General features: G+C 66.6%; 229 protein-coding genes and 9 tRNA genes (1 of these 238 cut by a window edge). 92 read left to right on the top strand and 146 right to left on the bottom strand.

Annotated features, from left to right (window positions below; genetic code table 11):
* The first annotated feature begins 48 nt into the window (after positions 1-48).
* The 3 genes from ftsE to rpoH all read left to right on the top strand — a co-directional run bounded on the left by ftsE (position 49) and on the right by rpoH (position 2,544).
* Entirely contained in the window at positions 49-699 is a 651-nt protein-coding gene (gene ftsE, locus EL388_RS02090; RefSeq protein ID WP_126458894.1) for a cell division ATP-binding protein FtsE, read from the top strand.
* Complete coding sequence (ftsX, locus tag EL388_RS02085) at positions 696-1,601, top strand: permease-like cell division protein FtsX (RefSeq protein WP_126458891.1); 906 nt, start codon at positions 696-698, stop codon at positions 1,599-1,601. Before ftsE ends, ftsX begins: the two co-directional genes overlap by 4 nt.
* An 88-nt stretch (positions 1,602-1,689) precedes the next feature.
* Positions 1,690-2,544, top strand: coding sequence for an RNA polymerase sigma factor RpoH (rpoH, locus tag EL388_RS02080; protein WP_126458888.1), 855 nt, complete (start codon positions 1,690-1,692; stop codon positions 2,542-2,544).
* Between the two features lie 289 nt (positions 2,545-2,833).
* Here rpoH and EL388_RS02075 read toward each other — a convergent pair whose 3' ends face one another.
* Positions 2,834-3,115, bottom strand: coding sequence for a ComEA family DNA-binding protein (locus EL388_RS02075; protein WP_126458885.1), 282 nt, complete (start codon positions 3,113-3,115; stop codon positions 2,834-2,836).
* A gap of 201 nt (positions 3,116-3,316) precedes the next feature.
* Between EL388_RS02075 and EL388_RS02070 the strand changes: the two genes are divergently transcribed.
* Together EL388_RS02070 and EL388_RS02065 are read left to right on the top strand one after the other, a co-directional pair.
* Positions 3,317-3,685, top strand: a complete 369-nt coding sequence (locus EL388_RS02070) for a helix-turn-helix domain-containing protein (RefSeq protein ID WP_126458882.1) — start codon at positions 3,317-3,319, stop codon at positions 3,683-3,685.
* Positions 3,682-4,923, top strand: a complete 1,242-nt coding sequence (locus tag EL388_RS02065; RefSeq protein ID WP_126458879.1) for a type II toxin-antitoxin system HipA family toxin — start codon at positions 3,682-3,684, stop codon at positions 4,921-4,923. The genes EL388_RS02070 and EL388_RS02065 overlap by 4 nt, the downstream gene beginning before the upstream one ends.
* Before the next feature lie 190 nt (positions 4,924-5,113).
* On the opposite strand, the gene EL388_RS02060 is transcribed toward EL388_RS02065, so the two are convergent.
* Together EL388_RS02060 and EL388_RS02055 are read right to left on the bottom strand one after the other, a co-directional pair.
* Positions 5,114-5,395 (bottom strand): ComEA family DNA-binding protein, encoded by a 282-nt coding sequence (locus EL388_RS02060; protein WP_126458876.1) that lies wholly within the window; start codon positions 5,393-5,395, stop codon positions 5,114-5,116.
* Positions 5,396-5,584: 189 nt separating this feature from the next.
* On the bottom strand, positions 5,585-6,649 hold the full coding sequence (locus tag EL388_RS02055; protein ID WP_126458873.1) for a porin: 1,065 nt from the start codon (positions 6,647-6,649) through the stop codon (positions 5,585-5,587).
* Between the two features lie 304 nt (positions 6,650-6,953).
* Between EL388_RS02055 and EL388_RS02050 the strand changes: the two genes are divergently transcribed.
* Positions 6,954-7,244: a type II toxin-antitoxin system VapC family toxin gene (locus EL388_RS02050; RefSeq protein WP_165919093.1), complete on the top strand. Its 291-nt coding sequence runs from the start codon at positions 6,954-6,956 to the stop codon at positions 7,242-7,244.
* A 52-nt stretch (positions 7,245-7,296) separates the two neighbouring features.
* Here the strand turns inward: EL388_RS02050 and trpC are convergent, their stop codons facing one another.
* Genes trpC through EL388_RS13790 form a run of 3 tightly spaced genes read right to left on the bottom strand, consistent with a single transcriptional unit; the run spans position 7,297 to position 9,776 of the window.
* A complete protein-coding gene (trpC, locus tag EL388_RS02045) occupies positions 7,297-8,166 on the bottom strand; it encodes an indole-3-glycerol phosphate synthase TrpC (protein ID WP_126458866.1) in 870 nt (289 codons plus the stop codon).
* A gap of 34 nt (positions 8,167-8,200) precedes the next feature.
* Positions 8,201-9,271 carry an alanine racemase gene (gene alr, locus EL388_RS02040; protein WP_126458863.1) on the bottom strand — a complete coding sequence of 357 codons (1,071 nt, stop codon included), beginning with the start codon at positions 9,269-9,271 and terminating at the stop codon, positions 8,201-8,203.
* A 16-nt stretch (positions 9,272-9,287) separates the two neighbouring features.
* Positions 9,288-9,776, bottom strand: coding sequence for an endonuclease domain-containing protein (locus EL388_RS13790; RefSeq protein WP_232019254.1), 489 nt, complete (start codon positions 9,774-9,776; stop codon positions 9,288-9,290).
* Here EL388_RS13790 and EL388_RS14170 point away from each other — a divergent pair.
* Positions 9,657-9,899 (top strand): hypothetical protein, encoded by a 243-nt coding sequence (locus EL388_RS14170; RefSeq protein WP_232019258.1) that lies wholly within the window; start codon positions 9,657-9,659, stop codon positions 9,897-9,899. The genes EL388_RS13790 and EL388_RS14170 overlap by 120 nt on opposite strands.
* Here EL388_RS14170 and dnaB read toward each other — a convergent pair.
* The 12 genes from dnaB to EL388_RS01975 form a co-directional block, all read right to left on the bottom strand.
* Positions 9,878-11,272: a replicative DNA helicase gene (gene dnaB / locus EL388_RS02030; RefSeq protein WP_126458860.1), complete on the bottom strand. Its 1,395-nt coding sequence runs from the start codon at positions 11,270-11,272 to the stop codon at positions 9,878-9,880. The two genes, EL388_RS14170 and dnaB, sit on opposite strands and share 22 nt — an antisense overlap.
* Before the next feature lie 308 nt (positions 11,273-11,580).
* On the bottom strand, positions 11,581-12,030 hold the full coding sequence (rplI, locus tag EL388_RS02025) for a 50S ribosomal protein L9 (protein ID WP_126458857.1): 450 nt from the start codon (positions 12,028-12,030) through the stop codon (positions 11,581-11,583).
* Positions 12,031-12,042: 12 nt separating this feature from the next.
* On the bottom strand, positions 12,043-12,318 hold the full coding sequence (gene rpsR, locus EL388_RS02020) for a 30S ribosomal protein S18 (protein ID WP_126458854.1): 276 nt from the start codon (positions 12,316-12,318) through the stop codon (positions 12,043-12,045).
* 11 nt (positions 12,319-12,329) lie between these two features.
* A complete protein-coding gene (gene priB, locus EL388_RS02015) occupies positions 12,330-12,623 on the bottom strand; it encodes a primosomal replication protein N (RefSeq protein WP_126458851.1) in 294 nt (97 codons plus the stop codon).
* A gap of 2 nt (positions 12,624-12,625) precedes the next feature.
* Positions 12,626-13,003 carry a 30S ribosomal protein S6 gene (rpsF, locus tag EL388_RS02010; RefSeq protein WP_126458848.1) on the bottom strand — a complete coding sequence of 126 codons (378 nt, stop codon included), beginning with the start codon at positions 13,001-13,003 and terminating at the stop codon, positions 12,626-12,628.
* A 149-nt stretch (positions 13,004-13,152) separates the two neighbouring features.
* Positions 13,153-15,396, bottom strand: coding sequence for an arginine/lysine/ornithine decarboxylase (locus EL388_RS02005; protein ID WP_126458845.1), 2,244 nt, complete (start codon positions 15,394-15,396; stop codon positions 13,153-13,155).
* A 201-nt stretch (positions 15,397-15,597) separates the two neighbouring features.
* A complete protein-coding gene (dcd, locus tag EL388_RS02000; RefSeq protein WP_126458843.1) occupies positions 15,598-16,164 on the bottom strand; it encodes a dCTP deaminase in 567 nt (188 codons plus the stop codon).
* 72 nt (positions 16,165-16,236) lie between these two features.
* Complete coding sequence (gene apbC, locus EL388_RS01995) at positions 16,237-17,325, bottom strand: iron-sulfur cluster carrier protein ApbC (RefSeq protein WP_126458840.1); 1,089 nt, start codon at positions 17,323-17,325, stop codon at positions 16,237-16,239.
* Positions 17,326-17,527: 202 nt separating this feature from the next.
* A complete protein-coding gene (locus EL388_RS01990; RefSeq protein ID WP_126458837.1) occupies positions 17,528-17,893 on the bottom strand; it encodes a hypothetical protein in 366 nt (121 codons plus the stop codon).
* Positions 17,894-17,895: 2 nt separating this feature from the next.
* Positions 17,896-18,489 carry a CBS domain-containing protein gene (locus tag EL388_RS01985; RefSeq protein ID WP_126458834.1) on the bottom strand — a complete coding sequence of 198 codons (594 nt, stop codon included), beginning with the start codon at positions 18,487-18,489 and terminating at the stop codon, positions 17,896-17,898.
* A 25-nt stretch (positions 18,490-18,514) separates the two neighbouring features.
* Complete coding sequence (locus EL388_RS01980) at positions 18,515-19,060, bottom strand: RNA pyrophosphohydrolase (protein ID WP_126458832.1); 546 nt, start codon at positions 19,058-19,060, stop codon at positions 18,515-18,517.
* A 62-nt stretch (positions 19,061-19,122) separates the two neighbouring features.
* Entirely contained in the window at positions 19,123-19,914 is a 792-nt protein-coding gene (locus EL388_RS01975; protein ID WP_126458829.1) for a fused MFS/spermidine synthase, read from the bottom strand.
* A 42-nt stretch (positions 19,915-19,956) separates the two neighbouring features.
* On the opposite strand from EL388_RS01975, the gene EL388_RS01970 reads away from it, so the two are divergent.
* From EL388_RS01970 to EL388_RS01960, 3 genes are all read left to right on the top strand, one after another.
* Positions 19,957-21,663: a proline--tRNA ligase gene (locus EL388_RS01970; protein WP_126458826.1), complete on the top strand. Its 1,707-nt coding sequence runs from the start codon at positions 19,957-19,959 to the stop codon at positions 21,661-21,663.
* Positions 21,660-22,301 (top strand): lytic transglycosylase domain-containing protein, encoded by a 642-nt coding sequence (locus tag EL388_RS01965; RefSeq protein ID WP_126458823.1) that lies wholly within the window; start codon positions 21,660-21,662, stop codon positions 22,299-22,301. The genes EL388_RS01970 and EL388_RS01965 overlap by 4 nt, the downstream gene beginning before the upstream one ends.
* Before the next feature lie 260 nt (positions 22,302-22,561).
* Positions 22,562-23,743 carry an alkaline phosphatase family protein gene (locus EL388_RS01960; RefSeq protein WP_126458821.1) on the top strand — a complete coding sequence of 394 codons (1,182 nt, stop codon included), beginning with the start codon at positions 22,562-22,564 and terminating at the stop codon, positions 23,741-23,743.
* Positions 23,744-23,789: 46 nt separating this feature from the next.
* On the opposite strand, the gene EL388_RS01955 is transcribed toward EL388_RS01960, so the two are convergent.
* A complete protein-coding gene (locus tag EL388_RS01955; RefSeq protein WP_126458818.1) occupies positions 23,790-24,254 on the bottom strand; it encodes a YbhB/YbcL family Raf kinase inhibitor-like protein in 465 nt (154 codons plus the stop codon).
* Between the two features lie 186 nt (positions 24,255-24,440).
* Here EL388_RS01955 and EL388_RS01950 point away from each other — a divergent pair, with 186 nt between their 5' ends.
* The gene (locus tag EL388_RS01950) at positions 24,441-25,706 is read left to right on the top strand and encodes a putative PEP-binding protein (protein ID WP_126458815.1); all 1,266 of its coding nucleotides are present in this window, start codon (positions 24,441-24,443) and stop codon (positions 25,704-25,706) included.
* Positions 25,707-25,948: 242 nt separating this feature from the next.
* Here EL388_RS01950 and EL388_RS01945 read toward each other — a convergent pair.
* The 3 genes from EL388_RS01945 to EL388_RS01935 all read right to left on the bottom strand — a co-directional run bounded on the left by EL388_RS01945 (position 25,949) and on the right by EL388_RS01935 (position 26,227).
* A tRNA-His gene (locus EL388_RS01945) sits at positions 25,949-26,024 on the bottom strand.
* 9 nt (positions 26,025-26,033) lie between these two features.
* A tRNA-Arg gene (locus EL388_RS01940) sits at positions 26,034-26,110 on the bottom strand.
* 40 nt (positions 26,111-26,150) lie between these two features.
* Positions 26,151-26,227: transfer RNA gene (locus EL388_RS01935), tRNA-Pro, on the bottom strand.
* A gap of 155 nt (positions 26,228-26,382) precedes the next feature.
* Between EL388_RS01935 and folD the strand changes: the two genes are divergently transcribed.
* Positions 26,383-27,237, top strand: coding sequence for a bifunctional methylenetetrahydrofolate dehydrogenase/methenyltetrahydrofolate cyclohydrolase FolD (folD, locus tag EL388_RS01930; RefSeq protein WP_126458812.1), 855 nt, complete (start codon positions 26,383-26,385; stop codon positions 27,235-27,237).
* On the opposite strand, the gene EL388_RS01925 is transcribed toward folD, so the two are convergent.
* Entirely contained in the window at positions 27,234-27,992 is a 759-nt protein-coding gene (locus EL388_RS01925; RefSeq protein ID WP_126458810.1) for an HAD family hydrolase, read from the bottom strand. The genes folD and EL388_RS01925 overlap by 4 nt on opposite strands.
* Before the next feature lie 100 nt (positions 27,993-28,092).
* On the opposite strand from EL388_RS01925, the gene EL388_RS01920 reads away from it, so the two are divergent.
* The gene (locus tag EL388_RS01920; protein WP_126458807.1) at positions 28,093-28,545 is read left to right on the top strand and encodes a hypothetical protein; all 453 of its coding nucleotides are present in this window, start codon (positions 28,093-28,095) and stop codon (positions 28,543-28,545) included.
* A gap of 61 nt (positions 28,546-28,606) precedes the next feature.
* Here EL388_RS01920 and pnp read toward each other — a convergent pair whose 3' ends face one another.
* The 19 genes from pnp to acpS all read right to left on the bottom strand — a co-directional run bounded on the left by pnp (position 28,607) and on the right by acpS (position 45,210).
* Positions 28,607-30,751 (bottom strand): polyribonucleotide nucleotidyltransferase, encoded by a 2,145-nt coding sequence (gene pnp, locus EL388_RS01915; protein ID WP_126458805.1) that lies wholly within the window; start codon positions 30,749-30,751, stop codon positions 28,607-28,609.
* Positions 30,752-30,836: 85 nt separating this feature from the next.
* A complete protein-coding gene (gene rpsO / locus EL388_RS01910) occupies positions 30,837-31,106 on the bottom strand; it encodes a 30S ribosomal protein S15 (protein WP_126458802.1) in 270 nt (89 codons plus the stop codon).
* Between the two features lie 88 nt (positions 31,107-31,194).
* The gene (gene truB / locus EL388_RS01905; RefSeq protein ID WP_126458799.1) at positions 31,195-32,103 is read right to left on the bottom strand and encodes a tRNA pseudouridine(55) synthase TruB; all 909 of its coding nucleotides are present in this window, start codon (positions 32,101-32,103) and stop codon (positions 31,195-31,197) included.
* Positions 32,096-32,464 (bottom strand): 30S ribosome-binding factor RbfA, encoded by a 369-nt coding sequence (gene rbfA, locus EL388_RS01900; RefSeq protein ID WP_126458797.1) that lies wholly within the window; start codon positions 32,462-32,464, stop codon positions 32,096-32,098. Before rbfA ends, truB begins: the two co-directional genes overlap by 8 nt.
* 51 nt (positions 32,465-32,515) lie before the next feature.
* Positions 32,516-35,101: a translation initiation factor IF-2 gene (infB, locus tag EL388_RS01895; protein WP_126458794.1), complete on the bottom strand. Its 2,586-nt coding sequence runs from the start codon at positions 35,099-35,101 to the stop codon at positions 32,516-32,518.
* Between the two features lie 11 nt (positions 35,102-35,112).
* Entirely contained in the window at positions 35,113-36,597 is a 1,485-nt protein-coding gene (gene nusA / locus EL388_RS01890; protein ID WP_126458791.1) for a transcription termination factor NusA, read from the bottom strand.
* Between the two features lie 28 nt (positions 36,598-36,625).
* On the bottom strand, positions 36,626-37,051 hold the full coding sequence (gene rimP / locus EL388_RS01885; protein ID WP_126458788.1) for a ribosome maturation factor RimP: 426 nt from the start codon (positions 37,049-37,051) through the stop codon (positions 36,626-36,628).
* 108 nt (positions 37,052-37,159) lie between these two features.
* Positions 37,160-37,244, bottom strand: a tRNA-Leu gene (locus tag EL388_RS01880).
* 39 nt (positions 37,245-37,283) lie between these two features.
* Positions 37,284-37,357, bottom strand: a tRNA-Cys gene (locus EL388_RS01875).
* 102 nt (positions 37,358-37,459) lie between these two features.
* A tRNA-Gly gene (locus EL388_RS01870) sits at positions 37,460-37,535 on the bottom strand.
* A gap of 38 nt (positions 37,536-37,573) precedes the next feature.
* Positions 37,574-38,152: a CDP-diacylglycerol--glycerol-3-phosphate 3-phosphatidyltransferase gene (pgsA, locus tag EL388_RS01865; protein WP_126458785.1), complete on the bottom strand. Its 579-nt coding sequence runs from the start codon at positions 38,150-38,152 to the stop codon at positions 37,574-37,576.
* Complete coding sequence (gene uvrC, locus EL388_RS01860) at positions 38,153-39,979, bottom strand: excinuclease ABC subunit UvrC (protein WP_126458783.1); 1,827 nt, start codon at positions 39,977-39,979, stop codon at positions 38,153-38,155. It abuts the gene before it with no gap.
* Positions 39,980-40,313: 334 nt separating this feature from the next.
* Positions 40,314-40,559: a type II toxin-antitoxin system CcdA family antitoxin gene (locus tag EL388_RS01855; RefSeq protein WP_126458780.1), complete on the bottom strand. Its 246-nt coding sequence runs from the start codon at positions 40,557-40,559 to the stop codon at positions 40,314-40,316.
* A gap of 39 nt (positions 40,560-40,598) precedes the next feature.
* On the bottom strand, positions 40,599-40,784 hold the full coding sequence (locus EL388_RS01850; protein WP_126458777.1) for a tautomerase family protein: 186 nt from the start codon (positions 40,782-40,784) through the stop codon (positions 40,599-40,601).
* Between the two features lie 2 nt (positions 40,785-40,786).
* Entirely contained in the window at positions 40,787-41,497 is a 711-nt protein-coding gene (locus tag EL388_RS01845) for a uracil-DNA glycosylase (RefSeq protein WP_126458774.1), read from the bottom strand.
* A gap of 102 nt (positions 41,498-41,599) precedes the next feature.
* Complete coding sequence (locus tag EL388_RS01840) at positions 41,600-42,772, bottom strand: DUF2863 family protein (RefSeq protein WP_126458771.1); 1,173 nt, start codon at positions 42,770-42,772, stop codon at positions 41,600-41,602.
* Between the two features lie 8 nt (positions 42,773-42,780).
* Positions 42,781-43,728, bottom strand: coding sequence for a cation diffusion facilitator family transporter (locus EL388_RS01835; protein WP_232019157.1), 948 nt, complete (start codon positions 43,726-43,728; stop codon positions 42,781-42,783).
* Positions 43,715-44,791 (bottom strand): beta-N-acetylhexosaminidase, encoded by a 1,077-nt coding sequence (gene nagZ, locus EL388_RS01830; RefSeq protein ID WP_126463974.1) that lies wholly within the window; start codon positions 44,789-44,791, stop codon positions 43,715-43,717. The genes EL388_RS01835 and nagZ overlap by 14 nt, the downstream gene beginning before the upstream one ends.
* A 17-nt stretch (positions 44,792-44,808) precedes the next feature.
* Entirely contained in the window at positions 44,809-45,210 is a 402-nt protein-coding gene (gene acpS, locus EL388_RS01825) for a holo-ACP synthase (protein ID WP_338057663.1), read from the bottom strand.
* Between the two features lie 105 nt (positions 45,211-45,315).
* Here acpS and EL388_RS01820 point away from each other — a divergent pair, with 105 nt between their 5' ends.
* The 10 genes from EL388_RS01820 (at position 45,316) to EL388_RS01775 (ending at position 54,626) form a co-directional block, all read left to right on the top strand.
* Complete coding sequence (locus EL388_RS01820; RefSeq protein ID WP_172599376.1) at positions 45,316-45,978, top strand: NAD(P)H-dependent oxidoreductase; 663 nt, start codon at positions 45,316-45,318, stop codon at positions 45,976-45,978.
* Between the two features lie 62 nt (positions 45,979-46,040).
* A tRNA-Leu gene (locus EL388_RS01815) sits at positions 46,041-46,127 on the top strand.
* A 43-nt stretch (positions 46,128-46,170) separates the two neighbouring features.
* A complete protein-coding gene (queA, locus tag EL388_RS01810; protein ID WP_126458765.1) occupies positions 46,171-47,214 on the top strand; it encodes a tRNA preQ1(34) S-adenosylmethionine ribosyltransferase-isomerase QueA in 1,044 nt (347 codons plus the stop codon).
* A complete protein-coding gene (gene tgt, locus EL388_RS01805) occupies positions 47,204-48,307 on the top strand; it encodes a tRNA guanosine(34) transglycosylase Tgt (protein WP_126458762.1) in 1,104 nt (367 codons plus the stop codon). The genes queA and tgt overlap by 11 nt, the downstream gene beginning before the upstream one ends.
* 95 nt (positions 48,308-48,402) lie before the next feature.
* Positions 48,403-48,723, top strand: coding sequence for a preprotein translocase subunit YajC (gene yajC / locus EL388_RS01800; protein WP_126458760.1), 321 nt, complete (start codon positions 48,403-48,405; stop codon positions 48,721-48,723).
* 69 nt (positions 48,724-48,792) lie between these two features.
* Positions 48,793-50,622 carry a protein translocase subunit SecD gene (gene secD, locus EL388_RS01795; RefSeq protein WP_126458757.1) on the top strand — a complete coding sequence of 610 codons (1,830 nt, stop codon included), beginning with the start codon at positions 48,793-48,795 and terminating at the stop codon, positions 50,620-50,622.
* 15 nt (positions 50,623-50,637) lie between these two features.
* Entirely contained in the window at positions 50,638-51,573 is a 936-nt protein-coding gene (gene secF, locus EL388_RS01790) for a protein translocase subunit SecF (protein WP_126463971.1), read from the top strand.
* 19 nt (positions 51,574-51,592) lie between these two features.
* On the top strand, positions 51,593-52,231 hold the full coding sequence (locus EL388_RS01785) for a DedA family protein (RefSeq protein ID WP_126458755.1): 639 nt from the start codon (positions 51,593-51,595) through the stop codon (positions 52,229-52,231).
* Between the two features lie 128 nt (positions 52,232-52,359).
* A complete protein-coding gene (locus tag EL388_RS01780) occupies positions 52,360-53,730 on the top strand; it encodes a putative bifunctional diguanylate cyclase/phosphodiesterase (protein ID WP_232019156.1) in 1,371 nt (456 codons plus the stop codon).
* Positions 53,727-54,626 (top strand): HDOD domain-containing protein, encoded by a 900-nt coding sequence (locus EL388_RS01775; RefSeq protein WP_126458752.1) that lies wholly within the window; start codon positions 53,727-53,729, stop codon positions 54,624-54,626. The genes EL388_RS01780 and EL388_RS01775 overlap by 4 nt, the downstream gene beginning before the upstream one ends.
* A 9-nt stretch (positions 54,627-54,635) precedes the next feature.
* Here the strand turns inward: EL388_RS01775 and EL388_RS01770 are convergent, their stop codons facing one another.
* The 11 genes from EL388_RS01770 to EL388_RS01720 all read right to left on the bottom strand — a co-directional run bounded on the left by EL388_RS01770 (position 54,636) and on the right by EL388_RS01720 (position 63,659).
* Positions 54,636-55,406 carry a FixH family protein gene (locus tag EL388_RS01770; RefSeq protein ID WP_126458749.1) on the bottom strand — a complete coding sequence of 257 codons (771 nt, stop codon included), beginning with the start codon at positions 55,404-55,406 and terminating at the stop codon, positions 54,636-54,638.
* Positions 55,407-55,419: 13 nt separating this feature from the next.
* Positions 55,420-56,841, bottom strand: a complete 1,422-nt coding sequence (ccoG, locus tag EL388_RS01765) for a cytochrome c oxidase accessory protein CcoG (RefSeq protein WP_232019155.1) — start codon at positions 56,839-56,841, stop codon at positions 55,420-55,422.
* Positions 56,842-56,912: 71 nt separating this feature from the next.
* Entirely contained in the window at positions 56,913-57,830 is a 918-nt protein-coding gene (ccoP, locus tag EL388_RS01760; protein ID WP_126458747.1) for a cytochrome-c oxidase, cbb3-type subunit III, read from the bottom strand.
* Positions 57,823-58,008 carry a cbb3-type cytochrome oxidase subunit 3 gene (locus EL388_RS01755; protein WP_338057662.1) on the bottom strand — a complete coding sequence of 62 codons (186 nt, stop codon included), beginning with the start codon at positions 58,006-58,008 and terminating at the stop codon, positions 57,823-57,825. The genes ccoP and EL388_RS01755 overlap by 8 nt, the downstream gene beginning before the upstream one ends.
* 2 nt (positions 58,009-58,010) lie before the next feature.
* Positions 58,011-58,754 (bottom strand): cytochrome-c oxidase, cbb3-type subunit II, encoded by a 744-nt coding sequence (ccoO, locus tag EL388_RS01750; protein ID WP_126458741.1) that lies wholly within the window; start codon positions 58,752-58,754, stop codon positions 58,011-58,013.
* Positions 58,755-58,771: 17 nt separating this feature from the next.
* Entirely contained in the window at positions 58,772-60,217 is a 1,446-nt protein-coding gene (gene ccoN / locus EL388_RS01745; RefSeq protein WP_126458738.1) for a cytochrome-c oxidase, cbb3-type subunit I, read from the bottom strand.
* A gap of 145 nt (positions 60,218-60,362) precedes the next feature.
* The gene (locus EL388_RS01740; RefSeq protein ID WP_126458735.1) at positions 60,363-60,950 is read right to left on the bottom strand and encodes an SCO family protein; all 588 of its coding nucleotides are present in this window, start codon (positions 60,948-60,950) and stop codon (positions 60,363-60,365) included.
* Positions 60,950-61,402 carry an RrF2 family transcriptional regulator gene (locus tag EL388_RS01735; protein WP_126458732.1) on the bottom strand — a complete coding sequence of 151 codons (453 nt, stop codon included), beginning with the start codon at positions 61,400-61,402 and terminating at the stop codon, positions 60,950-60,952. The genes EL388_RS01740 and EL388_RS01735 overlap by 1 nt, the downstream gene beginning before the upstream one ends.
* Before the next feature lie 71 nt (positions 61,403-61,473).
* Entirely contained in the window at positions 61,474-62,361 is an 888-nt protein-coding gene (gene cyoE, locus EL388_RS01730) for a heme o synthase (RefSeq protein WP_172599375.1), read from the bottom strand.
* A 34-nt stretch (positions 62,362-62,395) separates the two neighbouring features.
* Positions 62,396-62,929 carry an SCO family protein gene (locus tag EL388_RS01725; RefSeq protein WP_126458729.1) on the bottom strand — a complete coding sequence of 178 codons (534 nt, stop codon included), beginning with the start codon at positions 62,927-62,929 and terminating at the stop codon, positions 62,396-62,398.
* Between the two features lies 1 nt (position 62,930).
* Positions 62,931-63,659, bottom strand: coding sequence for an SURF1 family protein (locus tag EL388_RS01720; protein WP_126458726.1), 729 nt, complete (start codon positions 63,657-63,659; stop codon positions 62,931-62,933).
* A 35-nt stretch (positions 63,660-63,694) separates the two neighbouring features.
* On the opposite strand from EL388_RS01720, the gene EL388_RS01715 reads away from it, so the two are divergent.
* Complete coding sequence (locus tag EL388_RS01715; protein WP_126458722.1) at positions 63,695-63,892, top strand: twin transmembrane helix small protein; 198 nt, start codon at positions 63,695-63,697, stop codon at positions 63,890-63,892.
* A 9-nt stretch (positions 63,893-63,901) separates the two neighbouring features.
* On the opposite strand, the gene EL388_RS01710 is transcribed toward EL388_RS01715, so the two are convergent.
* From EL388_RS01710 to EL388_RS01660, 11 genes are all read right to left on the bottom strand, one after another.
* Positions 63,902-64,753, bottom strand: coding sequence for a cytochrome c oxidase subunit 3 (locus EL388_RS01710; RefSeq protein WP_126458719.1), 852 nt, complete (start codon positions 64,751-64,753; stop codon positions 63,902-63,904).
* A 16-nt stretch (positions 64,754-64,769) separates the two neighbouring features.
* Positions 64,770-64,949, bottom strand: a complete 180-nt coding sequence (locus EL388_RS01705) for a DUF2970 domain-containing protein (protein ID WP_126458716.1) — start codon at positions 64,947-64,949, stop codon at positions 64,770-64,772.
* The gene (locus EL388_RS01700) at positions 64,946-65,482 is read right to left on the bottom strand and encodes a cytochrome c oxidase assembly protein (protein WP_126458713.1); all 537 of its coding nucleotides are present in this window, start codon (positions 65,480-65,482) and stop codon (positions 64,946-64,948) included. The genes EL388_RS01705 and EL388_RS01700 overlap by 4 nt, the downstream gene beginning before the upstream one ends.
* 94 nt (positions 65,483-65,576) lie before the next feature.
* Positions 65,577-67,145 carry a cytochrome c oxidase subunit I gene (ctaD, locus tag EL388_RS01695; RefSeq protein ID WP_126458710.1) on the bottom strand — a complete coding sequence of 523 codons (1,569 nt, stop codon included), beginning with the start codon at positions 67,143-67,145 and terminating at the stop codon, positions 65,577-65,579.
* 17 nt (positions 67,146-67,162) lie between these two features.
* The gene (coxB, locus tag EL388_RS01690; RefSeq protein WP_126458707.1) at positions 67,163-68,284 is read right to left on the bottom strand and encodes a cytochrome c oxidase subunit II; all 1,122 of its coding nucleotides are present in this window, start codon (positions 68,282-68,284) and stop codon (positions 67,163-67,165) included.
* Between the two features lie 173 nt (positions 68,285-68,457).
* Positions 68,458-69,150 carry a dethiobiotin synthase gene (gene bioD, locus EL388_RS01685; protein ID WP_126458704.1) on the bottom strand — a complete coding sequence of 231 codons (693 nt, stop codon included), beginning with the start codon at positions 69,148-69,150 and terminating at the stop codon, positions 68,458-68,460.
* On the bottom strand, positions 69,150-70,046 hold the full coding sequence (gene bioC, locus EL388_RS01680) for a malonyl-ACP O-methyltransferase BioC (protein ID WP_126458701.1): 897 nt from the start codon (positions 70,044-70,046) through the stop codon (positions 69,150-69,152). Before bioC ends, bioD begins: the two co-directional genes overlap by 1 nt.
* A 120-nt stretch (positions 70,047-70,166) precedes the next feature.
* Positions 70,167-70,904, bottom strand: a complete 738-nt coding sequence (bioH, locus tag EL388_RS01675; RefSeq protein ID WP_126458698.1) for a pimeloyl-ACP methyl ester esterase BioH — start codon at positions 70,902-70,904, stop codon at positions 70,167-70,169.
* Positions 70,904-72,064: an 8-amino-7-oxononanoate synthase gene (bioF, locus tag EL388_RS01670; protein WP_126458695.1), complete on the bottom strand. Its 1,161-nt coding sequence runs from the start codon at positions 72,062-72,064 to the stop codon at positions 70,904-70,906. The genes bioH and bioF overlap by 1 nt, the downstream gene beginning before the upstream one ends.
* Positions 72,057-73,115 (bottom strand): biotin synthase BioB, encoded by a 1,059-nt coding sequence (gene bioB, locus EL388_RS01665; RefSeq protein ID WP_126458692.1) that lies wholly within the window; start codon positions 73,113-73,115, stop codon positions 72,057-72,059. The genes bioF and bioB overlap by 8 nt, the downstream gene beginning before the upstream one ends.
* Positions 73,112-73,561 carry a hypothetical protein gene (locus tag EL388_RS01660; RefSeq protein ID WP_126458689.1) on the bottom strand — a complete coding sequence of 150 codons (450 nt, stop codon included), beginning with the start codon at positions 73,559-73,561 and terminating at the stop codon, positions 73,112-73,114. The genes bioB and EL388_RS01660 overlap by 4 nt, the downstream gene beginning before the upstream one ends.
* A 57-nt stretch (positions 73,562-73,618) precedes the next feature.
* Here EL388_RS01660 and EL388_RS01655 point away from each other — a divergent pair, with 57 nt between their 5' ends.
* Positions 73,619-74,329, top strand: a complete 711-nt coding sequence (locus EL388_RS01655) for a ComF family protein (protein ID WP_126458686.1) — start codon at positions 73,619-73,621, stop codon at positions 74,327-74,329.
* Between the two features lie 1,139 nt (positions 74,330-75,468).
* On the opposite strand, the gene EL388_RS01650 is transcribed toward EL388_RS01655, so the two are convergent.
* Together EL388_RS01650 and aroB are read right to left on the bottom strand one after the other, a co-directional pair.
* Positions 75,469-76,593 carry a deoxyguanosinetriphosphate triphosphohydrolase gene (locus tag EL388_RS01650; RefSeq protein WP_126458683.1) on the bottom strand — a complete coding sequence of 375 codons (1,125 nt, stop codon included), beginning with the start codon at positions 76,591-76,593 and terminating at the stop codon, positions 75,469-75,471.
* Entirely contained in the window at positions 76,586-77,671 is a 1,086-nt protein-coding gene (gene aroB / locus EL388_RS01645) for a 3-dehydroquinate synthase (protein WP_126458680.1), read from the bottom strand. Before aroB ends, EL388_RS01650 begins: the two co-directional genes overlap by 8 nt.
* Before the next feature lie 117 nt (positions 77,672-77,788).
* On the opposite strand from aroB, the gene EL388_RS01640 reads away from it, so the two are divergent.
* The 9 genes from EL388_RS01640 to hpf all read left to right on the top strand — a co-directional run bounded on the left by EL388_RS01640 (position 77,789) and on the right by hpf (position 83,533).
* Entirely contained in the window at positions 77,789-78,148 is a 360-nt protein-coding gene (locus tag EL388_RS01640; protein WP_126458677.1) for a nucleotide pyrophosphohydrolase, read from the top strand.
* Entirely contained in the window at positions 78,145-78,465 is a 321-nt protein-coding gene (locus EL388_RS01635; protein ID WP_126458675.1) for a (2Fe-2S) ferredoxin domain-containing protein, read from the top strand. The genes EL388_RS01640 and EL388_RS01635 overlap by 4 nt, the downstream gene beginning before the upstream one ends.
* Positions 78,462-79,076 (top strand): alpha/beta hydrolase, encoded by a 615-nt coding sequence (locus EL388_RS01630; protein WP_126458671.1) that lies wholly within the window; start codon positions 78,462-78,464, stop codon positions 79,074-79,076. Before EL388_RS01635 ends, EL388_RS01630 begins: the two co-directional genes overlap by 4 nt.
* A complete protein-coding gene (locus EL388_RS01625; RefSeq protein WP_126458668.1) occupies positions 79,055-79,969 on the top strand; it encodes an ATP-binding cassette domain-containing protein in 915 nt (304 codons plus the stop codon). The genes EL388_RS01630 and EL388_RS01625 overlap by 22 nt, the downstream gene beginning before the upstream one ends.
* Before the next feature lie 200 nt (positions 79,970-80,169).
* Positions 80,170-80,931, top strand: a complete 762-nt coding sequence (locus EL388_RS01620) for an ABC transporter permease (protein ID WP_126458665.1) — start codon at positions 80,170-80,172, stop codon at positions 80,929-80,931.
* A gap of 40 nt (positions 80,932-80,971) precedes the next feature.
* Positions 80,972-82,387, top strand: a complete 1,416-nt coding sequence (locus EL388_RS01615; protein ID WP_126458663.1) for a homospermidine synthase — start codon at positions 80,972-80,974, stop codon at positions 82,385-82,387.
* Complete coding sequence (locus EL388_RS01610; RefSeq protein ID WP_126458660.1) at positions 82,384-82,638, top strand: DUF504 domain-containing protein; 255 nt, start codon at positions 82,384-82,386, stop codon at positions 82,636-82,638. The genes EL388_RS01615 and EL388_RS01610 overlap by 4 nt, the downstream gene beginning before the upstream one ends.
* A 69-nt stretch (positions 82,639-82,707) precedes the next feature.
* Entirely contained in the window at positions 82,708-83,157 is a 450-nt protein-coding gene (locus tag EL388_RS01605) for a CBS domain-containing protein (protein WP_126458657.1), read from the top strand.
* A 19-nt stretch (positions 83,158-83,176) separates the two neighbouring features.
* Positions 83,177-83,533, top strand: coding sequence for a ribosome hibernation-promoting factor, HPF/YfiA family (gene hpf / locus EL388_RS01600; RefSeq protein ID WP_126458654.1), 357 nt, complete (start codon positions 83,177-83,179; stop codon positions 83,531-83,533).
* A gap of 97 nt (positions 83,534-83,630) precedes the next feature.
* On the opposite strand, the gene EL388_RS01595 is transcribed toward hpf, so the two are convergent.
* The 10 genes from EL388_RS01595 to EL388_RS01550 all read right to left on the bottom strand — a co-directional run bounded on the left by EL388_RS01595 (position 83,631) and on the right by EL388_RS01550 (position 93,431).
* A complete protein-coding gene (locus tag EL388_RS01595) occupies positions 83,631-83,912 on the bottom strand; it encodes a hypothetical protein (protein WP_126458651.1) in 282 nt (93 codons plus the stop codon).
* 78 nt (positions 83,913-83,990) lie between these two features.
* Positions 83,991-84,734: a universal stress protein gene (locus tag EL388_RS01590; RefSeq protein ID WP_126458648.1), complete on the bottom strand. Its 744-nt coding sequence runs from the start codon at positions 84,732-84,734 to the stop codon at positions 83,991-83,993.
* Positions 84,727-87,210: an ATP-binding protein gene (locus tag EL388_RS01585; RefSeq protein WP_232019153.1), complete on the bottom strand. Its 2,484-nt coding sequence runs from the start codon at positions 87,208-87,210 to the stop codon at positions 84,727-84,729. Before EL388_RS01585 ends, EL388_RS01590 begins: the two co-directional genes overlap by 8 nt.
* 40 nt (positions 87,211-87,250) lie before the next feature.
* Positions 87,251-88,537 carry a dihydroorotase gene (locus EL388_RS01580; protein WP_126458645.1) on the bottom strand — a complete coding sequence of 429 codons (1,287 nt, stop codon included), beginning with the start codon at positions 88,535-88,537 and terminating at the stop codon, positions 87,251-87,253.
* 269 nt (positions 88,538-88,806) lie between these two features.
* Positions 88,807-89,757: an aspartate carbamoyltransferase catalytic subunit gene (locus tag EL388_RS01575; RefSeq protein WP_126458642.1), complete on the bottom strand. Its 951-nt coding sequence runs from the start codon at positions 89,755-89,757 to the stop codon at positions 88,807-88,809.
* Complete coding sequence (gene pyrR, locus EL388_RS01570; protein ID WP_126458639.1) at positions 89,754-90,248, bottom strand: bifunctional pyr operon transcriptional regulator/uracil phosphoribosyltransferase PyrR; 495 nt, start codon at positions 90,246-90,248, stop codon at positions 89,754-89,756. The genes EL388_RS01575 and pyrR overlap by 4 nt, the downstream gene beginning before the upstream one ends.
* Entirely contained in the window at positions 90,226-90,660 is a 435-nt protein-coding gene (ruvX, locus tag EL388_RS01565; protein ID WP_269470953.1) for a Holliday junction resolvase RuvX, read from the bottom strand. The genes pyrR and ruvX overlap by 23 nt, the downstream gene beginning before the upstream one ends.
* 147 nt (positions 90,661-90,807) lie before the next feature.
* The gene (locus EL388_RS01560) at positions 90,808-91,368 is read right to left on the bottom strand and encodes a YqgE/AlgH family protein (RefSeq protein WP_126463965.1); all 561 of its coding nucleotides are present in this window, start codon (positions 91,366-91,368) and stop codon (positions 90,808-90,810) included.
* Positions 91,369-91,449: 81 nt separating this feature from the next.
* Positions 91,450-92,574: a hypothetical protein gene (locus tag EL388_RS01555; RefSeq protein ID WP_126458636.1), complete on the bottom strand. Its 1,125-nt coding sequence runs from the start codon at positions 92,572-92,574 to the stop codon at positions 91,450-91,452.
* Positions 92,571-93,431 (bottom strand): SDR family oxidoreductase, encoded by an 861-nt coding sequence (locus tag EL388_RS01550; protein WP_126458634.1) that lies wholly within the window; start codon positions 93,429-93,431, stop codon positions 92,571-92,573. The genes EL388_RS01555 and EL388_RS01550 overlap by 4 nt, the downstream gene beginning before the upstream one ends.
* A gap of 33 nt (positions 93,432-93,464) precedes the next feature.
* Between EL388_RS01550 and EL388_RS01545 the strand changes: the two genes are divergently transcribed.
* Positions 93,465-94,469 carry a CDP-6-deoxy-delta-3,4-glucoseen reductase gene (locus EL388_RS01545; protein ID WP_126458631.1) on the top strand — a complete coding sequence of 335 codons (1,005 nt, stop codon included), beginning with the start codon at positions 93,465-93,467 and terminating at the stop codon, positions 94,467-94,469.
* A 25-nt stretch (positions 94,470-94,494) separates the two neighbouring features.
* The gene (locus EL388_RS01540) at positions 94,495-95,700 is read left to right on the top strand and encodes a BaiN/RdsA family NAD(P)/FAD-dependent oxidoreductase (protein WP_126458628.1); all 1,206 of its coding nucleotides are present in this window, start codon (positions 94,495-94,497) and stop codon (positions 95,698-95,700) included.
* Position 95,701: 1 nt separating this feature from the next.
* Here EL388_RS01540 and EL388_RS01535 read toward each other — a convergent pair whose 3' ends face one another.
* From EL388_RS01535 to hemC, 4 genes are read right to left on the bottom strand one after another with little or no spacing between them, the layout of a single operon-like run.
* On the bottom strand, positions 95,702-96,199 hold the full coding sequence (locus tag EL388_RS01535) for a heme biosynthesis HemY N-terminal domain-containing protein (protein WP_126458625.1): 498 nt from the start codon (positions 96,197-96,199) through the stop codon (positions 95,702-95,704).
* Positions 96,199-97,203 carry a uroporphyrinogen-III C-methyltransferase gene (locus EL388_RS01530; RefSeq protein ID WP_165919091.1) on the bottom strand — a complete coding sequence of 335 codons (1,005 nt, stop codon included), beginning with the start codon at positions 97,201-97,203 and terminating at the stop codon, positions 96,199-96,201. The genes EL388_RS01535 and EL388_RS01530 overlap by 1 nt, the downstream gene beginning before the upstream one ends.
* A complete protein-coding gene (locus EL388_RS01525) occupies positions 97,196-97,975 on the bottom strand; it encodes a uroporphyrinogen-III synthase (RefSeq protein ID WP_232019252.1) in 780 nt (259 codons plus the stop codon). Before EL388_RS01525 ends, EL388_RS01530 begins: the two co-directional genes overlap by 8 nt.
* Positions 97,976-97,977: 2 nt before the next feature.
* The gene (hemC, locus tag EL388_RS01520; protein WP_126458617.1) at positions 97,978-98,904 is read right to left on the bottom strand and encodes a hydroxymethylbilane synthase; all 927 of its coding nucleotides are present in this window, start codon (positions 98,902-98,904) and stop codon (positions 97,978-97,980) included.
* Positions 98,905-98,967: 63 nt separating this feature from the next.
* On the opposite strand from hemC, the gene EL388_RS01515 reads away from it, so the two are divergent.
* A complete protein-coding gene (locus EL388_RS01515) occupies positions 98,968-99,450 on the top strand; it encodes a thioredoxin family protein (RefSeq protein ID WP_126458614.1) in 483 nt (160 codons plus the stop codon).
* Between the two features lie 83 nt (positions 99,451-99,533).
* Positions 99,534-100,928 carry an argininosuccinate lyase gene (argH, locus tag EL388_RS01510; RefSeq protein ID WP_126458611.1) on the top strand — a complete coding sequence of 465 codons (1,395 nt, stop codon included), beginning with the start codon at positions 99,534-99,536 and terminating at the stop codon, positions 100,926-100,928.
* Here argH and cyaY read toward each other — a convergent pair.
* Positions 100,925-101,242: an iron donor protein CyaY gene (gene cyaY, locus EL388_RS01505; RefSeq protein ID WP_126458608.1), complete on the bottom strand. Its 318-nt coding sequence runs from the start codon at positions 101,240-101,242 to the stop codon at positions 100,925-100,927. The genes argH and cyaY overlap by 4 nt on opposite strands.
* Before the next feature lie 50 nt (positions 101,243-101,292).
* Here cyaY and lptM point away from each other — a divergent pair, with 50 nt between their 5' ends.
* The 3 genes from lptM (at position 101,293) to EL388_RS01490 (ending at position 103,394) form a co-directional block, all read left to right on the top strand.
* Positions 101,293-101,403 (top strand): LPS translocon maturation chaperone LptM, encoded by a 111-nt coding sequence (gene lptM / locus EL388_RS01500; RefSeq protein WP_126458605.1) that lies wholly within the window; start codon positions 101,293-101,295, stop codon positions 101,401-101,403.
* Complete coding sequence (gene lysA / locus EL388_RS01495) at positions 101,400-102,647, top strand: diaminopimelate decarboxylase (protein WP_126458602.1); 1,248 nt, start codon at positions 101,400-101,402, stop codon at positions 102,645-102,647. The genes lptM and lysA overlap by 4 nt, the downstream gene beginning before the upstream one ends.
* Positions 102,648-102,800: 153 nt before the next feature.
* Positions 102,801-103,394 (top strand): histone H1-like repetitive region-containing protein, encoded by a 594-nt coding sequence (locus EL388_RS01490; RefSeq protein ID WP_126458599.1) that lies wholly within the window; start codon positions 102,801-102,803, stop codon positions 103,392-103,394.
* A gap of 32 nt (positions 103,395-103,426) precedes the next feature.
* Here EL388_RS01490 and EL388_RS01485 read toward each other — a convergent pair whose 3' ends face one another.
* The 3 genes from EL388_RS01485 to EL388_RS01475 are packed head-to-tail and all read right to left on the bottom strand — an operon-like array spanning position 103,427 to position 105,508.
* On the bottom strand, positions 103,427-104,017 hold the full coding sequence (locus EL388_RS01485) for a protein-methionine-sulfoxide reductase heme-binding subunit MsrQ (protein ID WP_126458596.1): 591 nt from the start codon (positions 104,015-104,017) through the stop codon (positions 103,427-103,429).
* Between the two features lie 7 nt (positions 104,018-104,024).
* Positions 104,025-104,945, bottom strand: a complete 921-nt coding sequence (gene msrP, locus EL388_RS01480; protein WP_126458593.1) for a protein-methionine-sulfoxide reductase catalytic subunit MsrP — start codon at positions 104,943-104,945, stop codon at positions 104,025-104,027.
* 50 nt (positions 104,946-104,995) lie between these two features.
* A complete protein-coding gene (locus tag EL388_RS01475; RefSeq protein WP_165919090.1) occupies positions 104,996-105,508 on the bottom strand; it encodes a protein phosphatase CheZ in 513 nt (170 codons plus the stop codon).
* Between the two features lie 92 nt (positions 105,509-105,600).
* Here EL388_RS01475 and trxA point away from each other — a divergent pair, with 92 nt between their 5' ends.
* Complete coding sequence (gene trxA, locus EL388_RS01470; RefSeq protein ID WP_126458587.1) at positions 105,601-105,972, top strand: thioredoxin; 372 nt, start codon at positions 105,601-105,603, stop codon at positions 105,970-105,972.
* On the opposite strand, the gene EL388_RS01465 is transcribed toward trxA, so the two are convergent.
* Positions 105,969-107,039: a glycosyltransferase family protein gene (locus EL388_RS01465; protein WP_126458584.1), complete on the bottom strand. Its 1,071-nt coding sequence runs from the start codon at positions 107,037-107,039 to the stop codon at positions 105,969-105,971. The genes trxA and EL388_RS01465 overlap by 4 nt on opposite strands.
* Entirely contained in the window at positions 107,039-107,683 is a 645-nt protein-coding gene (gene hda, locus EL388_RS01460) for a DnaA regulatory inactivator Hda (RefSeq protein WP_126458581.1), read from the bottom strand. Before hda ends, EL388_RS01465 begins: the two co-directional genes overlap by 1 nt.
* A gap of 89 nt (positions 107,684-107,772) precedes the next feature.
* Here hda and nadA point away from each other — a divergent pair, with 89 nt between their 5' ends.
* Genes nadA through mscL form a run of 3 tightly spaced genes read left to right on the top strand, consistent with a single transcriptional unit; the run spans position 107,773 to position 109,728 of the window.
* Complete coding sequence (gene nadA / locus EL388_RS01455) at positions 107,773-108,849, top strand: quinolinate synthase NadA (protein ID WP_197721809.1); 1,077 nt, start codon at positions 107,773-107,775, stop codon at positions 108,847-108,849.
* Positions 108,850-109,251, top strand: coding sequence for a hypothetical protein (locus EL388_RS01450; protein WP_126458578.1), 402 nt, complete (start codon positions 108,850-108,852; stop codon positions 109,249-109,251).
* Positions 109,252-109,308: 57 nt separating this feature from the next.
* Positions 109,309-109,728, top strand: a complete 420-nt coding sequence (gene mscL / locus EL388_RS01445; RefSeq protein WP_126458575.1) for a large conductance mechanosensitive channel protein MscL — start codon at positions 109,309-109,311, stop codon at positions 109,726-109,728.
* A gap of 55 nt (positions 109,729-109,783) precedes the next feature.
* On the opposite strand, the gene EL388_RS01440 is transcribed toward mscL, so the two are convergent.
* Entirely contained in the window at positions 109,784-111,139 is a 1,356-nt protein-coding gene (locus tag EL388_RS01440) for a TrpB-like pyridoxal phosphate-dependent enzyme (protein WP_126458572.1), read from the bottom strand.
* A gap of 127 nt (positions 111,140-111,266) precedes the next feature.
* Here EL388_RS01440 and EL388_RS01435 point away from each other — a divergent pair, with 127 nt between their 5' ends.
* Positions 111,267-111,812 (top strand): NUDIX domain-containing protein, encoded by a 546-nt coding sequence (locus EL388_RS01435; RefSeq protein WP_126458569.1) that lies wholly within the window; start codon positions 111,267-111,269, stop codon positions 111,810-111,812.
* 53 nt (positions 111,813-111,865) lie between these two features.
* Here the strand turns inward: EL388_RS01435 and EL388_RS01430 are convergent, their stop codons facing one another.
* The 7 genes from EL388_RS01430 to acs all read right to left on the bottom strand — a co-directional run bounded on the left by EL388_RS01430 (position 111,866) and on the right by acs (position 119,134).
* A complete protein-coding gene (locus EL388_RS01430) occupies positions 111,866-113,893 on the bottom strand; it encodes a methyl-accepting chemotaxis protein (protein WP_126458566.1) in 2,028 nt (675 codons plus the stop codon).
* Positions 113,894-113,986: 93 nt separating this feature from the next.
* Positions 113,987-114,613, bottom strand: a complete 627-nt coding sequence (locus EL388_RS01425) for a Rieske 2Fe-2S domain-containing protein (RefSeq protein ID WP_126458563.1) — start codon at positions 114,611-114,613, stop codon at positions 113,987-113,989.
* 101 nt (positions 114,614-114,714) lie between these two features.
* A complete protein-coding gene (locus tag EL388_RS01420) occupies positions 114,715-114,969 on the bottom strand; it encodes a hypothetical protein (protein ID WP_126458560.1) in 255 nt (84 codons plus the stop codon).
* A complete protein-coding gene (locus EL388_RS01415) occupies positions 114,969-115,253 on the bottom strand; it encodes a hypothetical protein (RefSeq protein ID WP_232019152.1) in 285 nt (94 codons plus the stop codon). The genes EL388_RS01420 and EL388_RS01415 overlap by 1 nt, the downstream gene beginning before the upstream one ends.
* 97 nt (positions 115,254-115,350) lie before the next feature.
* Positions 115,351-116,481 (bottom strand): PilT/PilU family type 4a pilus ATPase, encoded by a 1,131-nt coding sequence (locus EL388_RS01410; RefSeq protein WP_269470952.1) that lies wholly within the window; start codon positions 116,479-116,481, stop codon positions 115,351-115,353.
* Positions 116,482-116,501: 20 nt separating this feature from the next.
* Positions 116,502-116,723, bottom strand: coding sequence for a hypothetical protein (locus EL388_RS01405; protein WP_126458557.1), 222 nt, complete (start codon positions 116,721-116,723; stop codon positions 116,502-116,504).
* Positions 116,724-117,163: 440 nt separating this feature from the next.
* Entirely contained in the window at positions 117,164-119,134 is a 1,971-nt protein-coding gene (gene acs / locus EL388_RS01400) for an acetate--CoA ligase (protein WP_126458554.1), read from the bottom strand.
* Positions 119,135-119,220: 86 nt separating this feature from the next.
* Here acs and glnE point away from each other — a divergent pair, with 86 nt between their 5' ends.
* Entirely contained in the window at positions 119,221-121,902 is a 2,682-nt protein-coding gene (glnE, locus tag EL388_RS01395; protein WP_126458551.1) for a bifunctional [glutamate--ammonia ligase]-adenylyl-L-tyrosine phosphorylase/[glutamate--ammonia-ligase] adenylyltransferase, read from the top strand.
* Positions 121,903-122,299: 397 nt separating this feature from the next.
* On the opposite strand, the gene EL388_RS01390 is transcribed toward glnE, so the two are convergent.
* The 4 genes from EL388_RS01390 to EL388_RS01375 form a co-directional block, all read right to left on the bottom strand.
* Positions 122,300-123,427, bottom strand: a complete 1,128-nt coding sequence (locus EL388_RS01390) for an HD-GYP domain-containing protein (protein WP_126458548.1) — start codon at positions 123,425-123,427, stop codon at positions 122,300-122,302.
* Between the two features lie 98 nt (positions 123,428-123,525).
* A complete protein-coding gene (locus tag EL388_RS01385) occupies positions 123,526-124,284 on the bottom strand; it encodes an anti-sigma factor family protein (protein WP_126458545.1) in 759 nt (252 codons plus the stop codon).
* Positions 124,281-124,778 carry an RNA polymerase sigma factor gene (locus EL388_RS01380; protein WP_126458541.1) on the bottom strand — a complete coding sequence of 166 codons (498 nt, stop codon included), beginning with the start codon at positions 124,776-124,778 and terminating at the stop codon, positions 124,281-124,283. The genes EL388_RS01385 and EL388_RS01380 overlap by 4 nt, the downstream gene beginning before the upstream one ends.
* Positions 124,779-125,162: a COG4315 family predicted lipoprotein gene (locus EL388_RS01375; RefSeq protein ID WP_126458538.1), complete on the bottom strand. Its 384-nt coding sequence runs from the start codon at positions 125,160-125,162 to the stop codon at positions 124,779-124,781.
* 165 nt (positions 125,163-125,327) lie between these two features.
* Between EL388_RS01375 and EL388_RS01370 the strand changes: the two genes are divergently transcribed.
* Together EL388_RS01370 and EL388_RS01365 are read left to right on the top strand one after the other, a co-directional pair.
* Positions 125,328-126,248 (top strand): branched-chain amino acid transaminase, encoded by a 921-nt coding sequence (locus EL388_RS01370; RefSeq protein WP_172599374.1) that lies wholly within the window; start codon positions 125,328-125,330, stop codon positions 126,246-126,248.
* Between the two features lie 11 nt (positions 126,249-126,259).
* Positions 126,260-126,463, top strand: coding sequence for a zinc-finger domain-containing protein (locus EL388_RS01365; RefSeq protein WP_126463960.1), 204 nt, complete (start codon positions 126,260-126,262; stop codon positions 126,461-126,463).
* A 3-nt stretch (positions 126,464-126,466) separates the two neighbouring features.
* Here the strand turns inward: EL388_RS01365 and hemN are convergent, their stop codons facing one another.
* On the bottom strand, positions 126,467-127,837 hold the full coding sequence (hemN, locus tag EL388_RS01360) for an oxygen-independent coproporphyrinogen III oxidase (RefSeq protein WP_126458535.1): 1,371 nt from the start codon (positions 127,835-127,837) through the stop codon (positions 126,467-126,469).
* A 101-nt stretch (positions 127,838-127,938) separates the two neighbouring features.
* On the opposite strand from hemN, the gene EL388_RS01355 reads away from it, so the two are divergent.
* The 4 genes from EL388_RS01355 (at position 127,939) to EL388_RS01340 (ending at position 131,768) form a co-directional block, all read left to right on the top strand.
* The gene (locus EL388_RS01355) at positions 127,939-128,376 is read left to right on the top strand and encodes a YybH family protein (protein WP_126458532.1); all 438 of its coding nucleotides are present in this window, start codon (positions 127,939-127,941) and stop codon (positions 128,374-128,376) included.
* Between the two features lie 292 nt (positions 128,377-128,668).
* Complete coding sequence (locus EL388_RS01350; RefSeq protein ID WP_126458529.1) at positions 128,669-130,042, top strand: phosphomannomutase/phosphoglucomutase; 1,374 nt, start codon at positions 128,669-128,671, stop codon at positions 130,040-130,042.
* 86 nt (positions 130,043-130,128) lie between these two features.
* Entirely contained in the window at positions 130,129-130,638 is a 510-nt protein-coding gene (purE, locus tag EL388_RS01345) for a 5-(carboxyamino)imidazole ribonucleotide mutase (protein WP_126458526.1), read from the top strand.
* Positions 130,638-131,768 carry a 5-(carboxyamino)imidazole ribonucleotide synthase gene (locus tag EL388_RS01340; protein WP_126458523.1) on the top strand — a complete coding sequence of 377 codons (1,131 nt, stop codon included), beginning with the start codon at positions 130,638-130,640 and terminating at the stop codon, positions 131,766-131,768. Before purE ends, EL388_RS01340 begins: the two co-directional genes overlap by 1 nt.
* Here the strand turns inward: EL388_RS01340 and EL388_RS01335 are convergent, their stop codons facing one another.
* From EL388_RS01335 to purM, 3 genes are read right to left on the bottom strand one after another with little or no spacing between them, the layout of a single operon-like run.
* On the bottom strand, positions 131,769-132,728 hold the full coding sequence (locus EL388_RS01335; RefSeq protein ID WP_126458521.1) for a DUF3108 domain-containing protein: 960 nt from the start codon (positions 132,726-132,728) through the stop codon (positions 131,769-131,771).
* Positions 132,729-132,734: 6 nt separating this feature from the next.
* Positions 132,735-133,370 (bottom strand): phosphoribosylglycinamide formyltransferase, encoded by a 636-nt coding sequence (purN, locus tag EL388_RS01330; RefSeq protein ID WP_197721807.1) that lies wholly within the window; start codon positions 133,368-133,370, stop codon positions 132,735-132,737.
* Positions 133,367-134,413, bottom strand: a complete 1,047-nt coding sequence (purM, locus tag EL388_RS01325; RefSeq protein WP_126458515.1) for a phosphoribosylformylglycinamidine cyclo-ligase — start codon at positions 134,411-134,413, stop codon at positions 133,367-133,369. The genes purN and purM overlap by 4 nt, the downstream gene beginning before the upstream one ends.
* Positions 134,414-134,451: 38 nt before the next feature.
* Between purM and EL388_RS01320 the strand changes: the two genes are divergently transcribed.
* Positions 134,452-135,486 carry an AI-2E family transporter gene (locus EL388_RS01320; protein WP_126458512.1) on the top strand — a complete coding sequence of 345 codons (1,035 nt, stop codon included), beginning with the start codon at positions 134,452-134,454 and terminating at the stop codon, positions 135,484-135,486.
* On the opposite strand, the gene EL388_RS01315 is transcribed toward EL388_RS01320, so the two are convergent.
* Complete coding sequence (locus tag EL388_RS01315; protein WP_126458509.1) at positions 135,483-135,866, bottom strand: FxsA family protein; 384 nt, start codon at positions 135,864-135,866, stop codon at positions 135,483-135,485. The genes EL388_RS01320 and EL388_RS01315 overlap by 4 nt on opposite strands.
* 11 nt (positions 135,867-135,877) lie before the next feature.
* Between EL388_RS01315 and cutA the strand changes: the two genes are divergently transcribed.
* The 4 genes from cutA to EL388_RS01295 are packed head-to-tail and all read left to right on the top strand — an operon-like array spanning position 135,878 to position 139,747.
* Complete coding sequence (gene cutA, locus EL388_RS01310; RefSeq protein WP_126458506.1) at positions 135,878-136,198, top strand: divalent-cation tolerance protein CutA; 321 nt, start codon at positions 135,878-135,880, stop codon at positions 136,196-136,198.
* 23 nt (positions 136,199-136,221) lie between these two features.
* Positions 136,222-138,456 carry a protein-disulfide reductase DsbD gene (locus EL388_RS01305; RefSeq protein WP_126458503.1) on the top strand — a complete coding sequence of 745 codons (2,235 nt, stop codon included), beginning with the start codon at positions 136,222-136,224 and terminating at the stop codon, positions 138,454-138,456.
* Complete coding sequence (locus EL388_RS01300; protein ID WP_126458500.1) at positions 138,453-139,004, top strand: TlpA family protein disulfide reductase; 552 nt, start codon at positions 138,453-138,455, stop codon at positions 139,002-139,004. The genes EL388_RS01305 and EL388_RS01300 overlap by 4 nt, the downstream gene beginning before the upstream one ends.
* Entirely contained in the window at positions 139,001-139,747 is a 747-nt protein-coding gene (locus EL388_RS01295) for a PP-loop family protein (RefSeq protein WP_232019151.1), read from the top strand. Before EL388_RS01300 ends, EL388_RS01295 begins: the two co-directional genes overlap by 4 nt.
* A 459-nt stretch (positions 139,748-140,206) precedes the next feature.
* Here the strand turns inward: EL388_RS01295 and EL388_RS01290 are convergent, their stop codons facing one another.
* From EL388_RS01290 to EL388_RS01195, 19 genes are all read right to left on the bottom strand, one after another.
* On the bottom strand, positions 140,207-140,707 hold the full coding sequence (locus EL388_RS01290) for a C-GCAxxG-C-C family protein (RefSeq protein ID WP_126458497.1): 501 nt from the start codon (positions 140,705-140,707) through the stop codon (positions 140,207-140,209).
* A gap of 85 nt (positions 140,708-140,792) precedes the next feature.
* On the bottom strand, positions 140,793-142,178 hold the full coding sequence (locus EL388_RS01285) for an efflux transporter outer membrane subunit (RefSeq protein WP_126458494.1): 1,386 nt from the start codon (positions 142,176-142,178) through the stop codon (positions 140,793-140,795).
* Positions 142,171-145,275, bottom strand: coding sequence for an efflux RND transporter permease subunit (locus EL388_RS01280; protein WP_126458491.1), 3,105 nt, complete (start codon positions 145,273-145,275; stop codon positions 142,171-142,173). Before EL388_RS01280 ends, EL388_RS01285 begins: the two co-directional genes overlap by 8 nt.
* A 1-nt stretch (position 145,276) precedes the next feature.
* Positions 145,277-146,395: an efflux RND transporter periplasmic adaptor subunit gene (locus EL388_RS01275; protein ID WP_232019150.1), complete on the bottom strand. Its 1,119-nt coding sequence runs from the start codon at positions 146,393-146,395 to the stop codon at positions 145,277-145,279.
* Positions 146,392-146,994 carry a TetR/AcrR family transcriptional regulator gene (locus EL388_RS01270; protein ID WP_126458487.1) on the bottom strand — a complete coding sequence of 201 codons (603 nt, stop codon included), beginning with the start codon at positions 146,992-146,994 and terminating at the stop codon, positions 146,392-146,394. Before EL388_RS01270 ends, EL388_RS01275 begins: the two co-directional genes overlap by 4 nt.
* Positions 146,995-147,092: 98 nt before the next feature.
* Positions 147,093-148,643: a polyphosphate:AMP phosphotransferase gene (pap, locus tag EL388_RS01265; RefSeq protein WP_126458482.1), complete on the bottom strand. Its 1,551-nt coding sequence runs from the start codon at positions 148,641-148,643 to the stop codon at positions 147,093-147,095.
* A 109-nt stretch (positions 148,644-148,752) separates the two neighbouring features.
* Positions 148,753-149,961: a c-type cytochrome biogenesis protein CcmI gene (gene ccmI / locus EL388_RS01260; RefSeq protein WP_126458477.1), complete on the bottom strand. Its 1,209-nt coding sequence runs from the start codon at positions 149,959-149,961 to the stop codon at positions 148,753-148,755.
* Complete coding sequence (locus EL388_RS01255) at positions 149,958-150,425, bottom strand: cytochrome c-type biogenesis protein (protein ID WP_126458470.1); 468 nt, start codon at positions 150,423-150,425, stop codon at positions 149,958-149,960. Before EL388_RS01255 ends, ccmI begins: the two co-directional genes overlap by 4 nt.
* Positions 150,422-150,943: a DsbE family thiol:disulfide interchange protein gene (locus EL388_RS01250; RefSeq protein WP_126458467.1), complete on the bottom strand. Its 522-nt coding sequence runs from the start codon at positions 150,941-150,943 to the stop codon at positions 150,422-150,424. Before EL388_RS01250 ends, EL388_RS01255 begins: the two co-directional genes overlap by 4 nt.
* Positions 150,940-152,928: a heme lyase CcmF/NrfE family subunit gene (locus EL388_RS01245; protein ID WP_126458463.1), complete on the bottom strand. Its 1,989-nt coding sequence runs from the start codon at positions 152,926-152,928 to the stop codon at positions 150,940-150,942. The genes EL388_RS01250 and EL388_RS01245 overlap by 4 nt, the downstream gene beginning before the upstream one ends.
* A gap of 165 nt (positions 152,929-153,093) precedes the next feature.
* Positions 153,094-153,543 carry a cytochrome c maturation protein CcmE gene (gene ccmE, locus EL388_RS01235; protein WP_126458460.1) on the bottom strand — a complete coding sequence of 150 codons (450 nt, stop codon included), beginning with the start codon at positions 153,541-153,543 and terminating at the stop codon, positions 153,094-153,096.
* A complete protein-coding gene (ccmD, locus tag EL388_RS01230) occupies positions 153,540-153,716 on the bottom strand; it encodes a heme exporter protein CcmD (RefSeq protein ID WP_232019149.1) in 177 nt (58 codons plus the stop codon). The genes ccmE and ccmD overlap by 4 nt, the downstream gene beginning before the upstream one ends.
* Entirely contained in the window at positions 153,713-154,447 is a 735-nt protein-coding gene (ccmC, locus tag EL388_RS01225) for a heme ABC transporter permease CcmC (protein WP_126458458.1), read from the bottom strand. The genes ccmD and ccmC overlap by 4 nt, the downstream gene beginning before the upstream one ends.
* On the bottom strand, positions 154,444-155,112 hold the full coding sequence (gene ccmB / locus EL388_RS01220) for a heme exporter protein CcmB (RefSeq protein WP_126458455.1): 669 nt from the start codon (positions 155,110-155,112) through the stop codon (positions 154,444-154,446). Before ccmB ends, ccmC begins: the two co-directional genes overlap by 4 nt.
* On the bottom strand, positions 155,112-155,756 hold the full coding sequence (gene ccmA / locus EL388_RS01215) for a cytochrome c biogenesis heme-transporting ATPase CcmA (protein WP_126458451.1): 645 nt from the start codon (positions 155,754-155,756) through the stop codon (positions 155,112-155,114). The genes ccmB and ccmA overlap by 1 nt, the downstream gene beginning before the upstream one ends.
* Before the next feature lie 136 nt (positions 155,757-155,892).
* A complete protein-coding gene (gene pbpG / locus EL388_RS01210) occupies positions 155,893-156,900 on the bottom strand; it encodes a D-alanyl-D-alanine endopeptidase (RefSeq protein WP_232019148.1) in 1,008 nt (335 codons plus the stop codon).
* A 163-nt stretch (positions 156,901-157,063) separates the two neighbouring features.
* Positions 157,064-157,909 (bottom strand): SPFH domain-containing protein, encoded by an 846-nt coding sequence (locus tag EL388_RS01205; RefSeq protein ID WP_197721806.1) that lies wholly within the window; start codon positions 157,907-157,909, stop codon positions 157,064-157,066.
* Between the two features lie 9 nt (positions 157,910-157,918).
* The gene (locus tag EL388_RS01200) at positions 157,919-158,356 is read right to left on the bottom strand and encodes an NfeD family protein (RefSeq protein ID WP_126458442.1); all 438 of its coding nucleotides are present in this window, start codon (positions 158,354-158,356) and stop codon (positions 157,919-157,921) included.
* 43 nt (positions 158,357-158,399) lie between these two features.
* The gene (locus EL388_RS01195; protein WP_126458439.1) at positions 158,400-159,920 is read right to left on the bottom strand and encodes a fumarate hydratase; all 1,521 of its coding nucleotides are present in this window, start codon (positions 159,918-159,920) and stop codon (positions 158,400-158,402) included.
* Positions 159,921-160,235: 315 nt separating this feature from the next.
* Between EL388_RS01195 and EL388_RS01190 the strand changes: the two genes are divergently transcribed.
* The 6 genes from EL388_RS01190 (at position 160,236) to EL388_RS01165 (ending at position 165,329) form a co-directional block, all read left to right on the top strand.
* Positions 160,236-160,311 (top strand) — tRNA-Phe (locus EL388_RS01190).
* Between the two features lie 617 nt (positions 160,312-160,928).
* Positions 160,929-161,987 (top strand): Fic family protein, encoded by a 1,059-nt coding sequence (locus EL388_RS01185; RefSeq protein ID WP_232019147.1) that lies wholly within the window; start codon positions 160,929-160,931, stop codon positions 161,985-161,987.
* Positions 161,988-162,251: 264 nt separating this feature from the next.
* Positions 162,252-163,184, top strand: coding sequence for a carbohydrate kinase family protein (locus tag EL388_RS01180; protein ID WP_126458436.1), 933 nt, complete (start codon positions 162,252-162,254; stop codon positions 163,182-163,184).
* 30 nt (positions 163,185-163,214) lie between these two features.
* On the top strand, positions 163,215-163,667 hold the full coding sequence (locus EL388_RS01175; RefSeq protein WP_126458433.1) for an outer membrane lipoprotein: 453 nt from the start codon (positions 163,215-163,217) through the stop codon (positions 163,665-163,667).
* 103 nt (positions 163,668-163,770) lie between these two features.
* Entirely contained in the window at positions 163,771-164,520 is a 750-nt protein-coding gene (locus EL388_RS01170) for a GNAT family N-acetyltransferase (protein WP_126458430.1), read from the top strand.
* A 23-nt stretch (positions 164,521-164,543) separates the two neighbouring features.
* On the top strand, positions 164,544-165,329 hold the full coding sequence (locus EL388_RS01165) for a lysophospholipid acyltransferase family protein (protein WP_126458427.1): 786 nt from the start codon (positions 164,544-164,546) through the stop codon (positions 165,327-165,329).
* On the opposite strand, the gene EL388_RS01160 is transcribed toward EL388_RS01165, so the two are convergent.
* The gene (locus tag EL388_RS01160) at positions 165,250-166,077 is read right to left on the bottom strand and encodes a symmetrical bis(5'-nucleosyl)-tetraphosphatase (protein WP_126458424.1); all 828 of its coding nucleotides are present in this window, start codon (positions 166,075-166,077) and stop codon (positions 165,250-165,252) included. The genes EL388_RS01165 and EL388_RS01160 overlap by 80 nt on opposite strands.
* A 62-nt stretch (positions 166,078-166,139) precedes the next feature.
* On the opposite strand from EL388_RS01160, the gene EL388_RS01155 reads away from it, so the two are divergent.
* Positions 166,140-168,137, top strand: coding sequence for a UvrD-helicase domain-containing protein (locus EL388_RS01155; RefSeq protein ID WP_126458421.1), 1,998 nt, complete (start codon positions 166,140-166,142; stop codon positions 168,135-168,137).
* Between the two features lie 40 nt (positions 168,138-168,177).
* On the top strand, positions 168,178-168,339 hold the full coding sequence (locus EL388_RS13785; protein ID WP_165919089.1) for a hypothetical protein: 162 nt from the start codon (positions 168,178-168,180) through the stop codon (positions 168,337-168,339).
* Between the two features lie 81 nt (positions 168,340-168,420).
* Here EL388_RS13785 and EL388_RS01150 read toward each other — a convergent pair whose 3' ends face one another.
* Positions 168,421-169,236, bottom strand: a complete 816-nt coding sequence (locus EL388_RS01150) for a c-type cytochrome (protein WP_126458418.1) — start codon at positions 169,234-169,236, stop codon at positions 168,421-168,423.
* A gap of 93 nt (positions 169,237-169,329) precedes the next feature.
* On the opposite strand from EL388_RS01150, the gene EL388_RS01145 reads away from it, so the two are divergent.
* The 11 genes from EL388_RS01145 (at position 169,330) to EL388_RS01095 (ending at position 177,782) form a co-directional block, all read left to right on the top strand.
* Positions 169,330-169,406 (top strand) — tRNA-Arg (locus tag EL388_RS01145).
* 92 nt (positions 169,407-169,498) lie between these two features.
* Positions 169,499-169,888: a gamma-butyrobetaine hydroxylase family protein gene (locus EL388_RS01140; RefSeq protein WP_126458415.1), complete on the top strand. Its 390-nt coding sequence runs from the start codon at positions 169,499-169,501 to the stop codon at positions 169,886-169,888.
* A gap of 13 nt (positions 169,889-169,901) precedes the next feature.
* Complete coding sequence (locus tag EL388_RS01135; protein WP_126458412.1) at positions 169,902-170,789, top strand: fructosamine kinase family protein; 888 nt, start codon at positions 169,902-169,904, stop codon at positions 170,787-170,789.
* Positions 170,790-170,858: 69 nt separating this feature from the next.
* Positions 170,859-171,062 (top strand): 50S ribosomal protein L31, encoded by a 204-nt coding sequence (gene rpmE, locus EL388_RS01130; protein WP_126458409.1) that lies wholly within the window; start codon positions 170,859-170,861, stop codon positions 171,060-171,062.
* A 72-nt stretch (positions 171,063-171,134) separates the two neighbouring features.
* A complete protein-coding gene (locus tag EL388_RS01125) occupies positions 171,135-172,694 on the top strand; it encodes an ArnT family glycosyltransferase (protein WP_126458407.1) in 1,560 nt (519 codons plus the stop codon).
* Positions 172,678-173,277 (top strand): molybdenum cofactor guanylyltransferase MobA, encoded by a 600-nt coding sequence (gene mobA / locus EL388_RS01120; RefSeq protein WP_126458405.1) that lies wholly within the window; start codon positions 172,678-172,680, stop codon positions 173,275-173,277. The genes EL388_RS01125 and mobA overlap by 17 nt, the downstream gene beginning before the upstream one ends.
* Positions 173,278-173,329: 52 nt before the next feature.
* On the top strand, positions 173,330-174,415 hold the full coding sequence (locus EL388_RS01115; protein ID WP_126458403.1) for a 4Fe-4S dicluster domain-containing protein: 1,086 nt from the start codon (positions 173,330-173,332) through the stop codon (positions 174,413-174,415).
* Entirely contained in the window at positions 174,412-175,251 is an 840-nt protein-coding gene (locus EL388_RS01110; protein ID WP_126458401.1) for an FAD/NAD(P)-binding protein, read from the top strand. The genes EL388_RS01115 and EL388_RS01110 overlap by 4 nt, the downstream gene beginning before the upstream one ends.
* A complete protein-coding gene (locus EL388_RS01105; protein WP_126458399.1) occupies positions 175,251-176,012 on the top strand; it encodes an NADH-quinone oxidoreductase subunit B family protein in 762 nt (253 codons plus the stop codon). The genes EL388_RS01110 and EL388_RS01105 overlap by 1 nt, the downstream gene beginning before the upstream one ends.
* A complete protein-coding gene (locus tag EL388_RS01100; RefSeq protein WP_126458396.1) occupies positions 176,005-177,297 on the top strand; it encodes a Ni/Fe hydrogenase subunit alpha in 1,293 nt (430 codons plus the stop codon). The genes EL388_RS01105 and EL388_RS01100 overlap by 8 nt, the downstream gene beginning before the upstream one ends.
* The gene (locus EL388_RS01095; protein ID WP_126458393.1) at positions 177,297-177,782 is read left to right on the top strand and encodes a hydrogenase maturation protease; all 486 of its coding nucleotides are present in this window, start codon (positions 177,297-177,299) and stop codon (positions 177,780-177,782) included. The genes EL388_RS01100 and EL388_RS01095 overlap by 1 nt, the downstream gene beginning before the upstream one ends.
* A 23-nt stretch (positions 177,783-177,805) precedes the next feature.
* Here EL388_RS01095 and EL388_RS01090 read toward each other — a convergent pair whose 3' ends face one another.
* The 3 genes from EL388_RS01090 to EL388_RS01080 form a co-directional block, all read right to left on the bottom strand.
* The gene (locus tag EL388_RS01090) at positions 177,806-178,195 is read right to left on the bottom strand and encodes a DUF302 domain-containing protein (protein WP_126458388.1); all 390 of its coding nucleotides are present in this window, start codon (positions 178,193-178,195) and stop codon (positions 177,806-177,808) included.
* 74 nt (positions 178,196-178,269) lie between these two features.
* Positions 178,270-180,798, bottom strand: a complete 2,529-nt coding sequence (locus EL388_RS01085; protein WP_126458383.1) for a CHASE domain-containing protein — start codon at positions 180,796-180,798, stop codon at positions 178,270-178,272.
* Positions 180,799-180,885: 87 nt separating this feature from the next.
* Positions 180,886-183,012, bottom strand: a complete 2,127-nt coding sequence (locus EL388_RS01080) for a UvrD-helicase domain-containing protein (RefSeq protein WP_126458378.1) — start codon at positions 183,010-183,012, stop codon at positions 180,886-180,888.
* 94 nt (positions 183,013-183,106) lie between these two features.
* Here EL388_RS01080 and EL388_RS01075 point away from each other — a divergent pair, with 94 nt between their 5' ends.
* Together EL388_RS01075 and EL388_RS01070 are read left to right on the top strand one after the other, a co-directional pair.
* Positions 183,107-183,367 carry a MoaD/ThiS family protein gene (locus tag EL388_RS01075; protein ID WP_126458372.1) on the top strand — a complete coding sequence of 87 codons (261 nt, stop codon included), beginning with the start codon at positions 183,107-183,109 and terminating at the stop codon, positions 183,365-183,367.
* 279 nt (positions 183,368-183,646) lie between these two features.
* Positions 183,647-184,888, top strand: coding sequence for a methyl-accepting chemotaxis protein (locus EL388_RS01070; protein WP_126458366.1), 1,242 nt, complete (start codon positions 183,647-183,649; stop codon positions 184,886-184,888).
* A 59-nt stretch (positions 184,889-184,947) separates the two neighbouring features.
* Here the strand turns inward: EL388_RS01070 and EL388_RS01065 are convergent, their stop codons facing one another.
* The 8 genes from EL388_RS01065 to EL388_RS01030 form a co-directional block, all read right to left on the bottom strand.
* Positions 184,948-185,739, bottom strand: coding sequence for an ABC transporter ATP-binding protein (locus EL388_RS01065; protein WP_126458360.1), 792 nt, complete (start codon positions 185,737-185,739; stop codon positions 184,948-184,950).
* 14 nt (positions 185,740-185,753) lie between these two features.
* Positions 185,754-186,674 (bottom strand): nitrate ABC transporter permease, encoded by a 921-nt coding sequence (gene ntrB, locus EL388_RS01060; RefSeq protein ID WP_126458354.1) that lies wholly within the window; start codon positions 186,672-186,674, stop codon positions 185,754-185,756.
* A gap of 98 nt (positions 186,675-186,772) precedes the next feature.
* Positions 186,773-187,990: a CmpA/NrtA family ABC transporter substrate-binding protein gene (locus EL388_RS01055; protein ID WP_420856649.1), complete on the bottom strand. Its 1,218-nt coding sequence runs from the start codon at positions 187,988-187,990 to the stop codon at positions 186,773-186,775.
* Between the two features lie 408 nt (positions 187,991-188,398).
* On the bottom strand, positions 188,399-188,992 hold the full coding sequence (locus EL388_RS01050; RefSeq protein ID WP_165919088.1) for an ANTAR domain-containing response regulator: 594 nt from the start codon (positions 188,990-188,992) through the stop codon (positions 188,399-188,401).
* Positions 188,993-189,048: 56 nt separating this feature from the next.
* Positions 189,049-191,736 (bottom strand): nitrate reductase, encoded by a 2,688-nt coding sequence (locus EL388_RS01045; protein WP_126458340.1) that lies wholly within the window; start codon positions 191,734-191,736, stop codon positions 189,049-189,051.
* Positions 191,729-192,085: a nitrite reductase small subunit NirD gene (nirD, locus tag EL388_RS01040; protein ID WP_126458337.1), complete on the bottom strand. Its 357-nt coding sequence runs from the start codon at positions 192,083-192,085 to the stop codon at positions 191,729-191,731. The genes EL388_RS01045 and nirD overlap by 8 nt, the downstream gene beginning before the upstream one ends.
* Positions 192,086-192,105: 20 nt before the next feature.
* Positions 192,106-194,550: a nitrite reductase large subunit NirB gene (nirB, locus tag EL388_RS01035; protein ID WP_126458334.1), complete on the bottom strand. Its 2,445-nt coding sequence runs from the start codon at positions 194,548-194,550 to the stop codon at positions 192,106-192,108.
* 283 nt (positions 194,551-194,833) lie between these two features.
* The gene (locus EL388_RS01030) at positions 194,834-195,727 is read right to left on the bottom strand and encodes a phosphoribulokinase (RefSeq protein ID WP_126458332.1); all 894 of its coding nucleotides are present in this window, start codon (positions 195,725-195,727) and stop codon (positions 194,834-194,836) included.
* 132 nt (positions 195,728-195,859) lie between these two features.
* Between EL388_RS01030 and leuS the strand changes: the two genes are divergently transcribed.
* From leuS to rsfS, 6 genes are read left to right on the top strand one after another with little or no spacing between them, the layout of a single operon-like run.
* Positions 195,860-198,634: a leucine--tRNA ligase gene (gene leuS, locus EL388_RS01025; RefSeq protein ID WP_126458329.1), complete on the top strand. Its 2,775-nt coding sequence runs from the start codon at positions 195,860-195,862 to the stop codon at positions 198,632-198,634.
* 11 nt (positions 198,635-198,645) lie between these two features.
* On the top strand, positions 198,646-199,149 hold the full coding sequence (locus EL388_RS01020; protein ID WP_165919087.1) for an LPS-assembly lipoprotein LptE: 504 nt from the start codon (positions 198,646-198,648) through the stop codon (positions 199,147-199,149).
* Positions 199,149-200,183 (top strand): DNA polymerase III subunit delta, encoded by a 1,035-nt coding sequence (holA, locus tag EL388_RS01015; RefSeq protein WP_232019146.1) that lies wholly within the window; start codon positions 199,149-199,151, stop codon positions 200,181-200,183. Before EL388_RS01020 ends, holA begins: the two co-directional genes overlap by 1 nt.
* On the top strand, positions 200,183-201,439 hold the full coding sequence (locus EL388_RS01010; RefSeq protein WP_126458320.1) for a glutamate-5-semialdehyde dehydrogenase: 1,257 nt from the start codon (positions 200,183-200,185) through the stop codon (positions 201,437-201,439). Before holA ends, EL388_RS01010 begins: the two co-directional genes overlap by 1 nt.
* A 1-nt stretch (position 201,440) precedes the next feature.
* Positions 201,441-202,091, top strand: coding sequence for a nicotinate-nucleotide adenylyltransferase (nadD, locus tag EL388_RS01005; RefSeq protein ID WP_126458317.1), 651 nt, complete (start codon positions 201,441-201,443; stop codon positions 202,089-202,091).
* A gap of 6 nt (positions 202,092-202,097) precedes the next feature.
* The gene (gene rsfS / locus EL388_RS01000) at positions 202,098-202,445 is read left to right on the top strand and encodes a ribosome silencing factor (RefSeq protein ID WP_126458314.1); all 348 of its coding nucleotides are present in this window, start codon (positions 202,098-202,100) and stop codon (positions 202,443-202,445) included.
* Between the two features lie 39 nt (positions 202,446-202,484).
* On the opposite strand, the gene selD is transcribed toward rsfS, so the two are convergent.
* The 3 genes from selD to lnt are packed head-to-tail and all read right to left on the bottom strand — an operon-like array spanning position 202,485 to position 205,960.
* Entirely contained in the window at positions 202,485-203,555 is a 1,071-nt protein-coding gene (selD, locus tag EL388_RS00995) for a selenide, water dikinase SelD (protein ID WP_126458311.1), read from the bottom strand.
* The gene (gene senB / locus EL388_RS00990) at positions 203,552-204,499 is read right to left on the bottom strand and encodes a selenoneine biosynthesis selenosugar synthase SenB (protein WP_126458308.1); all 948 of its coding nucleotides are present in this window, start codon (positions 204,497-204,499) and stop codon (positions 203,552-203,554) included. The genes selD and senB overlap by 4 nt, the downstream gene beginning before the upstream one ends.
* Before the next feature lie 6 nt (positions 204,500-204,505).
* A complete protein-coding gene (gene lnt, locus EL388_RS00985; protein ID WP_126463955.1) occupies positions 204,506-205,960 on the bottom strand; it encodes an apolipoprotein N-acyltransferase in 1,455 nt (484 codons plus the stop codon).
* Positions 205,961-206,080: 120 nt separating this feature from the next.
* On the opposite strand from lnt, the gene dusB reads away from it, so the two are divergent.
* The 5 genes from dusB to tsaC all read left to right on the top strand — a co-directional run bounded on the left by dusB (position 206,081) and on the right by tsaC (position 210,957).
* Positions 206,081-207,106, top strand: a complete 1,026-nt coding sequence (gene dusB, locus EL388_RS00980) for a tRNA dihydrouridine synthase DusB (RefSeq protein ID WP_126458305.1) — start codon at positions 206,081-206,083, stop codon at positions 207,104-207,106.
* Positions 207,107-207,128: 22 nt separating this feature from the next.
* The gene (locus tag EL388_RS00975) at positions 207,129-207,371 is read left to right on the top strand and encodes a helix-turn-helix domain-containing protein (protein ID WP_126458302.1); all 243 of its coding nucleotides are present in this window, start codon (positions 207,129-207,131) and stop codon (positions 207,369-207,371) included.
* Positions 207,372-207,473: 102 nt separating this feature from the next.
* Positions 207,474-209,027, top strand: coding sequence for a bifunctional phosphoribosylaminoimidazolecarboxamide formyltransferase/IMP cyclohydrolase (gene purH / locus EL388_RS00970; protein ID WP_126458299.1), 1,554 nt, complete (start codon positions 207,474-207,476; stop codon positions 209,025-209,027).
* Positions 209,028-209,104: 77 nt separating this feature from the next.
* Complete coding sequence (purD, locus tag EL388_RS00965; protein ID WP_126458296.1) at positions 209,105-210,394, top strand: phosphoribosylamine--glycine ligase; 1,290 nt, start codon at positions 209,105-209,107, stop codon at positions 210,392-210,394.
* A gap of 8 nt (positions 210,395-210,402) precedes the next feature.
* Positions 210,403-210,957 (top strand): L-threonylcarbamoyladenylate synthase type 1 TsaC, encoded by a 555-nt coding sequence (gene tsaC / locus EL388_RS00960; protein ID WP_232019145.1) that lies wholly within the window; start codon positions 210,403-210,405, stop codon positions 210,955-210,957.
* A 5-nt stretch (positions 210,958-210,962) separates the two neighbouring features.
* Here the strand turns inward: tsaC and EL388_RS00955 are convergent, their stop codons facing one another.
* The 8 genes from EL388_RS00955 to EL388_RS00920 all read right to left on the bottom strand — a co-directional run bounded on the left by EL388_RS00955 (position 210,963) and on the right by EL388_RS00920 (position 219,184).
* Positions 210,963-211,601: a TonB family protein gene (locus EL388_RS00955; RefSeq protein WP_165919086.1), complete on the bottom strand. Its 639-nt coding sequence runs from the start codon at positions 211,599-211,601 to the stop codon at positions 210,963-210,965.
* A complete protein-coding gene (locus EL388_RS00950) occupies positions 211,598-211,966 on the bottom strand; it encodes a biopolymer transporter ExbD (protein WP_126458290.1) in 369 nt (122 codons plus the stop codon). Before EL388_RS00950 ends, EL388_RS00955 begins: the two co-directional genes overlap by 4 nt.
* The gene (gene exbB, locus EL388_RS00945) at positions 211,959-212,393 is read right to left on the bottom strand and encodes a TonB-system energizer ExbB (protein ID WP_126458287.1); all 435 of its coding nucleotides are present in this window, start codon (positions 212,391-212,393) and stop codon (positions 211,959-211,961) included. Before exbB ends, EL388_RS00950 begins: the two co-directional genes overlap by 8 nt.
* Positions 212,394-213,017: an urease accessory protein UreH domain-containing protein gene (locus EL388_RS00940; RefSeq protein WP_126458284.1), complete on the bottom strand. Its 624-nt coding sequence runs from the start codon at positions 213,015-213,017 to the stop codon at positions 212,394-212,396.
* Positions 213,010-214,062, bottom strand: a complete 1,053-nt coding sequence (locus EL388_RS00935; RefSeq protein ID WP_126458281.1) for a 4Fe-4S binding protein — start codon at positions 214,060-214,062, stop codon at positions 213,010-213,012. The genes EL388_RS00940 and EL388_RS00935 overlap by 8 nt, the downstream gene beginning before the upstream one ends.
* Complete coding sequence (locus EL388_RS00930) at positions 214,055-214,882, bottom strand: hypothetical protein (RefSeq protein ID WP_126458278.1); 828 nt, start codon at positions 214,880-214,882, stop codon at positions 214,055-214,057. The genes EL388_RS00935 and EL388_RS00930 overlap by 8 nt, the downstream gene beginning before the upstream one ends.
* A gap of 10 nt (positions 214,883-214,892) precedes the next feature.
* On the bottom strand, positions 214,893-216,965 hold the full coding sequence (locus EL388_RS00925; protein WP_126458275.1) for a TonB-dependent receptor: 2,073 nt from the start codon (positions 216,963-216,965) through the stop codon (positions 214,893-214,895).
* 125 nt (positions 216,966-217,090) lie between these two features.
* On the bottom strand, positions 217,091-219,184 hold the full coding sequence (locus EL388_RS00920; RefSeq protein WP_197721805.1) for a TonB-dependent copper receptor: 2,094 nt from the start codon (positions 219,182-219,184) through the stop codon (positions 217,091-217,093).
* 107 nt (positions 219,185-219,291) lie between these two features.
* Here EL388_RS00920 and hemF point away from each other — a divergent pair, with 107 nt between their 5' ends.
* Together hemF and EL388_RS00910 are read left to right on the top strand one after the other, a co-directional pair.
* Entirely contained in the window at positions 219,292-220,263 is a 972-nt protein-coding gene (gene hemF, locus EL388_RS00915; RefSeq protein WP_126458272.1) for an oxygen-dependent coproporphyrinogen oxidase, read from the top strand.
* Positions 220,263-221,894: the 5' portion of a transglycosylase domain-containing protein gene (locus EL388_RS00910; protein WP_126458269.1), read on the top strand. Its footprint extends 1,629 nt past the window's final position; the window shows 1,632 of its 3,261 coding nt (coding positions 1-1,632); its start codon is at positions 220,263-220,265; its stop codon lies off the right edge, out of view. Before hemF ends, EL388_RS00910 begins: the two co-directional genes overlap by 1 nt.

Genomic DNA, 221,894 nt, shown 5'->3' with positions numbered 1-221,894 from the left:
TGTCGCCTGTTTTTTCCGCCCTTTGCGGTTTGAAATGAAACGGCCCGCATGATCGAACTGAACGACGTCACCAAGCGCTACCCCGGCGGGTATGAAGCGGTCTCCCACGTTTCGTTGCAGATCAACAAGGGCGAGATGGTCTTCCTCACCGGCCATTCCGGCGCCGGCAAGAGCACCCTGCTCAAGCTCATCGCCGCGATCGAGCGCCCCACCGCCGGCAGCGTGGTCGTTTTCGGCCAGAACCTCGGGCGCATGCGCCGCTCCGCCCTGCCCTATTTCCGCCGCAACGTCGGCCTGATCTTCCAGGACCACAAGCTGCTCTACGACCGCTCGGTATTCGACAACGTGCTGCTGCCCCTGCACATCCAGGGCGTGACCGGACAGGATGCCAGCAAGCGGGTGCGGGCGGCACTGGACAAGGTGGGTCTGCTCAAGAAGGAGCGCGCCCGGCCGATCACCCTCTCGGGCGGCGAGCAACAGCGGCTGTGCATCGCCCGCGCCATCGTCAGCCGGCCGCAGCTGGTGCTGGCCGACGAGCCGACGGCCAACCTCGACGAGGCCTATGCCGGCGAGATCATGGCCATGTTTCAGGCCTTCAATCAGGTCGGCGTCACCCTGGTGATTTCCACCCATGACCAGGACCTGATCCGCCGCCTTGGCGGCCGCAGCCTGACCCTGGCGGAGGGCAAGCTGGTATGAACGCCTGGCTCACCCATCACGCCCACAGCCTGCGCATCGCGCTTTCGCGCCTGCGCCAGGCGCCCTTCGCCACCCTGTTCACCGTGCTGGTGATCGGCATCGCCATCACCCTGCCGGCCGGACTGTACCTGGTGCTCGACAACGTGAAGCAGGCGGTGGCCGGCATCGAGCCGCGCGCCGAGATCAATATCTTCCTGCGCATCGAGGTGCCCGAGACCGAGGCCCGCCAGCTTGCCGAGACGGTGCGCGCCTGGCCCGAGGTGGCCGCCGCCCGCTTCGTGAGCCGCGACGAGGCGCTGCAACGCCTACAGAAACTGGGCCTGGGCGAAATCACCGCCGGCCTGCCGGCCAACCCCCTGCCCCATGCCGTCGCCGTGACCGCGCGCGACAGCGATCCCAGTGCCCTGGAGGGTCTGGCCGCCAAGTTGCGCCAGCAAAAGCCGGTGGCCGAGGTCAGCCTCGATGGCGAATGGGCCCGGCGCCTCGCCGCCCTGCTCGGCCTGGGCAACCAGGCGGTCTGGCTGTTGGCCGGCCTGCTCGGTCTGGCGCTGGCGGCCATCACCGGCAACACCATCCGCCTGCAGATCTATGCCCAGCGCGACGAGATCGAGGTCGCCCGCCTGATCGGCGCCACCGACCGCTTCATCCGCCGGCCCTTCCTCTATTTCGGCGGACTGCAGGGCCTGTTCGGCGGCCTGGCCGCCTGGGGCCTCACCGCCCTCCTGCTGACCCTGCTGCAAGGTAGCGTCAGCCGCCTGGCCGAGGCCTATGGCAGCCATTTCATCCTGTCCGGCCTGGGCCTCCTCGACGTCGCCGCGCTGCTGACCGCCTCCGGCCTGCTCGGCCTGCTCGGCGCCTGGGTGGCCGTCCTCCATACCCAGCGGTCTTTGGATATCCCTTAAGGAATCATTGTCTTGGGGAACTTGGGGCCATTAGCACTCTCAATGGTTGAGTGCTAAAATCGGCTTCAACTTAACCGGAGGTATGGTCATGACTGCACAGAGCCTGAGCTTCCCCGTCCCGTCCAGTCTGGGCAGCCTGGAGAACTACATCCAGGCGGTCAACCGCTTCCCCATCCTCAGCGCCGAGGAAGAACTCGAACTCGCCCGACGCTTCCATCAGCAACAGGATCTGGAGGCCGCCCGTCAGCTGGTGCTCTCGCACCTGCGCCTGGTCGTCTCCATTGCCCGCGGCTACCTCGGCTACGGCCTGCCGCATGCCGACCTGATCCAGGAAGGCAACGTCGGCCTGATGAAGGCGGTCAAGCGCTACGATCCCGAGCGCGGCGTGCGCCTGGTCTCCTTCGCCGTGCACTGGATCAAGGCCGAGATTCACGAGTACATCCTGAAGAACTGGCGCCTGCTCAAGGTGGCCACCACCAAGGCCCAGCGCAAGCTGTTCTTCAACCTGCGCAGCCTCAAGCAGCACGAGGGCAGCCTGAGCCCCGACGAGGTCGAGTCCATGGCACAGACCCTCAAGGTCAGCCCCGACGACGTGCGCGAGATGGAGACCCGGCTCTATGGCCAGGATGTCTCGCTCGAGGCTTCAAGCGATGACGAGGATAGCCACGCCTTCGCCCCCATCGCCTATCTGGCCGCGCCGGATGCCGAACCCATCGCCGACATCGAGCGCAAGGAACGCGAACACCTCGCCACCACCGGCCTGGCCCAAGCCCTGGACAGCCTGGATGAGCGCAGCCGCCGCATCATACAGGCCCGCTGGCTGAACGAGGAGGACCCCGCCACCCTGCATGAGCTGGCCGCCGAATATGGCATCTCGGCCGAGCGGGTGCGTCAGATCGAGGCCAAGGCCCTGCAGAAGATGCGCGCCGCCCTGAGCCATTGAGCGACGTAGCCAAGAAAACAAAAAGGCCCGCCTAGGCGGGCCTTTTTGTTGGTATCGAGGGGAAATTACAACAGCTTGCCGATCAACACGGTGAACAGGCTCAGCCAGGCCCAGGTGATCAGCGCCACGACCACGGTCATCGGCAGATTGGTCTTGTTGAACAGCTCTTTCATTTCCAGCTCCGCAGTTTCGGTTGCCGCGCATTCTAGCGCATCGTCCTGGCTGGCTCAACGACACCGAGCCCAAACAACAAACGCCCCTTTCGGGGCGTTTGCAGGCAGACTTCGAATTACTTCTTCGGTTTCTCGGCCGGCTTCACCTCGCCCATGGCCAACTCATGCTTCAGCTTGGCCACGCTCGCCTTGCCCAGCCCCTTCACCTTGGTCAGGTCATCGATGCTCCGGTAAGGGCCATGCTTTTCGCGATACTCGATGATCGCCCGCGCCTTGGCAGGCCCCAGGCCCTTGACCGCCTCCAGCTCGGACTGGCTCGCCGTGTTGATATCCACCGCCGCCCAGGCGGGCGAGGCCAGACCGCAAGCAAGAAACAGGACGAACAGCAGTTTTTTCATGGTCATTCTCCCTGTCATTGGAATCGCGCCCGATTGGCGCAAGACAAGCCTAAACCAGGCCTGCCACCGGAAGAATCGGCCAAAAGTTATAGCCTTCGTTGTGCAAAGGCACATCTCCATATTGGCTAGGCGAAAAAGCCACGGCACCTTCTATAGTAAATATACTTTACCATTAAGCCGGAATATGATAACTTTTATGCTATGTCGAAATCGTCTTTAGCTATCAACTCGCTGCCCCCCGAGGCGGCGGCCTCTCTGCAAACCCTGGGTGAGCAGTTCGCGTTGGCGCGCCTGCGGCGCAAAGAATCCCAAAAACAGTGGGCCAGCCGCCTGGGCGTGTCCGTTCCCACCCTGATTCGCCTGGAAAAAGGCGATCCCAGCGTCAGCATGGGCGTGTATGCGACGGCGCTTTGGCTCCTGGGTCTTTCGGGCGGTCTCGCGGAGCTTGCCGCCCCCAGCAAGGACATGCGAGCCCTGGAAACCGATGTCCGTCAGGCCAGCCGACTGCGGGCGGCCAGGGCCCGAACATCCCAGGCAGCGCTGCGTGGCAGGAAGAAGGTGGAACCATGAGTTCGCGTCCCCCTGACACACTCTACCTCTGGTACCTTGGCAATCCGCAAGCCCCTGTCCTGGTTGGCGATCTCCACCTGGTCATGAACCGTCGCGGCGTTTCGTTGCGCTACGACCAAGCCTGGCTTGATCATGGGTTTCCACTCAGCGAGGACCTGCCGCTCAGCGACATCGAGCACTTCCCGCGGGAGAAGGACACGGCCGCAGGCGCCGTCGATGACGCCCGGCCAGACCGCTGGGGCGAACGCGTCATTCGCCTACTCGACCGCCCGCCACGGCTCTCCCTATTGGAATTCCTCTACTACGCCGGCGATGACCGCTTCGGCGCCCTGGGTGTTTCCACCTCCCGACTCGACTACCAGCCACATGAAATCGGGCCTTTGCCCAAACTGGCCGACGTCGACGCGGTACACGAAGTAATTCGCCGCATTCTGGCGCAGGAGCCGGTCGACGAACTACAGAGGCGCCTGCTGGCCCCGGGCGTCACCATGGGCGGCGCCCGGCCGAAGGCCTTGCTTCAACTGGATGACGAGGAATGGGTTCTCAAATTCGCAGAAGCCGACCGGCCCGCCGAGCCCTTGATCGAGCACGCGGCCATGACGCTGGCGGCCAAGGCCGGAATCACCGTCGCCGAGACTCGCCCCATTCGGCTTAGGGACGGCGTAGCCGTGGCTGTCCGCCGGTTCGACCGCCGCTTTGACCATGGGGCTGGCAAGCGCCTACATGCGATTTCCGCCAATGTCGCGCTGAAGGCTGCCAACGCCGAACTGTCCTATCCCAATCTGGCACTACTGCTTAGGCGTCGTGGCGTCATCGACATCCATCGCGCCCAGATGCACGAGCTCTTTCGCCGTCTGGTTTTCAACATCCTCATCGACAACACCGACGACCACGAAAAAAACCACGTCCTCCTGGTCACGGCCAACCAGCACTATGTCCTGGCGCCAGCCTTCGACATCCTGCCCATTGCCCAGTCGCTGGGCTGCCAGGCGATGGTGGTCGGCGAGCGGGGCGCAGAATCGTCCGTCGAGAACGCGCTGACTGCAGCCACCCAGTATTGGCTGACGCCGCATGAGGCCTTGACTGAGGCACGCAAGGTGGCCCAGGTTGTCGACGGCTGGCGTGCGCACTTCGCCGGCTTGGGCCTCGCCAATGCCGACCTCGACGAACTGGCTCATCACATAGACCGCCCCTTTCTGCTGGAGCAGCGCCAAGCCCTGAAGCGCCTTCCGGTCTAGGAAAGCGCTGATTAAACCGTCATAGCCGCGGAGGCGGGTATCTAATTCTTTCATTTGACTGGGTTCCCGCCTACGCGGGAACGACGAAATCAAATAAATCAGCGCTACCAGGCTTTCGCGGCAGCACCGATTTCTGCACCGGCCAGAATGACAAACGCCCCTTTCGGGGCGCTTGCGGGTCATAACCAAACTACTTCCTGTGTTTGCCGGCTGGCTGTGGCTCGGCCTTGGCCAGCTCTTCTCCCAGCTTGGCCACGCTCTCCCTGCTCATCCCCTTCACATTGATCACGTCGTTCAGATTCCTGAACGGGCCGTGTTTTTCACGATATTTGACGATTGCCCTGGCCTTGGCCGGACCCAGGCCGGGGAGTGCCGCCAGATCGGCTTGCGTGGCGCTGTTGATGTCCAGCGCCGCCCAGGCGGGCGAGGCCAGACCGCAGGCAACAAGCAATACGAACAGCCGTTTTTTCATGATCAATCTCCCTATATTGGAATCGCGCCCGATCGGCGCAGAACAAGCCTAAACCAGGCCTGCCGGCGGGAGAATCGGCCAAATGGATGAGGCGACCAGGCCAAAAGTTATAGATGCCTAAACGCTACAAACAAAAAAAACGGGCACCCGAAGGTGCCCGTTCAACACAGACTAACTGGCCAGGCCAGATTAGAAGGTGTGCTTGATGCCGACGGAGAAGGCGCTGGCATCCTTGCCCGTGGCAGGAGTGTACAGCTTGCCGCCGTCGCCCATGCCATAGTCACCACCAGTGCCCTGGCTCAGATCGGCGTAGACAGCGTACAGGGTGGTGCGCTTGGACATGTTGTAGTCCACGCCCACGGTCCACAGGGTGGCATCGTCGCTAGCGTTGGCATCGCTCTCGTTGGCCTTGCCATAGGCGGCCTTCAGGACCATCGGGCCCATGGTGTGGGCCAGGCTCAGGTACCAAGCGTCACGCGAAGTGGCAGAGGCAGCAGTGTCGTTCTCGATGTTCTCGTAGACCACACCGACCTTGGTGTCGCCGAACTTGTAGCCCAGGCCGACTTTCCAGGCATCGTGGGACTTGTTGGCGGTAGAGGCAGCGCCAGCGGCACCGTTGTACACTTCATAAGCGACAGAAGCGAACAGGGGGCCATTGTCGTACATGGCGGCCGCGCTCCAGGCGTCCTTGTTGTCCTGGCCGGCGGTCTCAGGGTTCTGCACGCCAATGTAGGCGACAGCGGCAGTCAGGCCGTTGAAGTTGGGGCTGATGTAGGCCACGGTAGCAGCCGCACGGGTGTCGAACTTGCCAGCGCCACCGTCGTAACTGCCGATGATGGCATTGTAGTCACCCACGGAGTCACCGAACGGGTCCAGACCGCCGGTAGCCATCTTGTAGGGGGTGTCGTGACGACCCAGACGGACCTCACCGAAACCGCCGGCCAGGCCGACGAAGGTGTTGCGGTTGGCGAACACGGGGTCGGTGGTAGCGGCCAGCTTACCAACCTCGGACTCGACCTGCCACACGGCCTTCATGCCACCGCCCAGATCCTCGGTGCCCTTGAAGCCGATGTAGGAGGTGTGGTTGACACCGGTCACCAGGTCGGACTTGTCAGCGCCAGCAACGCCATTGTCGACATCAGCGTAGTCAACGGCGAACGACAGCTTGCCGTAGACGTCGACGTTGGAGGTGGCAGCGAAGGCCGGGGCAGCGAAAGCGCTGAGGGCGGCCAGAGCAATCAGAGACTTCTTCATATAACTCTCCTTTGTTTAAAAAAGCACCCGGGTTTCCGGGAACCGGTAACCTCTCGCGCGAGAAGTTCAGGACGGATTTTCTCAAAGCCGGGCAGGGGGGCTCCAAGGTTTTGTGACTTTTACCTAGGGGTGGGGGTGGGCTTGTTGCTCGCCAGCAACAAGGCGGAGGCGGGTAATTTCCAACCATGCACGACAAATCAACAACTTACAAGATGTTCTTGGTGAAATCGAACAGCCCGGCCAATACTTTCCCCGTTTCAGCGGCCGGCATGGAGGCCTCGCCGGTCTGCCTGGAGGCTGGCCCGTGCTGTGCCTGGTGAGTCACGCCACCGCATGGGAGTTGGCGCTCAAGACCAGCATCGGCCGTCTGGAATTGACCGAGCCGGCCGCAACCTTTCTCGAAAGAGAGGTTCAAGCCAACGGTTTTGCTTTCCTGCCCATTCAGCTTATGCACATCGCCATTGTCGAGCGCTTACCTGTTCAGCACCGCGACCCATTCGACCGTATGCTCGTGGCCCAAGCCCTGGCAGAGGCCCTGCCTTTCGTCAGCGCCGACCAGTCACTCGACATCTACGGCATCAACCGGCTCTGGTGAACGCCACAGCGGGTTGCCAAACTCCGCTCAGTCCTGAAATGACAACGTTGACTTAGCCGGCAAACAGCCGGGCCAACGCCTCCCCCGGCTCGGCCGCCCGCATGAAGGCCTCGCCGACCAGGAAGCTGTTGACACCGTTTTGCCGCATCAGGGCGACGTCGGTCGGGGCGAGGATGCCGCTTTCGGTGATGACGATTCTCTCCCCACCCCACCCCTCCCCGCTTGCGGGGAGGGCGTCAGGCCCCTCCCCCACTGGGTGGGGGAGGCTGGGAGGGGGAGAAGTATGAATGCGTGGCAAGAGATCGAGCGTGGTTTTCAGGCTGACCTCGAAGCTGCGCAGGTTGCGGTTGTTGATGCCGATGAGCGGGGTCTGGAGTTGCAGGGCCTGTTCCAGCTCGGCGGCGTCGTGCGATTCGACCAGGACGGCCATGCCGAGTTGCATGGCCAGGTCCTCCAGTTCCTGCATCTGCGGCAGGCTCAAGGCGGCGACGATGAGCAGGATGCAGTCCGCGCCCATGGCCCGGGCCTCATAGACCTGGTAGGGGTCGATGATGAAGTCCTTGCGCAAAACCGGCAGGGTGCAGGCATCGCGCGCCTCGCGCAGGTAATCCGGCGCGCCCTGGAAGAATTGCCGGTCAGTGAGCACTGACAGGCAGGCCGCGCCGCCCTGCTCGTAGCTTTGGGCGATCTCGGCCGGTTTGAAATCGGGCCGGATGACGCCCTTGCTTGGGCTGGCCTTCTTGATCTCGGCGATCACGGCGGGCTGGCCGGCGGCCAGCTTGGCCCGGATGGCGCCTACGAAGTCGCGCGGCGGCGGCGCCAGCTCGGCGGCCTCGCGCATGGCTTCGAGCGGCTCGGCCCGGCGGGCGGCAGCCACTTCTTCGCGTTTGACGGCAAGGATCTGGTCGAGGATGTCGGACATGGCGGTCTTCCCGGCGCCTGGCTTGGCGCCTTGATCAGTGTTCTTCGATGCGCACCCGCGGCGCGATGGCCGTGAGCAGTTCATAGGCGATGGTGCCGGCGCTGGCCGCCACCTCTTCCACCGGCAGGCCTTCGCCCCAGAGGGTGACGACGCTGCCGACATGGGCGTTGGGAATGGGCGTCAGATCGACGCACAGCATGTCCATGGACACCCGGCCCAGGGTGCGGGTGTGCTGGCCTTCGACCAGGACCGGCGTGCCGGTGCCGGCGTGGCGCGGGTAGCCGTCGGCATAGCCGCAGGCGACGATGCCGATGCGCATGTCCTTGGGCGCGACGAAAGCGCCGCCGTAGCCGACCGCCTCGCCGCGGCGCAAAGGGCGCTGGGCGATGAGCCGGCTCTCCAGGGTCATGGCCGGCAGCAGGCCGAGGTGGCCGCCCGGCTCGTCGGCGAAGGGCGAGGCACCGTAGAGCATGATGCCAGGACGCACCCAGTCGCCCAGGGTTTCCGGGTAGCGCATGAGGGCGGCGGAATTGGCCAGGCTCACGGGCAGAGCGAGGCCCTCGGCGGCCTGACGGAACTCCCGCATCTGCTCGGCGACGCCCACCTCGAACTCGTCGGCGCTGGCGAAGTGGGTCATCAGGGTGATGCTGCCGACCGATTCGGCCGCCTGCAGCAGCTCCACCACCTCCTTGAGCCGCCTGGGACTCAGCCCCAAGCGGTGCATGCCGGTATCGACCTTGACGAAGACATCGATCCGATGATCGAGCCGAGTCCGGGCCAATATCTCGGCCTGGTCCTCGCGATGAACCACCGGCTGCAGGCGCCAGTGGGCGATGGCCGGCAACTCGTCGGGATGGAAGAAGCCCTCCAGCAGCACGATGGGATGGGTGAAGCCGGCGGCGCGCAGGGCCTCGGCCTCGTCCAGGGTGAGCACGGCGAAGCCGTCGGCGGCGCGCAGGGCACGCGCCACGCGCAAGAGGCCATGACCGTAGCCGTTGGCCTTGACCACGGCCAGAACGCGGGCCGAGCCGGCCAGGCGCCGGGCCAGGCCGAGGTTGTGGGCCAGCGCGGCGGTGTCGATGCGGGCGACGAGCGGGCGGGACATAGTTAGTGTTGGCCCTTCACACGGGCTCGCTTGGGAGAGGGGAAAAGAGACGGTGTGGATTATCGCCCCTCACCCTAACCCTCTCCCCGGAGGGGAGAGGGGATAAGTCCGCCTTCGCCTTCCCCCCTCTCCCCTCCGGGGAGAGGGCTGGGGTGAGGGGGGCGGATGCGCCTACCGTGGCCGCGCCCCCTTCTTGGGGGTAAGGAAAGGCAGGGGCTTGATCGGAGCGTTGAGGTGAAGGTCGAGCCTTTAGCAATGCCTGGCGGATCACCTCGAGCACGCCCGCCAAATTACCGAGTACCTCGTTGTTCCAAAACCTCAGCACCCTAAATCCCTGCCTCTGCAAATAAGCCGTCCGCCTGGCATCTTCAGAGGTGGCGGCAGCATGCTGACCACCATCCAGCTCCAGGATAAGTGCCGCTTCGAGACACACAAAATCAGCGATATATGGTCCGATGGCATGCTGACGGCGAAATTTGCAACCCTCCAGCTGTCGGTTCCGCAGCGCCTGCCAGAGCTTGGCCTCGGTATCGGTCTGGGCCTCGCGCAGTGCGCGCCCCCTTTGGATAGAAAGATGCGGGCGTTTCGGCATCGCAACCTGAATAATCAGTTGTTCGGCGTCAGGTAGATGTCGGCCGCGAAGTTCTCGAACCGGGTGTACTCGCCCATGAAGGTCAGGCGCACGGTGCCGGTGGGGCCGTTGCGCTGCTTGCCGATGATGATCTCGGCCGTGCCCTTGTCCTGGCTGTCCGGGTTGTAGACCTCGTCGCGATAGATGAACAGGATGACGTCGGCGTCCTGCTCGATGGCGCCGGATTCGCGCAGGTCGGACATCACCGGCCGCTTGTTCGGCCGCTGCTCGAGCGAGCGGTTGAGCTGGGACAGGGCGATCACCGGCACGTGCAGCTCCTTGGCCAGGCTCTTGAGCGAGCGGGAGATCTCCGAGATCTCGGTGGCGCGGTTCTCGCCGCCGCCGCTGCCGGCCATCAGCTGCAGATAGTCGATGACGATCAGGCCCAGGCGGCCGTCCTTGCACTGGCGGGCCAGGCGCCGGGCACGGGCGCGCACCTCCATCGAGGTCAGGCCGCCGGATTCGTCGATGAACACCGGCGCCTCGTCCAACTGGCCCAAGGCGTGGGTCAGCCGCGGCCAGTCGTCCTCGCTGATGCGACCGGTGCGCAGCTTGTGCTGGTCGAGCTTGCCGACCGAGCCCAGCATGCGCATGACCAGCTGGGTCGCGGCCATTTCCATGCTGAACACCGCCACCGGCAGGCCGGCGGCCAGGGCGACGTTTTCGGCGATATTGAGCGAGAAGGCGGTCTTGCCCATGGACGGACGGCCCGCGACGATGACGAGGTCGCCCGGCTGCAGGCCCGAGGTCTTGGCATCGAGGTCGGCGAAACCGGTGGGCACGCCGGTGATCTCGCTCGGGTTCTCCCGGTTGTACAGCTCGTCGATCCGGTTGACCACCTCGATCAGCACCGGCTTGATCGGCTGGAAACCCTGGCCGCCGCGGGCGCCGGCCTCCTTGATCTCGAACACCTTGGCCTCGGCCTCGTCGAGGATCTCGCTGGCCTTGCGCCCGGCCGGGTTGTAGGACAGCTCGGCGATCTCGGCGCCGACCTCGGCCAGCCGGCGCAGCACGGCCCGCTCGCGCACGATCTCGGCGTAGCGGCGGATATTGGCCGCGGAGGGGGTGTTCTGGGCCAGGGCGGTGAGATAGGCCAGGCCGCCGACCTCGTCGAGCTGGTTGTGCGACTCCAGCGCCTCGGCCACGGTGATCACGTCGGCCGGCTTGTTGTCCTCGATCAGGCGGGTGACCTGCTTCCAGATCAGGCGGTGATCGGCCCGGTAGAAGTCGTATTCGGAGATGGCATCGGCCACCCGGTCCCAGGCGCCGTTCTCCAGCATGAGGCCGCCCAACACCGATTGCTCGGCCTCGACCGAATGGGGTGGCAGCTTGATGGCGGACAGTTCGGGATCGGCGAAGACGGCGGACATGGGGTTGGCTCGTTTGGGGGGTCCATTGTAGTCCCGCCCCCTGAATGACAAAAGGCCGCTCGCGCGGCCAGATGTCAGAGGAATTCCTCTCCCCCCGCGATTCCGGAGGGCAGGGGTTTCACAGAGGGTAGGGTGAGGGGGTCGCGTAGCGGCCTGCTAACAGCCTCATGGACGAAAACTCACGCCCATATTCCCTCTCCCCCACCCCTCTCCCAGAGGGAGAGGGGATCGCGGCTTTCACCCCCCTACCAAAGGGGGAGGGGATAGCGGTTTTCACCCCTCTACCCGTGGGAGAGGGACTTGAGTTTTTAGTGCTCGCCCAGAACCGACACCTTGATGTCGACCGAGACGTCGCTGTGCAGGGCCAGGGTCAGGTCGTAGTCGCCGACCATCTTGAACGGACCCGCGGGCATGCGCACCTCGGACTTGCTCACGTCGAAACCCTGGGCCTTGAGGGCCTCGGCGATGTCGACGTTGGTGACGGAACCGAACAGACGACCGTCGACCCCGGCCTTCTGGGTGATCTGCAACATATAGCCGGCCAGCTTCTCGGCCCGGGCCTGGGCGGCCGCCAACTTCTCGGCGGCGACCTTCTCCAGCTCGGCGCGACGCTGAGCGAACTCTTCCCGGTTGGCGGCAGTGGCCCGCTTGGCCTTGCCCTGGGGGATCAGGAAGTTACGGGCAAAACCGTCCTTGACCCGGACCACATCGCCCAGCCCGCCGAGGTTGACGACCTTTTCCAGCAGAATGATTTCCATGTCGTGCTCCTCTTACTCGTGCAGGTCGGTATACGGCATCAGGGCCAGAAACTGGGCCCGTTTGATGGCGGTGGCCAGCTGGCGCTGATAGTGGGCGCGGGTGCCGGTGATGCGGCCGGGGATGATGCGGCCCTGCTCGGTCAGGAAGTCCTTCAGAACTTCGATGTCCTTGTAGTCGATCTCTTTCACGCCTTCGGCGGTGAAGCGGCAGAACTTCTTGCGGCGGAACAGGGCGCCGCCAGTCTTGCCCTTGCCCTTGGCATCGGGTTTGCGTCGGAAAAACGCCATGGTGATACTCCTTAGATCAATTCGTAATCGGTTACGTGCACGGTCAGCAGGCTGCTGCGGGGGCTCTTGCGGTCGAGGAAGCCGATGAGGCTTACCTGGCTTCCGACTGGGCTCTGGCTCAGTTTCCGGGCGGTCTCGCCGAAGGCGATCGCCTCAACCTCGCACACCACCTGACGTGGCCGACCTGCTTCGTTCTGCTCCGAGCCGTGGGCCAACCGCATCTCTACGGTGGCCACACCGGCCGGGGTGAAGCGCAGGCCGCTGGTTGCCAGGATTTGCCCGGTCAGCTCGACCCGATTGGCCACCCTCAGGCGGCAGCCTCGGCCGACGCCTCCTGCGACTGCGGTGCCAGCATGTTGCGGGACTTCTCTTCCTTCATCATCGGCGAGGCGCCGGTGATGGCCTCGTCGCGCTTGATGACGAGATGGCGCAGGATGGCATCGTTGAAGCGGAAGCCATGATCCAGCTCGTCCAGGGTCTCCTGGTCGCACTCGATGTTCATGAGCACGTAGTGGGCCTTGTGCACCTTCTGGATGCTGTAGGCCAGCTGGCGGCGGCCCCAGTCTTCCAGGCGATGGATCTGGCCACCCTTGGCGGTGATCAGGCTGCGGTAACGCTCGACCATGGCGGGCACCTGCTCGCTCTGGTCCGGATGGACGATAAAGACGATTTCGTAGTGACGCATAACACTCCTTTCGGACTAACGGCCCCCCGTCAGACCAGGCTGGCGCCGGATGCAGCGGTGGAGCAAGGAACCCGGCCTTCGGTGTAAAGACCGGGAAAGGGGCGGAATTCTAATGAAAAATCAGGCGGATAGCAAGCCGTAAACGCGGCTCACGCGACGCAGTCGACGTAATAGCGCACCTTGCCGTCGACCGCCTCCTTGACCAGGCCGTGGATGTCGGTCTCGAAGCCCGGGAACTGCTCGTTGAAGTCGCGGGCGAACTGCAGATAGCGAACGATGGTGCCGTTGAAACGCTCGCCCGGAATCAGCAGCGGAATACCCGGCGGGTAAGGGGTCAGCAGGACACTGGTAATGCGGCCCTCCAGCTTGTCGATCTCCACCCGCTCGATCTCGCGGTGGGCCATCTTGGCGAAGGCGTCGGCCGGCTTCATCGCCGGCGCCATTTCCGACAGGTACATCTCGGTCGTCAGCCGGGCGACGTCGTTGGCCTTGTAGATGCTGTGAATCTGCTCGCACAGATCCTTGAGGCCGATTTTTTCATAACGAGGCTGCTTCTCGATGAACTCCGGCAGCACCTTCCACAGCGGCTGGTTGACGTCGTAATCCGTCTTGAATTGCTGCAGCGCGGTGAGCAGGGTGTTCCAGCGACCCTTGGTGATGCCGATGGTGAACATGATGAAGAAGGAATAGAGGCCGGTCTTCTCGACGATGACGCCGTGCTCGGCCAGGTACTTGGTGACGATGGCGGCCGGAATCCCGCCGTCGGCAAACTCGCCGGAGACGTCGAGGCCGGGGGTGATGATGGTGGCCTTGATCGGGTCGAGCATGTTGAAGCCGGGGGCGATGTCACCGAAGCCATGCCAGCGCTCGTTGTCCTTGAGCATCCAGTCTTCCTGGTCGCCCACGCCCTCGGCCTCCTCGGCCAGGTATTGCGGACCCCAGACCTTGAACCACCAGGATTCGCCGAACTCGCGCTCGACCTTGCGCATGGCGCGGCGGAAGTCCATGGCCTCGACCAGCGACTCCTCGACCAGGGAAGTGCCACCCGGCGGCTCCATCATCGCCGCCGCCACATCGCAGGAGGCGATGATGGCGTATTGCGGCGAGGTCGAGCTATGCATCAGATAGGCCTCGTTGAAGACGTCGCGGTCCAATTGCCGCGTCTGCGAGTCCTGGACCAAAATCTGCGAGGCCTGACTCAGGCCGGCCAGCAGCTTGTGGGTGGACTGGGTGGCGAAGATCATCGAGTCCTTGCAGCGCGAACGCCCCTCGCCGATGGCGTGATAATCGCCATAGAAATCATGGAAGGCGGCGTGCGGCAGCCAGGCCTCGTCGAAATGCAGGGTATCGATCTGGCCGTCGAGCATTTCCTTGATGGTCTCGACGTTGTACATCACGCCGTCGTAGGTCGACTGGGTGATGGTCAGGATGCGCGGCTTCTTGTCCTTGAGCTTGCTGGCGAAGGGGTTGGCCTCGATCTTCTTGCGGATATTCTCGAGCTTGAACTCCTCCAGCGGGATCGGGCCGATGATGCCATAGTGGTTGCGGGTCGGCATCAAGAACACCGGGATCGCCCCGGTCATGATGATCGAGTGCAGGATCGACTTGTGGCAGTTGCGGTCGACCACCACGATGTCGTCCGGCGCCACGGTGGAGTGCCAGACCATCTTGTTCGAGGTCGAGGTGCCGTTGGTGACGAAGAACAGGTGGTCGCAATGGAAGATGCGGGCGGCATTGCGTTCGGAGGCCGCCACCGGGCCGGTGTGGTCGAGCAGCTGGCCCAGCTCGTCGACCGCGTTGCAGACGTCGGCGCGCAACAGGTTCTCGCCAAAGAACTGGTGGAACATCTGGCCGATCGGCGACTTCAGGAAAGCGACGCCGCCGGAGTGGCCCGGGCAGTGCCAGGAATAGGAGCCGTCCGAGGCGTAATGGGTGAGCGCCCGGAAGAAGGGCGGCACGATGGAGTCGAGATAGGTCTTGGCCTCGCGCACGATGTAGCGGGCCAGGAATTCCGGCGTGTCCTCCAGCATGTGGATGAAGCCGTTCAGCTCGCGCAGGATGTCGTTCGGGATATGGCGCGAGGTGCGGGTCTCGCCATGCAGGAAGATCGGAATCTCGGCGTTGCGGAAGCGAATCTCCTCGACGAAGGCGCGCAACTCGGCGATGGTCTCCTCCTCCTCGTTGGCCAGTTCCTCGTCGTCGACCGAGAGGATGAAGGCCGAGGCGCGCGACTGCTGCTGGGCGAAGGAGGACAGGTCGCCGTAGCTGGTCACGCCCAGCACCTCCATACCCTCGTCTTCGATGGCCTTGGCCAGCGCGCGGATGGACAGGCCGCTCTGGTTCTCGGAGCGGAAGTCTTCGTCGATGATGACGACGGGGAAACGGAAGCGCATGACCTAACTCCATTCACCCCCTCTCCCACCGGGAAAGGGGCCGGGGGTGAGGGTTGAATCGTCCGAGCCCTCACCCTAACCCTCTACCCTACAGGGCATAAATCCCGGAGGCAGAGGGGATTAAAGGAAAGCGCGGATTATAGGGAGCATCCGGCCGGCGTGGGGCAGAAATTGCATTGCCGCCCGACACGGCGATTTTGCCTATATTTTAGGCAGGGTGACGCCGGTCTGGCCCTGATATTTGCCGCCCCGGTCGCGGTAGGAGGTTTCGCACACCTCGTCCGACTCCAAAAACAGCATCTGGGCCACGCCCTCGTTGGCATAGATGCGCGCCGGCAGCGGCGTGGTGTTGGAGAATTCCAGGGTCACGTGGCCCTCCCACTCCGGCTCCAGGGGGGTGACATTGACGATGATGCCGCAGCGGGCATAGGTGCTCTTGCCCAGGCAGATGGTCAGCACGTTGCGCGGGATGCGGAAGTACTCGACGGTGCGGGCCAGGGCGAAGGAGTTGGGCGGGATGATGCAGGACTCGCCCTTCACCTCGACGAAGCTGTTGGGGTCGAAGGCCTTGGGATCGACGATGGTGGTGTTGATATCGGTGAACAGCTTGAATTCGTTGGCGCAGCGAACATCGTAGCCATAGCTCGAGGTGCCATAGGACACGATGCTGCGGCCGTTGACGTTCTTGACCTGGCCCGGCTCGAACGGCTCGATCATGCCATGCTGCTCGGCCATGCGCCGAATCCAGTTGTCCGATTTGATGCTCATCGCGAATTTAGGCCCAAAAATGAAAAAAGCGTGAGGCATGATACCTCACGCTTTCGCCAAGCCCAACGAGGCTCAGGTATTCTGGATCACGATGCTGGGGAATTTGGCGCTGTGGTCCACCGCCAGGTCGCCGACCTTGACCGCCACCCGGCGGGCGATCTGGCGGTAGATCTCGGCGATGCGCGACTCCGGCTCGGCCACCACGGTGGGCTTGCCGGCATCGGTCTCCTCCCGGATGCGGATGTCGAGCGGCAGGCCGCCCAGGAACTCGACGCCGTAGTCGGCACACATCTTCTGGCCGCCGCCGACGCCGAAGATCGGCTCCTCGTGGCTGCACTTGGAGCAGATGTGCAGGCTCATGTTCTCGACCACGCCGAGGATGGGCACGCCCACCTTCTCGAACATCTTCAGGCCCTTGCGCGCGTCGATCAAGGCGATGTCCTGCGGCGTGGTGACGATCACCGCGCCGGTCACCGGCACGCGCTGGGCCAGGGTGAGCTGAATGTCGCCGGTGCCCGGCGGCAGGTCGACCACCAGGTAATCGAGGTCTTTCCACTTGGTGTTGTTGAGCAGCTGCTCGAGCGCCTGGGTGACCATGGGGCCGCGCCAGACCATGGGGGTGTCGACGTCGATCAGGAAGCCGATGGACATGGCCTGGATGCCGTGGCCGATCATGGGCTCCAGGCTCTCGCCGTCCTCGGACATCGGGCGGCCGTGAATGCCCAGCATGGTCGGCTGTGACGGGCCGTAGATGTCGGCGTCGAGCATGCCGACGCTGGCACCCTCGGCGGCCAGGGCCAGGGCCAGGTTGACCGCGGTGGTCGACTTGCCGACACCGCCCTTGCCGGAGGCGACAGCGATGATGTTCTTGACGCCGGGGATCAGCTTGACGCCCTTCTGCACGCCATGGGCAACGATCTTCCAGGACACGTTGGCAGTGGCCGACTCGACCCCGGCCATGGTCTTGATCTTGTCCTCGACCATCTGCTTGATCTCGCCCTGGACCATCTTGGCCGGGTAGGGCAGGATCACGTCGAGGCTGACCTTGCCGCCGTCGATCTTGATGTTCCGCACCGATTTGGTGCTGACGAAATCCCGCTGGGTGTTGGGATCGATAAGCTCCTTGAGGGCCGTTTGGACTTGCTGTTCGGTAACCGACATCGTTCAACCTCTGCTCAAAATAAATAAAGCTATCGCCCGTACGCCAGGCCGCTTCCCGCACAAGGGGTTCGGGACAAGTGATGGCGATCCGTGGAATTTCAAGGCCACCGGCGAGGAAGACCGCCAGGCAGCCGAAACCATTAGTAGTTTAGTATTTTACTCAATTATTATCCGCCTGACCACTCCGATTCTGTCGGCCAGCTCAGCCGGCCATGTCCGGGACATGGCCGACCAGGCGCAACTGCGGGGCCGCAGCCCGCAAGGCCGCCACCAGCTCCGACCCCAGCCCCGGCCGGCAGCGGTGGGACACCCAAAGCAGATTGAGCTGCAAATTGAAGTCGGCAAAGACCACCGCCGAATCGAAGCGCTTGAGCACCCCTTCGACCAGGGTCAGCCAAGGCGCCAGCTCCTCCGCATCGCGACCCTTGAGCGCGGGCGCGATCATCATGAAATCGGCCAAGCGCTGCCCTTCGGCATCGCGCTTCGGTACCCGCTGCCAGAGCGGCTGGCTGGCCTGCCAGTTCGGTGCGCCCAGGACCGCCTGAGCCGAGCGCACCGTCAGGCGCATGACTAGCGGATCAGTTCCGCCCCGATCTCGGCGAAGGTGCGGGCGACTTCCATGGTCTGCACCGGGGCGCCAAGCTGGCGGCTGATCTGGGAAGCGGAGAACAGGCCGCGCACGATCTGGCTGCGATCGGTCTGACGCTCGGCGACCAGGGCATGCTGCCGGCCGCAGGCCTGCAGGGTGGCGATGACGTCGCCGACCTTGGCCTTGATCACGTCGTCCATGCACAGCACCTCGAGCTTCTCGCGCGGGCTCATGATGTCCTTGACCAGGACGTCGGTATGGCGGATGCCCTGGGTCTGGATGATCTGCATCGGCTTTTCGCTGGTCAGGTCGGTCGAGGTGACCAGGCCCAGGATATGGTTCTGCTCGTCCACCACCAGAAGCAGGCGGACAGCGCGGTTGATCATCTTGAGCCGGGCCGATTCGATATTCTCCAGCGGGTGGGTGGTATGCGCGGTCACCTCGCGGAAGTCGGTCATCACCATCAGCGCCGGGTCGTCCAGACCCACGCTATTGGCCAGCTCCTGGGTCGGCTTCTGGAAGGTGGCACCTTTCTGGACCGGGGCGGAGGGGATGGCGCTATAGCTCTTGCTCATGTATTTTCCCTATTGAATCATGAAGTTATCTATCATTCCCACGGCCACCATGGGCATGGGCGGGGTGGAGATAAGGGTGACGCACCCGCGGCAGGGCGTCAACCTGCAAGAAGCGTTCGAGTTCGCCCAGGGCCAGGCGGTAGACCTCGCGCTTGAACTCGACCACCTCCTCGACCGGCTGCCAGTATTGGTTCCAGCGCCAGGCATCGAATTCCGGGTGTTCGCTGGCCTTGAGCCGGACATCGCATTCGCGGCCGGTCAGGCGCAACAGAAACCAGATCTGCTTCTGGCCGCGGTAATGGCCGCGCCATTCGCGCCGCACCCAGTCCTTGGGCACGTCGTATTTGAGCCAACCCCGGGTCCGGCCGAGGATGCGCACATGTTCGGGCGCCAGGCCGACCTCCTCGGTCAGCTCCCGGAACATGGCCTCTTCCGGCGATTCGCCGCTCTTGATCCCGCCCTGGGGAAACTGCCACGAGGGCTGGCGGATGCGCTTGCCCCAGAACACTTCGTTGCGGGCATTGCAGAGCACAATCCCGACGTTCGGCCGGTAACCGTCCTTGTCGATCATGGCCGCACCTTACCTATTCATAAACCGGTCACATTCTCCCACCCTTCGCGGCGGGAGAAAAGTCAGCCGCCAGTCAGGACGAAGCCCTGGTCGCTCACGGCATTGAACACCCGCATGCGCTCGAGGAAAGCCGGAAACTCCAGGCCGAGCCCGCGCTCCAGCGCCCGCGCCCGTTCGGCCAGGGGCACGAAACCCGTCTCCGGCAGCGGCGGCTTGAAGCCGAACACGATGATGTTGCTCTTCCTCTCAGCCGGCAGGATCAGGGTGTGGTGATCAAAAGCCGCATTGATCCGGTGCAGGTAGAGGCCGAAGCGGTCCTCCGAGCCCCAGAGGTTGAAGGCAGCCACCCCGCCCGGCCGCAGATGGGCATGGCAGTCCCGGTAGAACGCCTCGCTGGCCAGCGCCTCGACGATGCGCTTGGCATCGTAGGCATCGACCAGCAGCACGTCCCGGCTCTCCGGCTGCTCGCGCACGAAGGCCGCGCCATCGGCCGCCAGCACGGTCAGCCGTTCGTCGTCGGGCGGCAGGAAGAAATAGGCGCGCGCCGCCAAGATCACCTCCGGATTGAGTTCCACCGCGGTCAGCCGACATGCCGGCAGTTTGCGGTGGAAGTACTTGGCGATGGAGCCGCCGCCCAGGCCGATCAGCGCCGCCTCGCGCGGCGCGGGATGGAACAGCAGAAAGCCCATCATCGCCCGGGTATATTCCAGCTCCAGGGCGAACGGATCGCGCAGGCGCATGGCGCTCTGCACGGCGCTGCCGCCCAGATGCAGGAAGCGGATGCCGCCCTTTTCGCTCACCTCGACCGGATCGAGGCCCCCTTGCCCCTGGCGCTGCCTTGAAAACAACCGCATTTGCTAGAATCCGCGCTTTATTCCAAAGCCCCCAAGCCTATCATGCGCACCTCCCGATTTTTCCTCTCCACCAGCAAAGAGGCCCCGGCCGAGGCCGAACTCGTCAGTCACAAACTGATGCTGCGGGCCGGCCTGATCAAGCGCCTGGGCTCCGGCCTCTATACCTGGATGCCGCTCGGCCTGCGCGTGCTGCGCAAGGTGGAGGCCATCGTGCGCGAGGAGATGGACCGCGCCGGCGCGATCGAGCTGCTCATGCCCGCGGTGATCCCGGCCGAGCTGTGGCAGGAATCCGGCCGTTGGGACGTGTTCGGCCCGCAGATGCTGAAGATCAAGGACCGCCACGAGCGCGACTTTCTGTTCGGCCCCACCCACGAGGAGGTGATCACCGACATCGCCCGCAAGGAAATCCGCTCCTACCGCCAGCTGCCGGTGAACTTCTACCAGATCCAGACCAAGTTCCGCGACGAGATCCGGCCCCGCTTCGGCGTCATGCGCGCGCGCGAGTTCCTGATGAAGGACGCCTATTCCTTCCATGCCGACGCGGCCAGCCTGGACGAGACCTACTGCGCGATGTACGACACCTACAGCCGCATCTTCACCCGGCTGGGTCTCAAGTTCCGCGCCGTGGCGGCGGACACCGGCGCCATCGGCGGTTCCGGCTCGCACGAGTTCCACGTGCTGGCCGACTCGGGCGAGGACGCCATCGCCTTTTGCCCCAACTCGGACTACGCCGCCAACGTGGAGATGGCCGAGGCCCTGCCGCCCACGGGCAGCCGGCCGGCACCGGGCCAGGCCATGCAGGAAGTGGCCACTCCGGGCAAGCACAGCATCGCCGAGGTCAGCGCCTTCCTCGGGGTCCCGGCCGACAAGGTGGTCAAGACCCTGATCGTCAAGGGCGAGAAGGGCCTCATCGCCCTGCTCCTACGCGGCGACCACGCGCTGAACGAGGTCAAGGCCGGCAAGCTGACCGGGGTCTTCTCCCCCCTGACCTTCGCCTCGGACGCCGAGGTGCATGCCGCCGTCGGCTGTCCGCCCGGCTCGATCGGTCCGGTCGGCCTCAAGCTGCCCATCATCGCCGACCGCGCGCTGATGAACCTGGCCGACTTCGTCTGCGGCGCCAATGCCGCCGGTTATCACCTCACCGGCGTCAATTTCGGCCGCGACCTGCCGGAGCCGATGTTCGCCGACATCCGCAACGTGGTCGAGGGCGACCCCAGCCCGGACGGCAAGGGCCAGCTCGGCTTGTGCCGGGGTATCGAGGTGGGCCACATCTTCAAGCTCGGCACCAAGTACTCCGAGGCGCTGCAGGCCAAATTCCTCGACGAGCAGGGCAAGAGCCAGACCATGATCATGGGCTGCTACGGCATCGGGGTATCGCGCATCGTCGCCGCCGCCATCGAGCAGGGTCACGACGAGCGCGGCATCGTCTTCCCCCCGAGCATCGCGCCGTTCGAGCTGGCCATCGTCGCCCTGGGCTACCGCAAAAACCCGGCGGTCAAGGAGGCGGCCGACGCCCTCTATAATCAGCTGAAAGCGGCCGATATCGATGTGGTGCTGGACGACCGCGACGAGCGGCCGGGCGTGATGTTCGCCGACATGGAACTGATCGGCGTGCCGCACCGGGTGGTGGTGAGCGAACGCGGCCTGAAAGAGGGCCAGTTGGAATACCAGGGCCGGCAGGACGCGACGGCGACCAAGCTGCCGCAGGCCGAGGCGGCGAAGCAAATCGAGGAGCGGGTCAAGGCGTGAGCAAGGACGGGATTCGGGCTCTGATTCTGGCGCTGGGGCTGACGGCGGGCGCCGCCTTGGCCGGCGCCCAGAAATACGAGCCCTTGTCCGACAGCGTCAAGGCGCAGCTCTCGAAGACCGTGGCCGACAGTGCGGTCGAGGCCGCCTTCGCCGATGCGCCCGAGGTCCAGGCCTGGCTGAGCGTGCTCTCCCAGCGCCTGGCCCGCTTCATCCCGGATGCCGAATACCGCCGCGACTTCCTCGAAACCGTCCATTACGAGGCCACCCGCGCCGGGCTCGACCCGGAGCTGGTGCTGGGCCTGATCGAGGTGGAGAGCGGCTTTCGCAAATACGCCGTGTCCAGCGCCTCGGCCCGCGGCTACATGCAGGTGATGCCGTTCTGGGTGGACCTGATCGGCAGCCGCGAGCAGAATCTGTTCCATCTGCGCACCAATCTGCGCTATGGCTGCACCATCCTGCGCCATTATCTGGATATCGAGCGGGGCGACCTGTTCCGGGCGCTCGGCCGCTACAACGGCAGCCTGGGCCAGGCCCAATACCCCAACGCCGTCTACGCCGCCTGGCGCAAGCGCTGGACCACCGGGGTGCTGCCGGCCAGCTTCCAGCCGGCGCCGCGACCGATCAAAAAAGGCGGCTGAGCGCGCGCCCGGTAACAGGCCGTTGAAAAACGTAGCGAGGATGGCCAGATGCAAGGCGATTGGGGCGCAGCGACCGAGAAAACGAACGAAGTGAGTTTCGGCGCAGCCACATATCAAATAGATAAGCGAGGGAGCGAAAACGAAGTTTTGGCGCAGGCCAACCTCGGCGCCGCCGAGGTTAAGCGAAGCGGCCGAAGCCAACACCGCGCAACGCCGCAGATGGCCCACCGCAGTAGTTTTTCAACGGCCTGGTAAACGGCATGGCGCCGATGGACCCAGCCGGGACATCCCCCCTGTGCCTGCCCGATTATGCCGGCGGCAGCCTGGTCAATCTCATGAGCAGCCTCACCCTCGGCCTGGGCGCGGCAAGCCCCTATCCCCCACTCCAGCTGCTGCCGCCCCAGGAAGTGGCGGCAGCACGCCATGTGCTGCTCCTGGTGGTGGACGGCCTGGGCCACGCCTGGTTACAGCGCGGCACCGACACCCTGCGCCGGCACCTGCGCGGGGCGATGACCTCGGTTTTCCCCTCGACCACGGCGAGCGCCATCCCGACCTTTCTCACCGGCCTAGCCCCGCAACAGCATGGCCTGACCGGCTGGCACATGTATTTCCGCGAAATCGGCGCCATCGCCGCCCCCCTGCCCTTTCGCCTGCGCACCGGACGCCAGGCCCTGCGCGCGGCGGGGGTCAGCCCGGCCGCGCTTTTGGGGCTGAGCCCCCTTTGCGACCGCCTGGCCCGGCCCTGCCATGTGCTGGCACCCCAGCACATCGTCCATTCCGATTTCAATGTCGCCCTCTCGGGCCGGGCCCGGCGCCACGGCTACGGCAAACTGGCAGAACTGTTCGCCCTTTTGCGCCAATTGCTGGGTGAGTCCGAACCGAGCTACCTCTATGCCTATTGGCCCGAACTGGACAGTCTGGCGCACGAGCACGGCAGCGTGAGCGCCCCGGCGGCGCAGGCCCTGGCCGAGCTGGATGCCGCCTGCGCCGAGCTGTTCGCCAGCGCGCGCGGCAGCGACAGCCTGATCATCGTCACCGCCGATCACGGTTTCATCGACACCACGCCGGCCGACACTCTCGATCTGGAAGAGCACCCGCAGCTGCGCCAAACCCTGCGCCTGCCCCTATGCGGCGAGCCGCGCGTGGCCTATGCCTATGTCCGGCCCGGCCACGAGCGGCAGTTCGAGGCCTATGTCGAGGCGCAATGGGCCGGGCGCGTGCTGTGCCTCAAGCGCGACGAGGTGCTGGCCCGCGCCTGGCTCGGGCCCGGGGCACCCCATCCGGCCTTGGCCGAGCGTCTGGGTGACTATGTGCTCATCGCCCAGGGCCGCACCATCCTGCGCGACTGGCTCTTGGGCGAAGAGCGCTACCGGCACATCGGCGTGCATGGCGGGCTGAGCCCCGCGGAGATGCAGGTGCCCCTGGTGACGCTGCACGGCTAGGAGCCTGTCGGGACAACGCGCAGGGGGGATTAAGTCCGACAAGCTCCTAGCGCCGACGGCTGTAGGTGCCCACCAATTCCGCATGGGCCAGGACGTGCCCTTGCAGGGCACGCTCCAGCGCGGCCTTGTTCGGCCTGCCCAGGTCGGGCAGCACCACGTCCAAGGCATAGAGCTTGTGAAAATAACGATGGCGCCCGATCGGCGGACAGGGCCCGCCGTAGCCGGTGCGGCCCCAATCGTTGACGCCCTCGCGTGTCCCGGGCGGCAGGCTTCGGGTCGCCTCCGCCACTCCTGGACAGTCCGGCGGCAGGTTGTACAGCAGCCAATGCACCCAGCTCCGGCGCGGGGCGGCCGGGTCAGGCACGTCGGGATCGTCGACGATGAGCACCAGGCTCTTGGCCTCGGCAGGCACATCGCTCCAGTCGAGCGGCGGCGACAGGTCCTGACCGTCGCAGGTGTACTTGGCGGGAATCGGCTCATTGTGCGCGAAGGCGCTGGAACGGATCTGCATCTGGAACCCCCTGGCTCGGAAAGGGCGGGGCCGCTCGATCGTCCGGCGGACATCCAGCCTGCCGGCATTGTCCCAAGCGGACCTTCTATCAATCTAGGCGATTTCCCGCCAGCGGCGGTCAAGGCCAGCGGCCGGGCGTTTCGCCCGGTCGAATCGGTCTAGTTTGAGAGGGAAGGAGGATTGCCCATGTCCCCGCAGACAGACTCACGCCCTGGCGTCGCCCCCTTCGTCCCCGGACGGGCGAGCGGCACGCTGCGCTTCGGCGCCGCCGCGGCGGCCGCCGACAGCCTCGTCGTGCTGCATCAACACGAGCTCACCGCGCTGCAGGGACAGCCCGCCGGCGTCATCCTCCTAGACGGCGCGCCCTTTTCCCATCCCGCCCTGCGCCTTTTGAGCCTGGGCATTCCCACCGTGTTGGCGACCACGGCAAGCCTTTCGGGCCTGACCGAGGGCATGTTGCTGCACCTGGATGGCCAAGCTGGCCTGTTGAGCCGCCAGGCGCTGCCGGCCGCGGCGGTCCCCCTCGCACCGGCACCGGGCGAAACCATCGACACGGCGGACGGCGTGGCGATCGAACTGCGCGCCAGCGTGGGCAGCGTCGCCGGCGCGGCTTGGGCCCTGAGCCAGGGCGCCGCGGCGATCGGCCTGGTGCGATCGGAATATCTGTTTCCGGCCGATGGCCGCCAGCCCGATCTCGCCTATCTCACCAGGGCCTTCTCCGAACTGTGCCAGGCGGCCGCGCCCTTGTCCGTCACTTTCCGCCTGATCGACATCGCGGGCGACAAGCGACCGCCCTGGCTGGGCGAGATCCCCGGCATCGCCGGCGTGCTGGGCCTACAGGGCGCCCGGCTGTATCGGACCGAGCCGGTGCGCCAGGTCTATTTGAACGAGCTGGCGGCCTTGGCCGAGCTCGCCGGGACCTACCGCGTGGCGGCCTTGCTCCCCTATGTCACGGATGTAGCGGAACTGGAGCAGCTGCTGACGGAGATTCGGACTTACCTGCCCAAGCCGGTCCGGCTGGGCAGCATGCTGGAGACCCCCGCCGCCGCCCTGGCGGTCAACGAATTCCTCGGCGCCGCCGACTTTGCCGCCCTAGGCTGCAACGATTTGATGCAATGCCTGTTCGCGGCCGAGCGCGACCAGCCGGAACTGAGCCGCTGGCTGGATCCTTATGCGCCGACGCTCTACCGCTTTCTCGACATGGTGGCGCGCCGTGCCGGCCCCAAGACCCCGGCCATCCAGGTCTGCGGTCTGCTCTCGCAACTGCCCGGCGTGCTGCCCGTGCTGATCGGCCTGGGTTACCGCTGCTTTTCCGTGGCCCCCGTGACCCTGCCCTGGCTGGCGGCCACCGTACGCCAGACCGACAGCCACCGGGCCCGGTACCTGACCTATCGCGCCTGCCAGGCCAGTCGCGCCGAAGAGGTCAAGCAGTTGCTCCAAGCCACGAGCTGAAGGCGCGGCCGGAATTACAATCCAACCGCCCGGCACGGGCGGGTCGCCGCCAAGGGGGGAAAGGGAAGATGGGGCGATGGATGGGGATCGAACCCACGACACCTGGAGCCCAGCCTGGCGTAGCCCGGCTGCAATGGAGGCTAACCCGAGCCGCAGGTGAGGGTTAAGCGCCGCAGGCGCGGCCGGAATTACAATCCAACCGCCCGGCACGGGCGGATCGCCGCCAAGTAGGAAAGGGAAGATGGGGCGATGGATGGGGATCGAACCCACGACACCTGGAGCCACAATCCAGTGCTCTACCAACTGAGCTACCACCGCCACTAAAACTGGCCTGCCCGACAGGGATCGAACCTGTAACCCCCAGCTTAGAAGGCTGGTGCTCTATCCAATTGAGCTACGGGCAGATCTCCCGCGGGCTGGCTGCAAACGAGGCCCGGTCAACGCTGGTCGGGGTGGAGGGATTCGAACCCCCGACATCCTGCTCCCAAAGCAGGCGCGCTACCGGGCTGCGCTACACCCCGAAACTGAGTTTCAGTGTGGGCACTGCGCCACTAAGCCGGCGTCATGCCGAAACCGAGCGGCGAACTATACCGGCGCGGACCGTAAAAATCAATGCGAGGCGGCCGGCCGCTCGGCTAAAATCACGCTTTCCGATCCCTTTGTGCCCAGTAACGACATGAGCGCCCGCATTCTCGACGGCAAGGCCATCGCCGACAGGCTGTTGCAAGACATCAAACGCCAGGTCGACGCCCGCGTGGCCGCCGGCAAGCCGGTGCCGGGGCTGGCGGTCATCCTGATCGGCGGCGATCCGGCCTCGAGCATCTATGTGCGCAACAAGCGCCGCGCCTGCGAGACGGCCGGGGTGCGCTCGTTCTCGCACGACCTGCCGGCCACGACCAGCCAGGCCGAGCTGATGGCGCTGATCGATCAGTTGAACGCCGACCCGGCGGTGGACGGCATCCTGGTCCAGGCCCCCCTGCCCGAGCAGATCGACGACGAGGCCGTGGTCGAGCGCATCCGCGCCGACAAGGACGTCGACGGCTTCCACCCCTACAACATCGGCCGGCTGGCGGTGCGCATGCCGACCCTGCGTTCCTGCACCCCTTACGGCGTGATGAAGCTGCTGGCCGCGACCGGCGAACCGCTGCGCGGCAAGCATGCCGTGGTGGTGGGTGCCTCCAACCATGTGGGCCGGCCCATGGCCCTGGAACTGCTGCTGGCCGGCTGCACGGTGACCGTGTGCCACAGCGCGACCCAGGATCTGGCCGGTCATGTCGGCCGGGCCGACATCGTGGTCGCGGCGGTCGGCCGGCCGCAGATGGTGCAGGGCGCCTGGATCAAGCCGGGCGCCACCGTGATCGACATCGGCATCAACCGCCTGGACGACGGCCGCATCGTCGGCGATGTCGAGTTCGAGGCCGCCCGGGACAAGGCCGCCTGGATCACCCCGGTGCCGGGCGGCGTCGGCCCGATGACCGTGGCCACCCTGCTCCAGAACACCCTGGAAGCGGCGGCCGTTCACCACCCTTAAGCGGCAAGCCAGCCTTTGAGCCGCGCCACATCGACATAGCCCGCCTCGTCGGCGGCGTCGATCCGGCGGTAGGGCGCGCCCGGCTCGCCCAGATCGGACAGCACCGCCAGCGCGCCGGTGAAATCGTGGTCGCGGGTGTACTCGTTCACCGTCACCACGGTCTTGAGCCCGGCGCCGCGTGCGGCGCGAATGCCGTTCTCCGAGTCCTCGAAGGCCAGACACTGCTCGGGCGCCAGGCCCAGCTGCTGCAGGGCCCAGAGATAGATGTCCGGCGCCGGCTTCTTGGCCGGCACGATGTCGCCGGCCGCGATCACGGCGAACCAGTCGGCACCGTCCGCCGCCAGGCTGTGTTTGAGCAGGGCGGTGACGTTCTCCGGCGTGGTGGTGGTGGCCACGGCCAGGATCAGGCCGGCCGCGCGCGCCTCCTCGAGCAGGCGCTTCACGCCGGGGCGCAGCGGAATGCCGCCTTGGGCCAGCAATTCGGTGTAATGCCGGGTCTTGGCCTTGTGCAGCTCGGCGACCAGATCGTCGAAATCGGCCGGTTTCCGGTAGTCGGGGCGGAAGCGCTCGACGTAGAACTTCATCCGCTCCTTGCCGCCGGTCACTTCCAGCAATTGGCCATACAGCTCGACGTCCCATTCCCAGTCCAGGCCGAACTCGCGAAAGGCCGCATTGAAGGCCGGACGATGGCCGTCCCGCTCGGTATCGGCCAGGGTGCCGTCGACGTCGAACAACAGCGCTTTCAATTCACTCATCTCTTTGATTCCCGTTGAAACAACCGTTAAACCTTTGCTTCATAAAAGGGTCATAAGCGGTACAATACCGCCCCCGATCACCCAAGCCGGAGACAGGCCGATGCCCCATCCCGAGCAAAATCCCGAATTCGACGCCCTGTTCGACGGCATGCTCTACAGCCTGCTGTCCTGGCAGCAACTGGCCGAATTCTGGCAACGCGTCGACCCCTCGGCCGGCTGGTATCTCTACGCCCTGGGCGAAGACCGCCCGGAATCACCGGCCGATGCCGAACATGTCGGCAGCTTCATCCGTGAGATCGATGCCCTGCTGCACAAGGATCATCACGAGGATTACTGCGGCATCGTCTATGCCGATGACCTGGAACACCCCCGCCTCATCAAGATCTACGACCCCAACCACCTCGGCAGTTCCTGCGGCTCCATCGGCTATCGCGTGCTGCCCGGCTGGGTGATGTCGCTGATGCCCCCTTCCGACCTGAGCCCCAGCCACCTGGTTCCGCAAAACCGCCGGCGCTGGTGGCAGGGCTTTCTCGACAGCATCGGCGTCCATTGAGTCAGGCGGAGGCGGCGAAAAAAAAGCGGCCGAGGCCGCTTTTTTTCTGGCCGGCCTAAACTCAGGCGGCCGATTCCGGCTCGGTCGGCGCGGCCGGGGCCTCGGTGGCAGCCGGGGCTTCGGCCTCGGCCACGGCCTTCATCGACAGGCGCAGGCGGCCCTTCTCGTCGGCCTCCAGCACCTTGACCCGCACCACCTGGCCTTCCTTGAGGTAGTCGGTCACGGCGTTCACCCGCTCCTGGGCGATCTGCGAGATGTGCAGCAGGCCGTCGCGGCCGGGCAGGACGTTGACGATGGCGCCGAAATCCAGAATCTTCAACACGGCGCCCTCGTAGATGCGGCCCACCTCGACCTCGGCGGTGAGGTCCTCGATCCGCTTCTTGGCGGCCTCGCCGGCCTCCATGCTGGTGCAGGCGATCTTGACCGTGCCGTCCTCGGCGATGTCGATCTGGGTGCCGGTCTCTTCGGTCAGCGCGCGGATGGTGGCGCCGCCCTTGCCGATGACGTCGCGAATCTTCTCCGGATTGATCTTCATGCTGATGATGCGCGGGGCGAAGGCCGACATCTCCTGGCGCGGCGCATTGATCGCGGCCTTCATCTGGGCCAGGATGTGCAGTCGGGCCTCGCGCGCCTGGGTCAAGGCGACCTGCATGATCTCCTTGGTGATGCCCTCGATCTTGATGTCCATCTGCAGGGCGGTGACGCCGTTGTCGGTGCCGGCCACCTTGAAATCCATGTCGCCCAGGTGATCCTCGTCACCCAGGATGTCGGTCAGCACGGCGAAGCGGTTGCCTTCCTTGATCAGGCCCATGGCGATGCCGGCCACATGCTCCTTCATCGGCACGCCGGCATCCATCAGCGCCAGGCTGCCGCCGCAGACCGAGGCCATGGAACTGGAGCCGTTGGACTCGGTGATCTCGGACACCACGCGGATGGTGTAGCCGAACTCTTCCTTGGCCGGCAGGCAGGCGTAGAGGGCACGCTTGGCCAGGCGACCGTGGCCGATCTCGCGCCGCTTCGGGCTGCCGACCCGGCCGGTCTCGCGGGTGGCGAACGGCGGCATGTTGTAGTGCAGCATGAAGTGCTCGCTGTAGCCGCCGGTCAGGTCCTCGATGGTCTGCTCGTCGCGGCCGGTGCCCAGGGTGGCGACCACCAGGGCCTGGGTCTCGCCGCGGGTGAACAGGGCCGAACCGTGGGTGCGGGGCAGCACGCCGGTGCGGATGGTGATCGGACGCACGGTGCGGGTGTCGCGCCCGTCGATGCGCGGCTCGCCGGACAGGATGCGGCCACGCACCACCTGAGCCTCCAGGTGATGGAACAGGTCCTTGATCACGTTGGCCTGGACGGTGTCCATGTCCTCGGTGATCATCGCGGCGAACACGCGGTTGCGCACCTCGTCCACCGCGGCCATGCGGGCCTGCTTCTGCTTGATCGAATAGGCGTTGGACAGGTCGTTGCCGCAGATGGACTTCATCTGCTCGATCAGCGCGGTTTGCGGCTCGGGCGCCTTCCAGTCCCAAGGCTCCTTGCCGGCCTCGTCGGCCAGCTCGTTGATCGCGTCGATCGCCTTCTGCATCTGCTCGTGGCCGAAGACCACGGCGCCGAGCATCACGTCCTCGGGCAGCTGGTCGGCCTCGGATTCCACCATCAGCACGGCATGGGCGGTACCGGCAACGACCAGGTCCAGTTTGGAGTTCTTCAGTTCGGCGTTGCTGGGGTTGAGCACGTACTGGCCGTCGATGTAGCCGACGCGGGCGGCACCGATCGGGCCGTTGAACGGCACGCCGGCCAGGGTCAGGGCGGCGGAGGCGCCGATCAGGGCCGGGATGTCGGAGTCGACCTCGGGGTTGGACGAAATCACGGTCGCAATGACCTGGATCTCGTTGAAGAAGCCATCGGGAAAGAGCGGACGGATCGGACGGTCGATCAGGCGGGAGGTCAGGGTTTCCTTTTCGGTCGGCTTGCCTTCGCGCTTGAAGAAACCGCCGGGAATGCGACCGGCCGCATAGGTCTTTTCCTGGTAATCGACGGTCAGCGGGAAGAAGTCCTGACCGGGCTTGACCTCGGTCTTGGCCACGGCGGTGACCAGCACCACGGTGTCGTCCATGTTGACGATGACTGCACCGTCGGCCTGACGGGCGATTTCGCCCGTTTCCAGGGTTACCTGGTGGCGGCCGTACTGAAACGTTTTCTTGACAGGATTCACGCTGACCTCGTCGCTGTATTCGCTATACCGATGAAGATGCAGACGCCGAAGGCGCTGCGGGTTTACTTGCGCAGACCAGGGCGCCTCACTTGCGCAGGCCGAGTCGCTCGATCAGCGAGCGATAGGCGTCGGTGTTGCGGGACTTCAGGTAGTCGAGCAGACGGCGACGACGGCTGACCAGCTTGAGCAGGCCGCGCCGGGAATGGTGATCCTTGGCGTGGCTCTTGAAGTGACCGGTCAGGTCGTTGATGCGGGCGGTCAGCAGGGCGACCTGGACCTCGGGCGAGCCGGTATCGGCGGCGCCGCGCTGGTAGTCTTTCAGAATCTTCGCCTTGTCGGCGGTGGTGATGGCCATCTCTCAACTCCAAAACAAACTGGAAAAGGGCGGATTTTACTCGCTAACCCCGCAATTTCTCAAGCAATTCATGCCGGATCGGCGCGGCTCAGGCGGCCAGCAGGCGCCGGGGCGCCAGCTTGCCGTCGACATTGACCTCGGCCACGCCGAGAAAGCGGGCCGCCGGGTCGAACAGGGCGAAACGCTGACCCACGACCAGACCGGGCCGCCAGATCGGCTGGCCGTGACAGATCTGCCAGGCTGCATCGAGATCGAGCTCGATCCGGGCCAGGTCGGCGACCAGGATGGACTCCGGCAGCAGGCGGGCGTCGCGGCCGGCCAAGTCCAGGGTCTCCAACTCGGCCAGGCCGACCGCCTGATCCAGGCTGAACGGCCCCACCTTGAGCCGCCGCAGGGCCTGGAGATAAGCGCCGCAGCCCAAGGCGGCACCGATGTCCTCGGCCAGTGTGCGCACATACAGTCCCTTGCCGCAATGGACCACCAGGGTCAGCACCTCGCCCGCCAGCGCCTCGACCGTCAGTTCGTGCACCCGCACCGCGCGCGGCTGGCGCTCGACCTCGATGCCCTGGCGCGCCAGTTCGTACAACGGCCGGCCATCGCGCTTCAGGGCGGAGTGCATGGGCGGCACCTGCATGATCTCGCCCAGAAATCGGGGCAAGACCGCCTGCACCTGCGCCAGCGTCACCGTCACCGGTCGGGTCTCGATCACCTCGCCCTCGGGGTCGGCCGTGGTCGTGCGCACACCCAGCCGAATCTCGGCCCGGTAGGCCTTGTCGGCATCGAGCAGGAACCGGGAGAACTTGGTCGCCTCGCCCAGGCAGATGGGCAAGAGGCCGGAGGCGAAGGGGTCGAGGGTGCCGGTATGGCCGGCCTTTTCCGCCTCGAACAGGCGCTTGGCCCGCTGCAGGGCGCCGTTCGAGGTCAGCCCGGTCGGCTTGTCCAGCAGCAGCACGCCGTCGACCTTCCGCCGCGGGGTCCGACGGCGGGGCTCAGTCATCGTGGTGATGGCGCTCGTCTTCGGCGATGGCCTCGTCGATCAGGTGCGAGATGCGATTGCCGCGTTCGAGCGATTCGTCGAACTGGAAATGCAGTTGCGGCACGCAGCGCAGGCGCAGGCGGCGCGACAACTCGGTGCGCAGGAAGCCGGCCGCCTTCTGCAGGGCACGGGTGACCTCGGCGGCCTCGCCGGTCAGCAGGCTGAAATAGACCTTGGCGTGCTCCAGGTCGGGGTTGACCTCGACCGCTGTGATGGTGACCCCGGTCACCCGCGGGTCCTTCATCTCGCGCCAGAGGATGTCGGCCAGTTCCTGGCGGATCTGTTCGCCGACACGGCGGGCGCGGGGGAAATCAGTGGGCATGGAATCCGGTCCAGGGTTTGCAGCGACGGGGCGAACACCCCGCCGGTCTGCTTACAGCGTACGGGCGACTTCCACCACCTCGAAGAACTCGAGCATGTCGCCCTCTTCGATGTCGTTGAAGTTCTTGATCGACAGGCCGCAGTCGTAACCGGACTTGACCTCCTTGACGTCTTCCTTGAAGCGCTTGAGGGAGTCGAGTTCGCCGCTGTGGATGACCACGTTGTCGCGCAGCACGCGGACATGGGCCGAGCGCTTGACCAGGCCCTCGGTCACCATGCAGCCGGCGACGGCGCCGACCTTGGAGATGCGGAAGACCTGGCGCACCTCGGCCATGCCGAGCACGTTTTCCTTCTTCTCGGGCGAGAGCAACCCGGACAGCGCCGCCTTCACGTCATCCACGGCGTCGTAGATGATGTTGTAGTAGCGGATGTCGACGCCGCTGGTTTCGGCCAGTTTGCGCGCCTGGGCATCGGCCCGGACGTTGAAGCCGATGATCACCGCCTTGGAGGCGATGGCCAGGTTGACGTCGGACTCCGACACCGCGCCGACCGCGGCATGGATGATGTTGACCTTGACCTCGTCGGTGGACAGTTTCTGCAGGGCGTGCGACAGCCCCTCGTAGGAGCCCTGCACGTCGGCCTTGATGATCAGGGCCAGGGTCTTCACCTCGCCCTCGCCCATCTGCTCGAACATGCTTTCCAGCTTGGCCGCCTGCTGCTTGGCCAGACGCACGTCGCGGAACTTGCCCTGACGGAACAGCGCGATTTCGCGCGCCTTGCGCTCATCCGGCAGCACCAGCACGTCCTCGCCGGCGCCCGGCACGTCGGACAGCCCCTGAATCTCGACCGGGATGGCCGGACCGGCGGCGTCCACCGGCTTGCCATTCTCGTCGAGCATGGCGCGGACGCGGCCGAAGGCGGTGCCGGCCAGCATGACATCGCCGCGCCGCAGAGTACCGGATTGCACCAGGATGGTGGCGACCGGGCCGCGGCCCTTGTCCAGACGCGATTCCACCACCACGCCCTTGGCCGGGGTATCCACCGGCGCCTTCAGCTCGAGCACCTCGGCCTGAAGCAGCACGGCGTCGAGCAGGTTGTCGATGCCGACGCCGGTCTTGGCCGAGACGTCGATGAACATGGCGTCGCCGCCCCACTCCTCGGGCACCACGCCCTCGCTCGAGACCTCCTGACGGATGCGCTCGGGGTTGGCTTCGGGCTTGTCGATCTTGTTCACGGCCACGACGATGGGCACGCCCGCCGCCTTGGCATGGTGGATGGCTTCCTTGGTCTGCGGCATCACGCCGTCGTCGGCCGCCACCACCAGGATGACGATGTCGGTGACCTTGGCGCCCCGCGCCCGCATGGCGGTGAAGGCCTCGTGGCCTGGGGTGTCGAGGAAGGTGATCATGCCCTTGGGCGTATCGACGTGATAGGCGCCGATATGCTGGGTGATGCCGCCCGCTTCGCCGGCCGCCACGCGGGCGCGGCGGATCGAATCGAGCAGCGAGGTCTTGCCGTGGTCGACGTGGCCCATGACGGTGACCACCGGCGCCCTCGGCTTGAGTTCGACTTCCTTGTGTTCACCGGTTTCCACCTCCAGGTAGGATTCCGGGGTATCGATCGGGGCGGGCTTGGCGATATGGCCCATCTCCTCCACCACGATCATGGCGGTCTCCTGGTCCAGCACCTGGTTGATGGTGACCATGGAGCCCATCTTCATCAAAGCCTTGATCACCTCGGTGGCCTTGACCGCCATCTTATGGGCGAGGTCGGCGACCGAGATGGTTTCCGGCACCAGCACCTCGTGCACCACCGGCTCGGTCGGCGCGGTGAAGGCATGCTGCGGCTCGTGCTCGGCCTTGTGCTTGGCCTTGCTGCGACCGCGCCAGCCCTGGTCGGCCTCGAAAGCGCCGCGCACCTTGAGCCCGCCCTTCTTGCCGGCGGCCTCTTCTTCCTTGCCCTTCTTGCCGGTGCCTTTGTCGGTCTTGGCCTTGACCGTCGGCTTCACGCTGCCGGCCGGCTTGGCCGCCTTGGCCGCTTCAGGGGCCGGGGCCGGCGCCGTGGCGGCGGCCGCCTTGGCCTCGGCCTCCTTGCGGGCAGCCTCGCGTTCCTGCTTGGCCTTGAGCTCGGCCTCCTGGATGGCGCGCAGCTCGGCTTGGCGCCTGGCCTCTTCCTCGCGCGCCTTCAGCTCGGCCTCGCCGATGACCTCGGACTTTTTCCGGGCCTTGGGCTTTTCCGCCACCACGGGCCCTGGAGCGACCTCCACCGGAGCCGGGGCCGGCGCCACTTCGACCGGGGCCGGGGCCTCGACCGGAGCAGCCAACGCTTCGGCTGGGGCTGCCTGGGGTTCCTCGCGCTTGACCAGCACCCGCTTCTTGCGCACCTCGACCTGGATCGTGCGCGCCTTGCCGCTGCTGTCGGCGGTCTTGATCTCCGTCGTCTGCTTGCGGGTCAGGGTGATCTTGGTCTTGGGCTGCTTGGCGCCGTGCTTGCTCTGCAGATAATCGAGCAGACGGCTCTTGTCTTCATCGCTGAGTTCGTCCGCGGCGCTCTTGACGGAGACGCCGGCGGCCTGCAACTGTTCGAGCAGCAGCTCGACTGCGACTTTAAGTTCCTTGGAGAACTGTTCGACGTTCATCTATTCCTCGTTCACTCCCCACTCGCGGCCAGCATCGGGGCACGGGCGGTCATGATCAGTTGTTTGGCGCGCTCTTCGTCCATGCCGGTCAGTTCGACCAGCTCGTCCACGGCCAGGTCGGCCAGGTCTTCGGTGGTCGCCACGCCCTTGGACTGCAGCAGGGCAGCGGTGTCGGTATCCATGCCGTCCAGGCTCATCAGGTCGGGGTTGGACTCCACCGTCTCTTCCCGGGCGATGGCCGCGGTCAGCAGGGCGTTGCGGGCGCGGGCACGCAGCTCGTTGACGGTGTCCGCGTCGAAGGCCTCGATCTCCAGCATCTCGTTCAGCGGCACGTAGGCCACCTCTTCCAGGGTGGAGAAGCCTTCCTGCACCAGCACGTCGGCCACGTCCTCGTCGACGTCGAGCTTTTCCATGAACAGGTCGCGGATGCTGGTGGCTTCCTGCTCGTGCTTCTGATCGGCCTCGTCAACGGTCATGATGTTGATGGTCCAGCCGGTCAGCTCCGAGGCCAGACGCACGTTCTGGCCGCCGCGGCCGATGGCGTTGGCGAGATTCTCCTCGTCCACCACCACGTCCATGCTGTGCTTCTCCTCGTCGACCACGATGCTCGACACCTCGGCCGGGGCCAGGGCATTGATCACGAACTGGGCCGGGTCGGGCGACCAGAGCACGATGTCCACCCGTTCGCCGCACAGCTCGTTGGTCACGGCCGTGACCCTGGTGCCGCGCACGCCGATGCAGGTGCCCTGCGGGTCGATCCGGGGGTCGTTCGACTTGACCGCGATCTTGGCGCGCATGCCGGGGTCGCGGGCGGCGGCCTTGATCTCGATCAGGCCCTCGTCGATCTCGGGCACTTCCATGCCGAACAGGGCCATGATGAACTCGGGCGCAGTACGCGACAGCACCAGCTGCGGGCCGCGGCCGCCGCGCTCGATGCGCAACAGATAGGCGCGGACGCGGTCGCCCACGCGCAGGTTTTCCTTCGGGATCATCTGGTCGCGGGCCAGCCAGCCCTCGATGCGGCCGGATTCGACGATGGCGTTGCCGCGGTCCATGCGCTTGATGGTGCCGGTAACCATGGTCTCGTTGCGGGCCAGGAAGTCGTTCAGCACCTGTTCGCGCTCGGCGTCGCGGATCTTCTGCAGGATCACCTGCTTGGCAGCCTGGGCGCCGATGCGACCGAACTCGACGGCCTCCAACGGCTCCTCGATGAACTCGCCGATCTTGATGTCGGGGTTGATCTCCTGGGCCTCGGACAGCAGATACTGGTGATCGGGATGCTCCAGGCCGGCCTCGTCGGGCAGCACTTCCCAGCGACGGAAGGCCTTGTAGTCGCCGGTTTTGCGGTCGATCTCCACCCGCACCTCGGCATCCTCGGTGAGGCGTTTCTTGGTGGCATGGGCCAGGGCCGATTCCAGGGCACCGAAGACCACCTCCAGATCCACGTTCTTCTCGCGCGCCAGCGCATCTGCCAACAACAAAATTTCCCGACTCATCGCTTTCTCCGGGTCAACCCTTTAACCGTTAAAACTGTGGAACCAGGCGGGCCGATTCGATCTCCGTCATCGGGATCGCCACCTCGCCCTGCTCGGTCCGCATCTGCACCGCGCCGTCCTGCACGCCGACCAGCTGGCCGACATATTTGCGCCGGCCGTCCATGGGCAGGCGCAGCTTGACCTGGGCCTGCTGGCCGGCGAAACGGACGAAGTCCGCCTCCTTCACCAGCGGCCGGTCCAGGCCGGGCGAGGACACCTCGAGCCGGTCGTAATCGACGTTCTCGACGGTGAACAGCCGGGTCAGCTGGTTGCTCACCCGGACGCAATCGTCGATCTGGATGCCGCCCGGCTTGTCGATGAACAGACGCAACAGCCCCCGCCCAACGCGCTCCAGAGCGACCACCTCGTAGCCCATGCCGGCCACCGTCGGCTCGATCAACGCCTGCAAATCCATACCCGGACCCATCACACACAAAACCGCCAGAAACAAAAAATGGGCTCAAAGCCCATTCCGTAAACCCGGCGATTATAACAACTTTTTTGGAAAAAAACGCCCCGGAGATGGTGCCCGGGACCGGACTCGAACCGGCACGCCTTGCGGCGAGGGATTTTAAGTCCCTTGTGTCTACCTATTCCACCACCCGGGCGGCGGCGTTCAGCCTCTATCGACCACGAGGGGAAACAACTGGAGGCGCGGGGCGGAGTCGAACCGCCCTGGAAGGATTTGCAATCCTCTGCATAACCGCTTTGCTACCGCGCCGAAAACCGGCTCAAAAGTAAAAAGGGGAAAACCTCAGTTTCGGCGAAGGCCAACACGCAATGTGTTACGCCGACCAAAACCCAGTGTTTTCCCCGGGAATCCTGGAGCGGGAAACGAGGCTCGAACTCGCGACCTCAACCTTGGCAAGGTTGCGCTCTACCAACTGAGCTATTCCCGCGTCAAAGAGGCGCCATTTTATGCATGGAAAAAATCTTGTCAAGCCGCCGGCTGATCTTTTAACGCATCCCAGGCCATGCGCAGGTAGTAGGCCATGGAGATCAGGGTCAGCAGCGCGGCCAGGTCGAGCAGCCAGCTGCCGACCAGCGCCACCTGGGCGAAGCCGAACACCGGGTCGTGATAGAGCAGCATCACGATCGCCACCATCTGCGCCGTGGTCTTCAGCTTGCCGACGAAGGACACCGCCACGCTCCTAGCCCGGCCGATCTTGGCCATCCACTCGCGCAGGGCGGAGATGGCGATCTCGCGGCCGATGATGATCAGCGACACCGTCACTCCGGCCCGATCCAGGTCGACCAGCACGATCAGCGCCGCAGCGACCATGAGCTTGTCGGCCACCGGGTCGAGGAAGGCGCCGAAGGCCGACATCTGGTTCAGCTTGCGGGCGAGGTAGCCGTCCAGCCAGTCGGTGACGGCGGCGAGGGCGAAGATCAGGGTCGCGGTGAAATTGACCGAATGCTTGGGCAGCCAGCCCTCGGGCAGGTAGAACACCACCACGAACAGCGGGATCAAACCAATGCGCAACCAGGTCAGGGCATTGGGCAAATTGAATGGCATTTAATGCAGTTCCCGATAAATCCGTTCCGCCAATTCTCGGCTAATCCCTTCCACTTGCGCCAGTTCCTCCACCCCGGCGGCGACCACGCCGCGCAGACCGCCGAAACGCTGCAACAGGCTCTGCCGCCGCTTCGGCCCCACGCCCGGGATGCCCTCCAGGCTGGAGCTGGTGCGCTGCTTGGCCCGCTTGGCCCGGTGGCCGGTGATGGCGAAACGGTGCGCCTCGTCGCGCACCTGCTGGATCAGGTGCAGGGCCGGGTGGTCGGCAGGCAGGCTGATCGCCTGTTCCGCGCCCGGCCGGAACAACTGCTCCAGCCCCGGCTTGCGCGCCTCGCCCTTGGCCACGCCCACCATCGGCAGCCCGGTCAGACCCAGCTCGGCCATCACCTCGACCGTCACGTTGAGCTGGCCCTTGCCGCCGTCGATCAGCAGCAGGTCGGGCAGCACGCCCTCGCCAGCCGCCAGTTTGCCATAGCGGCGGGTCAATGCCTCGCGCATGGCGGCGTAATCGTCGCCCGGGGTGATGCCCGTGATGTTGAAGCGGCGGTATTCCGAAGGCTGCATCGCGCCTTTGTCATACACGACGCAAGACACCACCGTGGCCTCGCCCAGGGTGTGGCTGACGTCGAAGCACTCGATGCGGTTGATACCCTCCTCGCCCAGCACCTCGTTCAGCGCGGCCAGCCGCTTCTCCTGGCTGGCGCGCTGGCCCTCGCGCGCGGTCAGCGCCAGCTCGGCGTTGCTCTGGGCCATGGCCAGCCAGGCCCGGCGCTCGCCCACCGGGTTGGTCAGCACCTGCACCCTGCGTCCGGCGGCATCGCTCAGCCAGTCCTCCAGGCCCTCGGGCGCGGCGGCGGCATCCAGCACCAGGAGCGGCGGCACCGGCCGGCCGGCATAGTGCTGGGAGACGAAGGCCTCGACCACCTCGGCCGCCTCGATGCCCTCGGCCGCACCCGGGAAGAAGGCGCGGCCGCCCAGGCTGCGGCCGCCGCGAATCATCATCAGGTAGACGCAGACCACCGGCGCCTTCAGCGCCACCGCGATCACGTCGGCATCCTGCGCGCTGCGGCTCTCGACGAACTGCTTCTCGCGCACCCGGGTCAGGGCCTGGATCTGGTCGCGGTAGAAGGCGGCCGCCTCGAAGCGCAAAGCCTGCGAGGCGGCCTCCATCTTCGCCGTCAGCTCGCGCGCCAGCTCGTCGTCCTTGCCCTGCAGGAACAGGAGGGCGTTGTTCACGTCGCGGGCGTAGTCCGCCTCCGAGATCAGGCCGACGCAGGGCCCGCTGCAGCGCTTGATCTGATAGAGCAGACAGGGACGCGAGCGGTTGGCGAACACCGTGTCCTCGCAGGTGCGCAGGCGGAACACCTTCTGCAGGATCTGGATGCTCTCGCGCACCGCGAAGGCATTGGGGAAGGGGCCGAACACCCGGTCGCGCTTGTCCGGCGTGCCGCGAAAATAGGCCAGGCGCGGCCAGGCATGGCCGGTGAGCAAAAGATAGGGGTAGGACTTGTCGTCGCGAAACAGGATGTTGTAGCGCGGCGCCAGAGCCTTGATCTGATTGTTTTCCAGGAGCAGGGCCTCGGCCTCGGACCGGGTCACGGTGATCTGGATGTCGCGGATGCGCGCCACCATGTGGCGGATGCGGGGCGACAGGTCGGTCTTCTGAAAGTAGCTGGACACCCGCTTCTTCAGATCGCGCGCCTTGCCGACATAGAGCACCTCGCCGCCCTCGCCCAGCATGCGATAGACGCCGGGGCGGTTGGGCAGGGTCTTGAGCACGGCGGCCGGGTCGAAGCCCGGGCCGGCAGGGTCGGCGGTTTCGGTCATGGGGGCAAGTTTATTGCAGTCTGTGGCGGCTGCGGGCGCCGTTTGCCTGGCAAGGGGATGAGGCGTTTAACAGGCCGTTGAAAACTACTGCGGTGGGCCATCTGCGGCGTTGCCATGTGGCTGCGCCGAAACTCACTTCGTTCGTTTTCTCGGTCGCTGCGCCCCAATCGCCTTGCATCTGGCCATCCTCGCTACGTTTTTCAACGGCCTGTAAGCGAAGCGGCAGGACGACGCGCGCCCAAATCCGCGACCCGTTCACTCTGTGTATCGAGCAGCAAGGGAATGGCCGCCTTGGTGGCCGGGTGCGGGTCTCGATGTACGCTGAACTGCGGTATCAGAAGCCTCGCAGGCCGTCGCTGAATACGCCGTGGGTTTCGATATGCTCGTTGTAGGCCTCGATGGCGGCCTTGTTCTCGGCCAGCCAGCGTTGCCGCAGTTTTTGCCTGACGGCCTCGGCCAGGGCCTGCTCCAGTGTGGCCGAGAGGTGGATATCCAGGTCTTTGGCCTGCCTCAGCAGGTCGGCGCGGATGCTGAGGTTTGCCGCCTTTTTCAGGGCATGAGGATTCTGGCCGGCGCGCATTGTGGCTCCCCTGGGGAGTGTATGCGCATACCAACCCGGCTATTCTTCGTCGAGCAACTCCCCCGCAATCGCCCAATTCTCGTCCGGCAGTTCCTCGAAGGCGATGTAGGTGTAGCGCCGGGGCTTGCCGCCGACCCGCTCCAGGGTGTCGGTGATCTCCTCGGCGATCTGTTTTTTCTGTTCCCGGCTGAAGGTGCCGGCGAGCTTGATGGTGACGACGGGCATGGTCAGGCCTCCTCTCGGTCTTTGCGAATCTGGGCGAACACGGCCTGGAACATCTCGGGCGTGAGCCGGCGGGTTTGGGTGTTGTAGCGGCTGCAGTGGTAACTGTCGTAGAGGCGGAGGGGGGTGCCTGCGTCCTCAGCTTTTCCCTCACCCCGGGGTTTTCCCTCACCCCCGACCCCTCTCCCGGAGGGAGAGGGGAGTTGATGGACGGCGGCGTGGCCGAAGGGGTAATCCTTCAGCTTCAGGCCCAGCGCGCGCAGCACGGCGCCGTGGGCGATCTGGCCCAGGGCCAGGATCGCGGCGCCCTTGGGCAGCGCTTCCAGTTCCGCTTTTAGATATCCATTGCAGCGCCTGATCTCGTCCGGGGTGGGCTTGTTCTCCGGCGGCACGCATTTCACCGCGTTGGTGATGCGGCAGCCGATGAGCTCCAGGCCGTCGTCGGCCGCGGTCGATTCGGGCCGGCTGGCGTAGCCGAATGCGTGCAGGGTCTGGTACAGCAGCACCCCGGCATAGTCGCCGGTGAAGGGGCGGCCGCTGCGGTTGGCGCCATGGTAGCCGGGGGCGAGGCCGACGATGAGCAGGCGGGGCTTGGCCGCGCCGAAGGGCGGCACCGGCCGGCCGTAGTAGTCGGGCCGGCTGGCGCGGCAGTCGGCCAGGAAGTCGGCCAGGCGTGGGCAGGCGGTGCAGTTGGGGTCGAACATGATTGGTTTCATTCAGATCGTTTGCTAGAGAGAAAGCTCCGTCGAAAAAATCTCCCCTCCCCTTCCCTCCCCATGAATGGGGAGGGAGCAGGAAGCGCGCTACCCACTACCCACTCAATGCAGATGCGCCGGCGGGCCTTCCTCGCCCTCGGGCATTTCGGCGTGGACGCTCTCGCCCTCGGGGTTGGGGTAGAGCGGCGCGCCGCAGTCGTCGCAATATTCCAGGGGAAAGCGCTGGCTGTGCAGGATGACCTCGCCGACCCCGGCCTCGCGCAGGATGCGCTCGATCTCGGCCGGGGTCTCGCCGGTCTCCTCTTCGGTGCCGAGCAGGGGCCAGACCACGCCGTGCACCAGGTCGTCCGAGCCGCTGAGGGCGAAGCCGATGCGGTATTCGACCAGCCAGCGGTCGTAGAAGGGGGCGATCACCGCGCGCAGCAGACCGGCCGGGGTACCGAGCACGGTCTGCAGATAGGCCACGGCGGCGCGCAGGGAATAGGGTCGGATCTCGCGGTCGGCCTGGCGCCAGGCGGCGAAGTAGGCATCGGGCAACAGCAGTTCATAGGCGCAGCCGGCCATGACCGACTGCAGGTTGGGGGCGCCCTGCTCGCGCCACTGGGCCAGGGCCTTCTCCCGGTCGCCGTCCGGCTCGTTCCAGCGGAACAGGGGTCGGCCGACCGGCACGCTCACGGCGGCGAGGATGTAGCGCACGTCGGAGACGAAGGCGGCGGTCTCCGGCATCTTCTTGGCCTCGATGTTGTAGTCGCGGTTTTGCAGGGCCGAGGGCCACAGTTCGGCGGCAAGACGGCGCGTCTCGCCGTAGCCGCGCGGCAGCTGGTCGGGGCTGAACAGGTAGTCGATCAGGGCGAAACGGCAGCCGTCGGCCAGCACATGCGCCGCCAGGTGGGCGCGCAGGCCGGACAGGGCGTTCTTCGGCAGGCTGCGGGTGGGGATGGCGTAGCGCGACCAGGCCAGGACGGGCAGGGCCAGCAGCAGGCCGGCATGCGGCTCGCCGTCGACGTCGAAGCGGCTGGTCTCGGCCCCGGCCTCGATCAGGTCGGCCAGTTCGTCGTAGGCGCGGGAATGGGTCTCGTACAGGCGGTCGAGGGCCTGGTTGAAGGCCTCCTCGTCGTTCGCCTGCAAGAGCTTGTCGATCAGGACGGTGAGTTCGCCCTCCCAGAAGGCATCCTCGGCCCGGCTGCCGGAATCGGCCAGGCCGGTGGCCAGCCAGGCCAGGCGCTCGGCGTCGCGGCTCAGGCGGTGGCGGGTATAGAGACGTCTGCGTTTCATGGCGGCCTTCAGTGCTGGACGGGATGGAGGATGTGGGCGGGCCGGGCGGCGGTGCTGTCGGCCAGCTCCGGCTGCAGGGTGACATGGCCGATGTCGTGGTGTGTGATCAGCCGCTGCCGGCTCTCGGCCATGATCCGGGGCCAGTCGGCGAAGTCGCGCACGTCCATGTGCGCCGACAGGGCGACCTTGCCGGAAGACAGGGTCCAGATATGCAGGTCGTGCACCGCGGCCACGCCCTCGATGGCGGCCAGGTCCTGCGCCACGCGCTCGATGTCGATATGGCCGGGCACCGCCTCCAGCAGGACGTTGAGCGCCTCGCCCAGCAGGCGCCAGGCCGAGACCAGGATCAGGCCGGAGACCAGCAAGGACAATAGCGGGTCGATCGGCATCCAGCCGGTGAAGTAGATGACCAGGCCGGCGGCCAGGGCGGCGACCGAGCCGAGCATGTCGCCCATCACGTGCAGCAGGGCGGCGCGGGTGTTCAGGGTTTTCTCGCCGTGGCTCAGCTGCCAGGCGACACCGATATTGACCAAGAGACCGATGACGGCGACCACGGTGACGACCCCACCCTGAACCTGACGCGGCTGGGCGAAGCGGTCGATCGCCTCGACGGCGATGAAGGCGACCAAGCCGAACATGAGCAGGGCATTGAACAGCGCGGCCAGGATTTCCAGCCGGACCAGGCCGTAGGTGTGCCGCGGCGACGGCGGCCGCTTGGCCAGCCAGGCGGCCAGCGCCGCCAGACCCAGGGCGGTGGAGTCGGTCAGCATGTGGCCGGCGTCGGACAAGAGGGCAAGCGAGCCGGAGAAGTAGCCGGCCACCGCCTCGACGAAGGCGAAGCCCAGGGTGAAGAACAGGGCGCCGGTGAGATGCGAATGGCCGCCGGCATGGCCCAGGTGGTGGTGGGCGTGGTCGGTGCCACGGTCGAGCGAGAGGGAGTTGTCAGTTTTTGCCACAGGTATTGCTCGGGTCGTTGAAGGCGAGTTCGGCATCGACCGGGCCGAGACCGGCCAGGTGGTGTACCGCCTTGGTGTATCGGGTGCTTTCGTGCAGGGCGACGCGGCTGGGCGGGTGCGGCCGGCCGTGCATGCGGGCCAGGCGGACCAGGGAGACCGGGGCCAGCGGCCATTGCAGGCGCGCGAGCAGCTCGTCGGCCAGTTCGGGCCGGTTGCACATCAGGGCCATGTCGCAGCCGGCCTCGAGCGCGGCGCGGGCCCGCTCGAGGGCGCCGCCGGCGACGCTGGCGCCTTCCATGGCGAGGTCGTCGCTGAAGATCACGCCCTCGAAGCCCAGGCGGCCGCGCAGGATATCCTGCAGCCAGCGGCGGGAGAAGCCGGCCGGCTTGTCGTCGACCTTGGGGTAGATGACGTGGGCCGGCATGATCGCGGCCAGGCCCCAGTCGATCATCTGGCGGAAGGGGATGAGGTCGGCGAACTCCAGGTCCTCCAGCGGCCGTTCGTCGACCGGGATCTCCAGGTGGGAGTCGGCCGCGATGTAGCCGTGGCCGGGGAAGTGCTTGCCCACCGCGTTCATGCCCGCCTCGTGCAGGCCCAGCATCAAGGCATGAGCCAGTTCGACCACGGCCTGCGGCTTGCGGTGAAAGGCGCGGTCGCCGATGACGCCGCTGGCGCCGTAATCGAGGTCGAGCACCGGGGTGAAGCTGAAGTCGACGCCCACCGCGCGCAGCTCGGCGCCCATGATGTAGCCGGCATCCTTGGCCAGCAGCCGGGCCCGCTGCGGATGCTCGTCCCACACCTCGCCCAGGCGGCGCATGGGCGGGATGGGGGTGAAACCCGCGCGAAAGCGCTGCACCCGGCCGCCTTCGTGATCGACCCCGATCAAAAGATGCGGACTGCGCAGGGCGTGGATCTCGCGGGTAAGCGCGGCGATCTGCTCCGGGCTTTCGTAGTTGCGCTTGAACAGGATCACGCCGCCGACCAGGGGGTGACGCAGGCGGCGGCGGTCGTCCTCGGTCAGCGCGGTGCCGACCACGTCGAGCATCAGGGGGCCGAGCGGCAGGTGCAGGCCGGGGTGGTTCACGATGCTTCCGATTCCAGGACGACGAAGGCCATGGCGTGCTCCTGCTCGTCGCTCAGCGACAGGTGGCTGCGCACCACGCCCTGCCGGCGCAGCCAGGCGGCCAGCTCGTCGGAGAAGAACAGCTCGGGCCGGCCCAAGGCGTTGTGGCGCACGCCGATGGTGGACAGGTGGAGGGGGGCGCGCATGCCGGTGCCGGCCGCCTTGGCGAAGGCCTCCTTGGCGGCAAAGCGCTTGGCCAGAAAGCGCGGCTTGTCCGGGACCAGGTCGAAGCCGGGCAGCTCGGCCGGGGCGAGCATGCGCTCGGCCAGGCGCTGGCCGTGCCGGGCATGCATGGCGCGCACGCGCTCGATCACCACGAGGTCGGTCCCGATGCCGAAGATCATCCGATTCTGTTCCAAGCCGAAAACTGCGGCGATTATACGGCGCCCTGCCGACAATTTTCGCGATGGCCGCCGGTTTTCGCGATAATCGGCCCTTCTCGCATCGTTGATTCAGGACCCATCATGATCGCCAAACAGGACATCCTCGCCGCCTTCAACTACCGCCACGCCTGCAAGGAATTCGACCCGACCAGGAAGGTCGCCCCGGAGGACTTCGAATTCATCCTGGAGACCGCGCGCCTGAGCCCCAGTTCTTTCGGCCACGAGCCCTGGCAGATCGTGGTGATCCAGGACATGGCCCTGCGCGAGAAGCTGCTGCCCGTCACCTGGGGGGCCCAGAAGACCCTGCCGACCGCCAGCCACTACATCGCCATCCTGGCGCGCAAGACCGGCCTTATGCCGGAGGACCCCCATGTCCAGCACATCATGCACGACATCCAGAAACTGCCGCCGGAGCGCATCGAAATGCGGAGCAAGGTCTACCGCAATTTTCTCGAATCCGACTTCAAGCTGCTCGGCTACGAGCGTGGCGTGTTCGACTGGGCCTGCCGCCAGGCCTACATCGCCCTGGGCAACATGATGACGGCGGCGGCCATGATCGGCATCGACACCTGCCCGATCGAAGGCTTCGACCAGGAAAAGGCGGAAGCGGTCCTGAGCGCGGCCGGCGCGCTGGATGCCCGGAACTTCGGCCTGGCGGCGATGCTGGCCTTCGGCTACCGCAAGAACCCGCAACCCGCCAAGACCCGGCGGCCGATGGCCGAGGTGGTGCAGTGGGTGAAGTGACGCCTGCGACGACGTTGCCCTGACCGGGGCGTTTCCGCGATAATCGTCCCCTTCGCATGCGTGCCCGGATGGCGGAATAGGTAGACGCACGGGACTCAAAATCCCGCGCCAGCGATGGCGTGCCGGTTCGATTCCGGCTCCGGGCACCACCCCCTATGACCTGGGGCCGCGACCCAAGCGGCCCTGCCCCCGATGAAAACCGCCGATTTCGACTACGCCCTGCCCGAGGAACTGATCGCCCGGTACCCGCTGGCCGAGCGCACGGCCAGCCGGCTGCTGCATGTCGACGGCCCCAACAAGCGCTTTAGCGACCGGCGCTTTGCCGAACTGGCCGAGTTCTTCCGGGCTGGCGATCTATTGGTGTTCAACGACACCCGGGTGATCAAGGCCCGACTGTTCGGCGAGAAGGCCAGCGGCGGCCGGATCGAGGCCCTGATCGAGCGGGTGCTGTCGGAGCATGAGGCCATCGCCTTCATCCGCGCCAGCAAGTCGCCCAAGCCGGGCATGCGGCTGAGATTTGCCGACAGCTTCGAGGCCGAGGTGATCGAGCGCAGCGACGACCTCTACCGCCTGCGCTTCGATCCGGCCAAAACCGTGCTGGACTGGCTGGAGGCCTACGGCGAGCTGCCCCTGCCGCCCTATCTGGAGCGCCGGCCCGAGGCGGCCGACGAGGCGCGCTACCAAACGGTGTATGCGCGCGAACCCGGGGCCGTCGCCGCGCCCACCGCCGGCCTGCACTTCGATGAGGCCATGCTCGACGCGCTGAAGGCCAAGGGCGTGGCCACCGCGCGGGTCACCCTGCACGTCGGCGCCGGCACCTTCCAGCCGGTGCGGGTGGACGACATCCACGAACACAAAATGCACAGCGAGCGCTACGAGGTGCCAAACGAGACCGTGGCCGCCGTCGAACTGGCGAAAGCCCACGGCGGCCGGGTGACGGCGGTGGGCACCACCAGCCTGCGCGCCCTGGAGTCGGCCGCCCACTCGGGCAGTTTGCGCGCCGGCCAGGGCGAGACCGATCTGTTCATCACCCCGGGCTACGAATTCCGCGTGGTCGAGCGGCTGATCACCAATTTCCACCTGCCCCGCTCCACCCTGCTCATGCTGGTCTGCGCCTTCGGCGGCATGGACCTGATGCTGGCGGCCTACCGCCACGCGGTCGAACAGCGCTACCGCTTCTTCAGCTATGGTGACGCCATGCTCATCGAGAGGATTGCAAACCAGGATGCAATTTGAACTGCTCGGCCGCGATGGCCAGGCCCGGCGCGGCCGGCTGACCACCGCCCACGGCGTGATCGAGACCCCGGTGTTCATGCCGGTGGGCACCTATGGCGTGGTGAAATCGCTCACGCCGGACGAGGTGCGCGCCCTGGGCGCCCAGATCGTGCTGGGCAACACCTTCCATCTCTGGCTGCGCCCCGGCCTGGAGGTGATCGCCGCCCATGGCGGCCTGCACGGCTTCATGCGCTGGGACGGGCCGATCCTCACCGACTCCGGCGGCTTCCAGGTCTACAGCCTGACCCACCTGCGCAAGATCAGCGAGGAGGGCGTGCGCTTCGCCTCGCCGCTCAACGGTGACCGCCTGCTGCTCACCCCGGAAAAGAGCATGGAGATCCAGCGCGTGCTCAATTCCGACATCGTCATGATCTTCGACGAGTGCACACCCTACCCGGCCGACCACCGCACGGCCAAGACCTCGATGGAGCTGTCCCTGCGCTGGGCCGAGCGCTCGAAGACCGCCCATGCCGGCAACCCCAATGCCCTGTTCGGCATCGTCCAGGGCGGCATGTACGAGGACCTGCGCGATGCGTCGCTGGAACAGCTCAGCCGCATCGGCTTCGACGGCTATGCCATCGGCGGCCTCTCGGTGGGCGAGCCGAAGGCGGACATGGAACGCATCCTCGCCCATGTCGCGCCCCGCCTGCCGGAGGACCGGCCACGCTACCTCATGGGCGTGGGCACGCCGGAAGATCTGGTGCATGCGGTGAGCCGCGGCATCGACATGTTCGATTGCGTCATGCCCACCCGCAACGCCCGCCATGGCGTGCTGTTCACCCGCACGGGCGAACTGCGGATCAAGAACGCCAAGTACCGCAGCGACCTTTCGCCCATCGACGAGGCCTGCGACTGCTATACCTGCCGCCATTTTTCCAGGGCCTATCTGCACCACCTGTTCCGGACGGGCGAGACCCTGTCGGGCCGGCTCAACTCCATCCACAACCTGAACTACTACCAGACCCTGATGCGCGAGCTGCGTGAGGCCATCGAACAGGGCCGCCTGGCCGCCCACATCGAGACCTTTCTCGCCGCCCGCGGGATCAGGGCCTGAACGCGGCCGCGCGGGCTTTCGGGCCTTAAGGCGGCCGCGGCCGGCATGCTAGAATCCGCCGATCCATTCAGCCGTAATTTTTGGGAGAACCCGCAATGATCAGCCTGGCCCACGCCGCCGACCCCGCTGCCCAGCAGCCCGATCCCCTGATGAGCTTTTTACCGCTCATCGTCATCTTCGTCCTGTTCTGGTTCATGATCATCCGGCCGCAGATGAAGCGGGCCAAGGAGCAAAAGAAGATGCAGGAAAACCTGCAGAAGGGCGACGAGGTGATCACCGCCGGCGGCCAGCTGGGCAAGGTCACCAAGATCGGCGACCAGTACGTCACCCTGGACATCGGCGGCGGCACCGAGAGCATCTTCCAGCGCGGCACCATCCAGACCGTCCTGCCCAAGGGCACGATCAAGGACCTCTGATCCAGGTCAGGCGCGGCGCAGCTGCGCAGCTTCTGATACCTGATACCTGACCTCTGATCCCTGAGCGCCATGAACCGCTATCCCCTCTGGAAATATGTCGTCGTCGGCACGGCCTTGGCTGTCGCCTTCCTCTACACCCTGCCCAATTTCTACGGCGAAGTGCCGGCGGTGCAAGTGCAGCCGACCCGGGCCAGCCTGAAGGCGGACACCGCGCTGATGCAGCAGGTGGAGACCGCGCTCAAGACGGCCGGCATCGCCAGCACGGGGGTCGCCCTCGACACCACCAGCGTCAAGGCCCGTTTCGCCGACACCGAGAGCCAGATCAAGGCCAAGGACGCCTTGCAAGCCGCCCTGGGCAGCAACTACACCGTGGCGCTCAACCTGCTGCCGGCCTCGCCGCAGTGGCTGGCCTCGATCGGCGCCCTGCCCATGTACCTGGGCCTGGATCTGCGCGGCGGCGTCCACTTCCTGCTCCAGGTCGACATGCCCCGCGCCCTGGAGAAGGCGGCCGAGCGCTACCAGAACGACATCCGCGCCCTGCTGCGCGAGAAGAAGGTCCGCTACACCGGCATCGGCCGCGAGGGCGACAGCGTGGTGCTCAAGCTGCGCGACGTGGCCCAGCGCGACGAGGCGCGACGGGCGATCGAGAGCGCCTACCCCGACCTGGATCTGGTCGAATCGGTCAGCGGCGAGGAGCAGGTGCTCACCGCCCGCCTGAAGAAGCCGGCCCAGCTCAAGACCCAGGAATACGCCCTGCAGCAGAACCTCACCACCCTGCGCAACCGGGTGAACGAGCTGGGCGTGGCCGAGCCGGTGATCCAGCAGCAGGGCGTCGACCGCGTCGTGGTGCAGCTGCCGGGCGTGCAGGACACGGCCAAGGCCAAGGAGATCCTCGGCCGCACCGCCACCCTGGAGATCCGCCTGGTCGACGAAGAGGCCATGCAGGACCCCGCCCGGGTGCAGGCCGCCCTGGCCGGCCAGGCGCCGTTCGGCAGCGAGCTCTATTACGAGCGCAACGGCGCGCCGGTGCTGGTGAAGAAGAATGTGGTGCTGACCGGCGAATACATCACCGACGCCCAGCCCGGCTTCGACAACCAGACCAGCCAGGCCGCCGTCCACGTCAACCTGGACGGCCGCGGCGCCCGCATCTTCAAGAACGTCACCCGCGAGAACGTGGGCCGGCGCATGGCCATCCTGCTGATCGAGAAGGGCAAGACCGAGGTGATCACCGCCCCGGTCATCCGCGAGGAGATCGGCGGCGGACGGGTGCAGATCACCGGCATGGATTCGCCCCAGGAGGCCTCGGACGTCGCCCTGCTGTTGCGCGCCGGCGCCCTGGCGGCCCCGATGGAGATCGTCGAGGAACGCACGGTCGGGCCCTCGCTCGGCGCCGACAACATCGAGCGCGGCGTCAACTCCACCCTGATCGGCTTCGCCCTGATCGCCACTTTCATGGTCTTCTATTACCGGGGCTTCGGCCTGGTCTCGGTGCTGGCCCTGGCGACCAATATGTTCCTGCTGGTCGCCCTGCTTTCCATGCTACAGGCCACGCTCACCCTGCCCGGCATCGCCGGCATCGCCCTGACCCTGGGCATGGCCATCGACGCCAACGTGATCATCGCCGAGCGCATCCGGGAAGAATTGCGCAACGGCAATTCGCCGCAGGCGGCGATCTTCGCCGGCTACGACCGCGCCTGGGACACCATCCTGGACTCCAACATCACCACCCTGATCGCCGGCATCGCCTTGTTCTGGCTGGGCTCCGGCCCGGTACGCGGCTTCGCCGTGGTGCTCTGCCTGGGCATCCTCACCTCCATGTTCAGCGCCGTGACGGTGTCGCGCGCCATGGTCAACCTCACCTACGGCCGGGCCAAGCGCCTGACCAAGGTCTCGATTTAACGGAGCCGCAGCATGATCGAGCTCTTCCGCCTCAAGCGCGACATCCCCTTCATGCGCTTCGCGCGCAGCACCATCTTCTTCTCGGTCGCCTTCATCGTCGCCTCCATCGCCCTGCTGGCGACCCGCGGCCTCAACCTGGGCGTCGACTTCACCGGCGGCACGGTGATGGAGGTGGGCTATCCGCATGCCGCCGACATTCCCGCCATCCGCGCGCAGCTGGCGCAACACGGCCATGCCGATGCCCAGGTGCAGAACTTCGGCAGCGCCAACGAGGTCCTGGTGCGGTTGCCGGTAAAGCAGGGTGTCACCTCGGCCCAGCTCTCGGAGCAGGTGCTGGCCGTGCTCAAGCAGGCCGACCCGAGCACCGAGCTGCGCCGGGTCGAATTTGTCGGCCCCCAGGTCGGCAAGGAGCTGTTCGAGGACGGCTCGCTCGCCCTGGTGGTGGTGGCCATCGGCATCACCCTCTATCTGATGCTGCGCTTCGAGTGGCGCATGGCGGTCGGCGCGATCTTCGCCACCGCCCATGACATCTTCATCGTGCTCGGCATCTGGTCGCTGTTCCAGTGGGAATTCTCGCTGACCGTGCTGGCGGCGGTGCTGGCCATCCTCGGCTATTCGGTGAACGACACCGTGGTGGTGTTCGACCGGATCCGGGAGAACTTCCGCAAGACCCGCATCGCAGACGTCGCCGCACTGATGGACAACGCCAAGACCGCCACCCTGTCGCGCACCATCATCACCAGCGGCACCACCCTGCTCATGGTGCTGGCCATGCTGTTCCTGGGCGGCGAGGTGCTCTATGGCTTCGCCCTCTGCCTGGCCATCGGCATCCTGGTCGGCACCTATTCCTCGGTGCTGGTCGCCAGCCCGATCACCATGTGGCTGGGCGTCTCGCGCGAGGACTTCATCCGCCCGGTCAAGGCGGCTAGTGACGACGGCGCCCAGGTTTGACCCGGTCGGCGCCGCCCCCATGGAGATTTTCAGCCAGTTCCTCGACATCGTCCTGCACCTGGACCAGCACCTCACCCTGCTGGTCGCGCAATACGGCCCCTGGGCCTACGGCATCCTGTTTCTGATTGTCTTCATGGAGACGGGCTTCGTCGTCACCCCCTTCCTGCCGGGCGACTCGCTCTTGTTCGTCGCCGGGGCGGTGGCGGCGGCGGGCGACATGGACCTCGGCTGGCTGATGGCCACCCTGGTGACCGCGGCGCTCTGCGGCGACAACGTCAACTACTGGTTCGGCCGCTTCCTCGGACCCCGCGTATTCCGCCACGAGGGCAGCCGCTGGCTGAAGCGGGAGAACCTGGAGCGCACCCATGCCTTCATGGAGCGGCATGGTCCCAAGGCCATCGTCATGGCCCGCTTCGTCCCCCTGGTGCGCACCTTCGTGCCCTTCGTCTGCGGCCTGGGTCGGCTGACCTATGCCCGCTTCCTCGGCTTCAGCATCCTCGGTGCCCTGCTCTGGGTCGGCCTCTTGGTGCCGGCCGGCTACTTCTTCGGCAGCCTGGCCTGGGTCAAGAGCAACCTCACCCTGGTCATCCTAGGCATCATCTTCATCTCCCTGCTGCCCGGCCTGATCGAGTTCTGGCGCCGGCAAGCCCGCGCCTGAGCGCAGCGCAGCAGGTGTGGCGCCGGCGCATACAAACCGGCGGCAACCGGCGGCCAGGCGGCCCGCCCGCGCTGCCGCAGGGCCTTTTCGGCCTATATTGATATGGTTCAAACGAAACCAGCGCCTTCATGCCGCTGACAAAACCCGCCAGGAGTGCCGTCGCCGAGCCTATGCTAAGCAGCCACTATGAGCCTCCGCCCAGTCAGTTCGACTCGCTCACCGGCCTGCTCGACCGGGAAGGCTGCGTACGCGCCGTCGGCGAGTTGCTGGCCGCCACGAGCCGGGAACGTCTGCGTCCCCTGGCGGTGTTCTGGCTGAACATCGACCGCTTCAAGCAGATCAACGATTCCCTCGGCCATCTGGTCGGCGACAGCGTGCTGGCCGAGCTGGCCCACCGCCTGGCCACGGCCAGCGGCAATCAGGGCCAGCTGGCGCGCATGGGCGGCGACGAATTCGTCCTGGTGGTGAAGGATTGCAGCCGCGCCGCCGCCGAACACATCGCCCGCGACCTCCTGGCCGCGATGTCGCAGCCGCTCGACGTCGGCACCATGCGCCTCTATCCCTCGATCAGCATCGGCATCGCCCTGTCGCTCGAACATGAAGGCGCCCGCGCCCTGCTCGAACGGGCCGACCTCACACTGGTCCAGGCCAAGCGCCTGGGCGGCGCCCAGTACCTGTTCGCCGGCGAGGACCTGCACCCGGGCCGACTGGGCAAGCTCCTGGCCCGCGAGGAGCTCGAGGTGGAAGAAGCGCTGCACAAGGCGCTGGAATCCGGGGGCTTGTCGTTGCACTACCAGCCCATCCTGCAGGTGGCCGACGGCAGCCTGGAGGCGGTCGAGGCCCTGATGCGCTGCAACTGCGAAGGCACCATCTTCGCCCCCAGCCGCTTCATCCCGGTCGCCGAAAAGACCGGCCTGATCATCCGCCTGGGCGAGTGGAGCCTGCTGACAGGGGCCCGCTTCGTCAGCCGCATGCTGGCCGACAAGCAGCGGGTCAAGGTGGCGATCAACGTTTCCCGCGCGCAGCTCACCGCGCCCAAGTTCACCCAGACCCTGTATGCCGCGCTGGCCTGCTCCAACGCGCCGCCCGAGCTGATCGAGCTGGAGATCACCGAGTCGCTGTTCATGGACAGCTCGGACGTCGTCCAGCGCAACATCCGCGCCGCCCTGGAGGCGGGCTTTCCGCTCTCGATCGACGATTTCGGCACCGGCTATTCCTGCCTGGCCAGCCTGAAGGACCTGCCCGCACGCAAACTCAAGCTCGACCGCGCCTTCATCACCGACTTGCCGCACAACCCCCGCTCTTTCGCCATCGCCAAGGCCATCGTCCATCTCGCCCTGGACCTGGGCATGAGCGTGGTGGCCGAGGGTGTCGAGACGGCGGAGCAATACGCCATCCTGAGCGAGATGGGCGCCACCGCCATCCAGGGCTTCTACCTGGCGCGGCCGATGCCCGAACCCCAATTCGACGAATGGTTAGCCATGAGGAGATCGACATGAGCCAGCCGGCCCAGAACGATCCGGTCCTGCCCGAGCAGCTCAATAACCAGCTCGAGGCTACGCTGAAGGAGATCGGCATCCCGCCGCGACCCGCCATCCTCGAGGAAATCAGCCGCGAGATGCGCAGCGAGGAACCGGACTTCAACCGGGTCGCCCTGCTGATCAGCCGCGACGTCAGCCTGGCCGCCAGCTTCCTCAAGACCGCCAACTCGCCCTTCTACGGCTACCGGCACAAGGCGCGCAGCGTGCGCGACGCCCTGATCATGCTCGGGCTCAAGGTCGCCGCCCGCACCGTGGCCGGCGTCATCCTCAAGCATGCCCTGCCGACCGGCCCCAACCTTGAGCGCTTCTGGGATGCCTCCGACCGCACCGCCCAGCTCTCGGGCTGGCTAGTGCAAAGGCTCGGCGCGCAGCCGGATGTGCAGAGCGATGACGCCTACACCTATGGCCTGTTCCGCGACTGCGGCATCCCGATCATGATGCGCAAGTTCCCGAATTACCCGGCCATCCTGGCCGAGGCCAACCAGGACGGCGAGCGTCCGTTCACCGAGGTGGAAGAGGCCTACCTGCCGACCAATCACGCCCTGGTCGGCTGCCTGCTGGCGCAGAGCTGGTGGCTGCCGGAGCCGACCTGCCTGGCGATCCGTCACCAGCACGACTACATCCTGATGCGGGCCGGCCTGCAATCGCTGCCGGCCGCGAGCCGACGCCTGATCGCCCTGGCCCAGCTGGCCGAATGGCTGCAGCAAAGGCTGACCGGCCTCAACACCACCCAGGAATGGCAGAAGATGGGAGCGGCCTGCCTGGCCCAACTGGAATTGACCGAGGATGCCCTGCCCGCCCTGCTCGAGGCCGCGCGCGAGTTCCTGGAAGAGACTTACAGCGAAGAAGAATAAGCCACGGGCTCAGCGCACCTCGACGGTGTGCTCGAGCTCAATGCCCTGTCCACCTGCCTCTATCCTCAGATAGGCGACCCAGGCCCCGGCCTGGTGTGGCGGCAGGTGGGCCTGGTAACGGCCGCCGCCGGTCGCCGCCAGGGTCTCGGCTTGGCCGGCAGGCTGCCCCGGCCGGCCCAGGGCCAGGCTGACCCGGGCCTGCTCGATACCAAGGCCGGCACGGTCTTGGAGTTGCACCACCACCGTTTGCGCCTGCCCGCTCTCCAGCCCGTTCAGCCCCTGGACGTCGATCTGCCAGCCCAACTGGGCCAGGGCATGCTCCACCTTGAGGTGCTGGCCGATGCCCTTGGCCGCCTCCTCGCTGTGGGCCACCACGCCGGCGAAGCCGGTATGCAGGTTCTTGCCCTGGGCGCCGGGCAGAAACCATTGCGCCACGGCCTGGGGCAGGCCGTGGCTGGAGATGTAGGCCAGACCGCCGAACAGCACGCTGACGGCGAGGAACAGGGCGACGATGAGCTTGGGCGCCCAGTGCAGGGCCTGGGCCTTGCGCGTGTCATAGAGCTGTGCCAGCACCACGGCCACGGTGGGATAGGCGACCAGGTGCATGGCCAGCATGTCCAGGCCGCCCCAGTCGATGATGGCGTAGACGATATAGGCGAGGCTGACGCCGCCGGAGGCGGCCACCGCCGCCCAGAAATTGCCCACGCGCAGATAACGCAAGCCGCCGTAGAGAGCGGCCGTGAGCAGCATGCCGCCGAACAGGCTATAGAGCAGATTCATGCGAAATTCCTGATTACTTGGCGAAGAAGCGGGCCTCGTCGACCACGGTGTCGCCCTGGCTGTTGCGGATGACGAATTCGAACTGATCGAGCCGCTGCGCCCGGGCCGGATCGAGCTTGACGCTGGCCTGGACGATGACGCTCTTGCCGTTCTTCACCACAACCTGTTTGAAGCTGCCGATGTCCAACGCCCCCGCCGGCAGGCCGCGGGCCTCGATGGTGTAGGTCTCTTCGTGGCCGGAGATGTTGGTCAGCCGAATCTGGTAGCGGTTGCGGATCGAGCCGTCGGACAAGGTGACGAACAGCGGCTGGCGGATCTGCTGGATGCTGTGGTCGAAGCTCTGCCGGGTGGCGATGCTGTAGAACAGGTAGCCGGTCATCAGCACCAGCGAGGCGCCGTAGCCGAGCACCTTGACGTTCTTCCACTCCAGATGCAGGCCGGGCCTGGGCTGGGCGGCGACCAGGTTGGTCTCCGAGTCGTAACGGATCAGCCCCTTCGGATACTGCATCTTGGCCATGATGTTGTTGCAGGCGTCGATGCACAAGCCGCAGGAAATGCACTTGAACTGCATGCCCTGGCGGATGTCGATGCCGACCGGGCAGACCTGCACACACAGGCCGCAGTCGATGCAGTCGCCGTGGCCCTGGGCGTGGCGCTCCTCCAAGGTGCGCAGACCGGCACGGGCGGCGCTGCGGCCGGCCGTGCCTTCGCCCCGACGCTTGTCGTAATGCACCGAGAGGGTGCCCGGGTCGTACATGGCGCTCTGGAACCGGCCATAGGGACAGATGAACATGCAGACGTGCTCGCGCAGCATGCCGGCGGCGAGATAGGTGGTGACGGTCAGCGCCAGGGTGGTGATGTAGGCGGCGCCGGCGCCCTGGCCGGTGAAGAAGTCGACCACCAGTTCCGGCGCATAACCGAAATAGAGGATGAAGGTCAGCGCGGTCCAGAACGACAGAAGCCACCAGAGCAGCCGGGTGAGGCCGACCTTGAGCAACTTCTCCTTGTTGCTCCAGGGCTCGCGCATCAGCTTCATGCGGTTCGGCCGCTCGCCCTGGATCAGGTGCTCGATCCAGATGAAGGCATCGGTCCACAAGGTCTGGAAGCAGAAATAGCCGCAGAAGGCACGGCCGACCAGGGCGGTGACGAAGAACAGCAACACCGCGGCGATGAACAGCAGCAGCGCCAGCCAGAACACCTCCTGCGGATGCACCACCAGGTCGAACAGGAGGTAGCGGCGGCCGGGGATGTCGAACATCACCGCCTGGGACGCGCCGTCGGCCCGCTGCCAGGGCAGCCAGGGCAGGCCGAAATACACCGCGTAGGCCAAGACCAGGATGGCGGTCTTGAAGTTGCGGAACGGCCCCGTGATCGAGCGCGGCACGATGGGGATGCGCTTGGCGTAGAGCTCTTGCGGCTTGGCGGAATCGGACACTGCAAACGGACCTTACAAAAGTAAAACCCCGGCAAGCCGGGGTTTCGTGGAACACACTGCGGGTATCAGCCTTACTTGCCGCCGCCCAACTCGTGGACGTAGACAGTCAAGAGCTTGATCTGTTCCGGCTTCAAACGACCCTCCCAGGCCGGCATCACGCCGCGATTCAGGCCGTTGTTGATCACCTGCTTGACCGCAGCGACCTTGGCCGCGTCGTCCTTGGCGCCCGGCACGTCGGCCCAGAGCCAGACCTTGTCGGTCAGGTTGGCCGAGCCGATGATCGGGCGGCCCTTGGCGTTGTCGCCGTGGCAGTAATAGCAGGCGGCAGCCTGGGAATGGAACAGCTTGTTGCCCTCGGCCGCCTTGGCGGCGTCGACCTTCTGGCCGGACAACGACAGGACATAGTTGGCCAGGGCGTCGACCTGGGTCGGCTCCAGCGCCTCGGCGAACGGCGGCATGTAGCCGCGGCGACCCTTGTGGATGGTCTCGCTGATCTTGTCGAAGCTGCCACCGTAGAGCCAGTCGTCGTCGGTCAGGTTGGGGAAGTGACCGACCTTGCCCTGGCCGCCGGCCTGGTGACAGGGGGCACAGTTGTCGGAAAAGATGGCCTTGCCGGCGGACAGCACGAAGCTCGACAGCTCGGGATCCTTGGTCACCTTGTCATAGGGCAGGCTGGCGATCTTGTCGTAATAGGGCTTCTGCATGGCCGCCGCGTCCTGGGTCTCCTTCAGCAGCTTGGCCCGGGTGTTCCAGTGCCAGGTCTCTTCCTGGCCCTCGGCGTTGACGTAGGTGACCTTGCTCACGCCCGGCAGGAAGCTTTTACCGAACGGCCAGGACGGATAGATGATCCAGTAGATCACCGCGAAAGTGACGGTGATGTAGAAACCATAGATCCACCAGGCGGGCAGGGGGTTGTTGTACTCCTGCAGGTCGCCATCCCAGACATGGCCGGTCGTCTGGACTGGGGTGCGCGGGGTCTCGTTAGCCATGGGACTTATCCTTCGATTCGTCTTCGTCGTCTAAGAACGGAATATTCTTGTGTTGTTCAAGTCGCTCGCCCCGTTTCTTGCTGCCGTACACCCAGAGCACGATGGCACAGAAGGTGACGAAGAAGATCACGAGGCCGAGCGGTTTGGCATTCTCGGCCTGGGCCAGCCAGTCCAACACGATCAGCGATACTTCACCAGGTCTTCAGGCTTGTACTGCCTGAAATCGACCATGGTGCCGAGTACCTGCAGATAGGCCACCAGGGCATCCATCTCGGTCACGTTGGTGCGGTCGCCGTCGTAGTTGCCTTCCTGCGCCTGGGCGACCAGGTTTTTCTGGGCGTCCGGGATATGCAGGGTCTTGGCCACCGCCTCGCCGAATTTCTCGACGTTGGCCTTGTACTCCTCGGCATTGGCCGAATAGGGCACGCCGGTGGTGCGCAGGGCGCGCATGCGGTCGCCGACATCGGCGTAGTCGAGCGGGGTGGACAGCAGCCAGGGGTAGTTCGGCATCACCGACTCGGGCACCACCGAGGTGGGCTTGATCAGGTGCTGGACGTGCCACTCGTTGGAATACTTGCCGCCGACCCGGGCCAGGTCCGGACCGGTGCGCTTGGAGCCCCACTGGAAGGGGTGGTCGTATTTCGACTCGGAGGCCAGGGAGTAATGACCGTAGCGCAACTGCTCGTCGCGGAAGGGGCGGATCATCTGCGAATGGCAGGTATAGCAGCCCTCGCGGACGAAGATGTCGCGGCCGCGCTGCTCGAGCGGGGTGTAGGGACGAACGCCGTCGACCTTCTCCATGGTGCTGTCGATCATGAACAGCGGGGCGATCTCGACCAGGCCGCCGACGCTGATGGCCAGCATGGTCGCCACCAGCAGGATGCCGGCGTTGGTTTCCAGGTTTTCGTGCTTGAACTTGAACATGCCTACGATCTCCGAAATCAGGCGCTAGCCACCGCGGCAGCCGGTGCGGCCTGTTCGGCGCGCTGGCCCTGGCGAATGGTCATGTAGCAGTTGTACGCCATGATGATCATGCCGGTCAGGAAGAACATGCCGCCGATGGCGCGCATGGCGTAGAAGGGATGCATGGCGGCGACCGACTCGACGAAGGAGTACTGCAGGTTGCCGAAGTCGTCGAAGGCACGCCACATCAGGCCCTGCATGATGCCGGAAATCCACATGGCGGTGATGTAGAGCAGCACGCCGATGGTGGCCAGCCAGAAGTGCAGGTTGACCAGGCGCACGCTGTACAGCTCGGTTTTCCACAGACGCGGGATCATGTGGTAGAGCGAGCCGAAGGAGATCATCGCCACCCAGCCCAGGGCGCCGGAGTGAACGTGGCCCACGGTCCAATCGGTGTAGTGCGACAGGGCGTTGACGTCCTTGAGCGACATCAGCGGGCCTTCGAAGGTAGACATGCCATAGAAGGACAGGGCCACGATCATGAAGCGCATCACCGGGTCGGTCCGCAGTTTGTCCCAGGCGCCGGACAGGGTCATGATGCCGTTGATCATGCCGCCCCACGAAGGCAGCAGCAGCATGATGGAGAAGGTGGCGGCCAGGGTCGAGGTCCAGTCGGGGATGGCGGTCCAGTGCAGGTGGTGGGTACCGACCCACATGTACATGAAGGACAGCGCCCAGAAGTGGACGATGGACAGGCGATAGGAATAGACCGGACGGCCGGCGTGCTTGGGCACGAAGTAGTACATCATGCCGAGGAAGGCGGCGGTCAGGAAAAAGCCCACGGCGTTATGGCCGTACCACCACTGGGTCATGGCGTCCTGCGGGCCGGAGAACAGGCTGTAGGACTTCAGGGTGAACAGGCCGACCGGGATGGCGATGTTGTTGAAGGTGTGCAGCAGGGCGGTCGCCAGGATGAACGACAGGTAGAACCAGTTGGCGACGTAGATGTGCGGCTGCTTGCGGTTCATCAGGGTGCCGACGAACACGGCCAGGTAGGAGACCCAGACCACTTCGATCAGAAGGTCGATCGGCCATTCCATCTCGGCGTACTCGCGACCCTGGCTGTAGCCCATGACGTAGGACAGGGCGGCCAGCACGATCACGGCCTGCCAGCCCCAGAAGGTGAAGGTGGCCAGCCCGGGCGCGAACAGACGGGTCTGGCAGGTGCGCTGGACGACGTAGTAGGAGGTGGCGAACAGGGCCGAGCCGCCGAAGCCGAAGATCACGCCGCTGGTGTGGACCGGGCGGAAACGGCCGAAGGAGAAATACGGGCTGTCGAAGTTGAGGAAGGGCCAGGCCAGTTCCGAGGCGATATACACGCCGACGAACATGCCGACCACGCCCCAGACCAGGGTCATGACGGCGAATTTTTTGACGATGTCGAAGTTGTACTGCTCAGTTGCCGGGTTGCTGGTCGCAGCCATGGCGCCTCCTAGGTTGCTACATCTCTCAAAACCAAGCCCTGCGGCGAACGCAAGGCGGAATGACCGAACGAAAAGACGCGGGAGTATAGCCGCGCCCAGGCGCCATCGCAAGTTGTACCGGTAAGTTGCTACTAAGAGTGGGGCTTTACTGGGCGGCCAGAAGTTGGCGCAGGTCCTGCGCCATGTCCTTGGCCGGATGACCATAGGGCCAGAACAGGCGAATGCGGCCTATGGGGTCGAAGACATAGGTGGCCGCGGTGTGATCGACCAGGTAATCGCTCGCCCCGGCCTCGGTGTGCTTGGCGTAGTGGACCTTGAATTCGCGCGCCGTGGCCGCGATCTGCTCCGGCGTGCCGTAAAGCCCGAGGAAGCTCGGATGAAAATAGGGCACATACTGACGCAGCACCTCGGGCGTGTCGCGCTCGGGGTCGACCGTGACGAACAGCACCTGCACCTTTCCCGCCAGTTCCGGACCGAGCAGCTGCATGGCGGCCTTGAGATCGGTCAGGGTGGTCGGACAAACGTCTGGGCAGTGGGTATAGCCGAAGAAGATGGCGACCGCCTTGCCCTTGAAGTCGGCCAGGGTACGCGGCTGGCCGTTGTGGTCGGTGAGCGTGAACTGGCGGCCGAAGGCCGCGCCGGTGATGTCGGTGCCGGTGAACTGCAGTTCGGCCTGCCGGCCGCAGCCGAGCAGGATGCCGGCGGCCAGCGCCAGCCAAAGCAGGGCCTTCATCAGGCCATGGCACCCAGGGGCAGGTCGGACAGGCGGTATTTGCCGGTGAGCACGGCCTTGGCCAGGTCTTCCAAGGTCATGTCTTCCAGCAGGGCGATGATCTTCTTCTTCACCGGCAGCCACTTGAAATGCATGGGGCAGGCGGTGGCATCGGAACATTCCTTGAGGCCGAGGATGCAGTTCTTGGTGAAATCCGGGCCCTCGGTCAGGGTCAGCACCTGCATCAGGTTGGTCTTGTGCATGCCCTCGCGCAGGCAGAAACCGCCCAGACGACCGCGGAAGGAATCGAGCACCCCCTGCTTGCACAGGTTCTGCAGGATCTTGGCCAGATAGGCCGAGGGCACGCTCAGACGATCAGCGATATCGCGATTGAGCACCGGCTCGCCCGGCGGCTGGGTGGCGATATAGATCAAGGCCTGCACTGCATATTGGCTGGTTCGGGATAAAACCATATCCAACTCCTGAGGATATCCATGTCCGATTATAGTGGCTCAATGCCCGGCATTCCACAAGCAAGAATGCGTCAGACGGCCAGCGCCCGATCGAGCAACAGGGCCGCGAACAACAGGCTGAGATAAAGGATCGAGTAGGCGAAGGTGCGCTTCGCCAGCTCGGCCGAATAGGCGCGATAGAGCCGCCAGGCGAACCAGAGGAAGACGCCGTCGAGCGCCAGCACCGCGGCGACGTAGATCGGCCCCACCATGTTCACCGCCACCGGCAGCAGGGTGACCGCGCTGAGCAGCACGGTGTAGAGCAGGATGTTCAAGCGGGTGAAGGCCTCGCCGTGGGTCACCGGCAGCATGGGCAGGCCGGAGCGGGCGTAGTCGTCCTTGCGGTAGAGTGCCAGGGCCCAGAAATGCGGCGGCGTCCAGGCGAAGATGATGAGGAACAGCAGCAGGGCCTCGTGGCCGACCGTGCCGGTCATCGCCGCCCAGCCCAGCACCGGCGGCATGGCGCCGGAGGCGCCGCCGATCACGATGTTCTGCGGCGTGGCCGGCTTGAGGAACAGGGTGTAGATGCAGGCGTAGCCGATGAAGGTGAGCAGGGTCAGCCACATGGTCAGCGGATTGACCCAGACATAGAGCAGCGAGAGCCCGGCTCCGGCCAGCAGGCCGGCGAAGACCAGGGCCTGGACCGTGCCGACCTCGCCGCGCGCCGTGGCGCGGGCGCGGGTCCGGGCCATCTTGGCGTCGATGGTGCGCTCGACCAGGCAGTTGAAGGCCGCCGCCCCCGCCGCGGCCAGGGCGATGCCGGCAGTGGCCGCCAGCAGCAGGCCGAGCGGGGGCCAGCCCGGCTGGGCCAGGAACATGCCGATCACCGCGGTGAACACGATCAGCGCCACCACGCGGGGCTTGGTCAATTCCAGGTAGTCGCGCAGGCGCGCCCGGTTCCAGACAGTCACCATTTCCATGTTCTCGCTCCTCTCGCAGCCTCCCTGGCCGCCCTCATCCAATCTGCGAATACTTCAGCAGGCGCTGCACATCCTTGAGCATGCGGCTGCCGTCCGCCGCCTGCGGATAGCGCAGCACCAGGCGGCCGAGCGGATCGATCAGATGGATCCGGCCCAGGCTCTCGGCGCCCGCCAGCGGTGGCCCCAGCACGGCCAGGTCCGGGTAGCGCGCCTGGCGCAGACCGGCATGCTGCGCCGCCAGCTCGGCCGGCAGCGGCCGCTCGGCGATCAAGAGCCGCTCGATCCGGCCCTGATCGCGTCCGGTCGCCTGGCGCACCTGGCGCATGAGGTACAGGTTCTGCCGGCAGGCCGCGTCGCACTCGCCCGCCTGCACCAGCAGCAACACCCACTTGCCGCGCAGGGCGGACAGGTCGAATGGCGCGCCGTCGCCGGCCTGCAGGCCGGCCGGGCGAAACTCCGTCGCCTGAACCAGCTCACCGTAGTTGTTGAAACTGTCCGGCTTCCAGTAACGAAAGGCCAGGTCGGCCAGCGCGAAGGGCGCGACGAACATGGCGAGGATCAAGAGCAACTTAATCTGTCCGCGCTTTAGGGCCACGGTAGCGTCTCCATTGATAAATCAGGGTCAGGGCCAGGCTGGTCGCCGCCAGGGCGAACCACTGGCCGGCATAGCTGATGTGCTTGTCGACCCCGGCATCCAGCCGCGGCCAGTCGCGCACCAGGCCGTCGCCGACCTCATTCGTTTGCAGCAGCAGCCAGTCCGGCAGCGGCTGCCCGTAAAAATCACGGTAGCGCCGCAGGTCCAGGTTCTGCCAGACGCTGCCGCGCACCGTGTCCGGCCCCAGCTCGAAGTAGCGCGTCTGCGCCCGGACCAGGATGCCCTCCACCGCCAGCCCGCCCTTCGGCACCGCCAGGTAGGGCGCATGACGCCGGTCGGCCTCGGCCGGCAGCCAGCCGCGGTTGACCAGGACGCTCTCGCCCGTGCCTTGCAAGCGCAACGGCACCACCACGTGGTAGCCGGCCCGCCCCCGGTGCAGCCGGTTGTCCAGGAAGACCTGGTAGTCCGGCTCGAAGTGGCCGGCCAGGCGCAGCCGGCGATAAAGCCAGGCCTCCTCGGCCTCGCCCGGCAGCCGGTCCAGGCGCTCGGCCGGCTGCCGGCCGCCTTCGTCCCAGCGCGCCTGCAGGCCGCGCTTGTATTCGGCGCGCTCGAGCTGCCACTGGGCCAGGGCCAGCGCCGCCAGAAACACCGCCACCCCGGCCACGGCCGGCAGCCAAGCTACAATCCAATCAGGCCGTTTCATGCCGCCCGACCGACACCGGACAAGAGAGACCCACCATGCGCCTTTTCGTCATCGCCGCCCTGTTGCTCATCGTCTTCAGCCTGGCCAGCGCGCTGGTCTATCTGGTCAAGGACAAGGGCGGCAGCAGCCGCACGGTCAAGGCCCTGACCTGGCGCATCGCACTCTCGCTCGGCCTGTTCCTCCTGCTCATGCTCGGCGGCTACACCGGCCTGATCGCGCCCGGCCGGCTGTAAGCCTCTCGATTACAACCAATACACGAAGATAAACAGGCCGAGCCAGACCACGTCCACGAAGTGCCAGTACCAGGACACCGCTTCGAAGGCGAAGTGGCGCTCCGGCGTGAAATGACCGGCAATGCTGCGGCCCAGGATGGTGATCAGCATGATCGTGCCCAGGGTCACGTGGAAGCCGTGGAAGCCGGTCAGCATGAAGAAGGTCGCGCCGTAGACGCCGGCGCCCAGGGTCAGGCCCAGCTCGGTGTAGGCGTGGTGGTACTCGTAGGCCTGCAGGCCGATAAACAGCAGGCCCAGGGCGACGGTGGCGATGAGGCCGCCGATCAACTGGCTACGCCTGCCCTGCTTCAGGCCCCAGTGGGCCCAGGTCACGGTGACACCCGAGGAGAGCAGGATCAGGGTGTTCCAGGCCGGGATGCCCCAGGCGCCCATGGGCTCGAAGGCCTCCTTGATCCCCGGCCCTTGGGTCGGCCAGCCGCCGGCGTAGCCGGGCCAGAGCAGCGCATTGTCGGTGCTGGTCAGGTCGGGCACCGACAGGGTGCGCACGTAGAACAGCGCGCCGAAAAAGGCGGCGAAGAACATCACCTCGGAAAAGATGAACCAGCTCATGCTCCAGCGGAAACCGGCATCGACCTGCTGGTTGTACAACCCCTTCTCGCTCTCGCCGATCACCTGGCCGAACCAGCCGAACAGCATCCAGACCAGCAGGACGAAGCCGGCCAGCAGCACCCAGCCGCCGCCGGCCACCTGGTTGATCAGCAGCGTCGCGCCGAGCGTCAGCCCGAGCAGCGCGGCCGAACCCAGGATCGGCCAATACGACGGGGCCGGCAGATAGTAAGCACCATGGCTTTGCGCATTCATTCAGTTCTCCCCCTTTTCAGCGCGTGATCCAATTAACCAATACGATCAGCGAAACCACAAAAATCAGCGCACCCACCAGGCCGGCGATCACGATATGCACCGGTTTGATGTGCGCCGCATCGGACTCCAGATCGCGCCCCTTCCTGATGCCGAAGAAGCTCCAGAAGACCGCCTTCCAGACCCGGAACACGCTCATGGCTTCGGTGCACTCGGGCTTTCGTACATGGTGTAGGCCAGGGCGATGGTCGGCAGGTCGCGCGGCATCTTTCGGTCCAGCACGAACATCAGCGGCATGGTGCGCCGCTCCCCCGGCGCCAGACGCTGCTCGCGGAAACAAAAGCACTCGATCTTCTTGAAGTACTTCGCCATCAGCGGCGGGTCATAGCTGGGGATGGCCTGGGCGACCAAAGGCCGGTCGCTCAGGTTCTCCAGCACGAACTCCGTCTGCATCAGCTCTCCCGGATGGGCGGTCAGCGGCCGGCTCGGCGCGCTCAGCCGCATCGGCACACCCTGCGGCACGCTGGCCACCAGGTCCACCCGCACCGGCCGGCTGTAGTCGATCTGGGTGTTCCTGGCCAGCGCCTGAATGTCGCCCCGGTTCAGCCCGGTGATGTCGCACAACACGTCATACAGCGGCACCAGGGCGAAACCGAAGCCGAACATGGCCAGCGCGATCAGCGACAGCCGGCGCAACAGCACCCGGTTGGCCTGGGCGACGGCGGTGTTCACTTGACGAACCCCAGCAGGGTGAGGACGAACAGGGCCAGCGGTATCAGCGCCAGCAGCAGGGCCAGACGGATGTTCTTGGCGCGCCCCTTGTCCATCACTTCACCACCGGTGGCGTTTCGAAGGTGTGATACGGCGCCGGTGAGGGCACGGTCCACTCCAGGCCCTGGGCGCCTTCCCAGGGCTTGGCCTCGGCCTTCTTGCCACCGCGGATGCACTGCAGGATCACGATCAGCATCAGGATCTGGCTGGCGCCGAAGATGAAACCGCCGATCGAGGAGATCATGTTGAACTCGGTGAACTGCACCGCGTAGTCCGGGATCCGGCGCGGCATGCCGGCCAGGCCCAGGAAATGCTGCGGGAAGAACAGCACGTTGAACGAGATCATGGACAACCAGAAGTGCCACTTGCCCAGGGTCTCGTTGTACATGTGGCCGGTCCACTTCGGCAGCCAGTAGTAGACGCCGGCGTAGATGGCGAACAGGGCGCCGGAGACCAGCACGTAGTGGAAATGCGCCACCACGTAATAGGTGTCGTGCAGCTGGATGTCGACCGGAGCCATGGCCAGCACCAGGCCGGTGAAGCCGCCGATGGTGAACAGGGCGACGAAGGCGATGGCGAACAGCATCGGTGTCTCGAAGGTCAGGCTGCCCTTCCACATCGTGGCCACCCAGTTGAACACCTTCACCCCGGTCGGCACCGCGATCAGCATGGTCGCGTACATGAAATAGAGCTGGCCGACGGCGGGCATGCCCACGGTGAACATGTGGTGCGCCCAGACCAGGAAAGACAGGATGGCGATCGAGGCGGTGGCGTAGACCATCGAGGCGTAGCCGAACAACGGCTTGCGCGCGAAGGTCGGAATGATCGTCGAGACCAGGCCGAAGGCCGGCAGGATCAGGATGTACACCTCGGGGTGGCCGAAGAACCAGAACACGTGCTGGTACAGCACCGGGTCGCCGCCGCCGGCCGCATTGAAGAAGTGGGTGTCGAAGTTGCGGTCGGTCAGCAGCATGGTCACCGCCCCGGCCAGCACCGGCATCACCGCGATCAGCAGGAAGGCGGTGATCAGCCAGGTCCAGACGAACAGCGGCATCTTCATCAGGGTCATGCCCGGCGCCCGCATGTTGAGGATGGTGGTGATGATGTTGAGCGAGCCCATGATCGACGAGGCGCCCAGGATGTGGATGGCGAAGATGGTCAGGTCGTAGCTGATGCCGCCCTGGATATACAGCGGCGGATACAGGGTCCAGCCCGCCGCCGCGGCGCCGCCCGGCAGGAACATGGAGACCACCAGCAGGATCGCCGCCACCGGCAGGATCCAGAAGCTCCAGTTGTTCATGCGCGGGAAGGCCATGTCGGGCGCCCCGATCATCAACGGCACCTGCCAGTTGGCGAAGCCGGTCATGGCCGGCATGATCACGCCGAACACCATGATCAGGCCGTGCAGGGTGGTGAGCTGATTGAAGAACTCCGGGCTCACCAGCTGCAGGCCGGGCTGGAACAACTCGGCCCGGATGGCCATGGCCATCGAGCCGGCCAGGAGAAACATCACCGCGGCGAACCAGAGGTACATGGTGCCGATGTCTTTGTGGTTGGTCGTGGTCACCCAGCGCAACAGGCCGCCGGGGGCGCCGTGACCGTGCTCCATCGCGTGTGCTTGCATGGATTCGTCTCCTTTGATTATTTGCGCAGGGCCTTGACCTCGGCCGGCTGGACCAGGTCGCCCGTATTGTTGCCCAGACCGTTGCGCTGGTAGCTCACCACCGCCGCGATATCGGCATCGTTCAACTGCGGGCCGAAAGCCGGCATCGCCGTACCCGGCCTGCCCATCAGGGCGATCTTAATGTGGCCCTCCTTGGCGCCGGTCGCCACCTTGGAGCCGGTGATCGCCGGGAACACGCCGGGCAGACCCTTGCCGTCCGGCATGTGACAGGAGGCGCAGTTGGCGTTGTAGACATTGGCGCCGCGTGCCATCAGCTCGTCCTTGCTGAAGACCTTGCCGGCATCGGCGGCGGCGGCCTGGGCCTTGGCCTTCTTGTCGGCCAGCCAGGCCTGGTAGTCGGCGTCGGACTTGACCTCGACCACGATGGGCATGAAGCCGTGATCCTTGCCGCACAGCTCGGCGCACTGGCCGCGGTAGGTGCCGGGCTCGGTCGCGGTGAACCAGGCGTCGCGGATGAAGCCCGGGATGGTGTCCTGCTTGATGCCGAGGGCCGGCACCCACCAGGCGTGGATCACGTCGTTGGCGGTGAGCAAGAGGCGCACCTTCTTGCCGACCGGCACCACCATGGGCTCGTCCACTTCCAGCAGATAGTTGGCGCCCTTCGGGGCCTTGTTCTCGATCTGCTCGCGCGGCGTGGCCAGCACGCTCATGAACTTCACCCCGTCCTGCAGATAGTCGTATTCCCACTTCCACTGGTAGCCGGTCACCTTGATGGTGACGTCCGGGTTGCTGGTGTCTTTTTGCTCGAGGATGAGCCGGGTCGCGGGCCAGGCCATGCCGATCAGGATCAGGAAGGGGATGGCGGTCCAGATGATCTCCACCGTGGTGCTCTCGTGGAATTGCGCGGCCTGGTGGCCGACCGATTTGCGGTGCTTCCAGATGGCGTAGAACATCGCGCTGAACACCACCACGAAGATGCCGACGCAGACCCACATGATCAGGATGTGCAGATCGTTGATCTCGTGCGCGAGCGTGCTCTTGGGTGACTGGAAGTTGATCTGATAATCGGCCCAGGCCGAAGCGGCCAGGCTGGCGCAGGCAGCGGCCAGCACGACGGGCAAGGCACGTCGAAGTCCCATGGTCTTCCTCCATCTAAGCGGCCGGCGCAGCCGCGGGTGTCTCTTGCATTGATTTTTTTGCGCCTGCGACAAAGTGTCGCGCCGGCAAGGTAACCGGAGCGTCGCGCTCCGGGCAAGGTATATTTCTTCTAATCGCCCGCAGGACGGGGCTTTAAGCGGATTTGCGGCTCTCTTTATCGGCGCACGAATCGAGGCAGGATGGGGCCAAGGTCGAGCATTGCGCTCGTCACCTCACCCGCATTTTTCTCCAGCCAGGGCCACTCGGCCAGACACGGCGCCGCAATACGCTCGCGCAGGGCGCGCACATTCTCTGCCCGCAGCGCCATGATCGGGTCGATGCCGTTGGCAACCCAGCCGGCCAGCGTCAGGCCGCGCGCGGCGATGGCCTCGGCGCTGAGCAGGGCGTGGTTGAGGCAGCCCAGGCGCAGGCCGACCACCAGCACCATGGGCAGGCCCAGGGCCACGGCCAGATCGGCGCTGTCCTCGGCCTCGTTCAGCGGCACGCGAAAACCGCCGGCGCCCTCGACCACCACGCAATCGGCCAGGCGTTCCAGCTCACGATAGGCGGCCACGATGGGCGCCAGCTCGATACGCGTGTTTTGCCGGGCCGCCGCGATATGCGGCGCGATGGGCTCAGGGAAGCGATAGGGATTGACCCAGGCCATGGGCGCCGCCACGTTGGCGGCGGCACGCAGCCGCGCGACATCCTCGTTCAGCCACTCGCCCGCGACCTCGTCGCAGCCGGCCGCCACCGGCTTCATCCCGACGACGCGCAGGCCCTGCGCCTTCAATGCCTCGATCAGGGCGACCGCGACCCGGGTCTTGCCCACCCCGGTGTCGGTGCCGGTGACGAAGATGCCGGGCATCAGCGCAGCCCCGCTTTGCGTTGCCGGATCTTGAACTCGATCACCTGGCGGCCGTCCTCGAGCTTGTCCTTGCGGCCAGCCCAGGCGTGGCCGTAGATCACCTCGAAGGTGGCCGGCAGCCGGCCCTCGCGGCGGAAGCGCTCGTAGTTCTCGGCCAGCTGCCGCCACTCGCGCTTGCCCATGAGGCCCATGCGGCCGCCCTCCTGCACGGTGTGGGCGCCGATGGCCTTCAGCTCGCGCAGCACGCCTTTCAGGTCAGGATAGGTGACGGTGATCAGCTCCATCTCCATCACCGGGTGGCCGAAGCCGGCATGCATCAGCATGTCGCCGACATCGTGCATGTCGAGGAAGCGGTTGACGTGGTTGTGGCCGTCGAGCCCGGCGAAGGCGGCGCGCAGCTCCTTCAGGGTGTCCGGGCCGAAGCTGCTGAACAGCAGCAGGCCGTCGGGCCGCAGGACACGATGCAGCTGGCGGAAGGCGGCCGGCAGGTCGGTCATCCATTGCAGGGCGAGGTTGGACCAGATCATGTCCACGCTGTCCTTCGCCAAGGGCAGGGCCTCGATGTCGCCACAGACGTAGCGCACATCGGGCACCGACTGCCAGAGCTTGGCCAGGCGGCCGAACAGCGTCGGCGTCACGGCATGGCCGCGCGCCTTGAGCAGCATGGCGTGGGCAAGATCGAGGCCGATCAGCTCGGCCTGGGGATAGCGCGCGCGCAGATGGTCGAAACCGATGCCCGGCCCGCAGCCGGCATCGAGGATGCGCGCCGGCTGGAGCTTCATCTCCTCCAGGTGATCGTCCAGCCGCCGGGCGATCTCCTTCTGCAGACTCGCCGCCGCCTCGTAGGTGGGCGCGGCGCGCTCGAAGGCGCGGCGGATGGCCTGCTTCACGGTCATGGCTGCTCCAGAATAAACCTCTCCCCACCCCAGCCCTCCCCGCACGCGGGGAGGGCGTATCCCCTCCCCCATTTATGGGGGAGGTTGGGAGGGGGAGCCTGCACCCGCACGGTCTGCACCCTAGGCATGTTCACGCAGGAAACCTTTCAGCTCGTCGACGAACCAGTCCGGGTGCGACAGGAAGGGCGCGTGCGCCGCCTTGGGCTGCAGGGCAAGGCGCGCGTTGGGCAAGGTCGCCGCCAGCCACTGCCCCGCCTGCGGCAGACAAAGGCCGTCGTAGCCGCCGTGCACGACCAGGGTCGGCGCCTGCACCTGGCCCGCCACATCGCGCAGATCGACCGCGCGCAGCAGCTCCAGGCCCTCGGCCAGCACGGCCGCATCCGGCTCGCCGCGGGCGAACACCGTCTCGCGCAGGCGGCCGATCACCTCGCGCGCGGCATCGCCGCCGCGGGCTTGCAAGGACAGGAAACGCAGCAGGGTGGCGCGGTAATCGTTCTGCACGCCCTGGGCGAAGCCCGCCAGCAATTCGGGCGTCAGCCCCTTGTCCCAGCCGGTGCGATTGACATAGCTCGGCGTGGTGGCGACCAGCACCAGGGCCCGCACCTTCTGCGGGTGCCGCGCCGCCAGCGCCAGGGCGACCATGCCGCCCATGGACCAGCCGAGCAGCAGGCCGGCATCGGGCAGGGTCGGGGCGATGGCGTCGGCCAGGGCCTCGGCGGTGTAGGGGCTGACGCGGGCGCTGCCGCCGTAACCCGGCAGATCGGGCGTGTGCATGGCCAGCTCGGGCAGTGCGGCGCGCAGGGCGTCCCAGATGCCGCCGTGCAGACCCCAGCCGTGCAATAAAGTCAGCGCCGCCATCAGGCCAGCTCCTGCAACGCGGCGAGCAGGCGCTCGATGTCGGCCGGCTCGTGGCTGGCCGAGAGCGAGAGGCGCAGGCGGGCGGTGCCGGCCGGCACCGTGGGCGGCCGGATCGCCGGGGTCATCAGGCCACGCGCGCGCAGGCCCTCGGCCAGGCGCAGGGCGGCCGCGTTGTCGCCCACGATCAGCGGCTGGATCGGGGTGTCGGATGGCATCAGGGTCCAGGGCAAGCCGGCCATGCCGGCCTTGAGCTGGGCGATGAGCGCGTGGAGCCGCTCGCGCCGCCAGTCCTCGGCGGCGATCAGCCTGAGGCTGGCCGACACCGCGGCGGCCAACAGCGGCGGCGTCGCCGTGGTGTAGACATAGGTGCGCGCCTTGTTCACCAGCCATTCGATCAGGGTGGCATGGCCGGCGACGAAGGCGCCGAACACGCCGGCCGCCTTGCCCAGGGTGGCCATGTAAATCAGGCGTGAGGCGTGAGGCGTCAGGAGTGAGGGGAAATGCCAAAGCACGCCCCGCCCCTGCTCGCCCAGCACGCCAAAGCCGTGGGCATCGTCGATGAGCAGCCAGGCGTCGTGGCGCTCGCACAAGGCCAGCAGTTCCGGCAGCGGCGCGATATCGCCGTCCATGCTGAACACGGCGTCGGTCACCACCAGCTTGGTCTTGGCGCTGCTTGCCTTGAGCTTCGCCTCGAGGAAATCGAGGTCGCCGTGCGGATAGCGGGTGAGCTCGGCGCGCGACAGCAGGCAGGCGTCGACCAATGAGGCATGGTTGAGCCTGTCGCCGAACACGGCGTCGCCGCGGCCGACCAGGGCGGTGATCGCGCCGATATTGGCCATGTAGCCGGTGGAGAACAGCAGGGCATCCGGCATGCCGACGAAGTCGGCCAGCTCGCGCTCCAGTTGCTCGTGCAGCTTGTGGTGGCCGGCGACCAGATGGGCCGAGCCGGCGCCCACCCCTGCCTCGACCGTGGCCTGGCGGGCGGCGTTGACCAGCTCGGGGTGGCCGGCCAGCCCGAGGTAATCGTTGTTGCAGAAGGCGACGACCGGCCGGCCCTCGATTAGCATGTGGGCCCGCGACGGCGTCTCCAGGGTGCGGCGGCGGCGTTTCAGGCCCTGGGCATCCAGCTCGGCCAGGGCCTGCGCGAGGGCATCAATCATGTCCGGCGCAGCGGCGCTCGGTGTGCACCTCGGGCTTCAGCCCCAGCTTGTCGAACAGCTTCTGGTCGGCCTCGACGTCCGGGTTGCCGGTGGTGAGCAGCTTGTCGCCGTAGAAGATGGAATTGGCGCCGGCCAGGAAGCACAGCGCCTGCTCGCCCTCGCTCAGGCTCCGCCGGCCGGCCGACAGACGCACATGCGAGGCCGGCATGGTGATGCGGGCCACGGCGATGGTGCGGACGAATTCCAGCGGGTCGAGATCGTCCTTGTGCGCCATGGGCGTGCCCGCGATCTTGACCAGCATGTTGATCGGCACCGATTCCGGCTGCGGCTTGAGATTGGCCAATTGCGCAATCAGGCCGGCGCGCTCGCGACGCGACTCGCCCATGCCGACGATGCCGCCGCAGCACACGGAAAGACCCGCCTCGCGCACCGCCTGCAGGGTCTTTAGCCGGTCCTGGTAGCTGTGGGTGGTGACCACCTGGCCATAGAACTCGGGCGCGGTGTCGAGGTTGTGGTTGTAATAGTCGAGGCCGGCCGCCTTGAGCTTTTCCGCCTGGCCCTCTTTCAGCATGCCCAGGGTGACGCAGGTCTCCAGACCCAGGGCCTTCACCTGGCGCACCATGTCCAGCACCGGCTCCAGGTCCTTGTCCTTCGGGCCGCGCCAGGCGGCGCCCATGCAGAAGCGGGTGGCGCCGCTGGCCTTGGCCGCCTGCGCCGCCTCCACCACCTTGGCCACGTCGAGCAGCTTTTGGCTACGGCCGCTTTGCTTAACGCCGGCTTCGCCGGCATTAGCCGCCGCCGCAACTTCGTTGTCTTTGTCTACATGTGTATCGTGCCGGGCCGACTGCGAGCAATAGCCGCAGTCCTCGGAACAGCCGCCGGTCTTGATCGACAGCAAAGTGGAGAGCTGCACCGCGTTCGGGTCGAAGTGCTCGCGATGTATGGTCTGCGCCCGGAACAGGAGGTCGTTGAACGGCAGCGCGAACAGGTCGAGCACCGAATCCGGGCTCCAGTCCTGGGCGATGCGGGTGTTTTCAGCCAGATCGTTCATGCGTGTCTCTCCACTTCGATATCCTTCCAGTCTTCCCTGCCGGCACGGACGATGTCGCGAATGCCCAGCGGCACGATGCCCAGGGCCATGATGCCCCAGACCAGCAACATGCCGCGGCCGTCCTCGAAGATGCCGTAGAGCGGCTGGCCCGCCACCACCATGGCGCCGACCATGGCGTAATAGCGATAGCCGGCCCAGCGGTTGTAATGCACCACGCGATCGTCGGGATGGTGGGCGATGGCGGCGTAGACGAAGATCGAGCCGGCCAGCCAGAGCATGATCGGCGGCACCGACAGCACGAAAGGCAGGAAGCTCATCTTGGTATTGATGTTCAGCCCCACGACCAGCAGCAGGGTCGACAGGCTGATCGAGATGATGCTGGCGTAATTGAAGAGGCGCGCGCTGCGCAGGCAGGACGCGGCGGTGACGATGTGTTTTTCCGACATTTCGGCGACAATCCGCACAAATTAAAGGCCGGCGCATGATCCGCGAGCCCAGGGAGACTGTCAATTATTATTCGTCGCGCACTGAACAAGTGCATATCTATTATACAGGCCCGTCTCGGCCAGCCCTGCCTGCTCTGCGGCGCCGATGTGCAGGGTGCCCCGCTCTGCCCGGGCTGCCTGGCCGACCTGCCGCGCCTGGCCACGCCCCGCTGCCCGGTCTGCGCCCTGCCCACCGCCATGGGCGAGGTCTGCGGCGGCTGCCTCAAGCACCCGCCGGCGTTCGATGTCACCTGCGCCGTCTACCGCTACGCCTACCCGCTCGACGCCCTGCTGCAACACTACAAATACGGCCAGGGCCTGCACCTCGCGGGTTTCCTGGCCGAGCAACTCGCCGGCCAGATCGACAGCCGGCCCGATCTGCTCATCCCCATGCCCCTGCACCCCAAGCGACTGGCTGAGCGCGGCTACAACCAGGCCGGCGAGATCGCCAAACGCCTCGCCCGTGGGCTGGCCCTGCCCGTCTCGCTCAGCGCCTGCATCCGCAGCAGGAACGCCCCGCCCCAGGCCAGCCTGCCCCTGAAAGACCGGCGCAAGAACATCCGTGGCGCCTTCGCCTGCCGAGAGGACTTGAGCGGCAAGCGTATCGCCCTGGTCGACGACGTCATGACCACCGGCGCGAGCCTGAACGAGCTGGCAAAGACGGTGAAGCAGGCGGGCGCGGTTGAAGTGCAGGCGTGGGTGGTGGCAAGGACGTTGCCCAGGAAGTAGGGCCTGAAAAGGTTGGGGGTGCCTGACTAAACGAGACTCGTCGAGGCCACGCCTTCTCGAATCGGATGTGGCCAATCGCGCGCACCGTCGCAACATGACGCCGCTCCAGCCCACGTCAATGCTGGCCCGCGCCGGGCCACGGCCTCGCCTCTTGTCTTTGACTCACCCTTCGGCCTGCTTCAGCTGTTTGATGAGGCGATAAGTTCGCCCCACCGAAATACTTAAGTAACAGGATGCCCTCCACAATTCCGGGTGTCGTAGATACGATAAAAATGCAGTGCAAATAGACGTGGGAGAAAAAAATCATGCATAGCACTCAAACCAAAGACTTCTGTCTTGCGCCCGGCATTTTGACTTTGGCGGCCGCGACCTGGCTGGCCTTGGTGGTGTGGGTGGCGCAGATGGCTTGAGCCCTTCACTCAACAAAGCCCATCGCACCCCCCTGAACCCCGCTCCCTGAGGGAGCGGGGTTCGGGGTGAGGGTGGTTTTCACTTTCCCCTCTGGCACCGGGGAAGTCGGCGGAAGCGGGGCGTGCTTTAGTTCCGGCATAACGCCCGCATGCGCGGGCATTAGCCTTCACTGAAACCTCGTTTTCTTTGGCCACCTTTAGCTCCGACTAACATGCTGCGCATGTGAGTCTGCACTGAAGCCTTCGGCTTCTTTGCACGAGCAAAGAAAGTAGCGCGCTGCCGGGCGCCCCCGGCCTACTGCATTACGCCTATCGAATGCTTTAGTGAGCCTCTGAAAATGTCCGATTTTGTCGTTCCCGCGCAGGCGGGAACCCAGAAAGATCAATAAACTGGATGCCCGCCTGCGCACCCGCAAGGGGCAGGCCGTGGTTGTATAGCCGCTAAAGCGGCAACAACCACGCTCCGGCCATGACGGCTTAATCAGACCTTCCTTAGTTCGCCCACAAGAACAGCGGGCGAGATGGTTTTATTGATCCGAAACAAATGTATTTGACCCTTTCCCACCGGGATACCGAAGGATGGAGGCTTATCAGAGGACAGGGTGAGAAAGTGGGTGCCCGACAGGGCGCCTATCGGCGCCCATTCCCTCACCCGGCTTCGCCACCCTCTCCCGGTGGGAGAGGGTAAGTAAAGTGGATTCGTTTCCCCTCGATAAGCCCGACAGGCTCCTAGGCCAATTCCTCGATATCGAATATCCGCCGGTACTCCCGGATCGCATAGCGATCCGTCATCCCCGCGATGTAATCCGCCACCGCCCGCGCCAGGTCCTGCTCGGCGCGGGCCTGGAATTCCGGCGGCAGCAGCTTGGCGTTGGCGGTGAAGGCCTCGAACAGGTCGCGGATCAGGCGCTTGCCCTTCTCGCTCATGCGTACCACCCGGTAGTGGCGGTACAGGTTCTGAAACAAAAAGCGCTTGAGCTCCAGGTGGGCCTCTTTCATGGCCGGGCTGAAGGCCGCCAGCGGCGGGCAGGCGCGCACGTCGTCGAGCGACTGCGGCTTATGCTGCGCCAGGTTGGCTCGGGTTTGCTCGACCAGGTCGCAGACCAGGCTGTTGATCATGCGCCGCACGGTCTCGTGGATGAGGCGGCGGTCGGTGAGATCGGGGAAGCGGGCACGCACCTGGTCGAGGTGGCGCCGGAACAGGGCGATGGTCTCCAGCTGCTCCAGCGCGATCAGACCCGAGCGCAGGCCGTCGTCGACATCGTGGTTGTTGTAGGCGATCTCGTCGGCCAGGTTGGCGATCTGCGCCTCCAGCGAGGGCTGCTTGCCCTCGAGGAAACGCTGGCCGACGTCGCCCAAGAGCGGGGCGTTGCGCGGCGAGCAGTGCTTGAGGATGCCCTCGCGCGCCTCGAAGGTGAGGTTGAGCCCCTCGAACTCGGCATATTTCTGCTCCAGCTCGTCGACCACCCGCAGCGACTGCAGGTTGTGCTCGAAGCCGCCATACGGCTGCATGCATTCGTTGAGCGCGTCCTGGCCGGTGTGGCCGAAGGGGGTGTGGCCCAGGTCGTGCGCGAGCGCGATGGTCTCGGTGAGGTCTTCGTTCAGGCCAAGCAGACGGGCGATGGTGCGGCCGATCTGGGCCACCTCGATGCTGTGGGTGAGCCGGGTGCGGAACAGGTCGCCTTCGTGGTTGATGAAGACCTGGGTCTTGTATTCCAGCCGGCGAAAGGCGGTGGAATGGACGATGCGGTCGCGGTCGCGCTGGAATTCGCTGCGGGGGCTGGCGGGCGGCTCGGGATGGCGCCGGCCCCGGCTTTTGGCGGGGTCGGCGGCATAGGGGGCCAGATCAGCCACGCGCCGCCTCGGTCAAGGTCTGGCGCAAGAGCTCCGGCGCCACGTCGCCGGTGACGAAGGCCTCGCCCACGCGCCTGAACAACACGAAGCGCAACTTGCCGGCCTCGACCTTCTTGTCCACGCCCATGTAGTTGAGATAGACCTCGGCACCGAGATTCGGCGCCACGGTAGGCAGTTTGGCGCGCCGCAGCAGGGCCTCGATCCGGGCGACATCGGCCGCCGAGATCAGGCCCATGCGCCGCGACAGATCGGCCGCCAGCATGGTGCCGGCGGCGACGGCCTCACCGTGCAGCCAGTTGCCGTAGCCCATGCCGGCCTCGATGGCGTGGCCGAAGGTGTGGCCCAGGTTGAGCAGCGCCCGCTGGCCCGCCTCGCGCTCGTCCGCCGCCACCACCTCGGCCTTGTTGCGGCAGGAGTGATAGATGGCATAGGCGAGCGCCTCCGTCTCGCGCGCCACCAGCTTGTCCATGTTGGCCTCCAGCCATTCCAGGAAGGGCAGGTCGCGGATGAGGCCGTATTTGATGACCTCGGCCAGGCCCGCCGACAGCTCGCGCTCGGGCAGGGTGTTCAGGGTGTCGGTGTCGGCCAGCACCAGACGCGGCTGATAAAACGCCCCGATCATATTCTTGCCGAGAGGATGGTTGATGCCGGTCTTGCCGCCGACCGAGGAATCGACCTGGGCAAGCAGGGTGGTCGGCACCTGGATGAAGGGCACGCCGCGCTGGTAGCTGGCGGCGGCAAAACCCGTGAGGTCGCCGATGACGCCGCCGCCCAGGGCGATCAATGTGGTCTTGCGCTCGGCCCGGTGGGTGAGCAGGGCGTCGAAGATGAGGTTGAGGGTTTCCCAGTTCTTGTAGGCCTCGCCGTCGGGCAGCACGATAGGGATGACTTGGACACCCGCGCCTGCCAGCGTCTTGGTCAGGCGCTCGAGGTAGAGCGGGCCGACGGTGGTGTTGGTGACGATGGCCGCGCGCGGCTGCGGAAGGTGGGGCACGATGAGATCGACGCGCTCGAGCAGCCCGCCCCCGATGTGGATGGGGTAGCTGCGGTCGCCAAGATCGACGGTGAGGGTTTGCATCTTCGCTCGAAGTTCCTGAATCGGCTGACATTATACGGCGCCGGCGGCCTTGCCGGGCGGCCGCCGGGCGAGCCGGGACCGGATGGTAAAATCGGCCCACACCTTTGGAGCTGGGCCATGAGCATCAACACGATCGAACAGCTGGCCGAGGCGGTGCGCCAATTCGGCCGCGAGCGCGACTGGCACCTGTACCACTCGCCCAAGAACCTGACCGCCGCCCTGATCGTGGAGGCGGCCGAGCTGCTGGAGCCCTTCCAGTGGCTGACCGAGGAACAGAGCCATGCGCTGGCGCCCGACAAGCGCGAGGCGGTGCGCCAGGAGATGGCCGACGTGCTGATCTATCTCGTCAGCCTGGCCAACACCCTGGACATCGATTTATTGAAGGCCGCCGAAGACAAGCTGGCGATCAATGCGCGCAAATACCCGGTGGAGTTCGCCAAGGGCTCCTGCCGGAAATACAACGAGACCGAACCATGAGCTACTACAAGCACCATCTGTTTTTCTGCCTCAACGTGCGCGAGGACGGCGGCCCCTGCTGCACCGACCACAACGCCGAGGCGATGTTCGAGCACGCCAAGAAACACGCCAAGAAGCTGGGCGTGCACGGCAAGGGCGGCGACTGCCGGGTCAACCGCGCCGGCTGCTTCGACCGCTGCGACCAGGGCCCGGTTTGCGTGGTCTACCCGGATGCGGTCTGGTACACCTATGTCGACGAGCACGACATCGAGGAGATCGTCGAATCGCATCTGCGCGACGGCAAGATCGTCGAGCGCCTGCGCTTGCCGGATCGATGAAGCGCTACAAGCTCAGGGTCAAGCGCGCCGACGGCGGCGCGGTGGAGACGGTGATCGAGGACCCGGAGGAAAACCGCCGGGGCCTGGCCCTGATCGCCCACCCGCACCCGCTGCACGGCGGCAGCATGGACAACAAGGTGGTCACCACCTTGGCCCGCGCGGCCGTGGAGTGCGGCTATGTCGCGGTGCGGCCCAACTTCCGCGGCGTCGGCTCCAGCGACGGCGAGTTCGACCACGGCGAGGGCGAGACCGAGGATCTGCTGGCGGTGGCCGGGTTCGTCTGCCCCAGGTTCGGTGATCTGCCTTTGCAGCTCTATGGCTTTTCCTTCGGCGCCTATGTCCAGCACCGCGTGGCCCGACGCTTGAAGGCCGAACGCCTGGTCATGGTCGGCCCGGCGGTGTCGATGTATGCCTTCGAAGCGCCCGCCATCCGCACCGACATCATCCACGGCGAGGTCGACGAACTGATCCCGCTCGCCGCGGTGCAGGCCTATGCGCAGCAACACAACATCCCGCTGCACGTGATCGCCGGCGCCGATCACTTCTTCCACAAGAAACTGCGTGCCCTGCAGGAACAGTTGCTCGCCTTATGTCAGCCGCACTTAGCCTGAGAGACCTGCACAAGTCGTATGGCGCGGCCGAGGTGGTGGCCGGCCTGAACCTGGAGCTCGCGCCCGGCACCTGCCACGGCCTGCTCGGGCCGAATGGGGCCGGCAAGACGACCACCCTGCGCCTCGCCCTGGGGCTGATCGAGGCCGACGCCGGCACGATCGAGCTGCTCGGCCACGCTTTGCCACAGGAGGCGAGCGCGGCCCGCAGCCGGGTCGGCGTGGTGCCGCAGGCCGACAGCCTGGACCCCGACTTCACGGTGCGGGAAAACCTCGTGGTGTTCGGCCGTTATTTCGGCCTTGGCCAACGCACGATCGAGGCGCGCCTGCCGGGGCTTTTGGAGTTCGCCGGCCTGGCCGGCAAGGCCGACACCCGGATCGAGGCCCTGTCCGGCGGCATGAAGCGGCGCCTGGCCCTGGCCCGCGCCCTGGTCAACGACCCGGAGGTGATCTTCCTCGACGAGCCGACCACCGGCCTCGACCCCCAGGCGCGGCACCTGATCTGGCAGGGCCTGCGCCGGCTCACCGCCCAGGGCAAGACGCTGCTGCTGACCACCCATTTCATGGAAGAGGCCGAGCGCCTGTGCGACCGCATCAGCATCATCGACCACGGCCGACTGATCGCCGAAGGCGCGCCGCGCGAACTGATCGCCGCCCACGTCGAGGCGCATGTGGTGGAGATCGACGGCGAGGATGCCAACACCTGGTGCGACAAGCTGGCCGAGCGCTATTGCCGGCGCTGCGAGCAGGTGGGCGAGACCCTGTTCTGCTACAGCAGCGAGCCGCAGGCCCTGATCGCCGCGCTGGAGGGCATGCCGCACCTGCGCTACCTGCACCGGCCGGCCAATCTGGAAGACGTCTTCCTCAAGCTCACCGGCCGGGATTTACGGGATTGAATCAACCGCAAAGGCGGGCGTGCCATGACTATCGAGACGAAACATATCCACACACCCCTCTCCCTCCGGGAGAGGGTGGCGAAGCCGGGTGAGGGCATGGGCGCCGGATATCGTCCTGGGCGCAGCCCCTCACCCCCACCCCTCTCCCGGAGGGAGAGGGGGTGCAATGTCGATGCGTCCTTTGCGGTTCAGGGGTTGAAGTGTTGAACCTGCGCTTTCTCCCCGTCTGGCAACGCAACTTCCTGGTCTGGAAGAAGCTGGCCATCCCCTCGCTGCTGGGCAACCTGGCCGATCCCATGCTCTACATGCTGGGCCTGGGCTACGGCCTGGGCCGGCTGTTGCCCGACATCAACGGCGTGCCCTACCTCAACTTCCTCGCCGCCGGCACCGTGTGCTACAGCGTGATGAACAGCGCGACCTTCGAGACCCTGTACTCGGCCTTCTCCCGCATGCACGTGCAGAAGACCTGGGCGGCCATTCTCAACACCCCGCTCGGACTCACCGACGTGCTGCTGGGCGAATGGTTCTGGGCGGCGTCGAAGAGCCTGTTGTCGGGCCTGGCCATCCTGCTGGTGATCTGGGGCCTGGGGCTGCAGGCCGATTTCTTCATGAGCTTGGGGCTCTTGCCGGTGATCGTGCTCACCGGCCTGTGCTTCGCCGGGCTGGGGCTGGCGATCAACGCGGTATCGCCCAACTACGATTTCTTCCTCTACTACTTCACCCTGGCGATCACGCCCATGGTGCTTTTGGGTGGGGTGTTCTACCCGGCCTCGGAACTGCCGGCCTGGCTCAAGGCCGCGGCTGACTGGCTGCCGCTGACCCATGCGGTGCAACTGGCCCGGCCCCTGGTTCTGGGGCATTGGCCGCAGGACATCCTGTGGCATGGTTTCGTGCTCGCCGCCTATGGCCTGGCCGGCTTCTGGGCGGCCTGCAAACTCACCCGGCGTCGGCTGCTGCGCTGAAGCGGCCGCACCGGACATATCGACAACAGGAGATCGCGACATGGGTGTATCCACCACTTACGCCGCTTTTCCCGGCCGCATCGTCATGGTCGGTTTCGGTTCCATCGGACAGGGCGTCCTGCCCCTCATTCTGCGCCATCTGGCGGTGCCGGCCGAGCGCATCACCATCATCGAGCCGCGCAACGATCCCACGGGCGAGGCCCATGCCCTGGGCGTGAAGCTGCTGTCTTTGGCGCTGACGCCGGACAACTACGTCGCCACCCTCGATGGCCTGCTCGGGCCGGGCGACTTCCTGGTCAATGTCTCCTTCGACGTCTCCTCGCTGGCCCTGATCGAATTTTGCCAGCAGCGCGGCGTGCTCTATGTCGACACCTGCATCGAGCCCTGGCCGGGCGGCCATACCGATCCCGGCGTCAGCCCGTCGGAACGCTCGAACTACGCCTTCCGCGAAGCGGCCCTGGCGCTCAGACGCGCCCACCCGAAAGGCCCGACCGCCATCGTCAATCACGGCGCCAACCCCGGCCTGGTATCCCACTTCACCAAGCGTGCCCTGCTCGACATCGCCCAGGCCACCGGCGTCAACGCCCAACCCGAGAGCCGGGAGGAGTGGGCGCGCCTGGCCATGCAGCTCGGGGTGAAGGTGATCCACGTCGCCGAGCGCGACACCCAGCTCGCCGCCGAACGCAAGCTGCCGGGCGAGTTCGTCAACACCTGGTCGGTCGAGGCCTTCGTCGGCGAGGGCTGCCAGCCGGCCGAGCTGGGCTGGGGCTCGCACGAGCGCCACTTCCCGGCCGACGGCGCACGCCACGGCTACGGCTGCGATGCCGCGATCTATCTGAATCGGCCCGGCGCCGCCACCCGGGTGCGCAGCTGGACGCCGCTGGAAGGCCCCTATCACGGCTTTCTCATCACCCACGGCGAATCGATCTCGATCGCCGATTTTTTGACGGTGCGCGAAGGGGACCAGGTGCGCTACCGCCCCACGGTGCACTATGCCTATCATCCCTGCGATGCCGCCGTGCTGTCGCTGCACGAGCTGGCCGGCAAGAACTGGCAGCTGCAACCGCGCTGGCGCATCCCGCGCGAGGACCTGATCGGCGGTCGCGACGAGTTGGGCGTGCTGCTCATGGGCCACGGCCGCGGTGCCTATTGGTACGGTTCGCAGCTCTCGATCGAGGAGACCCGGCGCCTGGTGCCCTACAACAACGCGACCAGCCTGCAGGTGACCATCAGCATCGTCGCCGCCATGGCCTGGGCCATCCGGCATCCCGAGCAGGGCATCCGCGAGCCGGACGAGCTGGATTTCCGCGCCATCCTGGCCATGTGCGAACCCTATCTGGGCAAGCTGGCCGGGGTGTACACCGACTGGACCCCGCTGCAGAACCGCAACTGGCCCTTCCCGGAAGACCTCGACCTGGACGATCCTTGGCAATTCAAGAACTTCCGGGTGACATGACCCCCATTCATGAATTGCTGCACCGCATCCGGTGGGACCCGGAATTCGGCCGGGGCGAGTTCGAACTGGGTTATTTCGACCGGGTGCGCCAAAGCCTCGTGCGCGTACCCCTGCGCGACATCCGGCTCGACCCGGCCGACCATTTCGGCTTTCAGGCCCTGGACGAGGACGGGGTCGGCCACAGCGTGCCCTTCCACCGGGTACGCGCGGTCTGGCGTAACGGCGAGCTGATATGGCAACGGCCCGGTTGATTTATCCCGGCCAGGGGCTTTAATGGAATTGTCAGCCCGCTCAATACACATCCCCACAGGACAAACACCATGGCTATCGGCGAAGTCTGCAACCGCGAAGTCGTCATTGCCGAGACCGGCATGGCCGTGCCCGAGGCTGCCCGCCTGATGCGGCAATACCATGTCGGCACCCTGGTCGTGGTCGAGGATGTCGAAGGCCGGCGCCGACCGCTTGGCATGGTCACCGACCGCGACATCGCGATCGAGGTGGTGGCCGCCGGAGTCGACCCGGACAGCCTGACCGTGGGCGACATCATGGCCACCGACCTGGCCAGCGTGCGCGAAGACGTGGGCGTGTTCGACACCATCCGCTATATGCGCAGCCGGGGTGTACGCCGGGTGCCAGTCGTGGATAATGGTGGTTGGCTCATCGGCATCGTCACCCTCGACGACCTGTTCGAACTGCTCGCCGAGGAATTGAGCGAGATGGCCGACATGATTTCCCGCGGACGCCAGCGCGAAGCGGCGACCCGCACCTAACCGCAACAAGGAGCAACCTATGAAACTGCCTTTGCAGATCACCCTGCGCGACATCCCCCAATCCGACGCCCTGGAGGCGGCCATCAAGGAGAAGGCCGAGAAGCTGGAGCGTTTCCACCAGCAGATCATGGCCTGCCGGGTGACGGTGGAGATCGCCGGCAAGCACAAGCATCAAGGCAACGAGTTCAAGGTCGATATCGACATCACCGTGCCGGGCAGCGAGATCGTGGTCAACCACCACCAGAACGAGGACGTCTACGTCGCCCTGCGCGACGCCTTCGACGCGGCCAAGCGCCAACTGGAGGACTTCGCCCACAAGCAGCGCGGCGATGTGAAGACGCACGAAACCCCGCGCGCCGTAGCGGCCGAAGAGTAAGCGGTCGACCGGCAGCAAAAAGCCGCGCCAGGTGCGCGGCTTTTTTATTGGCGCTCGCTCGGCATTCTTGCCGGCTGTGGCGGGTCGCCAGTGGCGATCAGTGATCCTCGAGATGGGTGAAGGTCTCTTCGGCCAGTTCGCCGGTGTCGGGGTCGACCCAATCGGAAATACCGAGCTCGTCCTCGACCTCTTGCAGATCCTCTTCGATTTCCACTTCCGGTTCGGCGCTGTATTCCATGTCCTGCACGGCTTCCCACAGAGTGGCGAAGGGTCCGTACTGGGCATCGGATTCCTTGTCCAACCAATAGAAGCCGTCCGGCCGCTCGATGATCCGGGTCTTGTCGTAATCGTGCTGGGTCTCGGGAATCTTCTGGGGCATGCCGTTACTCCCTGTGCTGCTGACGAGTTAACGGTTTTATCTCAGCACCATCGGCGGCGCTTGGCAAGCCTATATTTTTTATCGCAGGACCAGAAGGTCGCAGTGCAGGCGATTGCGCATACGGTCGATGGCCGCGGCGTCGATGTCGTCGGCCACCTGCAGCACCAGGGCGCTGGCGGCCTGGCGGTTGGTCTGCCCGGCCAGGTCGCCAGCGCGCTCGACCGTCAGGCTGAGGTCGGGCGCATGTGCCCTTGCCTGGGCCGCACCCTGACGCAGGGCCGCTTCGTCATCGGCGGCGATCAGCACATGCAGCGGCGCGCCGGCGCTGCGGGCCAGGGCGGCGGCCATGGCCAGGGCCGGCTCGGTCGCGGCCGAGGCATCGTAGAACACAACAACCGGGCGATGGGGCGGGGGCCGCCGGCGCATCCAGCCCGGCGGCGGCAACAGGATCAGATCGAGCCGGTCAGCCAGGTCGAGCAGCTGTGGCACCGGCCGGCCGCGCATGACCTGGAAGGAGAAACGCAGCGCGCGGGCCTCGGCATGGCGGCGCAGGCGCTGCTCGGCTTCTGTCGCGGCCACCTTGAACGCGCGCTGCAACTGGTCGAACTCCAGCTGGCGCGATTGCGCGCTGGAACGGCCGACCTCGCGCACGCAGGGCAGCAGGCTGGCGCGCAGTAGATCGGCGTCCTCGATGAACAGGGTGGCCAGCTCGGCCTGCAGGCGATCGGCCAGTTCGATGGCGGCATCGAGCGCAGCCCATTCCTCTTCCATGCCCGACAAGCCGAGCAAAACCCGTTTGATTTCGGGCGGCAGGCTAGCCACGTTTCTTGGCCGGTGCCGTGGTGCGCTTCTTCGTCTTGGCGCGGGTGGCGGCCTTGCGGGTTGCCGCCTTGCCGGCGAAGACCTGGCGCAGGCTGGAGAACTGGATCAGCCGGGCGGCGACCAGATAGTTTACCGAGCCCTCGGGCACCACGCCCTCGGCATCGGGCAGGCCGGCCGGCAGCCCGGTCAGGAGCTCCATCGCCTCGTCGACATTGCGCACCGGCCAGATGTGGAACTGGCCCTTGCCGCAGGCGGCGACCACATCGCTGCGCAGCATCAGGTGCTTGACGTTGGCCTCGGGGATGACCACGCCGTGGCTGCCGTCGAGGCCGCGGGCGCGGCAGATGTCGAAGAAACCCTCGATCTTTTCATTCACCGCGCCGATCGCCTGCATGTGGCCATACTGGTCGACCGAGCCGGTCATCGCGATGGCCTGCCGGATCGGCACGTCGGCGATGGCGGAGAGCAGCGCGCAGAGCTCGGCCATGGAGGCGGAGTCGCCCTCGACCATGCCATAGGTCTGCTCGAAGGCCAGGCTGGCCGAGAGCGACAGCGGCAGGTTGTTGGCGTAACGGGTGGCGAGGAAGGAGGCCAGGGTGAGCACACCCTTGGAATGGATGGCGCCGCCCAGGTTGACCTCGCGCGAGATGTCGATCACCTCGCCCTCGCCCAGGCGCACCGTGGCGGTGATCCGGGTGGGGTGAGCGAAACGGCTGTCGCCCAGCTGGATCACCGACAGGCCGTTGATCTGGCCGACCCACTGGCCCTCGGTCTGCACGGCGACGGTGTCGCGCAGGATCGCCTCCTGCAGACGCTGGCGCACACGGCCGGTGCGCCGTTCGCGGGCGTCGAGCGCGGCCTGGACGGCGTCGGCGCTGATGCTGTCATGCAACTCGATGCGCGCCAGGTGATCGGCCTCGCGCATCAGGTCGAGCAGGTTCTGCATATTGGTCGACAGCCGCTCGACGTCCTCAGCCTCGCGCGAGGCCTGCTCGACCAGGCGGGCGCAGGCGGCACGGTCGAAGGGGAGCAGGCCCTCCTTGCGGCCGAGGGTGGCGATCAGCCGGCAATAGTGCTGCACCGCATCGTCGCCGCGCGGCATCTCATCCTCGAAGTCGGCCACCACCTTGAACAGTTCGCGGAACTCGGGATCGTATTCGTAGAGCAGGTAATAGAGCAGGCGTTCGCCCTGCAGCACCACCTTGCACTCGACCGGAATCGGCTGCGGCTCCAGGGAGACGGTATGGGCCAGGCCGAGCATCTGGCCCAGGCTGTCGATGTGCACCTGGCGCGAGCGCAGGCTGCGTTTCAAGGCTTCGTAGGCATAGGGCTGGGTCAGCAGCCTGTGGGCATCGAGCACCAGATAGCCGCCATTGGCCTGATGCAAGGCGCCAGGCTTGATCAGGCTGAAGTCGGTGACCAAGGCGCCCAGATGCTCGATGTGCTCGATGCGGCCGACCAGGTTGGGATAGCTCGGGTGATCGGGCCAGACCACGGGCGCGCCGTGGCCAGCGCTGTTGTCGATCAAAAGGTTGACCTGGTAGCGACGGAAGGTCGGCTGCGCGGTGAGGGTGATGCCCATGACCTGGACCGGCGCCTCCTGGGCCTTGCGCAGCTCGTCGGCGCTATCGACCAGATCCTTCTGCACTGCCTCGAGGTAGGCGCAGACCTCGGCCAGGTCGCGGTATTTCTCCTGCAACTCGCCGATCTGGTGCGACACCGCCAGCATGGAGAACTCGCGGTTGAGCGCGCGGATGCGCTCCTTCTTCTCCCGCATCCACTGCGGCGCCTGACGGATGATCTTGTGCAGCCGCTCGTGCAGGTCTTCCAGCACGCGGGCGATGCGCTGCTTTTCCTCGTCGTTCAGCTTCTCGAATTCGTCCGGCGCGATGACCTCGCCGTCCTTCATCGGTGCCAGGCCAAAACCGCTCGGTGTGCGCAGCAGGGCGATGCCCTGCTTCTCTGCCTCGGCCCCGAGTTCGCGCAGGGCAGCCGCTTCTCGCTCGGAGAACTCGTTCTCGATCTGGTCGACTCGCGAACGGTATTCCTCACTCTCGAACAGGGCCGGGATGGCCGTCAGCAGGTCCTCCATCAGGCGCACCATGTCGGCCTTCAGTTCCTTGCCGCGGCCGGCGGGCAGGCTGATGGCGCGCGGCTTGTGCGGCTGCTCGAAGTTATGGACGTAGACCCAGTCGCCCGGGGTCGGCCGCTCGGCCGCGGCCTTGTCCAGCAGGCGGGTGACCAGGCTGCGCTTGCCGGTGCCGGCCGGGCCCATGACGAACAGGTTGTAGCCCTCACGGGCGATAGCGAGGCCGAACTCGGCCGCCTCGACCGCGCGCTCCTGGCCCAGGATGCCCGGCAAGTCGGGCAGATCGGTCGTGGTCTTGAATTTCAGTGCGCCGAGATCGCAGCGACCATACAGTTTTTCGGCCGGCAAGGCTGCCGGCACGCCGTCGCTGACGACGACCGGCAACACGGTCTTCTTCTTGCTACGAGTGGCCAGCTTGCGCGGCCTTTTAGGCGGTGTGATTACGCTCAAAGTCGATGTGCCCGTCGATGATGGTGTAGCGCGCCTGGCCCTGCATCTCCAGGCCGAGGAAGGGGCTGTTCTTGCCCAGGCTGTGCAAGCTCTTGCGGGTGACCTGCCACCAGGCCTCGGGGTCGAACAGGCAGAGATCGGCCGGGGCGCCGATGCCGAGCTGGCCGGCCTCGATGCCGAGGATGCCGGCCGGCTTGCGGGTGATGAGATCGATCGCCTGGCTCAGGCTGCGGCCGCTCTCCCTGGCCCAGCGCAGGGTCAGCGGCAGCAGCAGCTCGACCCCGGTCGCGCCCGGCTCCGCCTCCTGGAACGGCAGTTCCTTGGCGTCGTCGTCGACCGGCGCGTGGTCGGAACAGATGGCGTCGATGGTGCCATCGGCCAGCGCCGTGCGGATGGCGTCGCGGTCGCGCTGGCTGCGGAAGGGCGGATAGAGGTGGCAGTTCGGGTTGAAGTCGGCGACATCGAGCTCGGTCAAATGCAGATGGTGCACGTTGACGTCGCAGGTGAGCGGCAGGCCCTCGGCCTTGGCGGCACGCACCATGTCGATCGCCGCGGCGCTGGACAGCCGGCAGACGTGTACCCGCGCCCCGGTCGCCTTCATCAGCAGGATGATGCTGGCCAGGGCGATGGTCTCGGAGACGACCGGGATCGGCGGCAGGCCGAGCCGGGCCGCCACCGCGCCGTCGTGGGCGACGCCGTCCTTGATCAGGTGGGCATCGCGCGGCCGCAGCCAGACCGGAAAGTCGAAGGTGGCGGCGTATTCCATCGCCCGCATCAGCACCTGGGTGTCGACGATGGGTGTGTCGGCCTGGCTGAAGGCAAGACAGCCGGCCTCGTGCAGCTCGGCCATCTCGGTGATGCGCTCGCCCTTGAGCTTCCAGGTCAGGGCGCCGATCGGATAGACGCGCGGACCGGGCATGCTCTTGGCCCGGAACTTCAGCATCTCGACCAGGCCCGGCTCGTCCAGGGGCGGATCGGTGTCCGGCGGGCAGGCCAGGCTGGTGATGCCGCCCGCGGCCGCGGCGCGCATCTCGGATTCCAGCGTCGCCATGTATTCGAAACCCGGTTCGCGCAGCCGGGCGGAGAGGTCGACCAGGCCGGGGCAGACCACCAGGCCCGTGGCGTCGATCACCCGGTTGGCGTGGAAGTCGGCCGGCGCCTGGCCCAGGCCGACGATGCGGCCAGCGGCGAGATAGATGTCCTGCACGGCGTCGATCCCCTGTTTGGGGTCGATCAGGCGGCCGTTCTTGATCTGTATCTTCATCTATGAGCCTATCTCGATGGGAATCATGCTCCGCGCCGATTGCCTGCGGGATGCAGTGCAAGGCGCGGGGGACGAAGTGTAGTCATTCTCCACGAGTCACCCGCAACGAGGCAATGCGCCCGCAGGCAACCGGCCCTTCGGGTTGAGACCAGAATCGGCGTCTGCGGCGTTGCAGCGCTTGGCAATGGGATGGCCATTGCCTGCGCACTGCGCCTTGCATCCATCCGATTCTGGTCTCAACGCGGGGCATGATTCCCATCGAGATAGGCTCAATTTCCCGCCAGAATGCTCATCACCGCCATGCGCACCGCAATACCGTAGGTGACCTGGGGCAGGATGACCGACTGCTCGCCGTCGGCCACGTCGGAATCGATCTCGACCCCGCGGTTCATCGGGCCCGGGTGCATGACGATGGCGTCGGGCTTGGCCAGCTTGAGCTTGTCCGGGGTCAGGCCCCAGTACTTGAAATATTCCTGCGGGCTGGGCAGCAGGGCACCCTGCATGCGCTCGTTCTGCAGGCGCAGCATCATCACCACGTCGACATCCTCGATGCCTTCTTCCAGCCGGTGGTAGACGTGCACGCCCATCCCCTCGACCTCGTGCGGCAGCAGGGTCTTGGGCGCCACCACCCGCAGTTCCGGGCAACCCAATGTCGTCAGGGCGTTGATCTGCGAGCGGGCCACCCGCGAATGCAGGATGTCGCCGACGATGGCGATGCGCAGGTTGTGGAAGCCGCCCTTGTAGTGGCGGATGGTGAACATGTCCAAGAGGCCCTGGGTCGGGTGGGCGTGGCGGCCGTCGCCGGCGTTGATCACCCGGATATGCTCGGCCACGTTGCGCGCGATCAGGTGGGCGGCGCCGGCCGAGCTGTGGCGGACGACGAACATGTCGGCGTGCATGGCCGACAGGTTGGCCACGGTGTCGAGCAGGGTCTCGCCCTTGCTCTGCGACGAGGCCGAGATGTTGAGGTTGACCACGTCGGCCGACAGCCGCTTGGCGGCGATCTCGAAGGTGGTGCGGGTGCGGGTGGAGGGTTCGAAGAAGAGGTTGAAGATGGCCTTGCCGCGGAGCAGCGGCACCTTCTTCACCTCCTGCTCGGAGACCGAGAGGAAGCCCTCGGCGGTGTCGAGGATCTGGGTCAGGATGCGGGCCGGCAGGCCGTCGAGGCTGAGCAGGTGGCGCAGGCTGCCGTCTTCGTTGAGCTGGATATTCGGACTCATGCCGCCCCCTGGACGAAACCGAGGCGGCCGTCGGCGCTGCGGGTCAACGAGAGGTGCCGGTCATCCGGCAGGTCGAGCTTGAGGCCGGCGAAATCGGCGCAGATGGGCAATTCGCGCCCCCCCCGATCCACCAGCACTGCCAGCCGGATGGCCGCGGGGCGTCCATAGTCGAACAGTTGATTCATGGCGGCGCGCACGGTGCGGCCAGTATACAGGACGTCGTCGATCAGGAGCAGGCGCCGGCCTTCCATGTCGAAGTCGATATGCGAGGGCTTGACCACGGGATGCAGGCCGATGCGGGAGAAGTCGTCGCGGTAGAAGGCGATGTCCAGGCTGCCGCGCGGCAGGTCGGCGCCCAGGCGCTCGGCCAGGGCCTCCATCACCCAGACGCCGCCGGTGTGGATGCCGACCAGGGCGCATTCGGGACTCAAGCTGGGCCGGATCTGCTCGGCCAGTCGATCGATCAGTTCATTCGGGTCGGGTAGCTGCATGGTGTGCGAAGTAGTCCTGAAGAATTTGTTCGGCGGCCAGGCTGTCGGTCAGCGCCTTTCTGCGCTCGCCGCGCACGCCGGCTTCGGCCAGCCGCGCCTCGGCCTCGACCGAGGTCAGCCGTTCGTCGACCAGATGCACCGGCAGACCGAAGCGGCCGTGCAACTGGTTGGCGAAGCGCCGGCAGCGACGGGTCAATTCGTGTTCCTCGCCCTCGAGGCTGAGCGGCAGGCCGACCACCAGCTCGACCGGCCGCCATTCGGCGAGCAGGGCGGCGATGCGAGCGAAGCGCGGCTCGTTGGCCTCCTCGGCGATGGTCTCCAGGGCGTGGGCCAGGCCGGTCTCCCACTCGCCCATGGCGACGCCGATGCGCTTGGTGCCGAAGTCGAAGGCGAGTACGGTGCCGCGCCGCAACTGGAAACCCCTAGAAACCGTCGCGAGCACTCCCGGCCGCAAGGCGCCGCACAGCGAGACCCGAGACAGTACGTGACAGTACGGCGAGGGTCGAGCGAGCACGCAACGCCGCAGACGGGACGCGCAGCAGGTTTATAGGGGTTTCCATCAAGCGTGGCCGGCTTCTTCGGATAGCATCGACAAATCAATGCCCAGGATGTGCATGGCCGCCGGCAGCCGGGCCTCCGGCGGCAGGCCGAAGATCACCTCGGGGTCGGCCGGCACGGTGAGCCAGGCGTTCTGCTTGATCTCCTCCTCGAGCTGGCCCGGCGCCCAGCCGGCGTAGCCCAGGGTGACCAGGATCTCGCCCGGGCCTTCGTGGCGGGCGGTCGCCTCCAGGATGTCCTTCGAGGTGGTCAGGCCGACGCGGTCGCCGACCGTGAGGGTGGAGCCCCACTCGCCGATCGGCCGGTGCAGGACGAAGCCGCGCTCGGTCTGCACCGGGCCGCCGTAATAGACCGGGTCGTCCTTGATCTCGGCGTCGTCCAGGTCGAGACCGATCTGGGCGAACAGCTTGGCCAGCGACAGGTCGATCGGCCGGTTCACCACCACCCCCAGGGCCCCCTGCTCGCCATGGTCGCAGATATAGGTCAGCGTCCCGGCAAAGTTGGGGTCCGTCATGTTGGGCATGGCGATCAGGAAGTGGTCGGTGAAATTGGCATTGTCCATGGTCGGCGCTCGGCTTTTTTTCATTGTAATCCCCGTGGAGGCGGGAACCAACCGCGCCGAGAAACCTCGTGCCTAAAGCAGCTACTCGGGCAGGACCATGTCGGCCGTGCCCGGGCAGACCCAGCGCGGGTATTCGCGCGAGGTGTCGATGCAGCCGCCCTCGGCATAGACCCCCTTGGGGTCGCGATAGCGCAGCATGCGCTCGAGGATGCGCGCCGTCTCGGCCGGATCGCGCAGGGTGGCCTGGACGTGCGCCTCGACCTTGGCCTCGTCCATCTGCAATTCGCCGGCGGCGTCGCGATAGGCGCCGTGGCGCCAGTGGTAGATCTCCAGGCATTTTGCGACCAGGGTGAAGGGCTTGCCGTGACGCCAGAAATTGGTGAACAGGCCGCCGCCCAGATAGAACACCCAGGAGCCCTCGAAGCCGACCACGTCGGACGAGGCCTCGTCCGGGTTGCGGAACCAGAGCCGGTCGCCCGGCACGTAGTATTTCATCGGCAGCGGGTCTTCCATGGTGCCGTATTCGCGCAGGAAGACGTCGTGGAAGCGGCCGGACATGATGGGCCTCTGCTCCCACTGCCGTTGCAGCCGGGCCAGCAGCTCGGGGTTGCTCGCGGCCAGTTCCTCGGCGATGCCGAGCAGGATGACGTATTCGGTCGCCCGGTAGCAGGAGAAGGCATAGCGCCGGCCCGAGCGCTCGGGCTGGGTGGCCAGGCGCAGGGCCTCGATCAGCGGCTTGCCGGGCAGGATGACGAAGCCGCAGTCCTCGACATAGCGCCAATAGTCGGCCGGGCGCTCGGCCTCGGTGGTGTGGAAATCGAGCTCGGTCCGGCGCGCGGCCTCGACGATGTAGCGCCGCATGTGGATGGCGGCGAGGAGCTCGGCGTAGCTGGGATACTCGAAGGCCACCGGACCGAGCAGCAGGGCGAGGAGGATCTCCTTTTCCAAATCCTGCGGCCGGGCGATGCCGTCGAGCCCAAGCCGCTCGCCCAGCTGCAGGGTGTCGCCGCCCGGCGCCCAGGCCTCGGCCGTGGCGGCCTTGAGCCAGAAGCGCCGGGCGGGGCGACCGGCCCTATCTGCCGGCCCGGATTCGACTTCGGCGGCCAGGCCGTGCGCCGCGAGCAGGGCGCGGAAGGCCGCGTCGGCCGCCTCGAGTTCGGCCTGGCTGCCCGTGCGGAACAGAATGCCGCCGCTTGCCTGCTTCATATCGCCGCCAGACCCGCCTGCACCGTGGGATAGCGCAGGCGGAAACGCAGTTCGTCCTTGATCCGCCGGTTGGACAGGCGGCGCGACTCGCTCAAAAAACTGCGCATGGCCGGCGTCACCGCCGCCTCGACCTCTGCCCGCGGCAGCCGCGGCGGCCGCGGCAGACCGAGGTGGTCGGCTACCAGGTCGAACCAGTCGCCCATCTTGTGGCCGCTGTCGTCGACCGCGTTGTACAGCCGGTTGGCCCGGCCGCGCAGCAGGGCGGTCACGCACAGCCGGGCCAGATCGTCGGCATGGATGTGGTTGGTGTAGATGTCCTCTTCCGGCAACAAGGCGGGCAAGCCGCGGCGCACCCGCTCCCCGGGCAGGCGGCCGGCGGCGTAGATGCCCGGCGCGCGCAGGATGGCCACACGCACACCATGGGCCCGGCCCCAGCCGCGCAGGACCCGCTCGGCCGCCACCCGGCGCTTGGCCCGGGCGTTGTGCGGCCGCGCCGGCCGGGTCTCGGGCACCCAGGCCCCGGCGCAATCGCCATAGACCCCGGTGGTGCTGATGTAGGCCAGCGCCCGTGGTAGACTGCCCCGCCCCAGGGCCGCCAGCAGCCGGACCGTGCGCGGATCGCCCGTCCCTTCGCCCGGCGGCGGCGCCAGATGCAACACCCAGTCGGCCAGGCCGGCGAGGCGTTTGAGGCTGTGGCGATCGTCGAGATCGCCCGCGATGGGCGTGATGCCGGCGGCACGCAGCCGGGCGCGGCTGTCAGGTGAGCGGCTCAAGGCATACAGCCGGGCCCGGCCCTGAAGCTGGCGGGCGATGCGCAGGCCGATATCGCCGCAGCCGATGATGAGTATGCGCAACATGTCTTTTCTTTGCTGATTCGTGAGGAATTCGGGATGTCGTATCAGGTGACCATCCAGCCCAGCGGCCACAAGTTTACTGTGGAAGCGGGTCAAACCGTGCTTTCCGCCGCGCTCGACGCCGGCTTCGCCCTGCCCTACGGCTGCCGCAACGGCGCCTGCGGCGCCTGCAAGGGCAAGCTCCTGGCGGGCGAGGTCGACTACGGCGACTACCAGCCCGGCACCCTGACCGACGAGGAGCGCCACCGCGGCCTGGCCCTGTTCTGCTCGGCCAAGCCCAAAAGCGACCTGGTCATCGAAGTGAAGGAGGTCGGCGCGGCCAAGGACATCCCGGTCAAGACCCTGCCCTGCCGGATCGAGCGCATGGAACGCCTGAGCCATGATGTCATGCAGCTCTTCCTCAAGCTGCCGGCCAACGAGCGCCTGCAGTTCCTGCCCGGCCAGTACATCGACTTCCTGCTGAAAGACGGTAAGCGCCGCAGCTTCTCCCTGGCCAATGCGCCGGAGGAGGACGCCCTGCTCGAACTGCACGTGCGCCATGTTCCCGGCGGCGCCTTCACCGAGCACGTGTTCAACACCATGAAGGTGAAGGACATCATGCGCATCAACGGCCCGCTCGGCAGCTTCTTCCTGCGCGAGTCGGACAAGCCGGCGCTCTTCCTCGCCACCGGCACCGGCTTCGCCCCGATCAAGAGCATCCTGAGCCATGCCTTCCACCACCAGAGCGACCGGCAGTTCGTCCTCTACTGGGGTGCGCGCAAGCTTGAGGACATGTATCTTGCCGCGCTGCCCGGCCAGTGGCAGGAACAGCACCGCAACTTCAGCTTCATCCCGGTGCTGTCGCAGCCCGATGCCGGCTGGCCCGGCCGCACCGGCCATGTCCAGGATGCCGTGCTGGCGGATTTTTCCGATCTCTCCGGCTACCAGGTCTACGCCTGCGGCGCGCCCAGCATGGTCGAGGCCGCGCACAAGGCCCTGACCGCACGCGGATTGCCGGAAGACGAGTTCTTCTCCGACGCCTTCAACTTCCAGGGCAACTGATCCGATCCCGGGTCGGCCGCACCCGATGCGCTTCGATGTCATCATCATCGGCGCCGGCGCCGCCGGCATGATGTGCGCGGCCCGGGCCAGCCAGCGCGGCCGCCGGGTGCTGCTGATCGACCATGCCGACAAGATCGGCGAGCGCATCCGCATCTCCGGCGGCGGCCGGTGCAACTTCACCAACCGCGACGTCGGGCCCGAGCACTACCTGTCGCAGAACCCTCACTTCACCCGCTCGGCGCTGAAGCAGTTCTCCGCCCGCGACTTTCTCGCCCTGGTCGAGCGCCACCGCATCCCCTATCACGAGCGCGAGCATGGCCAGCTGTTCTGCGACGACTCGGCCCAGGACATCATCGTCATGCTGCAGCGCGAATGCGCCCAGGGCGACGTGCAATGGGCGACCGGCTGTATGGTCGAGCGCATCGAACGCCGCGAGACCGACGGCATGCACTTCGAGGTAGCCACGACCGAGGGCACCTTCCGCTGCCACTCGCTGGTGATCGCCAGCGGCGGCCTGGCCGCGCCCAAGATCGGCGCCAGCCCCTTCGGCTACAAGGTGGCCGAGCAGTTCGGCCTGCCCGTGGTGGCGCCGAAGCCCGCCCTGGTGCCGCTGGCCCTGGCGCCGGAAACATTGGCGCGGCTGCAGCCCTTGTCCGGCGCCTCGTTCGAGGCACAGACCCGCTGCCCGGGGATGAAGCCGCGCTTTCGCGAGGATGTCTTGCTCACCCATCGCGGCCTCTCGGGTCCGGCCATCCTGCAGGTCTCCAGCTATTGGCAGCTGCAGGAATACGGCGCGGAGAAGAAGCAGCCGATCGCGCTCGATCTCTTGCCCGATCTTAACGTGCCGGCCTGGCTGGAGTCGCATCGACATGGCAACGTCCTGCTGGCTAACCTGCTGGCCGACCACCTGCCGCGCCGCTTCGCCCAGGCATGGTGCATGCTGCTGAATCTGGACAAGCCCCTGGCCCAGTTCAGCAAGCGCGACATGCAGACGGCGATCGAGTCCCTGCAAAGCTGGAGCCTGATGCCCTCGGGCACCCTGGGCTATGCCAAGGCCGAGGTGACGCTGGGCGGGGTCGACAGCCGTGCCCTGTCGTCCAAGACCATGGAGGCGACGCCGGTGCCGGGGCTGTATTTCATCGGGGAGGTGGTCGACGTGACCGGCTGGCTGGGCGGCTACAACTTCCAGTGGGCCTGGTCGTCCGGCTGGGTGGCCGGGCAGGCGGTCTGAATCAGGGTTGAGCCAGGCGGCGCAGCAGGGCCTGGCGCGTGGCTTCCATCTGACCGCTGCCCGGCTCGACCCGGGCCAGATAGCCTTGGGCCGCAGCGCGGTCGCCCAGTTCGAGCGCAGCGCGGGCCGCGACCAGGGCGGCCAGCGGCACCGCCTCGCTACCCAGGGCCTGATCGGCCAGACGACGGGATTCCGCGGCATCGCCGGCGAGCAAGGCGGCGGTGGCCTGGCAGACGATGTTCTCCGCCTCCCGCCGGCGCCGCTCGGCACGCCAGGCCTTGACCTCGCCGGGCAGGCGCAGGGTAACGCGCAGGATGCGCAGCACGGCATAGGCAAGGAAGAACCAGATCGTGGCGAAGACGACAGCAAACAGGAAGGACATCTCCATCCGCCAGGGCGGGTAGACGATGAGGACATAGCCCTGGTCGAAGCGCGCCGCCAGCACCAGCAGCACCGCCAGGGCGAACAGCAGCAGGAGCCAGAGGGCCGCCCGCATCATCAGCTGCGCACCACCTTGCGTGCCTCGTTCAGCGCCTTGAGGCTGCCCGAGATGTCGGCCCCCTCGACCGAGACCGAGGCCGCGGCCAGGTGCTTGAGGCTGTCAAGCGTGCCGCGCACCAGCGGGTCGTTGCGGTTGAAGTATTGGGTGACCCAGGCCTGGGCCGCCGTCAGGTCGGACTTCCAGGTGGCCTGGTCACCCTGCAGTGCAGCCAGTCGGGCGGAGAGCAGCCGCAGTTTGAGGTTCTGCTTCACGAAGTAGATCTGCTCCGGTGCCAGGAGCGGCAGGTCCGGGTGGTCGAGCCGGCGGATGCGCACCAGCTGCTTGAACTCCTCCCACATCTCGCGGCCGAAACGGCTGGCGGTGTCGACCGCGCCGGTCTTGGCCGGTTTTGCCGGCTTTGCCGCCGGCTCCGATTCCGACTCCAGCTTGAGCAGGTCGATGTTCTGGATCAGGGCGTCGAGCCGGGCGTTGAGGCCGATGACATCGGCATTGGGCAAGAGGCGCAGGCGCTCGACGTCGCGGGCGATCGCCTGGCGCAGGGCGGCGAACTGCGGCTTGCCCTGCCGGCTCAGACGCTGCTCGGCCGACTCCAGCGCGATCAGGGCGGCGCGCACATTGCCGGCCAGCTGCAGGTGTTCCTGCACCAGGGACAGGGTCTGCTCGATGTCGGCCAGCACGCGTTCGTCCTGGCTACGCGCCAGTTCCTGGTACATGGCCGACAGGGCAAGCTGCTGGTTCTGCGCCGTCAACGACTGCGCCTCGAGGGCATCCAGACGCGCGAGCACGCTGTCCAGGGTGGTGCCGGCCTGCCGGGCCACCGCCTGGGCCTGGCGGCTGGCGCTGTCGAACTCGCCGATGCGTTTGGCCAGCTGCAGCTCGAGTTCCTGCATGCGCACGTGCAGCAGCCAGGCCACCGCCCCGGCCGCGATCAGGGCCAGCACGGCCAGGGCGAGGGCGAGCGGCAGCCAGGGCGAACGGCCCGGCTTGGCGGGGTCAGGCACGGGGCTGTTCATGGGCAAACCATTCATTCAAAGACATCAGCAATCCTTCATCGCCGCTGGCGGTCACCTGCACCTGTTGCACACCGAGCGCGCGCGCCGCCTCGGCGATGCGCGCGTGCGGCACGAACATCGGCGTCGCGCGCAACAACGCCCGGCCGGCCGTGCCGAGCAGGGTGGCGAGATTGCGCACGCCCTCGGCGCTGGTCACACTGACCGCAGCGATCTCGCCGCGTCGCCAGGCCGCCAGGATCGGCGCCGGGTCGGCCCGCGGCGGCCGGCGCCGGTAGCACTCGGCATATTCCACCCGGGCGCCGCGCGCGCGCAAGGTCTCGGCCAGGTGCTCGCGGCCGCCTTCGCCACGGAAGATGACCACGCGCCGGCCAGCCGGCTGCTGAAATTCACCGAGGGCGAGCAAGGCCTCGCTGTCGGCGCCCTGTTCCGGCAGCCGCACCTGCTCGATGCCATGCCGTTGCAGGGCCCGCGCCGTGCCCGGCCCGACCGCGGCGATCTTCACCGCCGCCGGCCAATGGCCCAGGCGCGATTCGATCACCGGCCAGGCCATGTCCACCGCACTGGGACTGATGAAGATCGCCCAATCGAATTGGGCCAGGCGATCGATGACGTCATGCAGCCGGGCCGTATCCTCCGGTGGCGCGATCTCGATGCTGGGGAACAGCAGGGGGCGGGCAGCCGCGGCCTGCAGGCGTTCGAGCAGCGGCGCCGCTTGCTCGCGCGGCCGGGTCACCAGGATGCCCTTGCCCGCGAGTGACACCGTCAATGCCCGAGCAACTCCGCCATGACCTTGTCGGCGCCCTGCTTGAGCAGGGCCTCGGCCACTTGCCGGCCGAGCGCCTCCGGCTCGGCCATGTCGCCCATGGCCTCGGCCCGGTAGAAGCGGACGCCTTCCAGGTCGGAGACGAAGCCGCGCAGGTGCAGGCGGCCCTCGGCCACGACGGCATGGCCGCCGATCGGGGCCTGGCAGCCGCCTTGCAGCACGCGACCGAGTTCGCGCTCGGCGCGGACGCAGGCCGAGGTCGTGGCATCGGCTAGCGGCGCCAGCAGTTGGACGAGATCGGGACGGTCGCTGCGGATCTCGATGCCGAGCGCGCCCTGGCCCACTGCCGGCAGGCTTTCTTCCGGCGCCAGCAGGGCGCTGATGCGATGCCCCAGTTCCAGGCGCTTGAGGCCGGCGGCGGCGAGCACGATGGCGTCGTACTGGCCCTCGTCCAGCTTGCGCAGGCGGGTGTTGACGTTGCCGCGCAGGGTCTCGATCTTCAGCTGCGGGAAGCGGGCGCGGATCTGGGCCTGGCGGCGCAGGCTGGAGGTGCCGACCACGGCCCCGGCCGGCAATTCGGCCAGACGCTTGTACCGGTTGGAGACCAGGGCGTCGCGCGGGTCTTCCCGTTCGGTGATCGCCGTCAGCACGAAGCCTTCCGGCAACACCATGGGCACGTCCTTCATCGAATGCACCGCCAGGTCGGCCCGGCCCTCGGCCATGGCCTGCTCCAGCTCCTTGACGAACAGACCCTTGCCGCCGATGCGCGACAGGGGCGAGTCGAGGATCTGGTCGCCCTGGGTGGTCATGCCCAAAAGTTCGACCTGCAGACCTTCGTGCAGGGCCATCAGACGGGCGCGGATATGTTCGGCCTGCCACAGGGCCAACTGGCTTTCTCGGGTGGCGATGACAACGCGGGTCGGCATGATTGAACTATTGGGCCGGCGGCCGGCCAACGTCAGAATCCATCGAAGTTAACGGAGTTGCGCATGAAACGACTGTTCACGCTGCTGGCGGGCATTCTAGCATGGGCCGCCATGACGGCCGCGGCCGAGGGGGTGCCCGATGCCGAGGACCTGGCCAAGGATGCCCAACTGGCCCGCTCCTTCCAGGGCGTGATCATGATCGCCTTCGTCAGCGAATCCTGCCCCTACTGCAAGGTGGTGCTCGACGAGTTCATGATCCCGACCAGCCGCAACCGCGACTACGACACCAAGCTGGTCATGCGCCGGGTCGAGGTCGGCGGCGGCCGCATGCTGCGCGACTTCAAAGGCCGCAGAATCAGCCACGGCGACTTCGCCGAGCGCCAGCGCATCGGCATGGTGCCGACCGTGGTCGTCTTCAGCCCGGACGGCAAGCGCCTGGGTCAGCCCCTGATCGGCCTGTCCACCGTCGACTACTACGGCTACTACTTCAACGAGGTGATCGAGAACGGCCTGGCCGTCGTGCGCCAGACCAGCCCGCGTCACTGAGTCTTGTCATTGAGGGTAAAATCCGGGCGAACCGCAAACCGACATAGACATATATATGTCGGCCGCCGATAGGATGAACCCGCATGTCGAACGATACCCCGCACAGCAATAACACCTGGTCCGGCCGCTTTTCCGAACCCGTGTCGGAACGGGTGAAGCGCTACACCGCCTCCATCCCCTTCGACTGGCGGCTGTGGCCGTTCGACATCCAGGGCTCGCTCGCCCACGCCAAGATGCTCCATCGGGCCGGCATCCTCTCCGCCGACGACCTTGCGGCCATCGAGCGCGGCATGGCCGAGATCCGGGCCGAGATCGAGGCGGGCCGCTTCGACTGGTCGCTCGACCTGGAAGACGTGCACATGAACATCGAGCGCGCCTTGACCGCGAGGATCGGCGACGCCGGCAAGCGCCTGCACACCGGCCGTTCGCGCAACGACCAGGTCGCCACCGATGTCCGGCTCTACCTGCGCGACGCCATCGACCAGATCCTCGCCCTGCTCAAGCAATCGCGCAGCGCCCTGCTCGATCTGGCGGAAAAGCATGCCGACACTGTGATGCCCGGCTTCACCCACCTGCAGGTGGCGATGCCGGTCACCTTCGGCCACCACATGCTGGCCTACTTCGAGATGCTGTCGCGCGACGCCGAGCGCCTGGCCGATTGCCGGCGCCGGGTCAACCGCCTGCCGCTGGGCGCCGCCGCCCTGGCCGGCACCACCTTCCCGATCGACCGCGAATTCGTCGCGCAGGAACTCGGCTTCGAGGCGGTGTGCGAGAACTCGCTCGACGCCGTGTCCGACCGCGACTTCGCCATCGAATTCCTCGCCGCCGGCGCCCTGCTGATGACCCACCTCTCGCGCTTCTCGGAAGAGCTGGTGCTGTGGATGACCCCGCGCTTCGGCTTCATCGACCTGGCCGATCGCTTCTGCACCGGTTCCTCGATCATGCCGCAGAAGAAGAATCCGGATGTGCCCGAACTGATGCGCGGCAAGACCGGCCGCATGAACGGCCACCTGGTCGCCCTGCTCACGCTGATGAAGGGCCAGCCGCTGGCCTACAACAAGGACAACCAGGAAGACAAGGAGCCGCTGTTCGACGCGGTCGACACCCTGATCGACACCCTGGCCCTGCTCGCCGAGATGATCCCCGGCATCCGGGTCAAGCCCGAGGCGATGCGCCGGGCGGCGGCCGAGGGTTTCGCCACCGCCACCGACCTGGCCGATTATCTGGTGAAGAAGGGCCTGCCCTTCCGCGAGGCCCACGAGGCGGTGGCCCGCGCCGTGCGCGCGGCCGAGGCCAAGGGCTGCGACCTGGCCGAGCTCACCCTGGCCGAGCTGCAGGGCTTCTCGAACCTGATCGCCGACGACGTCTACACCGTGCTCACCCTGGAAGGCTCGCTCGCCGCGCGCAAGCATATCGGCGGCACGGCGCCGGAACAGGTGCGCGCCGCCCTCGCCCGGGCCCGGGCGAAGCTGGCTTAAGCGAGATTAACCGGCGCGCCGGCCTGCTCGCTGGCCAGGCGCGACAGGGCGGCAAACAACTCCTCGCCGGTGCGGGTGTCCCGCCACTGGCCGTCCTGCCAGCGATAGTGGAAACCGCCGCTCCTGGCGGCGACCCAGATCTCCTGCACCGCGGCCTGCTTGTTGATCACGATCTTGGAACCGTCGTCGAACTCCAGCTCCAGGATGCCGCTGCCGGCCCGCTCGCATTCGACCTCGGCCCCGGACCCTTCGACGCCTTCCTCGATCCGAGCCAGAACGGCGTCGGCCTGCGTCTGGTATTCACGTTCGTCCATGTTCACCCCATGCTAAACTCAATCGTCGCCGCTATTTTACCGATGCCGCCATGTCCCGAGTGCTTCTGCTCTGTCTGCTGATCGCCCTGTCCGGTTGCGGCAAAAAAGGTCCGCTCTACCTGCCGGACGATCCGAAACCCCAACCCACCGCACCGCAATGAATCTGGTTACCCGACGCGAAGGCCGCCTCTATTTCGAGGACGTGGCCCTGGACACCATCGCCCACGCCCACGGCACGCCGACCTACGTCTATTCCCGCGCCGCACTGGCATCGACCTATCGGGAATACGACCGCGCCTTCGCCGGCCACGAACATCTGATCTGCTACGCGGTGAAGGCCAACTCCAGCCTGGCCATCCTCAACCTGTTCGCCCGCCTCGGCGCCGGCTTCGATATCGTCTCCGGCGGCGAACTGGCCCGGGTGCTGGCGGCCGGCGGCGACCCGAACAAGGTGGTGTTCTCCGGCGTCGGCAAGACGGCCGAGGAGATGCGCGCCGCGCTCACCGCCGGCATCCACTGCTTCAACGTCGAATCGGAAAGCGAGCTGCACCGCCTGAACCGGGTGGCCGGCGAGCTTGGCAAGACCGCGCCGATCAGCCTGCGGGTGAACCCCAACGTCGACGCCAAGACCCATCCCTACATCTCGACCGGGCTCAAGGAGAACAAGTTCGGCATCGCCCACGACGAGGCCTTGCGGGTCTACCGCCTCGCTGCCGCGTTGCCGAACCTGCGGGTGGTCGGCATCGACTGCCACATCGGTTCCCAGCTGACCGAGGTCGCCCCCTTCGCCGAGGCCCTGGACAAGGTGCTGCAACTGGTCGATGCCCTGGCTGCCGAGGGCATCCCACTGCGCCATCTCGACCTGGGCGGCGGCGTCGGCATCCGCTACCGTGACGAGACGCCGCCGGCAGTCGACGCCTACGCCCGCACCCTGCTCGGCAAACTCAAGGGCCGGCCGCAGAAACTCATCCTCGAACCGGGCCGTTCCCTGGTCGGCAACGCCGGCCTGCTGCTGACCCGGGTCGAGTATCTCAAACACGGCGAGGCCAAGGACTTCGCCATCGTCGATGCCGCGATGAACGACCTGATGCGACCGGCGCTATATGACGCCTGGCACGACATCGTGCCGGTGACGGTTCGCCAGGGTGAAGCGCGTCGCTATGAAATCGTCGGGCCCGTTTGCGAGAGCGGCGACTTCCTCGGCCACGATCGTGAACTGGTTCTGGCGGAAGGCGATCTGCTCGCCATCCTCTCTGCCGGCGCCTATGGCATGAGCATGAGCTCGAACTACAACACGCGCGCGCGTGCCGCTGAAGTGATGGTGGATGGCGATCGCGCGCACCTCATTCGTCGACGCGAAGACATCGCTGCATTGTTCGCGAATGAAGTGTTGTTGTCGCGATAACACACTACGAGAAATTGTCGTAGCCCTCGCACATAAACACTTGCTGCGCAAATATTTTTTGGTTCTAGAATTGCCTCATCGCGCGGAGATGCGCGGAAATGCTTGGATACAGGCATGTGAGTCAGGCAACTTAACTTCATAGAGGAGTCGAATATGACTGCCGAAACCACCAGCAGCGCGCTTGAAACCGCAGTGAGCAGTTCTTCCGTCACCACCACCGCCGCCAAGAAACCCGCGGCCAAGAAACCCGCCGCCAAAAAGACCGCCGCTAAGAAACCGGCTGCCAAGAAGGCCGCGGCCAAGAAACCCGCTGCCAAAAAGACCGCGGCTAAGAAGCCCGCCGCCAAGAAGGCAGTAGCCAAGAAACCGGCCGCCAAAAAACCCGCCGCCAAAAAGACCGCGGCTAAGAAGCCCGCCGCCAAGAAGGCAGTAGCCAAGAAACCGGCCGCCAAAAAGACCGCGGCCAAGAAGCCCGCCGTGAAGAAAGTGGCCGCCAAAAAACCGGCCGCCAAGAAGGCAGTAGCCAAGAAACCGGCCGCCAAGAAGACCGCGGCCAAGAAGCCCGCCGTGAAGAAAGTGGCCGCCAAAAAACCGGCCGCCAAGAAGGCAGTAGCCAAGAAACCGGCCGCCAAGAAGACCGCGGCCAAGAAGCCCGCCGTGAAGAAAGTGGCCGCCAAAAAACCGGCCGCCAAGAAGGCCCCGGCCAAGCGTCCGGCCGCACGGAAGCCGGCAGCCAAGAAGAAGTAACAGCTAGTCTGTTGCTCTGAACAAAGGCGGGTTCATCCCGCCTTTGTTTTTTTGTAGCGCCAGAAAACCCGCAGGCCCAAGAACAGGGCCAGGATGCCGCCGTAGATCAGCGGCTGGGTCAGATCCTTCTTCACCAGCCACCCATAGTGCAGCACGCCCGCGATCGCCGCCGGGTAGATCAGCCAATGCACGCGCTGCCAGTTGCGGCCGAGCCGGCGCATGGCCGCTTGGGTCGAGGTCAGCGCCAGCGGCAGCAGCAGCAGGAAGGCGACCATGCCGAAGGTGATGAACGGCCGCTTCAGCACATCCTTGACCATCGCCGCCCAATCGAAGAACTGGTCGAGCCAGAGATACGACAGCAGGTGCAGGACGCCATAGAAGAAGGCGAACAGGCCGAGCATCCGGCGATGGCGCACGAGGCTGGCGCGTCCAGTCAGCCTGCGAGCAGGGGTGACCGCGAGGGTGAGCAGAAGACCAGTCAGGGTCCAGGTACCGAGCGAGCGCGTGATGAACTCGATGGGGTTGACCCCGAGGCCGTCGGTGTAGCCGAGATAACCCAAGCGAGCGAGGGGATACAGACAGATCAGAAACAGCCAGGGCTTGGGGTCGCGGAGGAACGCCATGCCCGGCTCAGAAGTATTTTCTCAGGTCCATGCCGGCATAGAGATGGGCCACCTGGTCGCCATAGCCATTGAACATCAGGGTCGGTCGCTTGAGGAACTCGCCGATGCGCCGTTCCTTGGCCTGACTCCAGCGCGGATGATCGACCTCGGGATTGACGTTGGAATAAAAGCCGTATTCCCGTGGGGCCGCTTTCATCCAGCTGCTCACCGGCTGCTGCTCGACCAGTCGGATGCGGACGATGGACTTGGCGCTTTTGAAGCCGTACTTCCATGGCACCACCAGTCGGATGGGCGCGCCGTTCTGCTTGGGCAGCTCCTGGCCGTAGAGCCCCACAGCCAGCAGGGTCAGCGGATGCATGGCCTCATCCAGGCGCAAACCTTCGACATAGGGCCAGTCGAGGATGGCGCGGCGCTGGCCGGGCATCTGCTTGGGGTCGTGCAGGCTGGAGAACTCCACATATTTGGCGTCGCCGGTCGGCTCGGCCTGCTTGAGCAGGTTGGCCAGGGGAAAGCCCAGCCAGGGAATGACCATGGACCAGCCCTCGACGCAGCGCAGCCGGTAGATGCGCTCTTCCAGGGGAAAGGCCTTGATCAAGGCGTCGATGTCCCAGACCTTGGGCTTGCGACAGGCACCCTCGATACTCACGGTCCACGGCCGTGTCTGCAGACTGTAAGCGTGGGCCGCCGGGTCGGCCTTGTCGGTGCCGAACTCGTAGAAGTTGTTGTAGCTGGTGATCTCTTTGAAGCTGTTGACCGGCTCGGTGGTGCCGTAAGCCCCCTTCTTGTATGGAGGCAAGGCCGCTTCGGCCGGCAGCGCGGCCAGGGCGGCCAGGGCGGCCGCACCTTGGATGAAGCGGCGGCGGTCGCGGTAGACCGCCTCGGGCGTGATCTCGGAAGGCCGGATGTCGGCGGGACGCTTGATCAGCATGCGCTGGCTCCTGATGGTTTTTCAGGAAGACGGCCGGCAGCGGCGAAAGTTCAACCGAACAGGTCGTCGATGTCGTCCTGGCTGACCCGTTCCGACTCGCGCGTGACCGGGCCGGACAGGTGAGGGTCGGGGTCGTCGTCGATCAGCAGATGGACCAGGTTGTCTTCCATCTTCTGCACCATGACGAGCAGCTTGTTCACCACCTGGCCGACCAAGTCCTGGAACTCCTGGGCCTGGATGATCTCGGCCAGCTGGCCGGCGGCGGCCTGATGCTCGGCCTGCAGTTGCTCGAGAAAGGCGCGGATCTGCGGCGATCGGGTCTTGCCCGCCAGCGCGGCCGCCAGCGCCTGTTGCGCCTTGATCCGGTCGGACAGGGCCTCGGCCGCGGTGAGGGTGCGGCCGGCCGCCTGTTCGGTCAGGGCCGAGATATAGCGCAGACGGTCGCGGGCATTGCTGACCACCGAGGTCTCATTCGGTCCCTCGCTGCCCAGTTCCAACATGGTCGCGCGCAACTCCTCGACCATCGCTTCGACGCCGCGGCGGAAATTCTCGATATCCTTCAATGGGTTCTCCTCCATGACCGCTGATTAGGCACGGCCTGCAAAGCATGATATGGTTGCCGGCCCGATATGCCAATCCTCTGGAGCACCCTGCCATGGCCGTTCTCGAACTGAACGAAGAAAACTTCGAAGACACCATCCTCAGCAACGACTTCGTCGTGCTCGACTTCTGGGCCCCCTGGTGCGGTCCCTGCCGCGGCTTCGCCCCGGTGTTCGAGGCCGCCTCGGAGAAGCATAGCGACATCGTGTTCGCCAAGATCAACACCGAAGAGCAGCAGGCCCTGGCCGCGCACTTCCAGATCCGCTCCATCCCCACCCTGATGATCTTCCGCGAGAAGGTCATCATCTACTCCCAGGCCGGCGCCCTGCCGGCCGGCGCCTTCGACGAGCTGCTGGGCAAGGCCCGCGAGCTGGACATGGCCAAGGTGCACGAAGAGATCGCCAAGGAATCGCAGTCCGAGGCCTAAGCCAACCAAGTCAACAAATGCGTTGCCGCCTGCTCGACCCCGTCGGCAGGCGGCGCCGGCCTCGCCGGCAAGCCCCACAGCTCGTTCAGCTTCTCCAGCAAGTTTAGCCCGTTCAGCTCCGCCTCTTCGATCCGCAGCGCCCGGCCCTGGGCATGCAGCCAGGCCTTGAGACAGGGCGCCTCCGGCCAATCCGGCCGGTCCAGGTAGAGCACCGGCACGGCGTGCAACACCGCCTCGACGAAGCTGCCATAGCCGGGCTTGGTCACCAGCGCATCGACGCCGGCCAACAGGTCGAGAAAGGGCCAATCCAGTTTATCGAAGGCTATGCAGTCGGGATGCCCCCGGCACCACGCGCCAGGCGCCAGCCAGGTGATGCCGCGCGTGCGCGGCCAGACCGCCAGATCGCAGGCATAGCCGATGCCGCCCATGCCGAGCAGGACCAGGCGCTGATTCGACGGCAGGTTCAAGCGCGCCCGCAATTCGCCACGCCGTGAGCGGCCGCGGCCGGCCACCGGCGGCACCGACACGGCATTGGCCAGGTCGGTCATGGGCATGGCCGGCTCCAGGCGCAGGAAGAGATCGGCCCCGCGATAGGCCATGCGCATCTGCGTCAGGGGCGCTGCCATCTCGGGCGCATCGCCCAGATAGGCCTGGACGATGTCGGCCCAATTGAGCGAGCACAGCGCGGCCGAGCGCTGGCCGAGCGACTGCGCCGCGGCCAGGGGCAGATAGGCGACGTCGGAGAGCACGGCATCGACCGCCAGATCGACCAGGCGCGCAGCCTCCTGCGCCACCCGCTGCGGCCAGTCGCGATGAAACTCCCGGTAGCAGGCCAGGCTCGCCACCCGGTCGACCCGCAAGGCGTCGTGCATGGCCATGCCGCAATCGGCGGCTTGCGCAATATGGTCGAAGGGCGGCGCGATGCGCGCGGCCAGGGCGGCCCGCGGCAAGGCGCTGTACATGGTGAAGCGCAGATCGGGCTTGAGTTGCCGCAGCCGGTCGAGCAGCGGCGCCGCCTGGGCCAGGTGGCCGAGGCCGTGATGGCTGACCGCGACCAGCAGGTGCATTACTGCTGCAGGAATTCGCGCAACAACGGCAGGGTCACCGCCCGCTTGCGGCTCAGGGAAAACAGGTCGAGCGCGTCCAGGGTGGCGAGCAGGCCCGGCAGATCGCGCCGGCAGTGATTGAGCATGTAGCCGGCCACCTCGTCCGGCAGGCGCATGCCGCGGGCGGCCGCCCGGCTGCGCAGGGCGGCAGTACGCTCCTGGTCGGTCAGCGGCTTGAGCGCGAAGACCAGGCCCCAGCCCAGACGAGTGGTCAGGTCCTGGCGCAGGGCCAGACGCGCAGGCGGCAGCTTGCCGGCCATGACGATGCGGCCCGCGCCTTCGCGCGCCTGGTTGATCAGGTTGAACAGGCCGACCTGGGCCTCGGGCCCGAGCGCATCGACATCGTCCACCGCCAAGAGCGGCGGCAGGGTCTCGGGCAGGGGCTCGCCCGGACAGTAGACGCCGCCCTGCGCCGCATCGACGCTGGCCTTGAGCAGATGGCTCTTGCCGCTGCCGGCCTCGCCCCAGAGATAGATCAGCGGCTCGACCGCCTCGCCGCCGGCGAAGCGGGCCAGGGCATCGACCGCCTCGGCATTCTGGCCGGGCAGAAAATTGCCGAACTGAGGTGGGGCATCCGGACGGATATCGAGGATGAGCTGCTGCATAACCCTATTTTACTAGAGCCCATTCGGGAGGAATCGCTCCAGAAACGCTATCATTGGAAATCCCGTCAGATCCCCTGAACATGCATCCCATGGCTGCCCTGCAAACCATCATTCCGCCGGCCGCGCATCCGGTCGGCGAGGTGCCTCCGATCGAGGAGGAACAGCTCACGCCCGATCAGCGTGACGCGCTCAAGGCCCGCATCAAGCAATTGATGAAGGAGCAGGACGCGGTGCTGGTGGCGCACTACTACACCGCGGGCGAGATGCAGGACCTGGCCATCGAGACCGGCGGCTGCGTCTCCGACTCGCTGGAGATGGCCCGCTTCGGCCATGCCTCGAAGGCCAAGACCATTATCGTGGCCGGCGTGCGCTTCATGGGCGAGACGGCCAAGATCCTCAACCCGGAAAAGCGGGTGCTGATGCCCGACCTGCATGCCGAGTGCTCGCTCGACCTGTCCTGCCCGGCCGACGAGTTCGCCGCCTTCTGCGACCGGCACCCGGACCGCACCGTCGTGGTCTACGCCAACACCTCGGCCGCGGTGAAGGCGCGGGCCGACTGGATGGTGACCTCCAGCATCGCCGTGCCGGTGGTGCAGCATCTGAAGGACCAGGGCGAGAAGATCATCTGGGCGCCAGACCGTTACCTGGGCGATTACGTGCAGAAGACCACCGGCGCCGACATGGTGCTGTGGCAAGGTTCCTGCGTGGTGCACGAGAAGTTCAAGGCCGACGGCATCCGCGAGCTCAAGGCCCAGCACCCCGAGGCCGCCATCCTGGTCCACCCCGAATCGCCGGCCGAGGTGGTCGCCCTGGCCGACGTGGTCGGCTCGACCACCCAGCTGATCAAGGCCGTGCAACAACTGCCCAACCCCAGCTTCATCGTCGCCACCGACATCGGCATCTTCCACAAGATGCGCGAGGTGGCGCCGAACAAGCTCCTGCTCGAGGCGCCCAGCGGCGGCCGCGGCGCCACCTGCATCTCCTGCGCGCACTGCCCGTGGATGGCGATGAACTGGCTGAGCCGGCTGGAGCAGGCCCTGACCACCGGCCACAACGAGATCCACGTCCCGGCCGAGGTCGGCGCCCGCGCCGTGCACTCGATCAATCGCATGCTCGAATTCGCCGGCCAGGCCGGCATCAACGTCCGTGGCAAGAGCGGCGACTGAATGACGGACGTGCGCAAGGCCCACTGGGAGCGGGTCTATCGCGACAATCGACTGGAAGCGGTGAGCTGGCACCAGGCCTCGCCCACACTCTCGCTCGAGCTGATCGCGGCGAGCGGTCTGGGCACCGACGCCCGCGTGCTCGATGTCGGCGGCGGCGCCTGCCGCCTGGTCGATGCCCTGCCCGACCGCCACTTGAGCCCGCAGGGCCAGGTGATCATCGCCGCCTTCGCGCCCGACGGCCCCGATCGCTGCAGCAACCTGCCGGTGGTGCGCTACAGTGCCGAGACCCTGGCCGAGACCCTGGGCGAAAAATTCCGCCTGTTCGAGACCCGCGCCGAACGGCACCGCACCCCGAGCGGCGCCAGCCAGTCCTTCCTCTACCACCGCTTCTGCCGTCGCTAGTCCCGGTTGCTGGCCGGTGGCAGAATCGGGCCACCCCCAACCAGTGAGGAGGCAGCCATGTCGTTCATTCAGGAATTCAAGGCCTTCGCCATGCGCGGCAACGTGATCGACCTGGCGGTCGGTGTCATCATCGGCAGCGCCTTCGGCAAGATCGTCGATTCCCTGGTCAAGGACATCGTCATGCCGCCCCTGGGCAAGCTGCTCGGCGAGGTCGATTTCAAGCAGCTCTATATCAACCTTGGCGACAAGACCTTCGAGACCCTGGAGCAGGCGGAGAAGGCCGGCGCACCCTTGATCAAGTACGGCGCCTTCATCAACGCCCTGGTCGACTTCACCATCATCGCCCTGGCTATCTTCGTCGCGATCAAGGCGATCAACCGGCTGCAGCGTCCTGAACCAATCACGCCGGCCGCTCCGCCGCCGACACCGGAAGACATCCTGCTGCTGCGCGAGATTCGCGATGCCCTGAAGAAATAACCCGCCGAAAAACAAGGCCGCCCGAGAGGCGGCCTTTTTCATGCCTGGCCTAACTTCAGGCCGCGACCTTGGGCAGCCGATGCAGGGCCGCCTCGATCTCGTGCTCGGGGTAGGCGTAATCCTCCAGCTTGCCGGCGAAATAGGCGTCGTAGGAGGCCATGTCGAAGTGGCCGTGGCCGGAGAGGTTGAAGAACAGCACCTTGGGCTCCCCCGTCTGCTTGCAGCGCAGGGCCTCGTCCAGGCAGGCGCGGATGGCGTGGCAGGACTCGGGTGCCGGGATGATGCCCTCGGCCCGGGCGAAGGTCACCCCGGCCTCGAAAGTGGCCAGCTGCGGCACCGCCACCGCCTCGATCAGTCCTTCCTTGTACAACTGGGAGACCAGCGGCGAATCGCCGTGGTAACGCAGACCGCCGGCGTGGATGCCGGGCGGCACGAAGTCGTGGCCCAGGGTGTACATCAGCATCATCGGCGTGAGGCCGACGGCATCGCCGAAGTCGTAGGCGTAGTGGCCGCGAGTCAGGGTCGGGCAGGAGGTGGGCTCGGCCGCGACCAGGCGCACCTGCTTGCCCGCCGCCTTGTCGGCCAGGAAGGGGAAGGCGGCGCCGGCGAAGTTGGAGCCACCGCCGCAGCAGGCAAAGACCATGTCCGGATACTCGCCCACCTTCTCGAACTGCTTCTTCGCCTCCAAGCCGATGATGGTCTGGTGATGGCAGACGTGGTTGAGCACCGAACCCAGGGCGTAGTTGGTGTCGGGCCGCGAGGCCGCCTCCTCCACCGCCTCGGAGATGGCGATGCCCAGGCTGCCGGGCGAGTTCGGGTCCTGGGCCAGAATCTTGCGGCCGGACTCGGTGAGGTTGGTCGGGCTGGCCAGCACCTCGGCGCCCCAGGTCTGCATCATGGAACGGCGGAATGGCTTCTGGTCGTAGCTTACCTTGACCATGTAGACCCGCACCTCGATGCCGAACATCTGGCCGGCCAGGGCGAGCGAGCTGCCCCATTGGCCGGCGCCGGTCTCGGTGGCCAGTCGCTTCACCCCGGCCTGAGCGTTGTACCAGGCCTGGGCGATGGAGGTATTGACCTTGTGCGAGCCGGCGGGCGAGACGCCTTCGTACTTGTAGTAGATGCGGGCCGGGGTGCCGAGCGCGGCCTCCAGGCGATGGGCGCGGAACAGGGGCGAGGGCCGATAGATGCGGTAGGCCTCGCGCACCGCCTCCGGAATCGGGATCCAGCGCTCGCCCGAGACCTCCTGCTCGATCAGCGCCATAGGGAAGATGGCCGCCAGCGCCTCCGGCCCCACCGGCTTGCCGTCCGGACCCAGCGGCGGCGCCGGCTTGTTGGGCATGTCCGCCACCACGTTGTACCAGTGGCTGGGGATGTCGGACTCGTCGAGCAGAATCTTGGTTTGCGGCATGGCGGTCTCCTTGGTCTGCGCTGCAAGCGGCGGCCGACGAGCGGCCGGAAGGGATTATGCTAACGCCACCGCGCCGGCCAGGCCAACAGGCTGGTTATACTGAGCCTTTCCCCGCAGGACCGCCGACATGAGCAAACCCGACCTGACCGAACACACCCTGAGTTCCGACACCGTCTACCAGGGCCGGCTGCTGCACGCCAAGCTCGACCGGGTGAAACTGCCCAACGGCAAGGAATCGAGCCGGGAATACCTGATCCACCCGGGTGCGGCGGTGATCATCCCGGTGTTCGACAACGGCGACATCCTGCTCGAACGCCAGCATCGCTACCCGCTGCGCCGCGACTTTCTCGAACTGCCCGCCGGCAAGTTCGACCCGAACGAGAGCGAGCTGGAGTGCGCCCAGCGCGAGCTGCTGGAAGAAACCGGCTATGCCGCCGATGCCTGGCAGTATCTGGCCACCTTCTATCCCTGTATCGGCTACTCCGACGAACGACTGGTGTTCTACCGGGCGAGCGGTCTCAAGCACATCGGCGACGACCCGGACCACGACGAGTTCCTGGAGATCCTGCGCATCCCCATGACCGAGGCCCTGGCCATGGTCGGCGACGGCCGCATCTGCGAGGGCAAGACGGTGATGGGCCTGCTCTGGCTGGAGCGCTTCGGCCAGGGCTGAGCCAAAAAGGAAGACCCCGTCCGTGGCCATCCTATCTGACCGGCTGCCGGCCGCTAGACGTGGAAGCGGTCGAGTTCGGTCTTCAAGGTGCCGGCAAGGTTGCCCAAGTGCCCGGCCGCGCTGGAGACCTGCTTGGCACTGGCGCTGTTCTCCTCGGTCATCTGGGCGATGCGCTCCACGCTCTGGGCGATCTCGGTGCTGGCCGCCTTCTGTTCCCGCGAGGCACTGGTGATCTCCTCGACCCGGTCGAGCACAGCCTGCGCCGCCTGCATGATCTCGCCCAGGGCACCGGAGACGTCGGTCACGATGGCGCGCCCTTCCTGAGCCTTGCGGCTGTTCGCCTCCATGCTGTCGACCGCGCCATGGGTTTCCTGCTGGATGGCTTCGATCATGCTGCCGATCTCGGTCGTCGCGCCCGCCGTGCGCTCGGCCAGCTTGCGCACCTCGTCGGCCACCACGGCGAAGCCGCGGCCCTGCTCGCCGGCCCGGGCCGCCTCGATGGCGGCGTTGAGCGCCAGGAGGTTGGTCTGATCGGCGATCTCCTTGATCACCTGGACGATGCCGCTGATCTCGACGGCGCGGGCATTCAGCCCCTCGATCTGATGGGCGGTGGCCGTCACCGATTCAGCCACCGCGGTCATGCCGTTGCTGGCGCGATCGGCCACCCGGCGGCCATCCTCGGCCAGGCTGTTGGCCTGGTCGGCGGTACGGTTGGCCTCCTCGGTCTGGTCGGCAACGTGGGTGATCGCCACCGTGAGTTCTTCCACCGCGGCGGCCGAGGAGGAGATCGCCTCGCTCTGCTCGCCGGCGGCGATGGCGATCTGCCGCGCCCCTTCCGCCACCTCGCCGGCATCGCGGGCCACCTCGTCGGCGGTACGCCGTACCTCGGCGATCAGTCCGGCCAGGGCCTCGCGCGCCCGGTTGATGTCGGCCGCGATCTCGCCCATCTCGTCCCGGGTGTCCAGGACAATGGGCCGGGTGAAATCGCCGGCCGCCATCCTGGCGGTGCCGTCGTTGACCACGTTCACCGCCTGGATGATGGTGGCGCGCATGGCCGTGGTGAAATACATCAGCAGCAACATCAGGGCCGTCACGATGGCCGCAGCGCTGTAGAGTGCCGCATGATCCTTGCGGACGCGCGCCTCCAACATGCCGTGCAGCTGCTCGGAGGCCGCGCTAGACACCACGGCGGCCAGGTCCACTACGGCCGTCGCCTCCTTGAAGTAGTCCTGGCCGCTCAGGGCAAATTCGGTCGCACCCACCTCGCGCCGGGTCGTTTCCATCAGCTTCTGCAGCGCCGGGGTCAGCGTCTCCAGCTTAGGTCTCAGGGCCTCTTTCAAATCGGCCTTGGCCTCGATCGCGTGCTCGACGCCCTTCACCACCCGCCTGTGGATGAGCTCGATCTGGCCGGCGAGGCTGGCCACTTCCGCCTTCTCCTCCGGGGTGATGACCTTGCGGGTGAGGATGCCGGTCATCATCGCCCGCATCTTGCCCAGCACCTCGGTCAGAGCCGGCGCCTGGACCGCGGCAACATCCTGCAGGAAGAAGCTGGCCTCGACCGGGTCGAGCAGCAGCTTGTATTCGTGGGCCGCATCTTCCATGTAGGCCTGGATCAGGGCGGTGACCGCCGAATGGGCGACGAAGCTCTCCTTCGGGGTGAAGGCACGGCTGTGCGCCTTCTGGTGGACATCGGCCCACTTGGCCTTGATCTCGGCCAGCCGCCGGCCGAGTTCCTCATTGCCGCCGGTTTCCGCATCCAGGGCCTCCAGGGCCTGGATCGCCGCCTCGGCCTTGGCCGCCTGCTCGTCCATCTTGGGCTTGACCGCGTCGTCGCCGGACAGATAGCCGCTGGAACGGCCGCGATGCTGCTGCACGCTGGCCAAGAGAGGCTTGGCCGCCTCGATGTAGCGCACCCCGGTCATCTCCGTGGCCGCCATCTTGGCCGCATCCATCAGCGGCACCAGGCCGAGGAAGGTGAGGTAGACGATGGGGATGACCGCGATGACCCCGAGGATCAAGAACTTGATGGGATAGCTGAAGCGGCCGAGGAAGGCCATGCCGGGCGCGAGCAATTGGTTCATCTTGTCCCCTCGATGGTTGTTTGCGTTGATATCCTGCCGTCCGGCATTTGTAACCGGTATCGGCCCCACCCGCAATGGCGGGCGGGGCAGGACTCACCACCAGGCGAGCAGGCGACCGCCCTCGACCTTGCTGGCGAATTCCTTGAGCGGATGCTTGCCCTTCTCGATGCAGGCGCCGGTGGTGATGTCGAACTTCCAGTGGTGCTTGGGACAGGTGAGCGTCTTGCCCTCGCAGGCCAGGTGGGGGATGTTGGTGACCTGGTGCGGGCAATGCGAATCGTAGACCTTGAAGGTCTCGCCCGCGCGATAGACGAAGACCGAGCGGGCGCCGCAATCGACCCGTTTGACCTCGCCGTCGGCGATGTCGGCCAGCGCCATGACGTCGCGCCATTCCGGCTTGGCGTTGATCAGCTCGGGCGAGAATTCCGGCAGGTCCATCTCGAGCAGGATCTCGGTCGCCCAGACGATCTTGGCCAGCCCCAGGGCGGGGAAGGCCATGAGCAAGGCGTCGATCACCTCCATCGGGGTGCAGCCCTCGCGCAGGGCCCGGGTCAGGTATTGCTTGAAACCGCCCTCGGTCTGGGCGTGGACCTTGGTGATGATCGAGATCAGGTCGCGGGTCTTGGGGTCGAGATGCTTGCCGGCATCCTTGAGGAACTTGAAGTAGTGCCCGAGCGCGTCGCCGCGCACCTTGACCAGATAATCCAATGCGTCGCTCATGATGGCTTCCTGTGGTTGATGGATAAGCGTGCCGGGTCGGCTCCGGCTGACAGAAAGCATTATTGACGTCGGCCGGCGACCAGACAATGGCGGGGCGCCGGTCAGTCCAGCCAGCGCACCAGATAGAACAAGCGGAAACCTTCGGAGGAACGGGAAGGTCCGGAGGCGATGGCGGCGTGGTAGCCGGCCTCGGGCCTGGCTGCCGCCCGGGCGGCAGCCTCGGACTCGTGCACCGTGACCACGCCCTCTGGGAAGCGGCTGCGGTTGCCCACCTTGGGCGCGTAGATCACGCAATAGACGGTGCTGACCACCTGGCCCTCGGCATCGGAGACCAGGTTGGCGACGGATTCGGCCATCAGTTGGGTTTCTTGCCGCTGGTCGGGCTGAACTGCAGCACCTTGGCGTTCGGCTCCTCGTCGGAGTAGAACGGCCGTTCGTTGCGCGACAGGCCCAGGGCCTCGGCCAGTTCGGCCTCGCGGCTGGCGATCAGGCCGAAACACATGCGGATGTTCTCCACCGTCGCCTCCGACAGGGGGCTGGGTTCGCCATCGCGCGGCGCCGCATCTTTCACGATGGAGCCCAGGGTCTTGCGCATGGCGCGCAGGATCTGCTGCTCCTTGGTCAGTTCGGCATCACTCACTTGATTCTCCAGGCAGGAAGGCAATAGGACCGATTATTGTCGGCCGCTGGCCGGGCAGGGTCAACCTTGGCCCAGCCAGGGTTATCGCCCCGCCGGATCAGACGATCGACAGGTCCTTGGTCTTGTCGTCCTCGTCGCCCTCGCCGCCGCCGTGCAGCTTGAACATCAGGCGCAGCTCGTTGTAGGAATCGGCGTAGCGCAGGGCGGTCTCCCGCTCGATCTGGCCGGCCATGGCCAGGTCGAACAGGGCCTGGTCGAAGGTCTGCATGCCGTGGTCGCGCGACTTGGCCATGATCGGCTTGATCTCGTGTACATCGCCCTTGAGGATGAGGTCGGAGATCAGCGGCGAGTTGATCATGATCTCCACCGCCGGCACCCGGCCGCCACCCTTCTTCGGGATCAGCCGCTGGGAGACCAGGGCCTTGAGGTTGAGCGAGAGGTCCATCAGCAGCTGGTCGCGCCGGTCGATCGGGAAGAAGTTGATGATCCGGTCCAGCGCCTGGTTGGAGTTGTTGGCATGCAGGGTGGCCAGGCAGAGGTGGCCGGTCTCGGCGAAGGCGATGGCATAGTCCATGGTGTCGCGGTCGCGGATCTCGCCGATCAGGATCACGTCCGGTGCCTGGCGCAGGGTGTTCTTCAGGGCGGCGAACCAGCTGTCGGTATCCACCCCCACCTCGCGCTGCATCACCAGGCAGCCCTTGTGCGGATGGACGAACTCGATCGGATCCTCGACCGAGATGATGTGGCCCTTGGAGTTGACGTTGCGATGGTCGAGCATGGCGGCCAGGCTGGTCGACTTGCCCGAACCGGTGCCGCCCACCATCAGCACCAGGCCGCGCTTTTCCATCATCACCTCCTTCAACACCGGCGGCAGGCCCAGTTCGTCGAAGTTGGGGATGGTGGTATTGATGGTCCGGCAGACCATGCCGGGCGAGCTGCGCTGGACATAGGCGTTCATCCGGAACCGGCCGATGCCCTCCAGGCTGATCGCCCAGTTGCATTCGTGGGTCTCCTGAAATTCCTGGCGCTGCTTGTCGTTCATCACCGAGGCGACCAGTTCCTCGGCCTGCTCGCGCGTGACCGGGGTGTTGTTCACCGGAGTCATCTCGCCGTGCAGTTTGATCGACGGCGGCGCGCCGACGGTGACGAAGAGGTCGGAACCGCCCTTGTCCACCATCAGCTTCAACAGGCCGGCGACGAATTTGAAGTACTGGCTATCGGTTTTCACGGCGCCTCCCTGTCAAGCGGTCAAGGTTTTTGTGCGGGGCCCGGCTCGGGCTGCTGCCGGCGCGGATCCTGCGGATGCGGCAGATCGGCCGGGATCGCCTTGCTCGGCGGCACCTCGGGCAGGGGCCGCGACGGCTGGCGCACCTGCCAGAGGGCCCAGGCCACCAGCAGCAGGGCGGCCAGGATGACCCAGAGCGGCCCGCGCGGAAGCCGGCGGCGATTGCCTGCTTCCGGCGCACTCACGCCACGGCCTCTTTCAGCTGGTCGAGGATGGCCGGGTTCTGGCTGCGGCCGCCGCTGCGCGGCTGAACGCCGGCCCCACCCGGCATTCGCCTGCGCCGAAACCCTGCGAACTGTGGCGCTATCGAAAGCCCCGCCGGAACGATCACGCCACCGCCTCCTTGAGTTGCTCCAGGATCGCAGGGTTTTGGCTACGGCCGCCCGCTTGCGCGGGCTGAACGCCGACCCCACCCGGCATTCGCCTGCGCCGAAACCCTGCGAACTGTGGCGCTATCGAAAGCCCCGCCGGAACGATCACGCCACCGCCTCCTTGAGTTGCTCCAGGATCGCAGGGTTTTGGCTACGGCCGCCCGCTTGCGCGGGCTGAACGCCGACCCTACCCGGCATTCGCCTGCGCCGAAACCCTGCGAACTGTGGCGCCATCGAAAGCCCCGCCGGAACGATCACGCCACCGCCTCCTTGAGTTGCTCCAGGATCGCAGGGTTTTCTAGGGTCGAGACGTCCTGGGTGATCTCCTCGCCCTTGGCGATGGCGCGCAAGAGGCGGCGCATGATCTTGCCCGAACGGGTCTTGGGCAGGTTGTCGCCGAAGCGGATCTCGTCCGGCTTGGCGATGGGGCCGATCTCCTTGCCCACCCAGTCGCGCAGCTCGGCCACGATCTTTTTCGCCTCTTCACCGGTCGGCCGCGCGCGCTTGAGCACGACATAGGCGACCACCGCCTCGCCCTTGATCTCGTGCGGCTTGCCCACTACCGCGGCCTCGGCCACCATAGGGTTGGCCACCAGGGCCGATTCGATCTCCATGGTGCCCAGGCGATGGCCGGACACGTTCAGCACGTCGTCGATCCGGCCCATGATCCAGAAATAGCCGTCCTCGTCTCGGCGCGAGGAGTCGCCGGCCAGATAGGTCTTGCCACCCAGCTCCTCGGGGAAGTAGGTCTTCTTGAACCGCTCGGGATCGCCCCACAGGGTGCGCAGCTGCGAGGGGAAGGGCCGCTTGATCACCAGCATGCCGCCCGAACCCTGGGGCACCGGGTGGCCGGTCTCGTCGACGATCTCGGCCATGATGCCGGGCAGCGGCAGGGTGCAGGTACCGGGTTTGATCGGGGTGGCGCCGGGCAGGGGCGAGATCATGTTGGAGCCGGTCTCGGTTTGCCACCAGGTGTCGACGATGGGGCAGCGCGACTGGCCGACCACTTCGTAGTACCACATCCAGGCCTCGGGGTTGATCGGCTCGCCCACGGTGCCCAGGAGGCGCAGGCTGGAGAGGTCGTGCTGGCGGGGCAGGTCGGCGCCCAGCTTGATCAGGGAGCGGATCGCGGTCGGCGCGGTGTAGAAGGTGGTGACCTTGTGCCGGGCGATCATCTCCCAGAAGCGGGCGGCCGAGGGGTAGGTCGGCACGCCCTCGAAGATCACCTCGGTCATGCCCAGGGCGAGCGGGCCGTAGGCGACATAGGTGTGGCCGGTGATCCAGCCGACGTCGGCGGTGCACCAGTAGACGTCGGTGTCGGGCTTGGCGTCGAACACCCATTGCATGGACAGGATGGCGCCGAGCAGGTAACCGCCGGTGGCATGCTGCACGCCCTTGGGCTTGCCGGTGGAGCCCGAGGTGTAGAGGATGAACAGCGGGTCCTCGGCGTTCATCGGCACCGCCTCGCAGCTGTCGGCCTGGCCCTTGACCAGGTCGTGCCACCAGAGGTCGCGCCCAGCCTGCATCGGCACGGCGGCGCCGGAACGCCGGTAGACCACGATCTTCTGCACGTTGTCGACATCGCCCATGGCCATGGCCTCGTCCACCGCCGCCTTGAGCGGCACGGCCTTGCCGCCGCGCAGGGACTCGTCGGCGGTGACCACCACCTTGGCCCGGGCATCCTGAATGCGCTCGTGCAGGGCCTTGGCCGAGAAGCCGCCGAACACCACGGAATGGATGGCGCCGATGCGGGCGCAGGCCTGCATGGCGACCACGGCCTCCACGCTCATCGGCATGTAGATGATGACCCGGTCGCCCTTTTGCACGCCCAGGCTCTTCAGGCCGTTGGCGAACTGGCAGACCCGATGATACAGCTCCTGATAGGTGACCTTGCTCACCGTACCGTCGTCGGCCTCGAAGATCAGCGCCGTCTTGTCGGCGCGGGCCGGCAGGTGACGGTCCAGGCAGTTGTAGGAGACGTTGAGCTCGCCGTCGGCGAACCACTTGTAGAACGGCGCATTGGATTCGTCCAGCACCTGACTGAAGGGCTTACTCCAGGTGATATGCTGGCGCGCCAGCTCGGCCCAGAATCCCTCGTAGTCGGCCGCCGCCTTGGCCACCAGGGCCTGATACGCCGCCATGCCGGCGACATTGGCCTGGGCGGCGAAGGCGGCCGACGGCGGGAAGACTCGGTTTTCTTGCAAGACGGATTCGATGGTGCTCATGGACGCTTTCTCCTGCGGGTTCCGGTGTGGGCTGCCCGGGTGAATAATGTCACCCAAGTCACCCATTCTGAAAACGCCATTATTTTATGCCTATACCTTCGCCGCAAGAATCGATCGATCTCGCCAGCCGATACAGCCGCTATTTGCAGGGGCGGCTGGTGGCCAATCCCGAGCTGCGGGCAGGACTCGAGGCCCGGCTGGAGCAGCCCGTCAGCCGGGCCGAGATGGCCGCCTGGCTGGCCGAGCGGTCCTGGACCGACGAGGCCGGGCTGAAACAGGCCCTGCGCCGGCTGCGCCAGGAGGTCATGTGCCGGCTGATCGTGCGCGACCTCTCGGGCCGGGCCGACCTGGCCGAGGTGACCCGCAGCCTGACCGAGCTGGCCGAGCTGGCCGTGCAGCAGGCCGCGGACTGGCTGCACGCCGATCTGGCGGCGGTCCACGGCCAGCCGCTCGACGGCCAGGGCCAGCCCCAGCGGCTGATCGTGGTCGGCATGGGCAAGCTCGGCGGCTTTGAACTCAACGCCTCGTCCGACATCGACCTGATCTTCGTCTTCCCGGAGGACGGCGAGACCGACGGCACGCGCAAGCTGTCGAACTTCGAATTCTTCACCCGCCTGGGCAAGCGCCTGATCAACGCCATCGGCGAGCCGACCGCCGACGGCTTCGTGTTCCGGGTCGACATGCGCCTGCGGCCCTACGGCGACTCCGGGCCGCTGGTCTCCAGCTTCGCCATGCTGGAGGACTATTTCTACACCCAGGCCCGGGAATGGGAACGCTACGCCTGGATCAAGGCCCGGGCGCTGACCGGCGAGCGGATCGAGGAGCTGGAGGCCCTGCGCCTGCCTTTCGTCTTCCGCAAATACCTCGATTTCGGCGCGCTCAAGGCCATGCGCGAGCTGCACGCCCAGATCCGGCGCGAAGTGGCCAGGCGCGACATGGCCGACAACATCAAGCTCGGTCCCGGCGGCATCCGCGAGGTGGAGTTCATCGCCCAGGTCTTCCAGTTGATCCGCGGCGGCAAGCTGCCCTCGCTCCAGGCCCGCCCCACCCGCGCCATCCTGCACCAGCTGGCCGCCTTCGACCTGATGCCCGAGGCGATCACCACCGAGTTGGAGACGGCCTATGTCTTCCTGCGCAATCTGGAACACCGCCTGCAATACCGGGACGACGCCCAGACCCAGACCCTGCCCCACAGCCCGGAAGAGCAGGCCCTGCTGGCCCAGGCCATGGGCTTCGCCGACTACGGCGAATTCCTGAAACGGCTCGATTCTTTGCGGCGCCGGGTCAGCGGCCAGTTCGAGCAGGTCTTCGGTGCGCCCCAGGAGGACCAGTCCAGCCACCCCCTGGCCGGGCTGTGCGAGCTGCCCGAGGCGGCGGCCGAGGCCATGCTCGCAGAGTTGGGCTACCGCGAACCCAAGGCCGCCCTCGATCAGCTGCTCGCCTTTCGCCGCAGCCAGCGTTACCTGCAACTGCCGGCCGACAGCAAGACCGCGCTCGACGGCCTGCTGCCGCCCCTGATCGAGCTGGCCGGCCATTTCCCCAACGCCGAGACGACCCTCGCCCGCATCCTGGCCCTGCTCGAGGCGATCGGCCGTCGTGCGCCCTATCTGGCCCTGCTGCGCGAATATCCCCAGACCCTGAACCAGCTGGCCAAGATGCTCAGCGCCAGCCCGTGGGCCGCGCAGTACCTCAGCCGCCAGCCGCATCTTCTGGACGAACTGCTCGACGCCCGCGCCCTGTTCGCCGCGCCCGACTGGGCGCAGAAGCGGGCCGAGCTGCACCAGCGCCTGGCGGGCTTCGCCGGCGATGTCGAGCGCCAGATGGACGAGCTGCGCCACTTCAAGCAGGCCGAGACCTTCCGCCTGCTGGCCCAGGACCTGGCCGGACTGTGGACCATCGAGAAGCTGTCCGACCACCTGGCCGATCTGGCCGACCTGATCCTGGCCGAGACCCTGGACCTGGTCTGGGCCGGACTGCCCGGCAGGCACCGCGCGCAGCCCGCCTTCGCGGTGATCGCCTACGGCAAGCTGGGCGGCAAGGAGATGGGCTACGCCTCCGATCTCGACCTGGTCTTCCTCTACGACGATGCCCATCCCGATGCCCAGGAGATCTATGCCAAGCTGGCCAAGCGCCTGAACACCTGGCTCTCCACCCTGACCCCGGCCGGCCATCTGTACGAGACCGACCTCAGGCTGCGGCCGGACGGCGCCGCCGGCCTGCTGGTCAGTTCGACCGCGGCCTTCGAGGACTACCAGAAGAACCAGGCCTGGACCTGGGAGCACCAGGCGCTGACCCGCGCCCGCCCTGTCTGCGGCGATGCCGAGGTCGGCCGCCAGTTCGCCGCGATCCGCCAGGCCGTGCTCTGCCAGACACGCGACCGGGCCAGGCTGAAGGCCGAGGTGTTGGAGATGCGGCAGAAGATGCACGAGGGTCACCCCAACCCGAGCGGGCTGTTCGACCTCAAACACGACGCCGGCGGCTTGGTCGATCTGGAGTTCGCCGTACAGTTCCTGATCCTGGCCGAGGCCGCCGCCCACCCGGAGATGACCGCCAATATCGGCAACATCGCCCTGCTCAAGCGCGCCAGCGAGCTCGGCCTGCTGCCGGGCGAAATCGCCCTGCCGGCGGCCGATGCCTATCGCGAACTGCGCCGCCTGCAGCATGCGGTGAAGCTGCAGGGCGAGGACTATGCCCGGGTGGCGCCGGCGCTGGCGGCCGAGCCGGCGGCGGCGGTGAAACGATTGTGGCAGGCGGCGTTCGAGGCGTGACACCTTTACAGGCCGTTGAAAAACGTAGCGAGGATGGCCAGATGCAAGGCGATTGGGGCGCAGCGACCGAGAAAACGAACGAAGTGAATTTCGGCGCAGCCACATATCAAGCAGATAGGCGAGGGAGCGAAAACGAAGTTTCGGCGAAGCCAAAACGCAGTTTTGGCGCAGGCTAAGATCGGCGTAGCCGATGTTAAGCGAAGCGGCCGAAGCCAACACCGCGCAACGCCGCAGATGGCCCACCGCAGTAGTTTTTCAACGGCCTGTTAAACGGCAATGTGTCCTGTGTCCCCTCCCCTTTATGCCCATCAGGGTGCATTTATGGGGGAGGAAGGGAGGGGAAGGCATTCTCCCCACCCCAGCTCTCCCCGCCAGCGGGGAGGGAGCGCGGCCTGGCTCAGGCGCCGAGCGGGTCTTCGCTGAACCGCCGCTGGATTTCCTCCACCTCGGCGCGGTTGGCGATCAGGGCCTCGACGCAATCCGGATCGAGCTTGGCCCCGCTCAGCTGCCTGAGCAGGGCGAAGGCCTCGTCGTTGCTCCAGGCCGCCTTGTAGGGCCGGCGGCTGGTCAGGGCATCGAACACGTCGGCCACGGCGACGATGCGCGCCTCGATCGGAATCTCGTCGCCCTTGCGGCCATGGGGATAGCCGCTGCCGTCGTAGGCCTCGTGGTGCAGTTCGGCGATGTTGCGCAGGACATCGATGTGCGGCTGCTGACCCAGGTCGAAATTGCCCAGCATGGCGTCGATCAGCTCACGGCCGTGGGCGGCGTGCTGCTTCATCGCCTCGTATTCCTCTTCGGTCAGCTTGCCGGCCTTGAGCAGGATGCCGTCCGGGATGCCGATCTTGCCCACGTCGTGCAGGGGCGAGAAGACGAAGATGTGCTCGATCTGCTCGTCGTTCAGGCCGTACCGATCGGCCAGGCTGCGGGCGATCAGCCGGGCATAGCGGGACATCCGGTCGAGGTGGGAGCCGGTCTCGGAGTCGCGCGCGTGCATCATGTCGCGCGCGGTCTTGACCGAGGCGAGCAGGGTGCGCAGGGCGCTCAGGTCCTGGATGATGGTGAGCGAGATCAGGTGACCGAAGGGGTCGATCTGGTGCAAGGCCTCCTCGGTGAAGACGTCCTTCTCGAAGGAGTTGAAAAAGACGAAACCGAAGAACTCGCCCCGGCTGTACATGGGCATGGTATAGCTGGCGCGGTAGCCGGCGGCGTCGATCTTTCGGGCATGGTCGTGCTGGCTGAAGCGGAAGATGGCCAGGTCGTTCACCACCCGCGGCCGCTTGGCCTCGACGATCTCGAGCAGCGAGGGCGACTCCGCCAACTTGGCCTGGTAATGGGCCAGCGGCGTGTCCGGTCCGCTGCTGATGAAGGTCTTGAGCAGGTCGGTCTTGGGGTCGTGGATGGCGCAGGCGATGCGGTCGAGAAAGGGGAAGCGCTCCCTCAGCATCTGGTGCAGATAGCCCAGCTTCTCGATCAGGTCGGCATTGGAATCCAGCCGTTCCAACGCATCTTGATGGTCGAACATCCCTGGCATCGCGATCGCCCGGCGCAAGCCGGCTTATTGTTTTGAACAGCGCCGAATGTGACCAAAAGCCGCCGACCTGTCAAACCGCAGGCATGGCTCTACTGGCCGATCTGGTGATAGGCGGCATCAGCCAGCCGGCCCATCTCGGCCTTGTCGATGACACCGGACAGGGCGTAACCCAGGTCGCGGTCGACCCAGTAGAAGACCTCGACCCCATCCTCGCGGGCGTGGCGAAAGCCGGTCTCCGCCTGCCCGGCGCCGTCGCGCCGGACATAAAGCGTGACCCGACGGGCCTGTGGATCCTGGTACATGAACTGCGCCACCGGCCCGCCCTGGCCCGCGAGCAGACGCCCGCCCAGCAGCTCGAAGCCCTGGGCGCGGAAATCGGGGGCATGCAGCTCATGGCCCAGACGCTTGGACAGCCAGCTCACCAGGTGGTCGGCATGCCGCGCCTCGACCTCGACCGGGTGCCGCTGCTCCGGGCTGAACACGACATGGGCCAGGGCGGCATCGCGCGGCAGCGCCGCGTACTGCATGTTGGCAGGTTGAGTTGAGACGCCGATGCCGTAGCCGATCAGGCCGGTAAAGCTCAGGGCCGCCACCGTCGCTGCGACACGCCAGGCCGGCCGCGCATGGCGACGGCCCGGGTTGGCCGCGCGCACCAGCTCGAGCGGCAGCGGCTCGTTCAGCACCGCATCGAAGGCCTCGTGCAGGCTGCGGTTCTGCGCCTGCCAGGCCCGCACCCGCGCCTCGTCCTCGGGGTGCACAGCCAGCCAGGCCTCGACCTCGACCCGGCGCTCGTCCGGCAGCCGGCCATCGACATAGGCGTGCAGCTCGTCTTCCCTGATCTCGCTCATTTCACCACCTGCAACTTCACAACGGTTTGGCCTTCCATGATTTCCCGCAAACGTTCACGCGCCCGCGACAAGCGGGACATCACCGTGCCGAGCGGCAGGCCCAGCACCCGCGCCGCATCGGCGTAACTGAATTGTTCCAAGCCGACCAGCAGGATCACCTCGCGCTGCTCGGTCGACAAGCGGCCCAAGGCGGCATGGATGTCGCGCACGGCAAGGGCCTCGACCTGGCCGCCGCTGACCGGGACATCGGCGGCCTCGTCCAGTTCGCAATGGACCTGGCCGTTGGCGCGCAGCTGGTTGATGAAGAGATTGTGCATCAGGGTGAACAGCCAGGCGCGCAGGTCGCTGCCCGGCCGCCAGAGATCGAGCTTGACCAGCGCCCGCTCCAGGGTGTCCTGGACCAAATCGTCGGCGCGAGCGGCGTCCCCCGCCAACGCCCGGGCATAGCGGCGCAGTCGGGGGATGTGCTGGATCAGCTCGTTCTGCCGGTTCACTCAGGGCTTCGCCACATGCCAGACGTTGTTGACGCCATCGCCGGTCATGTCGCCTGGCTTCTGGTCCTTGATCCAAAGGTACAACGGCTTGCCCTTGTAGGCCCACTGCCGGTCGGCATCGTCGCGCACGATGACCTGGTAGTCGCCGACCTCCTTGTCGAAGGCGCCGGCCTTCAAGGGCGGCCATTTCACCGCGCAGTCGCCGTTGCAGACGCTCTTGCCGGCGCCGGCCGGGTCCTTGTCGAAGGTGTACAGCGTCATGCCGGCCGCATTGGTCAGCACGCCGCCCATGACCTTGGCCGGGGTGTGGTGATCGGCATGGGCACTACCGGCCAGCAGGGCCAGACCGAGGCCGGTGGCCAGAAGGGAATGAGTCAGTCGCATAAAACCTCCTAGATTGAATGGGTGATTCGATCGCAAGTTGGCTTGCATGGGGTAAACACCCCCAGTCCCCGGTTTATTCCCGACCCTGAAAATGCGCCCCGTTCGGCGCCGCGGTCGAATACGGTAAAATGCCGTTTTTCGCCGTATTTCTAGGAGTTTTGCATCATGTCCATGGCCGACCGCGACGGTTTCATCTGGTACGACGGCAAGTTGGTGCCCTGGCGCGAGGCCACCACCCATGTCTTGACCCACACTCTGCACTACGGCATGGGGGTGTTCGAAGGCGTACGCGCGTACAAGACCGATAAGGGCCCGGCCATCTTCCGCCTGCAGGACCACACCGACCGCCTGTTTCGCTCGGCCCACATCCTGGGCATGAAGATGCCCTTCGACAAGGAGACCCTGAACGCCGCGCAGAAGGAAGTGGTGCGGGTGAACCAGCTGGAGTCCGGCTACCTGCGGCCGATGGCCTTCTACGGCGCCGAGGCCATGGGCATCTCGGCCAAGACCCTGTCCACCCACGTCATCGTCGCGGCCTGGCCCTGGGGCGCCTATCTCGGCCAGGAGGCTTTGGAGAAGGGCATCCGGGTCAAGACCTCGTCCTTCTCCCGGCACCACGTCAACATCACCATGTGCAAGGCCAAGGCCAACGGCAACTACATGAACTCCATCCTGGCCCACCGCGAGGCCGAGCACGACGGCTACGACGAGGCCCTGCTGCTCGATGTCGACGGCTTCGTGGCCGAGGGCTCGGGCGAGAACATCTTCATCGTGCGCCGCGGCAAGCTCTACACGCCCGATCTCACCTCCGCCCTGGAAGGCATCACGCGCGACACCATCATCCAGCTCGCCGGCGAGCTGGGCATCCCGGTGATCGAGAAGCGCATCACCCGCGACGAGGTCTACTCCGCCGACGAGGCCTTCTTCACCGGCACCGCAGCCGAGGTCACCCCGATCCGCGAGCTGGACAACCGCAGCATCGGCGCGGGCACGCGCGGGCCGATCACGACCCAACTGCAGGCGATGTATTTCGACTGCGTGCAGGGCCGCTCGGCCAAGCACGCCGATTGGCTGTCCCACGTCTGAAAGGACCGGCTATGAGCCAGACCCTGCACACTGCGCGTGTTGTCGAAGTCACCGAGAAGGACCTGCCGCTGCATTGCCCGCTGCCGGCGGAGACGGTATGGAACGCCCACCCCCGGGTGTTCCTGCCGGTCGAGCAGACGGGCGAGGCCCGCTGCCCGTATTGCGGCACGCTGTACCGGCTCAAGGGCGGCCCGGTCGTCGGCCACCACCACTGAACCTTACACGGTTCGGGAGTAACGCGGCTTCTCGGTGTCCGCCTGCCTGAGGTAGGCGTCGAAGCACATGGCGATGTTGCGCAGGAACAGCCGGCCCTTGTCGGTCACGGCGATCCGGCCCGACTCCAGCCGCACCAGGCCGTCGGCCTGGATCGGCTCCAGGTCGGCCAGGGCATCGGCGAAGTAATCGCCGAAGTTCACCCCCCAGCGCTTTTCGAATTCCGCCTGGTCCAGCTCCAGGTCACACATGACCTTGGTAATGGCGTCGCGCCGGATCTGGTCGTCGCGCGACAGGCGCAGGCCGCGCTCGACCGCCAGACCGGTGGCCTGCACCTTGGCCTGGTAGGCCTTCACGTTCTTCTCGTTCTGCAAATAGACCTCCGGCGTCTGGCTGATGGCCGAGGCCCCGAAGGCGTAGATGTCGCAGTGCTTGTGGGTGGTATAGCCCTGGAAGTTGCGCCACAGGGTCTTGCTGACCTGCGCCTTGACCATCTCGTCGGTCGGCTTGGCGAAGTGGTCGAGACCGATGTTGACGTAGCCAGCGGCGCCCAGCCGGTCGTAGATCAGTTGCTGCAGTTGCAGCCGGGTGGCGAAGTTGGGCAGCGCGGTCTCGTCGATCAGCTTCTGGTGCTTCTTCAGCCAAGGGACGTGGGCATAGGAGAACACCGCCAGGCGGTCGGGTGACCAGATGAGCACCTGGTCCAGGGTCTTGCCGAAGCTTTCCACGGTCTGGTGTGGCAGGCCGACGATCAGGTCCATGTTGATGCTGCCGAAGCCGTATTCGCGGGCCCAGGCATAGACCTGGTCGATCAGCGCCGCCGGCTGGATGCGGTTGACCGCCTTCTGTACCCGCGCGTCGAGATCCTGCACGCCCATGGACAGGCGGTTGAAGCCGACCTCGCGCAGGGCGGCGAAATGCTCCGGCGTCAGCTCGCGCGGATCGACCTCGCAGCCCATCTCGGCGCCGTCGGCGATCTTGAACTGCTGGCGGATGGCTTGGCCCAGGCGCCGGATCTCGGCCGGCTTGAGATAGGTCGGCGTGCCGCCGCCCCAATGCAACTGCTCGACCTGGCGGGCGGGATCGGCCATGGCCGCCACCGTGGCCATCTCCTTCTCCAGGTAATCGAGGTAGGACGTCGCCTTGGCGTAATCGCCGGTCGCCACCATGTTGCAACCACAGTAGTAGCAAAGCGTGTCGCAGAAGGGGATGTGGAAGTAGAGCGACAGGCCGCGGCTCGGATCCTGCGAGGCCGCCAACTCGGCACGCCAGTCCTGCTCGGTGAAGCCGGGGTGGAAGTAGGGGGCCGTCGGATAGGAGGTGTATCGCGGCCCCGGCTTGCTGTATTTTTCCAGCAGGGCAGTAAGATCGGACATGATGACTCGCAGTGCCCCGTCACCGTCGGCGACAGGAAAGGATCCGTTTCCGGAGAGGTAAGTCAGGATTTTATGAGGGCGTTCGCCAGAAAAGCAAGACGATGAAGACCGCCGCATTACCCCGCTTCGACACCCCCGAGGCCGCGGAGGCCGCCTTCTACGCGGCTTTCGAGCAGGCCGATCTCGTCGGCATGATGCAGGTATGGGATAACGCACCGGACATCGCGTGTATCCATCCCATGGGCAAGGTTATTACCGGCCTGGCCGAGGTCGGTCGCAGCTGGCAGGAAGTGTTTGCCAGCGAGTTACGACTGCGCTTCACCCGCGAACCGGTGCAATTGAGCGAATCGGGCGACTTGGCCGTGAGCGTGCTCTACGAGCACATCCAGGTCGGCAGCGAGGACAAGCCACGGCCGCCCATGCTGGCGACCAACGTCTACCGCCGCGGCGATCGCGGCTGGCGCCTGATCCTGCACCACGCCTCGCCCGCCGTGGTGGCTGTGGCGGAAGCACCACGGGCCAACCCATTTCTGCACTAGGTTTCGCCCTAAGAGCCTGTCTCATAGCCGAGCCTTCGGCTATGGTGTAGATTCTTAAAAAGACATCGAAGTAGTCTGATTGGACTATTCAAGAATGCGGTTGATTACTGATCTTCCCGTCCTAAATTTGATATCATGTTCATGACGGTTTAACGAACCTCCCTGACCGCCGCAATGGCGGTTTTTCCAGCGGCATCGGGCAACCGATGCCGCTTTTTTTCGTCCTGAGGTTTCCCCCGGCTTTTGTTCTCGGCGCTCGCGCTACAATCCTCCCATCCACAGGGAGAACAGCATGTCCTTACCCAGCGCATCCATCTTCAAGGCCTATGACATCCGCGGCATCGTCGACCAGACGCTGACCGAGGACGCTGTCGAGCAGATCGGCCGCGCCATCGGCTCCGAGGCCGCGGCCCGCAAGCAGACCGCCATCGTCATCGGCCGCGACGGCCGCCTGTCCGGCCCGCGCCTGGCCGCCGCCCTGGCCCGCGGCATCCAGGCCGCCGGCATCGACGTGATCGACGTCGGCATGGTCGCCACGCCGATGACCTATTTTGCCGCTTACCACCTCGGCACCAACTCCGCGGTCATGGTCACCGGCAGCCACAACCCGCCGGACTACAACGGCCTGAAGATGGTGCTGGGCGGCGAGACCCTGTCGGGCGAGAGCATCCAGGCCCTGCGCCGGCGCTTGGAGCAGGGCGACCTCGCCTCGGGCAGCGGCGGCTACCGTCAGCAGGACATCGCGCAGGCCTACATCGAGCGCATCGTCGGCGACGTGAAACTCGCCCGGCCGATGCGGATCATCGTCGACTGCGGCAACGGCGTGCCCGGCGCCTTCGCGCCCGCGCTCTACCGCGGCCTGGGCTGCGAGGTGGAGGAACTGTTCTGCGAGGTCGACGGCAACTTCCCCAACCACCACCCCGACCCCTCGGTGCCGAAGAACCTGGAGGATCTGATCGCGCATCTCAAAACCGGCGATGCCGAGATCGGCCTGGCCTTCGACGGCGATGGCGATCGCCTGGGCGTGGTGACCAAGGACGGCCACATCATCTATCCCGACCGCCAGCTCATGCTGTTCGCCGACGACGTGCTGTCGCGCAACCCCGGCGCCCAGATCATTTTCGACGTGAAATCCACCCGCAAGCTCTATCCCTGGATCGAGCAGCGCGGCGGCAAGCCGGTGCTGTGGAAGACCGGCCACTCCTTCATCAAGGCCAAGATGAAGGAAAGCGGCGCCCTGCTCGCCGGCGAGATGAGCGGCCACGTGTTCTTCAAGGAGCGCTGGTACGGCTTCGACGACGGTCTTTATGCCGGCGCCCGCCTGCTCGAATACCTGTCGCGCCAGGCCGACATCGATGCCACCCTGCACGGCCTGCCCGACACGGTGAACACGCCGGAGCTGCAGATCAAGATGCAGGAGGGCGAACCCCACGCCCTGATCGAGCAGCTGCAAAAAAGCGCGAAGTTCGAGGGCGCCAACGTCATCACCATCGACGGCCTGCGCGTGGAATACCCCGACGGCTTCGGCCTGATGCGCGCCTCCAACACCACACCGGTGATCGTGCTGCGCTTCGAGGCCGACAGCGAAGCGGCGATCGCCCGCATCCAGGCGGCCTTCCGCCAGGTCCTGCTGGCCGCCCGGCCCGACCTCGAGCTGCCCTTCTGACCAGACCGCCCCGTCCCGCTTTTTGATGCGGCCGGGCGGGGCCGGTATCATTACGCCTTTGCCAACGGCTTTTTCGCGAGCCCGCCATGTCCAAATCGTCCTCGGCGTCCCAGCCTCTCGTCGGCCTGATCATGGGCAGCACCAGCGACTGGGACACCCTGCGCCACGCCGCCGACCTGCTCCGGCAATTCGGCATCCCGTTCGAGCAGCGCGTGGTCTCGGCCCACCGCACCCCGGACCTCTTGTTCGACTACGCCGGCACGGCGGCCGAACGGGGCTTGAAATGCATCATCGCCGGGGCCGGCGGTGCCGCCCACCTGCCGGGCATGGTCGCGGCCAAGACCCACCTGCCGGTGCTCGGCGTGCCGGTGATGTCGAAGGCCTTGAAAGGCATGGACTCGCTGCTTTCCATCGTGCAGATGCCCAAGGGCATTCCGGTCGCCACCTTCGCCATCGGCGAGGCCGGCGCCGCCAACGCCGCGCTGTTCGCCGCCGCGCTGCTGGCCAACGAGGACGCCGGCATCCGCGACAAGCTCACCGCCTTCCGCAAGAGCCAGACCGAGACCGTGCTGGCGATGCAACTGCCGGAGGCCTGATGCTGCTACCCGGTGCCACCTTGGGCGTGCTCGGCGGCGGCCAGCTCGGCCGCATGTTCGCCATCGCCGCCCGCACCATGGGCTATCGGGTGGTGGTGCTCGACCCCGATTTCACCAGCCCGGCCGGCCAGATGGCCGACGAGCATCTGTGCGCCGACTACCGCGACCCGAATGCCTTGCAGCGCATGGCCGAGACCTGCGACGCGGTGACCACCGAGTGGGAGAACGTGCCGGCCGAGAGCCTGGCGTTCTTGAGCGCGCGCTGCCCGGTCGCGCCCTCCCCCGACTGCCTGGCCGTGGCCCAGGACCGCCTCTCGGAGAAAACCCGCGCGCGCGAATTCGGCTGCGAAACCGCGCCCTTCGCCAACATCGAAGACAGTGGCGACCTGGTCCACGCCTGGTCGGTGATCGGCGCCCCCGCCCTGCTCAAGACCCGCCGCCTGGGCTACGACGGCAAGGGTCAGGTGCGGGTGAACAGCCTGGACGAACTGGTCGCTGCGCATGAACAGCTGGGCTCGGTACCCTGCCTGCTCGAAGGCTTCCTGCCGCTGGAGCGCGAGGTCTCGGTGGTGCTGGCACGCAATGCCCAGGGCGAGATCGCCGTCTTCCCGGTGGCGGAGAACCAGCACCGCAACGGCATCCTCGACATCAGCATCGTGCCCGCCCGGGTGCCCGAGGCCGTCGCCGCCAAGGCGCGCGACATGGCGAGCCGAATCGCCCATGGCTTGAATTACGTCGGCGTGCTGGCCGTGGAGTTCTTCGTCCTCAAGGACGGCCGCATCGTGTTCAACGAGATGGCGCCGCGCCCGCACAACAGCGGCCACTACACCCTGGATGCCACGGTCTGCGACCAGTTCCAGCAGCAGGTGCGCGCCCTGGCCGGCCTGCCGCTGGGCGATACCCGCCTGCTGTCGCCGGTGGTCATGGTCAACCTGTTGGGCGATGTCTGGACCCACGGCCCGCGCTGGCTGGAACTGCTCAAGCACCCGGGCATACACCTGCATCTCTATGGCAAGGCCGAGGCCCGGCCGGGCCGCAAGATGGGCCACTACAACTGCCTGGCCCCGACGGTGGAAGCGGCGCTGGAACTGGCCATGAGCACCCGCGCCGCCATCGGCATTACCGACTAATCACTCGATCGCCTCGGCCAGCAGCACGCCGGTGCGGCCCTTGTTGTCGACCAGGGTCATCTTCACCGGCAGCTGTGGCGGCTGCGCCCGCAGCCACAACTCCATGTCGTCCTCCTCGCCACCTTGGCCGATGCGCAGGTGGATGGCCTCGATCTCGCCCAGCGGCAGCCGGATCAGCTCGCGGCCCAGTTCCTGATAGCGATATTCCTTGGCCCGCTTTCCGTTGACCACCACCACCGTGCCGGACGCCGGTCGGGCAAACAAGGCCAGCTGATAGACCACGCTCAGGTAGTCCTGCGCCCCCGCCGCGACCGGCAGCGCACCGTAGGGCCCACCCAGGCGGACCGAGGCGCGGCCCCAGTCGAAGGCGGCGGTATAGCTCTTCTTGCCCCGCTGCATCCAATAGCTCTCCGGCCGCAGGCCCTCGGCGGCGATGCGGCCGTTGCTGGTCTGGCTGAGCAGGCCGGAATAGAACAGGGCGAACAGCCCGGTCGCCCGGGCGACGCCGACCAGCGAGTACTGCTCGCCGCTGCGGCGCCAGACGTGATCGAGCTGGCCCAGGGTCAGGCCGCCCTCGTTGCCCTGGACGATATAACGGATGCGAAAGGCCTCGGGCAGGGCGGCCGCTGGGGTGGCGGGTGTATCGGCGACTTGGACGACGGGGGCGGCTTCGTCCGAGGACGCCGGCTCGGCGACAGGCTCTGCGGCAACCGGCAGCGGCTCGCTGGCCGGCATGGGCGATGTCGGCGGGCGCCTCGCGGACTTAGGCTTGACCGCCGGCTTCGGTGGAACAGGCTTGAGGGCCGGCCCCATCAACCGCGCCTCGATCGGCGGCGGCTCGGCCTCGATCTCGGCGAACCCCGGCAGGCTGATGCCGCCGGCGATCCAGACATGCAGAAGCAGGGAAACGGCCAGGGCGGCCAGCAGGCGGCGGGAGGGCGACTGGCTCAGCACGCCCATCCGGTGCTACCCCGCAGGCGAAATCAGGGCGTTGGCCGCGGGGGCGTTGCTGCGCACCCGGGCGCGGCCGTCGGCACTCAGCTCGACCCGGCCCTCGGCGATCCAGCGCACGGCCAGCGGATAGATGCGATGCTCCTGCTCCAGCACGCGCGCCCCCAGGCTGTCCGGCGTGTCGTCTTCCAGCACCGGCACCGCGGCCTGGACGACGATCGGCCCGGCATCCAGCTCGGGCGTGACATAGTGCACGGTGCAGCCATGCAGCTTGACGCCGGCGGCGATGGCGCGGGCATGGGTGTCGAGCCCGGTGAAGGCGGGCAGCAGCGAGGGATGGATGTTGATCATGCGCCCGGCATAGCGATTGACGAAGCCGTCGCTGAGGATGCGCATGAAACCGGCCAGGCAGACAAGATCGGCACCGTAGCCGTCGATCACCTCGGCCAGTTTCGCATCGTAGGCCTCGCGGCTGGGATAGTCCTTGTGATTGACCACGGCGGTCTCGACCCCGAGCTCACGCGCGACCGCCAGCCCCTTGGCCTCGGCCTTGTTGCTGATGACGGCGGCGAATTCGACCGGCAGCCCGGCGCGCAGTAGCGCCTCCATATTGCTGCCACGGCCGGAGATGAGGACGACGACGCGCATCAAACCACGACGGTTTGCGGCTGGCCTTCGGCGCGTTGCTCGATGCGGCCCAGGCGGTAGACGGTCTCGCCCTGCTTGCTCAGGAACTCGGCCGCGCGCTCGGCGTCATCCGCGGCGACCACGAGCACCATGCCGATGCCGCAGTTGAAGGTGCGGTGCATCTCGCGCAGCTCGACCTTGCCCTGTTCCATCAGCCACTGGAATACCGGCGGGAAGGTCCAGGCCTTGCCGTCGAGCACGGCGGTGAGGTTGTCGGCCAGGATGCGCGGGATGTTCTCCAAGAGGCCGCCGCCGGTGATGTGGGCCAGGCCCTTCACCGGCAGTTCATTCATCAGCGCCAGCAGCGGTTTGACGTAAATGCGGGTTGGTTCGAGCAGGGTCTCACCCAGAGTCTTGCCATGGAAGGCGCTGTTGAGATCGGCACCGCTGACCTCGACGATCTTGCGGATCAGCGAATAACCGTTGGAATGCGGGCCGCTCGATGCCAGACCGAGCACCGCGTCGCCCGGCTGGATGGTCTTGCCGGTGATGATGCGCGACTTCTCCACGGCGCCGACGGCGAAGCCGGCCAGGTCGTATTCGCCCGGCGGGTACATGCCGGGCATCTCGGCCGTCTCGCCGCCGATGAGGGCGCAGCCGGCGAGCTCGCAGCCCTTGGCGATGCCGGCCACCACCTGCTCGCCGGTGTTCACGTCGAGCTTGCCGCAGGCGAAGTAGTCGAGGAAGAACAGCGGCTCGGCGCCCTGGACCAGGATGTCGTTCACGCTCATCGCCACCAGGTCCTGGCCGATGGTGTCGTGCTTGTTCATCTGGAAGGCGAGCTTGAGCTTGGTGCCGACGCCGTCGGTGCCGGAGACCAGCACCGGCTCCTTGTACTTGCCGGTCAGCTCGAACAAGGCGCCGAAGCCGCCGATGCCGCCGAGCACCTCGGGGCGCAGGGTCTTCTTGGCATGGGGCTTGATACGGTCGACCAGGGCATCGCCGGCGTCGATATCGACACCGGCATCGCGATAGGAGAGTCCAGATTGGGTAGTCACGGAGAGCAGGCCGAAAAGGTTGAAAAAACAATGCTATTCTACCGCAGATGCAGCCCAATCCCGCCGCCAATCGTGCCTTGCTCACCCTGCTGGTGACTGCCGGCGGCCTCTATCTGCTCTACCTGCTGGCCCCCATCCTCACCCCCTTCCTGCTCGCCGCCGCCCTGGCCTATCTCTGCGACCCGCTGGTCGACCGGCTGGAGGTCCACAAGCTTAACCGCACCCTCGCCACCAGCCTGGTCCTGCTCGGCCTGCTGCTGGCCTTCGTGCTGCTCGCCCTGATCCTGGCGCCCCTGGTCCAGGCCGAGGCGCGGCTGTTGATGAACCAGCTGCCGCTCGCCCTGGACTGGGTGCAGCAGACCCTGCTGCCCTGGGTGGAAAAGACCTTCGGCATCGACCTCATGCAGGACCAGGCCCAGCTCGGCGACTGGCTCAAGGCCCAACTCGGCCAGGGCCAATTCACCGCCTATCTGCCCACCCTGGGCGAGGGCGGTCTGGCGGTGCTCGGCTTCCTGGTCAATCTGGTGCTGGTGCCGGTGGTCACCTTCTACCTGCTGCGCGACTGGGACCGCATCCTGGCCCACCTGGTCGGCTGGCTGCCCCGGCCCGTGGCCGGCAAGACCATCGAGATCGCCCGCGAGGTCGATGTCGTGCTGGCCGAGTTCGTCCGCGGCCAGATCGCCGTCATCCTGGTCATGGCGGTGTTCTACAGCGCCGGCCTGTGGCTGGCCGGGCTCGATTACGCCCTGGCCGTCGGCCTGGTCGCCGGCGTGCTGGTGTTCGTGCCCTATCTGGGCGTGATCGTCGGCCTGCTGCTGGGCAGCTTGGCCGGGCTCATGCAGCACGGCGAGCTGACCGCGCTGATCCCGGTCTGGGCGGTGTTCGGCCTGGGACAGGTGCTGGAGGGCATGGTCATCACCCCGCGCCTGGTCGGCGAACGGGTCGGCCTGCACCCGGTGGCGGTGATCTTCGCGCTCATGGCCTTCGGCCAGCTGTTCGGTTTCTTCGGCGTGCTGCTCGCCATCCCCGCCTCGGCCGCGCTATTGGTCGGCCTGCGCCATCTCAAGCAGCAGCTCGATTAATCCTCGCGCCGAAACTCGCCCTCGATGAAGTCGTCGTTCGCGGCCCGCGGGCCGCGCGGCCGCGGCGGCGAGGGCCAGATGAGCAGGACCAGGGCGACCACGTCGCTGATCGCGCCGGGCACGATCAACAGCACGCCGGCCAGGATGCGCCGGCCGCTCTCCCACAGCACGGCCAGTGGCGTGCGACCCTCGAAGGCGGAATACATCAGGCGCGGCAGCAGCTCGGCCCGCTCGATGCGCAGCACCACGAGGCCGGCCAGGATGGCCAGGGCCAGCCAGGCCAGGGTCCAGGCGCCGATGATTTGCCAGATCTGGTATATCCCTGCCAATTCCAGCGCCGGCAGGCCCAAAGCTATAATCGCGAAGACCAATAATTTCATACACCTATTCCATGTCAGGCAGCCAGGCCTTGCTCTGCTTCACCACTTTGCCCGACCAGGCAGCCGCGGACAAACTCGCCGAGTCCCTGGTGGCGGAACGCTTGGCCGCCTGCGTCAGCATCCTCGCCCCCTGCCGTTCGGTCTACCGCTGGCAGGGCGCCATTCACAAGGACAATGAAATCCCGCTCCTGATCAAGACCACGGCCGACCGTTATGCCGAGCTGGAGCGCCACCTCAGGCAAAACCATCCGTATGAACTACCGGAACTGATTGCCGTCGAAATTACGCAAGGCCTGCCAGCTTACCTGGACTGGCTGACTGCGCAAATCTAAGCCGAAAAAACCTTGGAGACACTATGCGCCATATCCTGACCGCCGCCCTGCTCCTGCTGGCCGCCCTGCCCCTGCGCGCCGAGGAGGACCTGCTGGAACCCGAACAGGCCTTCCGGGTCAGCGCCCGCCTGGTCGACAACGCCAATGTCGAGCTGCAGTTCCAGGTGGCCAAGGGCTATGCCCTGTACAAGGAAAAGTTCAAGTTTTCCGCCGACAGCGGCGCAAAGCTCGGCGCCCCGTCCATGCCCAAGGGCCAGATCAAGGACGACGAATATTTCGGCCGGGTCGAGACCCTGCGCGACAGCTTCAAGGTGCGCATCCCGGTCAGCTATGCCGGCGCGCCCAAACCGTTCAAGCTCATCGCCGGCTACCAAGGCTGCGCCGATGCCGGCGTCTGCTATCCGCCGCAGGAGACCACCTTTACCCTGCAGCCGGTCGTGGCCGCGGCCGCGCCGGCGACCGGCTTCCAGCCGCTCAACAGCCTGAAGCAGCTGGCGGGCGAACTCGCCGGCGGCGAGCCCGAATTGCTGCCGGCCGACCAGGCCTTCAAGCTCAGCCTCACCCCGGCCGGCAACAATGCCGTCACCGCCCGCTTCGACCTGGCCAAGAGCTATTACCTCTACCGCGACAAGATCAAGTTCAGCGTGGTCAGCCCGGCCGGCGCCAAGGTCGCCGGCATCGACCTGCCCCAGGCCGAGGAAAAGACCGACCCCAACTTCGGCAAGATGTTCGTCTACCACGACGGCTTCAGCGCCACCGTGCGCCTGGAGGGCCTGTCCGCGAACGGCGGGCCGGTCAAGCTGAAAGCCAGCTACCAGGGCTGCAGCGAAAAGGGCGTCTGCTACCCGCCGATCGACAAGAGCTTCGACCTCGTGCTCGGCAGCGCCGCAGCCGCCACCTCAACTGCACCGGCCGCACCGGCCAAGGCAGCCGCCGTCGAGCCGGAGGACACCTCGGAATCGGGGCAGATCGCCGCCATGCTCAAGGGCGGCAGCTTCTGGGTGGTGGTCGCCAGCTTCTTCGGCTTCGGTCTCTTGCTCGCGCTCACGCCTTGCGTGTTCCCGATGATCCCCATCCTGTCCGGCATCATCGTCGGCCAGGGCCATGACATCACCAAGCGCCACGGTTTCATGCTCTCGCTTGCCTACGTGCTGGGCATGGCCATCACCTATGCCCTGGCCGGCGTCGCCGCCGGCATGTCGGGCACCCTGATCTCCAACGCCCTGCAGAACCCGTGGGCACTGGGTACCGGCGCCGCCATCTTCGTCGCCCTCGCCCTGTCCATGTTCGGCTTCTACGACCTGCAGCTGCCGAGCTTCCTGCAAAGCCGTTTCACCGAGGCCAGCAACAAGATGCAAGGCGGCAAGTTCACCGGCGTGTTCGCCATGGGCGCCATCTCAGCCCTGATCGTCGGCCCCTGCGTCGCCGCTCCCCTGGCCGGCGCCCTGCTCTACATCGGCCAGACCGGCGACATGCTGCTGGGCGGCGTCTCGCTGTTCTTCATGGCCTTGGGCATGGGCGTGCCCCTGCTCCTGGTCGGCCTCTCGGCCGGCGCCCTGCTGCCGCGGGCCGGCGCCTGGATGGAGGCGGTGAAGAGCTTCTTCGGCACCCTGATGCTGGCCATCGCGATCTGGCTGGTCTCGCCGCTGCTGCCGCCGGTCGTGGTCATGCTGCTCTGGGCCGCGCTGCTGATCGTCGCCGCCATGTACCTGCGCGCGATCGACCCGCTCGAGGCCGGCGCCAGCGGCTGGCGCCGCCTGTGGAAGGGCGTCGGCATGATCGCCCTGATCGCCGGCATCAGCCTGCTGCTCGGCGCCCTGGGCGGCAGCCGCGACCTGCTGCAGCCGCTGCAGATCTTCAAGGGCGGCGCCGCCGGCAGCGCCATCGCAGGCGAGCCGGCCAAGCTGCAGTTCCGCACGGTGAAAAGCAGCGCCGAGCTCGACGCCGCCATCGCCCAAGCCAAGGGCAAGTACGTCATGCTCGACTTCTATGCCGACTGGTGCATCTCGTGCAAGGAGATGGAGCGCTTCACCTTCTCCGACGCCAAGGTGCAGGCTCGGCTGAAGGATGTGGTGCTGCTCAAGGCCGACGTCACCGGCAACACTGCCGAGGACAAGGCCCTGCTCAAGCGATTCAACCTGTTCGGCCCGCCCGGCCTGATCTTCTTCGACAAGGAAGGCAAACAATCCGGTTTTAGGGTGATCGGCTACGAGCCGCCGGAGAAATTCCTGCAGAGCCTGGACAAGGGCATGCCATGAAGCTGAAGAAACATCACCTCAGCGTCCTCATCGTCGCCGCCGTCTTCGGCGTCGCCGGTGCCTTCGTCTACAAGAAACTCAGCGACCCCACGCCGGCCGCCGACAACGGCGGGCTGAGCGAGGGCATCGACACCGGCGCGGTCATGGCCGCCAGCCTGCCCGACCTCGAAGGCAAACCGCAGCCCCTCAGCCAGTGGGCCGGCAAGGTCGTGGTCATCAACTTCTGGGCGCCCTGGTGCCCGCCCTGCCGCGAAGAGATCCCCGGCTTCATCAAGCTGCACGAGAAATACGCCGACAAGGGCCTGGTCTTCGTCGGCGTCGCCCTCGACGAGCCAAGCCGGGTGCAGGCCTATGTCGACGAAATCGGCATCCACTATCCCATCCTGGTCGGTGGCCCCGAGGCCAGCCAGTTGAGCACGCTGGCCGGCAACCGCCTGGGCGGCCTGCCCTACACCCTGGTGCTCGACCGCGACGGCAAGCCCGCCGCCACCTACACCGGCGCCGTCGCCGAGCAGAAGCTGGAAGCGCTGGTCGCGCCGCTGTTGTGACCGAAGCGCTCGAAGCGGTCAAACCCAGCCGCAGCCTGCTCACCGCCGCCGGTCGCGCGATCGGCGACTACATGATGATCCGCGATGGCGACCGGGTGCTGCTCGGGCTGTCCGGCGGCAAGGACAGCCTGTCCCTGCTCCACGTGCTGCTCCACTTGCAGAAGAAGGCGCCGATCAAGTTCGAGTTGGCCGCCTGCACTGTCGACCCGCAATCGCCCGACTTCGACCCCTCGCCGCTCAAGCCCTACCTGGAACAGCTGGGCGTGCGCTATTTCTACGACAGCCAGCCCATCGTCGAGCAGGCCCAGGCCCACATGCAGGGCGATTCCTTCTGTGCCTATTGTTCCAGGATGCGCCGCGGCATCCTCTACCGCACCGCACGGGAAAACGGCTACAACGTGCTCGCCCTGGCCCAGCACCTGGACGACCTGGCCGAGACCTTTCTCATGTCCGCCTTCTTCGGCGGCAAGCTGCGCACCATGCAGGCGCACTACCTGAACGACGCCGGCGACGTCCGCGTCATCCGGCCCTTCGTCTACGCCCGCGAGCGCCAGACCCGGGACTTCGCGAAGAATGCGGGGCTGCCGGTAATCCATGAGAACTGCCCGGCGTGTTTTTCGATGCCGATGCAGCGGTATCAGATGAAGCTGCTGTTGGAACAGCAGGAGAAGGAGCATCCGCAGTTGTTCGCGAATCTACTCACGACCATGCGGCCACTGATGGGGACGCCACCAACGATATGAGCCGCCTCGGCCTCCGGTTCGCCCTGATCTACCTCATCTGGCCACTATGCTGGGCTGCGGCCGCAGCCAACACCACCGACGTCAAAGGCAATGTCGTCTTCCTCCAAATTGGCTTATTGCCACAGATGCTGCTGCTCAGCTTTCCGGGCGGCCTTTCGTGGGCCAGCGGGCTTTGGTGGGGTTGGACGTATTTGGTTTTGGTACCCCCGTTCATGTTGCTGTTGTTTTCTTGGTGCCCGGTTCGAACGCAAACGCAGGGGTTAGCTAGAGCGCAGTACTCATTGCGCCGCATGAAATATTTATCCGGCGCCTTTTGCACACGGCAGTCCTCCGGCCGGGGGCGCCCGGCCGGAGGCCTTACGTGAACCAACAACCTCTATCCAGGCCACCGTCCCACTGCACCGTGTGTGATTCAAATCCATCCGGCGCATTACGCCTAACGGCTAATGCGCCCTACTTCTAAAGCATCTCCACCACCCACTTCGTCACCGTCGCCGTCGCCCGCGCGCACTGCTGCCCGCGCGCCGCGTCGAAGGCCTTGTACTCGTCCTCGTTCCACATGTCGTAGGTACGGCCGGTGAAGCATTGCTGGAGCTGCTCACAGGTGATGCCGCCGAACTCCTGGCGGAAGCGTTCGACCAGTTCGCGGCCCTTCTTGAAGTTGCTGATGAAGCGGCCCTTGTCCAGCTTGTCGCGGTCGCGGCCGCGCTTGGCGCTGAGGGCGACCAGGCCGCCGGTGAGGGCGCCGCAGGCGCCCTGGCCCATGAGGCCGCCGCCGCCGGAGAGGCCGTGGCTGGCCTTGATCACGCTGTCGTCGATGACGCCGACGGTCTCCTGGATGGCGGCCAGCACGCATTGCGGGCAGCAGCCGTAGTCGAGTTCATATTGCAGCGCCTTGTCGTAGGCCTGTTGCGCCAGGTTTTGCTTGTCGACCGGGGCCGGTTTGTCCGCTGTTGCCATCTGCCGCTCCGAAATATTAGGAATCGCTAATATTTCTATAGCACAGCGCCGCCGGCTGGCCAGGCGGATTTCGTCCGGCCCGACCTCAGTCGCCGCCGCCCAGGGCCTTGTACAGGGCGATGCGGGCGCCCTGGGCCTGGCGCTCGGCGGCGGCCAGGGCCTGCTCGGCGGCGAAGGCCTCGCGGCCGGCGTCGAGCACTTCCAGATAGCTGGCGAGGCCAGCCTCGGCCCGGGCCTGTACCCGCTGCAGCCGGGCCTGCTGCGCGGCCAGGTTGGCCGCCTGGGCCGCCAGCTGCTCGCGGTAGCCGGCCTGCGCGGCCAGGGCATCGGCCACCTCGCGGAAGGCCTGCTGCACGGTCTTTTCGTAGTCGGCCACGGCAGCCACCTTGCGCGCCTCGGCCAGGTCGAGGTTGGCCCGGTTGCGCCCGGCATCGAACAGCGGCAGCTTGAGCGCGGGCTGGAACGACCAGGCCTCGCTACCGGAATCGAACAGGCCGGACAGGGCGCCGCTGGCGCTGCCGAAGGCGGCGGTGAGCGAGATGCGCGGGAAGAAGGCGGCGCGGGCGGCGCCGATGTTGGCGTTGGCGGCGATCAGCCGCTGCTCGGCGGCGCGCACGTCGGGCCGGCGCAGCAGCACCGCCGAGGGCAGGCCCGGTGCCAGTTCGGCCAGGGCGGCGGGTCTGGCCGGCGGCGGCAACTCGGCAGCCATGCCGGTGAGCAGGCGCAGGGCGTTCTCGGTCTGCTGGCGCTGGCGTTTGAGTTCGGCCCACTGGGCGCGCACCGACTCGGCCAGGCTTTCGGCCGCGAGCACGTCGAGGTCGCCGGCCAGGCCGGCATCGCGCCGCTTGCGGGTGAGCTCCAGGCTCTCGCGCCGGCTGTTCAGGGTCTCGGCCGCCAGACGCTCGCGCTCGGCCAGTTCCAGCCGCTGGTACCAGGTGTTGGCGACGTCGCCGATGAGGCCGATGCGGAAGCTCCTGGCTGCCTCATCGCTGGCTAGGTACTGCGCCCGTGCCGCCTCGCTCAGGGCGGCCACCCGGCCCCAGAAATCCAATTCGAAGGCGGTCAGCCCCAAGGCCGCGTCGTAGCGGCTGGTGGTGCGCTTGGCACCGCTGCTGCTCAGATCGGCCGGGGTGCGGCTGCGGCTGCCCGTGGCCTGGGCCTCCAGCGTGGGCAGCCGGTCGGCACGGGCGACACCGGCCAGGGCGCGCGCCTCTGCCACCCGGGCCAGGGCGATCCTGAGGTCGCGGTTGTGTTCGAGCGCGGCCGCGATCAGCCCTTGCAGGGCCGGGTCGGCGAAATAGTCGCGCCAGGGCGGCAGGGCCGCCTCGGCCGCCTTGGCCTCGACATCGGGGAACTGCGCCGGCACCGGCGGGGCCGGCCGCAGGTACTCGGGCACCAGCGAGCAGCCGGCCAGCAGCGCGGCGGCGAGGGCCGCGGCCAGGCCGGCGGCGGGGAAGCGGCGATCAGTCATTTTGCGTTTCCTTTCGCGGCGGCCGCGCCGGGAAGAAGCGGCGCACCACCACGAAGAACACCGGCACCAGGAAGATGGCGAGCAGGGTGGCGGCGATCATGCCGCCGATGACGCCGGTGCCCACGGCATGGCGGCCGGCGGCGCCGGCCCCGGTGGAGATGGCGAGCGGCAGCACGCCCAGGATGAAGGCGAAGCTGGTCATCACGATCGGCCGCAGCCGCATGCGGCAGGCCTCGAGCGTGGCCGCGACCAGTTCCATGCCGTCCTCGTGCAGCTTGCGGGCGAACTCGATGATCAGGATGGCGTTCTTGGCCGACAGGCCGATGATGGCGATCAGGCCGACCTTGAAGAACACGTCGTTGGGCAGGCCGCGCAGCTGGACGGCGAGCACGGCGCCGAGCACGCCGAGCGGTACCACCAGGATGACCGCGAAGGGGATGGCCCAGCTCTCGTACAGCGCGGCCAGGGCGAGGAAGACCACCAGCAGCGACAGCGCGAACAGGATGGGCGCCTGCGCCCCGGCCAGGCGTTCCTCGAACGAGGTGCCGGACCAGGCGAAGCCGTAGCCCGGCGGCAGCTTGGCCGCGATCTCCTCCATGGCCTGCATCGCCTCGCCGGTGGAATGGCCCGGGGCCGGGCCGCCGGCGATCTTGAGCGCGGGGCTGCCGTTGTAGCGGTCGAGCTTGGGCAGGCCGACCACCCACTGCGGCCGGGCGATCTCGCCCAGCTGCACGATGCCGCCCTGACGGTTGCGCACCGGCAGCCGCATCAGGTCTTCCGGCGTCTTGCGCAGGTCGGCCTCGGCCTGCATCTGCACCTTGAGGATGCGGCCCTGGCGCACGAAGTCGTTGACGTAGGCGACGCCGATGGCCGAGGCCAGGGTGTCGTTCAGCTCGGCCATGTCGATCGAGAGGGCCTGGGCCTTCTCCCGATCGATGTCGAGATAGACCTGCGGCCCCGGTTCCTGGCCCTCGGGCCGCACGCCGGCCAGGCGCGGGTCCTGGCTGGCCAGGCCGAGCACCCTGTTGCGCACCTCCAGCAGCGCCTCGCGGCCCTGGCCGGTGCGGTCCAGCAGCCGGAAATCGAAGCCGCCGACGGCGCCCAGCTCGGGGATGGGCGGCGGGTTGACCGCGAACACCATGGCCTCCTTGATCTGCATGAAGCCGCCCATGGCGCGGCCGATGACGCCCTGGGCCGAGTGTTCCCTGCCGCCGCGCGCGTCCCAGTCCTTGAGCCGGGTGAACACCAGCGCGGCATTCTGGCCCCGGCCGAAGAAGGAAAAGCCGACCACGCCGATCACGCGCTCGACCTCGGGCTGGTTAAGGTAGAACCGCTCGACCCGCGACAGCACCTCGACCGTGCGCTCCTGGGTGGCACCGCCGGGCAGCTGGACCAGGGTGATGAAATAGCCCTGGTCCTCCTCGGGCAGGAAGCTGCCGGGCAGCCGGGCGAACAGCCAGCCGGTGGCGAGCACGACCGCGAGATAGATCGCCATCCAGCGCCCGCTGCGGGCGAGGATGCGGGCGGTGGTGCCGCGGTAGCGCTCGGTCACCCGGCCGAAGAAGCGGTTGAACCAGCGCTTCGCGTCGGCCTCGGCCTCGCTCGGCTTGAGCAGGGTCGCGCACATGGCCGGCGTCAGCGACAGCGCCATCAGCACCGAAAAACCCATGGTCAGGATCAGGGTGGTGGCGAACTGGCGATAGATGGCGCCGACCGAGCCGCCGAAGAACAGCATGGGCATGAACACGGCCGAGAGCACCACCGAGATGCCGAGGATGGCGCCGAGTATCTGGTCCATCGCCTTGAGCGTGGCCGGCAGCGGCGCCAGGTGTTCCTCGCGCATGATGCGCTCGACGTTCTCGACCACGACGATGGCGTCGTCGACCAGGATGCCGATGGCGAGCACCATGGCGAACAGGGTGAGCACGTTGATGGAAAAGCCGAAGGCATAGAGGCCGGCGGTGGCGCCGGCCAGCGCCACCGGCACCACCACGGCGGGCACCAGGGTGGTGCGCCAGTGGCCGAGGAAAACGTACATCACGACGAAGACCAGGAGCATGGCCTCGCCCAGGGTCTTCACCACCTCGAAGATGGAGATCTCGACGAAGCGCGAGGTGTCGTAGGGGATGGCCCAGTCGATGCCCGCCGGGAAATACTTGGCCAGCTCGGCCATGCGCGCCTTGACCGACTTGGCCACCTCCAGCGCATTGGCGCCGGGCGCCACGCGCACGGCGATGGCGGCGATGGGTTGGCCGTTCATCCGGGCATAGCGCTCGTAGCTGTCGCCGCCCAGCTCGACCCGGGCGACGTCCTTCACTTTCACCGTGGCGCCGCTCGGCAGGGCGCGCACCACGACAGCGCCGAACTCCTCCGGCGTGGCGAGCCGGCCGCGGGTGACGATCACCGCGTTGACCTGGGCGCCCTGGGCCGCCGGGGCCTGGTTCAGCTCGCCGGTGGCGAGCTGCACGTTCTGCGCCTGCAGGGCGCGCTTGACGTCGGCCGGGGTCAGGCCGTAGCTGTTGAGTTGCTCCGGCCTGAGCCAGATGCGCATGGAATATTCGCTGCCGAACAGGATCGCCTCGCCCACCCCGGGCAGGCGGCGCAGCTCGTCGAGCACATTGGCGGCGGCGTAGCTGCCGAGGTCGATGGCGCTGCGCTTGCCGTCCTTGGAATGGATGGCGACGAACATCAGGTAGTTGCGCTGCGGCTTGGTCACCGGCACGCCCAGGCGGCGCACGTCTTCCGGCAACCGCGCCTCGACCCGCTTCATGCGGTTCTGCGCCTCGACCGAGGCGATGTCGACATTGGTGCCCGGCTCGAAGGTCAGGGTGAGGGTGCCGGCGCCCAGCTCGGAGGCGGCCTCCATGTACAGGAGATGTTCGATGCCATTCATCTCCTGCTCGATCAGCTTGATCACGGTGTCCTCGACCACCTGGGCCGAAGCGCCGGGATAGGTGACGTTGAAGGCGATCTGCGGCGGCGCCACCTGCGGGTACTGCGCGACCGGCAGGTTCTTCAGCGCGATCACGCCGACCAGCATGATCAGGATGGCGATGACCCAGGCGAAGATGGGCCGATGGATAAAGAAGCGTGCCATCTCAGTTCGCCCGCTTCGCCGCGACCGGCTCGACCGGCTCGACCGGCTCAATCGGCTTGACTGGCGAACCCGGCTTGGCCTTCATCTGGCCGGAGACAATGACGCGCTCGCCCCCGGCCAGGCCCTCCTCGATCACGAAGCGGTCGCCGGCCATGGCGCCCACCTTCACCGGCCGCGGCAGCACCTTGTTTTCCGGCCCAACCAGCAGCACGAACTGGCCCTGGGGACCGGACAGCACGGCGCGCTGGGGCACGGCGATGGCATCGGGCGCCACCGCCTGGGCCAGCCGGACGCGGACAAAGGTGCCCGGCAGCAGCAGGCGCTCGGGGTTGGGGAATTCCGCCTTCAGGGTGATGGCGCCGGTGGCCGTGTCCACGCTCATGTCGCTGAAGGTGAGCCGGCCCTTGTGCGGATAGACCTGGCCGTTCTCCAGCACCAGCTCGACGCTGCGTCCCTCCGCCGCCTTCAACCTGCCGGCGGCGAGCGCCGCCTTCAGGCGCAGGACCTCGGCGTTGGGCTGGGTGAACAGCACATGCACCGGCTCCAGCTGCTCGATGGTGGCGAGCAGGGTGGCCTCGCCGCGGCCGACCAGGGCGCCCTCGGTGACCAGGGCGCGGCCGATGCGGCCGGAGATGGCGGCCGGCACGGTGGTGTTTTCCAGATCCAGGCGGGCACGCGCGAGCTGGGCCTCGGCCTGCTTCAGCGCGGCCCGGGCGGCGTCGGCCTCCTGCTGGCTGACCGCCTTGATCGGCAGCAGCGCCTCGATCCGCTGCAGGTTGAGCCGCTTCGTCTCGACCTCGGCCTCGGCCGCCTGGGCAGCGGTGCGGTAGGTGCGGTCATCCAGCTGGAACAGGGCCTGGCCCGCGCGCACGTCGCTGCCGTCCTGGAACAGTTGCTTCTCGACGATGCCCTCGACCCGGGCCCGCACCTGCGCCGTGCGCACGGCGGCCACCCGGCCGGGCAGCTCGGGCGTGAGGGTGACGGCGCCGCGGTCGGCCTCGACCACCTCGACCTCGGGCGGCGGCATGTTGCCGGGGCCGGAACCGGGACCGGCCCCCTTGTCGCCAGGGCCGCAAGCGGTGAACAGGGGCAGAAGCAGAATCGGGGCGAGGCGTTTCATTGCGTGTCCTTTCCGGCGGCGTACATGCGCAGGAAGCCATCGACCACCTGTGCCGTCTTGGCGGGTTTGAGCAAATCGGTTTGCAGATCGATCAGGCCGCGCAGGCGGTCGAAATCGATCAGCATGGCGGCAAGCATCTCGGCGGCGAAGTCCGGGTCGTCCTGGCGCAGGCTGCCGGCCGCCATGGCGCGGGCCAGGTACTCGGCCAGACGCTTGCGGGTGATGGCCGGCCCCTGGCGGAAAAACTGCCGGGCCAGTTCGGGAAAGCGCGGCGCCTCGGCGGTTACTGTGCGGAAGATGGCCAGGCCCTCGGGGCTGAGCAGCTTCTCGCGATAGGCCTGGCCGAAGGCGAGCAGGGTCTCGCGCACGGGACCGTCGCCCTCGAGGGTGACCAGGATGGACTGGATGGCGTGCTGGATCACCTCGGCGAACAGGGCGCCCTTGCCGGGAAAGTGGTTGTACAGGGTCTGCCGGGCGACCCGGGCGCGGGCGGCGATGCGGTCGATGCTGACCTGGTAGCCCTCCTCGCGGAAGGCTTCGCAAGCCGCGTCCAGCAGGCGCTGGCGGGTATCCTGAGGGGCTTCTTCTACGGCGACCATAGCGGACCTGACGATGAGTAGACTGGTCAGTCTACTTTTTCGCCAAGACGCGTGCAAGCCAAAAACCCATTTTGGAATATGGACTTAGGGCCCGGCCCCTACTTCTTCTTTGCCTTGGCTTTGGCCTTCGCGGCCTTGGCCGCCTGCCTCTTGGCCTGCTTGCGCCGCTCGGCCAGGCGGGCCTCGATCCGGTCGCACAGGGTGGTCAGGACCTTGACCCGGGCGTAGTACTTGTCGTTCGACTCGACCAGGGTCCAGGGCGCGTAGTCGGTGCTGGTGCGTTCGACCATGTCGCAGACGGCGCGCTCGTACTGGTCCCATTTCTCGCGGTTGCGCCAGTCCTCGTCGGTGATCTTGTAGCGCTTGAAGCCGGTCTGCTCGCGCTCCTTGAACCGGCGCATCTGCTCTTCCTTGCTGGTGGCCAGCCAGAACTTGACCACCACTGTGTCGTGCCGGGCGAGCTGGTCCTCGAAATCGTTGATCTCGCCGTAGGCCCGCATCCAGTCGGCCTCGGGCGCGAAGCCCTCGACCCGCTCGACCAGTACCCGGCCGTACCAGGAGCGGTCGAACAGGCTGATCCGGCCGCGCCGCGACAGGTGACGCCAGAAGCGCCAGAGGTAGGGATGGGCGCGCTCCTCCTCGGTCGGCGCCGCGATCGGGATGACCTGGTATTGCCGGGCGTCGAGCGCGCCGGTGATGCGGCGGATGCTGCCGCCCTTGCCGGCGGCGTCGTTGCCCTCGAACACCACCACCACGGAAATCTCCTTGAACAGCGGGTCGCGCACCAGCTGCACCAGACGGCCCTGCTGTTCTTCCAGGGTGCGCTCATAGGCCTTCTTGCTCAGGCGGCGACTGAGGTCGAGCGACTTGAGCACGTGGCGCTGGTCGATCGAAGGCAGCAGCGGCGGCACATGACCGGCCTTGACCGGCCCATCCTTCTCGTCCAGCCGCTTGCGCAGCGCCTCGAGCAGGATGTTGCCAACGGTGAGCTCGCGGTAGCGGGCATCGGAACCTTCGATGATGTACCAGGGCGCCTCGGCGGTGCTGGTCATGCGCAGGGCCTGCTCGTCGGCGTCGATGAACTTGTCGTACATCTCGAAATGGGCCCAGTCGCGCTTGCTCACCCGCCAGCGGGTGCGCGGATCCTTCTCCAGCGCCTTCAGCCGCTTGCGCTGCCCCTGCTTGGACAGATGGAACCAGTACTTGATCAACAGGGCGCCCTCGGCGACCAGCATCTTCTCGAAGCTGACGATGCGCTCGATCTTCTCGTGGAAGGCGGCCTGGTCGATATTGCCATAGACGTAGTCGAGGATCGGCCAGCTGTACCAGGAGCCCATGAACACCCCGATCCGCCCTTTGGGCGGCAGCACCCGCCAGAAGCGCCACATTGGCGGCCGCTCGCGCTCCTCGTCGGAAGGCTCGCCCATGCCGTGGACTTCGATGTGCCGCGGGTCCATCCACTCGTTGAGCAGGTTGACCGTCTCGCTGCGGCCGGCGCCATCGACGCCGCCGACCAGGATGATCACCTCGAATTTCTTGGCCGCGGCCAGGTCGAATTGCGCGTCGAGCAGGGCCTCGCGCAGCTTGGGCACTTCCTTGTCGTAGACCGCCTTGTCGATCTGATGGCCGAGCTCTGCCGATTCGAACATAAGATCCCCTTCTCCCGAGTTCACGCTTCATTGTAGTCAGACAGACCGCCCGGAAAAGCAAAGGGCCGCACGACCCCGAGGAGCGATGCGGCCCTGTTGTTGCGTCGGTTCAGGGCAGTTCGCGGTCGATCACCAGCTTGAGGTTGCGGCTGCCGACCTTGACCGGCTCCAGCCGGCCCTCGAGATCGCCCCTGCCGGCATTGGCCTGGCCGGAGTTGGCGATGCGGGCCACCAGCTGGACCTGCTTCTGGCCGGCGAGGCTCTGTCCGGCCAGGGCCATGGTGTCGTCGATCTCGAACGGCAGCGGCAGTTCGCCGACCGGCATGCGGAAGGCCGCCAGCGGCATGCCCTGACCGCCGACCGGGCGGACGAAGACGAACAGGATGGCCTGGTTGCTGATCTTGCCCTTGAGCCCGGCGGTGACATCAACCGTGCCCTGGATGGAGGGGCCGAGGTCGATCGGCTTGCCGGCCTGCGCAGCCAAGTGTCGGGCCTCCTGGATGGCCCGGCGCAGCTCGGCGACGTAGCCCGAGTCAGGCGGGGCCAGGGCCAGCAGGGCGCGCCAGTGCGTCACCGCCTTGGCGTAGTCCTGTTTCTGGAAGGCCTGAATGCCGGCCAGCTCATGGGCCTTGGGGTCGTTGGCATCGAGCCTGAGCGCCTTGGCCACCAGCTGCATCGGCTCGCCCTCGAGATTGCGCCCCTGGAGCATGGCCGTCGCCTCGGCCAGACCGGACCAGACCGCGGCCTCGTTCGGCACCAGTTCGGTCGCCTTAAGGTAGGCAGCCTTGGCGTCCTGCCAGCGCTCGAGCGCGCCGTAGGTGCGCGCCAGCATGAACCAGCCACGGGCGTCTTTGGGATTGGCCGCCAGTTTGCGCTCGGCCGAGCGGACCATGGCCTCGACGCTGGCCGGCCCCTCGGGGCCCTCGGCCGCAACCTGGATGGCCAGGGGATTGCCCAGGGCGAAATAGAGGCCGAAGGCGGCCAGCGGCAGCGCGGCGCCCAGGCCGTAGGCCAGCCGGCGGCTGCGGCCCGTGCCGGCGGCACCCGCCTCGACCGGCTCCAGTGCGTCCTCGGCCAAGCGCACCTCCAACTCCGCCTTGGCGATGGCGTACTGCTCGTCGCTCAACAGGCCGTTGCGGTGGTCGGCCTCCAGCTCGTGCAACTGGTCGCGATAGACGGCGATGTTGATCCGGTTCCGTTCCGTCGCATCGGCCTGATTACGGCCGCGCAGCAGGGGGCGCATGACCAGCAACACGGCCACGGCGACGGCGATCAGGGCGAGCACCCAGAACAGGGCCACGGTCCAATGCATGTTCATTGTTTATCCTCGTTTTCTGCCAGGAGCCTGGCCGCCTGCCGGCGGGCCGCTTCGTCGATCTGCGGCGCCTGCAGATTGCGCCGGCGGCGCAGGGTGACGAACCAGACGATGCCGCCGATGGCGATGAACAGCGCCGGCCCCAGCCAGAGCAGCAAGGTCGCCGCCCTGAACGGCGGCTTGTAGAGCACGAAGTCGCCATAGCGGCTGGTCAGGTAGTCGATCACCTGCTGGTCGTTCTTGCCGGCCTGCATCTGCTCGCGGATTTCGCGCCGCAGATCGGCCGCCAGGTCGGCGCGGGAGCCGGCCAGTGACTCGTTCTGGCAGACCAGGCAGCGCAGGTCCTCGGCCAGCTTGTTCATGCGCTGCTCGATCTCGGGGTTTTCGGCATTGGGCTGGGCCTCGCCGGCATGGCCCGGCAGCGCCAGAAAGCCGCACAACAAGGCGATCAGATAGCGATGCTTCATACCCCCAGCTCCTTCAACAGCGGCTCGAACTTCTCCTGCCAGGCCTCGCGCGTCACCGGCCCGGTGTGCTTGTAGCGGATGACGCCGGCACGGTCGATCAAGTAGGTCTCGGGCACGCCATAGACGCCGTAGTCGATGCCGATCTTGCCCTCGGGGTCGACCACCGACAGGGTGTACGGATTGCCCAGCTGCGCCAGCCAGCCCTTGGCCGCGTCCGGCTGGTCCTTGTAGTTGAGGCCGACGATGGGCAGGCGCTTGGCCTGGGAAAGTTCGACCAGGAAGGGGTGCTCCTCGCGGCAGGACACGCACCAGGAGGCCCAGACGTTGAACAGCCAGACCTGGCCTTTCATGTCCGCCGGGGCGAAGGCCTTGTCCGACTCGAACAGCTGCGGCTGGGCGAAGGCCGGCGCCGGCTTGCCGATGAAGGGCGACGGCACCTCGCGCGGATTCAAGGACAGTCCGACGTAGAAAAAGATGGCCAGGACGACGAAGACGATAAAGGGGATGAAGCGTTTCATGCCTGCTGGCCCTCCACGGCCGCCGTTGCCGGCTTGGCCTGCTGTGTCTCTTTCTTGAAGGCGATGCGGTAGCGCCGGTCGGAGGCGGCCAGGACACCGCCGATGGCGAGGAACAGGCCGCCGAGCCAGAGCCAGTCGACGAAGGGCTTGTGATAGACCCGCACGCTCCAGGCGCCGTTCGCCAGCGGCTCGCCGAGCGAGACATAGACGTCGCGCAGCAGGCCATAGTCGATGCCGGCCTCGGTCATCGGCATGCCGGAGGCGTTGTACACCCGCTTCTCCGGCTGCAAGGTGAACAACGGCTTGCCCTCGCGGCTGACCTCGACCTGGCCGCGCATGGCCTGGTAGTTGGGGCCGGGCACCTGGGTGGCGCCCTTGAAGGTGAAGGTATAGCCGGCCAGCTCGACGTAGTCGCCGATGTTCATGCGCACGTCGCGGTCGGTCTGATAGTGCGAGACCACGGTGGCGCCGCAGACCGCCAGGGCGAGGCCGAAATGGGCCAGCTGCATGCCCCAGAAGCTGCGCGGCAGCGCCTTGAGCCGAGTGCTCAGGCTGCCTTCGCCGTGCTGCACGCGGCCGACAAAGCCGAGCGCCACGGTGAACACGATCCACAGAGTGAGGAAGAGGCCGAGGCTGGCCATGAAGTTGAGACCCCCCTGGGTCAGCGGCAGCAGGGCGGCGGTGATCAGGGCGACGGCGAAGGCCCACTTCAGGCGGATGGCCAGTTCAGGCAGGTCGGCCTGCTTCCAGCGGACCAGGGGACCGACACCGACCAGGAACAGGGCCGGGGTGAACAGGGGCACGAACACCGCATTGAAATAGGGCGGGCCGACCGAGATCTTGCCCATGTTCAGGGCGTCCATGAACAGGGGATAGAGCGTGCCCAGCAGGACCGAACCCAGGGCCGCGATCAGCAGGGCGTTGTTGGCCAGCAGCAGCGACTCGCGGGAGAACCAGGCGAAACCGCCACCGGCGGCCAGCCGCGGCGCGCGCCAGGCATAGAGCAGGAGCGAGCCACCGATCACCACGCCGAGGAAGCCGAGGATGAACACGCCACGCGCCGGGTCGGTGGCGAAGGCGTGGACCGAGGAGAGCACGCCGGAACGGACCAGGAAGGTGCCGAGCAGCGAGAGCGAGAAGGCGGCGATGGCGAGCAGCACGGTCCAGCTCTTGAAGGCGCCACGCTTTTCGGTGACCGCGAGCGAGTGGATCAGCGCGGTGCCGGCCAGCCAGGGCATGAACGAGGCGTTCTCGGTCGGATCCCAGAACCACCAGCCGCCCCAGCCCAGCTCGTAATAGGCCCACCAGCTGCCCAGGGCGATGCCGACGGTGAGGAAGGTCCAGGCCACCGTGGTCCAGGGCCGCGACCAGCGGGCCCAGGCCGCGTCGAGCTTGCCCGACAGCAGGGCGGCGATGGCGAAGGCGAAGGCGACCGAGAAGCCGACATAGCCCATGTAGAGCATGGGCGGATGCAGCACCATGCCCGGGTCCTGCAACAGCGGGTTCATGTCGTTGCCTTCGGCCGCCGCCGGCACCAGGCGCAGGAAGGGGTTGGAGGTGGTCAGGAGGAAGGCGAGGAAGCCGCTGCTGATCAGGCCCATGACGCCGATCACCCGCGCCGCCATGTCTTCCGGTAGATGCCTGGAGAACACCGTCACGGCGGTGGTCCAGACGCCGAGGATCAACGCCCAGAGCAAGAGCGAGCCCTCGTGCGAGCCCCAGGTGGCGGTGAAGCGGTAGATCGCCGGCAGCTGGGAATAGGAGTTGCGAGCGACGTTCTCGACCGAGAAGTCGTGGGTCAAAAAGGCATAGGCCAGGCAGCCGAAGGCGATGGCGACGAAGACGAACTGCCCTTGCGCCGCCGGCCGCGCTACCGCCATGAAAGCGGCATTGCCGCGGTGGGCGCCGACGATGGGCAGGATGCCCTGGGCCAGGGCCAGCAAGAGGGCGACGATCAGCGCGAAATGGCCGAGTTCAGGGATCATGGGGAAGTCCTCTCTATTGCTGCACTACTGTGGCTTGCGCCTTCTGTGCCTGCTCCAGGGCATGCGCGGCCTCGGGCGGCATGTAATTTTGGCTGCGGCCGCCGCTGCGCGGCTTAACGTGAGCTTCGCTCACATTAGCCTGCGCCGGAACTACATGCCTGGGTTTCATTGCTGCACCACAGTGGCTTGTGCTTTCTGGGCCTGTTCCAAGGCATGCGCTGCCTCCGGGGGCATGTAGTTCTCATCATGCTTGGCCAGGACCTGGGTGGCAGCGAACACGCCGTCGGCACCCAGCGTGCCCTCAGCCACGGTGCCTTTGCCCTCCTTGAACAGGTCGGGCAGGATGCCCTTGTAGGTCACCGGGATGGTCTTGGCGGTGTCGGTCACCACGAAATGCACGGTCAGGCCGTCGGCCTCGCGCTTGAGGCTGCCCGGCTCGACCAGGCCGCCGATGCGGAAGGCGCGGCCGGTCGGCGCCTCGCCGGCGGCGACCTGCGAGGGCGAGAAGAAGAACACCAGATTGGACTGGAAGGCATTGAGCACCAGGGCGGCGACGATGCCGAGACCGGCGACGGCCAGGCCGATGGCGAGGAGTTTCTTGTGGCGCGATTTCATTCAGATTCCCATTTATTCAGTCGCTTGAGTTGTTGCAACGTCTGCCGTCCGGCCTGACGCAATTGCACCACCTCGATCACGATGACCAGGGCGGTGACGGCGAACGAGCCCCAGACATAGAGGCCATAGCCGCCCATGGCCCAGAAGGCCTCCCAGCTGCCCCATTCCATCATGCGCCCTCCAGCACGTGCTTGACCCACTCGGTATGCCGCTCGCGCTCGAGGATGATGCGACGGACCCGGACGAAGACGACGGCGATGGTGTAGAGCCACGCGGCGATAGCCATGATCAGCATGCCGTAGAGCATCACCTCGTCCATGCTGGTGCCGGAAGGCTTGATCGAGGAACCCTGGTGCAGGGTGTTCCACCATTGCACCGAGAAATAGATGATGGGCACGTTGATCGCGCCGATCAGGGCGAGCAGGGCGCCGGCCTTGTCGCCGCGGCGCGGGTCGTCGATCGCCGCCCACAGGGCCATGATGCCGACATAGAGGAAGAGCAGGATCAGCTCGGAGGTCAGCCGGGCGTCCCACACCCACCAGGCGCCCCACATCGGCTTGCCCCAGAGGGCGCCGGTCCAAAGCGCGACGAAGGTGAACATGGCGCCGGTCGGCGCCAGGGCGCGGGCCATCATGAACGACAGCCGGGTATTGAAGGCCAGGCCGATGGCGGCCCAGCCGGCCATGACGAGATAGATGAACATGGACATCCAGGCCGCCGGCACGTGGATGAAGATCACCCGGTAGGCCTCGCCCTGCTGGAAGTCGGTCGGCGCCACGAAGAAGCTCAAATAGAGGCCAATGACCGTGAGAATCGCCGCGGCCCAGCCGAACCAGGGCGCCAGCCGACCGGCCAGGCCGTAGAAGGTGGCCGGCGCCGAATACTTGTACCAGTTGATGCTCATTCCATCGAAACCTTCAGGGCTGCCGCGGACACCCACGGCGTGACGATCAAAGACAGCACAAAAAACGCTCCCAGCAGAGACAGGTTCGCCTCGGCTCCGGTTCCCGCCAGCACGCCATCGACCGCGCCGGCGCCGAAAATCAGGGCCGGCACGTAGAGCGGCAGGATCAACAGCGTCAACAGCACGCCGCCGCCGCGCAGACCCAGGGTGAGCGCGGCGCCGACCGCGCCGAGCAGCGACAGGATCGGCGTGCCCAGCGCCAGCGACAGCACCAGGATGCCGATCGCCTCGACCGGCAGGGCGAACTGGATGCCCAGCACCGGCGTCACCACCAGCAACGGAATACCATAGATCAGCCAATGCGCCGCCGCCTTGCCCAGGGTCAACAGAACCGCCGGTTCGGGCGAGAGCAGCATCTGCTCCAGGCTGCCGTCGCGGTGGTCCTCGGCGAACAGCCGGGGCAGCGACAGGAGCGAGGCCAGGGTGGCGGCGACCCAGACCACGCCGGGCGCGATGCGTTTCAACAATTCCGGCTCCGGCCCGATGCCGAGCGGGAACAGGCTGACCACCATGACGAAGAAGAACTGCGCCGTCAGCCAGTCGCCGCGCCGGCGGGCTGCCAGCAGCAGGTCGCGGCGGATGACCGTGAACAGGAAACCGCCCATCAGGCGCCCTCCTGCCGGCCGACCTGGATGGCGCGCACGGCGACGCCGTCGAGGGTGAGCGGCTGGTGGGTGGTCATCACCACCAGACCGCCGCGGCCCAGGTGCTCGCGCAACAGGCCCTCGACCAGGGCAACGCCGTGGACATCGAGGCCGGTCAGCGGCTCGTCCAGGATCCAGAGCAGGGCGCCGGCGGTGAGCAGCCCGGCCAGGGCGACCCGGCGACGCTGGCCGAAGGAGAGCACACGGGCCGGCAGGTCCAGGCAGCGGCCGAGGCCGAGCCGGCGCAGGGTCGATTCCGCCAGCGCCTCGTCCAGGCTCTGGCCGGCCAGGCCGGCCTTGAAGCGCAGATTCTCGAGCGGGGTCAGGTCTTCCTTGATGCCGTTGGCATGGCCGAGATAAGCCATGGCCCCGTGATAGTCCTCGCGTGCCCGGGCGATGGCCCGACCGCGCCAGCGCACCTCGCCCGCCACCGGGCTGGACAGGCCGGTGAGCAGCCGCAACAGGCTGGTCTTGCCCTGGCCGTTGCCGCCCTGGACCAGCAGCAACTCGCCCGCCCCCAGTTCGAAGCCCAGGCCGGTAAACAGGGTGCGGTCACCACGAGCGCACTCGAGGCCGTGTGCCGATAACACCGAGGGGGAGGTCATGCCAAGTTGCTGAATTGAAAGGGGCAAGGATACCGGGAAACGCCGGGCCACGCCATCGGCCGCATCACCCGGAAAACCGCGACAGGAAACGAAAACGGGCGACCAGGCCGCCCGTTTCCCGGTCGCCGGGAACGACTCAAGTAGGCCGACCGGCGCGGCTGGCCAGGCGCTCGGCGCCGCCGTTCTCGATCCAGCGCTTGATCCGCTGGGCGTCGCCGATGCGCGACCACTTGCCCCAGGAATCGAGCAGCACGATGACCATCTTCTGACCGGCGATCTGGGTCTGCATCACCAGGCAGTGGCCGGCCTCGCTGATATAGCCGGTCTTGGAGATGCCGATGTCCCAGTCCTTGTTGCGGGTCAGGGCATTGGTATTGACATAGGCCAACTGGCGAGCTCGCTTGCGGCCGGGCACCTCGACGTCATAGCTGCCGGTGGTGCTGATGTCGCGGATCAAGGGATAGTTGCGATGGACCACATCGACCAGACGGGCGAGATCCAAGGCGGTGGAGCGGTTGGCGCTGGACAGACCGGTGCCATCGACATAGTGGGTGTTTTGCATGCCCAGGCTGCGTGCCTTGCGGTTCATCGCCTCGACGAAGGCATCGCGACCGCCCGGGTAGGCGCGGGACAACGCAGCGGCTGCCCGGTTTTCCGAGGCGATGAGGGCCAGATGCAGCAGCTCGCCGCGGGTCAGGGTGGCGCCCAGCGGCAGGCGGGAACCGGTGCCCTTGACCCGGTCGAGGTCTTCGGAATTGATGGTGATCTCCTCATCCAGCGGCAGGCCGGCATCGAGGGTGATCACGGCGGTCATCAACTTGGTGATCGAGGCGATCGGGGTTTCGACATCGGGATTCTTGGTGTAGATCGGCTCGCCCGTGGCTTGGTTGATCACCAGGGCGGAGTGGGAACGCAAGGCCAAGTTGCCCTGGGCTAACGCCCGGTCGAGTTCGGCATCGCCCGCCGCCTGGTAGCGCGGTTGCTTTTTCAGGGCGAGCTTCTTGTTCTTGTATTTCACCTTGACCCGCTGCTTGGTCTTGGCTGCTTGCTTGGTCTTGGCCGTCTTCTTGGCCTTGGTCTGGCTGCTGCCGGTCTTGCCTTCGGCCGCCTGCACCTCGGCCAGAGGCCAGGCCAGGATGGACAATGACAAAACCAGAGGGAGAAGCGTCTTTCTCATTCCTTGGGTCTCACTCCAAGCCCGGCATGCTCCAGGCACATAATTTATTCGGCAGTTGCAGGCCAAACTTTAAGCGATTTCTCAGGAAATGCAAACCCAAATCGACTCAAAGCCGCGCCCCGCATGGCGCTCAGGCGCGTCGACCCATCATGCCCTCCAGGCTCTTGAGCAGATCGGCCGGCAGGACCAGGGTCTTGCTGCTGCCGGACTGGGCCAGCTCCTTCAGGGCAACGATGTATTTCTCGCCCAGCAGGTAATAGGCCGGCAATTCCTTTTCCGGGATGGACTCGGCGATGCGCTTGATCGCCTCGGCCGAAGCGGCGGCCAGGCGCACCTGCGCCTCGGCGTCGCGCTTGGCCGATTCCAGCCGGGCCTCGGCTTCCAGAATGGCCGCCTGCTTGTCGCCCTCGGCGCGGGTCACCGTGGCCTTGCGCTCGCGCTCGGCCGCGGCCTGCAGTTCCATCGACTTCTGCATGGTCGGCGAGGGCTTGATGTCCTGGATCTCGACCGATTTCAGGGTCAGGCCCCAGTCGGCCACGTCGTCGGAGATGGACTCCTTCAACCGGGCCTTGATCTGATCGCGGCTGGACAGGGCCTGGTCCAAGTCCATGTCGCCGATGATGGCGCGCAGGCTGGTCTGCACCAGGTTCATCACCGCCAGTTGGAAATTGGTCACACCGTAGACCGCGCTCTGGGTATCGGTCACCTTGACGAAGGCGATGGCGTTGGTGATCAGCACCGCATTGTCCCGGGTGATCACCTCCTGCTCGGGGATGTCCAGGATCAGGTCCTTGGTCGTCACCTTGTAGGCAACCCGGTCGATATAGGGCACCAGCACGTGCAAGCCGGGCAACAGGGTGCCGAGGTACTTGCCCAGGCGCTCGACCACCCACTCCTCGCCCTGGGGCACGATGCGCACGCCGCGCCAGAGGGTGACGAAGAGAAACGCAATCAGGACGACGGAAACGATTTGCATGCCCATGACTTATACCTTTTCGACTTTGAGAATCTGGCCGACGACATCGACCACCCGCGCCTTGTTGCCGGCCTCGATGCTGCCGTCGGCGATGATCGGCCAGCGGTCGGCGCCGAGCACCGGCCGCTGGAACAGGATCTCGCCCTGGCCCATCTCGCTCACCGCCCGGGTGACCAGGCCGGTGGTGCCGAGCACGCTCTCCTTGGCCAGCCCGGGCCGGGTATCGACCGGGTTTTTGAAGAACTTGAGCCAGACCCCCATCATGATCAACGAGGTGACCGACCACAGCAGCGCCTGCGCGGCCAGGCCCATGGGCCAGAGCCAGACCGCGGTGCCGGTGAGCAGGGCACCGAGGCCGAACCAGAGCAGAAAGAAGGTGGGGGTCAACATCTCCAGCGCGATCAGCGCCAGCCCCAGCACGAACCAATGCCACCAGACCAGTTCCATGGCCCCTCCCTATGGTTGCGGAAGCGTCGTTGAGTTGCGAACCCTAAGCATGCCCTGCCTTGGCGATCTGTTCAATTTTGATGCGCCATTCGCGCGGGCCCTCTTCATGCACCGAGTGCCCCTGGCTGTCGACCGCCACGGTGACCGGCATGTCCTGCACCTCGAATTCGTAGATCGCCTCCATGCCCAGCTCGGGGAAGGCGACGACGCGCGCGGCCCGAATCGCCTTGGCCACCAGATAGGCGGCGCCGCCGACGGCGATGCAGTAGACCGCGCCATGGCGGCGGATCGCCGCCACCGCCTCGGGTCCGCGCTCGGCCTTGCCGACCATGCCCAGGATGCCGAGCCGGCCCAGCATCAGCTCGGTGAACTTGTCCATGCGCGTGGCCGTGGTCGGCCCGGCCGGACCCACCGCCTCGCCGCGCACAGGATCGACCGGGCCGACGTAATAAATGAAACGCCCCTTGAAATCGACCGGCAGCGGCTCGCCGCGGGCGACCAGCTCGGCGATCTTCTTGTGCGCGGCATCGCGGCCGGTGAGCAGCTTGCCCGACAGCAGCAGGGCCTCGCCCGCTTTCCACTGTGCAATCTCGGCCGGGGTCAGGGCATCCAGATTCACCCGCCGGGCACCGGCCGGGCCGGACCAGGCGATCTGCGGCCAGGCCGCAAGCGGTGGCGGCTCGAACCGGGCCGGCCCGCTGCCATCCAGGGTGAAATGCAGATGCCGGGTCGCCGCGCAGTTGGGGATCAACGCCACCGGCAGCGAGGCGGCATGGGTCGGGTAGTCGAGGATCTTCACGTCCAGCACCGTGGTCAGCCCGCCCAGGCCCTGGGCGCCGATGCCCAGGGCGTTCACCTTGTCGTACAGTTCCAGGCGCAGTTCCTCGATCCGGCTCGCGGGGCCGCGCGCCTTCAGCGCCTGGATGTCGATCGGTGCCAGCAGCGCCTCCTTGGCCATGACCATCGCCTTCTCCGGCGAGCCGCCGATGCCGAGGCCGAGCACGCCCGGCGGGCACCAGCCGGCACCCATCTGCGGCAACTCGTTCAGCACCCAATCGACGATGGAATCGCTCGGATTGAGCACCGCAAAGCGCGCCTTGTTCTCGGAGCCGCCGCCCTTGGCCGCCAGCCGCACATCCACCGTGTCGCCCGGCACCAGCTCGACATGGACCACGGCCGGCGTGTTGTCGCGGGTGTTGCGGCGCGCCCCGGCCGGGTCGGCCAGCACCGAGGCGCGCAGGGGGTTGTCCGGATTCGTGTAGGCTCGGCGCACGCCCTCGTCGACCATGGCCTGGAGGCCGGCGTCGGTATCCCAGCGCACCTTCATGCCGATGCGCAAAAAGACCACGGCCATGCCGGTGTCCTGGCAGATCGGCCGATGGCCCTCGGCGCACAGGCGCGAATTGACCAGGATCTGGGCCAGGGCGTCCTTGGCCGCCGGCGCCTGCTCGCGCTCATAGGCCGCCTTCACCGCCTCGACGAAATCCAGCGGGTGATAGTAGGAGATGAACTGGAAGGCATCGGCAATCGACTGCACGAAGTCTTCCTGACGAATGACGGTCATGGCGCACTTTCCTAACGGGGTTCAACAAGTGTAGCAACCCTGCCGGCCGGCCCGCACCCGGGGCGGCATACGGCCGCAGCGGAGGCTGCTCGGCTTGACGGAACCGCCGTTTCCGGCTTTAATGCGCATCCCTGCGGCCGGGCTCCCTCCCGGCCAAGCTTTTTTTCAGACGGCCAGGTAGCTCAGTTGGTAGAGCAGCGGATTGCAACCTGGCCGCAAGCGGACAGGTTGTAATGCAGGCTAACTTGCGCAGCAAGTTAAGGGCGTAAGCCCGGCCGGAACTAAAATCCGCGTCGTAAAGCGTTGCTTTGACGTGGCCAGGTAGCTCAGTTGGTAGAGCAGCGGATTGAAAATCCGCGTGTCGGCGGTTCGATTCCGTCCCTGGCCACCATATTCAAAAGCCCGAACCCGTTTCGGGATTTTTTACGCCCGCCCGCAGTGCCAGTCCTGGCGCGCCTTCGCGGAATCGCCTCGCGAGCGGCACCCCCTCCATAGCGGCGTTTTTCGGCCTGGGCCTCTCTGTTCTCCGGTTTTATCTAGTTGCCTCGCGAGCGTGTGCGAGACAACCTCTCGCAACCATGCGGGTTTCGGGGCGGTCGGTTGTAGCTGGCAACTGCTATCCTGCGCGGAACTGAAATACTTCGAGTTGCCTTGGCGAGTCCTTGCGCTGGCAAGGTAGGCCAGTGCAGTATAGTGGCCAAGGGCCATCGCCATACGGTACCGAGTTTTTCCGCTCGATTGCCATCCTGCATGTGCTGCGCGACATCACCGCGCAAAGGCAGCCGGAACAAGGGCCGGCTCTACGATCCGGCGGCGGTCGAAGCCTGTCTGCGGCTGTTCATGGAGCGCGGCTTTGAACTATAGAATCGGGCATACTCTCTCTCACAGCACCTACGACCTTGACGAGGCCGACGCGTAGCGCGTTCGATTCAGAGCAGACCAAGAAATCACCCATTAACACCCATTCCAAGGCCGCTCAACTTCAAAATGGGTGTTAATGGGTGTAGCATGGGTTACATGCTACGTTCAGACACCCTCCAGATCACCCCCGAGATCCTGAGCCTGATTGCCCGGATCGACGAATTCAAAGGCGCATGGCGGGCCTTGGGAACGCTCGCGCCCGAGCGTCTTTCAGCGCTGCGGCGGGTGGCGACCATCGAAAGCATCGGATCAAGCACCCGTATCGAGGGCAGCAAGCTGACCGACCGAGAGGTGGAGCGCCTGCTCTCCAACCTGGCCATTCAGTCCTTCGAAACCCGCGACGAGCAGGAGGTGGCCGGTTACGCCGAGTTGATGGATCTGGTGTTCAGCTCGTGGCAGGACATCCCGTTCAATGAGAACCACATCAAGCAACTGCACCAGATCCTGCTGCGCCACAGCGAAAAGGATGCGCGCCACCGGGGGCAGTACAAGACCCATTCGAACAGCGTCGCCGCCTTCGATGAAAACGGAACACAGATCGGGATCGTCTTCGAGACCGCCACGCCGTTTGACACGCCACGGTTGATGGCCGAAATGGTGTCGTGGGTGAATGATGAGCGGGACAAGGGGCATCTACACCCCTTGTTGATCATCGCGATCTTCGTGGTGGTGTTTCTGGAAATCCACCCCTTCCAGGATGGCAACGGGCGCTTGAGCCGGGTGCTGACGACCCTGCTGCTTCTGCAGGCCGGGTACGCCTATGTGCCCTACAGCTCGCTGGAGAGTGTGATCGAGCTGAACAAGGAAGCCTATTACCTGGCCCTGCGCCAGACCCAAGGCACGATCCGCACGGAGGCTCCCAACTGGCAGCCATGGCTGGTGTTCTTCTTGCGCTCGCTGGCCGAGCAGGTGCGGCGTCTGGAGAAGAAGGTCGAGCGCGAAAAGATCGTGCTGGCCGCGCTGCCCGAGCTGTCACTGCAGATTGTGGAATTCGCCCGAGAGCACGGGCGCGTCACGATGATGGATGCCATCAAACTGACCGGAGCCAGCCGCAACACCCTGAAGCAACATTTCCGCGATCTGACCGAGCGCAACCATCTGGAGCAGCACGGCAGCGGGCGCGGCGTGTGGTACGGGTTGAAGTGATTTGCTTCCTCTCCTGCGTGCTTCTGCGGGTTCGGCGTGAAATGGACAAAAACCCGAAACATTTCGCTTTGGCCCGAAGGTTTACGCAGGAGTTTGGGAGATGAGTTCGAAATCAGTGGTGGCCTGCACCACCATCCAATTTCTTCCAGGTTCTCAGGATAAGCCGTACCCGTGGCGGTTCGATTGGCTCCGGCAGTTGCCTGACCTCGCGCATCAGGCCACCATAGCGGGCTGACAAAACCACCGCTCCGACGAAGGACTCCTATGCGCACCCTGATTTGCGGCTCCATGGCCTACGACACCATCATGGTGTTCAAGGACCAGTTCAAGAACCACATCCTGAGCGAGAAGATTCACATCCTGAACGTCTCCTTCCTGGTGCCGGAGATGCGCCGCGAATTCGGCGGCTGTGCCGGCAACATCGCCTACAACCTGAAGCTGCTCGGCGGCGAGCCGGTGATCATGGCCACCGTCGGTGACGACTTCGGCCCATACGCCGAGCGCCTGAATCAGTATGGCATCGACACCCGGCACATCCGCCATGTCCACGGCAGCTATACAGCACAGGCCTTCATCACCACCGACCTGGACGACAATCAGATCACCGCCTTCCATCCGGGCGCGATGAATTTCGCCCATGAAAACCGCGTGGGCGACGCGGCCGACATCGCACTCGGCATCGTCGCACCGGACGGGCGTCAGGGCATGATCGACCACGCCCGCCAGTTCCACGAGGCCGGCATCCCTTTCATCTTCGACCCAGGCCAGGGCCTGCCGATGTTCAACGGCGAGGAGCTCAAGCAGTTCATCCGCCAGGCCGATTTCGTGACCTGCAACGACTACGAGGCGCAGCTTTTGCAGGAGCGCACCGGCGAGAGCCTGACCGGGCTGGCCCGGCAGGTGAAGGCCCTGATCGTCACCCTGGGTGCCCAGGGTTCGCAGATCCACGCCGACGGCCAGGTGCACGCGATCCCGCCGGCCAAGCCGAGCGCGGTGATCGATCCCACCGGCTGCGGCGACGCCTACCGGGCCGGCCTGATGTTCGGCCTGTTGCAGGGCATGGACTGGCCGACCACCGGCCGCCTGGCCGGCCTGCTCGGCGCCCTGAAGATCGCCCGGCAGGGTGGCCAGAACCATGCCTTCGGCTACGATGAAATTGCCCAGCGGTTCAAGGCCGAATATGGTTATGCCCTGTAATGTTGAAAGCACAAGCTTAAGGAGTCCGTCATGCACAAACGCATCCTGATCCTCCCCCTGTTCGCCCTGGCCTTGACCGGCTGCGTCGGCGGCCTGGGTGGCGGCGATTACGAGCGCAGTGAAACCCGCCGCGCCTACGAGGTGAAGATGGGCGTGGTCGAAAGCGTGCGCAGCGTCAATCTGGAAGGCACCCAGTCCGGCGTCGGCATGGCCACCGGTGCGGTGGTCGGCGGCGTGGTCGGCAGCGAGGTCGGCGAAGGTAAGGGCAAGACCCTGGCCACCGTGATCGGCGCCGTCGCCGGCGGCATTGCCGGCGCCGCCGCGGAGAAAGGCGTGACCAAGAAGCCCGGCCTGGAGATCACCGTGCGCCTGGACAGCGGGCGCACCCTGGCCGTCGTGCAGGAAGACACCGGCGAGCGCTTCAATGTCGGCGACCGGGTGCGCGTGCTGGAATCCGGCGGCCAGACCCGGGTCACGCACTGAAGCCAGAGCCGGCCGTTTAACCAATCCTTAATGCCGCCGTCACCCCGCTGTCATCCAGCCCCGCTAATTTCTGCCGCATTGCAACCCGAAAAAGGACAAGGCAATGCTGCAGGAACGTGTGGAGGCTGGCGGCCGGGTCAAGCGGCACTATCAGGTCGGCCTGGCCGACAGTCCCGAGGCGGTGCGCGAGGCCCAGCGCCTGCGTTACAAGGTGTTCGCGGAAGAGATGGGCGCCCGGCTGAGCACCGTGGAGCCCGGCCTCGACATCGATTTCTACGACCCCCATTGCCAGCACCTGCTGGTGCGCGATGCCGACACCGGCGAGGTGGTCGGCACCTACCGCATCCTGAGCCCCGAGGCGGCCAAGCGTATCGGCAGCTATTACACCGAGCAGGAATTCGACCTCACCCGTCTGCAGCACCTGCGCGGACGCATGGTGGAACTGGGCCGCTCCTGCGTGCATGCCGACCACCGCAGCGGCGGCGTCATCGCCCTGCTCTGGGCCGGCCTGGCGGAATACATGCTGCAGCATGGCTACGACTATCTGATCGGCTGCGCCAGCATCGGCATGGCCGACGGCGGCCACAATGCGGCCGGCATCTGGCACACCCTGAAGGACAAACACCTGTCGCCCGTGGAATGGCGCGTCACCCCGCGTTGTCCGCTGCCGCTGGAATCGCTGGAGACCACGGCCGCCCCGGTAGTGCCGCCGCTGATCAAGGGCTATCTGCGCGCCGGCGCCTACATCTGCGGCGAACCGGCCTGGGACCCGGACTTCAACACGGCCGACCTGCCCATCCTGTTGTCGATGAAGAGCGTCAATGGCAGCTACGCCCGGCACTTCCTGAAGTGACCGCCCGGGAAGGGCGCTAGGCGATGCGGCCGGCCTATCAACTGCTGCGCCTGTTGGGCCACCTGCTGACCGGTGCGCTGACCATCCTGTTGCTCTTCCCCCACCTCTCGGCCGAGGAAAGGGCGCGCCGGGTGACGGTCTGGGCCGGGCGCCTGGTCGGCCTGGCCGGCGTGCGCGTGGTCATGCACGGCCGGCCGCCGGCGGTGCGCGGCGAGGGCGCGCTGATCGTGGCCAACCATGTGTCCTGGCTGGACATCCATGTGCTGCACAGCCTGCTGTTCACCCGCTTCATCTCCAAGGCCGAGATCAAGAACTGGCCGCTGATCGGCTGGCTGGCCGAAATGACCGGCACCCTGTTCCTGGAGCGAACGAAAAAGAGCGACGCGGCGCGGATCAACCAGCTGATGGCCGAGCACCTGCGCAGCGGCGAATGCCTGGCCTTGTTCCCGGAGGGCACCACCACGGACGGCAGCGAGGTCAGGCCCTTCTACGCCTCGCTGTTCAACCCGGCACTGGCGGCCGAGGCCCAGGTCTGGCCGGTGCTGATCCGTTATCTCGACCTGAATGGCCAGCCGACCCTGGCCGCGGCCTATCACGACGACACCACCCTGGCTCAATCGGTCATGCGCGTCCTCCGCAGCGGCGGCCTGCAGGCCGAGGTCACCTTCCTGCCGCCGATCCCGGCGACCGGCGGCCACCGGCGCGAACTGGCGCAAACCGCGGAATCCGCTATCCGTGATGCTTTGGCTCGCGCCGGGCGTGGCACGGCACCTGAAACACCCGCCCGTCGTCCAGGCGAAATGCGCTGAGCCGGCCGCCCCAGAGGCAGCCGGTGTCGAGACCGATCACGTCGGGCCGTGCATACAGGCCCAGGGTCGACCAGTGGCCGAAGAACACCCGGACAGCTGTGCTCTGCCGATCGGGTGCGTCGTACCAAGGCGTCAACTCAGGCGGCGCCGCCTCCGGCCCGCACTTGTGCAGGAACTCCATGCCCCCGTCCGGATGCAGGAAGCGCAGCCGGGTCATGGCGTTGGCGATCACCCGCAGCCGGTCCTGGCCCTGGAGTGCATCGTCCCAGTGGCGCGGTTCGTTGCCATACATGGCCTGGAGGAAGGGCCGGTAGCCGGGGCCGCGCAACGCCGCCTCCAGTTCGCGACCCAGGGCCACCGCCTGGTCGGCCGTCCATTGCGGCAGCAGCCCGGCGTGGACCATGAGGTCCTTGCCCTCGCGATGGACCATGGGCCGGAAGCGCAGCCACTCCAATACCTCCTCCCGGTCCGGCGCATCGAGGATCTCGTCCAGCGTGTCCTTCTTGTGCGCCGGCACGAAGCCCTCGGCCACGGCCAAGAGATGCAGATCGTGATTGCCCAGGATGGCGACGATGTCGGCGTCGTGGGCCAGGCACCAGCGCAGGGTGCCGATGGAGTCCTCGCCGCGATTGACCAGGTCGCCGGCCAGCCAGAGGCGGTCGCGGCCGGATTTGAATTCGATGGCGCCCAAGAGTTCGTGCAGGGCGCCCAGGCAGCCTTGCACGTCGCCGATGACGTAAGTGCTCATTCCGATTCCTGTTTTTTTCTCGAGTTTAATGCCCCGGGATGGCGGGGTAAAATCGCCGCCGCATGTCTCTCCTCTCGAATCTCAATCCCCAGCAGCGCGAAGCGGTGAAATACCTGGACGGGCCCTTGTTGGTGCTCGCCGGTGCCGGCTCGGGCAAGACCCGGGTGATCACCCGCAAGATCGCCTTCCTGATCGCCGACTGCGGCTATGACCCGCGCGCCATCACCGCCGTCACCTTCACCAACAAGGCCGCGCGCGAGATGAAGGCGCGGGTGGGCGAACTGCTCGAGGGCAAGACCGGCCAGGGCCTCACCGTCTGCACCTTCCACGCCCTGGGCCTGACCATCCTGCGGCGGGAAGCCAAGCGCCTGGGCTACAAGCCCTCGTTCTCGGTGCTCGACGCGGCCGACACCCAGGCCATCCTGTCCGAGATCACCAAGGCGCCGGACAAGGGCACGCTGCGCCAAGCGGCGGCCGTGATCTCCAACTGGAAGAACGCGCTCATCACCCCCGACCAGGCCCAGCAGGTGGCGGCCGACGAGACCGAGCGGCAGCTGGCCGTGGCCTACCGCGCCTACCAGGACACGCTCAGGGCCTACCAGGCCATGGATTTCGACGACCTGATCCGGCTGCCGGTGGAGCTGTTCCGCTGTGATGCCGAGGCGCGCGAGGCCTGGCAGAACCGCATGCGCCACCTGCTGGTGGACGAGTACCAGGACACCAACGGCGCCCAGTACGAGCTGATGAAGCTGCTCACCGGCCCGCTCGGCCGCTTTACCGCGGTGGGCGACGACGACCAGGCGATCTATGCCTGGCGCGGCGCCGACATCGAAAACCTCAAGCGCCTGGCCGAAGACTACAGCCGGCTCAAGATCATCCCGCTCACCCAAAACTACCGCTCGTGCCAACGCATCCTCAGGGCCGCCAACAGCGTGATCCGCAACAACCCACGGGTGCATGAGAAGAACCTCTGGAGCGAGCTCGGCATCGGCGACCCGATCCAGGTCGTGCGCTGCAAGGACGACCGGAACGAGGCGGAGACCATCGCCATGCGCATCTCCGCCCACAAGTTCGAGCACCGCACCCGCTTCGCCGACTACGCCGTGCTCTACCGCGGCAACCACCAGGCCCGCCTGTTCGAGGAGGCCCTGCGCGCGGCCAAGATCCCCTATGTCCTGTCCGGCGGCCAGTCCTTCTTCGACCGGGCCGAGATCAAGGACCTCACCGCCTATCTGCGCCTGATCGCCAACCAGGACGACGACCCCGCCTTCATCCGCGCCGCCACCAGCCCGAAGCGCGGCATCGGCCCGACCACGCTGGAGAAGCTGGGCCAGTATGCGGCCGAGCGCCATTGCTCGCTGTTCGAGGCCGCGTTCGAGACCGGGCTGCAAAGCCGGATGGCGGCCAAGCAGCTGGAACCCTTGATCGAGTTCGGCAACTTCATCAACCGCCTCGCCTTCCGGGCGCCGAAGGAGCCGGCCGGCCGGCTCCTGCAGGAACTGCTCGCCGCCATCCGCTACGAGGAATGGCTCTACGACACCGAGGACGAGCGTGCGGCCAAGGCCAAGTGGGGCAATGTCAGCGAGTTCGTCGACTGGCTGTCGAAAAAGGGCGAGGAAGACGAGAAGAGCCTGATCGAGCTGACCCAGACCGTTTCCCTGATGAACCTGCTCGAAGGCCGCGACGAGGCCGAGCTCGACGCCGTGCGCCTGTCCACCCTGCACGCGGCCAAGGGCCTGGAGTTCCCCCATGTCATCCTGGCCGGGGTGGAAGAGGACATCCTGCCCCACCGCGAATGCCAGGAAGGCAGCCGGCTGGAGGAAGAACGCCGGCTGATGTACGTCGGCATCACCCGTGCCCAGAAGAGCCTCACCCTCACCTGCTGCGGCAAGCGCAAGAAGGGCGGCGACTGGGTGGTCTGCGAACCCTCGCGCTTCCTCGACGAGATCGACAGTGCCGAACTGCGGCACAGCGGCCAGGAGGACGATTCGGCCGCCGCCCGCGAGGCCGGGCGCAACCGCCTGGCCAACCTCAAGGCCATGTTGGCGGCGAACAAATAACGCGCTAAGCTGGCCGGCCAATACCCAAAAAGGAGGGGCCATGGCCCAAGGCAACAACACCGCGAAATGCCCGAAGTGCGGGGAAGGTCATTCCTTCCTGGTCAGCACCGTCAACGGCAGCCAGGTCGTGGTCTGCAAGAAGTGCAGCAATATGTTCAAGGTCGAGATCAAGAAGGGGCAGTTCACCGGCCGCATTCTCTGAGTTCCCTCCTCGCCGCCCCGGCGACAGGCATAAAAAAAGCGCGGCCGCAGCCGCGCTTTTTTATTTGGGCGAACCAGCCGATTACTTGGCCGCCGCCTTCTTCTCGGCCGGCTTGGCCGCCTTGGCGACGCTGGCGCGGGCCTGATCGACCATGTAGTCGACCGCCAGACGGGTGTCGGCATCGGACAGCTTGTCGTTGCCGCCCTTGGCCGGACCGCCGAAGGTGCCCTTGATCGCGGCGGTGTAGAGGTAGTCCTTGCCCTGCTTGAGCAGCGGCTCCCAGGCCTTGGCGTCGGTCAGCTTCTGGGCGCCGGTGGTGCCGGTGTCGTGGCAGCTGGCGCAGTTCTCGGCATACACCACCTTGCCCCGGGCCAGTTCGGCCGGGGTCGGCTCGACCTCTTTCTTCAGCACCGGCTCGAACTTGCCGCCGGCGGCGTTGGTCATGAAGGCCACGGCACGAGCCACTTCCAGATCGGACAGATCAGGCTCGCCGCCGCGCGCCGGCATCTTGTTGAAACCGTTCAAGGCGTGGTCGAGCAGCACCGGCCAGCCCTGGGCGATGCGCTTGCCCCAGGCGCCGGCATCCTTGTACTTGGGCGAACCCAGCGCGCCGGAGCCGTGGCAGTTGGTGCACACCTCGTTGTAGACCTGCTCGCCGGTCATCTCGACACGGGGGACATTGGGGTCGATGGCGACGGAAACGCCGAAGGGCTTGATCCGCTCGCGTACCGCCTTGTCGGCGGCGGCCTCGGCCTCCTGGCCGCTCAGGCGCGATTGGATGCTGACGACCAGCATCACAATGAGAAAGATCGCCAAGCCCGGCGCGAACAGACCACCCAGGGTGGCCATGGCGAATTCTTTTGGCGTGGTTTTAGTCATTTCGTGGTGATCAGCCATGCTCTATTTCCTGAATTTCGGTATGCAAAACCCGGCGATTATACGGTGAGCCGCCTGCCAATTGAAAGGCGGCTATGCTATTCTTCGCGTCCTCCGCCCGTAGCTCAGCTGGATAGAGTACTGCCCTCCGAAGGCAGGGGTCGTGCGTTCGAATCGCGCCGGGCGGGCCATCTGCCATACCCGAGTAAAAAACTCGGTCTTGTCCTCGGCCTCCCCCGCTGGCAAACTAGCCGACCTTGGCAAAGCATCAGGAGTACGCATCATGGGTGGCCTAAGTCCCGCTTCCCCAATCCCCACCGAAATCAAGCTGCATCAGCAATCCAAGATCCTGGAGCTGACCTTCAACGATGGCAGCCATTTCGAGCTGCCCTGTGAATACCTGCGCGTGTTCTCCCCCTCGGCCGAGGTGCGCGGCCACGGCCCGGGCCAGGAGGTGCTGCAGGTCGGCAAGAAATACGTCGAGATCAAGCGGATCGAGCCGGTCGGCCAGTATGCCGTGGTGCTGGAATTCTCCGACGGCCACAACTCCGGCATCTATTCCTGGGATTACCTGTATGACCTGGGCAAGCACCAGGACGTCTACTGGCAGGAATACCTGCGCCGGCTGGAAGCGGCCGGCGAGTCGCGCGAGCCGAAGACGCTGATCAAGTAAGCCGACCCCAGGCATGACGGCTTGGGTCGAGATCGGCGCGGCCATCGCCGGCGCCAGCGGCCAGCCCTTCCAACTGGGCCGCCATGAGCATGCCGGCGGCGGCTGCATCAACGAGGCCTATGTCCTGCACGGCCGCGCTGGCGAGCGCTTTTTCCTCAAACTGAACGAGGCGGCCAAGGCAGCCATGTTCGAGGCCGAGGCGGCGGGCCTGGACGAGATCCTGGCCAGCCGCCGCCTGCGCGCGCCGCGGCCGATCTGCTGGGGCACGGCCGGGGGTCAGGCCTATCTGGTGCTGGAACACCTCGACCTCTCCGGCCGCGGCAGCGGTACGCGCCTGGGCCGACACCTCGCCGCCATGCACCGGGTCAGCCAGGCCCGCTTCGGCTGGCGCATCGACAACTCCATCGGCGACACCCCGCAACCGAACACGCCCTGCGCCGACTGGGTCGAGTTCTGGCGCGACCGCCGGCTGCATCATCAACTGCGCCTGGCGGCGCGAAACGGCGCCGGCCGCCGGCTCATCGACCAAGGCGAGCGCCTGATGTCCGTCCTGGCAGCCTTCTTCACCGACTATCGGCCGGCGCCCTCGCTGCTGCACGGCGATCTCTGGGGCGGCAACTACGGCTTCGCCGACGGCGAGCCGGTGGTGTTCGACCCGGCCGTCTATTACGGCGACCGCGAGGCCGATCTGGCCATGACCGAGCTGTTCGGCGGCTTCGGCCCGGACTTCTACGCCGCCTACCGCGAGGCCTGGCCGCTCGACCCCGGTTATCCCGTGCGCAAGATCCTGTACAACCTGTATCACGTGCTCAACCACTTCAATATGTTCGGCGGCGCTTACGCCGGCCAGGCCGAGGCCATGATCGGGCGCCTGCTGGCCGAAATCGGGCAGGCTCATTGAGCGGTTGCCCCCGGCGAATTTTTCGGCCATAATCGCGCCCTTTCCGAATTGAGTACTGGAAGGCCCGTCATGAAACCCGGCATCCATCCCGAATACAACGAAGTCCAGGTCACTTGCAGCTGCGGCAACAGCTTCGTCACCCGGTCGACCATGAACAAGGCCCTGGCCGTGGAAGTCTGCTCTTCCTGCCACCCGTTCTACACCGGCAAGCAGAAGATCGTGGACACCGCGGGCCGGGTCGAGAAGTTCCGCCAGAAATACGGCAAGAAGTAAGCCAGCGGCAGGCCATAGGAAAAGGCAGCTTCGGGCTGCCTTTTTTATTCATACCGGGGAGTAAGGCCAGGGATGCATCCGCTGACCTCGCGCAAAATCTACCTTCTCGCCGCCCTCATGGTGCTGTGGGCCCTCTACGGCCTGACCGGGCGCGATGCCTGGAAGGCCGAGGAGACCCTGGCCCTGGGCCAGGTGCTCGATTGGCTCGAACACGGCCAGGCCCACGCCAGCACCGTGCCGCTGCACACTTTCCTCGCCGGTCTGGCGGCCAAGCTACTCGGCCCCTGGCTTGGCATCCAGGACGCCGCCCGCGCCGTCAGCGGCCTGTTCAGCCTGGTCGCCCTGGCCTGCACCGGCCTGGCCGCCCGCGCCCTGCTCGGGCCCGGCTACGGCCCGGCCGCGGCCCTGCTCTTGATGGGCGCCTTCGGCCTGATGCTGCGCGCCCACGCCCTGCTGCCGGACAGCCTACAGCTGGCCGCCTACGCCCTGCTGCTTTATGGCGCGACGCTGGCCCGCCGCCAGCCGATGCCTGCCGTGGCGGTCATCGGCGGCGCCCTGTTTGCCCTGACCCTGATCGACGGCCTGGCCGATTTCGTGCTCGGCCTCTTCATCCTGCTGCTGCCGCTGGTCTCGCGCGATTGGCGTGAGCGGCCCTATCGCCAGGGTGTCGGCCTCGGCATCGCCGTTGGCTTGGTCCTGTCCGGCCTCTGGCTGGCCTGGCTCACGCTCCAGGGCAATCTTGATGCCTGGCTGGCCGGCCACGGCCTGGCCGGCCTGTTGCCGGTCTACGACCCCGGCCACCTCGTCTCCCTGCTGGCCTGGTCGGCCTGGCCGGTCTGGCCGCTGGCAGCCTGGGCGATCTGGCACGAGCACAAACGCCTGGGCCGGGCGAGCGAACTGCACCTGCCGCTGCTGGCCGTGCTGGTGCTGTTCTACGCCGCCCTCACCCCTGCCTTCTCCCGCGACGGCGGGGCACTGCCGCTGCTCGCCCCGCTCAGCCTGCTCGCCGCCTTCGCCATCGGCCACATGCAACGCGGCGCCGCCCAGGCCTTCTACTGGTTCGGTGTGCTCTGCTTCTTCTTCCTCGCCATCGTGTTCTGGATCCATTTCGCCGCCCTGGAATGGGGCTGGCCGCCCCGGCTGGCCGACCGCCTGGCCCGGATGACCCCCGACTACCAAAGCGGCGGCATCGGCAGCCTGAGACTCGGGCTGGCGGTCGCCGCCACCCTGCTGTGGGTCATTGCCACCCCCTTCTTCCCCCGCGCCCAGCTGCGTCCGGCCCTGGTCTGGGCCACCGGCATGACCCTGACCTGGCTGCTGCTGATGGCCTTGTTCCGCCCCTGGGGCGAAGCGGGCTGGGCCTGGAAGCCGGTGCTGGCCGAACTCGACCGGCAGTTGCCGGCCGGCGTCTGCGTCCAGGCCCAGGTCGAGGCCGACACCGCCATCGCCCTGCGCTATCACCTCGATTCGCGCCTGGCCCGGCCCGGCCAGGTCTGCGGTTATCTCCTGATCCAGGGCCGCCGCGGCGAGGCCGCCAATCCCGGCCCCGATTACGAATACGTCTGGCTCGGCCAGCGGCCCCGGCACAAGGACCAGGCCCTGCGCCTGTTCCGCCATGTCGAGCCATCCTGAACTGTCCGCGCTGATCCTCGCCGGCGGCGAGGCCCGGCGCATGGGCGGCCAGGACAAGGGCCTGATCGAACTGGCCGGCCGGCCGCTGATCGCCTGGGTGCTGAAGCGCATCGCGCCCCAAGTCGACGAGGTGGTGATCAGCGCCAACCGCCATCGCGATATCTACGCCGGACTCGGCCATCCGGTGATCGCCGACGGACATCCCGATTATCGCGGCCCCATGGCCGGCATCGCCGCCGCCGGCGCCCGTGCGGCTGGCGAATGGCTGCTCGTCGTGCCCTGCGACACGCCCTTCCTGCCAGCCGATCTCGCCCAACGCCTGCTCGACCATGCCCGCCAGACGGGCTGCCGACTGGTGCGTGCCGCCGACCCCGGACAGACCCACTACACCAGTTTCCTCTTCCATCGCGACCTGTTGCCCGACCTCGCCGCCCACGTCGCCAACGGCCGGCTCAAGCTGCAGGCCTGGCAGGCCGAACACGCCGCCGAGACGCTGACCTTCGCCGACGCCGGCGCCTTCCTCAACCTCAACACGCCGGACGAGCTCGCCGAGGCGGAACAACGGTTGCGGAAGGCGCCCTGAGCCGCCGCTTCTGCCTGGTTTGGCGCCGGAAGCGGCCTGCTAGTATTCCGGTATGGCCACTCCGCGCTTCCTGCCCCACAACCGACTCGACGACCTGATCCGGCAATTGCAGGCGGCCGGTTACCGCGTGATCGGCCCCCGCTTGCAGGAAGGCGTCATCGCCTATGGCGAGTTGGCTGCCGCGACCGAACTACCTTGGGGCTGGCAGGACGAGCAGACACCGGGGCGCTATCGCCTGCAGCGCACGGGACAGCCACTTGCCTTCGCCTGGGCCACCCCGACCCAGGGCCTCAAGCCCTGGTTCTTCGCGCCGGTCGAGCCGCTCTGGCGCATGCGCCGCACATCTGACGGCTTCGAGCTTGCGGCCTGTCTGCCGCAGGAAAAACCGCTCGCCATCCTGGGCGCGCGTGCCTGCGATCTGGCCGCAGTGGCCCGGCAGGACGCCATCCTGGAGCATGACCCGCATTACCAGGCCCGGCGCCAGGATGCCCTGTTCATCGCCGTGCACTGCACCCGGCCGGCGGCGAGCTGCTTCTGTGCCAGCACCGGCACCGGTCCGCGCGCCATGCGCTTCGATATCGGCCTGACCGAATTGGATACGGGCTTCGTGGTCGAGGCCGGCAGTCCGCGTGGCCGCGGGCTGATCGAGCCACTCGCCCTCGCCGCCGCCAGCGCGGAACAGCTTGCCACCGCGCAAAAGGCCGTCGCCGCCGCGGCGCTGCGGCAGACCCGGCACCTGCCGCCCGGCGATCTGGCGGCAAGGCTCGCCGCCCACAGCGAACATCCACACTGGGCCGAGGTGGCCCAGCGCTGCCTCGCCTGCGGCAACTGCACCCAGGCCTGCCCCACTTGTTTCTGTCATGCGCGCAGCGAAACGGCCAGCGCCGACGACCAGACGGCGGAGCAGGCGCGGCACTGGGATTCCTGCTTCGGCGAGCTGCATGGCCATCTGGCCGGCTTCCAGGTGCGGCCGGAAACCGCGCAGCGCTACCGGCAGTGGCTCACGCACAAGCTCGGCAACTGGTGGACCCAGTTCGGCGAATCCGGCTGCGTCGGTTGCGGCCGCTGCCTCACCTGGTGCCCGGCCGGCATCGATCTGACCCAAGAGGTGGCGGCCATCCTGGGAGAGGCGGCATGAGACCGCTGATCGAGCTGCCGGCCCCGGCCCGCATCGTCGAGCGCCTGCAGGAGACCGAGACCATCTTCACCCTGCGCCTGCGCCTGGAGGATGCCGCGCTGGCCGCGCAATACCGCTTCGCGCCCGGTCAGTTCAACATGCTCTATCTGCCCGGCGTCGGCGAGGTGCCGATCTCCATCGTGTCCGATGCCCGGGCGGACCTGATCGACCACACCATCCGCGCCGTCGGCTCGGTCACCCAGGCCCTGGCCCGCCTGCCGGCGGGAGCGGTGATCGGCCTGCGCGGCCCCTTCGGTCGCGGCTGGCCGATGCAGGCGGCCGAGGGCCGCGATCTGTTCATCGTCACCGGCGGCCTGGGCTGCGCCCCCTCGGTCTCGGCCGTGCATGCCGTGCTCGCCCGGCGCGAACGCTACGGCCGGGTGGTGCTGCTCGAGGGCGTGCGCCACTGCCGCGACCTCGCGCTGAAGTCGCGCTTCGCCGAATGGCTCGACCACCCCGACCTGGAAGTGCGATTGGCCGTCTGCGAGACCAACCCCTGCGCCGACTGGCCCTGGCATACCGGCAACGTGCTCACCCTGTTCGATGCGCTGGAACTGAAACCGGAACGCACCATCGCCTTTCTGTGCGGCCCCGAAGGCATGATGCAGGCCGCTGCCGAGAAGGTGGCCCAGCGCGGCGTTCAGACCAGCGACATCTACCTCAGCCTGGAGCGCAACATGCAATGCGCCCTCGGCCTGTGCGGCCACTGCCAGCTCGGCCCGCATTTCGTCTGCCGCGAAGGGCCGGTGTTCGATTACGCCACCATCGGCCCGCTTTTGGGGAAGCGGGGGGTGTGATGAAGCCCAGGCTCGGCGTCTACAAATTCACCTCCTGCGACGGCTGCCAGCTGGCGCTGCTCAACCAGGGCGAGGGTCTGCTCGCCCTGCTCGAACGGGTCGAACTCACGCATTTTCCCGAGGCCGGTCCCAATGCGCCGGAGGCGGCGGTGGACATCGCCCTGATCGAGGGCAGCCTCTCGACCCCGGAGGAGGCCGAGCGCATCCGCGCCATCCGGGCGCGCAGCGGCCAGCTGGTCGCGCTCGGCGCCTGCGCCACAGCCGGCGGCATCCAGGCCCTGCGCAATGCGACCGAGGCCGGCAGCGCCTGGCGTGCCGCCCTGTATCCCCAGCCGGAATTCATCGCCACGGCCGAGCGCTCGCTGCCGGTGTCGGCGCTGGTTCATGTCGATCTCGAACTCTTCGGCTGCCCGATCGACGCCGCGCAGCTGCTGGCGGCGCTCAATGCCCTGCTGGCCGGCGGCCGCTACCGGCCGAGCGGCGACAGCGTCTGCGGCGAATGCAAGCGGGCCGGCCACGGCTGCGTGCTGGTCGGCCGCGCCGAGCCCTGCCTGGGGCCGGTCACCCGCGCCGGCTGCGGCGCGCTCTGCCCCGGCCAGGGGCGCGGCTGCTACGGTTGTTTCGGCCCGAGCGCGCAGGCCAACCTCGCCAGCCTCAAGACCGTGTTCGCCAATCTCGGCCTGCCCCCCGACGCGATCGAACGCCGCTTCGCCTTCATCACCGCCGAGGCCTTCCGCGCCGCCGGAGAAAAACATGGCTGAGGCGAAGACCGTGTCGCTCGAACTGCCCCTGCTCGCCCGGGTCGAGGGCGAGGGCGCGCTGGAGATCGCCTACGCGCAGGGCCGCATCGCCGGGCTCAAGCTGCGCATCTTCGAGCCGCCGCGTTATTTCGAGAAATTGCTGGAGGGCCGGCATTACAGCGAGGTGCCGGACATCGTCGCCCGCATCTGCGGCCTGTGCCCGGCGGCCTACCAGATGAGCGCGGTGCAGGCGCTGGAGGCCATCCTCGGCCTCGCGCCGACGCCCTGGATTTCCGCCATGCGCCGGCTGTTCTACTGCGGCGAGTGGATCGAGTCGCACTGCGCCCACCTGCACCTGCTCGCCGCGCCGGACTTCTTCGGCTGCGGCAGCGTGGTCGAGCTCGCCGCAAAAGAGGCCGCCGCGGTGCGCCGCGGCCTGAAGCTGCAAAACCTGGGCAACCGCATCCTGAAATTCCTCGGCGGTCGCTCCATCCACCCGGTCGGCGCCCGGGTCGGCGGCTTCTGGCGCGCACCGGGCGCGGCCGAGGCGCAGGCGCTGCTGGCCGAATTGCAGGCCGCCCTGCCCGAGGCCGAGGCCCTGCTCGACTGGGTGCTGGCCTGGCCGCTGCCCGAGAGCGATCAGGTCTTCGAGAGCGTCGCCCTGCGCGACCCCGCCGGCTATGCCATCGAGACCGGCCGCATCGCGTCCGACCGCGGCCTCGACATCGGCGCCGGCGAATTCGAGCGCCACTTCAGCGAGCACCAGGTGCCGCACTCCACCGCCTTCCATTGCCTGCACGACGGCCGGCCCTACCTGGTCGGCCCCCTGGCCCGGCTGAACGTCAATTCCGACCGGCTGCCGCTCGACATCCGGCAGCGGTTGCACCAGGCCGGCATCGCCCTGCCCTCGCGCAATCCGTTCCACAGCGCCGCCGCCCGTGCCGTCGAGGTGCTCTACGCCCTGCGCGAGGCGGTGCGCCTGCTCTCGGACTACGCCCCGAACGACACGCCCTACCTCGAAGCGGGTGCGCGCGCCGGCTGCGGCTGCGGCGTCACCGAGGCGCCGCGCGGCATCCTTTGGCATCGCTACGAACTGGATGAACACGGCCTGGTCCGGCAGGCCCGCATCGTGCCGCCGACCGCGCAGAACCAGGCGCGGATCGAGGCCGACCTCGCCGCCACCCTGGCCGCGCTGGCCGAGGCGCCGGAACCCGAGCTGCGCCGGCGGGCGGAGACGGTGATCCGCAACTACGACCCCTGCATCTCCTGCGCCACCCACTTCCTCACGCTCAAGGTCGAGCGCTGATGGGACTGCGCCTGCTCTGCATCGGCTCACCGTTCGGCGCTGACGCTGTGGCCTGGGCCGTCGGCAAAAGGCTGAGCGAGCTGGGCCTGCCGGCAGGCTGCGAGGTGCGCCTGCTCGACCGGCCGGGCCTGCAATTGCTGGAGGAGATGCGCGACGCCGAGACGGTGCTGCTGCTCGACGCCGCGCGGGGCATCGCCCCGGGTCGGCTGCACCGGGTCGAGTCGCTCGATGAGCTTGGGCTGGCCGGCCAGAGCAGCAGCCACGGCATCGGCGTGGCCGAGGCCTTGCGCCTGGCCGAACAGCTCGGCCAGCTGCCGGAGCGCCTGAGCGTGTTCGCCATCGGTGCCGGCGCGGCCCTGCCGCCGGAATCGACCCTAGCCGCGCTGGCGACGCAGCTGCTGGGCGAAATAAAAAAAGGGCGGGATGCCCCGCCCTCTCTTCTAACTCTCCCCCACAGAGGGAGAGCCCCCGCAAAGCGGGGATAAAGGAACAATGATGCTGCGCGTAATTACAACGCGTTCATCACCCGCTGCAGCCGCTCGCGCACCTCGCTCGCCACCTCGGCGATGCCGGGCTTCTCGACCAGGGGCAGCACGGCCTGGGGGTCCATGAACTCGACCCGCACCGCGCCGGACTCGGTCTGGCGCACCACCACGTTGCAGGGCAGCAGCATGCCGATCTCGGGCTCGGCCGTGATGGCGCGATGGGCCAGCGGCGGGTTGCAGGCGCCGAGGATGCGGTAGGGGGGCATGTCCTTGTCCAGCTTCTTCTTCAGGGTACCGGCGACGTCGATCTCGGTCAGCACGCCGAAGCCCTCGGCCTGCAGGGCGGCCGTGACCTTGGTCACCGCCTCGTCGAAGCTCATGTTCACGTTCTTGCCGAAGCCTACTTTGCTCATCTCAAACCTCTAAACGGATTCGTTGAAAAAATCGGGGGACGCCGCGCGCCCCCCGTGATGGCCGTATTATCCCACTATTCCGGCTGCCAGCGCGGCAGGGTGAAGTAGAAGGTGGCGCCCTGGCCGGGCTGGCTGGTGAAGCCGATCTCGCCGCCCATCTGCTCGATCAGGGATTTGCTGATGCTCAGGCCCAGGCCGGTGCCACCCTTGTGCCGGGTATCGGAAGCGTCGCCCTGGGTGAATTTCTCGAAGATGCGTTCGCGCAGGCTTTCGGGGACGCCGCTGCCATGATCGGTCACCGCCACCCGGATGCGATCGCCTTCGGCCGTCACCGCCAGTTCGACGCTGCCGCCGGGCCGGGAGAACTTGGCGGCGTTGGACAGCAGGTTGGCCATCACCTGGAGCAGGCGCGCCGAATCGACCCGGGCCATCGCGCCGGGCAGTCGCTGTTCGATCAGGCAGCTGACGCCGTACTGCTCGGCATAGCCGCGGTTGGCCTCGACCGCCTGTTCGACCAGGGGCATGATCTCGTGCGGCTGCATATCGAATTGCAGGGCACCGGACTGGATCTTGTCCATGTCGAGCAGATCGTTGATCAGGCCGAGCAACCGCTCGGTGTTCGCCATGGCCATATTGACCAGATCCTTGGCCGGCTCCGGCAATTCGCCGGCCATGCCGCCGGCGATCAGCCCGAGCGAGCCGCGGATGGCCGTGAGCGGCGTGCGCAGCTCATGGCTGACGGTGGAAACAAACTCGCTCTTGAGCTTCTCCACCCGCTTGCGTTCGGTGATGTCGGTGTGGATGCCGACCATCCGGTAAGGTCGGCCGTTTTCGTCGCGCTGGGCGATGCCACGGTCGAGGATCCACAAATAGTGGCCGTCCTTGTGGCGCACGCGATGCTCGTTGATGTACTGCGGCACCTCGCCGTCGAGATGCGCGCGCACGGCGGCCATGGCCGACTCCAGGTCGTCCGGGTGCACCCGGGTGCTCCATTCCTCCAGGCTTTGGCCGATCTCGTCCTCGGCATAGCCCAGCATCTCCTTCCAGCGCGGCGAGAAATAGATTGTGTTGCTCTTGAGGTTCCAGTCCCAGAGACCGTCGTTGGCGCCGCGGATCGCCAGGTCGAAGCGCTCCTCGCTCGCACGCAGCGCCTCTTCGGCCCGCTTGCGCTCGGTGATGTCGCGCATGACACCGACGAAGATGCGCCCACCTGCCTGGTTCACCTCGCTCACCGCCAGGTCGAGCGGGAAGGTCTGACCGTCTTTGCGCAGGCCGGCCACCTCGCGAACGATGCCGATGATCTTCTTCTCCCCCGTCAGCCGGTAGTTGACCAGGTAGCCATCGTGGCGCGAGGCATAGGGCTCCGGCATCAGCAGGCTGACGTTGCGCCCGAGTACCTCGGCCAGGGCATAGCCGAATATTTTTTCCGCAGCGTGGTTGAACGAGAGGATGTGGCCCGATTCGTCGATGGCGACAATGCCGTCGGCCGCGTGGTCGACGATGGCCCGGATGTAGGCCTCGCGTTCGCGCAAAGTGACGGTCATGGTATCGGCCAGGGCCTGGGCCCGCTGGCGACGGGTGGCCAGGGACCAGACGAAGGCGGTGAACAAAAAACTGATGGCCAGGCCGGCCGCCGCCACGATGTGCTGCTTGGTGTAGTCGATGCGCGCCTCGTAGGCCGGGGTCGAGCGTACCTCGAGCAGCCAATTGTGGCCCGGCAGCTTGAGCACCCTCCGACCGAGGAATTTCGGCGACAGGCCGGGCGGCACCTTGTCTTTGCTCTGGTAGAGTTGGTTGACGACATCGGTGACCAGTCCGTCGTAGATGCGCAGATCGAGATCGGCCTGCTTTTTGCCCAGGGTACTGTGCAGGAAATCATTCATCCGGAACGGGCTGTAGACATAACCGACCAGGGCCGCCCGTCTTTGCGCCTGGGTAAGCAGGGTCACGTCCTTGCGGTAGACCGGCAGATACATGAGAAAGCCGTTCTGCACGTCCTGGGTGATCTCCTGTTTGAGGACAACCTTGCCGGACAAGGCCGCCTGGCCGCTGTCACGCGCCCTGGCCATGGCGTCGCGGCGCACCGGCTCGGAATACATGTCGTAGCCGAAGGCCGCCTGGTTGCGCCTGTTGAACGGCTCCAGATAGATGATCGAGGTGTAGACGTCGCGCCGCCCCGCCGGCCTCACCGTGTAATCGGGGAAACCCTCGGCCCGCACCGACGCGATGTGTCGGCCCAGATTCTCCGGCGGAATCAGCTTGGCGAAGCCGATGCCCTGGATGCCGGGATAGTGGTCGGCGATGCGCAGCTTGCCCACATAGTCGCGCCACTCCCGGCGGGAGACATCAATCGAGGCATCGAACAGAGCGACGCCGCCGCGCAGGGCCAGCTCGTAGGCACCCATGCGCTGGCTGATGCCGTCGCCGATTTCGTCGAACTGCCGAAAGAACGTCTCGGTCGCCGTCTGCTCGGTGCTGCTCTTGACCGAGTACCAGGCCAGCCCGGTCGTCGCCAGCGAGAACAACAGGGTCAGCCAGACCGCAACCGGCACACTCCACAACTCCGGCAGGGGCCGATGCGCGACCTGCTCGTGTCCAGACACTCGGTCTCCTCCAGGCGATTTATCGGGTTTCTGGCCTAATTTGTAAAGGCCGCCAGGAGCAGCGTCAACCTCGCCGGCAGGCGGCGGCTAACAGGGTGTCAGCCGGGCGTATTCCAGGATGAACCACTTGTCGCCGATGCGGGGGAAGCTCACCCGCACCTCGGCCTCGGCGCCCTGGCCCTGATAGCCGGCGACCACGCCCTCGCCATAGCGCGGGTGCTGCACCCGGGCGCCGACCGGATAGGGCAGGGCCGCCGCCCGGCCCGGCGCACCCGGCCCGGCGGCCCCGGCCGGCGCCAGGTCCGAGCTGCCGCGCCAGCCGCCGACGCTCTGCACCAGCTCGGCCGGCAGTTCCTGCAAAAAGCGCGAAGGCAGGCCGTAGCGCGGCTGGCCGTGCAGCATGCGCTGGGCGGCATGGGTGAGATACAGGCGCTTGCGGGCCCGGGTGATGGCGACGTACATCAGGCGCCGCTCCTCCTCCAGGCCGTCGAGCTCGGTCAGCGAGTTCTCGTGCGGAAACAGCGCCTCCTCCAGGCCGGTGATGAACACCGCCATGAATTCCAGGCCCTTGGCGGCATGCACGGTCATCAGCTGCACCGCGTCCTGGCCGGCCTGGGCCTCGTGCTCGCCGGCCTCGAGCGCGGCATGGGCGAGGAAATCGGCGAGGTCCTGGCTCTCGGCTTCCGCCGCGAAGGCGCTGGCGGCATTGGTCAGTTCGTTCAGGTTCTCGATCCGGTCCTCGCCGTCGCGCTCGCCCCGGTAGTACTCGATCAGGCCGCAGCGGGCGACCACGTGCTCGACCTGCTCGGCCAGGTTCATGTCCCGGGTCTCCTGACGCAATTGCCCGATCAGCTGGATGAAGGCCGCGAGGCCCTTCTTGCCGGCGCCCTGGGCGCAGGCCGCCGCCCACAGGCTGACGCCGCCGGCGCGGGCGGCGGCGTCGATCGCCTCCACCGTGCGGGCGCCGACGCCGCGGGCAGGGAAGTTGACTACGCGCAGAAAGGCGTTGTCGTCCTCGGGATTGGCCGTCAGCCGCAGATAGGCCAGGGCGTGCCTGATCTCGGCCCGCTCGAAGAAGCGCAGGCCGCCATAGACCCGATAGGGGATGCCGGCCGAGAACAGGGCGTGCTCGATCACGCGCGACTGGGCATTGGAACGGTAGAGCACGGCGATGTCGGCATAGGCCATGCCCTCGCGCTTCAGCTCCTGGATCTCTTCCACGACGAAGCGGGCCTCGTCCAGATCCGTGGCCGCCTCGTAATGGCGGATCGGCTCGCCCCGGCCGGCGTCGGTCCACAGGTCCTTGCCCAGGCGGTTGGCATTGTGGCTGATCACCGCGTTGGCGGCATCGAGGATGGTGCCGTAGGAGCGGTAGTTCTGGGTGAGCTTGATCACCTCGGATATGCCCATGTCCTTCTGGAACAAGGCCATGTTGGCGACATTGGCGCCGCGGAAGGCATAGATCGACTGGTCGTCGTCGCCGACGGCGAAGATGGCGTTGCTTGGTGCCCGCAGCAATTTCAGCCAGTCGTATTGCAGGCGGCTGGTGTCCTGGAACTCGTCGACCAGGATGTGGCGAAAGCGCTCCTGGTAATGCTCGCGCAGCATGGCGTTGCGCGACAGCAGCTCGAACGAGCGCAGCAGCAGCTCGGCGAAATCGACCACGCCCTCCCGGTTGCACTGGGCGTCGTAGGCCGCGTAATACTCGATCAGGCGCCGGGTGTAGGGGTCGTAGGCCTCGATCTGGTTCGCCCGCAGGCCGGCCTCCTTGTTGGCGTTGATGAAGGCCTGCAGTTTGCGCGGCTCGTATTTCTCGGTATCGACGTTGAGCGCCTTCAACACCCGCTTCACCGCCGAGAGCTGGTCCTGGGCATCGAGGATCTGGAACAGCTGGGGCAGTCCGGCGTCGCGATGGTGCGCCCGCAGCAGGCGGTTGCACAGGCCGTGGAAGGTGCCGATCCACATGCCTCGGGTGTTGATCGGCAGCATGGCCGAGAGCCGGGTAAACATCTCGCGCGCCGCCTTGTTGGTGAAGGTGACCGCCAGCACGCCCATGGGCGAAACCTGCCCCGTCTGGATCAGCCAGGCGATGCGGGTGGTCAGCACCCGGGTCTTGCCCGAGCCGGCCCCGGCCAGGACCAGGGCCGAGCCGCGGCCCCAGGTAACAGCGCGCAGTTGCTCGGGGTTGAGGCCGGTCAGGAGGTCTTGGGGCATGGCGGATATGGGGCGGGAAACAGGCCCGGATTATATCGCCGCCACCCTGCCGGCATCGGCGCTAAAATGCGCGCACTGAAAGGACACCGCGAACATGAACCCGATCACCGTGCTCTATTTCGGCGACCTGATGGCCAAGCTGCAGATCGGCCGCGAGCAGCTCAGGCTGCCGGCCAGCGTGCAGGACGTCGCCGGCCTGATGCGCATCCTGGCCATGCGCGGCGGCGACTGGCAGCAGACCTTCGCCCAGACCCGGCCGACGCTGCGCATCACCGTGAACAAGCAGGACGGCTCGCCCGCCACGCCGATCAAGGCCGGCGACGAGATCGCCTTCATTGAGATGGTCGCGCTCTGACCGTTATTGAGGGGGAAATTCAAGTTCTTGAATTTCCCCCTCAATAACAAGACGTGGATTGATGGTTATCGATCCGAAACCTGGTGCGGCTTCCGGGCGGATCAGGGTTGATGGCGCCGGATGTTTTTTCGAGTTCAAAGGTTTCGGATCAATAAACCCCGGATTTGTGCCGAATTTGCATCGAATATTCACCGCCGGCAAATTTCCGATAGAATTATCCCGATTCTGCCCGGGTCGATTGCGTTCCGGACACTGAAATAAAGTGTTTGAGGAGACACGATGAACAAGCCTGCCGAAAAACTGAACCTGATGTGCTGGTTCCGGCGCAGCATCCGCAACAAGCTGCTGGTGATCACCGGCGTGAGCACCACTTTCGTGGTCGGTGCCGCCCTGTATGGCTTCTGGCAGATATGGGACAACCTGGAGACTATCCAGGATGCCGAGGGCATCCACGATATCGAGCTGACGCTGGTCCTGATGGGCATCGCCATCGTCGCCGCCTTCTTCTGGTTCCTCTGGTGGGTACGCAAGGCCGTCGAGCAGCCGACCCGGCAACTGGTGGCCGACCTCGGCCGCCTGGCCAACGGCGACTTCACCGTGCCGATCAAGGCAGAGAGCCTGGACGAGATGGGCGAGATCGGCCGCAGCGCCGAGCGCATCCGGGTCGAGCTTGGCCGCATCATCCAGGAGGTAAAGGACTCAAGCCAGGCCCTCTCGCAAGCGGCCGAAGAACTCACCAATACCTCGCAGCAGGTGGCCAACAGCTCGGCCAACCAGAACGAGGCGGCCGCCTCCGCCGCTGCCAGCGTGGAGGAGATGAGCGCCAGCATCGTCTCGGTCGCCGAGGGTGCCGAAGAGGTGAAGAAACTGGCCGATTCCAGCCTGTCGAGCACCCAGGAGGGCAACGAGAAGGTGTCCGAACTGATCGGCGAGATCGACCTGGTGGAGACCGCGATGAACGACATCGCCTCCTCGGTCCGCGAATTCGTCCAGAATGCCGCCGTCATCACCAACATGACCCAGCAGGTGAAGGACATCGCCGACCAGACCAACCTGCTGGCGCTCAACGCCGCCATCGAGGCGGCGCGCGCCGGCGAGCAAGGCCGCGGCTTCGCCGTGGTGGCCGACGAAGTGCGCAAGCTGGCGGAGAAATCGGCCCAGGCCGCCAGCGAGATCGATAGCGTCACCCAGACCCTGAACCAGAAGTCGGGCAGCGTCGAGACCGCGATCAACGCCGGTCATTCCTCCCTGGCCTCCAGTCTGGAGTTCGTCGAGACCGTGGCCATGACCCTGGCCGAGGCCAACGCCGCGGTGCAGCAGGCGAGCGCAGGCATGAGCAACATCACCAGCGCGGTCAAGGAACAGTCGTCCGCCAGCACCCAGATCTCGACCAACATCGAACAGATCGCCCACATGGCCGAGGAAAACAGCATGTCGGTCGAGCGCACCAGCGAATCGGCGGAACATCTGCACAAACTGGCCAGCCGCCTGCAGGAAGCCACCAGCCGGTTGAGGGTCTGATCCCACCGGCCAAGCAAAAAGCCGCCCGCGGGCGGCTTTTTGCTTTTGCGCGGGTCGACTCAGGCCGCGTGTCTCATCTGGCGTTGATAGAGGAACTCCAACACCCGGCCACGCAGCTGGTGATAGTGCGCGTTGTCGGCCAGCAGCAGCCGATCGCGCGGGCGCGGCAGGGTCACCGGCAGCACCTCGCCGATGGTCGCCGCGGGTCCGTTGGTCATCATCACGATGCGATCGGACAACAGCACGGCCTCGTCGACATCGTGGGTGACCATGAGCACCGTGGCCCGGGTTTCATGCACGATGCGCATCAGCTCGTCCTGCAGGCCGGCCCGGGTCAGGGCGTCGAGCGCGCCGAACGGTTCGTCCATCAGCAGCACCTTGGGCTCCATGGCCAGGGCGCGGGCGATGCCGACCCGCTGTTTCATGCCGCCGGAGATCTCGTGCGGATGCTTGTGCATGGCATGCGCCAGGCCCACCAATTCCAGCGCCGCCCGCGTCCGCTGCCTGAGCTGCTTTTTTGCCTCCCTGCCGCCGAACACCCGCTCCACCGCCAGATAGACGTTGCCGAAGCAGGTGAGCCAGGGCAGCAGCGAGTGGTTCTGGAACACCACCGCCCGCTCCGGCCCCGGCCCCTTGATCTCCTTGTCGCCCAGCAGCAGCACGCCCGAGCTCGCATCGAGCAGACCGGCCACGAGGTTGAGCAGGGTCGACTTGCCGCAACCGGAGTGGCCGATGAGCGAGATGAATTCGCCCTGCCTGACCGTGAGATTGACATCGGTCAGCGCGACGAATCTGCCTTGCTTGGTGTCGAATACCATCTTGGCGTTTTCGATTTGCAGATACTTGTCCATGCTCGTCCCCTTGATCATTCGTAGCTGAAGCGTCGCGCCAGCAGCACCAGGCCCTGCTCCAGCAGCAGGCCAGTGAAGCCGACGATGAAGATGGCGATGATGATGTGCTCGACGTTGAGGTTGTTCCATTCGTCCCACACCCAGAAGCCGAGGCCGGTGCCGCCGGTCAGCATCTCGGCGGCGACGATCACCAGCCAGGCCACGCCGATGGACAGGCGGATGCCGGTCATCAGGTGCGGCAGCACCGAGGGGAACAGGATGCGGGTGAAGATCTTCCACTCGGACAGATTGAGCACGCGCGCCACGTTGAGGTAGTCCTGCGGCACCCGGGCAACGCCGGCGGCGGTGTTGAGGATGATCGGCCAGATGCTGGAGATGAAGATCACCCAGAGCGAGGCCGGTTCGGTCTCCTTGAACACGTAGAGGCCGATCGGCAGCCAGGCCAGGGGCGAGACCGGACGCAGCAGGCTGATGATGGGCGCGGTCATGCCGGAGAGGAACCTGAAACGGCCGATCATGAAGCCGAGCGGGATGCCGACCAGCGCCGCCAGGCCGAAACCGGCGCCGACCCGATAGAGCGAATGCAGGATGTTCCAGCCGATGCCCTTGTCGTTGGGGCCGCGGTCGTAGAAAGGGTCGGCGAACAATTGCTGGGCCGATTGCCAGGTCTTGACCGGCCCGGGCAGGCCGTTGTCGCCGCCGCTGGCGGAGACGATCTGCCAGAGCAGGATGAACAAGGCGATGCCGATGACTGGCGGCAAGGCGGCACGAAAGGCCTTGGCCAGCGCCTCGGTCAGGGCCTTGCCGCGTTCGGTCTGCAGGAACGGGGTGGGCCGCGGTTGCGCCGCGGGCTCGGCGACTGAATTCACAATCACGGTTTCGGGCTGTTGCATGATCTCTTCTAAACTGCCTTCGTTGATGGTCACTGCGCTCATGGCGGACTCCTGGTTTTGTCATTCCCGCGAAAGCGGGAATCCAGTTGATTTTCTGGATTCCGGGTCAGCGGCACTGCGCGCCGCGCCCGGAATGACGGTTACGCCTTCACCTTGAAGCCGTCGGCATAGGCCTTGGGGTTCTTGCCATCCCAGGTCACGCCGTCGATCAGCTTGGCCGAGCGCATGTCCGACTTCGGTACCGGCACCTTGGCCGCGGCGGCCGCCTCCTTGTACAGCTTGATCTGGTTCACCTTCCTGGCCACGGCCAGATAATCCGGGTGTTCCTTGAGCAGGCCCCAGCGCTTGTGCTGGGTGAGGAACCACATGCCATCCGACAGATAGGGGAAGTTGACCACGCCATCGTTGTAGAACTTCATGTAGTTCTTGTCCTGCCACTTTTTGCCGATGCCGTTGTCGTACTGGCCGAGCATGCGGTCCTCGATCACGTCGAATTCGGTGTTGACGTAGGCCTTGCCGGCGATGATGCGCGCCACCTCGGAACGGTTGGCCATGGTGTCGATGTACTTCGAGGCCTCGAGGAGGGCGGCGGTCATCGCCCGCGCGGTGTTGGGATAGCGCTGGACGAACTCGGCCGTGGTGCCCAACACCTTCTCCGGGTGGTCGGGCCAGATGTCCTGGCTGGTCACCGCGGTAAAACCGATCTTGTCGTGGATGGCACGCGCGTTCCAGGGCTCGCCGACGCAGAAGCCGTCCATCTTGTCCACCCGCATATTGGCTACCATCTGCGGCGGCGGCACGGTGATCACCTTCACCTCCTTGAATGGGTCGATGCCGTAGGCGGCCATCCAGTAATAGAGCCACATGGCATGGGTGCCGGTGGGAAAGGTCTGGGCGAAGGTCCATTCCTTGGGCTCGGCCTTGACCAGCCGGGCCAGACCGGCGCCGTCGGTGACGCCCTTGGCCTTGATCTGGTTGTTCAGGGTGATGGCCTGGCCGTTGTGGTTGATCGACATCAGCACGGCCATGTCCTTCTGCGGCCCGCCGACACCGAGCTGCAAACCGTAGATCAGGCCATAGAGCACGTGCGAGGCGTCGAGCTCGCCGTTGACCAGCTTGTCGCGCACACCGGCCCAGGAGGCCTCCTTGCTCGGCGTGATCTTGAGGCCGTATTTCTTGTCGAAGCCCTTCTCGGCGGCGATGGCGACCGAGGCGCAATCGGTCAGCGGGATGAAGCCGATCTTGACCTCGGGTTTTTCCGGCTTGTCCGATCCGGCCGCCCAGGCGGCGCTGCGCACGCCCGGCGGCACCAGTGACATCAAGGCGGCAGCCGCAGACAGCCCGGCGGTCTTCTTCATGAAATCCCTCTTGCTTTTGTGCACCCCGGTTTCAACCTGAGGCTTCGATTCCTCGTTCATCGCATGGCTCCAAAAATCCGGCGCAGGCCGTCGCAAAAAAATGGCGCCCAGCCGACGCGATCGCTCGCGCGGATGGACGCCGTTGTCCAAATGCACCCGAGGGTGCCGCATGGCTGTGAACCCGGATCGACATTGATCGAGTCCGATCAGGAATTAGCAGGTAGCGTGCCAACTACCAAAATCCTTGAAAACAGGGGCCATTGGCCGACAAGCCGGCGATGCCGGTTGGCTCTCCCCTCGCCCCTTGCACCGCCCTGGTGCGATGCGCACCGAATCAGTGTCGAGCGCGGCTCATCGCAAAAAAAAGCGGCCCGCAGGCCGCCGAGAGGGATGCGATGAAATCCGCTGTCAGCTTTGCTGTAACAGGGCCTTGGCCAGCTCGGCCAGACGCAGGCGCCGGGCCATGGCCTCCTTGCGCAGACGGCGATAGGCGGCCTCCTCGTCGAGGCCGGCCTGCTGCATGAGCAATCGCTTGGCCCGCTCGACCAGCTTGTGTTCCTGCAGTTCCTGGCGGGCGCGCTGCAGTTCCTGGCGCATCGAGTGCATTTCTTCGAACCGCGCCTGAGCCAGCTGCAGTATGGGCTGTACCCGTTCTGGTTTGAGGCCATCGACGACATAGCAGGTCACGCCGGCCCGTACCGCCGACTGGATGGCCTCGCGCCGACCGTCCTGGGTGAACATCACGATCGGCCGCGGTGTCGCCTGGGTGGCGAGACAGACCTGCTCCAGGGTATCGCGGCTGGGCGAATCGGTGTCCATGATGACGAGGTCGGGCGCCACCTCGTCCACCCAGCGCGGCAGATCGATCGCCCGATCGAGCCGGCCCACTACGTGATGCCCCTCGGGACAGGCCGCCAGGGCATCGAGCAGGGTGTTCAACTGCTTGCGCGACTGGCTGACCACCAGGATCTTCAGCGCCACGGCGGCGTTGGCAAACTCCATCTCGCGTTCTCTCATCAATTGCCGTTACGGATATCTAGCAAGGACCGTGCCGCCGCTCAGGCCGGCACCGGTTGTTGCGCCAGCAGCCGCTTCAGTTCAGGCAGACAGGAACCGCATTCGGTGCCGCAGCCCAGACCGGCTTGCAGCGCGGCGAGGTCGGCGCCCTCGGCGATGGCGGCGCGGATGGCCGACTCGGAGACATTCTTGCAGTTGCAGACGATACGCCCCGACGCCACCTGGCCCTGCGGCGGTGCGGCCAACGGCGCCAGCAGCCAGGGGCGCAGGGGGCTGACGTCCATCTCCTCGGCCATGCACTGCTTGAGCCAGTCTTGCGCGGCGGTCTCGCCATAGAGACGCACGGCGACCAGCCGGCCCGAATCCAAGCGTGCCCGCTTGGAAATGCCGCTGCCGGCATCGAAGTAGCTCATGACCGCCGCATCGTCGAGGCCGGCCAGGCGGTCGATCCTGGCCAAGCGCGCGGCATCGAGCGGCTGCGTGCTGGCGGCGCGGAGCACGACGACCGCGCGCTCACGGCCGGCAAGGCCCAGGCTGGCGTAGTCGAATTGCCCGAGCAGGGGCTGGAGCCGTGCCAGCCACTCGACCGCCTTGCCGCGCAGCATCAGCAGCAGCGGGTGCATGGGCCCGGCGGCCTCGACCTCGACCGCGGCATGCTTGAGCTCGGGCTGGCCGGACACCGCATCGCAGGCAGCGACGGTGAGGACGTTGGTGCCCAGGCCGGCCATGAACCGGCCACCCCAGTGCATGGGCAGGAAGACCTGGCCGGTACGCTGGTCCGCCTCCGCCTTGACTCGGACCAGGAGCTGGCCGCGCCGGCTCCTGACCCTGACCAGCTCGCCATCCCGCAATTGGCGTGCCGCCATGTCCTCGGGATGCATCAGCAGCATGACTTCCTCGACATGGCCCCACAGGCGCGGCACCAGGCCGGTGCGGCTCATGGTGTGCCACTGGTCGCGCAGACGGCCGGTGGTCAGGCTCAGGGGGTATTCCGCATCGGCCGGCTCGGCCACCGGCTGCCAGCCGGCGCAATGAAAGCGGGCGCGCCCACTGACGGTTGGAAACACGCCGTCGGCATAGAGCCGCGCCCGACCCGCCGCCGCGCCTTCGGGGCAAGGCCATTGTTGCGGCCCCTGGGTATCGAGCCGGGCGTAGGAGAGCCCGGTGATGTCGAGATCACGACCTCGGGTCGATTCGCGATGCTCGTTCCAGACCTCTTCGGCCGTCTCGTAGGGGAACAGGGTCCGGTCCCGGCCGAGCCTGTCTTCCAGGCGTCGGGCGAAATCGACGGCGATCGCCCAGTCGGCCCGCGCCTCGCCCGGCGGCGGCACGGCGGCGCGGAGGCGGCTGATGCGCCGCTCCGAGTTGGTCATGCTGCCGTCCTTTTCGCCCCAACTGGCGGCGGGCAGCAGGAGGTCGGCATAGGCGGCGGTCTCGGTGTCGGCAAAGGCCTCCTGCACGATCAGGAAATCCACCCGGGCCAGGGCCTCGCGCACCAGGGTCTGGTTGGGCAGGGAATGGGCCGGGTTGGTGCAGACCACCCAGAGGGCCTTGATCTCGCCCCGGCGCGCCGCCTCGAACATCGCCACCGCCGGCCGCCCCGGCTTGGCCGGCACCGCTTCCACGCCCCACAGCCGCGCCACTTCGGCGCGATGCGTCGGGTTGTTCAAATCGCGGTGGGCCGGGAGCAGATTGGCCAGGCCGCCGACCTCGCGCCCGCCCATGGCATTGGACTGGCCGGTGAGCGAGAACGGGCCGCAGCCAGGCCGGCCGATCTGGCCGGTGGCCAGGTGCAGATTGATCAGGGCGGCATTCTTGTCGACACCGTGGCTGGATTGATTGAGGCCCTGGCAGTAGAGCGAGAGGGTGGGACCGGTCGCGAACAGGCGGGCGGCGCGCACAATGGCCTCGGCCGGCACGCCGCAGATCTGCGCGGCCCGCTCCGGGGCATAGGCCTCGACCAGATCGCGCACAGCCGGCCAGCCCTCGGTGTGGGCCGCGATGTAATCGGCATCGATGCGCCGTTCGGCGATCAGGACGTGGAGCATGGCATGAAACAGCGCGACGTCGGTGCCGGGCAGGATGGCCAGATGCAGGTCGGCCTCGCGCGCGGTGTCGGTGCGGCGCGGATCGACGACGACGACTTTCAATTGCGGGTTGGCCTGGCGCGCCGCCTCGATCCGGCGATAGAGCACGGGATGGGCCCAGGCGGTGTTGGCGCCGGCGATGAAGATCGTGCCGGCCTGGTCGATGTCCTCGTAGCAGGCCGGCGGTGCATCGGCGCCCAGGGTGGCCTTGTAGCCGGCCACCGCGCTGGACATGCACAGGCGTGAATTGGTGTCGACGTTGTTGCTGCCGATCAGGCCCTTCATCAGCTTGTTGAAGACGTAGTAGTCCTCGGTGGAGAGCTGGCCCGAGAGATAGATGCCGACCGCCTCGGGGCCGTGCTCGCGGATGACGGCGGCGAACCGGTCGGCCGCCGTCTCCAGCGCGGCATCCCAGCTCACGCGCCGACGTTCACCCGCCTTGTCCTCCCGCAGCTCGGGATACAGGCAGCGGCCGCCGGCCTGGGCGGTGAGATGCAAAGTGGCGCCCTTGGTGCAGAGCCGGCCGTAGTTGGCTGGATGCGCCGGGTCGCCGCGCACGCCGGTGATGCGAGTGCCGTCGTGCGCGATCAGCACGCCGCAGCCGACGCCGCAATAGCAACAGACGCTTCGGGTTTCAGCCATGGGCGGCACAGGCGACCGATGCGGTTTCCTCGGCGGTGTCGGCCAGGCGCAGATAGACCTGACCGGCCTCCACCTTGGTCTCGAAGGTGCGCACGCAGCCCTGGTCCGGCTGTACCGCCTCGCCGGTGGCCAGATCGATGCGCCAGTTGTGCAGCGGGCAGGTCACCGACTGGCCATGGACGATGCCCTGCGACAGCGGGCCGCCGCGGTGGGGGCAAGCGTCCTTGACGGCGAACACCTCGTCGGTGGAAGTGCGAAAGACCGCGACCCGGACGGTGTCGAACTGGACGACCCGGGCACCCAGTCGGGGCAGGTCGTCGAACTTGGCAATGGCAATCCAATCAGACATTTGATTTTTCCCTTTCTCGGTCAGGCCGTGATGCGGATGGTCTGGAACTCGCCGGCGTCCAGGCCCTCGGCCCGCTCTTTCCAGGGGTCGATCTGGGCGAACTGCTGGCCGTACTTGAAGCGCTCGAACAGGGCGGCGCGGCCCGGCGCATCCTCCAGGATGCGCCGCTTGATGTAATTGAGGCCGACCCGTTCGAGCCAGGGCGCGGTGCGCTCCAGGTAATGCGCCTCTTCGCGGTAGAGCTGGATGAAGGCGCCGCAGTATTCCAGCACCTGTTCCTCGGTCTCGACCTTGGTCAAAAGATCGGTCACCCGCACCTTGATGCCGCCGTTGCCGCCGACGTGCAGCTCGTAGCCGGAATCGACGCAGACCACGCCGAAGTCCTTGATCGTCGCCTCGGCGCAGTTGCGCGGGCAGCCGGACACGGCGAGCTTGAACTTGTGCGGCATCCAGGAACCCCAGGTGAGTTTTTCCAGCTTCACGCCGAGGCCGGTCGAGTCCTGGGTGCCGAAACGGCACCACTGGGAACCGACGCAGGTCTTCACCGTGCGCAGGGCCTTGCCGTAGGCGTGGCCGGAGACGAAGCCGGCGGCCGACAAATCCTTCCAGATCGCCGGCAGGTCCTCCTTCTTCACGCCAAAGAGGTCGATGCGCTGGCCGCCGGTGACCTTGACCTCCGGCACCCGGTATTTCTCGGCCACATCGGCGATGGCGCGCAGCTCCCTGGGGTTGGTCAGGCCACCCCACATGCGCGGCACCACCGAGAAGCTGCCGTCCTTTTGGATGTTGCCGTGGGCGCGCTCGTTGATGAAGCGCGACTGGGCATCGTCCCGGTACTCACCCGGCCAGCGCGCGAGCAGGTAGTAATTGAGCGCCGGCCGGCAGCTGGCGCAGCCGTCCGGCGTCTTCCATTCCAGGGTGTCGAACACGGCGCGCATGGTCTTGAGCGACTGGTCACGGATCGCCGCGATCACCTCGTCGTGGCTGTGCTCGGTACACTTGCACATGGGCTTCTTGGACGGCGCGGCGGAATAATTGCCGCCCAGGGTGTGGGCCAGCACCGCCTCGACCAGACCGGTGCAGGAACCGCAAGAGCTGGAGGCCTTGGTATGGGCGCGCACCTCGTCCAGGGTGAACAGCTTCTTGTCGACGATGGCCTTGACGATGTCGCCCTTGCACACCCCGTTGCAGCCGCAGATCTCGGCCGTATCCGGCAGCGCGGCAACGTGGTCGGCCGGGCCATGGCCGGAGTCGCCCAGGTGGCGCTGGCCGAACAGCAGGGTCTTGCGGAACTGGGAGACGTCGGTGCCCTCGCGCAAGAGGTCGAAATACCAGGCGCCGTTGAGGGTGTCGCCGTAGAGACAGACGCCGACCAGCTTGTTGTCCTTCAGCACCACCTTCTTGTATTCACCGCTGCTCGGGTCGGAGAAGACCAGCGACTCGGTGCCCTCGCCGCCGCTGAAATCGCCGGCCGAGAAGAGGTCGATGCCGGTGACCTTGAGCTTGGTCGAAGTGACCGAGCCTTCGTAGCGGCCGATGCCGTATTCGGCCAGATGATTGGCCGCGACCCTGGCCTGCTCGAACAGGGGCGCGACCAGGCCATAGGCGACGCCGCGATGGCTGACGCACTCGCCCACGGCATAGATGCGCGGGTCGTAGGTCTGCAGGGTGTCGTTGACCACGATGCCGCGCTCGCAATGAATGCCGGCGCCCTCGGCCAGGGCGGTGTTGGGCCGGATGCCGACCGCCATCACCACCAGGTCGGCCGGCACCGTATCGCCGTCCTTGAACTTCACCGCGCAGACCCGGCCGCTCTCGCCCTTGACCAGCTCAATCGTCTGCTTCTGCAGCAGGAACTTCAGCCCCTTGGCTTCGAGGTTCTGCTGCAGCAGGCGCGCCGCCGGTTCGTCGAGCTGGCGCTCCATCAGCCAGGGCGCGATGTGCACGACGCTGACCTCCATGCCCCGCAGCCTGAGGCCGTTGGCCGCCTCCAGGCCGAGCAGGCCACCGCCGACGACCACGGCGTGCCGGTAGCGGCTGGCGGCATTGATCATCGCCTCCACATCGGCGATGTCGCGGAAGGACACCACCCCGGGCAGGTCTGCCCCGGGAATGGGCAGGATGAAGGGATTGGAGCCGGTCGCCAGCAACAGGCGGTCGTATTCGGCCGCCGTACCATCTTCGGCATGAACGACCCGATTCTTGCGATCGATCCTGGTGACCTTCTTGCCCAGATGCAGATGGATGTTGTTCTGCTCGTACCACGCCATGCTGTTGAGCACGATATCGGGCACGGTCTGCTCGCCGGCCAGCACCGGCGAGAGCAGGATGCGGTTGTAGTTGGGGTGAATCTCTGCGCCGAACACGGTGATGTCGTACAGGTCCGGCGCGATCTTCAGCAATTCCTCGACGGTGCGCATGCCGGCCATGCCGTTGCCCACCACCACCAGTTTCAGTTTGTCCATGATCTGCTTCCCCGGCCTCCAGGCCGCCCGCCAAAAAATAAAGGCGTCCTCCCTTGCGGGCAGGACGCCTTTGTCCAAGTCGCTGATTAGCCGGCCATGGGCCAGCAGGTTTCATTTAGCAATCGCCATGCCAGGCGGGAAGTCCTTGTTTTATCGGGGGCCGCTCGTCGCGGCGGCGGCAGGGCGCACCAAAACAGTTCGCCGCGCCCCATGCTGGTTCAGATTGTTTGGGCAAATGAAAAAGCCGCTCCGAAGAGCGGCTTTTTCAGTCAGGCAAAACGGCTTACTTGGCCTTTTTGCTCTTCTCCACCATCTCCTCGATCATCGGGCCGAGGATGACCTCCATGGCGAAGCCCATCTTGCCGCCGGGCACCACCAGGTTGTTCGGCCGCGACATGAAGGAGTCGTGGATCATGTTGAGCAGATAGGGGAAGTCCACGCCCTTGGGATCGGCGAAGCGGATGATGACGAAGCTCTCGTCCGGGGTCGGGATGTCGCGCGCGATGAAGGGGTTGGAGGTGTCCACCGTCGGCACCCGCTGGAAGTTGACATGGGTGCGGGAGAACTGCGGCGTGATGTAGTTCACATAGTCGGGCATCCGGCGCAGGATGGTGTCGACGATCACCTCGGCCGAATAACCGCGCTCGGCCGCGTCGCGGTGAATCTTCTGGATCCACTCCAGGTTGACCACGGGCACCACACCCACGGCCAGATCCACGTACTGGGCCATGTCGACCTTGTCGGTCACCACCAGGCCGTGCAGGCCTTCGTAGAACAGGAGGTCGGTCGGGGTGGGCAGGTCCTGCCAGGGGGTGAACTCACCCGGCTTCAGGCTGGTGCCCAGCTTGGCGTTGTGCTCGGCCGCCTCTTCATCGCTGTGGATGTAGTAGCGGCGCTTGCCGCCACCGGTCTCGCCGTAGGTCTTGAACAGGTTGGCCAGGGCCTCGAAGTCGTTGGCCTCGGGACCGAAATGAGAGAAGTGCTTGTTGCCCTCAGCCTCGGCCTTTTGCATGGCGGCCTTGAACTCGACCCGGCCCAGGCTGTGGAAACTGTCGCCCTCGACGATGGCGGCGGTCAGGTGCTCGCGCCGGAAGATGTGCTCGAAGGCGCGCTTGACGGTGGTGGTGCCGGCGCCGGAAGAACCGGTCACGACCACGACGGGGTGCTTCTTGGACATAATGCTCTCCAGATGAGGGGAGGATGGATAATTCTGAACCGCGGAGTATAAACGCCGGCCGGCCCGCCTGTCACCCCGCCGGCTGGTATAATTGCTTGTTTATTCAAGCCATTCAGCCCGACAGCGATCACCATGGACGCCAATTACCGCCCGGAACTCATTGAACCGGAAGCACAAAAACAGTGGGAGGCCGAACAGGCCTTCCGCGCCGTCGAAGACGACAGCCGCCCCAAGTACTACTGCCTGTCCATGTTTCCCTACCCCTCGGGCAAGCTGCACATGGGCCACGTGCGCAACTACACCATCGGCGACGTGCTGGCCCGCTATCACCGCATGAAGGGCTACAACGTGCTGCAGCCGATGGGCTGGGACGCCTTCGGCCTGCCGGCCGAGAACGCGGCCATGGCCAACAAGGTCGCGCCCGCGGCCTGGACCTACGCCAACATCGATTACATGCGCAAGCAGCTCAAATCGCTCGGCCTGGCCATCGACTGGTCGCGCGAGCTGGCCACCTGCAAGCCCGACTATTACCGCTGGGAGCAGTGGCTGTTCGTGAAGCTGTTCGAGAAGGGTCTGATCTACAAAAAGCTGGCCACCGTGAACTGGGACCCGGTGGACCACACCGTGCTGGCCAACGAGCAGGTCATCGACGGCCGCGGCTGGCGTTCGGGCGCCCTGGTCGAAAAGCGCGACATCCCCATGTATTTCTTCCGCATCACCGACTACGCGGAAGAGCTGCTCTCCGAACTCGACCACCTGCCCGGCTGGCCGGAGCGGGTGAAGACCATGCAGCGCAACTGGATCGGCAAGAGCTTCGGCGTCGAGATCCACTTCCCGTTAAAGCCAGGGCCGCAGGCCAGCGCGTCCCTCTCCCCCGCAGGCGGGGGAGAGTCAGGAGAGAGGGCCGACAGCGCCCGTGAAGTCCTAAAGGTCTTCACCACCCGGGCCGACACCCTGTTCGGCGTCACCTATGTCGCCGTGGCCGCCGAGCACCCGCTGGCGCAGCAGGCCGCCGCCGACAACCCGCAGCTCGCCGCCTTCATCGCCGAGTGCAAGCAGGGCAGCGTGGCCGAGGCCGATCTGGCCACCATGGAAAAGAAGGGCATGGACACCGGGCTCAAGGTCTATCACCCCTTCACCCACCAGCCGGTGCCGGTGTGGGTCGCCAACTATGTGCTGATGGGCTACGGCGAAGGCGCGGTGATGGCGGTGCCGGCCCACGACGAGCGCGACTTTGCCTTCGCGAAGAAGTATGGCCTGCCGATCAAGGCCGTGATCCGGCCCAGTGAGGAGAAAGGCGTGAGGAGTGAGGCGGAAAACACCTCTACGCCTGACGCCTCACCCCTCACGCCTCATTTGCCGTACCTTGAGTACGGCACCCTGTTCGACTCCGGCGACTTCTCCGGCCGCAGCTCGCAGGACGCCATCGAGAAGATCGCCCTGGTGCTGAAAAGCCTGAACCTGGGCGAGAAGCGCATCACCTATCGCCTGCGCGACTGGGGCATCTCGCGCCAGCGCTACTGGGGTTGCCCCATCCCCATCGTCCACTGCCCGACCTGCGGCGACGTGCCGGTGCCCGAGGACCAGCTGCCCGTGGTGCTGCCGGAGGACGTGGTGATCGACGTCGGCTCGCCCCTGAAGAAGATGCCCGAGTGGTCGCGCTGCGCCTGCCCCAAGTGCGGCGGTGCGGCCGAGCGCGAGACCGACACCATGGACACCTTCGTCGAGTCGTCCTGGTACTACGCCCGCTATGCCTGCCCGGACAACGACCAGGCCATGCTCGACGGCCGCGCCAAGCACTGGCTGCCGGTGGACCAGTACATCGGCGGCATCGAGCACGCCATCCTGCATCTCTTGTACGCCCGTTTCTTCCACAAGCTGATGCGGGACGTGGGGTTGTTTGGGGCGGAGCATGTGCGTCGTGGCGCCGACAGCCCTCAGCCCAACCCTCTCCCGGAGGGAGAGGGAGCGAAGGCCAAGCCCAAAGCGATTGACGAGCCCTTCGCCAACCTGCTCACCCAGGGCATGGTGGTGGCCGAGACCTATTACCGCGAGGGGGCCGACGGCAAGAAGCAGTGGCACAACCCGGCCGAGGTCGAGGTGGAGCGCGACGCCAAGGGCCACATCGTCGCCGCCAGGCTGAAGAGCGATGGCCAGCCGGTGATCATCGGCGGCATCGAGAAGATGTCGAAGTCGAAGAACAACGGCGTCGATCCCCAGGCCCTGATCGACCAGTACGGCGCCGACACCGCCCGCCTGTTCATGATGTTCGCCGCCCCGCCCGAGCAGAGCCTGGAGTGGTCGGATGCCGGCGTCGAGGGCGCCCACCGCTTCCTCAAGCGCCTGTGGAAGGCGGTGCACGACCATGTGGCGTCGGGCGCCGTCGCCGCTTATAGTGGCGGGGAGTTGAGCAGCGCCCAGCGGGCCTTGCGCCGCCAGCTGCACCAGACCATCCAGAAGGTGAGCGACGACATCGAGCGCCGCCAGCAGTTCAACACGGCCATCGCCGCGGTGATGGAGCTGATGAACGCCTTGGCCAAGCTGGAAGGCGACGATGCGGTCACCCGCAGCCTGCGCCAAGAGGCGCTGGAGGCCGTGGCCCTGATGCTCGCGCCCATGGTGCCGCACATCTGCCAGGCCCTGCTCGCGGAATTGAAGCCCGGCTTCGCCTTCACCCAGGCCGCCTGGCCCAGCGCCGACAGCTCAGCCCTGGTTCAGAACGCGATCGAGCTGGTGCTGCAAGTGAACGGCAAGCTGCGCGGCAAGCTAACCGTGGCGGTCGGCACCGCCAAGGAGGCGATCGAGGCCGCGGCGCTCGCCAGCCCCGAGGCGCAGAAGCATATGGAAGGCAAACCAGCCAAGAAAGTGGTGGTGGTGCCCGGCCGTCTGGTCAACATCGTCGTCTGAAAGGAAGACTCGTGCGCTTGAACACCCTGCTCTCGTTCATCCTGGCGGCCGTGCTGCTGGCCGGCTGCGGCTTCAAGTTGCGCGGCCAGGTGGAACTGCCCTTCGCCTCGGCCTATATCGACGCTCCGAGCAACAGCCTGACCGAGCAGCTCAAGCGCAGCCTGCGCGCCTCGAACAAAACCCTGGCGACCAAGCGGGAAGAGGCCGAGGTCACCATCAAGCTCACCAACCCGACCCGCGGCAAGAGCATCTTGAGCCTGAGCGGCGCCGGCCGGGTGGCGGAATACCGCCTGGAATACAAGGTGACTCTGTCGGCGCTCGACGCCGAAGGCAACGAGTTGCTGCCCGAGTCCGAGATTATGATGGTGCGCGACTTCACCTATAGCGACGCCCAGATCCTGGCCAAGGAAAACGAGGAAGGCACCCTGTTCCAGAACATGGAGCAGGACGCCCTGCGCACCATCCTGATCCGGCTGCGCTTCGCCAAGGCCGGCGGGGTGGCCAAAGCGCCATAATGAAGCTGCGGCCCGAGCAGCTTGCTGCCGCGCTGAAGAAGGGGCCGGTTCCGGTCTACGTGGTCAGCGGCGACGAGCCGCTGCTGGTCGAGGAGGCCGCCGCCCTGATCCGCCACGCCTTGCGCGAGGCGGGCGTCGCCGAACGCCAGGCGTTTCAGGCCGAGACCGGTTTCAAGTGGGCGGAATGGCTGGCGAGCTTCGATTCGCTCTCGCTGTTCGCCGAACGGCGCCTGATCGAGTTGCGCCTGCCCACCGGCAAGCCCGGGGTCGAGGGCGGCAAGACCCTGGAGGCCTGGGCGGCCCGCCCGCCGGCCGACACCTGGCTGCTCGTGCTCTTGCCCCGCCTCGACCGCGCCGGGCAGAACGCCAAGTGGTTCAAGGCGCTGGAGGCCGCCGGCGCACTGGTGACGGTGCAGCCGCCGACGCTGGAACAACTGCCGGCCTGGATCGGCGAACGCCTGGGTCGCCACGGCCTCAAGGCCGAGCGCGAGACCCTGGCCTGGCTGGCCGCCCGGGTGGAGGGCAACCTGCTCGCCGCCCATCAGGAAGTGGAGAAGCTGGCCCTGCTGCTGCCACCCGGCCCGGTCAAGCTCGAGCAAGCGCGCGAGGCGGTCGTGGATGTCGCCCGCTATGACGCCAGCGACCTGCCCGAGGCCCTGCTCAAGGGCGATGCGACCCGTTACTGCCGCATCCTCGACGGCCTCAAGGCCGAGGGCGAGGCGCCGCCCCTGGCGGTGTGGATGCTGGCCAACGAGATCCGCAACCTGTACCGTCTGGCCAGCGGCCAAGCCCGGGGCGAATCGCTGGCCGGCATGTATGCCGAGCTGCGCATCTGGGAAAGCCGGCAGCCCCTGGTCGGCCGCGCCCTGAAGCAAGTGAACCTGGCGCAGCTAAGCCAGGCCCTGCGCCAGGTCGGCCTGATCGACCGCGCCGCCAAGGGCCTCTTGCGCGAGGATGCCTGGGAACTGATGAAACAACTGGGACTGTCGCTGATGGGTCAGCGCACAGTGCCGCTAATTGCCGAGGTAATTTGATGGACGTGAAGCAATACATGCAGACTTTGGGCCGCCAGGCACGCGAGGCCTCGCGCGCGGTGGCCCGGGCCGACACCAACCAGAAGAACCTGGCCCTGCTCAAGATGGCCGAGGCGATCGAGCGCGATGCCGCCAAACTCCTGGCCGCCAACGCCCAGGACATGGCACACGCGCGCAGCGCCGGCTACGACACAGCCCTGCTCGATCGCCTGCAGCTGACCGAGAAGACCGTCGCCGCCATGGCCGAGGGCCTGCGCCAGATCGCGGCGCTGCCCGACCCGGTGGGCGAGATCGACGATCTGAAATACCGGCCCTCCGGCATTCAGGTCGGCAAGATGCGCGTGCCCCTGGGCGTGATCGGCATCATCTACGAGGCACGGCCCAACGTCACCGCCGATGCCGCCGGCCTGTGCCTGAAGTCGGGCAATGCCGCCATCCTGCGCGGCGGTTCCGAGGCCATCCATTCCAACCAGGCCATCGCCGCCTGCGTCAAGGAAGGCCTGGCCAGCGCCGGCCTGCCCGACACCGCGGTACAGGTGATCGGAACCACCGACCGCGCCGCCGTGGGCGAGCTGATCACCATGCGGGACTATGTCGATGTCATCGTGCCGCGCGGCGGCAAGGGCCTGATCGAGCGCCTGATGAACGAGGCGCGCATCCCCGTGATCAAGCACCTGCACGGTGTCTGCCATGTCTACGTCGACGACCGCGCCGATCTGGCCAAGGCGGTGAAGATCGCCGACAACGCCAAGACCAGCCGCTACGGCACCTGCAACACCATGGAGACCCTGCTGGTGGCCGAGGCCGTGGCGCGCGAAGCGCTGCCCCGAATTGCCGAGATCTACCGGACGAAGGGGGTCGAGATGCGCGGCTGCGACAAGAGCCGCGCCATCGTGCCCGACATGAAGACCGCGACCGAGGCGGACTGGGCGGAGGAATATCTGGCCCCGATCATCGCCATCCGCGTCGTCGCCGACATGGACGCCGCCATCGCCCACATCAACACCTACGGCTCGCAGCACACCGACAGCATCGTGACCGAGGACTACACGCGCGCCCGCCGCTTCCTGCGCGAGGTCGACTCCAGCTCGGTCATGGTCAATGCCTCGACCCGCTTCGCCGACGGCTTCGAATACGGCCTGGGCGCCGAGATCGGCATCTCCACCGACAAGATCCACGCCCGCGGCCCGGTCGGCCTGGAAGGCCTGACCAGCCAGAAGTGGATCGTGCTCGGCGACGGGCACACCCGAGGCTAAGTTGAAACCCATCGGCATCCTCGGCGGCACCTTCGACCCCATCCACCTCGGCCACCTGCGTCTGGCCGAGGACCTGGCCGAAGCACTGGACATCGACGAGGTGCGCATCCTGCCCACCGGCATGCCGCCGCACCGCACGCCCGCCCTGGCCTCCTCGGCCGATCGCCTGGCGATGGCCAGCCTGGCCATCGCCGGCAACCCGCGCTTCGTGCTCGACGAGCACGAGATCCACAAGACCGAACCCTGCTACATGGTCGATACCCTCACCGCCTTGCGCGCCGAACTCGGCCAGGAACAACCCCTGGTGCTGTTCGTCGGCGGCGACGCCTTCATGGGCCTGGATGGCTGGCACGAGTGGCAGCGCCTGTTCGACCTGGCCCATCTCGCCATCGCCCACCGCCCCGGCTTTCCGCCCGAGACCTGGCTCGACCGCATCGCCCCGGCGCTGATGACCCAGCTGCTCATGCGCCGCAGCAACGATGCACGGGAGTTTGCCGACCGCCCGGCCGGCCGCATCTGGCTGCAGGCCGTCACCCAGATGGACATCTCATCCAGCGGCATCCGCAGCCGGCTCAAGGCCGGCCGGAGCATCCGCTACCTGGTGCCCGAAGCCGTGCACCACTACATCCAACACCATCATCTCTATCAGTAAGAAGCAATGGATATCGAACAAATCGTCAAAATCGCCGTCGCCGCTCTCGAAGACATCAAGGGCAAGGACATCACCGTCATGGATGTCGCCCACCTCTCGCCCCTGTTCGAGCGCATGATCATCGCCAGCGGCGACTCCAACCGCCAGGTCAAGGCCCTGGCCGATAACGTGCGCGACAAGCTGAAGGAAGCCGGGATCGATATCCTCGGCACCGAGGGCGAATCCGGCGACGACTGGGTGCTGGTCGATGCCGGCAGCGTCATCGTCCATGTCATGCACCCGACGGTGCGGGCGTATTACAACCTGGAAGAACTCTGGGGCGCCGCCCAGAAGGCGCGCAACGCGGCAGCCTGATAGCGGTCATTCCTGCACCGCAGGAATGACCGCCAAGCCTTACGCCGTCACCACCACTTTCCCCGTTCCGACATCCAGACGGCCGATCACCGCGGCCCGGGCGAAGCCCTGCCTGCGGAACACCGCCATCACCTGCTCGACCGCCGCCTCGGTGCAGGACACCAGCAGGCCGCCGCTGGTTTGCGGATCGGTGAGGATGGCGCGCTGCCAATCGGCGATGCCGTCGAACAGTTCGACCTCGTGGCCGTAGCCGGCCCAGTTGCGCAGACTGGCGCCGGTGACATGGCCGGCCTGGGCCAGCGCGGCAGCACCGGGCAGCACGGGCAGCTTGGAAAACTCAATGCGGGCATCGACTTGCGAAGCCCGGGTGATCTCCAGGCCGTGGCCGAGCAGGCCGAAGCCCGTCACGTCGGTCATGGCGTGCACGCCGTCGATCAGCGCCAGCTCGGCGCCGGCGGTGTTGAGCTGGGTGGTGGAATCGATCATCGCCTCGTAGCCGGCCGGTGACAGCGCCCCCTTCTTCAGCGCCGCGCTGTAGATGCCGACGCCCAGCCCCTTGCCGAGGACCAGCACATCACCCACCTCGCCGTCGGCATTGCGTTTGACCCGCTTGGGATCGACCACGCCGATGCCGACCAGGCCGTAGATCGGCTCGGGCGCATCGATGGAATGGCCGCCGGCGATGGGGATGCCGGCCGCGCGGGCCACCGCCTCGCCACCGGCCAGGATCTGGCGGATCACCTCGTGCGGCAGCTTGTCCACCGGCATGCCGACGATGGCCAGGGCCATGATCGGCCGGCCACCCATGGAGTAGACGTCGGACAGGGCGTTGGTCGCGGCGATGCGGCCGAACTCGTAGGGGTCGTCGACGATGGGCATGAAGAAGTCGGTGGTCGCCACCACGGCCTGCTGCTCGTTCAGCTTGTACACCGCGGCGTCGTCGCCGTGCTCGATGCCGACCATGAGGTCGGGGAAGGCGGCCGCCACATGGGTAGCGAACGGCGTGTCGGCCAGGATCTTCTCCAGCACGGCGGGCGCGATCTTGCAGCCGCAGCCGCCGCCGTGGGAAAACTGGGTCAGTCGGATGGTTTCCTTGTTTGTCTCTGTCATGTGACCTCGTCGATCAGTCGTTCGATCTCGGCGCATTCCCGCGCCGGCTCGAACAGCGGCGCACGCGCCGCGCATTGTTGTTGCAGCCGGGCATAGAAGTCCGGCTCGGTCTCGGCCCGGCGCATCAGCGCCGCCAGGGCCGCTGTGTCCCCCACTGGGAAATAGCCCGCATAGTCTACCCCGAGCATGCCGACATTGCCGGGGATGCGCGTGGCCAGCACCGGCACCCCGGCCGTGATCGCCTCGATCAGGACGAAGGCGCCGCCTTCCATGCGCGAGCTGTTGACCAGCAGATGGCTGCGGGCGATCAGGCGGCGGGTCTCGCCGTGGCTACGCGGTCCGAGCCAGTGCCAGCGCGGGATGGCTTGCGCGCACTGCTCGGCCTGCGCCGCCCACTCCGGGCCGAGCGCCTGGCCGACGTGGCGCACGCGGATGCGCGAGTCGGCCGGCAGCCGGGCGGCGGCATGAGCGGCGCGCAGCGGGTCCTTCTCCTCGCGCAGGTGGGCGACGACGCCGACCTCGAAATGGCGCTTGGCGCGCGGCGCGGGTTGCAACCGCGGCGCCGACTGGTAGATCACCCGGGCCTTGGCTTGCAGCCCGGGCGCCAACTCGTCGAGGCCGCGCTCCTGCAGCACGACCAGGCGCGTCGCCAGGCGCAGCGAGGCTTGCGCCGGGATATCCACCTGGATGTCGCGGTAGAGATCGGTGCCGGTGAGCAGCACGATCAGCGGCCGATCCGGGTATGCCTCGGCAAAGCGCCGGATGCTCGCGGCGCTGCGCCGGGCGTGCAGGGCGACCATCAGGTCGGCCGCGCGCCCGTCCCATTCGAGCGCCAGGCGTACCCGATGGCCAGCCGCGCGCAGGCAGCGGGCCCAGCGCACGGCGGTGTGGGCGTTGCCGTTGCGGGCGGCAGGCAGATAGGGCGTGATCAGGGCGATGCGCATGGCGAATCAGTTGAACAGCTGGCGGCCGCGCGGCCGCAGCTTTGCCGTCAGCAAGCCGAGCACGGCAAGCAGCAGCGCCGGCCCGTTGCCGAAACGGGCGTAGGGGGTCAGCCCCTGATGCCCCTGGGTCCGGCCGTGCAGCACGCCCTGGACGAAGGGTTGCAGTTGCGCGCTGACCCGGCCTTTGGCGTCGATGATGGCGGTGATGCCGGTATTGTTGGCCCGCAGCATGGGCCGGCCGGTCTCCAGCGCCCGCATCTGCGCGAGCTGCAGATGTTGCCAGGGCGAGAAGGAGTCGCCGAACCAGGCGTCGTTGCTGACGTTGACCAGCAGGCTGGCCGCCGGCAGGGCGCGGATCACCTCCTCGCCGAAGGCGTCCTCGTAGCAGATGTTCACCGCCACCTGCTGGCCGGCCACGGCCAGCGGCGGCTGCACCTTGTCGCCGCGCGAGAAGTCGGACAAGGGGATGTGCAGATAATCGACGACCCAGCCGAAACCCCAGGGCACGAATTCGCCGAAGGGCACCAGGTGCTGCTTGCGATAGGTCTGCCGAGGCGAGACGCCGAGCGAGATCACGCTGTTGAAATAGCGGCCGTCGGCCAGGCGCTCGGGCACGCCGAGCAGGAGGTCGCCACCCATGCTGCGGGCGTGCCAATGCAGCAGTTCCAGATAGGCCGGCGGCGCGTCGTCGAGGAACATGGGCAGGGCGGTCTCCGGCAACACGATGAGTTTCGCGTTGCTCGACTGGCTCAGCCGCAGATAGTCCTGCAGGGTCTGCACGGCCCGCTCCGGCCGGAACTTCATCTCCTGCGCCACATTGCCTTGCACCAGGCTCACCGTGACCGGCGCGCCGACCGGCCGGGTCCAATCGATTTGCTGCAGCCCCCAGCCGCCGAGCCAGAGGCCGGCCGCCAGCAGCAGGGGCCAGCCACGGCGCAGGGCCAAGGCCGCCGCCGTCAGCGCGACCAGGCCCGAAACGCCATAAGTGCCGATGATGGGCGCATAGCCGGCCAAGGGGCTTAGCGGCACCTGCGAATAACCGAGGGCGAGCCAGGGAAAGCCGGTGAAGAGCCAGCCGCGCAGCCACTCGTTCAACAGCCACAGGGCCGGCGCGACAGTGAGCGCCCGCCAGGTCCGCAGGCCGCCCAGGCGCGCGGTGAGCGCCAGGGCCGCGGCAGGGAACAGGGCGAGAAAGGCGCAGAACAAGGCCGTCGCCAGCACCGCCAGGGGCAGCGGCATCATGCCGAAATCGTGCAGGCTGACGTAGACCCAGGAGACCCCGCCGCCGAAATAGCCAAGCCCGAAGGCGAAGCCCTTGAATGCGGCAGCGCGCACCGCCTCGGTGCGAGCGAGGTGGTACAAAACAGCCAGGGCAAGGATCGGCAGAGGGAACCAGCCCCAGGGCGCGAAACCTGCGACAGCCAAGGCGCCGAGGGCGAGGGGCAGGATCAAGGAATTCAATGCGGGGAGGCGCGGCACGATTCTTGTATGTGTTTTGACCGTGATTAAAAGAGATGCAAGTGTAAGGCTTTGGGGTACAATTCGTCCCCCCTTCAAGACCCCATCCGGCACAAAATTTCAATGCGCATCGGGCCCCATCAGCTCAAGAACAATCTGGTCGTCGCGCCCATGGCGGGCGTGACCGACCGGCCGTTCCGCCAGCTGTGCAAGCGCCTGGGCGCGGGCATGGCGGTGTCGGAGATGGTGACCTCGAATTCGCTGCTCTACGGCTCGGCCAAGACCCAGCGTCGGGCCAACCACGACGGCGAGGTGGAGCCCATCAGCGTCCAGATCGCCGGCGCCGAGCCGGCGATGATGGCCGAGGCCGCCCGGCACAACGTCGACCGCGGCGCCCAGATCATCGACATCAACATGGGCTGCCCGGCCAAGAAGGTGTGCAACGTCATGGCCGGCTCGGCCCTGCTCAAGGACGAACCGCTGGTCGGCCGCATCCTCGAGGCGGTGGTCGAGGCCGTGCCCGAAGTGCCGGTGACCCTGAAGATCCGCACCGGCTGGGACAGGGCCAACCGCAACGCGCTCTCCATCCTGCGCATCGCCCAGGAATCCGGCGTCCAGGCCCTGGCCATGCACGGCCGCACCCGCGCCTGCGGCTACACCGGCGAGGCGGAGTACGACACCATCCGCGCGGTCAAGGCCGAGGCGCGGATTCCGATCATCGCCAACGGCGATATCACGACGCCGCAGAAGGCGAAATACGTGCTCGACTACACCGGCGCCGATGCCGTGATGATCGGTCGTGCCGCCCAGGGCCGGCCCTGGATCTTCCGCGAGATCGAACACTTTCTGAAAACCGGCGAGGTCATGCCCGCGCCCGAGGTGAGCGAGATCCACCAGCTGCTCCTGGAGCATCTCGACGACCTCTACAGCTTTTATGGCGAGATCACTGGTCTGCGTATGGCGCGCAAGCACATCGCCTGGTACACCAAGGGCCTGGCCGACTCGGCCAGCTTCCGCCATGCCATGAACCAGCTGGAGACCACCCGCGAGCAGCTGGCCGCGGTCAACGAGTTCTTCCAGCGCACGGCCGAGCGCGGCCGCCGCCTGATCTACACGGAAACACAAGCCGCCGAACTGGAAGCGGCCTAACACAACACATTTAGGGAAGATGATGTCACTGAAGAACGAAAGCGAACTGGCCGCCTGCGTGCGCCGAGTGCTCAATCAGTATTTCCGCGACCTCGACGGCGAGGCCGCCAGCAACGTCTACGACATGGTGATGCTCTGCGCCGAAAAACCCTGTATCGAGGTGGTGCTGGACAAGGCCGGCGGCAACCAGAGCCGCGCCGCCGAGATGCTCGGCATCAACCGCAACACGCTGCGCAAGAAGATGCAACAGCACGACATAAAGTAGTGAGGCGTTAGGCGTGAGGCGTGAGGAGTGAGGCGGGCACGCCGCCGGCTCTTCACGCCTCACTCCTCACGCCTCACTCCTTACTCCTCACTCCTTACGATCATGATTAGACGCGCCCTGCTTTCCGTTTCCGACAAGACCGGCCTCATCGATTTCGCCCGCGCCCTGCACGAACAAGGCGTCGAACTGCTGTCCACCGGCGGCACCGCCAAGGCCATCCGCGAGGCCGGCATCCCGGTGATCGAGGTGGCCGACTACACCGGTTTTCCCGAGATGCTCGACGGCCGGGTCAAGACCCTGCATCCCAAGATCCACGGCGGCATCCTCGGCCGGCGCGACCTGCCCGAGCACGTGGCGGCGATGAACCGCAACAACATCGGCAACATCGACCTGGTCTGCGTCAACCTCTACCCCTTCGTTGAGACCGTGTCGAAGCCCGGCTGCACCCTGGAAGACGCCATCGAGAACATCGACATCGGCGGCCCGGCCATGGTGCGCTCGGCGGCGAAGAACCACGCCTTCGTCACCATCGTCACCGATCCGGCCGACTATGCGACCGTGGTTGCCGAGATGCGCGCGGGCGGCGGCGCGGTGTCCGACGCCACCCGCTTCTCCCTGGCGATCAAGGCCTTCGAGCACACCGCCGCCTACGACGGCGCCATCGCCAACCATTTCGGCAAGATGGTCGAGCAGTCCGAATTCCCGCGCACAGTGAACCTGCAGTTCAAGAAGGCGCAGGGCATGCGCTACGGCGAGAACCCGCACCAGAACGCCGCCTTCTATGTCGAGGTAGGCAGCAAAGAGGCCAGCATCGCCACCGCCAAGCAACTGCAAGGCAAGGAACTCTCCTACAACAACATCGGCGATGCCGATGCCGCGCTGGAATGCGTCAAGCAGTTCAATGAGGCGCCGGCCTGCGTCATCGTCAAGCATGCCAACCCCTGCGGCGTGGCCTATGGCAGGACGCTGCTGGAAGCCTATGACCGCGCCTACGCCACCGATCCCGAGTCGGCCTTCGGCGGCATCATCGCCTTCAATGGCGAGCTCGACGCCGAGACCATGAAGGCCATCGTCGAGCGCCAGTTCGTCGAGGTCATCATTGCACCCAAGGTCGCCGCCGAGGCGGTGGCGATCGCCGCTGCCAAGAAGAACGTGCGCGTGCTCGAGTGTGGCCAGTGGCCGGCCCAGCCCGGCGCACGCCTGGACTACAAGCGGGTCACCGGCGGCCTGCTGGTGCAGGAGGCCGACCTTACGCTGTACAACGAACTCAAGGTGGTGACCCGGCGCGCCCCGACCGAGCAGGAGATGGCCGATCTCCTGTTTGCCTGGCAGGTGGCCAAGTTCGTCAAATCCAACGCGATCGTTTATGCGAAGGAGAAGATGACCATCGGCGTCGGCGCCGGCCAGATGAGCCGGGTCAACTCCGCCCGCATCGCCGCGATCAAGGCCGAGCACGCCGGCCTCGCGGTCGAAGGTTCGGTCATGGCCTCGGACGCCTTCTTCCCCTTCCGCGACGGCATCGACAACGCCGGGGAGGCCGGCATCAAGGCCGTGATCCAGCCCGGCGGCTCGCTGCGCGACGAGGAAGTGATCGCCGCCGCCGACGCGCACGGCATGGCCATGGTCTTCACCGGCATGCGCCACTTTAGACACTAGTAGGGCGTGAGGCGTGAGGAGTAAAATCCGCGCTTTGCTTCCTCACTCCTAACCCCTAACTCCTCACTCTGAATGAAATGAAGATTCTGGTTATCGGTTCCGGCGGCCGCGAGCACGCCCTGGCCTGGCGTCTGAAGCAGAGCCCGCGCGTGCAGAAGGTCTATGTCGCGCCGGGCAACGGCGGCACCGCCCTCGAGGAAGGCGTCGAGAACCTCGCCCTGAGCGACTTCGATGCCCTGATCGCCTTCTGCCAGAAGGAAGACATTGCCTTCACCGTGGTCGGCCCCGAGGCGCCGCTCGCCGCCGGCATCGTCGATGCCTTCCGCGCCAAGGGCCTCAAGATCTTCGGCCCGACCCGGGCGGCCGCCCAACTGGAAAGCTCGAAGGACTTCGCCAAGGCCTTCATGGTCCGGCACGGCATCCCCACCGCGAAATACCAGACCTTCACCGACGCCGCGGCGGCCCATGCCTACATCGAGCGTGAGGGCGCGCCCATCGTGATCAAGGCCGACGGCCTGGCTGCGGGCAAGGGCGTGGTGGTGGCGCAAACCCTGAGCGAAGCCCACGCCGCGGTGGACGCCATGCTCGCCGGCAACAGCCTGGGCCAGGCCGGCCACCGCGTGGTGATCGAGGAATGCCTGCAGGGTGAAGAGGCCAGCTTCATCGTCATGGTCGACGGCGAGCACGTGCTGCCCCTGGCCACCAGCCAGGACCACAAGCGCCTGCTCGATGGCGATATGGGCCCCAACACCGGCGGCATGGGCGCCTATTCGCCGGCGCCCATCGTCACCCCGGACCTGCACGCCCGCGTGCTGCGCGAGGTGATCCGGCCGGTGGTGGCCGGCATGAAGGCCGAAGGCAGCGTCTTCACCGGCTTCCTCTATGCCGGCCTGATGATCGACGCGCAAGGCACGCCGAAGGTGCTGGAGTTCAACTGCCGCATGGGCGACCCGGAGACCCAGCCGATCATGATGCGCCTGAAGACCGACTTCACCCAGATCCTGGAGGCCGCCCTCGACGGCCGGCTCGACCAGATCGAGGCCGTGTGGGACCGCCGCTACGCCCTGGGCGTGGTGCTCGCCGCCGCCGGCTATCCCGACAACCCGAAGAAAGGCGATGTCATCAGCGGCCTGCCCGCAGCCGGCGAGGACTACCACGTGTTCCATGCCGGCACCGCATTCAAGGACAACAAGGTCGTCACCGCCGGCGGTCGCGTGCTCTGCGTCACCGCCCTGGGCGACACGGTGAGGCAGGCGCAGATGCGCGCCTATGAGGTGGCCGAACAGATCCGCTTCGACGGCTGCCAGATGCGGCGCGACATCGGCCACCGCGCCCTCGCCAAGCGCGGCGGCAACAAGTCGAAGTGAACCTGGCAGTGCCCCCGCTGACTGACATCGCCGCCATCCGCCGCCACCTGCAAAGGGGCGGTGTCATCGCCTACGCCACCGAGTCCTGCTACGGGCTCGGCTGCGATCCGCGCAAGCGCAAGGCGGTGCAAAAAATCCTGCGCCTCAAGGGCCGGCCGCAGAGCAAGGGCCTGATCCTGATCGGCTCCGACTTCAGCCAGTTCCGCCGCTATCTGGCGCCGGTCGCGCCCGATCTGGCCGCCCGCTTCAAGGACTACTGGCCCGGCCCCTATACCCTGCTGCTGCCGGCCGCCAGGCGCTGCCCGAAATGGCTGACCGGCGAGCACACCAAGCTGGCGGTGCGGGTCACCGCCCATCCCGGCGCGGCCCGCCTGTGCCGGGCACTGGGCATGGCCCTGGTCTCCACCAGCGCCAACCGCGCCGGCCGACCGGCGCTGAAGACGGCGCGCGCCTGCCGGCGCGAATTCGGCAGCAAAGTCTGGGTGCTGCCCGGGCGCATCGGCCGGCGCCGTCGCCCCTCGACCATCATCGACCCCGCCAGCGGCGGCGTGCTGCGCGCCTGAGCGCGTCAACCTTCCAGCCGGTAGGCGACGGGGATCTCCAAACGGGTGGGTCGCTCCGGCTGCATTTCGGCGCGAACCGCTGCCGCTGCCGCCTGCAACAGGCTCAAGGCATCGCGTTCGAGCAGGGGATAACCCGGGCCCTGCTTGACCGCCACCGACTCCAGCCGGCCGTCGGCCGTCACCGCCGCGCTGAGCACCACCACGCCCTCCTGCCCCAGGCGGCGGGCGGCCAGGGGGTAGCGCTTCAGCAGGCGCAGCTTTTCCGCCAGGGCCGCTTGCCAGCGGCGCTCCGCTGCGGCCGCGGCCTCTGTCGCCGTCTGGCTGGGTGCGGCTGCAACGGCAGGCGCCGGTTCGGCCACCGTGGCCGCTGCGGGCACCGCGACGATCGGCGCCGCAGCCAGCCGGGTCGGTAACGACGGCGGCACCGCTTCAGGCGGCGTCAGCCCGGCGCTGCCAGACTCGGGCGGCGGCGCCGGTCGGGGCGGCGTGGCCGGCGGCGGCGCTTCGGCCGGTGCGCTGGCGAACGATACCTGCCAGCGTAGCGGCGGCGCGCTCGGCGTCTCGGGGCTGCGCTCCAGCCAGAGCAGGGCCGCCGCACCGACCGCCACGCCATGCAGGGCGAGGGAGGCGGCCCAGGCCTTCACAAGCGGCGGACCTCCAGGGCGACCTGATCGAAACCCATGCCCTTGATGCGGTCGGCCAATTCGACGAAGGCGCGCAATTCCAGGCCGCCGTCGGCCCGCACCACGATAGGGGTGGCACGGCCGACCGGGGCCAGGGCCGCGGCGAGATCATTCACCGGCCGCTCGTTAACGTAGATCGCCTTGTGCAGGGTCAGGGTCACCACCACCGGCCGTTCGAGCGCGCTGCCGGCGTGCCTGGCCTCGGCCAGGTCGACCGGGATGCGGCCGGTGACGATGAAGGTGGCCGTGGTCAGCACGATGGTGAGCAGCACCAGCATCACATCGACCAGAGGCACGACGTTGATGCCGTCGATATCCTCATCCACCCGCGCGCTCCTTGGCGGCGTCGAATTCGGCCAGCCGCTCGCGCACCCGGCGGCGCAAAGCGTTGTTCAGCGCCACGCAGGGGATCGCGACCAGAAGGCCCATGGCGGTGGCCTTCAGGGCCAGGGCCAGGCCGGTCATGATGCTCTTCACGTCCATGTCGCCGCTGGCGCCCATGCTCTGGAAGGTGAGCATGATGCCGAGCACGGTGCCGAGCAGGCCGATGTAGGGCGCATTGGCCGCCACCGTGCCGATCACGGTGAGGCGCCGGGTCAGCGCCACTTCCAGTTCCACCCGCGTGGCGTAGTCGGCCGGCTGGAGCCGGCGATAGAAGGCGAAGCGTTCCAGCGCCACCGCCAGCGCCCACACCGAGAGGGCGAAGAGCAGGCCGATGACGCCCCATTCCACCAGTTGATTCAGTCCATCCATTCAGAACCCCAATCGAAGGCGATACACGCCCAAAACCACCAGCACCAGCCCGGCAGCGCGGCGCAACCAGATGCCGAGCCAGGCCCGTTCCGCGCGCAGGCGCTGGCCGAGGCGCCCGAGCAGGGGCAGCACCAGCAAAAGCGGCGTCGCCGCCGCGCCCAGGCCGAAGACCAGGCCGTAGGCGGCGCCGGCCGGAGCCGAGCCGGTCTGCGCCGCGAAGGCCAGCAGCGAGGCGAGCGGGGCGCAGGGCACCAGGCTCAGGGAAAAGCCCAGGGCAAAGGGCGATAACTGCGCGGCCCGCCGTTGCACAGCGCAGGGCCGATGCCCCGTCTCGGCCAACAGCCAAAGGCCGGCGGCGCCGCTGGCCAGGCCGATGGCCAGATGACCGACCCCGGCTTTGAGCGTGGCCGCCAGCCAGGCCCCGGCCAGGCCTGCCGCCAGGCCCAGCCCGGCGTAGGCGGCGATGCGGCCGGCCAGGAAGGCGAAGGTGTCGGCCCAGACCGCGCCGCGCTCGCGGGCCAGCACCCAGGTGCCCATGAAGGGCAGGCAGGTGACGGTGCAGGCGGTCAGCCCCAGGGAGAGGCCAAGCAGCCAGATGCCCCCCAGTTCGCCCAGCTCAGGCACGCCGGTCTCCGGCCGGCTTGGCGAACCAGCGGACGACCTTGAGCTCGCCCTGCGGGCTCTCCCGCTTCAGCCTGGTCTTGTAGTAGTCGCGGCGCGAGCGAAACAGGGCGAGCGGCCCCAGCTTGATCTGAATCACATCGTCGTCCGGACAGAATTCCGCGCAGCGGCCGCACAAGGTGCAATCCTCGCTGAAGGCCTTGGCGCCGTGGGCACGGTGAATCTCCGGGATGTCCATCGGGCAGGCCTGACGGCAGATACCGCACTTGTCGCACTTGGCATGCTGCCGCTTCACCAGCCGCATGGGCGACAGCCGCTGGAAGGCGGCGTTGAGCGCCAGCAGCGGGCAGATCCGGCAGAACGGCTGACGCACCGCCAGGGCGGCGATGACGACGAAACCGAACAGGGTGTTGGCCAGCGCGCCGAAGCCGAATTCCAGCCAGCCGCGCTCGTCGATGGCCAGTTGGCTGGCATCGGCGGTGAGCAGCGTGGTGGCGATGCGCGAGGGACAGACCTGACAGAAGGCGTCGCCGGTGACATGCGGGGTCACGCCCAGACCGGCCAGCAGCGGCAGGGCCATGACCAGCACCAGCAGCATGGCCCACTTCACCGGCCGCAGGCGCAGGGCCGCCTGCTCCGACAGGCCGCGGAACGGTCGTTTGAGCAGGCGGCCGAATCGGTAGAGCAGCTCCTGTACCGTGCCCAGGGGGCAGACCCAGCCGCAGAAGGCCTTGTTGAGGAAGATGAAGAAGAGATAGAAGCTCAGGAAAGTGAAGGCCAGCGGCAGGGCCATCGACAGCGCGAAGTGGCCGGCCTGGGCGATGGCCTCGCCGATGCGGTGGTGCAGCTGGTGCTGGGTCGGGATCAGGACGCAATAGGCGCCGTCCTGCTTGTCGTAGGCGCAGGACAGGGCGGGCAGGGCGTTGGAGAGCTTCTCCGCCGCGTAATAGCCGACCAGGCTGCCACCGTAGACGGTGACGAACAGCATGGCCAGCTGGACCAGCAGACGCAGCCGACCGAGGGTGAAGCGCGGTGACGGTTCAGCCATGTTTCTTCCCCCGTTTGCCAAGGACCAGCGGCAGGCCGAGCGTGCCACCGAGCAGGAGAAAACCCAGGCCGGCGCCCAGGCTCTTGCCGGCAGCGTCGGCCTGGCCGTACTTGTAATTGAAGGCGCTCAGGTAATCATGCCCGGCCGCGTCGGTATGGCCGATGGCGAGGACGAAACGGTTCTCCGGCTCGCCGCCATGGTGGCCGGCGCCGTGGCCGCTCTGCCCCGCTCCGATATCGTCTGGGAAGGTCACCCGCACCACGCCCCGGCCGTCGGCGCTGAATACCTGCCGAGTGCCGCCGCTGGTCTCCAGACGCAGCTTGGCGCCGGCCAGGGGGCGGCCCTTGAAGCGCACCAAAAACGCCCAAGTCTCGCCGGCACGGTAACGCCAGTGCTCGCGCGGCAACGGCTGGGGCACGATCTCCAGCTCGGCCTTGGGGCCCAGCAACATGGCCGTCGGCGCCGGGCCGGGGTTGGCGAAGTAATGCACCGTGCTGGCGCTGACGATGCCCTGCTGCGTTTCCTGCCGCACCTGCAGCCAGTGGTAGTTGCCCGCCTTGCGGGTGGCCACGGCAAAACCGCCCTGCGCCACCGGCACGGTCCAGGGGCTGCCCGCCCCGGCGTGCACCGCGACCGTGTCGGCATGCAGATTGGCCAGGCAGTAAGGCGCCTGCCCGCGGTCGCCGCGGCCGGCCGGCACCAGCATCGGCAGGCTGCTGAAGGCGCGCGCTTCCAAGCGGCGGCAGTCGGCGGTCGGCTGAGCAGCTTGCACCGCCGTGGCCAGTGCGGCGGCCAGCCAGAACAGGGTCGGACGAAGCATGGCGCGCGCCTCAGAAGCCATAGCGGTAGGTCAGCATCAGCGTACGCGGCGCCGCCGCCGTGTAGCTTACCTTGCCCGTGGTGTCCTTCTTGACCTCGGCCGCATAGTGCTCGTCGAACAGGTTGTCGAGGTTCAGGGTGAGCGAGTGCCCGTCTCTTTCGTAGGCCACCGACAAATTGGTGATCCATTCCCAACCCTCATACTTCTGGGAATTGGCATTGTCGAGCCAGTATTCGCCCCAGGAATTGGAAGCCAGGCGCAGGCGCCAACCGCTCGCCGGTTTCCAGCCGAGGAAGAGGCCATACTGATGCCTGGGCACAAAGGGCAGCTGCTTGCCTGATCGGTCATAGTTGGTGCCGCCGATGACCTCGTTGAAGCTTTCATAGCTGTAGTCGGCGTAGCCATAGTGGCCACCGACTTCCCAGCCCCTGCCCAGTTCTACGCTGCCCGTCAGTTCCATGCCCCGCTTGTCGGTCTTGCCCGCATTGACGTAGCTGGTCACGCCGCCGTTGCTTTGCTGGACGATCTCGTTCTTGACCGGGTTGTAGTAGGCGCTGGCGTCGAACTGCCAGCCCTTGCCCCGGCCCTTGAGGCCGAGCTCGTGGTTGCGCGAGATCGGGGCATTCAAGGCCGGATTGCTGGAGAACTCGCTTTGCGCGGGAATCTGGCCGGCCTGGGCGACCATGCCGAACAGATGCAAGCCGTCGCTCAGCCGGTAACTGACGGCGAGCTTGGGCGCCGGCAGGCGAAAGGTTTTTTCCGAATGGGTGATACCCGCACCGGCGACATACTTGCCGCTGACGTAGTCGTATTTCCAGATTTGATTGTTGTCGTCCTCGAACCGCACCACGTCGTAGCGCAGGCCGATATCGACGATCCAACGTTCCGTGGGCCGCCAGGATTCCTGGAGGTAGACGCCGGTGAGCAGACTGGTGGCGTCGTCGATCTCGGCGAGCGCGCCCTTGGCGTCGGACAGGGTGGCCGTGATGCGGCCACCGAAGCCGGTGGTGTAGTCGCGGTACTGGTACTTGCGCGCATCCGGTGTGCGTTCCTGGCGCAGCGTGACGCCGCCGACCAGGCTGCCACCCCGGTGCCGCCACTGGCCTTCGATGTCGGCGCCGAGGTTCCACACCCAGTCCTCGGTCTCGTTGATGATGCCGGTGACCGGGTGATAGTGGTACCAGGTGTTGTAATAGACCCTGGGTTTGAAGGTGAAGTCGCCGAATTCCTTCTCGTACTTGCTGTTGAGGAACCAGACCTTGGAGTAGCGGCCGGAATGCTTCCAGGCCTCGGAGGTGCCGGTCTGCTCGCCGGTGCGCACGAACTGTTCGTAAAGCGCCTGGTTCATGGCGCCGGGCAGCTGCATATTGGCCTCGGCGTAGGAGACCTCGCTCTCCAGGGTGCCGCCATCCAGCATCAGGCCGTGCTTGAGCGAGGTCTGGGTGGTGTCGAACTGGTTCCAGTAGCGCCAGTCGTTGTCCATCTTGCGGTGGGTGGCCGTCAGCGCCAGCGCCTGTTGCCCGCCGGTCTTGCCATACCGCAGGTGGTAGTTCTGCGTGCCCTCGCTGCCCACACCCAGCTTGAGGTTGTTCGCCGCGTCGTCGAACACCGATTTCGAGAGGATCTGGACGGCGCCGCCGACGCTGCCGGCGGCGAACAGGTTGCCCGGGCCCTTGGCGATCTCGATGCGCTCGATGTCCTGGGTATCGATGAAATCCAGGCGGGTGAAGCTGTCGGGGTCCGACAGCGGCACGCCATCGCGCAGCACCATGATCTCGCGAATGCCGTAGGCGGCCTTGAGGCCGGCACCGCGGATGATGAGCCGGGCGTCGAAGCCGCCGTTTTTGCTGTCGATCAGCACACCGGGGATGCCTTGGGTGGCCTCTTTCAGGTTGAACATTTTTTTGTCTTCCAGCTCGGCCTTGCCGACCACGGCGATTGCCTGGGGCACCTCGGCGGTGGCGCGCGCCTCGCGGGTGGCGGTGACGCTGACCTCCTCCAGGCGCTCGGCAGCGGCGGCCCAGCCGGCGGCGGCCTGCAGGCAAAGGAGCGGCAGCAGTTTCAGACGAATGTCGGGTTTCATGTTGTTATCTCGATCCAGGAAATAACGCGCGACGTCGTTGGATAAAAAAGCCCCGCAGGGTGGGCGGGGCGATGTTAAGCGGCGTCGGCTCGCGCCGGAATGCGACACGTTGTCGCAGCGGCCGGTCAGTAGGTGTAGCTCAGCTTGGCCCAGACGAAGCGGCCCGGCTCGTTGACCCGGGTATTGGCGCCGGCCTCGAAGCTGTTGTCGCGCGCCAGGTGTTCGGCGTAGTTCTTGTCGAACACGTTGTCGATACCCGCCGTGAACAACAGGCCCTTGCCCGCCTTGTAGGCGGCGTTGAGCGAGAGCGTGGCGAAGCCGGCGGTGCGGCCGTAGTCCTGGCCGACGATATTGCCATAGTTGATGTCGTAGCGATCCTGCTCGGCGACCATGCGCAGCACGCCGCCCAAGGTCCAGGCCCCGGTCGTGTAGTCGAGGCCGAGCCGGCCTTCCAGCGGCGGGGTCTGCGCCAGGGCGACGTCGTTGGTGTCGTTGTCGCCGTGGACATAGGCCAGGCTGCCGCGCAGGGTCCAGGCCGGGGCGAAGCGCCAGGCCAGGTCGGCCTCGCCGCCGTAGCGGGTGGCGTCGATGTTGCCGCTGCAATTGTATTTGCCCATGGTCAGCGGCCCGCAGTTCATCACCCGGCCGCTCGCGCTCGGCAGCGTGGCGCCCGAGTAGGTCAGGATGTAATCGTTCACCTTGCTGTAGAAAACGGAAACGGAAGCGCTCAGCTTGGCCGTTTTCCACATCAGGCCCGCATCGAGCTGGGTGTTCTTCTCCGGCTTGAGCTGGCCGCTGGCCAGGATGCCGTTGTAGGTCGATGCCTCCCAGTAATCCATCGGCCGCTCGCTGTAGCCCAGGCCGACGAAGGCGGTGACCGGTCGGCCGGCGAGATTTTGCTCGTAACGCAAAAAGCCGCTCCTCAGCGTCTCGCTGGCGCCGGCCATATAGGTGCTGGCATAGGTGCTGTACTGGTAACGGTCTGCCGACCAATCGTCGAGACGCACGCCGCCGATCAGCCGCTTATCGTCGGTCAACTCATGGCGCAACTCGGCGAACAGGCCCCAGGTGTCGGTAGCCATGTCGAGAATGCGGGGCAGGCTCTTGTAGGCATCCGCCGCCGCCGCCGTGGTCGCGTTCTCGATCTTGCGCAGGGTGTGCTCGTTGGTTTGCCAATCCGCCCCCAGGGTCAGCCGCGTCTTGTCCGACAAGGCCAGGTCGGCGGAGACGCGCGCGCTTTGGGTTTCCCGGTCGGGGTTGTTGACCTTGAAGAAATTGGGATTAACGCCGGTGGGAGGCGTGCGCAGGCTGTAGTTGTCCATCACGTGGTCGATGTAGTTGTAATTGACCTGCGCCTTCACCGCCTGCAGCAGCGGACCGAGATTGCCGCGCTCGAATTTGACGCCGTAGCCCTCGCGGTCGAACTTGACGCCATCCATGCTGCGGTCGGCATAGGCCGCCTCGGCCCGGCTGCCGGTGGCGGAGAACTCGAGCCGGGTGTCGCGCTCCGGCCGCCAGCCGGCGCGCGCGTTCAGGCTCTGGCGCTGGTAGAAGGAGTGCACACTCCTGCCGGCGCCGTCCTCGTAGTCGTCGGATTCGGCGTGGCTGGCGGTCGCCTCGACATAGGCCTTGTCACCCGCCGCAGCGGCGTTGGCCACGGCGTCCAGCCGGCCCCAGCTGCCGGCCATCAGGCTGGCGAAGCCGGTCACGCCCGGCGCCGGCTGCGGCGCCCGCTCGAACAACACCACGCCGGCGCTGTTGCCGTTGCCGTGCAGCACGGTCTGCGGGCCCTTGATCACCGTGACCTGGTCGAAGGCCTCGGGGAAGACATAGGCGGTCGGCGGGTCCATGCGCATGCCGCAGCCGCCGTGGAAATCGGCGCCGTCGAGCAGCACGTTCAGGCGCGAGCCGGCCAGACCGCGCAGCACCGGGTCGCCGTCGGTGCCGGCCTTGCGGATCATGCTGAAACCCGGGATGTTCTTGAGGAAGGCCGCGCCGTCGTTGGCCGGCACCGGCTGCTGCGGGGCGCGGGGGTCGAGGCTGACGGTGAGCGGTTCAGCCATGCGCGGTGCGGTGACCACCACCTCGCCCAGCAGATTGGCGTCTTCTGCCAGGGCCGGGGCGGCAAGGGAAGCGAGAACGAGACAGCTTAAGGGATGCAGGCGATAAGGATGCATGGTCGGAATGGCAGACAGGCCAAGGTTTGGAAAGGCCGCCATGTTAATTACCGACACTGGTCTGCGGAATGTGACAAATTGCCGCGCCGGCCCGGCGGAACCGCGACAGTGCCTGATAGAATTGCGCCACAGACAACCAGATGAGCAAGATGGAGACAAGCAAGGTCAAGGCGTTCCTGCTGCAATTGCAGGAACTCATCGTCGAGCGCCTGGCGCAGATCGACGGCAAACCCTTCCGCAGCGACACCTGGACCCGGCCCGAAGGTGGCGGCGGCCTCACCCGCCTGATCGAGGATGGCAATGTGTTCGAACGCGGCGGGGTCAATTTCTCCCATGTCGCCGGCAGCCATCTGCCGCCCTCGGCCTCGGCCCACCGGCCCGAGCTGGCCGGCCGCCGCTTCGAGGCCATGGGCGTGTCGCTGGTGCTGCATCCGCGCAACCCATACTGTCCCACGGTGCACATGAATGTGCGCTTCTTCAAGGCCGAGAAGCCGGGCGCCGAACCGGTGTGGTGGTTCGGCGGCGGCATGGACCTGACGCCCTACTACGGCTTCGAGGAAGACGCCGTGCACTTTCACCGCACCTGCCGCAAGGCGCTGGAGCCGTTCGGCGCCGACTACCATCCGAAGTTCAAACAGTGGTGCGACGACTACTTCTATCTCAGGCACCGCCAGGAGCCGCGCGGGGTGGGCGGCATCTTCTTCGACGATTTAAACGGGGCTTCAGCCCTCTCTCCCAACTCTCCCCCGGTGGGGGACAGGGACGCGGAATCGCTGCGCGATGCTGCGTTCCAGCATTGCTTCAACCTGACCGAATCGGTCGGCGACCATTTCCTGCCGGCCTATCTGCCCATTCTCGAGCGCCGGATGGACACGCCCTACGGCGAGCGCGAGCGCGATTTTCAGGCCTATCGCCGCGGCCGCTATGTCGAGTTCAACCTGGTCTGGGACCGCGGCACGCTGTTCGGCCTGCAGTCGGGCGGCCGCACCGAATCGATCCTGATGTCGCTGCCGCCGATCGTGAAATGGCGCTACGACTGGTCACCCGAGCCGGGCACGCCCGAGGCGAGGCTGTATGAGGTCTTCCTGCAACCGCGTGACTGGGTGAACGAGCCGGCCTGATGTTCGAAAGTCTGGAGCAACGACAGGCGAACCGCCGGCGCAAGATCAAGCGCGTATTGATCATCGGTACCGCCGTATTCAGCGCGATCGCTCTCTTCGAGTTCACCGCCTCGCCATTGCAGGCGCTGTTTCTCTCGGACTATGCCAGGAAGCTGACCTACAAGACCGGCGACGGACCGAGCGACAGCATTCGCTTCCCCAAGGCCGGGCCCTACGACTTGCGCCTGGGCTACGCCCGGCTGCCCGAGTTCAGCCGGCGCCTGCTCAAGCGCGATTTCGAGATCAGCCAGCAGGCCCGCATCTCCAATGCCATGAAGCAGCTCGATGGCTACGGCCTGTTCCTGCCCTACCGGGAAAAATCGGTGGCCGGCCTGACCCTGCTCGACAGCCGGGGCCAGACCCTGTTCAGCGCGCCCTACCCGCGTTACAGCTACAGCCGCTTCATCGACATCCCGCGCACGGTGGCCTACACCCTGCTGTTCATCGAGAACCGGGAGCTGCTCGACCCCAACCACCCCCGGCGCAATCCCGCCGTGGAGTGGGACCGCCTGGCCCAGGCGATCCTCGAGAAGGGCATGCAGATCGTCGACCCCAAGCGCAACGTACCCGGCGGCTCGACCCTGGCGACCCAGATCGAGAAGTATCGCCACTCGCCCGACGGCCTCACCCTCACCGCGGGCGACAAGCTGACCCAGATGGCCTCGGCCTCGGTCCGCGCCTATCTGGAAGGCGCCGACACCCGGGTGACCCGGCGCCGGATCGTGCAGGATTATTTGAACACCGTGCCGCTCGCGGCCGCGCCCGGCTACGGCGAGGTGCACGGCATCGGCGACGGCCTGGCGGCCTGGTTCGGCCTCGACTTCGAGGCGGTGAACAAACTGCTCTGGAACCCGCGGCCGACGCCGGAGACCGCCCGCGCCTACAAGCACGTGCTGGCCCTGCTCATTGCCCAGCGCAAGCCGTCCTATTACCTGCTGGCCGGCCGCCACCAGCTGAACGACCTCGCCAACGTCCACCTCAAGTTGCTGGCCGATGCCGGCATCATCCCCGCCGCCCTGCGCGACCTGGCCCTGCGCGAGCGCATCGTCTTCGCCGACCACAAGGCCCGGCCGGCACCCAACGGCGACACCTTCGTCGATAACAAGGCGACCAATGCCATCCGGGTCGAGCTGGCCAGGATGCTCGGCATCAGCCGGCTGTACGACCTCGACCGGCTCGACCTCACGGTCGACACCAGCCTGCACCTGCCGACCCAGCGGGCGGTGACCGAGTTCTTCAAGCAGCTGCGCGACCCGGCCAGGGTGGCCGAACTCGGTCTCTACGGCCAGTACCTGTTTTCGCCCGGCAACGACCTGTCCCGTGTGATCTACAGCTTCACCCTCTACGAGCAGACCCCGGCCGGCGGCCAGCTGCGGGTACAGGCCGACAACCTCAACCAGCCGTTCGACATCAACCAGGGCGCCAAGCTGGACATGGGCTCCTCGGCCAAGCTGCGCACCTTGATCACCTATCTGCAGATCGTCGCCGACCTGCACGCCCAATACGCCTGGATGCAGGACGAGCAGCTGGCCAAGATCGAGACCGCGCGGGAAGACGCCCTCAGCCAATGGGCCATCGCCTATCTGCGCCAG

Source organism: Sulfuritortus calidifontis (assembly GCF_003967275.1).
GTDB lineage: Bacteria > Pseudomonadota > Gammaproteobacteria > Burkholderiales > Thiobacillaceae > Sulfuritortus > Sulfuritortus calidifontis.
The sequence above is the reverse complement of the archived record's forward strand: the minus strand, read 5'-3'. Positions and strand labels throughout refer to the sequence as shown.

Excerpts from the sequence above, each read along its gene's own strand:
- EL388_RS00930 (WP_126458278.1), bottom strand. The coding sequence starts at position 214,882 with ATGCTTCGTCCGACCCTGTTCTGGCTGGCCGCCGCACTGGCCACGGCG.
- EL388_RS01280 (WP_126458491.1), bottom strand. The coding sequence starts at position 145,275 with ATGGCACGCTTCTTTATCCATCGGCCCATCTTCGCCTGGGTCATCGCC.
- hemF (WP_126458272.1), top strand. The coding sequence starts at position 219,292 with ATGGAGACAAGCAAGGTCAAGGCGTTCCTGCTGCAATTGCAGGAACTC.
- EL388_RS01045 (WP_126458340.1), bottom strand. The coding sequence starts at position 191,736 with ATGGCTGAAACCCGAAGCGTCTGTTGCTATTGCGGCGTCGGCTGCGGC.
- EL388_RS01990 (WP_126458837.1), bottom strand. The coding sequence starts at position 17,893 with ATGCGCCTGACGGTGCGCTCGGCTCAGGCGGTCCTGGGCGCACCGAAC.
- bioC (WP_126458701.1), bottom strand. The coding sequence starts at position 70,046 with ATGACCGTGAAGCAGGCCATCCGCCGCGCCTTCGAGCGCGCCGCGCCC.
- EL388_RS01315 (WP_126458509.1), bottom strand. The coding sequence starts at position 135,866 with ATGAAATTATTGGTCTTCGCGATTATAGCTTTGGGCCTGCCGGCGCTG.
- purH (WP_126458299.1), top strand. The coding sequence starts at position 207,474 with ATGATTAGACGCGCCCTGCTTTCCGTTTCCGACAAGACCGGCCTCATC.
- trxA (WP_126458587.1), top strand. The coding sequence starts at position 105,601 with ATGGCCGTTCTCGAACTGAACGAAGAAAACTTCGAAGACACCATCCTC.
- ccmA (WP_126458451.1), bottom strand. The coding sequence starts at position 155,756 with ATGACCTCCCCCTCGGTGTTATCGGCACACGGCCTCGAGTGCGCTCGT.
- EL388_RS02060 (WP_126458876.1), bottom strand. The coding sequence starts at position 5,395 with ATGAAAAAACGGCTGTTCGTATTGCTTGTTGCCTGCGGTCTGGCCTCG.
- EL388_RS01635 (WP_126458675.1), top strand. The coding sequence starts at position 78,145 with ATGAGCTACTACAAGCACCATCTGTTTTTCTGCCTCAACGTGCGCGAG.
- EL388_RS01070 (WP_126458366.1), top strand. The coding sequence starts at position 183,647 with ATGAACAAGCCTGCCGAAAAACTGAACCTGATGTGCTGGTTCCGGCGC.
- infB (WP_126458794.1), bottom strand. The coding sequence starts at position 35,101 with ATGAACGTCGAACAGTTCTCCAAGGAACTTAAAGTCGCAGTCGAGCTG.
- hemN (WP_126458535.1), bottom strand. The coding sequence starts at position 127,837 with ATGTCCGATCTTACTGCCCTGCTGGAAAAATACAGCAAGCCGGGGCCG.
- acs (WP_126458554.1), bottom strand. The coding sequence starts at position 119,134 with ATGAGCACCATCGAATCCGTCTTGCAAGAAAACCGAGTCTTCCCGCCG.
- EL388_RS02005 (WP_126458845.1), bottom strand. The coding sequence starts at position 15,396 with ATGCGCTTCCGTTTCCCCGTCGTCATCATCGACGAAGACTTCCGCTCC.
- EL388_RS01775 (WP_126458752.1), top strand. The coding sequence starts at position 53,727 with ATGAGCCAGCCGGCCCAGAACGATCCGGTCCTGCCCGAGCAGCTCAAT.
- EL388_RS01135 (WP_126458412.1), top strand. The coding sequence starts at position 169,902 with ATGACGGCTTGGGTCGAGATCGGCGCGGCCATCGCCGGCGCCAGCGGC.
- EL388_RS01465 (WP_126458584.1), bottom strand. The coding sequence starts at position 107,039 with ATGCACCTGCTGGTCGCGGTCAGCCATCACGGCCTCGGCCACCTGGCC.
- EL388_RS01125 (WP_126458407.1), top strand. The coding sequence starts at position 171,135 with ATGCATCCGCTGACCTCGCGCAAAATCTACCTTCTCGCCGCCCTCATG.
- EL388_RS01335 (WP_126458521.1), bottom strand. The coding sequence starts at position 132,728 with ATGGGCGTGCTGAGCCAGTCGCCCTCCCGCCGCCTGCTGGCCGCCCTG.
- hda (WP_126458581.1), bottom strand. The coding sequence starts at position 107,683 with ATGCAGCAGCTCATCCTCGATATCCGTCCGGATGCCCCACCTCAGTTC.
- EL388_RS01200 (WP_126458442.1), bottom strand. The coding sequence starts at position 158,356 with ATGGAACTGGTCTGGTGGCATTGGTTCGTGCTGGGGCTGGCGCTGATC.
- EL388_RS01300 (WP_126458500.1), top strand. The coding sequence starts at position 138,453 with ATGAAGCTGAAGAAACATCACCTCAGCGTCCTCATCGTCGCCGCCGTC.
- lptM (WP_126458605.1), top strand. The coding sequence starts at position 101,293 with ATGTCCCGAGTGCTTCTGCTCTGTCTGCTGATCGCCCTGTCCGGTTGC.
- pyrR (WP_126458639.1), bottom strand. The coding sequence starts at position 90,248 with ATGCAGCTACCCGACCCGAATGAACTGATCGATCGACTGGCCGAGCAG.
- yajC (WP_126458760.1), top strand. The coding sequence starts at position 48,403 with ATGATCAGCCTGGCCCACGCCGCCGACCCCGCTGCCCAGCAGCCCGAT.
- bioB (WP_126458692.1), bottom strand. The coding sequence starts at position 73,115 with ATGAACGATCTGGCTGAAAACACCCGCATCGCCCAGGACTGGAGCCCG.
- EL388_RS01065 (WP_126458360.1), bottom strand. The coding sequence starts at position 185,739 with ATGGACAAGTATCTGCAAATCGAAAACGCCAAGATGGTATTCGACACC.
- EL388_RS01550 (WP_126458634.1), bottom strand. The coding sequence starts at position 93,431 with ATGTTGCGCATACTCATCATCGGCTGCGGCGATATCGGCCTGCGCATC.
- EL388_RS01175 (WP_126458433.1), top strand. The coding sequence starts at position 163,215 with ATGCACAAACGCATCCTGATCCTCCCCCTGTTCGCCCTGGCCTTGACC.
- uvrC (WP_126458783.1), bottom strand. The coding sequence starts at position 39,979 with ATGACCGAAACCGCCGACCCTGCCGGCCCGGGCTTCGACCCGGCCGCC.
- nirB (WP_126458334.1), bottom strand. The coding sequence starts at position 194,550 with ATGGACAAACTGAAACTGGTGGTGGTGGGCAACGGCATGGCCGGCATG.
- ccmB (WP_126458455.1), bottom strand. The coding sequence starts at position 155,112 with ATGGGCGGTTTCCTGTTCACGGTCATCCGCCGCGACCTGCTGCTGGCA.
- EL388_RS01255 (WP_126458470.1), bottom strand. The coding sequence starts at position 150,425 with ATGAAGCATCGCTATCTGATCGCCTTGTTGTGCGGCTTTCTGGCGCTG.
- EL388_RS01355 (WP_126458532.1), top strand. The coding sequence starts at position 127,939 with ATGAAGACCGCCGCATTACCCCGCTTCGACACCCCCGAGGCCGCGGAG.
- ftsE (WP_126458894.1), top strand. The coding sequence starts at position 49 with ATGATCGAACTGAACGACGTCACCAAGCGCTACCCCGGCGGGTATGAA.
- truB (WP_126458799.1), bottom strand. The coding sequence starts at position 32,103 with ATGACTGAGCCCCGCCGTCGGACCCCGCGGCGGAAGGTCGACGGCGTG.
- EL388_RS00975 (WP_126458302.1), top strand. The coding sequence starts at position 207,129 with ATGTCACTGAAGAACGAAAGCGAACTGGCCGCCTGCGTGCGCCGAGTG.
- EL388_RS01075 (WP_126458372.1), top strand. The coding sequence starts at position 183,107 with ATGAACCCGATCACCGTGCTCTATTTCGGCGACCTGATGGCCAAGCTG.
- trpC (WP_126458866.1), bottom strand. The coding sequence starts at position 8,166 with ATGTCCGACATCCTCGACCAGATCCTTGCCGTCAAACGCGAAGAAGTG.
- EL388_RS01170 (WP_126458430.1), top strand. The coding sequence starts at position 163,771 with ATGCTGCAGGAACGTGTGGAGGCTGGCGGCCGGGTCAAGCGGCACTAT.
- EL388_RS01290 (WP_126458497.1), bottom strand. The coding sequence starts at position 140,707 with ATGGCAACAGCGGACAAACCGGCCCCGGTCGACAAGCAAAACCTGGCG.
- purE (WP_126458526.1), top strand. The coding sequence starts at position 130,129 with ATGTCCAAATCGTCCTCGGCGTCCCAGCCTCTCGTCGGCCTGATCATG.
- EL388_RS01030 (WP_126458332.1), bottom strand. The coding sequence starts at position 195,727 with ATGTCCAAGAAGCACCCCGTCGTGGTCGTGACCGGTTCTTCCGGCGCC.
- EL388_RS01705 (WP_126458716.1), bottom strand. The coding sequence starts at position 64,949 with ATGAGCGTGTTCCGGGTCTGGAAGGCGGTCTTCTGGAGCTTCTTCGGC.
- EL388_RS01155 (WP_126458421.1), top strand. The coding sequence starts at position 166,140 with ATGTCTCTCCTCTCGAATCTCAATCCCCAGCAGCGCGAAGCGGTGAAA.
- ccmD (WP_232019149.1), bottom strand. The coding sequence starts at position 153,716 with ATGATGGAATGGGGCAGCTGGGAGGCCTTCTGGGCCATGGGCGGCTAT.
- bioD (WP_126458704.1), bottom strand. The coding sequence starts at position 69,150 with ATGCCCGGCATCTTCGTCACCGGCACCGACACCGGGGTGGGCAAGACC.
- EL388_RS01560 (WP_126463965.1), bottom strand. The coding sequence starts at position 91,368 with ATGGACAATGCCAATTTCACCGACCACTTCCTGATCGCCATGCCCAAC.
- EL388_RS01420 (WP_126458560.1), bottom strand. The coding sequence starts at position 114,969 with ATGGCCGAATCCGTCGCCAACCTGGTCTCCGATGCCGAGGGCCAGGTG.
- lysA (WP_126458602.1), top strand. The coding sequence starts at position 101,400 with ATGAATCTGGTTACCCGACGCGAAGGCCGCCTCTATTTCGAGGACGTG.
- EL388_RS01430 (WP_126458566.1), bottom strand. The coding sequence starts at position 113,893 with ATGAACCAATTGCTCGCGCCCGGCATGGCCTTCCTCGGCCGCTTCAGC.
- EL388_RS01320 (WP_126458512.1), top strand. The coding sequence starts at position 134,452 with ATGCAGCCCAATCCCGCCGCCAATCGTGCCTTGCTCACCCTGCTGGTG.
- EL388_RS01660 (WP_126458689.1), bottom strand. The coding sequence starts at position 73,561 with ATGTCGGAAAAACACATCGTCACCGCCGCGTCCTGCCTGCGCAGCGCG.
- alr (WP_126458863.1), bottom strand. The coding sequence starts at position 9,271 with ATGTCCCGCCCGCTCGTCGCCCGCATCGACACCGCCGCGCTGGCCCAC.
- EL388_RS01740 (WP_126458735.1), bottom strand. The coding sequence starts at position 60,950 with ATGAAGGCCCTGCTTTGGCTGGCGCTGGCCGCCGGCATCCTGCTCGGC.
- EL388_RS01305 (WP_126458503.1), top strand. The coding sequence starts at position 136,222 with ATGCGCCATATCCTGACCGCCGCCCTGCTCCTGCTGGCCGCCCTGCCC.
- EL388_RS02065 (WP_126458879.1), top strand. The coding sequence starts at position 3,682 with ATGAGTTCGCGTCCCCCTGACACACTCTACCTCTGGTACCTTGGCAAT.
- leuS (WP_126458329.1), top strand. The coding sequence starts at position 195,860 with ATGGACGCCAATTACCGCCCGGAACTCATTGAACCGGAAGCACAAAAA.
- EL388_RS01785 (WP_126458755.1), top strand. The coding sequence starts at position 51,593 with ATGGAGATTTTCAGCCAGTTCCTCGACATCGTCCTGCACCTGGACCAG.
- EL388_RS01955 (WP_126458818.1), bottom strand. The coding sequence starts at position 24,254 with ATGCAGATCCGTTCCAGCGCCTTCGCGCACAATGAGCCGATTCCCGCC.
- EL388_RS13785 (WP_165919089.1), top strand. The coding sequence starts at position 168,178 with ATGGCCCAAGGCAACAACACCGCGAAATGCCCGAAGTGCGGGGAAGGT.
- nusA (WP_126458791.1), bottom strand. The coding sequence starts at position 36,597 with ATGAGTCGGGAAATTTTGTTGTTGGCAGATGCGCTGGCGCGCGAGAAG.
- rpsR (WP_126458854.1), bottom strand. The coding sequence starts at position 12,318 with ATGGCGTTTTTCCGACGCAAACCCGATGCCAAGGGCAAGGGCAAGACT.
- EL388_RS01150 (WP_126458418.1), bottom strand. The coding sequence starts at position 169,236 with ATGGCTGATCACCACGAAATGACTAAAACCACGCCAAAAGAATTCGCC.
- nadA (WP_197721809.1), top strand. The coding sequence starts at position 107,773 with ATGGCTGCCCTGCAAACCATCATTCCGCCGGCCGCGCATCCGGTCGGC.
- EL388_RS01720 (WP_126458726.1), bottom strand. The coding sequence starts at position 63,659 with ATGAAACGGCCTGATTGGATTGTAGCTTGGCTGCCGGCCGTGGCCGGG.
- EL388_RS01435 (WP_126458569.1), top strand. The coding sequence starts at position 111,267 with ATGAGCAAACCCGACCTGACCGAACACACCCTGAGTTCCGACACCGTC.
- EL388_RS01390 (WP_126458548.1), bottom strand. The coding sequence starts at position 123,427 with ATGTTCGACCATCAAGATGCGTTGGAACGGCTGGATTCCAATGCCGAC.
- EL388_RS01140 (WP_126458415.1), top strand. The coding sequence starts at position 169,499 with ATGGGTGGCCTAAGTCCCGCTTCCCCAATCCCCACCGAAATCAAGCTG.
- EL388_RS02055 (WP_126458873.1), bottom strand. The coding sequence starts at position 6,649 with ATGAAGAAGTCTCTGATTGCTCTGGCCGCCCTCAGCGCTTTCGCTGCC.
- ccoN (WP_126458738.1), bottom strand. The coding sequence starts at position 60,217 with ATGGCTGCGACCAGCAACCCGGCAACTGAGCAGTACAACTTCGACATC.
- EL388_RS01080 (WP_126458378.1), bottom strand. The coding sequence starts at position 183,012 with ATGCCCCAAGACCTCCTGACCGGCCTCAACCCCGAGCAACTGCGCGCT.
- EL388_RS01595 (WP_126458651.1), bottom strand. The coding sequence starts at position 83,912 with ATGCCCCAGAAGATTCCCGAGACCCAGCACGATTACGACAAGACCCGG.
- EL388_RS01055 (WP_420856649.1), bottom strand. The coding sequence starts at position 187,990 with ATGAAGAAGACCGCCGGGCTGTCTGCGGCTGCCGCCTTGATGTCACTG.
- EL388_RS01245 (WP_126458463.1), bottom strand. The coding sequence starts at position 152,928 with ATGATCCCTGAACTCGGCCATTTCGCGCTGATCGTCGCCCTCTTGCTG.
- EL388_RS01975 (WP_126458829.1), bottom strand. The coding sequence starts at position 19,914 with ATGCGGTTGTTTTCAAGGCAGCGCCAGGGGCAAGGGGGCCTCGATCCG.
- exbB (WP_126458287.1), bottom strand. The coding sequence starts at position 212,393 with ATGGATGGACTGAATCAACTGGTGGAATGGGGCGTCATCGGCCTGCTC.
- EL388_RS01010 (WP_126458320.1), top strand. The coding sequence starts at position 200,183 with ATGGACGTGAAGCAATACATGCAGACTTTGGGCCGCCAGGCACGCGAG.
- EL388_RS01735 (WP_126458732.1), bottom strand. The coding sequence starts at position 61,402 with ATGGTTTTATCCCGAACCAGCCAATATGCAGTGCAGGCCTTGATCTAT.
- EL388_RS01770 (WP_126458749.1), bottom strand. The coding sequence starts at position 55,406 with ATGAATCTGCTCTATAGCCTGTTCGGCGGCATGCTGCTCACGGCCGCT.
- cyaY (WP_126458608.1), bottom strand. The coding sequence starts at position 101,242 with ATGGACGAACGTGAATACCAGACGCAGGCCGACGCCGTTCTGGCTCGG.
- EL388_RS01615 (WP_126458663.1), top strand. The coding sequence starts at position 80,972 with ATGGGTGTATCCACCACTTACGCCGCTTTTCCCGGCCGCATCGTCATG.
- EL388_RS01180 (WP_126458436.1), top strand. The coding sequence starts at position 162,252 with ATGCGCACCCTGATTTGCGGCTCCATGGCCTACGACACCATCATGGTG.
- EL388_RS01515 (WP_126458614.1), top strand. The coding sequence starts at position 98,968 with ATGAAACGACTGTTCACGCTGCTGGCGGGCATTCTAGCATGGGCCGCC.
- EL388_RS01375 (WP_126458538.1), bottom strand. The coding sequence starts at position 125,162 with ATGCGACTGACTCATTCCCTTCTGGCCACCGGCCTCGGTCTGGCCCTG.
- EL388_RS01195 (WP_126458439.1), bottom strand. The coding sequence starts at position 159,920 with ATGACCGTCATTCGTCAGGAAGACTTCGTGCAGTCGATTGCCGATGCC.
- EL388_RS01490 (WP_126458599.1), top strand. The coding sequence starts at position 102,801 with ATGACTGCCGAAACCACCAGCAGCGCGCTTGAAACCGCAGTGAGCAGT.
- EL388_RS01985 (WP_126458834.1), bottom strand. The coding sequence starts at position 18,489 with ATGAGCAAGAGCTATAGCGCCATCCCCTCCGCCCCGGTCCAGAAAGGT.
- EL388_RS02075 (WP_126458885.1), bottom strand. The coding sequence starts at position 3,115 with ATGAAAAAACTGCTGTTCGTCCTGTTTCTTGCTTGCGGTCTGGCCTCG.
- EL388_RS01450 (WP_126458578.1), top strand. The coding sequence starts at position 108,850 with ATGACGGACGTGCGCAAGGCCCACTGGGAGCGGGTCTATCGCGACAAT.
- EL388_RS01165 (WP_126458427.1), top strand. The coding sequence starts at position 164,544 with ATGCGGCCGGCCTATCAACTGCTGCGCCTGTTGGGCCACCTGCTGACC.
- EL388_RS01275 (WP_232019150.1), bottom strand. The coding sequence starts at position 146,395 with ATGAAACGCCTCGCCCCGATTCTGCTTCTGCCCCTGTTCACCGCTTGC.
- rpsO (WP_126458802.1), bottom strand. The coding sequence starts at position 31,106 with ATGGCCATCACCACCGCCGACAAGGCGAAGATTCTGAAAGACTACCAG.
- EL388_RS01925 (WP_126458810.1), bottom strand. The coding sequence starts at position 27,992 with ATGAGTGAATTGAAAGCGCTGTTGTTCGACGTCGACGGCACCCTGGCC.
- EL388_RS01850 (WP_126458777.1), bottom strand. The coding sequence starts at position 40,784 with ATGCCCGTCGTCACCATCAAGCTCGCCGGCACCTTCAGCCGGGAACAG.
- EL388_RS01630 (WP_126458671.1), top strand. The coding sequence starts at position 78,462 with ATGAAGCGCTACAAGCTCAGGGTCAAGCGCGCCGACGGCGGCGCGGTG.
- dnaB (WP_126458860.1), bottom strand. The coding sequence starts at position 11,272 with ATGTCCGCCGTCTTCGCCGATCCCGAACTGTCCGCCATCAAGCTGCCA.
- pap (WP_126458482.1), bottom strand. The coding sequence starts at position 148,643 with ATGTTCGAATCGGCAGAGCTCGGCCATCAGATCGACAAGGCGGTCTAC.
- EL388_RS01115 (WP_126458403.1), top strand. The coding sequence starts at position 173,330 with ATGGCCACTCCGCGCTTCCTGCCCCACAACCGACTCGACGACCTGATC.
- nirD (WP_126458337.1), bottom strand. The coding sequence starts at position 192,085 with ATGTCTGATTGGATTGCCATTGCCAAGTTCGACGACCTGCCCCGACTG.
- EL388_RS01350 (WP_126458529.1), top strand. The coding sequence starts at position 128,669 with ATGTCCTTACCCAGCGCATCCATCTTCAAGGCCTATGACATCCGCGGC.
- EL388_RS01950 (WP_126458815.1), top strand. The coding sequence starts at position 24,441 with ATGTCCCCGCAGACAGACTCACGCCCTGGCGTCGCCCCCTTCGTCCCC.
- EL388_RS01710 (WP_126458719.1), bottom strand. The coding sequence starts at position 64,753 with ATGAATGCGCAAAGCCATGGTGCTTACTATCTGCCGGCCCCGTCGTAT.
- senB (WP_126458308.1), bottom strand. The coding sequence starts at position 204,499 with ATGCGCATCGCCCTGATCACGCCCTATCTGCCTGCCGCCCGCAACGGC.
- EL388_RS01780 (WP_232019156.1), top strand. The coding sequence starts at position 52,360 with ATGCCGCTGACAAAACCCGCCAGGAGTGCCGTCGCCGAGCCTATGCTA.
- hemC (WP_126458617.1), bottom strand. The coding sequence starts at position 98,904 with ATGCCGACCCGCGTTGTCATCGCCACCCGAGAAAGCCAGTTGGCCCTG.
- ftsX (WP_126458891.1), top strand. The coding sequence starts at position 696 with ATGAACGCCTGGCTCACCCATCACGCCCACAGCCTGCGCATCGCGCTT.
- EL388_RS01840 (WP_126458771.1), bottom strand. The coding sequence starts at position 42,772 with ATGAAACGCAGACGTCTCTATACCCGCCACCGCCTGAGCCGCGACGCC.
- mobA (WP_126458405.1), top strand. The coding sequence starts at position 172,678 with ATGTCGAGCCATCCTGAACTGTCCGCGCTGATCCTCGCCGGCGGCGAG.
- aroB (WP_126458680.1), bottom strand. The coding sequence starts at position 77,671 with ATGCAAACCCTCACCGTCGATCTTGGCGACCGCAGCTACCCCATCCAC.
- dcd (WP_126458843.1), bottom strand. The coding sequence starts at position 16,164 with ATGAGCATCAAATCGGACAACTGGATTCGGCGCATGGCCGAGCAGCAT.
- ccmC (WP_126458458.1), bottom strand. The coding sequence starts at position 154,447 with ATGAGCATCAACTGGTACAAGTATTCGGCGCCGGCCACCTTCTACGGC.
- EL388_RS01580 (WP_126458645.1), bottom strand. The coding sequence starts at position 88,537 with ATGAAGATACAGATCAAGAACGGCCGCCTGATCGACCCCAAACAGGGG.
- EL388_RS01625 (WP_126458668.1), top strand. The coding sequence starts at position 79,055 with ATGTCAGCCGCACTTAGCCTGAGAGACCTGCACAAGTCGTATGGCGCG.
- EL388_RS01555 (WP_126458636.1), bottom strand. The coding sequence starts at position 92,574 with ATGAAGCAGGCAAGCGGCGGCATTCTGTTCCGCACGGGCAGCCAGGCC.
- rsfS (WP_126458314.1), top strand. The coding sequence starts at position 202,098 with ATGGATATCGAACAAATCGTCAAAATCGCCGTCGCCGCTCTCGAAGAC.
- EL388_RS01160 (WP_126458424.1), bottom strand. The coding sequence starts at position 166,077 with ATGAGCACTTACGTCATCGGCGACGTGCAAGGCTGCCTGGGCGCCCTG.
- pgsA (WP_126458785.1), bottom strand. The coding sequence starts at position 38,152 with ATGCCATTCAATTTGCCCAATGCCCTGACCTGGTTGCGCATTGGTTTG.
- EL388_RS01205 (WP_197721806.1), bottom strand. The coding sequence starts at position 157,909 with ATGCAAATCGTTTCCGTCGTCCTGATTGCGTTTCTCTTCGTCACCCTC.
- EL388_RS01250 (WP_126458467.1), bottom strand. The coding sequence starts at position 150,943 with ATGAAACGCTTCATCCCCTTTATCGTCTTCGTCGTCCTGGCCATCTTT.
- EL388_RS01610 (WP_126458660.1), top strand. The coding sequence starts at position 82,384 with ATGACCCCCATTCATGAATTGCTGCACCGCATCCGGTGGGACCCGGAA.
- EL388_RS02070 (WP_126458882.1), top strand. The coding sequence starts at position 3,317 with ATGTCGAAATCGTCTTTAGCTATCAACTCGCTGCCCCCCGAGGCGGCG.
- EL388_RS01440 (WP_126458572.1), bottom strand. The coding sequence starts at position 111,139 with ATGCCGCAAACCAAGATTCTGCTCGACGAGTCCGACATCCCCAGCCAC.
- EL388_RS01540 (WP_126458628.1), top strand. The coding sequence starts at position 94,495 with ATGCGCTTCGATGTCATCATCATCGGCGCCGGCGCCGCCGGCATGATG.
- EL388_RS01820 (WP_172599376.1), top strand. The coding sequence starts at position 45,316 with ATGATCGCCAAACAGGACATCCTCGCCGCCTTCAACTACCGCCACGCC.
- rpsF (WP_126458848.1), bottom strand. The coding sequence starts at position 13,003 with ATGCGTCACTACGAAATCGTCTTTATCGTCCATCCGGACCAGAGCGAG.
- EL388_RS01920 (WP_126458807.1), top strand. The coding sequence starts at position 28,093 with ATGCCCCATCCCGAGCAAAATCCCGAATTCGACGCCCTGTTCGACGGC.
- cyoE (WP_172599375.1), bottom strand. The coding sequence starts at position 62,361 with ATGGAAATGGTGACTGTCTGGAACCGGGCGCGCCTGCGCGACTACCTG.
- rpoH (WP_126458888.1), top strand. The coding sequence starts at position 1,690 with ATGACTGCACAGAGCCTGAGCTTCCCCGTCCCGTCCAGTCTGGGCAGC.
- EL388_RS01110 (WP_126458401.1), top strand. The coding sequence starts at position 174,412 with ATGAGACCGCTGATCGAGCTGCCGGCCCCGGCCCGCATCGTCGAGCGC.
- EL388_RS14170 (WP_232019258.1), top strand. The coding sequence starts at position 9,657 with ATGCTGACCACCATCCAGCTCCAGGATAAGTGCCGCTTCGAGACACAC.
- EL388_RS00920 (WP_197721805.1), bottom strand. The coding sequence starts at position 219,184 with ATGGCGGCCTTTCCAAACCTTGGCCTGTCTGCCATTCCGACCATGCAT.
- coxB (WP_126458707.1), bottom strand. The coding sequence starts at position 68,284 with ATGGGACTTCGACGTGCCTTGCCCGTCGTGCTGGCCGCTGCCTGCGCC.
- EL388_RS00925 (WP_126458275.1), bottom strand. The coding sequence starts at position 216,965 with ATGAAACCCGACATTCGTCTGAAACTGCTGCCGCTCCTTTGCCTGCAG.
- selD (WP_126458311.1), bottom strand. The coding sequence starts at position 203,555 with ATGACAGAGACAAACAAGGAAACCATCCGACTGACCCAGTTTTCCCAC.
- ntrB (WP_126458354.1), bottom strand. The coding sequence starts at position 186,674 with ATGAGCGCAGTGACCATCAACGAAGGCAGTTTAGAAGAGATCATGCAA.
- queA (WP_126458765.1), top strand. The coding sequence starts at position 46,171 with ATGAAAACCGCCGATTTCGACTACGCCCTGCCCGAGGAACTGATCGCC.
- EL388_RS01535 (WP_126458625.1), bottom strand. The coding sequence starts at position 96,199 with ATGATGCGGGCGGCCCTCTGGCTCCTGCTGCTGTTCGCCCTGGCGGTG.
- EL388_RS01640 (WP_126458677.1), top strand. The coding sequence starts at position 77,789 with ATGAGCATCAACACGATCGAACAGCTGGCCGAGGCGGTGCGCCAATTC.
- dusB (WP_126458305.1), top strand. The coding sequence starts at position 206,081 with ATGCGCATCGGGCCCCATCAGCTCAAGAACAATCTGGTCGTCGCGCCC.
- EL388_RS01270 (WP_126458487.1), bottom strand. The coding sequence starts at position 146,994 with ATGGTCGCCGTAGAAGAAGCCCCTCAGGATACCCGCCAGCGCCTGCTG.
- EL388_RS01340 (WP_126458523.1), top strand. The coding sequence starts at position 130,638 with ATGCTGCTACCCGGTGCCACCTTGGGCGTGCTCGGCGGCGGCCAGCTC.
- EL388_RS01575 (WP_126458642.1), bottom strand. The coding sequence starts at position 89,757 with ATGAGTCCGAATATCCAGCTCAACGAAGACGGCAGCCTGCGCCACCTG.
- EL388_RS01370 (WP_172599374.1), top strand. The coding sequence starts at position 125,328 with ATGTCCATGGCCGACCGCGACGGTTTCATCTGGTACGACGGCAAGTTG.
- tgt (WP_126458762.1), top strand. The coding sequence starts at position 47,204 with ATGCAATTTGAACTGCTCGGCCGCGATGGCCAGGCCCGGCGCGGCCGG.
- ccmE (WP_126458460.1), bottom strand. The coding sequence starts at position 153,543 with ATGAAATCGCGCCACAAGAAACTCCTCGCCATCGGCCTGGCCGTCGCC.
- EL388_RS01980 (WP_126458832.1), bottom strand. The coding sequence starts at position 19,060 with ATGATCGACAAGGACGGTTACCGGCCGAACGTCGGGATTGTGCTCTGC.
- EL388_RS01090 (WP_126458388.1), bottom strand. The coding sequence starts at position 178,195 with ATGAGCAAAGTAGGCTTCGGCAAGAACGTGAACATGAGCTTCGACGAG.
- purD (WP_126458296.1), top strand. The coding sequence starts at position 209,105 with ATGAAGATTCTGGTTATCGGTTCCGGCGGCCGCGAGCACGCCCTGGCC.
- EL388_RS01715 (WP_126458722.1), top strand. The coding sequence starts at position 63,695 with ATGCGCCTTTTCGTCATCGCCGCCCTGTTGCTCATCGTCTTCAGCCTG.
- EL388_RS01050 (WP_165919088.1), bottom strand. The coding sequence starts at position 188,992 with ATGGAGTTTGCCAACGCCGCCGTGGCGCTGAAGATCCTGGTGGTCAGC.
- argH (WP_126458611.1), top strand. The coding sequence starts at position 99,534 with ATGTCGAACGATACCCCGCACAGCAATAACACCTGGTCCGGCCGCTTT.
- EL388_RS01105 (WP_126458399.1), top strand. The coding sequence starts at position 175,251 with ATGAAGCCCAGGCTCGGCGTCTACAAATTCACCTCCTGCGACGGCTGC.
- rpmE (WP_126458409.1), top strand. The coding sequence starts at position 170,859 with ATGAAACCCGGCATCCATCCCGAATACAACGAAGTCCAGGTCACTTGC.
- EL388_RS01095 (WP_126458393.1), top strand. The coding sequence starts at position 177,297 with ATGGGACTGCGCCTGCTCTGCATCGGCTCACCGTTCGGCGCTGACGCT.
- EL388_RS01425 (WP_126458563.1), bottom strand. The coding sequence starts at position 114,613 with ATGAGCGACGCATTGGATTATCTGGTCAAGGTGCGCGGCGACGCGCTC.
- rplI (WP_126458857.1), bottom strand. The coding sequence starts at position 12,030 with ATGGAAATCATTCTGCTGGAAAAGGTCGTCAACCTCGGCGGGCTGGGC.
- glnE (WP_126458551.1), top strand. The coding sequence starts at position 119,221 with ATGCCTATACCTTCGCCGCAAGAATCGATCGATCTCGCCAGCCGATAC.
- ctaD (WP_126458710.1), bottom strand. The coding sequence starts at position 67,145 with ATGCAAGCACACGCGATGGAGCACGGTCACGGCGCCCCCGGCGGCCTG.
- msrP (WP_126458593.1), bottom strand. The coding sequence starts at position 104,945 with ATGCTGATCAAGCGTCCCGCCGACATCCGGCCTTCCGAGATCACGCCC.
- EL388_RS01855 (WP_126458780.1), bottom strand. The coding sequence starts at position 40,559 with ATGCGCGCCGGCCAGAATCCTCATGCCCTGAAAAAGGCGGCAAACCTC.
- EL388_RS01845 (WP_126458774.1), bottom strand. The coding sequence starts at position 41,497 with ATGAAACCAATCATGTTCGACCCCAACTGCACCGCCTGCCCACGCCTG.
- secD (WP_126458757.1), top strand. The coding sequence starts at position 48,793 with ATGAACCGCTATCCCCTCTGGAAATATGTCGTCGTCGGCACGGCCTTG.
- EL388_RS01485 (WP_126458596.1), bottom strand. The coding sequence starts at position 104,017 with ATGGCGTTCCTCCGCGACCCCAAGCCCTGGCTGTTTCTGATCTGTCTG.
- EL388_RS01185 (WP_232019147.1), top strand. The coding sequence starts at position 160,929 with ATGGGTTACATGCTACGTTCAGACACCCTCCAGATCACCCCCGAGATC.
- EL388_RS01100 (WP_126458396.1), top strand. The coding sequence starts at position 176,005 with ATGGCTGAGGCGAAGACCGTGTCGCTCGAACTGCCCCTGCTCGCCCGG.
- cutA (WP_126458506.1), top strand. The coding sequence starts at position 135,878 with ATGTCAGGCAGCCAGGCCTTGCTCTGCTTCACCACTTTGCCCGACCAG.
- EL388_RS01605 (WP_126458657.1), top strand. The coding sequence starts at position 82,708 with ATGGCTATCGGCGAAGTCTGCAACCGCGAAGTCGTCATTGCCGAGACC.
- EL388_RS01385 (WP_126458545.1), bottom strand. The coding sequence starts at position 124,284 with ATGAGCGAGATCAGGGAAGACGAGCTGCACGCCTATGTCGATGGCCGG.
- bioF (WP_126458695.1), bottom strand. The coding sequence starts at position 72,064 with ATGATTGATGCCCTCGCGCAGGCCCTGGCCGAGCTGGATGCCCAGGGC.
- rbfA (WP_126458797.1), bottom strand. The coding sequence starts at position 32,464 with ATGCCCACTGATTTCCCCCGCGCCCGCCGTGTCGGCGAACAGATCCGC.
- EL388_RS01960 (WP_126458821.1), top strand. The coding sequence starts at position 22,562 with ATGGCGCCGATGGACCCAGCCGGGACATCCCCCCTGTGCCTGCCCGAT.
- rimP (WP_126458788.1), bottom strand. The coding sequence starts at position 37,051 with ATGGATTTGCAGGCGTTGATCGAGCCGACGGTGGCCGGCATGGGCTAC.
- ccmI (WP_126458477.1), bottom strand. The coding sequence starts at position 149,961 with ATGAACATGCATTGGACCGTGGCCCTGTTCTGGGTGCTCGCCCTGATC.
- hpf (WP_126458654.1), top strand. The coding sequence starts at position 83,177 with ATGAAACTGCCTTTGCAGATCACCCTGCGCGACATCCCCCAATCCGAC.
- EL388_RS00935 (WP_126458281.1), bottom strand. The coding sequence starts at position 214,062 with ATGGCTGAACCGTCACCGCGCTTCACCCTCGGTCGGCTGCGTCTGCTG.
- folD (WP_126458812.1), top strand. The coding sequence starts at position 26,383 with ATGAGCGCCCGCATTCTCGACGGCAAGGCCATCGCCGACAGGCTGTTG.
- EL388_RS01285 (WP_126458494.1), bottom strand. The coding sequence starts at position 142,178 with ATGACTGATCGCCGCTTCCCCGCCGCCGGCCTGGCCGCGGCCCTCGCC.
- EL388_RS01970 (WP_126458826.1), top strand. The coding sequence starts at position 19,957 with ATGCGCACCTCCCGATTTTTCCTCTCCACCAGCAAAGAGGCCCCGGCC.
- mscL (WP_126458575.1), top strand. The coding sequence starts at position 109,309 with ATGTCGTTCATTCAGGAATTCAAGGCCTTCGCCATGCGCGGCAACGTG.
- EL388_RS01545 (WP_126458631.1), top strand. The coding sequence starts at position 93,465 with ATGTCGTATCAGGTGACCATCCAGCCCAGCGGCCACAAGTTTACTGTG.
- ccoP (WP_126458747.1), bottom strand. The coding sequence starts at position 57,830 with ATGGCTAACGAGACCCCGCGCACCCCAGTCCAGACGACCGGCCATGTC.
- holA (WP_232019146.1), top strand. The coding sequence starts at position 199,149 with ATGAAGCTGCGGCCCGAGCAGCTTGCTGCCGCGCTGAAGAAGGGGCCG.
- ccoO (WP_126458741.1), bottom strand. The coding sequence starts at position 58,754 with ATGTTCAAGTTCAAGCACGAAAACCTGGAAACCAACGCCGGCATCCTG.
- apbC (WP_126458840.1), bottom strand. The coding sequence starts at position 17,325 with ATGTCGGTTACCGAACAGCAAGTCCAAACGGCCCTCAAGGAGCTTATC.
- bioH (WP_126458698.1), bottom strand. The coding sequence starts at position 70,904 with ATGGCGGCGCTGACTTTATTGCACGGCTGGGGTCTGCACGGCGGCATC.
- EL388_RS01365 (WP_126463960.1), top strand. The coding sequence starts at position 126,260 with ATGAGCCAGACCCTGCACACTGCGCGTGTTGTCGAAGTCACCGAGAAG.